This is a genomic window from Sulfitobacter albidus (assembly GCF_018200035.1).
GTDB lineage: Bacteria > Pseudomonadota > Alphaproteobacteria > Rhodobacterales > Rhodobacteraceae > Sulfitobacter > Sulfitobacter albidus.
This window is the reverse complement of sequence record NZ_CP073581.1, coordinates 1,265,032-1,489,026: the sequence shown is the minus strand read 5'-3', so window position 1 is coordinate 1,489,026 and position 223,995 is coordinate 1,265,032. Positions and strand designations below refer to the sequence as shown.

General features: G+C 64.2%; 212 protein-coding genes, 2 tRNA genes, 1 other RNA gene and 19 pseudogenes (2 of these 234 cut by a window edge). 121 read left to right on the top strand and 113 right to left on the bottom strand.

Annotation, left to right across the window (positions count from 1 at the left end; translation table 11 throughout):
* The 3 genes and pseudogenes from chrA to KDD17_RS07065 form a co-directional block, all read right to left on the bottom strand.
* Positions 1-379 (bottom strand): annotated as a pseudogene (chrA, locus tag KDD17_RS07075) (chromate efflux transporter); it reaches 883 nt to the left of the window's first position.
* 94 nt (positions 380-473) lie between these two features.
* Positions 474-824, bottom strand: a transfer-messenger RNA (tmRNA) gene (gene ssrA / locus KDD17_RS07070).
* 95 nt (positions 825-919) lie between these two features.
* On the bottom strand, positions 920-1,177 hold the full coding sequence (locus KDD17_RS07065) for a hypothetical protein (protein ID WP_254796921.1): 258 nt from the start codon (positions 1,175-1,177) through the stop codon (positions 920-922).
* A gap of 177 nt (positions 1,178-1,354) precedes the next feature.
* Between KDD17_RS07065 and KDD17_RS07060 the strand changes: the two genes are divergently transcribed.
* Both KDD17_RS07060 and KDD17_RS07055 read left to right on the top strand, forming a co-directional pair.
* Positions 1,355-1,783 carry a L,D-transpeptidase gene (locus KDD17_RS07060; RefSeq protein ID WP_212705899.1) on the top strand — a complete coding sequence of 143 codons (429 nt, stop codon included), beginning with the start codon at positions 1,355-1,357 and terminating at the stop codon, positions 1,781-1,783.
* A gap of 4 nt (positions 1,784-1,787) precedes the next feature.
* The gene (locus KDD17_RS07055; protein WP_212705898.1) at positions 1,788-2,573 is read left to right on the top strand and encodes a hypothetical protein; all 786 of its coding nucleotides are present in this window, start codon (positions 1,788-1,790) and stop codon (positions 2,571-2,573) included.
* Here the strand turns inward: KDD17_RS07055 and KDD17_RS07050 are convergent.
* Positions 2,552-3,295, bottom strand: coding sequence for a FadR/GntR family transcriptional regulator (locus tag KDD17_RS07050; protein WP_212705897.1), 744 nt, complete (start codon positions 3,293-3,295; stop codon positions 2,552-2,554). The two genes, KDD17_RS07055 and KDD17_RS07050, sit on opposite strands and share 22 nt — an antisense overlap.
* 83 nt (positions 3,296-3,378) lie before the next feature.
* On the opposite strand from KDD17_RS07050, the gene KDD17_RS07045 reads away from it, so the two are divergent.
* From KDD17_RS07045 to KDD17_RS06975, 15 genes and pseudogenes are all read left to right on the top strand, one after another.
* The gene (locus tag KDD17_RS07045) at positions 3,379-4,167 is read left to right on the top strand and encodes a DUF2182 domain-containing protein (protein WP_212705896.1); all 789 of its coding nucleotides are present in this window, start codon (positions 3,379-3,381) and stop codon (positions 4,165-4,167) included.
* Between the two features lie 3 nt (positions 4,168-4,170).
* Complete coding sequence (locus tag KDD17_RS07040; RefSeq protein WP_212705895.1) at positions 4,171-4,878, top strand: DUF1326 domain-containing protein; 708 nt, start codon at positions 4,171-4,173, stop codon at positions 4,876-4,878.
* Complete coding sequence (locus KDD17_RS07035) at positions 4,875-5,381, top strand: DinB family protein (protein WP_212705894.1); 507 nt, start codon at positions 4,875-4,877, stop codon at positions 5,379-5,381. Before KDD17_RS07040 ends, KDD17_RS07035 begins: the two co-directional genes overlap by 4 nt.
* Positions 5,381-6,484 carry a dimethylsulfoniopropionate demethylase gene (locus KDD17_RS07030; RefSeq protein ID WP_212705893.1) on the top strand — a complete coding sequence of 368 codons (1,104 nt, stop codon included), beginning with the start codon at positions 5,381-5,383 and terminating at the stop codon, positions 6,482-6,484. The genes KDD17_RS07035 and KDD17_RS07030 overlap by 1 nt, the downstream gene beginning before the upstream one ends.
* Before the next feature lie 85 nt (positions 6,485-6,569).
* A pseudogene (gene acuI / locus KDD17_RS07025) lies at positions 6,570-7,555 on the top strand (acryloyl-CoA reductase).
* Between the two features lie 196 nt (positions 7,556-7,751).
* A pseudogene (locus tag KDD17_RS07020) lies at positions 7,752-9,423 on the top strand (BCCT family transporter).
* Positions 9,424-9,513: 90 nt separating this feature from the next.
* Entirely contained in the window at positions 9,514-10,719 is a 1,206-nt protein-coding gene (locus KDD17_RS07015) for an aminotransferase class V-fold PLP-dependent enzyme (protein WP_212705892.1), read from the top strand.
* 68 nt (positions 10,720-10,787) lie between these two features.
* Complete coding sequence (locus tag KDD17_RS07010) at positions 10,788-12,209, top strand: cryptochrome/photolyase family protein (protein WP_212705891.1); 1,422 nt, start codon at positions 10,788-10,790, stop codon at positions 12,207-12,209.
* 61 nt (positions 12,210-12,270) lie between these two features.
* Positions 12,271-13,479, top strand: a complete 1,209-nt coding sequence (locus KDD17_RS07005) for an SAM-dependent methyltransferase (protein ID WP_212705890.1) — start codon at positions 12,271-12,273, stop codon at positions 13,477-13,479.
* A 31-nt stretch (positions 13,480-13,510) separates the two neighbouring features.
* On the top strand, positions 13,511-13,951 hold the full coding sequence (locus KDD17_RS07000) for a TrgA family protein (protein ID WP_212705889.1): 441 nt from the start codon (positions 13,511-13,513) through the stop codon (positions 13,949-13,951).
* Between the two features lie 7 nt (positions 13,952-13,958).
* Entirely contained in the window at positions 13,959-15,080 is a 1,122-nt protein-coding gene (locus tag KDD17_RS06995; protein WP_212705888.1) for an NUDIX domain-containing protein, read from the top strand.
* Between the two features lie 26 nt (positions 15,081-15,106).
* Complete coding sequence (locus KDD17_RS06990) at positions 15,107-16,135, top strand: cysteine synthase A (protein ID WP_212705887.1); 1,029 nt, start codon at positions 15,107-15,109, stop codon at positions 16,133-16,135.
* On the top strand, positions 16,132-18,630 hold the full coding sequence (locus tag KDD17_RS06985) for a DUF3772 domain-containing protein (RefSeq protein ID WP_254796920.1): 2,499 nt from the start codon (positions 16,132-16,134) through the stop codon (positions 18,628-18,630). The genes KDD17_RS06990 and KDD17_RS06985 overlap by 4 nt, the downstream gene beginning before the upstream one ends.
* Positions 18,627-19,344, top strand: a pseudogene (locus KDD17_RS06980) (alanyl-tRNA editing protein). Before KDD17_RS06985 ends, KDD17_RS06980 begins: the two are co-directional and overlap by 4 nt.
* A gap of 59 nt (positions 19,345-19,403) precedes the next feature.
* A tRNA-Ser gene (locus KDD17_RS06975) sits at positions 19,404-19,493 on the top strand.
* A gap of 16 nt (positions 19,494-19,509) precedes the next feature.
* On the opposite strand, the gene KDD17_RS06970 is transcribed toward KDD17_RS06975, so the two are convergent.
* The 3 genes from KDD17_RS06970 to mepK form a co-directional block, all read right to left on the bottom strand.
* Positions 19,510-20,058 carry a hypothetical protein gene (locus KDD17_RS06970; RefSeq protein ID WP_212705886.1) on the bottom strand — a complete coding sequence of 183 codons (549 nt, stop codon included), beginning with the start codon at positions 20,056-20,058 and terminating at the stop codon, positions 19,510-19,512.
* Positions 20,055-22,931, bottom strand: a complete 2,877-nt coding sequence (locus KDD17_RS06965; RefSeq protein WP_212705885.1) for a glycosyltransferase — start codon at positions 22,929-22,931, stop codon at positions 20,055-20,057. Before KDD17_RS06965 ends, KDD17_RS06970 begins: the two co-directional genes overlap by 4 nt.
* 332 nt (positions 22,932-23,263) lie before the next feature.
* Complete coding sequence (gene mepK / locus KDD17_RS06960; RefSeq protein WP_212705884.1) at positions 23,264-23,836, bottom strand: peptidoglycan L,D-endopeptidase MepK; 573 nt, start codon at positions 23,834-23,836, stop codon at positions 23,264-23,266.
* A 383-nt stretch (positions 23,837-24,219) separates the two neighbouring features.
* On the opposite strand from mepK, the gene KDD17_RS06955 reads away from it, so the two are divergent.
* The 4 genes from KDD17_RS06955 to KDD17_RS06940 are packed head-to-tail and all read left to right on the top strand — an operon-like array spanning position 24,220 to position 28,403.
* A complete protein-coding gene (locus KDD17_RS06955) occupies positions 24,220-25,791 on the top strand; it encodes a L,D-transpeptidase family protein (RefSeq protein WP_212706177.1) in 1,572 nt (523 codons plus the stop codon).
* Between the two features lie 29 nt (positions 25,792-25,820).
* Complete coding sequence (gene lpxD / locus KDD17_RS06950) at positions 25,821-26,909, top strand: UDP-3-O-(3-hydroxymyristoyl)glucosamine N-acyltransferase (RefSeq protein ID WP_212705883.1); 1,089 nt, start codon at positions 25,821-25,823, stop codon at positions 26,907-26,909.
* A gap of 31 nt (positions 26,910-26,940) precedes the next feature.
* On the top strand, positions 26,941-27,198 hold the full coding sequence (locus KDD17_RS06945) for an acyl carrier protein (RefSeq protein WP_212705882.1): 258 nt from the start codon (positions 26,941-26,943) through the stop codon (positions 27,196-27,198).
* Positions 27,195-28,403 (top strand): beta-ketoacyl-[acyl-carrier-protein] synthase family protein, encoded by a 1,209-nt coding sequence (locus KDD17_RS06940; protein WP_212705881.1) that lies wholly within the window; start codon positions 27,195-27,197, stop codon positions 28,401-28,403. The genes KDD17_RS06945 and KDD17_RS06940 overlap by 4 nt, the downstream gene beginning before the upstream one ends.
* Before the next feature lie 57 nt (positions 28,404-28,460).
* On the opposite strand, the gene KDD17_RS06935 is transcribed toward KDD17_RS06940, so the two are convergent.
* Entirely contained in the window at positions 28,461-29,081 is a 621-nt protein-coding gene (locus tag KDD17_RS06935) for an invasion associated locus B family protein (RefSeq protein ID WP_212705880.1), read from the bottom strand.
* Between the two features lie 445 nt (positions 29,082-29,526).
* Between KDD17_RS06935 and KDD17_RS06930 the strand changes: the two genes are divergently transcribed.
* Entirely contained in the window at positions 29,527-31,116 is a 1,590-nt protein-coding gene (locus KDD17_RS06930) for a helicase HerA-like domain-containing protein (protein ID WP_212705879.1), read from the top strand.
* Here the strand turns inward: KDD17_RS06930 and KDD17_RS06925 are convergent.
* The 9 genes and pseudogenes from KDD17_RS06925 to KDD17_RS06885 all read right to left on the bottom strand — a co-directional run bounded on the left by KDD17_RS06925 (position 31,113) and on the right by KDD17_RS06885 (position 38,214).
* Positions 31,113-31,469: a hypothetical protein gene (locus KDD17_RS06925; RefSeq protein WP_212705878.1), complete on the bottom strand. Its 357-nt coding sequence runs from the start codon at positions 31,467-31,469 to the stop codon at positions 31,113-31,115. The genes KDD17_RS06930 and KDD17_RS06925 overlap by 4 nt on opposite strands.
* Positions 31,466-32,803, bottom strand: coding sequence for a branched-chain amino acid ABC transporter permease (locus KDD17_RS06920; RefSeq protein ID WP_212705877.1), 1,338 nt, complete (start codon positions 32,801-32,803; stop codon positions 31,466-31,468). Before KDD17_RS06920 ends, KDD17_RS06925 begins: the two co-directional genes overlap by 4 nt.
* Positions 32,800-33,813: a branched-chain amino acid ABC transporter permease gene (locus KDD17_RS06915; protein WP_212705876.1), complete on the bottom strand. Its 1,014-nt coding sequence runs from the start codon at positions 33,811-33,813 to the stop codon at positions 32,800-32,802. Before KDD17_RS06915 ends, KDD17_RS06920 begins: the two co-directional genes overlap by 4 nt.
* A complete protein-coding gene (locus KDD17_RS06910; RefSeq protein ID WP_212705875.1) occupies positions 33,813-34,007 on the bottom strand; it encodes a hypothetical protein in 195 nt (64 codons plus the stop codon). The genes KDD17_RS06915 and KDD17_RS06910 overlap by 1 nt, the downstream gene beginning before the upstream one ends.
* Positions 34,004-34,159 (bottom strand): hypothetical protein, encoded by a 156-nt coding sequence (locus KDD17_RS06905; protein ID WP_212705874.1) that lies wholly within the window; start codon positions 34,157-34,159, stop codon positions 34,004-34,006. Before KDD17_RS06905 ends, KDD17_RS06910 begins: the two co-directional genes overlap by 4 nt.
* 2 nt (positions 34,160-34,161) lie before the next feature.
* The gene (locus KDD17_RS06900) at positions 34,162-34,980 is read right to left on the bottom strand and encodes an ABC transporter ATP-binding protein (RefSeq protein WP_212705873.1); all 819 of its coding nucleotides are present in this window, start codon (positions 34,978-34,980) and stop codon (positions 34,162-34,164) included.
* The gene (locus KDD17_RS06895; protein ID WP_212705872.1) at positions 34,977-35,759 is read right to left on the bottom strand and encodes an ABC transporter ATP-binding protein; all 783 of its coding nucleotides are present in this window, start codon (positions 35,757-35,759) and stop codon (positions 34,977-34,979) included. Before KDD17_RS06895 ends, KDD17_RS06900 begins: the two co-directional genes overlap by 4 nt.
* 102 nt (positions 35,760-35,861) lie before the next feature.
* Positions 35,862-37,055: an ABC transporter substrate-binding protein gene (locus tag KDD17_RS06890; RefSeq protein WP_212705871.1), complete on the bottom strand. Its 1,194-nt coding sequence runs from the start codon at positions 37,053-37,055 to the stop codon at positions 35,862-35,864.
* A gap of 155 nt (positions 37,056-37,210) precedes the next feature.
* Positions 37,211-38,214 (bottom strand): annotated as a pseudogene (locus KDD17_RS06885) (GlxA family transcriptional regulator).
* Positions 38,215-38,395: 181 nt separating this feature from the next.
* Here KDD17_RS06885 and KDD17_RS06880 point away from each other — a divergent pair.
* The gene (locus KDD17_RS06880) at positions 38,396-39,763 is read left to right on the top strand and encodes a class II 3-deoxy-7-phosphoheptulonate synthase (protein ID WP_212705870.1); all 1,368 of its coding nucleotides are present in this window, start codon (positions 38,396-38,398) and stop codon (positions 39,761-39,763) included.
* A 63-nt stretch (positions 39,764-39,826) separates the two neighbouring features.
* Here KDD17_RS06880 and KDD17_RS06875 read toward each other — a convergent pair whose 3' ends face one another.
* The gene (locus KDD17_RS06875; RefSeq protein ID WP_212705869.1) at positions 39,827-40,483 is read right to left on the bottom strand and encodes a PAS domain-containing protein; all 657 of its coding nucleotides are present in this window, start codon (positions 40,481-40,483) and stop codon (positions 39,827-39,829) included.
* A 256-nt stretch (positions 40,484-40,739) separates the two neighbouring features.
* Between KDD17_RS06875 and KDD17_RS06870 the strand changes: the two genes are divergently transcribed.
* The 10 genes from KDD17_RS06870 to phoB all read left to right on the top strand — a co-directional run bounded on the left by KDD17_RS06870 (position 40,740) and on the right by phoB (position 50,175).
* The gene (locus KDD17_RS06870; RefSeq protein ID WP_212705868.1) at positions 40,740-41,630 is read left to right on the top strand and encodes a YicC/YloC family endoribonuclease; all 891 of its coding nucleotides are present in this window, start codon (positions 40,740-40,742) and stop codon (positions 41,628-41,630) included.
* Positions 41,631-41,633: 3 nt separating this feature from the next.
* The gene (gene gmk, locus KDD17_RS06865; RefSeq protein ID WP_212705867.1) at positions 41,634-42,281 is read left to right on the top strand and encodes a guanylate kinase; all 648 of its coding nucleotides are present in this window, start codon (positions 41,634-41,636) and stop codon (positions 42,279-42,281) included.
* On the top strand, positions 42,278-42,799 hold the full coding sequence (locus KDD17_RS06860) for a gamma carbonic anhydrase family protein (RefSeq protein WP_212705866.1): 522 nt from the start codon (positions 42,278-42,280) through the stop codon (positions 42,797-42,799). Before gmk ends, KDD17_RS06860 begins: the two co-directional genes overlap by 4 nt.
* 3 nt (positions 42,800-42,802) lie before the next feature.
* Complete coding sequence (locus tag KDD17_RS06855; protein ID WP_254796919.1) at positions 42,803-43,840, top strand: ATP-binding protein; 1,038 nt, start codon at positions 42,803-42,805, stop codon at positions 43,838-43,840.
* A 143-nt stretch (positions 43,841-43,983) separates the two neighbouring features.
* Entirely contained in the window at positions 43,984-45,024 is a 1,041-nt protein-coding gene (locus KDD17_RS06850; RefSeq protein ID WP_212705865.1) for a substrate-binding domain-containing protein, read from the top strand.
* An 86-nt stretch (positions 45,025-45,110) separates the two neighbouring features.
* A complete protein-coding gene (gene pstC, locus KDD17_RS06845) occupies positions 45,111-46,622 on the top strand; it encodes a phosphate ABC transporter permease subunit PstC (protein ID WP_212705864.1) in 1,512 nt (503 codons plus the stop codon).
* Positions 46,619-47,953, top strand: a complete 1,335-nt coding sequence (gene pstA / locus KDD17_RS06840; RefSeq protein ID WP_212705863.1) for a phosphate ABC transporter permease PstA — start codon at positions 46,619-46,621, stop codon at positions 47,951-47,953. Before pstC ends, pstA begins: the two co-directional genes overlap by 4 nt.
* A gap of 8 nt (positions 47,954-47,961) precedes the next feature.
* Entirely contained in the window at positions 47,962-48,759 is a 798-nt protein-coding gene (gene pstB, locus KDD17_RS06835; protein ID WP_212705862.1) for a phosphate ABC transporter ATP-binding protein PstB, read from the top strand.
* A 2-nt stretch (positions 48,760-48,761) separates the two neighbouring features.
* Positions 48,762-49,469 carry a phosphate signaling complex protein PhoU gene (gene phoU, locus KDD17_RS06830; RefSeq protein WP_212705861.1) on the top strand — a complete coding sequence of 236 codons (708 nt, stop codon included), beginning with the start codon at positions 48,762-48,764 and terminating at the stop codon, positions 49,467-49,469.
* Positions 49,470-49,485: 16 nt separating this feature from the next.
* Entirely contained in the window at positions 49,486-50,175 is a 690-nt protein-coding gene (gene phoB / locus KDD17_RS06825) for a phosphate regulon transcriptional regulator PhoB (protein ID WP_212705860.1), read from the top strand.
* A 217-nt stretch (positions 50,176-50,392) separates the two neighbouring features.
* Here the strand turns inward: phoB and KDD17_RS06820 are convergent, their stop codons facing one another.
* Together KDD17_RS06820 and KDD17_RS06815 are read right to left on the bottom strand one after the other, a co-directional pair.
* The gene (locus KDD17_RS06820) at positions 50,393-50,599 is read right to left on the bottom strand and encodes a hypothetical protein (RefSeq protein WP_212705859.1); all 207 of its coding nucleotides are present in this window, start codon (positions 50,597-50,599) and stop codon (positions 50,393-50,395) included.
* Positions 50,596-51,981, bottom strand: a complete 1,386-nt coding sequence (locus KDD17_RS06815; protein WP_212705858.1) for an ISNCY family transposase — start codon at positions 51,979-51,981, stop codon at positions 50,596-50,598. Before KDD17_RS06815 ends, KDD17_RS06820 begins: the two co-directional genes overlap by 4 nt.
* 259 nt (positions 51,982-52,240) lie before the next feature.
* Here KDD17_RS06815 and aroQ point away from each other — a divergent pair, with 259 nt between their 5' ends.
* Positions 52,241-52,678 (top strand): type II 3-dehydroquinate dehydratase, encoded by a 438-nt coding sequence (gene aroQ, locus KDD17_RS06810; protein ID WP_212705857.1) that lies wholly within the window; start codon positions 52,241-52,243, stop codon positions 52,676-52,678.
* On the top strand, positions 52,675-53,430 hold the full coding sequence (locus tag KDD17_RS06805; RefSeq protein ID WP_212705856.1) for a helix-turn-helix transcriptional regulator: 756 nt from the start codon (positions 52,675-52,677) through the stop codon (positions 53,428-53,430). The genes aroQ and KDD17_RS06805 overlap by 4 nt, the downstream gene beginning before the upstream one ends.
* A 375-nt stretch (positions 53,431-53,805) precedes the next feature.
* Here the strand turns inward: KDD17_RS06805 and tsf are convergent, their stop codons facing one another.
* Entirely contained in the window at positions 53,806-54,681 is an 876-nt protein-coding gene (gene tsf, locus KDD17_RS06800) for a translation elongation factor Ts (protein ID WP_212705855.1), read from the bottom strand.
* Positions 54,682-54,779: 98 nt separating this feature from the next.
* A complete protein-coding gene (rpsB, locus tag KDD17_RS06795; protein ID WP_212705854.1) occupies positions 54,780-55,655 on the bottom strand; it encodes a 30S ribosomal protein S2 in 876 nt (291 codons plus the stop codon).
* 288 nt (positions 55,656-55,943) lie between these two features.
* Here rpsB and KDD17_RS06790 point away from each other — a divergent pair, with 288 nt between their 5' ends.
* Positions 55,944-56,474, top strand: coding sequence for a GAF domain-containing protein (locus KDD17_RS06790; RefSeq protein ID WP_212705853.1), 531 nt, complete (start codon positions 55,944-55,946; stop codon positions 56,472-56,474).
* Here KDD17_RS06790 and olsA read toward each other — a convergent pair.
* The 3 genes from olsA to KDD17_RS06775 form a co-directional block, all read right to left on the bottom strand.
* Positions 56,451-57,287, bottom strand: a complete 837-nt coding sequence (olsA, locus tag KDD17_RS06785; protein WP_212705852.1) for a lyso-ornithine lipid O-acyltransferase — start codon at positions 57,285-57,287, stop codon at positions 56,451-56,453. The genes KDD17_RS06790 and olsA overlap by 24 nt on opposite strands.
* Positions 57,284-58,054: an L-ornithine N(alpha)-acyltransferase gene (gene olsB / locus KDD17_RS06780; protein WP_254796917.1), complete on the bottom strand. Its 771-nt coding sequence runs from the start codon at positions 58,052-58,054 to the stop codon at positions 57,284-57,286. The genes olsA and olsB overlap by 4 nt, the downstream gene beginning before the upstream one ends.
* A gap of 122 nt (positions 58,055-58,176) precedes the next feature.
* Positions 58,177-58,365, bottom strand: a complete 189-nt coding sequence (locus KDD17_RS06775) for a DUF3553 domain-containing protein (RefSeq protein ID WP_212705851.1) — start codon at positions 58,363-58,365, stop codon at positions 58,177-58,179.
* Between the two features lie 30 nt (positions 58,366-58,395).
* Here KDD17_RS06775 and KDD17_RS06770 point away from each other — a divergent pair, with 30 nt between their 5' ends.
* Positions 58,396-58,983 (top strand): histidine phosphotransferase family protein, encoded by a 588-nt coding sequence (locus KDD17_RS06770; RefSeq protein ID WP_212705850.1) that lies wholly within the window; start codon positions 58,396-58,398, stop codon positions 58,981-58,983.
* Here KDD17_RS06770 and KDD17_RS06765 read toward each other — a convergent pair.
* The 10 genes and pseudogenes from KDD17_RS06765 to KDD17_RS06720 form a co-directional block, all read right to left on the bottom strand.
* The gene (locus tag KDD17_RS06765; protein WP_212705849.1) at positions 58,980-60,242 is read right to left on the bottom strand and encodes a glutamate-5-semialdehyde dehydrogenase; all 1,263 of its coding nucleotides are present in this window, start codon (positions 60,240-60,242) and stop codon (positions 58,980-58,982) included. The genes KDD17_RS06770 and KDD17_RS06765 overlap by 4 nt on opposite strands.
* A complete protein-coding gene (proB, locus tag KDD17_RS06760) occupies positions 60,239-61,360 on the bottom strand; it encodes a glutamate 5-kinase (protein WP_212705848.1) in 1,122 nt (373 codons plus the stop codon). The genes KDD17_RS06765 and proB overlap by 4 nt, the downstream gene beginning before the upstream one ends.
* Positions 61,348-62,381: pseudogene (gene obgE, locus KDD17_RS06755) on the bottom strand (GTPase ObgE). The gene proB and the pseudogene obgE overlap by 13 nt, the downstream one beginning before the upstream one ends.
* Positions 62,382-62,394: 13 nt before the next feature.
* Positions 62,395-62,925 (bottom strand): GNAT family N-acetyltransferase, encoded by a 531-nt coding sequence (locus KDD17_RS06750; RefSeq protein ID WP_212705847.1) that lies wholly within the window; start codon positions 62,923-62,925, stop codon positions 62,395-62,397.
* A 1-nt stretch (position 62,926) separates the two neighbouring features.
* Positions 62,927-63,529, bottom strand: coding sequence for a LysE family translocator (locus tag KDD17_RS06745; RefSeq protein ID WP_212705846.1), 603 nt, complete (start codon positions 63,527-63,529; stop codon positions 62,927-62,929).
* A complete protein-coding gene (locus KDD17_RS06740) occupies positions 63,526-64,029 on the bottom strand; it encodes a GNAT family N-acetyltransferase (RefSeq protein WP_212705845.1) in 504 nt (167 codons plus the stop codon). Before KDD17_RS06740 ends, KDD17_RS06745 begins: the two co-directional genes overlap by 4 nt.
* A gap of 83 nt (positions 64,030-64,112) precedes the next feature.
* A complete protein-coding gene (rpmA, locus tag KDD17_RS06735) occupies positions 64,113-64,382 on the bottom strand; it encodes a 50S ribosomal protein L27 (protein WP_212705844.1) in 270 nt (89 codons plus the stop codon).
* A gap of 11 nt (positions 64,383-64,393) precedes the next feature.
* The gene (locus KDD17_RS06730; protein WP_212705843.1) at positions 64,394-65,161 is read right to left on the bottom strand and encodes a 50S ribosomal protein L21; all 768 of its coding nucleotides are present in this window, start codon (positions 65,159-65,161) and stop codon (positions 64,394-64,396) included.
* A 181-nt stretch (positions 65,162-65,342) separates the two neighbouring features.
* Positions 65,343-66,164, bottom strand: a complete 822-nt coding sequence (locus KDD17_RS06725; RefSeq protein ID WP_212705842.1) for a DUF2059 domain-containing protein — start codon at positions 66,162-66,164, stop codon at positions 65,343-65,345.
* On the bottom strand, positions 66,164-67,003 hold the full coding sequence (locus KDD17_RS06720) for a DUF2059 domain-containing protein (RefSeq protein ID WP_254796916.1): 840 nt from the start codon (positions 67,001-67,003) through the stop codon (positions 66,164-66,166). Before KDD17_RS06720 ends, KDD17_RS06725 begins: the two co-directional genes overlap by 1 nt.
* A gap of 141 nt (positions 67,004-67,144) precedes the next feature.
* On the opposite strand from KDD17_RS06720, the gene KDD17_RS06715 reads away from it, so the two are divergent.
* Positions 67,145-67,234: transfer RNA gene (locus KDD17_RS06715), tRNA-Ser, on the top strand.
* 620 nt (positions 67,235-67,854) lie between these two features.
* Positions 67,855-69,189: a hypothetical protein gene (locus KDD17_RS06710; RefSeq protein ID WP_212705841.1), complete on the top strand. Its 1,335-nt coding sequence runs from the start codon at positions 67,855-67,857 to the stop codon at positions 69,187-69,189.
* A 48-nt stretch (positions 69,190-69,237) separates the two neighbouring features.
* On the opposite strand, the gene KDD17_RS06705 is transcribed toward KDD17_RS06710, so the two are convergent.
* Positions 69,238-70,407: a HupE/UreJ family protein gene (locus tag KDD17_RS06705; RefSeq protein WP_212705840.1), complete on the bottom strand. Its 1,170-nt coding sequence runs from the start codon at positions 70,405-70,407 to the stop codon at positions 69,238-69,240.
* Here KDD17_RS06705 and KDD17_RS06700 point away from each other — a divergent pair.
* From KDD17_RS06700 to KDD17_RS06685, 4 genes are all read left to right on the top strand, one after another.
* Positions 70,406-71,218 (top strand): DUF4198 domain-containing protein, encoded by an 813-nt coding sequence (locus KDD17_RS06700; RefSeq protein WP_212705839.1) that lies wholly within the window; start codon positions 70,406-70,408, stop codon positions 71,216-71,218. The genes KDD17_RS06705 and KDD17_RS06700 overlap by 2 nt on opposite strands.
* 41 nt (positions 71,219-71,259) lie before the next feature.
* Positions 71,260-72,132, top strand: coding sequence for a PfkB family carbohydrate kinase (locus tag KDD17_RS06695; protein ID WP_212705838.1), 873 nt, complete (start codon positions 71,260-71,262; stop codon positions 72,130-72,132).
* Positions 72,129-73,040: a pseudouridine-5'-phosphate glycosidase gene (locus KDD17_RS06690; protein ID WP_212705837.1), complete on the top strand. Its 912-nt coding sequence runs from the start codon at positions 72,129-72,131 to the stop codon at positions 73,038-73,040. The genes KDD17_RS06695 and KDD17_RS06690 overlap by 4 nt, the downstream gene beginning before the upstream one ends.
* Positions 73,041-73,168: 128 nt before the next feature.
* Positions 73,169-73,858: a DUF502 domain-containing protein gene (locus KDD17_RS06685; RefSeq protein ID WP_212706173.1), complete on the top strand. Its 690-nt coding sequence runs from the start codon at positions 73,169-73,171 to the stop codon at positions 73,856-73,858.
* A 3-nt stretch (positions 73,859-73,861) separates the two neighbouring features.
* On the opposite strand, the gene KDD17_RS06680 is transcribed toward KDD17_RS06685, so the two are convergent.
* On the bottom strand, positions 73,862-74,896 hold the full coding sequence (locus KDD17_RS06680; protein ID WP_212705836.1) for a patatin-like phospholipase family protein: 1,035 nt from the start codon (positions 74,894-74,896) through the stop codon (positions 73,862-73,864).
* 159 nt (positions 74,897-75,055) lie between these two features.
* Here KDD17_RS06680 and KDD17_RS06675 point away from each other — a divergent pair, with 159 nt between their 5' ends.
* Complete coding sequence (locus KDD17_RS06675) at positions 75,056-76,690, top strand: NAD(P)-binding domain-containing protein (RefSeq protein ID WP_212705835.1); 1,635 nt, start codon at positions 75,056-75,058, stop codon at positions 76,688-76,690.
* Between the two features lie 41 nt (positions 76,691-76,731).
* On the opposite strand, the gene KDD17_RS06670 is transcribed toward KDD17_RS06675, so the two are convergent.
* Positions 76,732-77,517 (bottom strand): 3-hydroxybutyrate dehydrogenase, encoded by a 786-nt coding sequence (locus tag KDD17_RS06670; RefSeq protein WP_212705834.1) that lies wholly within the window; start codon positions 77,515-77,517, stop codon positions 76,732-76,734.
* 303 nt (positions 77,518-77,820) lie between these two features.
* Here KDD17_RS06670 and KDD17_RS06665 point away from each other — a divergent pair, with 303 nt between their 5' ends.
* Complete coding sequence (locus KDD17_RS06665; protein WP_212705833.1) at positions 77,821-79,638, top strand: extracellular solute-binding protein; 1,818 nt, start codon at positions 77,821-77,823, stop codon at positions 79,636-79,638.
* Between the two features lie 42 nt (positions 79,639-79,680).
* On the top strand, positions 79,681-80,331 hold the full coding sequence (locus tag KDD17_RS06660) for an aquaporin (protein ID WP_212705832.1): 651 nt from the start codon (positions 79,681-79,683) through the stop codon (positions 80,329-80,331).
* Here KDD17_RS06660 and KDD17_RS06655 read toward each other — a convergent pair.
* Positions 80,320-80,943 carry a helix-turn-helix domain-containing protein gene (locus KDD17_RS06655; protein ID WP_212705831.1) on the bottom strand — a complete coding sequence of 208 codons (624 nt, stop codon included), beginning with the start codon at positions 80,941-80,943 and terminating at the stop codon, positions 80,320-80,322. The genes KDD17_RS06660 and KDD17_RS06655 overlap by 12 nt on opposite strands.
* 67 nt (positions 80,944-81,010) lie before the next feature.
* Between KDD17_RS06655 and KDD17_RS06650 the strand changes: the two genes are divergently transcribed.
* The 4 genes from KDD17_RS06650 to KDD17_RS06635 all read left to right on the top strand — a co-directional run bounded on the left by KDD17_RS06650 (position 81,011) and on the right by KDD17_RS06635 (position 85,158).
* A complete protein-coding gene (locus KDD17_RS06650; protein WP_212705830.1) occupies positions 81,011-82,519 on the top strand; it encodes a class I adenylate-forming enzyme family protein in 1,509 nt (502 codons plus the stop codon).
* Complete coding sequence (locus KDD17_RS06645; RefSeq protein ID WP_212705829.1) at positions 82,516-83,163, top strand: DsbA family oxidoreductase; 648 nt, start codon at positions 82,516-82,518, stop codon at positions 83,161-83,163. Before KDD17_RS06650 ends, KDD17_RS06645 begins: the two co-directional genes overlap by 4 nt.
* Before the next feature lie 254 nt (positions 83,164-83,417).
* Positions 83,418-83,852, top strand: a complete 435-nt coding sequence (locus KDD17_RS06640; RefSeq protein WP_212705828.1) for an adenylyltransferase/cytidyltransferase family protein — start codon at positions 83,418-83,420, stop codon at positions 83,850-83,852.
* A 100-nt stretch (positions 83,853-83,952) separates the two neighbouring features.
* A complete protein-coding gene (locus tag KDD17_RS06635; protein ID WP_431358146.1) occupies positions 83,953-85,158 on the top strand; it encodes a multidrug effflux MFS transporter in 1,206 nt (401 codons plus the stop codon).
* Here KDD17_RS06635 and mfd read toward each other — a convergent pair.
* Together mfd and KDD17_RS06625 are read right to left on the bottom strand one after the other, a co-directional pair.
* Complete coding sequence (gene mfd, locus KDD17_RS06630) at positions 85,139-88,630, bottom strand: transcription-repair coupling factor (RefSeq protein WP_212705827.1); 3,492 nt, start codon at positions 88,628-88,630, stop codon at positions 85,139-85,141. The two genes, KDD17_RS06635 and mfd, sit on opposite strands and share 20 nt — an antisense overlap.
* Before the next feature lie 30 nt (positions 88,631-88,660).
* A complete protein-coding gene (locus tag KDD17_RS06625; protein WP_212705826.1) occupies positions 88,661-89,188 on the bottom strand; it encodes a component of SufBCD complex in 528 nt (175 codons plus the stop codon).
* Between the two features lie 119 nt (positions 89,189-89,307).
* Here KDD17_RS06625 and hemB point away from each other — a divergent pair, with 119 nt between their 5' ends.
* The 3 genes from hemB (at position 89,308) to KDD17_RS06610 (ending at position 92,037) form a co-directional block, all read left to right on the top strand.
* Positions 89,308-90,309: a porphobilinogen synthase gene (hemB, locus tag KDD17_RS06620; RefSeq protein ID WP_212705825.1), complete on the top strand. Its 1,002-nt coding sequence runs from the start codon at positions 89,308-89,310 to the stop codon at positions 90,307-90,309.
* Between the two features lie 126 nt (positions 90,310-90,435).
* Positions 90,436-91,347, top strand: a complete 912-nt coding sequence (locus KDD17_RS06615) for a glycosyltransferase (protein ID WP_212705824.1) — start codon at positions 90,436-90,438, stop codon at positions 91,345-91,347.
* Positions 91,348-91,470: 123 nt separating this feature from the next.
* Positions 91,471-92,037, top strand: a complete 567-nt coding sequence (locus tag KDD17_RS06610) for a lipid-binding SYLF domain-containing protein (RefSeq protein WP_212705823.1) — start codon at positions 91,471-91,473, stop codon at positions 92,035-92,037.
* A 15-nt stretch (positions 92,038-92,052) separates the two neighbouring features.
* On the opposite strand, the gene KDD17_RS06605 is transcribed toward KDD17_RS06610, so the two are convergent.
* Entirely contained in the window at positions 92,053-92,925 is an 873-nt protein-coding gene (locus KDD17_RS06605) for an NAD(P)-dependent oxidoreductase (RefSeq protein WP_212705822.1), read from the bottom strand.
* A gap of 98 nt (positions 92,926-93,023) precedes the next feature.
* Between KDD17_RS06605 and KDD17_RS06600 the strand changes: the two genes are divergently transcribed.
* Both KDD17_RS06600 and KDD17_RS06595 read left to right on the top strand, forming a co-directional pair.
* Entirely contained in the window at positions 93,024-95,489 is a 2,466-nt protein-coding gene (locus KDD17_RS06600; protein ID WP_212705821.1) for a penicillin acylase family protein, read from the top strand.
* Positions 95,486-96,046: a pseudouridine synthase gene (locus KDD17_RS06595; RefSeq protein WP_212705820.1), complete on the top strand. Its 561-nt coding sequence runs from the start codon at positions 95,486-95,488 to the stop codon at positions 96,044-96,046. Before KDD17_RS06600 ends, KDD17_RS06595 begins: the two co-directional genes overlap by 4 nt.
* Here KDD17_RS06595 and KDD17_RS06590 read toward each other — a convergent pair.
* From KDD17_RS06590 to trkA, 5 genes and pseudogenes are all read right to left on the bottom strand, one after another.
* Complete coding sequence (locus tag KDD17_RS06590) at positions 96,043-96,444, bottom strand: DUF2177 family protein (RefSeq protein WP_212705819.1); 402 nt, start codon at positions 96,442-96,444, stop codon at positions 96,043-96,045. The two genes, KDD17_RS06595 and KDD17_RS06590, sit on opposite strands and share 4 nt — an antisense overlap.
* Before the next feature lie 90 nt (positions 96,445-96,534).
* Positions 96,535-97,832, bottom strand: a pseudogene (gene hflX, locus KDD17_RS06585) (GTPase HflX).
* Entirely contained in the window at positions 97,829-98,068 is a 240-nt protein-coding gene (hfq, locus tag KDD17_RS06580; RefSeq protein ID WP_114886916.1) for an RNA chaperone Hfq, read from the bottom strand. The pseudogene hflX and the gene hfq overlap by 4 nt, the downstream one beginning before the upstream one ends.
* 152 nt (positions 98,069-98,220) lie before the next feature.
* Positions 98,221-99,759: a TrkH family potassium uptake protein gene (locus KDD17_RS06575; RefSeq protein ID WP_212705818.1), complete on the bottom strand. Its 1,539-nt coding sequence runs from the start codon at positions 99,757-99,759 to the stop codon at positions 98,221-98,223.
* On the bottom strand, positions 99,759-101,135 hold the full coding sequence (gene trkA, locus KDD17_RS06570; RefSeq protein WP_212705817.1) for a Trk system potassium transporter TrkA: 1,377 nt from the start codon (positions 101,133-101,135) through the stop codon (positions 99,759-99,761). The genes KDD17_RS06575 and trkA overlap by 1 nt, the downstream gene beginning before the upstream one ends.
* 192 nt (positions 101,136-101,327) lie before the next feature.
* On the opposite strand from trkA, the gene KDD17_RS06565 reads away from it, so the two are divergent.
* Positions 101,328-102,338, top strand: coding sequence for a nuclear transport factor 2 family protein (locus KDD17_RS06565; protein ID WP_212705816.1), 1,011 nt, complete (start codon positions 101,328-101,330; stop codon positions 102,336-102,338).
* Between the two features lie 74 nt (positions 102,339-102,412).
* On the opposite strand, the gene KDD17_RS06560 is transcribed toward KDD17_RS06565, so the two are convergent.
* The 6 genes from KDD17_RS06560 to dusB all read right to left on the bottom strand — a co-directional run bounded on the left by KDD17_RS06560 (position 102,413) and on the right by dusB (position 110,005).
* Positions 102,413-102,727, bottom strand: a complete 315-nt coding sequence (locus KDD17_RS06560; RefSeq protein ID WP_212705815.1) for a hypothetical protein — start codon at positions 102,725-102,727, stop codon at positions 102,413-102,415.
* 102 nt (positions 102,728-102,829) lie between these two features.
* Complete coding sequence (ntrX, locus tag KDD17_RS06555) at positions 102,830-104,221, bottom strand: nitrogen assimilation response regulator NtrX (RefSeq protein ID WP_212705814.1); 1,392 nt, start codon at positions 104,219-104,221, stop codon at positions 102,830-102,832.
* A complete protein-coding gene (locus KDD17_RS06550; protein ID WP_212705813.1) occupies positions 104,214-106,391 on the bottom strand; it encodes a sensor histidine kinase NtrY-like in 2,178 nt (725 codons plus the stop codon). Before KDD17_RS06550 ends, ntrX begins: the two co-directional genes overlap by 8 nt.
* Before the next feature lie 165 nt (positions 106,392-106,556).
* On the bottom strand, positions 106,557-107,921 hold the full coding sequence (locus tag KDD17_RS06545; protein ID WP_212705812.1) for a response regulator: 1,365 nt from the start codon (positions 107,919-107,921) through the stop codon (positions 106,557-106,559).
* A gap of 3 nt (positions 107,922-107,924) precedes the next feature.
* The gene (locus KDD17_RS06540; RefSeq protein WP_212705811.1) at positions 107,925-109,034 is read right to left on the bottom strand and encodes a two-component system sensor histidine kinase NtrB; all 1,110 of its coding nucleotides are present in this window, start codon (positions 109,032-109,034) and stop codon (positions 107,925-107,927) included.
* Positions 109,031-110,005: a tRNA dihydrouridine synthase DusB gene (dusB, locus tag KDD17_RS06535; protein WP_212705810.1), complete on the bottom strand. Its 975-nt coding sequence runs from the start codon at positions 110,003-110,005 to the stop codon at positions 109,031-109,033. The genes KDD17_RS06540 and dusB overlap by 4 nt, the downstream gene beginning before the upstream one ends.
* 197 nt (positions 110,006-110,202) lie before the next feature.
* Between dusB and KDD17_RS06530 the strand changes: the two genes are divergently transcribed.
* The 3 genes from KDD17_RS06530 to KDD17_RS06520 are packed head-to-tail and all read left to right on the top strand — an operon-like array spanning position 110,203 to position 112,281.
* Positions 110,203-111,330, top strand: coding sequence for a bifunctional 2-C-methyl-D-erythritol 4-phosphate cytidylyltransferase/2-C-methyl-D-erythritol 2,4-cyclodiphosphate synthase (locus tag KDD17_RS06530; RefSeq protein ID WP_212705809.1), 1,128 nt, complete (start codon positions 110,203-110,205; stop codon positions 111,328-111,330).
* Positions 111,327-111,815: a phosphatidylglycerophosphatase A family protein gene (locus KDD17_RS06525; protein ID WP_212705808.1), complete on the top strand. Its 489-nt coding sequence runs from the start codon at positions 111,327-111,329 to the stop codon at positions 111,813-111,815. The genes KDD17_RS06530 and KDD17_RS06525 overlap by 4 nt, the downstream gene beginning before the upstream one ends.
* Positions 111,805-112,281, top strand: a complete 477-nt coding sequence (locus KDD17_RS06520; protein WP_212705807.1) for a CinA family protein — start codon at positions 111,805-111,807, stop codon at positions 112,279-112,281. The genes KDD17_RS06525 and KDD17_RS06520 overlap by 11 nt, the downstream gene beginning before the upstream one ends.
* Here the strand turns inward: KDD17_RS06520 and KDD17_RS18785 are convergent.
* From KDD17_RS18785 to KDD17_RS06510, 3 genes and pseudogenes are all read right to left on the bottom strand, one after another.
* Positions 112,278-112,823 (bottom strand): MmgE/PrpD family protein, encoded by a 546-nt coding sequence (locus KDD17_RS18785; protein WP_254796947.1) that lies wholly within the window; start codon positions 112,821-112,823, stop codon positions 112,278-112,280. The genes KDD17_RS06520 and KDD17_RS18785 overlap by 4 nt on opposite strands.
* Before the next feature lie 78 nt (positions 112,824-112,901).
* Positions 112,902-113,473, bottom strand: a pseudogene (locus KDD17_RS18780) (MmgE/PrpD family protein); the annotation flags it as partial.
* Between the two features lie 87 nt (positions 113,474-113,560).
* Complete coding sequence (locus KDD17_RS06510; protein WP_212705806.1) at positions 113,561-114,004, bottom strand: type II toxin-antitoxin system RatA family toxin; 444 nt, start codon at positions 114,002-114,004, stop codon at positions 113,561-113,563.
* 68 nt (positions 114,005-114,072) lie between these two features.
* Between KDD17_RS06510 and hpt the strand changes: the two genes are divergently transcribed.
* Positions 114,073-114,618, top strand: a complete 546-nt coding sequence (hpt, locus tag KDD17_RS06505; RefSeq protein ID WP_212705805.1) for a hypoxanthine phosphoribosyltransferase — start codon at positions 114,073-114,075, stop codon at positions 114,616-114,618.
* Complete coding sequence (locus KDD17_RS06500; protein WP_212705804.1) at positions 114,611-114,820, top strand: hypothetical protein; 210 nt, start codon at positions 114,611-114,613, stop codon at positions 114,818-114,820. Before hpt ends, KDD17_RS06500 begins: the two co-directional genes overlap by 8 nt.
* Here the strand turns inward: KDD17_RS06500 and lipA are convergent.
* Entirely contained in the window at positions 114,817-115,770 is a 954-nt protein-coding gene (gene lipA, locus KDD17_RS06495) for a lipoyl synthase (protein WP_212705803.1), read from the bottom strand. The two genes, KDD17_RS06500 and lipA, sit on opposite strands and share 4 nt — an antisense overlap.
* 90 nt (positions 115,771-115,860) lie before the next feature.
* The gene (locus KDD17_RS06490; protein WP_254796914.1) at positions 115,861-116,910 is read right to left on the bottom strand and encodes a DUF6456 domain-containing protein; all 1,050 of its coding nucleotides are present in this window, start codon (positions 116,908-116,910) and stop codon (positions 115,861-115,863) included.
* Positions 116,911-117,151: 241 nt separating this feature from the next.
* Between KDD17_RS06490 and KDD17_RS06485 the strand changes: the two genes are divergently transcribed.
* On the top strand, positions 117,152-117,463 hold the full coding sequence (locus KDD17_RS06485; RefSeq protein ID WP_212705802.1) for a DUF6477 family protein: 312 nt from the start codon (positions 117,152-117,154) through the stop codon (positions 117,461-117,463).
* On the opposite strand, the gene KDD17_RS06480 is transcribed toward KDD17_RS06485, so the two are convergent.
* Complete coding sequence (locus KDD17_RS06480) at positions 117,456-118,994, bottom strand: trimethylamine methyltransferase family protein (protein ID WP_212705801.1); 1,539 nt, start codon at positions 118,992-118,994, stop codon at positions 117,456-117,458. The two genes, KDD17_RS06485 and KDD17_RS06480, sit on opposite strands and share 8 nt — an antisense overlap.
* A gap of 137 nt (positions 118,995-119,131) precedes the next feature.
* Here KDD17_RS06480 and guaA point away from each other — a divergent pair, with 137 nt between their 5' ends.
* The 11 genes from guaA to KDD17_RS06430 all read left to right on the top strand — a co-directional run bounded on the left by guaA (position 119,132) and on the right by KDD17_RS06430 (position 128,389).
* Positions 119,132-120,694 carry a glutamine-hydrolyzing GMP synthase gene (guaA, locus tag KDD17_RS06475; RefSeq protein WP_212705800.1) on the top strand — a complete coding sequence of 521 codons (1,563 nt, stop codon included), beginning with the start codon at positions 119,132-119,134 and terminating at the stop codon, positions 120,692-120,694.
* Positions 120,685-120,966 carry a putative quinol monooxygenase gene (locus KDD17_RS06470; protein WP_212705799.1) on the top strand — a complete coding sequence of 94 codons (282 nt, stop codon included), beginning with the start codon at positions 120,685-120,687 and terminating at the stop codon, positions 120,964-120,966. Before guaA ends, KDD17_RS06470 begins: the two co-directional genes overlap by 10 nt.
* On the top strand, positions 120,963-121,829 hold the full coding sequence (locus KDD17_RS06465; protein ID WP_212705798.1) for a DMT family transporter: 867 nt from the start codon (positions 120,963-120,965) through the stop codon (positions 121,827-121,829). Before KDD17_RS06470 ends, KDD17_RS06465 begins: the two co-directional genes overlap by 4 nt.
* A 114-nt stretch (positions 121,830-121,943) precedes the next feature.
* Complete coding sequence (locus KDD17_RS06460; RefSeq protein ID WP_212705797.1) at positions 121,944-123,080, top strand: OmpP1/FadL family transporter; 1,137 nt, start codon at positions 121,944-121,946, stop codon at positions 123,078-123,080.
* Positions 123,081-123,136: 56 nt separating this feature from the next.
* A complete protein-coding gene (locus KDD17_RS06455) occupies positions 123,137-124,048 on the top strand; it encodes a DMT family transporter (protein ID WP_212705796.1) in 912 nt (303 codons plus the stop codon).
* 29 nt (positions 124,049-124,077) lie between these two features.
* Positions 124,078-124,929 carry an ATPase gene (locus tag KDD17_RS06450; protein ID WP_212705795.1) on the top strand — a complete coding sequence of 284 codons (852 nt, stop codon included), beginning with the start codon at positions 124,078-124,080 and terminating at the stop codon, positions 124,927-124,929.
* A gap of 53 nt (positions 124,930-124,982) precedes the next feature.
* A complete protein-coding gene (locus tag KDD17_RS06445; RefSeq protein WP_212705794.1) occupies positions 124,983-125,900 on the top strand; it encodes a homoserine O-succinyltransferase in 918 nt (305 codons plus the stop codon).
* 1 nt (position 125,901) lies between these two features.
* Entirely contained in the window at positions 125,902-126,636 is a 735-nt protein-coding gene (locus KDD17_RS06440; RefSeq protein ID WP_254796913.1) for an alpha/beta fold hydrolase, read from the top strand.
* Entirely contained in the window at positions 126,633-126,860 is a 228-nt protein-coding gene (locus KDD17_RS18775) for an alpha/beta fold hydrolase (protein ID WP_254796912.1), read from the top strand. Before KDD17_RS06440 ends, KDD17_RS18775 begins: the two co-directional genes overlap by 4 nt.
* Before the next feature lie 49 nt (positions 126,861-126,909).
* Positions 126,910-127,779 (top strand): polyphosphate kinase 2, encoded by an 870-nt coding sequence (gene ppk2, locus KDD17_RS06435; protein ID WP_212705793.1) that lies wholly within the window; start codon positions 126,910-126,912, stop codon positions 127,777-127,779.
* The gene (locus tag KDD17_RS06430; RefSeq protein WP_212705792.1) at positions 127,772-128,389 is read left to right on the top strand and encodes a TetR/AcrR family transcriptional regulator; all 618 of its coding nucleotides are present in this window, start codon (positions 127,772-127,774) and stop codon (positions 128,387-128,389) included. The genes ppk2 and KDD17_RS06430 overlap by 8 nt, the downstream gene beginning before the upstream one ends.
* Here the strand turns inward: KDD17_RS06430 and KDD17_RS06425 are convergent.
* The 3 genes from KDD17_RS06425 to rplM form a co-directional block, all read right to left on the bottom strand.
* On the bottom strand, positions 128,386-129,375 hold the full coding sequence (locus KDD17_RS06425; RefSeq protein WP_212705791.1) for an LLM class flavin-dependent oxidoreductase: 990 nt from the start codon (positions 129,373-129,375) through the stop codon (positions 128,386-128,388). The genes KDD17_RS06430 and KDD17_RS06425 overlap by 4 nt on opposite strands.
* 99 nt (positions 129,376-129,474) lie before the next feature.
* On the bottom strand, positions 129,475-129,981 hold the full coding sequence (gene rpsI, locus KDD17_RS06420) for a 30S ribosomal protein S9 (protein ID WP_212705790.1): 507 nt from the start codon (positions 129,979-129,981) through the stop codon (positions 129,475-129,477).
* A 2-nt stretch (positions 129,982-129,983) separates the two neighbouring features.
* Positions 129,984-130,445, bottom strand: coding sequence for a 50S ribosomal protein L13 (gene rplM, locus KDD17_RS06415; protein WP_212705789.1), 462 nt, complete (start codon positions 130,443-130,445; stop codon positions 129,984-129,986).
* A gap of 196 nt (positions 130,446-130,641) precedes the next feature.
* Between rplM and KDD17_RS06410 the strand changes: the two genes are divergently transcribed.
* Positions 130,642-130,956, top strand: coding sequence for a hypothetical protein (locus tag KDD17_RS06410; RefSeq protein WP_212705788.1), 315 nt, complete (start codon positions 130,642-130,644; stop codon positions 130,954-130,956).
* Positions 130,953-131,981, top strand: a complete 1,029-nt coding sequence (locus tag KDD17_RS06405; RefSeq protein WP_212705787.1) for a TFIIB-type zinc ribbon-containing protein — start codon at positions 130,953-130,955, stop codon at positions 131,979-131,981. Before KDD17_RS06410 ends, KDD17_RS06405 begins: the two co-directional genes overlap by 4 nt.
* Here the strand turns inward: KDD17_RS06405 and KDD17_RS06400 are convergent.
* Both KDD17_RS06400 and KDD17_RS18770 read right to left on the bottom strand, forming a co-directional pair.
* A complete protein-coding gene (locus KDD17_RS06400) occupies positions 131,978-133,024 on the bottom strand; it encodes an aminotransferase class I/II-fold pyridoxal phosphate-dependent enzyme (protein ID WP_254796911.1) in 1,047 nt (348 codons plus the stop codon). The two genes, KDD17_RS06405 and KDD17_RS06400, sit on opposite strands and share 4 nt — an antisense overlap.
* The gene (locus tag KDD17_RS18770) at positions 133,021-133,389 is read right to left on the bottom strand and encodes a GntR family transcriptional regulator (RefSeq protein WP_254796910.1); all 369 of its coding nucleotides are present in this window, start codon (positions 133,387-133,389) and stop codon (positions 133,021-133,023) included. Before KDD17_RS18770 ends, KDD17_RS06400 begins: the two co-directional genes overlap by 4 nt.
* A 96-nt stretch (positions 133,390-133,485) precedes the next feature.
* Here KDD17_RS18770 and KDD17_RS06395 point away from each other — a divergent pair, with 96 nt between their 5' ends.
* On the top strand, positions 133,486-133,719 hold the full coding sequence (locus tag KDD17_RS06395) for a DUF1127 domain-containing protein (protein ID WP_212705786.1): 234 nt from the start codon (positions 133,486-133,488) through the stop codon (positions 133,717-133,719).
* Between the two features lie 78 nt (positions 133,720-133,797).
* Here KDD17_RS06395 and KDD17_RS06390 read toward each other — a convergent pair whose 3' ends face one another.
* A complete protein-coding gene (locus KDD17_RS06390; protein WP_254796909.1) occupies positions 133,798-134,235 on the bottom strand; it encodes a PaaI family thioesterase in 438 nt (145 codons plus the stop codon).
* Positions 134,236-134,292: 57 nt separating this feature from the next.
* Between KDD17_RS06390 and KDD17_RS06385 the strand changes: the two genes are divergently transcribed.
* The 5 genes from KDD17_RS06385 to gluQRS all read left to right on the top strand — a co-directional run bounded on the left by KDD17_RS06385 (position 134,293) and on the right by gluQRS (position 139,685).
* On the top strand, positions 134,293-135,078 hold the full coding sequence (locus tag KDD17_RS06385) for an enoyl-CoA hydratase (RefSeq protein WP_212705785.1): 786 nt from the start codon (positions 134,293-134,295) through the stop codon (positions 135,076-135,078).
* A gap of 96 nt (positions 135,079-135,174) precedes the next feature.
* The gene (locus KDD17_RS06380; RefSeq protein ID WP_212705784.1) at positions 135,175-136,494 is read left to right on the top strand and encodes a cytochrome-c peroxidase; all 1,320 of its coding nucleotides are present in this window, start codon (positions 135,175-135,177) and stop codon (positions 136,492-136,494) included.
* A 378-nt stretch (positions 136,495-136,872) separates the two neighbouring features.
* Positions 136,873-138,222 (top strand): methylenetetrahydrofolate--tRNA-(uracil(54)-C(5))-methyltransferase (FADH(2)-oxidizing) TrmFO, encoded by a 1,350-nt coding sequence (gene trmFO / locus KDD17_RS06375; protein ID WP_212705783.1) that lies wholly within the window; start codon positions 136,873-136,875, stop codon positions 138,220-138,222.
* Between the two features lie 18 nt (positions 138,223-138,240).
* A complete protein-coding gene (locus KDD17_RS06370; RefSeq protein ID WP_212705782.1) occupies positions 138,241-138,846 on the top strand; it encodes a class I SAM-dependent DNA methyltransferase in 606 nt (201 codons plus the stop codon).
* The gene (gene gluQRS, locus KDD17_RS06365) at positions 138,843-139,685 is read left to right on the top strand and encodes a tRNA glutamyl-Q(34) synthetase GluQRS (RefSeq protein WP_212705781.1); all 843 of its coding nucleotides are present in this window, start codon (positions 138,843-138,845) and stop codon (positions 139,683-139,685) included. Before KDD17_RS06370 ends, gluQRS begins: the two co-directional genes overlap by 4 nt.
* Here the strand turns inward: gluQRS and hisI are convergent.
* Complete coding sequence (gene hisI, locus KDD17_RS06360) at positions 139,682-140,029, bottom strand: phosphoribosyl-AMP cyclohydrolase (RefSeq protein WP_212705780.1); 348 nt, start codon at positions 140,027-140,029, stop codon at positions 139,682-139,684. The genes gluQRS and hisI overlap by 4 nt on opposite strands.
* Positions 140,030-140,113: 84 nt before the next feature.
* On the opposite strand from hisI, the gene KDD17_RS06355 reads away from it, so the two are divergent.
* A complete protein-coding gene (locus tag KDD17_RS06355; RefSeq protein WP_212705779.1) occupies positions 140,114-140,560 on the top strand; it encodes an iron-sulfur cluster assembly scaffold protein in 447 nt (148 codons plus the stop codon).
* A 185-nt stretch (positions 140,561-140,745) separates the two neighbouring features.
* On the opposite strand, the gene KDD17_RS19020 is transcribed toward KDD17_RS06355, so the two are convergent.
* The 5 genes from KDD17_RS19020 to sciP form a co-directional block, all read right to left on the bottom strand.
* Positions 140,746-140,874, bottom strand: a complete 129-nt coding sequence (locus tag KDD17_RS19020) for a hypothetical protein (RefSeq protein WP_284438388.1) — start codon at positions 140,872-140,874, stop codon at positions 140,746-140,748.
* Positions 140,875-140,974: 100 nt separating this feature from the next.
* Positions 140,975-143,065, bottom strand: coding sequence for an ATP-dependent DNA helicase RecG (recG, locus tag KDD17_RS06350; RefSeq protein WP_212705778.1), 2,091 nt, complete (start codon positions 143,063-143,065; stop codon positions 140,975-140,977).
* On the bottom strand, positions 143,062-145,197 hold the full coding sequence (gene ligA / locus KDD17_RS06345; RefSeq protein ID WP_254796908.1) for an NAD-dependent DNA ligase LigA: 2,136 nt from the start codon (positions 145,195-145,197) through the stop codon (positions 143,062-143,064). Before ligA ends, recG begins: the two co-directional genes overlap by 4 nt.
* A 77-nt stretch (positions 145,198-145,274) precedes the next feature.
* Positions 145,275-145,982 carry a response regulator transcription factor CtrA gene (ctrA, locus tag KDD17_RS06340; RefSeq protein ID WP_212705777.1) on the bottom strand — a complete coding sequence of 236 codons (708 nt, stop codon included), beginning with the start codon at positions 145,980-145,982 and terminating at the stop codon, positions 145,275-145,277.
* A gap of 101 nt (positions 145,983-146,083) precedes the next feature.
* Positions 146,084-146,362 (bottom strand): CtrA inhibitor SciP, encoded by a 279-nt coding sequence (gene sciP / locus KDD17_RS06335; protein ID WP_212705776.1) that lies wholly within the window; start codon positions 146,360-146,362, stop codon positions 146,084-146,086.
* Between the two features lie 130 nt (positions 146,363-146,492).
* On the opposite strand from sciP, the gene mnmA reads away from it, so the two are divergent.
* Complete coding sequence (gene mnmA, locus KDD17_RS06330) at positions 146,493-147,677, top strand: tRNA 2-thiouridine(34) synthase MnmA (protein WP_431358145.1); 1,185 nt, start codon at positions 146,493-146,495, stop codon at positions 147,675-147,677.
* 54 nt (positions 147,678-147,731) lie between these two features.
* Here mnmA and lpxB read toward each other — a convergent pair whose 3' ends face one another.
* The 12 genes and pseudogenes from lpxB to frr form a co-directional block, all read right to left on the bottom strand.
* Complete coding sequence (gene lpxB / locus KDD17_RS06325; RefSeq protein WP_212705775.1) at positions 147,732-148,898, bottom strand: lipid-A-disaccharide synthase; 1,167 nt, start codon at positions 148,896-148,898, stop codon at positions 147,732-147,734.
* On the bottom strand, positions 148,895-149,680 hold the full coding sequence (locus tag KDD17_RS06320; protein ID WP_212705774.1) for an LpxI family protein: 786 nt from the start codon (positions 149,678-149,680) through the stop codon (positions 148,895-148,897). The genes lpxB and KDD17_RS06320 overlap by 4 nt, the downstream gene beginning before the upstream one ends.
* A complete protein-coding gene (lpxA, locus tag KDD17_RS06315) occupies positions 149,677-150,456 on the bottom strand; it encodes an acyl-ACP--UDP-N-acetylglucosamine O-acyltransferase (RefSeq protein ID WP_431358144.1) in 780 nt (259 codons plus the stop codon). The genes KDD17_RS06320 and lpxA overlap by 4 nt, the downstream gene beginning before the upstream one ends.
* Positions 150,456-150,926, bottom strand: coding sequence for a 3-hydroxyacyl-ACP dehydratase FabZ (fabZ, locus tag KDD17_RS06310; RefSeq protein WP_212705773.1), 471 nt, complete (start codon positions 150,924-150,926; stop codon positions 150,456-150,458). The genes lpxA and fabZ overlap by 1 nt, the downstream gene beginning before the upstream one ends.
* Before the next feature lie 71 nt (positions 150,927-150,997).
* Entirely contained in the window at positions 150,998-151,546 is a 549-nt protein-coding gene (locus tag KDD17_RS06305) for an OmpH/Skp family outer membrane protein (RefSeq protein WP_212705772.1), read from the bottom strand.
* A complete protein-coding gene (gene bamA / locus KDD17_RS06300) occupies positions 151,546-153,903 on the bottom strand; it encodes an outer membrane protein assembly factor BamA (protein WP_212705771.1) in 2,358 nt (785 codons plus the stop codon). Before bamA ends, KDD17_RS06305 begins: the two co-directional genes overlap by 1 nt.
* Positions 153,904-154,063: 160 nt before the next feature.
* Positions 154,064-154,189 (bottom strand): hypothetical protein, encoded by a 126-nt coding sequence (locus KDD17_RS19015; RefSeq protein ID WP_284438387.1) that lies wholly within the window; start codon positions 154,187-154,189, stop codon positions 154,064-154,066.
* 125 nt (positions 154,190-154,314) lie between these two features.
* A complete protein-coding gene (rseP, locus tag KDD17_RS06295; RefSeq protein WP_212705770.1) occupies positions 154,315-155,667 on the bottom strand; it encodes an RIP metalloprotease RseP in 1,353 nt (450 codons plus the stop codon).
* A gap of 4 nt (positions 155,668-155,671) precedes the next feature.
* Positions 155,672-156,843 (bottom strand): annotated as a pseudogene (gene dxr, locus KDD17_RS06290) (1-deoxy-D-xylulose-5-phosphate reductoisomerase).
* A 4-nt stretch (positions 156,844-156,847) separates the two neighbouring features.
* Positions 156,848-157,639 (bottom strand): phosphatidate cytidylyltransferase, encoded by a 792-nt coding sequence (locus tag KDD17_RS06285; RefSeq protein WP_212705769.1) that lies wholly within the window; start codon positions 157,637-157,639, stop codon positions 156,848-156,850.
* A gap of 11 nt (positions 157,640-157,650) precedes the next feature.
* The gene (uppS, locus tag KDD17_RS06280) at positions 157,651-158,391 is read right to left on the bottom strand and encodes an undecaprenyl pyrophosphate synthase (protein WP_212705768.1); all 741 of its coding nucleotides are present in this window, start codon (positions 158,389-158,391) and stop codon (positions 157,651-157,653) included.
* A gap of 218 nt (positions 158,392-158,609) precedes the next feature.
* Positions 158,610-159,173: a ribosome recycling factor gene (gene frr, locus KDD17_RS06275; protein WP_212705767.1), complete on the bottom strand. Its 564-nt coding sequence runs from the start codon at positions 159,171-159,173 to the stop codon at positions 158,610-158,612.
* 192 nt (positions 159,174-159,365) lie between these two features.
* Between frr and KDD17_RS06270 the strand changes: the two genes are divergently transcribed.
* A complete protein-coding gene (locus tag KDD17_RS06270; RefSeq protein ID WP_212705766.1) occupies positions 159,366-160,409 on the top strand; it encodes a sensor histidine kinase in 1,044 nt (347 codons plus the stop codon).
* Here the strand turns inward: KDD17_RS06270 and KDD17_RS18760 are convergent.
* The 3 genes from KDD17_RS18760 to KDD17_RS06260 all read right to left on the bottom strand — a co-directional run bounded on the left by KDD17_RS18760 (position 160,406) and on the right by KDD17_RS06260 (position 161,801).
* Positions 160,406-161,071, bottom strand: coding sequence for a DUF2855 family protein (locus tag KDD17_RS18760; RefSeq protein WP_254796907.1), 666 nt, complete (start codon positions 161,069-161,071; stop codon positions 160,406-160,408). The genes KDD17_RS06270 and KDD17_RS18760 overlap by 4 nt on opposite strands.
* Positions 161,068-161,463, bottom strand: a complete 396-nt coding sequence (locus KDD17_RS18755) for a DUF2855 family protein (RefSeq protein WP_254796906.1) — start codon at positions 161,461-161,463, stop codon at positions 161,068-161,070. The genes KDD17_RS18760 and KDD17_RS18755 overlap by 4 nt, the downstream gene beginning before the upstream one ends.
* A gap of 68 nt (positions 161,464-161,531) precedes the next feature.
* Positions 161,532-161,801 carry an usg protein gene (locus KDD17_RS06260; protein WP_212705765.1) on the bottom strand — a complete coding sequence of 90 codons (270 nt, stop codon included), beginning with the start codon at positions 161,799-161,801 and terminating at the stop codon, positions 161,532-161,534.
* A 229-nt stretch (positions 161,802-162,030) separates the two neighbouring features.
* On the opposite strand from KDD17_RS06260, the gene gyrA reads away from it, so the two are divergent.
* On the top strand, positions 162,031-164,754 hold the full coding sequence (gene gyrA / locus KDD17_RS06255) for a DNA gyrase subunit A (protein WP_212706167.1): 2,724 nt from the start codon (positions 162,031-162,033) through the stop codon (positions 164,752-164,754).
* A 92-nt stretch (positions 164,755-164,846) separates the two neighbouring features.
* On the opposite strand, the gene KDD17_RS06250 is transcribed toward gyrA, so the two are convergent.
* The 4 genes from KDD17_RS06250 to KDD17_RS06235 all read right to left on the bottom strand — a co-directional run bounded on the left by KDD17_RS06250 (position 164,847) and on the right by KDD17_RS06235 (position 168,790).
* Positions 164,847-165,200, bottom strand: coding sequence for a hypothetical protein (locus KDD17_RS06250; protein ID WP_212705764.1), 354 nt, complete (start codon positions 165,198-165,200; stop codon positions 164,847-164,849).
* A gap of 144 nt (positions 165,201-165,344) precedes the next feature.
* Complete coding sequence (locus KDD17_RS06245) at positions 165,345-166,832, bottom strand: carboxypeptidase M32 (protein ID WP_212705763.1); 1,488 nt, start codon at positions 166,830-166,832, stop codon at positions 165,345-165,347.
* The gene (gene ctaA / locus KDD17_RS06240; protein ID WP_212706166.1) at positions 166,829-167,983 is read right to left on the bottom strand and encodes a heme A synthase; all 1,155 of its coding nucleotides are present in this window, start codon (positions 167,981-167,983) and stop codon (positions 166,829-166,831) included. The genes KDD17_RS06245 and ctaA overlap by 4 nt, the downstream gene beginning before the upstream one ends.
* Positions 167,984-168,037: 54 nt before the next feature.
* Positions 168,038-168,790 carry an RNA methyltransferase gene (locus tag KDD17_RS06235; RefSeq protein ID WP_212705762.1) on the bottom strand — a complete coding sequence of 251 codons (753 nt, stop codon included), beginning with the start codon at positions 168,788-168,790 and terminating at the stop codon, positions 168,038-168,040.
* 102 nt (positions 168,791-168,892) lie between these two features.
* Between KDD17_RS06235 and KDD17_RS06230 the strand changes: the two genes are divergently transcribed.
* On the top strand, positions 168,893-169,516 hold the full coding sequence (locus tag KDD17_RS06230; RefSeq protein WP_212705761.1) for a thiamine phosphate synthase: 624 nt from the start codon (positions 168,893-168,895) through the stop codon (positions 169,514-169,516).
* Here the strand turns inward: KDD17_RS06230 and KDD17_RS06225 are convergent.
* Positions 169,513-170,346 carry a 3-oxoadipate:acetyl-CoA acetyltransferase gene (locus KDD17_RS06225; RefSeq protein ID WP_212705760.1) on the bottom strand — a complete coding sequence of 278 codons (834 nt, stop codon included), beginning with the start codon at positions 170,344-170,346 and terminating at the stop codon, positions 169,513-169,515. The two genes, KDD17_RS06230 and KDD17_RS06225, sit on opposite strands and share 4 nt — an antisense overlap.
* A 109-nt stretch (positions 170,347-170,455) precedes the next feature.
* Positions 170,456-170,878 (bottom strand): nucleoside-diphosphate kinase, encoded by a 423-nt coding sequence (gene ndk / locus KDD17_RS06220; RefSeq protein WP_212705759.1) that lies wholly within the window; start codon positions 170,876-170,878, stop codon positions 170,456-170,458.
* A 182-nt stretch (positions 170,879-171,060) separates the two neighbouring features.
* Between ndk and KDD17_RS06215 the strand changes: the two genes are divergently transcribed.
* The 5 genes and pseudogenes from KDD17_RS06215 (at position 171,061) to KDD17_RS06195 (ending at position 175,560) form a co-directional block, all read left to right on the top strand.
* A complete protein-coding gene (locus tag KDD17_RS06215; RefSeq protein WP_212705758.1) occupies positions 171,061-171,342 on the top strand; it encodes a hypothetical protein in 282 nt (93 codons plus the stop codon).
* Positions 171,343-171,390: 48 nt separating this feature from the next.
* Entirely contained in the window at positions 171,391-173,253 is a 1,863-nt protein-coding gene (locus tag KDD17_RS06210; protein ID WP_212705757.1) for an ABC-F family ATP-binding cassette domain-containing protein, read from the top strand.
* A 17-nt stretch (positions 173,254-173,270) separates the two neighbouring features.
* A pseudogene (locus tag KDD17_RS06205) lies at positions 173,271-173,872 on the top strand (MarC family protein).
* Between the two features lie 53 nt (positions 173,873-173,925).
* Complete coding sequence (locus tag KDD17_RS06200; protein WP_212705756.1) at positions 173,926-174,507, top strand: retropepsin-like aspartic protease family protein; 582 nt, start codon at positions 173,926-173,928, stop codon at positions 174,505-174,507.
* 54 nt (positions 174,508-174,561) lie between these two features.
* Positions 174,562-175,560 (top strand): D-alanine--D-alanine ligase family protein, encoded by a 999-nt coding sequence (locus KDD17_RS06195; protein ID WP_212705755.1) that lies wholly within the window; start codon positions 174,562-174,564, stop codon positions 175,558-175,560.
* On the opposite strand, the gene KDD17_RS06190 is transcribed toward KDD17_RS06195, so the two are convergent.
* Both KDD17_RS06190 and KDD17_RS06185 read right to left on the bottom strand, forming a co-directional pair.
* Positions 175,557-176,012, bottom strand: coding sequence for a DNA polymerase III subunit chi (locus KDD17_RS06190; protein ID WP_212705754.1), 456 nt, complete (start codon positions 176,010-176,012; stop codon positions 175,557-175,559). The genes KDD17_RS06195 and KDD17_RS06190 overlap by 4 nt on opposite strands.
* Positions 176,013-176,016: 4 nt before the next feature.
* Positions 176,017-177,489, bottom strand: a complete 1,473-nt coding sequence (locus tag KDD17_RS06185) for a leucyl aminopeptidase (protein ID WP_212705753.1) — start codon at positions 177,487-177,489, stop codon at positions 176,017-176,019.
* Between the two features lie 162 nt (positions 177,490-177,651).
* Here KDD17_RS06185 and lptF point away from each other — a divergent pair, with 162 nt between their 5' ends.
* From lptF to rsmA, 7 genes and pseudogenes are all read left to right on the top strand, one after another.
* Complete coding sequence (gene lptF / locus KDD17_RS06180) at positions 177,652-178,782, top strand: LPS export ABC transporter permease LptF (RefSeq protein WP_212705752.1); 1,131 nt, start codon at positions 177,652-177,654, stop codon at positions 178,780-178,782.
* Positions 178,779-179,645 (top strand): annotated as a pseudogene (locus KDD17_RS06175) (LptF/LptG family permease); the annotation flags it as partial. The gene lptF and the pseudogene KDD17_RS06175, both read left to right, overlap by 4 nt.
* A gap of 77 nt (positions 179,646-179,722) precedes the next feature.
* Complete coding sequence (locus KDD17_RS19215; RefSeq protein WP_431358149.1) at positions 179,723-179,875, top strand: LptF/LptG family permease; 153 nt, start codon at positions 179,723-179,725, stop codon at positions 179,873-179,875.
* Position 179,876: 1 nt separating this feature from the next.
* Positions 179,877-182,021, top strand: coding sequence for an LPS-assembly protein LptD (locus KDD17_RS06170; RefSeq protein WP_212705751.1), 2,145 nt, complete (start codon positions 179,877-179,879; stop codon positions 182,019-182,021).
* Positions 182,009-183,229, top strand: coding sequence for a peptidylprolyl isomerase (locus KDD17_RS06165; protein WP_212705750.1), 1,221 nt, complete (start codon positions 182,009-182,011; stop codon positions 183,227-183,229). The genes KDD17_RS06170 and KDD17_RS06165 overlap by 13 nt, the downstream gene beginning before the upstream one ends.
* The gene (gene pdxA, locus KDD17_RS06160) at positions 183,226-184,185 is read left to right on the top strand and encodes a 4-hydroxythreonine-4-phosphate dehydrogenase PdxA (RefSeq protein WP_212705749.1); all 960 of its coding nucleotides are present in this window, start codon (positions 183,226-183,228) and stop codon (positions 184,183-184,185) included. The genes KDD17_RS06165 and pdxA overlap by 4 nt, the downstream gene beginning before the upstream one ends.
* Positions 184,182-185,024 (top strand): 16S rRNA (adenine(1518)-N(6)/adenine(1519)-N(6))-dimethyltransferase RsmA, encoded by an 843-nt coding sequence (gene rsmA, locus KDD17_RS06155; protein ID WP_212705748.1) that lies wholly within the window; start codon positions 184,182-184,184, stop codon positions 185,022-185,024. Before pdxA ends, rsmA begins: the two co-directional genes overlap by 4 nt.
* A gap of 63 nt (positions 185,025-185,087) precedes the next feature.
* Here the strand turns inward: rsmA and KDD17_RS06150 are convergent, their stop codons facing one another.
* From KDD17_RS06150 to prfA, 3 genes are all read right to left on the bottom strand, one after another.
* A complete protein-coding gene (locus KDD17_RS06150; RefSeq protein WP_212705747.1) occupies positions 185,088-185,666 on the bottom strand; it encodes a DUF4167 domain-containing protein in 579 nt (192 codons plus the stop codon).
* 209 nt (positions 185,667-185,875) lie between these two features.
* A complete protein-coding gene (prmC, locus tag KDD17_RS06145) occupies positions 185,876-186,691 on the bottom strand; it encodes a peptide chain release factor N(5)-glutamine methyltransferase (RefSeq protein ID WP_212706165.1) in 816 nt (271 codons plus the stop codon).
* A 17-nt stretch (positions 186,692-186,708) separates the two neighbouring features.
* Positions 186,709-187,758 (bottom strand): peptide chain release factor 1, encoded by a 1,050-nt coding sequence (gene prfA / locus KDD17_RS06140; RefSeq protein WP_212705746.1) that lies wholly within the window; start codon positions 187,756-187,758, stop codon positions 186,709-186,711.
* A gap of 61 nt (positions 187,759-187,819) precedes the next feature.
* Between prfA and KDD17_RS06135 the strand changes: the two genes are divergently transcribed.
* Entirely contained in the window at positions 187,820-188,113 is a 294-nt protein-coding gene (locus KDD17_RS06135; protein ID WP_212705745.1) for a hypothetical protein, read from the top strand.
* Here the strand turns inward: KDD17_RS06135 and KDD17_RS06130 are convergent.
* The 4 genes and pseudogenes from KDD17_RS06130 to KDD17_RS06115 all read right to left on the bottom strand — a co-directional run bounded on the left by KDD17_RS06130 (position 188,054) and on the right by KDD17_RS06115 (position 191,580).
* The gene (locus KDD17_RS06130) at positions 188,054-188,452 is read right to left on the bottom strand and encodes a DUF1499 domain-containing protein (protein ID WP_254796905.1); all 399 of its coding nucleotides are present in this window, start codon (positions 188,450-188,452) and stop codon (positions 188,054-188,056) included. The genes KDD17_RS06135 and KDD17_RS06130 overlap by 60 nt on opposite strands.
* Before the next feature lie 52 nt (positions 188,453-188,504).
* On the bottom strand, positions 188,505-189,449 hold the full coding sequence (gene speB, locus KDD17_RS06125; protein ID WP_212705743.1) for an agmatinase: 945 nt from the start codon (positions 189,447-189,449) through the stop codon (positions 188,505-188,507).
* Positions 189,446-190,179, bottom strand: a pseudogene (locus KDD17_RS06120) (agmatinase). The gene speB and the pseudogene KDD17_RS06120 overlap by 4 nt, the downstream one beginning before the upstream one ends.
* 231 nt (positions 190,180-190,410) lie before the next feature.
* Positions 190,411-191,580 carry a M20 aminoacylase family protein gene (locus KDD17_RS06115; RefSeq protein ID WP_212705742.1) on the bottom strand — a complete coding sequence of 390 codons (1,170 nt, stop codon included), beginning with the start codon at positions 191,578-191,580 and terminating at the stop codon, positions 190,411-190,413.
* Positions 191,581-191,636: 56 nt separating this feature from the next.
* Between KDD17_RS06115 and mazG the strand changes: the two genes are divergently transcribed.
* Positions 191,637-192,455, top strand: a complete 819-nt coding sequence (gene mazG, locus KDD17_RS06110; RefSeq protein WP_212705741.1) for a nucleoside triphosphate pyrophosphohydrolase — start codon at positions 191,637-191,639, stop codon at positions 192,453-192,455.
* Here mazG and KDD17_RS06105 read toward each other — a convergent pair.
* Positions 192,427-193,338 (bottom strand): RHS family protein, encoded by a 912-nt coding sequence (locus KDD17_RS06105; RefSeq protein WP_212705740.1) that lies wholly within the window; start codon positions 193,336-193,338, stop codon positions 192,427-192,429. The two genes, mazG and KDD17_RS06105, sit on opposite strands and share 29 nt — an antisense overlap.
* 86 nt (positions 193,339-193,424) lie before the next feature.
* Here KDD17_RS06105 and KDD17_RS06100 point away from each other — a divergent pair.
* From KDD17_RS06100 to KDD17_RS06090, 3 genes and pseudogenes are all read left to right on the top strand, one after another.
* Positions 193,425-194,365 (top strand): annotated as a pseudogene (locus tag KDD17_RS06100) (nucleoside hydrolase).
* Entirely contained in the window at positions 194,362-194,871 is a 510-nt protein-coding gene (locus tag KDD17_RS06095) for a GrpB family protein (protein ID WP_212705739.1), read from the top strand. Before KDD17_RS06100 ends, KDD17_RS06095 begins: the two are co-directional and overlap by 4 nt.
* Positions 194,868-195,317, top strand: coding sequence for a GNAT family N-acetyltransferase (locus tag KDD17_RS06090; RefSeq protein ID WP_212705738.1), 450 nt, complete (start codon positions 194,868-194,870; stop codon positions 195,315-195,317). Before KDD17_RS06095 ends, KDD17_RS06090 begins: the two co-directional genes overlap by 4 nt.
* Before the next feature lie 13 nt (positions 195,318-195,330).
* Here KDD17_RS06090 and KDD17_RS06085 read toward each other — a convergent pair.
* Positions 195,331-196,088, bottom strand: a protein-coding gene (locus KDD17_RS06085; protein ID WP_212705737.1) for an IS5 family transposase whose coding sequence is annotated in 2 segments (ribosomal slippage) — positions 195,331-195,770 and positions 195,770-196,088 — 759 coding nt in all. Because the reading frame shifts where the segments join, the coding sequence is not laid out codon by codon here.
* Between the two features lie 69 nt (positions 196,089-196,157).
* Complete coding sequence (locus tag KDD17_RS06080; RefSeq protein ID WP_212705736.1) at positions 196,158-196,694, bottom strand: CBS domain-containing protein; 537 nt, start codon at positions 196,692-196,694, stop codon at positions 196,158-196,160.
* Positions 196,695-196,799: 105 nt separating this feature from the next.
* On the opposite strand from KDD17_RS06080, the gene KDD17_RS06075 reads away from it, so the two are divergent.
* Positions 196,800-198,200, top strand: coding sequence for a protein adenylyltransferase SelO (locus tag KDD17_RS06075; protein WP_212706164.1), 1,401 nt, complete (start codon positions 196,800-196,802; stop codon positions 198,198-198,200).
* 57 nt (positions 198,201-198,257) lie between these two features.
* On the opposite strand, the gene KDD17_RS06070 is transcribed toward KDD17_RS06075, so the two are convergent.
* A complete protein-coding gene (locus KDD17_RS06070) occupies positions 198,258-199,145 on the bottom strand; it encodes a DMT family transporter (RefSeq protein WP_212705735.1) in 888 nt (295 codons plus the stop codon).
* A 371-nt stretch (positions 199,146-199,516) separates the two neighbouring features.
* On the opposite strand from KDD17_RS06070, the gene KDD17_RS06065 reads away from it, so the two are divergent.
* Positions 199,517-200,086: a DUF533 domain-containing protein gene (locus KDD17_RS06065; RefSeq protein WP_348541483.1), complete on the top strand. Its 570-nt coding sequence runs from the start codon at positions 199,517-199,519 to the stop codon at positions 200,084-200,086.
* A gap of 36 nt (positions 200,087-200,122) precedes the next feature.
* Here KDD17_RS06065 and pyrH read toward each other — a convergent pair whose 3' ends face one another.
* Positions 200,123-200,848: a UMP kinase gene (gene pyrH / locus KDD17_RS06060; protein WP_212705734.1), complete on the bottom strand. Its 726-nt coding sequence runs from the start codon at positions 200,846-200,848 to the stop codon at positions 200,123-200,125.
* Positions 200,849-200,949: 101 nt separating this feature from the next.
* Between pyrH and miaA the strand changes: the two genes are divergently transcribed.
* The 8 genes and pseudogenes from miaA (at position 200,950) to KDD17_RS19010 (ending at position 208,125) form a co-directional block, all read left to right on the top strand.
* Positions 200,950-201,834, top strand: a complete 885-nt coding sequence (gene miaA, locus KDD17_RS06055; RefSeq protein ID WP_212705733.1) for a tRNA (adenosine(37)-N6)-dimethylallyltransferase MiaA — start codon at positions 200,950-200,952, stop codon at positions 201,832-201,834.
* Positions 201,835-201,908: 74 nt separating this feature from the next.
* Entirely contained in the window at positions 201,909-202,412 is a 504-nt protein-coding gene (locus tag KDD17_RS18750) for a cupin domain-containing protein (RefSeq protein WP_254796904.1), read from the top strand.
* Positions 202,413-202,438: 26 nt separating this feature from the next.
* Positions 202,439-202,834 (top strand): helix-turn-helix transcriptional regulator, encoded by a 396-nt coding sequence (locus KDD17_RS18745; RefSeq protein ID WP_254796903.1) that lies wholly within the window; start codon positions 202,439-202,441, stop codon positions 202,832-202,834.
* A 167-nt stretch (positions 202,835-203,001) separates the two neighbouring features.
* Positions 203,002-204,048, top strand: coding sequence for an ABC transporter permease (locus tag KDD17_RS06045; RefSeq protein ID WP_212705732.1), 1,047 nt, complete (start codon positions 203,002-203,004; stop codon positions 204,046-204,048).
* Between the two features lie 12 nt (positions 204,049-204,060).
* Positions 204,061-204,249, top strand: coding sequence for a hypothetical protein (locus tag KDD17_RS06040; protein ID WP_212705731.1), 189 nt, complete (start codon positions 204,061-204,063; stop codon positions 204,247-204,249).
* 65 nt (positions 204,250-204,314) lie between these two features.
* Positions 204,315-205,526, top strand: coding sequence for an ABC transporter permease (locus KDD17_RS06035; protein ID WP_348541498.1), 1,212 nt, complete (start codon positions 204,315-204,317; stop codon positions 205,524-205,526).
* A gap of 81 nt (positions 205,527-205,607) precedes the next feature.
* A pseudogene (locus KDD17_RS06030) lies at positions 205,608-207,697 on the top strand (dipeptide ABC transporter ATP-binding protein).
* Positions 207,698-207,996: 299 nt separating this feature from the next.
* Entirely contained in the window at positions 207,997-208,125 is a 129-nt protein-coding gene (locus tag KDD17_RS19010; protein ID WP_284438386.1) for a hypothetical protein, read from the top strand.
* A gap of 251 nt (positions 208,126-208,376) precedes the next feature.
* Here KDD17_RS19010 and KDD17_RS06025 read toward each other — a convergent pair.
* A pseudogene (locus tag KDD17_RS06025) lies at positions 208,377-208,960 on the bottom strand (lytic transglycosylase domain-containing protein).
* Positions 208,961-209,175: 215 nt separating this feature from the next.
* On the opposite strand from KDD17_RS06025, the gene ssb reads away from it, so the two are divergent.
* Both ssb and KDD17_RS06015 read left to right on the top strand, forming a co-directional pair.
* The gene (gene ssb, locus KDD17_RS06020) at positions 209,176-209,706 is read left to right on the top strand and encodes a single-stranded DNA-binding protein (protein WP_212705729.1); all 531 of its coding nucleotides are present in this window, start codon (positions 209,176-209,178) and stop codon (positions 209,704-209,706) included.
* A gap of 3 nt (positions 209,707-209,709) precedes the next feature.
* Positions 209,710-210,021, top strand: a complete 312-nt coding sequence (locus KDD17_RS06015; RefSeq protein ID WP_212705728.1) for a hypothetical protein — start codon at positions 209,710-209,712, stop codon at positions 210,019-210,021.
* On the opposite strand, the pseudogene aroB reads toward KDD17_RS06015, so the two are convergent.
* Positions 210,018-211,120 (bottom strand): annotated as a pseudogene (aroB, locus tag KDD17_RS06010) (3-dehydroquinate synthase). The gene KDD17_RS06015 and the pseudogene aroB sit on opposite strands and share 4 nt — an antisense overlap.
* The gene (locus KDD17_RS06005; RefSeq protein ID WP_212705727.1) at positions 211,113-211,709 is read right to left on the bottom strand and encodes a shikimate kinase; all 597 of its coding nucleotides are present in this window, start codon (positions 211,707-211,709) and stop codon (positions 211,113-211,115) included. Before KDD17_RS06005 ends, aroB begins: the two are co-directional and overlap by 8 nt.
* A gap of 78 nt (positions 211,710-211,787) precedes the next feature.
* Here KDD17_RS06005 and KDD17_RS06000 point away from each other — a divergent pair, with 78 nt between their 5' ends.
* Genes KDD17_RS06000 through KDD17_RS05990 form a run of 3 tightly spaced genes read left to right on the top strand, consistent with a single transcriptional unit; the run spans position 211,788 to position 214,457 of the window.
* Positions 211,788-211,940, top strand: coding sequence for a hypothetical protein (locus tag KDD17_RS06000; RefSeq protein WP_212705726.1), 153 nt, complete (start codon positions 211,788-211,790; stop codon positions 211,938-211,940).
* Positions 211,927-213,492: a hypothetical protein gene (locus KDD17_RS05995; RefSeq protein WP_254796902.1), complete on the top strand. Its 1,566-nt coding sequence runs from the start codon at positions 211,927-211,929 to the stop codon at positions 213,490-213,492. Before KDD17_RS06000 ends, KDD17_RS05995 begins: the two co-directional genes overlap by 14 nt.
* Complete coding sequence (locus KDD17_RS05990) at positions 213,489-214,457, top strand: tyrosine recombinase (protein ID WP_212705725.1); 969 nt, start codon at positions 213,489-213,491, stop codon at positions 214,455-214,457. Before KDD17_RS05995 ends, KDD17_RS05990 begins: the two co-directional genes overlap by 4 nt.
* On the opposite strand, the gene KDD17_RS05985 is transcribed toward KDD17_RS05990, so the two are convergent.
* Positions 214,394-215,212: a metallophosphoesterase family protein gene (locus KDD17_RS05985; protein ID WP_212705724.1), complete on the bottom strand. Its 819-nt coding sequence runs from the start codon at positions 215,210-215,212 to the stop codon at positions 214,394-214,396. The two genes, KDD17_RS05990 and KDD17_RS05985, sit on opposite strands and share 64 nt — an antisense overlap.
* 70 nt (positions 215,213-215,282) lie before the next feature.
* Between KDD17_RS05985 and KDD17_RS05980 the strand changes: the two genes are divergently transcribed.
* Positions 215,283-216,596 carry an HlyC/CorC family transporter gene (locus tag KDD17_RS05980; protein ID WP_212705723.1) on the top strand — a complete coding sequence of 438 codons (1,314 nt, stop codon included), beginning with the start codon at positions 215,283-215,285 and terminating at the stop codon, positions 216,594-216,596.
* On the opposite strand, the pseudogene KDD17_RS05975 reads toward KDD17_RS05980, so the two are convergent.
* Both KDD17_RS05975 and KDD17_RS05970 read right to left on the bottom strand, forming a co-directional pair.
* Positions 216,593-219,015: pseudogene (locus tag KDD17_RS05975) on the bottom strand (GcvT family protein). The gene KDD17_RS05980 and the pseudogene KDD17_RS05975 overlap by 4 nt on opposite strands.
* A 95-nt stretch (positions 219,016-219,110) precedes the next feature.
* A pseudogene (locus KDD17_RS05970) lies at positions 219,111-220,324 on the bottom strand (DUF2254 domain-containing protein).
* 234 nt (positions 220,325-220,558) lie between these two features.
* On the opposite strand from KDD17_RS05970, the pseudogene KDD17_RS05965 reads away from it, so the two are divergent.
* Positions 220,559-222,975: pseudogene (locus KDD17_RS05965) on the top strand (GcvT family protein).
* Positions 222,972-223,562 carry a nucleotidyltransferase family protein gene (locus KDD17_RS05960; RefSeq protein ID WP_212705722.1) on the top strand — a complete coding sequence of 197 codons (591 nt, stop codon included), beginning with the start codon at positions 222,972-222,974 and terminating at the stop codon, positions 223,560-223,562. Before KDD17_RS05965 ends, KDD17_RS05960 begins: the two are co-directional and overlap by 4 nt.
* Here KDD17_RS05960 and KDD17_RS05955 read toward each other — a convergent pair.
* Positions 223,555-223,995, bottom strand: the 3' portion of a protein-coding gene (locus tag KDD17_RS05955; protein WP_212705721.1) for a Hint domain-containing protein. It continues 660 nt past the right edge of the window; the window shows 441 of its 1,101 coding nt (coding positions 661-1,101); the start codon falls outside the window, past its right edge — the gene reads right to left on this strand; the stop codon is at positions 223,555-223,557. The genes KDD17_RS05960 and KDD17_RS05955 overlap by 8 nt on opposite strands.

Below are 223,995 nucleotides of genomic sequence, written 5' to 3'. Positions count from 1 at the left end.
CCGCCGCCTTGATCCCGACAAAAGCGGCCTGCACCAGCGGCACCTCACCAAACCGCACGTAGGCAAGTGCCAGCGCGCAAATCACCATCGCGCCGGGCACCACAAACAACGCGCCCGCCAGCACGCCACCGGGTGTCCCGCGCAGCCGCCATCCCGCGTAGGTCGCCAGCTGCATCGCTTCGGGGCCGGGCAGCAACATGCACAGGCTCAGCGCGCGCAGAAACCCGTCCTCGCTCAGCCATTGCCGCTCGTCGACCAGCGTGCGGTGCATCAGGGCGATCTGCGCCGCCGGCCCGCCAAATGACAGCAAACCGATCCGGCCAAAGATGCGGATCATCTCGGCCCATGTTGGCGGCGTGTCAGGCGGAGACGGGGACATCGCGCGGTCCTTTGCGACGGGAGCGGGCGTCCTGGCCCGTGTTGCAGGCTTGGCACGGCGCAAAACCGGGGTCAACAATAGCAAAGAGGGGGAAGGTGCCGGATTCTGTTGCCAGGCTCCGGCGGGCCCCGCCTAACGCTGCAAGGCGCTAGGGCTTAAGAGTTCAGTCGCTCCGGTCGCTTACGCGGCCATCGCTACTGGTGCACGATTGTCATTTGCAATTGTACGTTTTTCGCCGATAACGGTGGCAGACAGCCGAGACAAAGCATAACCCCTTTAGACGTTCGTCGATCCTGTTTCGGCCCCATGATCCCCAAATGAAGGATGGTTGGTGGAGCCGCCGGGTACCGCCCCCGGGTCCGATCCGCTTATTACGAGCGCGTTTATGTCCATAGTCCCGAAGGACATCCCAGATGTAGGGGATGCCGCCCTGCGCTTCAAGGGGTCACAGGTTAATGCTTAGCGCCACGGCGGCCACGGCGACCTCGCTGGCGAAAAAGATCCATTTGAGCCGCGTCGTCCCGTCAAGGATCAGCGAGGTCACGCGCCCCAGCGCGCCCCCGCCCAGATAAAGCCGATCATGGCAAAGGCCGCGGGCGTCCAAAGGATCAGCGCGCCGGCCCCCGCAACGACAAACAGCGCGCCCGAAGCCGCGCGCACCTCGGACGTCCCCATGGTAGAGCCACGATCCCGCAACCCTACGGTTTTCATGGTATAGACCGGCGCGAGCCAGCCCAGCGCGCCAAATCCGATGGTCAGCAGGGCCAGGCCCACGTTGATGATGTCGATGAAATCCATGCGGGGTCTTTCTGTGTCAGGATACCGCGTCAACGCGCAACAGGTACCAAAGTTCACGCCTGCGCGCGTGCGGGGTAAGGAATTCCGTAGTTTTGCGCCCGCTGCGGCGGGAATCCTTTGACAGGTGCGCCGGATGCGCCAACCATCATGGCACTCCATTTTGAGCGGGACTTTTTTATGAGACTTCTTTTGATCGCCCTCGCAGTGCTGTGTTTGACTGTCGTGATGCCGCAAAAGGGCATGGCGAATACCATCGTCGCAAAGGTCGATGTGTCTGAGCAGACCATGCGCGTCTACCGCAACGGCAAGCAAATCCACAAATGGCGCGTGTCCACAGCGCGCAAGGGCAAATGGACGCCGCGCGGCGCCTGGAGCGCAAAATGGCTGTCGCGTCACCACAAATCCTCGCTGTATAACGACGCCCCGATGCCGCACGCGATCTTCTTTCGCGGCAACTATGCGATACACGGCACAAACCAGATCAGCCGACTGGGACGCCCCGCGTCCGCCGGCTGCATCCGGTTGCATCCCAGCCATGCGGCAACCCTGTTTGCGATGACCCGTAAGGTGGGGCTCAAGAACATGAAGGTCGTCGTGCAGAATTGATCGGATGATCTTTACCGCCGCCCTGAGGGAGATTGCGCATCACCGTCCTTCGGCGGTCCGGCTTTTGTGCATACCTCTGATCGTCACGATTGTGGTCGAGTTGCTGTACACGTTGTCGCCGCACCGCGACCCCCAGTCTGACAATATCGGCCTGTCGATCCTGAGCGGTGTGGTCGCCTATGGCGCGGTCGGGTGGATCGCGGTGGGCTGGCACCGGCTGCGCCTGATGGGAGAGCACGCCGGTCTGCTCCCGCGGGCACCGCTTCGGGTGCTTATGCGATACGTGATCGAATGGCTGATTCTGGGGATCCTGATCGCGCTTATTCTGCTGGCAGTCGGGGGTGCGGCATATCTTGTCGTCATGGCACTTGCGCCGGATCCCCTGACCGAACAGGTCATTTACGGGCTATGGACAGATACGATCCTTGGCCCGGTGAGCATTCTTCCGATCACCGCATTCACGTGGCTGCTGTTCCGGTTCGGGATCTCGCTGCCGCATCTGGCGATCGAAGGCGATGCGCGTCTGGGGATGCGGCAAGCGTGGCGGCGCACACGCCCGCTGGCCTGGACGATATTCCGGGCTGGGCTGTTTGCGGGCATCGTGCAATGGGCCGTGGGCGTTCTTCCGCTGCAACTGGTCTACGGCTCGGACCTCTTCACAACCCCCGAGGGTGAGATCATTCTCGCGGGTGAGATCGTTTTTGCGCTGGCCTATGCATTTGTCTACACGGGGATCCCCCTTGTGGGGGCAGCGATCCTGACGGTGATTTACGCCCGCACCGACGCGTGATCGCGGCCCTTGGCGAACATCGTGGCGGCAAGCGCCTGCGTCTCTGCCTCCAGCGCGTGTAGCCCGGCGGTCACAGCCGTCGCATCCTGCGCTTCGACCGCGTCGGCGATGGCCGTGTGCAGGTCCACGATGCGCGCACGGTCGCGGGCGGTGAAGGTGATCATGTTCATCAGGGGCTGCATCGCCTCCACCGCGCCGGCCAATTGGTAGCTGAGCACCGGGTTGCCGGCCCCATCCACCAACGCACGATGAAAGCTGACATCAGAGGCGCAAAATGCCTCATCGGTCAATCCGGGCTGGCCCTGCCGGTGGATCTCGGCGCGCATGGCGGCCAGATGGTCGGGCAGGCGGCGCGCGGCCGAAAGCGCGGCGCAGGACCGCTCCAGCGCGAAACGCGCCTCGCAGGCGGTCTCGAAACTCACCGCGTTCATCGACAAGAGCAACGTCGAGGTGGTGATCTGCTGGGCGTAGGCTTGTTCGAACGAGATGCGATTGACGAACGCGCCGCCCGACGCGCCACGCTGCGTGCGGATCAGCGATTGCGCGGCAAGCCGTTTGAGCGCCTCGCGCACCGACGAGCGGGAGACGTCGAAGTGATCGGCCAGCTCGGCCTCCGACGGGAGGCGCTGATCCACGATCAGACGGCCCGCAACGATTTCCTCGCGGATGGCGGCGGCGATCTGGGCCGAGAGGTCGGCGGTGCTATCAGGATCGATCTTCATATGTCAGACAATTACCATTTGGCAAAAGCCTAATTGTCTGACATTAAATTTGCAACAATCGACTCGCCCGACGGTGCCCGCCTATGCCCCATCTCCTCCGCTCGACGCTTTGGCTCGGCTTTTTTGGCCTGATCCTTGTGGCGTGGTGGATGATGGTGGTGATGAGCACCGATATGGGCCTTGATCTGCTGGGCCGTCCCGATGCGATGGCCGAGGCGATGCGCCGGATGGACCCGCGCATGGACATGAAGATGCCGATGGCCGAATTCGGCCCGCTGGCGGCGATGTGGGCGGCGATGATGGCCGCGATGATGCTGCCCACGCTCGTGCCCACGCTGCGCGCCTACGAAGATCTGATGCGCAGTGCCAATGGCACGCGGGCAGGGTGGCTGGGCGTGATCGCGGGCTATTTTGCCGTCTGGGTCGGCTTTGCGCTGGTGCTGGCGGGGGTGCAACTGGCACTCCTGTTCGGCGGGGTGATCGACATGCTGGGTATTGCCACCTCGCGCTGGTTTGCCGCCGCGCTGCTGCTGGCCGTGGGCCTCTACCAGTTCACCCGCGCGAAAGAGATCTGCCACGGCGTCTGCCACGCGCCTGCGATGTATTTTCTGGGCCATTGGCGCACCGGATTTGCGGGCGGGGCGCGCATGGGGCTTGGCCTTGGTGCGTTTTGCGTCGGCTGCTGCTGGGGCTTCATGGCGCTGGGATTTGCGGGCGGGGTGATGAACCTTGCGTGGATGGGGCTGGCGACCTTTTTCATGGTGCTGGAAAAACTGCCGCAAATCGGACATTACGTGACAAAACCAATGGGGTTTGCCCTGATCCTCGGCGCCTGTGCCGTGGCGGGCTGGCCTGTCATCTCGGGAGGATAAGACATGGCGACCAACAAACGGGCCGACGCCGACAGGCTGCCCATCAGCCAGCGCATCGACAGCCGCATGCCCAACCCCAAGCGCCGCGAAGCGACGCCGACGGAATGGGCGATCAAGGGCGAATTGTTCCTCAACTGCTCGTGCGAGCTGTTCTGCCCCTGCGTTGTCAGCCTTGGCGCGCATCCGCCCACCGAAGGGCATTGCCACGCCTGGATGGCCATCGCCATCGACGAGGGCCACTATGAGGGCGAGGACCTTGGCGGTCTGAACGTCGGGCTGCTGGTCGATATCCCCGGTCGCATGGGCGAGGGCAACTGGAAGGTTGCCGCCTATGTGGATGAACGCGCCTCCGGCAAGGCCTACAACGGCATCCTGCAGATCTTCTCCGGTGCGGCGGGCGGGACCACGGGCCTGTTCACCATGCTGGTGTCCGAGATCATCGGCGCCGAACGCGCACCGGTGCAGATCCTGCGCGACGGCAACCGCCGCTCGATCCAGATCGGCCGCAAGATCGCGGGCGAGATCGAGGCCATCGCGGGCAAGGACCCCGAGCATCCCGTCATGATCTCGAACTCCAAATACTGGATGGGCCCCGACATCATCGCCGCGCGCGGTCTGAAATCAAAAGTGCGCGACTACGGGCGCGTCTGGGACTTTGGCGGAAAATCGGCAGAGATCTGCCCGATTGACTGGAAAGGCCCCAAACCGTGATCCAGAAGGATTACGTGTTGCAAATGGCGCGCTATAATGCGTGGCAAAACAATCAATTGCGGCGCTTAATTCAACCGATGGGCGAGGCGGAGCTGCGTGCCGATCGCGGCGCCTTCTTCGGCTCGATCTTTGCCACGCTCAACCACATCCTGTGGGCCGATACCCTGTGGATGAGCCGCTTTTGCAGCGATGTGCAGGCACCGGCCAAGGGCGTCGATTTCCGCGAATTTGCGGCCACGCCGGGCGAGTGGGACGCGATGCGCTTTCGTCTGGATGGGCGGATGCGGATCTGGGCGCAAACGCTGTCAAACATGGATCTGCGCGGCGATCTGGAATGGTATTCCGGCACGTTGGAGCGGACCGTCACACAGCCCGTCGGGCTGTGCATCACCCATATGTTCAACCACCAGACCCACCACCGCGGCCAGATCCACCAGATGCTGGGCGCGATGGGGGCAGAGACGCCGGTGAGCGATCTCGTTTTCATGCCGGAGGACGCCTGATGGCGCTGATTTCCCCGTCCCGCCGTCTGCGCCGCACCCCGTTTTCCGACGGGGTCGAGGCCGCAGGCGTCAAGGCCTACACGGTCTACAACCGCATGCTGCTGCCGACGGTCTTCCGCTCGGTCGAGGAGGACTATGCGCATCTGAAATCCGCGGTGCAGCTGTGGGATGTCGCGGTCGAGCGGCAGGTGGAGTTGCGCGGCCCTGACGCCGCGCGCCTGATGCAGATGCTCACCCCGCGCGATCTGCGCGGTATGTTGCCGGGGCGGTGTTTCTATCTGCCCATCGTGGACGAGACGGGCGGCATGCTCAACGATCCGGTGGGGCTGAAACTGACGGAGGATCGCTGGTGGATCTCTATCGCCGACAGTGACCTGATGCTGTGGGTCAAGGGGCTGGCCAATGGCTACCGCCTTGACGTGCTGATCGACGAGCCTGACGTGAGCCCGCTGGCCGTGCAGGGGCCAAAGTCCGACGATCTGCTGGCGCGGGTTTTTGGCGACGCGGTGCGCGACATCCGGTTCTTCCGATTTGGCATGTTTGAATTTCAGGGCCGCTATCTGAACATCGCGCGTTCGGGCTATTCCAAGCAGGGCGGGTTCGAGATTTACGTCGAAGGCTCTGATATTGCGATGCCGCTGTGGAACGCGCTGATGGAAGCCGGGCGCGATCTGGACGTGCACGCGGGCTGCCCCAACGGGATCGAGCGGGTCGAGGGCGGGCTGCTGAGCTACGGCAACGACATGACCGACGACAATACCCCGCACGAATGTGGTCTGGGCCGGTTTTGCGACACGCAGACGGCCATCGGCTGCATCGGGCGCGACGCGCTTTTGCGCGTGGCCAAGGAGGGTCCGGTGCAGCAGATCCGCGCGATTGAAATCGATGGGCCGAAGGTGCCGGGCTGCGATCGCGCCTGGCCCATCACTGCAAAGGGCAAGCGCGTGGGGCAGGTGACCTCTGCCGCGTGGTCGCCCGATCACGACACCAACGTGGCCATCGGCATGGTGCGCATGACCCACTGGGACGAAGGCACAAATGTCACGGTAGAGACCCACGAAGGCCCGCGTGAGGCCACCGTGCACGAAAACTTCTGGACCTGACGGCCCGATCAGACACAGGCGGCACCCGCCGCCCACCCCCACGATCCGGCCCCGCCACGGGGCGCTTCAAAAGGAGAGACAGACGATGTTCAACGCTTTGGTGATGACGCAAAACGACGAGGGCAAGGCCAGCGCAGAGGTCAAGCAGATCGGCCTCGACGATCTGCCCGAGGGCGAGGTGACGGTCGCGGTCGACTATACCACCGTCAACTACAAGGACGGTCTGTGCATGTCGCCCAAGGGCGGCGGGCTGGTGCGCCAGTACCCCATGTGCCCGGCATTGATTTTGCGGGCACGGTCGAGGCGTCGTCGGACGACCGCTACAAACCCGGCGACAAGGTCGTGCTGACCGGCTGGCGCGTGGGCGAAGTGCACTGGGGTGGCTACGCGCAGAAGGCGCGGGTCAAGGCCGACTGGCTGGTGCCGCTGCCCGCAGGGCTCGATACCCGTCAGGCGATGGCTGTCGGCACCGCCGGCTTCACCTCGATGCTGTCGGTGATGGCGCTGGAGGATCACGGGATCAAGGATGGTCCGGTGCTGGTCACGGGTGCCGCAGGCGGTGTCGGCTCGGTCGCGGTGGCGATCCTTGCCGCACTTGGTCACGAGGTTGCAGGTGTGACCGGACGGCCCGAGACGGGTGACTACCTCAAATCCCTGGGTGCGACGCAGATCGTCGCGCGCGAGGAGATCAACGAAACCGTCAAGCGCCCGCTTGAGGGCGAGACATGGGGCGGCTGCGTCGATGCGGTGGGCGGTGACATGCTGGCCCGCGTGCTGGGGCAGATGAAATACGGTGCCTCCGTCGCGGCGGTGGGCCTTGCCGGTGGGGCCGGTCTGCCCGCCACGGTGATCCCCTTCCTGCTGCGCGGCGTGAACCTGCTGGGCATCGACAGCGTGATGCAGCCCTATGACAACCGCCTGCGCGCGTGGGAGCGGATTGCCAAGGATCTGCCGATGGACAAGCTGGAGGCGATGGTCGTGCCCGCGACGCTTTCTGATCTGCCCAAGCTGGGCGCCGACATCCTGCAAGGTCAGGTCAAGGGCCGCGTGGTCGTCGACGTCAACGCCTGAGTCGGCTCATCCCAGATCAGAGTTTTCGAGAACCGCCGTTCCAATTGGAGCGGCGGTTCTTTTTTGGTCGCACGCGCTGTATTCCGCCATTTCCGGCGCATTTCGCGCCAAAAACGGCCCCGTTTGTTGAAAATTTACGGTAGCACTATGTCGCAGGTCTTCTATCCTAGGGCGAGCCAAACAAGGGAGAAGACATATGTCATTGGAACCACCCCTCATGGATCTGCCGATTAAAACGGCGGACAAAGGGTTTTACCGCGGCTTTAGCATCGACGTCACGGTGGCCTCGAAAATCATCATCTCGGCGCTCTGCGTCTGGGCCATCTTCTGGCCCGTGCAATCGGGGCCGTGCTCAACGGTCTCAACGGATTCATTCTGAGCAACTTTGCGTTTTGGTACATCTACGTCGTTGCGTTCTTCATTATCGTCTGTCTCGGTCTCGCGATCTGGCCCACGGCGGGTAAGCTCAACCTCGGCCTTGATGGCGAAAAACCCGAGTTCCACAACTTCTCGTGGTTCTCAATGATGTTCGGCGCGGGCATCGGGGTCGGCATGCTGACCTGGGCCGTGGCCGAGCCTGTTGCCCACTTCGGCAGCAACCCCTCGACCATTCAGGGGATCACCACCGGGGCGAGGCGGACAACGTGCGCACCGCCTATGTCTGGTCGTTCCTGCACTGGGGTCTTGGTGCCTGGGCGTGCTACGCGGTCGCGGGGCTGGCTCTTGCGTTCTTCAGCTATCGTCGCGGTTTGCCGCTGACGATCCGCTCTTCGCTGACGCCGCTGTTTGGCGCGCGCCTGTCGGGCAAGCTGGGCCACCTGATCGACATCGTGGCCGTGGTGGCGACGATCCTCGGCGTGGCGCAAACGCTGGGCTTTGGGGTCGAGCAATTCGTGGCCGGCCTGAACCGGATCGGCATCAGCGGTCTGATGAACGAGGACGGGACCGCAACCACCGTTGGCGTGATCGTGGCGATCGTGGTCATCATGGGCGCCTCGACCCTGTCGGCGCTGTCGGGCGTGGGCAAGGGCATCAAATGGTTGTCGAACATCAACATGGTGCTGTCGATCTTCCTGCTGAGCTTTTTCATCATCTTCGGCGCGACTTGGTTCGGCTTTACCGCGTTCTTTGTCGGCATCTACGACTACCTGATCGCGCTGCCGGGGCTGAGCTTCAACGTCTATGCCTCCGACGGTGTCGAAGGATCCGAAGCGTTCAAGCTGGCGCAGTGGCAGGGCTGGTGGCCGGTGTTCTACTGGGCCTGGTGGATCGCGTTTGCGCCCTTCGTGGGTCTGTTCCTCGCGCGGATTTCGCGCGGACGCACCATCCGTGAATTCGTGCTGGGTGCGATGATCGTGCCCGCGCTGATGTGCTTTGTCTGGTTTGCCTGGGCCGGTGGCACCGCCATCGATCTTGAGCTCAACGGGGAGGCAAACGGTGTGATCTTTGACGCAGCCAACGGCGACAAGATCTTTGCCATGACCGAGTTCATGCTTGCGCCCATTGCCGAGTTCCTGGCCTGGGGCATGGCGTTCATCATCGTGGTGCTGCTGATGACATTCCTTGTCACCTCGGCGGACTCGGCTGTTCTGATCGTCAACACGATCAACGCGGCCGGCGATGAGGGGCCAAAGGCGCGCCCGCATATCCTCTTCTGGGGGGCGGCGCTTGGTCTGGTGGTTGCAGGGCTGCTGATCTCCGGCGGCACCTCGGCCATTCAGACGGCGATGGTGATCGGCGCGCTGCCGTTCAGCATCGTGATGGTGCTGATGTGTCTGGGCCTGATCAAGGCGATCTACAACGACGGGCGCCGCGAGGCGCAGGGCGTGCCGACACTGGCCGAGCCTGACGCCGTGCCCGCCGAGTAATGCACCCGGCGAGAGCGATAGAAAGGCCCCGGAGCATCTCCGGGGCCTTTTGCGTTTGACCCTGTGCCGCGGATGGATACGCTACGCTGCATGACCCTTGATCTTGATTTTGTGCGCGGCCACTTCCCCGCCTTTGACGCAGCCCCTCTGAAGGGGCAGGCATTCTTTGAAAACGCGGGCGGCAGCTATACCTGCCGTCCGGTCATTGACCGGCTCACCCGCTTTTATACCGAACGCAAGGTGCAGCCCTACGCCCCCTATGAGGCGTCCACTCTCGCAGGGGCCGAAATGGACGAGGCGCGCCGCCGCATGGCCGCGATCCTTGGCGTTGAGACCGACGAGCTGAGCTTCGGTCCCTCGACCACGCAGAACGCCTATGTGCTGGCTCAGGCCTTCGGCGAGATGATGCAGGAGGGCGAGGCGATCGTCGTCACCAATCAGGACCACGAGGCCAATACCGGCCCATGGCGCCGCCTGGCCGCGCGGGGGATCGAGGTGCGCGAATGGCGGATTGATCCCGATACCGGCCTGCTGGATCCCGCAGACCTTGAGGATCTGCTGGACGACCGCGTGCGGCTGGTGTGCTTTCCGCATTGCTCGAATGTCGTAGGCGCGGTGAACCCGGTGACCGAGATCACGGCGCTGGCCCATGCGGCGGGCGCGTTCGTTTGTGTCGACGGGGTCAGCTACGCGCCGCACGGCTTTGCCGATGTGGGGGCGCTGGGGCCGGATATCTATCTCTTCTCCGCCTACAAGACCTACGGGCCGCATCAAGGTCTGATGGTGATCCGCCGCGCGCTGGGGGCGCTGCTGCCCAATCAGGGGCATCATTTCAACGGGAATACGCTCTATAAACGCTTCACCCCCGCCGGGCCGGATCACGCGCAGGTCGCCGCTTGTGCGGGCATGGCCGATTACGTCGACGCGCTGGCCGCACACCACGGGGCTGATGGCCCGCAGGGCGTGCATGATCTGATGCGCGGGGCCGAGATCCCGCTTCTGCAACAATTGCTCGACGCGGTGAAAGATCGCAATTCGGTGCGCCTCATCGGCCCCGACCGCGCCGAGGGGCGCGCGCCCACGGTGGCGCTTGCGCTTAACCGCCCCGGTGAAGAGGCCGCCGCCGATCTGGCCGCCCATGGCATCATGGCGGGGGGCGGTGATTTCTACGCCGGACGCGCGCTCAGCGCCATGGGCGTGGATATGGAGCGCGGCGTGCTGCGGCTGAGCTTCACGCATTACACCTCGCAGGCGGAGATGGATCAGCTGCTGACCGCGCTCGACGCGGTTTTGTGAGGGCGCGGGGCTTGACCCCCGTGACCCGGCGCTAGGTGCGAGAGAACGCACACACGCAGGAAGCCCTCATGTCCGACACCAGCCCCATCCTTTTGTGGTTTCGCCGCGATCTGCGGCTTTCCGACCATCCGGCCCTCGATGCCGCGTGCAAAAGCGGTCGGCCCGTCATCCCGGTGTTCATCCGCGATGATCTGGTCGACGGGCTGGGGGCTGCGCCGAAATTCCGGCTGGGTCTGGGGATCGAACATTTTGGCGGCAGCCTTGCCGACAAGGGCAGCCGCCTGATCCTGCGCCAAGGCGATGCGCTGGAGACCCTGCAAGAGCTGATTGCGCAAACCGGGGCAGGGGCCGTCTATTGGACCCGCGCCTATGACCCCGACAGCACCGCGCGCGACACTAGGATCAAACAGGCCCTCAAGGACGCAGAGATCGACGCGCGCTCCTTCGGCGGGCATCTGATGTTTGAGCCGTGGACGGTCGAGACCAAGACCGGCGGATTTTACAAGGTCTACACGCCCTTCTGGAAAGCGGTGAAGGACCGCGATGTGGACGCACCGCTGAGCGCGCCCGGCACGATCCCCGCGCCCGACAGCTGGCCCGACAGCGACGCCATCGCCGATTGGCGGATGGACGCGGCGATGGATCGGGGGGCGCAGATCGTGCGCCCGTTCGTGCAGCTGGGCGAGGGGGCCGCGCAATCGCGGCTCGGTGCGTTTCTGGCGCACAAGGTCGCCGAGTATGACACGACCCGCGATCTGCCCGGCGTCGATGGCACCTCCTGCCTCAGCGAAAACCTCGCGCTTGGCGAGATCAGCCCGCACCAGTGCTGGCACGCGGGCATGCGCGCGCTCAACGAGGGCAAGAGCGGGGCAGAGACGTTCCTCAAGGAGTTGGTCTGGCGTGAGTTCGCCTATCATCTGCTGCACCACACCCCGCGCATCGCCACCTCCAATTGGCGCGAGGAATGGGAGGCCTTCCCCTGGAACGAGGACGAGCGACTGGCCGAGGTCAAGGCGTGGAAACAGGGGCGCACCGGCATTCCCTTCGTCGATGCCGCCCTGCGTGAGATGTACGTGACGGGCCGCATGCACAACCGCGGCCGCATGATCGTGGCCAGCTATTTGACCAAACACCTGCTGTGCCATTGGAAGATCGGCATGCGCTGGTTCGAGGACTGCTTGATCGACTGGGATCCGGCCAGCAACGCGATGGGCTGGCAGTGGTCGGCAGGCTCCGGCCCCGATGCGACACCCTATTTTCGGGTGTTCAACCCCGAAACCCAGCTGGATAAATTTGACAAGAACCGCGACTACGCCGGGCGCTGGATCGCCGAAGGGCGCGCCAACCCGCACGATGATGCACTTGCCTATTTCGACGCGATCCCCCGGCAGTGGGGCATGTCGGCGGACGACGCCTATCCCGATCCGATCGTGAAACCCGGTGACGGGCGCAAACGCGCGCTCGAAGCCTATGAAAACCGAAACTTTTAACGGTTCCACCCGTGGCTCTGTCAGGCTACATTTACAGGCAACACCGCGACGGGGAGTGCGCATGATCTTGACGACAACCGAGGGGCAGAAAAATCTGCCCCGCTATTTTGGCCGCGTCTTTGGCATGGCCCGCGATCTGCGCCACGGGCGCGTGGATTTTGTGCTGCCCGACGGGCGCCGTTTCCGCGCCGAAGGCTCCAAACCCGGCCCCGTGGCCGAGTTGCATGTGCACAGCGACGATCTGTTTGCCCGCCTCATCCGTGAGGGGGATCTGGGATTTTGTGACGCCTATCTCGATGGCGACTGGAGCACGCCGGATTTGCAGGCGTTCATGGATTTCATCCATCACGACAACGAAGAGATCTACGACGGCTTTCCGGGCATGGGCCTCGTGCGCCGGTTCGAGCAGCTGCGCTTCTGGCTGCAACGCAATTCGAAAGCGCAGGCGCGCAAGAACATCAGCTATCACTACGATCTGGGCAATGATTTCTACGGCCTCTGGCTGGACGAGACGATGACCTATTCCAGTGCGATCTTTGACGATCCGCAGATGAGCATGGAAGCCGCGCAGACCGAGAAATACAAAAGCATGGTCGATCAGATGGGCGTGGCGCCCGGCGATCATGTGCTGGAGATCGGTTGCGGCTGGGGTGGCTTTGCCGAATACGCGGCCAAAGAGCGCGGATTGCAGGTCACCTGCCTGACCATCAGCGAGGAGCAGTTTAAGTATGCGGTGGAGCGCATTGAAAAAGCAGGTCTTTCCGACAAGGTGACGTTCAAGCTGCAGGACTACCGCGACGAGACGGGCAGCTATGACGGCATCGCCAGTATCGAGATGTTCGAGGCGGTCGGCGAGAAATACTGGCCTGCCTATTTCCAGACGCTTTACGACCGGCTCAAACCCGGCAAGCAGGCGACGCTGCAGATCATCACCGTGGCCGATCGCCGCTGGCAGGTCTACAAACGCGGCGTCGATTTCATCCAGAAATACATCTTCCCCGGCGGCATGCTGCCCAGCCCCTCGGCGCTGCGCGCGCAAGTGGAAAAGGCAGGGCTTGGCGTCGAGAAATCCATCGAGTTCGGCAAAAGCTACGATCTGACGCTGCGCCGCTGGCACGAGACCTTCAACGAGAAATGGGATCAGGTGGCGGCCCTGGGCTTTGATGAGCGGTTCCGGCGGATGTGGAATTTTTACCTCACTTCCTGCGCGGCGACTTTTGACAGTGGAAATTGCGACGTTACGCAGATTACGGTGCGCAAGCCGGGCTGATGTGTTCGGCGCCACCGTCGGAGCCCGCCCCATGCCCACCGCCGCAAGCCTCGTCGCCGCGATCTGCCTCGCGATCCTTGGCTATGTCCTGTCGGATCTGATCCGACCGTTGATGCCCGAGGGCACGGATTTTGGCCTGTTCAACTACGTGAACGCGTTGATCGGCGCCTGCGTGGGCTGGGTCGTGATGGGCAAACGCGCCGGGCGCGGGCTGGTCAATGCGATCAACAACGGGCTGACGGGCACGGCGGTTCTCTTCATCTGGGGGCTGGGGGTGCATTCGGCCTACGAGATGTTCCGCCTTGCGATGCGCAACCGCTACGATGGCGCGATGGAGGCGCTGACCGCGATCTTCATCATCGCGTCCGAATTCGGTCTGATGATCGCGACCGTGCCGGTGATCGGTACGGCTGTGGTGGGCGGGACGCTCACCGGGATCCTGACCGACGAGGCCAAGAAACGCTGGCGGTGAGCGCGCGATGACAACGCTTTTCTTCTACGGGACGTTGCGGCACCTGCCGCTACTGGAAATCGTGCTGGGCCGCAGGGTGGATCCCGGCGACGTGACGCCTGCCACGCTGCCCCGGCACGCCGCACGCGGGGTCGCCGAAGGGCCGTTCCCGACACTGATTGTCGAAGAGGGCAGTCGGGCGCGGGGCCTGCGGGTGCAGAACCTCACAGAGCAGGACATCGCGCGGCTCGATTTCTACGAGGGCGGGTTCGACTATGATCTGGTAGATGTCACCCTGACGGGCGGGCTGGGTGCGCGGGTCTATGTCTCGCCGCCGGGGATCTGGACACCGACCGACCCGTGGGATCTGGACGATTGGGTCGCACGCTGGGCCGAGATGAGCTGCCATGCCGCGCGCGAGGTGATGGGCTATTTTGGGCAGCGCGACCGCGCTCAGATCGCCGCGCGCTTTGGCCAGATCCGCACACGGGCGTGGTCAAAGGTGCTGGCGGGCGCACAGGCGCCGCGACAGGGCACGCTGAAGGGCCGGGTGGACGTGGCCGACAGCCGACGCCCCTACCTCGGCTTTTTCGGTGTCGAGGAAGCGGACCTGAGGCACAGCCTTTTTGGCGGCGGAATGTCGGCGCAGGTCGAACGCTCCTGGCTGGTGGGTGCGGACGCGGCGATCGTGCTGCCTTACGATCCCGCGCGCGACAGGGTGATGGTCGTCGAGCAGATGCGCGTGGGGCCACTGGGGCGCGGCGACGCGGAGCTGTGGCAGCTCGAACCCATCGCCGGGCGCATCGATCCGGGCGAGACCCCGCAAGAGGCCGCGCACCGCGAGGCGCAGGAGGAGGCGGGCCTGAGCCTGCGCGCGCTTGAACCGGTGGCCGAATGCTATGCCAGCCCCGGCACGACGACGGATTTCTTTCACATCTTCGTGGGGCTTGCCGATCTGCCCGACGACGCGACGGGCATCGGTGGCCATCTGGCCGAGCAGGAGGATATCCGCTCTCATATCATGGGTTTCCCGGATTTTCTGGCAATGGCGGAACGGCGCGCGACGGCCAATGCGCCGCTGACCCTGCTGGCCTATTGGCTCGCGCATCACCGTACACGGTTGAGGTCCGCCCAAGGCGTGGCTAGATAAGGGCAGTCAATAGAAAGGCCCTTGTCATGCACGTCAGCCCCGATCTCGAACATGCGGTGGGCAACACGCCCCTGATCAAGCTGCGCGCGGCCAGTGAGGCCACCGGTTGCGACATCTACGGCAAGGCGGAGTTCATGAACCCCGGCCAGTCGGTCAAGGACCGCGCGGCGCTGTTCATCATCCGCGATGCCATCGCGCGTGGCGATCTCAAGCCCGGTGGCACGATTGTCGAGGGCACGGCCGGAAACACCGGGATCGGTCTGGCGCTGGTCGGCGCCTCGATGGGGTTCAAGACCGTGATCGTCATCCCCGAAACGCAGTCGGACGAGAAAAAGCAGATGCTGCGCCTTGCGGGCGCGGAGTTGGTCGAAGTGCCTGCCGCGCCCTACAGCAACCCCAACAACTACATCCGCTATTCCGAACGGCTGGCCAAGACCCTTGCGCGCAGTTCCAACGAGGGCGTGATCTGGGCCAATCAGTTCGACAATACCGCCAACCGGCAGGCCCATATCGAGACGACGGCACCCGAAGTGTGGGAGCAGACAGGCGGCAAGCTGGACGGGTTCGTCTGCGCCATCGGCACGGGCGGCACGCTGGCGGGCATGGGCATGGCGCTGCAGCCGCGCGGCGTGAAGGTCGCGCTCGCCGATCCCGGCGGCTCTGGCATGACCAAGATCTATACCGGCGAGGATCCGGGCGGCAATTCCATCACCGAAGGCATCGGGCAGGGCCGCGTGACCAAGAATCTCGAAGGGTTTACGCCCGACGCCGTCTACCGCATCCCCGACGAAGAAGCCTTGCCGATCGTCTTCGATCTGCTGGCCGATGAAGGGCTGTGTCTGGGCGGCTCCAGCGGTGTGAACGTGGGCGGTGCCATGCGCATGGCGCGCGAGATGGGGCCGGGCCATACCATCGTGACGATCCTGTGCGACTACGGCACGCGCTACCAGTCCAAGCTGTTCAACCCCGCGTTTTTGCGCGAAAAGGGGCTGCCGGTGCCCGATTTTCTGGACCGTGCCGCGGCGGATATCCCGAGCGTTTTCGAGGACGTATGAGCCTGGCCCGCGGGATGCTTTTGCGCGCGCTTGTTACGCTGACAGGTCTTTGGCTGCTGTGCGCCGCCGCCGTGTCGGCGCAGGATCTGCCCGGCGTGGATATGGAGGCGTGGCGCAGCCTTGCCAGCGAGGCCGAGGCGGCAGTGGACGAAGAGGACACCACCGACGCGCAATTGGAAAGCCTGCGCGGTGATCTTGTCGCCTACCGCGAACAATTCAACGCGGCCCGCGGCGTCAACTCTGAGCGGATCGAGAGCCTGCGCGAACAGATCGCGGCCCTTGAGCAACCCGCCGACGGCAGCGCTGGCGGCAGTGTCACCGACGCCCTTGCCGGTGCGGCAGGATCCGATCCCGCCCCCGCCGAAGAGGAACCGGCCCCTCCCGAGGAAGCCACAAACGGCCAGCAAAACGAAATCGCCGCCCAGCGCGCCGATCTTGAAGAGCAGCTTGCCACGCTGACCGCGCCGGTGCGCGTGGCAGACGCGGCCTATTCGCGGGCAGACGGGCTGATCGGGGAGATCGACCGCGTGTTGCGGACCCGCCAGACCGAAGCGTTGCTTGAAGTTGTGGAAAGCCCGCTCAACCCCGTGCATTGGCCCACGGCGCTCGGTGCGCTGTCTGCGGCGACGGACGGGCTGTGGCGCGCGGATAGCGGCACGCAGTCAGATCAGCGCGCGCGCACGCTGCGCAACAATCTCCCCGTGATCCTGCTGAGCGCGCTGATCGGGCTGATCCTGATCGTGCGCGGGCGCGTCTGGGCCAAGCTGATGGTGGGTCGTCTGCGCAACAGCCATACGCGGTGGGCCGGTGTACGGCGGTTTGTGATCTCGCTTTTGCGGATCGCGTTGCCGTTGGTGGGTCTGTGGATGTTGACCTTTGCCGCACGCCAGACGGGCCATCTGGGCATGCGCGGCACAGAGCTTGCACAATTGCTGCCGATCCTTGGCGGGATGATGCTGGGTTTCCGTTGGGTCGCCGAGCAGGTGTTCTCGCGCGATGAGGACGATGCCCTCATTGCCTTGTCGAAAGGCGACCGGGCCGGCATGCGCTATCTGGTGGGGGCGATTACGCTGCTGCTGATCGCCAACACGGTGCTGCGCACCCTGCTTGAGCTTGACGATGCGGGCACGGCGGCGCGCACGGTGATCTCGTTTCCCTTCACGGTACTGATTGCCTATTGTGTTTTCCGGCTGGGCCGCCTGCTGCGCCGCTACGGGTCAGAGATCGTCGAGGAAGAGGATGCCGAGATCACGCGCGCCAGCACGCTGGGCCGGGTGGTGCGCAGCCTTGGCACCGGCGCGCTTGTCGTCGCTGTCGTCTCGCCCGTGCTTCAGGCGGCGGGCTACGCGAACGCCGCGGAATACCTTCTGTATCCCTTTGTGACGTCTTTGGTAGTGTTGGGGCTGGTGCTGGCGCTGCAACGCTTTACCGCGGATCTGTACGGGGCGATCACAGGGCAGGGCGAGGCGGCGCGCGACACGCTGCTGCCGATCCTTTTCGGCATGATCCTGTTGATGCTCGCAGCACCCGTGCTGGCGCTGATCTGGGGCGCGCGCGTGTCGGATCTGACCGAGATCTGGGCCGCGTTCCAGCGTGGTTTTGCCGTGGGCTCCACCCGGATTTCGCCCACGGATTTCCTGACCTTCGCGCTGATCTTTACCGCGGGCTACCTGTTGACCCGGCTCGCCCAGGGGGCGCTGAAAACCAATGTGCTGCCCAAGACGCGCATCGACAAGGGCGGGCAGAACGCCATCGTTTCGGGGCTGGGGTATGTCGGGATATTTCTGGCAGCACTTCTGGCGATCACCGGCGCAGGGATCGATCTGAGCAGCCTCGCCATCCTTGCGGGTGCCTTGTCGGTCGGCATCGGCTTTGGCCTGCAGAACATCGTATCGAATTTCGTCTCTGGCATCATCCTGCTGATCGAGCGCCCGATTTCAGAGGGTGACTGGATCGAGGTCTCCGGCGGGCAGATGGGCTATGTGCGCGACATCTCCGTGCGCTCCACCCGGATCGAGACGTTCGACGGCACCGACGTGATCGTCCCCAACGCCGATCTGGTCAGCGGGACGGTGACGAATTTCACCCGGGGCAACACGCTGGGCCGGGTGATTATCCCGGTCGGGGTGGCCTATGGCACCGATAGCAAACGGGTGGAGACGATCCTCAAGGAAATCGCCGATGCCCAGCCCATGGCCGTTACCCAGCCTCCGCCTACCGTGCTGTTCGTGAATTTCGGCGCCGACGCCCTGGAATTCGAGATCCGCATGTTCCTGCGCGACGTGAACTGGATGATGGCGGTAAAGAGCGACGTGAACCACGAGATCGCCAAACGCTTTGACGAGGAGGGGATCGAGATACCCTTTGCCCAGCGCGATGTCTGGCTGCGCAATCCCGAAGTCCTCAAGCTCGACGACCGGGGCCGTGACGGCGATCTGCCCCGCGCACAGGACGCGCGGGACGACGCCGCGCGCCCGATGGAGGGCGATACATGACCGCGATGCTGTTTCGCGACGATCCCTACCAGCGCGACGCCGACGCGCGGGTGACAACGCTCACCCCCGAAGGGGGATCGTGCTGGACCGGACAGTGTTTTACCCGAAGGGCGGCGGCCAGCCGGGCGATAGCGGCTGGATCAGCTGGGACACGCACCGCATGCCCATCGCCACCGCCGTGCCGGGCGAGGGTGGGGCAATCGTGCTTGTCCCCGCCGAACCCGCGCCCTTGCCGCCCGAGGGGGCGCACCTGCGCCAGGAACTCGACTGGGACCGCCGTCACCGCCACATGCGCGTCCACACGGCGCTGCATCTTTTGTCCGTGGCGATCCCCTTTGGCGTGACGGGTGGGGCGATTTCTGCCACCCATGGACGGCTGGATTTCGATATGCCCGACGCGCCGCAGGACCGTGACGCCATCGAGGCGGCGTTGAATGCCTACATCGAGGCGGACCACCGCGTCAGCGACGGCTGGATCACCGAGGCCGAACTCGACGCCGCGCCGCAACTGGTCAAGACGATGGCCGTCAAGCCCCCCGCGGGCGGGGTGACATTCGCCTCGTGCGGATCGGTGAAGAGGACAACTGGATCGATCTTCAACCCTGCGGCGGCACGCATGTGGCACGCACCGGGGAAATCGGACGCCTGCGCCTGGGCAAGATCGAGAAGAAAGGCCGCGCCAATCGCCGGATCTACGTGCATCTGGAAAGCTAGCCGCGCGGTGACATTTCGCGCTTGCATCGGGTCAAACCCCTTTGCTAAAGACGCGGCACGGACAGGTGGCCGAGTGGTCGAAGGCGCACGCCTGGAAAGTGTGTAGGCGGGAGACCGTCTCCAGGGTTCGAATCCCTGTCTGTCCGCCACTTTTTCTTCTACTGGTCAGCCCCACCATTCGAGCTGCTGCGCGGCCCGCAGATCGGTTTTCAAAAAGCCTTCATCCGTTGATTGCACATAGTCAATCGGTGCATCCGTGTGGGAAAATGCGGTGGATAATTCCGCAACCAGTGCGGCTTGGCTCACTGACTGCAATTGTGTGAGAATTTTCCGCGCGGGGTATTCGGTGGTGTCGCCGCGTAGCGCGGGCTCGATGGCTTGTCTGCGGGCGATGCGACGCTCAAGCGTAGGTCGGTCGGCCACGAGGATGGTGATCCGCATCGGGATCTGGCAGCGGGTCAGGCGGCGGAAAACAGGATCCGATTGCAGCGGGTCGGGCGCGTCGCCCGTGCCCAGATCGGCGGGGCGCAGCAGGTTGTAGTGGATGAAGGTGTGCCGCCGCATTCGGCGTTGCCATCCGGGCTGGATTTCGTAGGCAAAGCAGACGTCACCCATCAACCCCGGGCGCTGACGCTTGCGCATCCGCGCGATCAGGGTCGATTTACCGGCGCTGGAGACGCCCGCGATCAGATGCACAAAGGGCGCGTCGGTCATGTCTTTCCCCGGTGGCGGATCAGCAGGTCGGTCATTGCGCGTCTTTGGGTGGGCGTGGTCCATCCACGGCCCAGAAGATCGACGGTGTCGACCACGTCCCCTTGAGTTAGCGCGCTTGCGGGATTGACAAGGGATCGCCAGCTGACCTGAAAGAACATATCGAATGTGGCGCGTGCGACGGCCTCCCGGCGGGCAGGCGCCAGACGCGCGATCGTGCGCGCCCGGACGCGCATGCGGTCCGTCAGCCGTTCGAGCTCTGAAAAGCCGTAGGTCGCCGACCCTGCGTGGCTGCGATACTGGGCGAGCGGGGCAGGCGCGCTCCATACCGGGCCAAGGGCCGCCAGCCTGGCCCACATATCCACGTCAAATACGAAGGGGAAGCCGGGTGAAAACCCCCCGACTGCCTCATAAGCGCTGCGGCGCACGATAATCGAGGGAAACGTCATCCATGAATAAAGCGCAAGCGCTTCGAGAAGATCCGCGCGCACGCCCGCCGCGCGGGTTTCGGCGGGCCACTGTCCGCTCACGGCGCCGGTTTCGCCGATGAACTGCCAGCCGGAAAAGGCGGCAACGCGTGTTTCATCCTGCTGCAAAGGACCCAGCAACGCGTCGTAGAAGCCCGGCAGGATCCTGTCGTCCTGATGCACGAAGTGCACAAAGTCGCCGCGCGCAATGTCCAGACACTGATTGTGATTGCCAATCAGGCCAAGGTTTTGCGGATTGCGGTGAAACTGCACGCGCGGGGCGTAGTCTTGGACAATCTCCTGCGCACCGCCATCGGGGGACGCATCGTCGACCACCACGATCTCGGCCAAGTCCCCACCCGGATCCTGCTGCAGGATGCTGTCAATGCAGCCACGCAGCCAGCCTGCGTTCTTGACGTTGTAGACGGGAATCATGATCGACAGGGTGCAGCGGGTCTGCGCCCGTGCCCGCGGCGCCACGCGCGGGGGCGTGTCGGCAAGCTGTTGTGTGCCCAGTGGCCAGCATTGCTGTCTGTCCTGACTTGTTTCAGGCGGACGTTCGAGGGCTGTGACCAGATCACGCGCCCAGACCTGCGCGGCGGCACCGGCAAGCAAGCGGTGGCAGCGTTGTTCGATCAACGGACCGGGGGGTGCCGTCTGGCACAGCTGTGCGAGGGCCGCGCGCGCCACGTCGCCGGGGGTCTCCTGCGCGGGAGGTGGCTCAAGCGCCAGAAGGTCAAGGGCACGGGCCGCGTCAAAGGCTGGTCCGGCGGCCTGCACTTGGCCCTCTTTCGCCAGAACGCGCCCCAGCAGATCGTGCAGGTGACCGTGCCCCGGCTCCTGCCGGATGGTGTCGCGCAACAAGGTGATTGCCTCATCGGTGCGACCCATCCGGTGCAGGACGTCCGCCTGCGCGTGGGCAGGCAAAGCCGGATCCGCGTGGCAGGGCACTGCCCGCGCAAAAAGCCGTTCCGCCGTGGCGAGGTCACCTGCATCGCGCGCCTGCGTGGCGCAGACCATCAGATACACGGGCTGCGCGGGGGCCAGTTGCAGGGCCGCGCGCGCGTGCGTTTCGGCGCGCCGGACGGCGCCCTTTGCGCGCAAAGCCTTTGAAAGTGCAAAATGATAGGCGGCAACGCCCGATTGCAGCTCTATCGCGCGTTCAAAACAATGGATTGCCGCGGCGGGCATCGCTTTTGCCGCAAGGATGTTGCCATTGATGAAGTGCAGCTCCGCCTGATCGGGGTCGAGGGCAAGGGCCGCCTGAACCGCCGCGCGGGCCTTGTTTGGACGGCCCAGCTTCAACAGGGTTTCCGCGAGGGTGCGATGGTAGGCGCACACTTCGGGCGTCAGATGGATCGCCCGGCGCAGGGATTTGAGAGCTTCGCGAAATCGCTGAAGGGCGATCAGCCGTTTTGCCAGCGCAAACCAGTAGCCCGATTTCTGCGGATCCAGCACGGTGGCCCTGCGCGCGGCGTCCCGCGCGGCGGTAAGATGGCCCAGGGAGGCCAGATGATCGCTCCGCTCTAGGTGCCAGGCCGCAATTTTTGGCGGGAAGGCGGATGGGCCCGCATCGGCTGCGCGCTGCTGCCATGCGCGTCGCCACCCCGCGCGGAGCGTGTCAAAACCCGCGATGCTTGTGTCGGGATCACCCTCTTGCAAGAGGGACCAAAGCTCTTTGACGGCGGCCGGCAAAGGTGTGTCTTGCAGGTCGCTGACATGGGTGCGGTGGCGTGGCGACAAATAGGCGTCAATGTTGTGTGCGCCGAGCCAATGATCCACCGCCAGCGTCTCGCCACATTGCGCGAGGGCCGGGCCGAGCGTGCCGCGCCAGTCGGGCAAAAGATCATCGTAGAATACAAACGCGCGGGGTAGACCACGGGACGCGTGTTCGGCCTCCAGCGTGTAGGTTTCCCACAGCAAGAGCGCATGGTCGCGGTCCATCCCGTTGCGCCGGGCCAGCGATTGCGCCACCTCCAGCGGGTGCCTGCACGCGATCAGACAGACGGGGGCGGCGCCCGTGCCCTCCAGTGCCTCCCGCCACAGCGGCAGGGTGCGCGACAGGCGGGGATCCTTGACGACGCCCGCGCGCAAACCGGGAAGGGCAATCTGCATCACGCGCAACGCTTCGGCGCGATCCGCGGCAAGGGAGGGTGTCTTCGCCCATGCCAGCTCCAGTGGCTTTGGGTCTGACCAATGCCGGTCCTGGCCGTTCAGCAACAGATCGTTGAAAGAAACCACATCGCGGGACTCCCAATAACCGGTCTCGTTGAACTCGTTTTGTGGGATAAGGTTTCCCGGTGTGCGAAGCCCGGTCAGATTGAGCGTGCGCGCCAGCGCGGAGGTGCCGGAGCGGTGCATCCCGACAACGAACGTCAACCGCCGCGCGAAAGGAATACCGCGCGTCATGGACCGAAGATCGGGCAAACGGCGGCATGAACCGCAGGGCGCGAGATGAAGGTGGCGTGCAGGGTCAAACGAATATCTGGTCTGGGTCTAGATTGAGGGACAAATTTATTTAAGTTATTCCCGAGACCTAGATCGAAACCGGTGAGGTCAAATATAAACTAAGACATACATTTCAGATTTATTCAAAAAAACCCGCCGTTCATTGATGGGCATGGTCCGCGCGCAAACTGTTCAATGCCGGGGGGCTGACATCTAGTGGATGTGCACATGCCTAAACGGAAAACGCCCGCCGGGATGCGGCGGGCGTTTGGGTACGCGTTGTGCTGTTGCGCTTACCGGCCCCAGGTGCGGACCGTGCCACAATCCATGTGCACGAAATTGGAGCCGGAGTAGCGCCCGACGCCGCCACCACGGCAGGCGGCTGCCGCCTTGGCCATCTGGGCCGTTGATCGCGAGCTGAGCCGCAAATCGGCTGCCTGGCCGCGCATGTGCAGGGAATTCTTGGCCACACCACGCGAGCGGGAGCGCAGCATCGCGTTGGTCTTGGGGCTGCGGTAGCCGGAGAGGAGCATGTAGGGCTCGTTCGCATCCATCAGGTTGTGCGCTGCGGCCATGATATCGACGTTGCGCAGATCCATCTTGTAGACGTCGTTCGTGCGCCAGTCGCGCATGAAGTAGTTTACCTCTTTCACGGCGTCGCGGATGTATTTGCCCTCGATCCAGTAGATCATGTCAATCCGCTCACCCGTGCGGCCCGAATACATCTGGATGCGGCGAATATCGCCCGCGCCGCGCAGGAATCCTGCGGCGTTGGCGTATGTCGGTGCTGCTGTGACTGCCGTTGCTGCAAACGCGCCGCCGATAAAGCTGCGGCGCGACAAACCTGTCGTGCTGGTGCCTGTCATAACTCTGTCCCGTTTTCTGCCCAATGCGTGAGCGTGCCTGTAGAAGTTGCCAATGCGCCCATGATGTTACATGGATCTTATTTTCATCTCCCCAGATGCTCGGTTTTTATGGCATAGGGGGAAAAATGAACCAAGGCATGAATCGGAATGGTTCCACCTGCGGGGAATTTTAGGCAATTTTTTGCGCATCTGCCGCGATGGGGCACCCAGCGCCAAGGCAATACGGTGATTTTTCGGCATCTTTTCGGGATCATTCGTCGATCTGGTGTGTTTGTGATTGGACATGTCTGACGACCCGTGCAGGAATCGTCATGCTGCATTGGGGAAAAAGGGGATCTGCCGTGCTGATTTTTAGACAGTCATTCGGGCTTCGCCGTGGCGCGATGATCGCCGCGCTGCTTGGCTCGGTGCTTTTGACAGCGCCGCAGGAGGTGTCAGCGCAGGTCACCGCTTTCAAACAAGCGGTCGCGGAAAGTGGCGCACGTGATGAGGCCATCGCGGGGTTTTACCGCGGCCAGAATTTTGGTGCTGTCTGGACCGGACCGGACGATACGCATATGGCGCGCCGGGCGGCGTTGCTCGATGCATTGCGCCGTGCGGGCGATCACGGTTTGCCGGTCGCGCGCTACGATGCCGACGGGCTTGAGACACGAATGCGCGCCGCGCGGACGCCCCGGGATCTGGGCAAGCTTGAAGTTGAGATGATGCAAAGCTTTCTGCGCTACGCGCGGGACATCGGCAGCGGGGCGTTGACGCCGGGCCGCGTGGTCAGCGCCATCAAGCGCGAAGTCGAATACACACCGCAGGATCAATTGATCGCGGGGTTCCTGCGGGCGCGGCCCGCCGCCTTCCTGCGCGATCTCGCGCCGCGCACCGTGGAATACAGCGCGCTGATGAAGCAAAAGATGTTGCTGACCGAACAGATGCGCAACGGCGGCTGGGGACGGCCCGTTGGCGCCGCGTCGATCAAACCGGGTGCGACCGGCGGTCAAGTGATTGCGCTGCGCAACCGTCTGATGAAGATGGGGTATCTCAAACGCTCCAACGCGCGCAGCTACGACGGTGCGATGATCGCCGCAGTCACGGCCTTTCAGGAAGCACACGGGCTTGAGGCCGATGGCGTTGCGGGCGAAAGCACGATCACCCAGATCAACACCCCGATTTCCACCCGCCTGAAATCCATCATTGTTGCGATGGAGCGCGAGCGTTGGCTCAACAAGAAGCGCGGCGAGCGGCACATCCTTGTCAACATCCCCGACTTCACAGCCAAGATCGTGGATAATGGCCAGATCACCTTCCAGACACGCTCTGTCGTCGGCGCCAATCGCGACGATCGCCCGACACCGGAATTCTCGGATGTGATGACCCATATGGTCATCAATCCCAGCTGGTACGTGCCGCGCTCGATCATCGTGGGGGAATATCTGCCCGCGCTCAAACGCAACCCCAATGCCGTCGGACACATCCAGATCACCGACAGCCGGGGCAGGGTGGTCAGCCGCAACCGCAGCTTTGCGGGCTATACCGCGCGCAACTTCCCGTTTTCAATGCGCCAGCCGCCCAGTCGGTCGAACGCGCTGGGACTGGTGAAGTTCATGTTCCCCAACAAATACAATATCTACCTGCATGACACGCCCGCCAAATCCCTGTTCAGCCGCGAAGTGCGCGCGTTCAGCCACGGCTGCGTGCGCCTGAATGATCCGTTCGATTTTGGCTACGCATTGCTGGCCAAGCAGGAAACCGACCCCAAGGCGTTCTTTCAGTCGAAACTGCGGACCGGGGCGGAATCGCGGGTGAACCTTGAGACACCCGTGCCTGTGCACATCATCTACCGCACCGCCTACACGGACGCGCGGGGCAATCTGAACTTCCGCGGGGACGTCTACGGGCGCGATGCGCGGATCTGGGCCGCGCTGCAAAAGGCGGGGGTGGCACTGCCCGGCGTTCGCGGGTAAATCTGCGCGCAACCTTGAGGATTGCGCGCATGAGCCATTCAATTCACGACATCGCTGTGGCGCTGGGGGCTGAAGCCTTTGGCGCCACAGATATTTTGATCTCCCGCGCGGCGGAGCCCGCGACGGCCGACCCCGATGATCTCGCTCTCGCGATGAACCCCAAATACGCCGAGAGCCTGTCACAGGGCCGCGCCCGCGCGGCGATGCTGTGGGACGGGGCCGACTGGGAGGCCATGGGGCTGGAGGCCGCGATCATCGCACCGCGCCCGCGCTACGCGATGTCCGGGCTGACGCGGATGCTGGATGCGGGGCAAGGGTTTGCGCCGGGGATCCACCCGTCGGCGGTGGTCGATCCTGGTGCGCATCTGGGCGCTGATGTCAGCGTCGGGCCGCTGGCGGTGATCATGGCGGGCGCACGCATCGGCGACGGCGCGATCATCGGGCCGCAGTGTTTTGTCGGCACGGACGCGACATTGGGGCAGGGGGCGTATCTGCGTGAGGCGGTCAGCATCGGTGCACGCGTCACCATCGGCGCGCGGTTCATCGCGCAGCCCGGCGCGCGGATCGGCGGCGACGGGTTCTCCTTTGTCACGGCAGAGCCTTCGGGCGTTGAAAGCGTGCGCAAGACCTTGGGCGATCAGGGCGAGGCAAAGGCACAGCCCTGGACGCGCATCCACAGCCTTGGCGCCGTGACCATCGGCGACGATGTCGAGATTGGGATGGGTGCGACCATCGATTGCGGCACGATCCGTGACACGGTGATCGGCGATGGCACAAAGCTCGATAATCAGGTGCATCTGGGCCATAACGTCGTGATCGGGCGCAATTCGCTAATCTGTGGGCAGGTCGGTATCGCCGGATCGGCGACGATTGGCGACAACGTCGTGCTGGCGGGTCAGTGCGGGGTGAACGACAACATCTTTGTGGGCGACGGCGTGATTGCCGGTGGCGGGACCAAGCTGATGTCGAATGTCCCTGCGGGTCGCACCATGCTGGGCTATCCCGCCACGCAGATGGACAAGCAGGTAGAGGCCTACAAGGCGCTGCGCCGGCTGCCGCGCCTCTTGCGTGATGTGGCCGCCCTCAAAGAGCTTTTGAAATCCGGCAAGGGGTCTTAAATACCCTTCCGAAAGGGTCAGGAGACGCGCCATGAACACGCAAGAGCAGGTCATCGCCATCATCGCCGAACAGGCCATGCTGGAGCCCGAGGACATCAATCTGACGGACACCCCCGAGGATCTGGGCATCGACAGTCTGGGGCTGGTCGAAAGCATCTTTGCCATCGAGGAAGCCTTCGACATCCAGATCCCCTTCAACGCCAACAACCCCAGCGAGTCGGATTTCGATATTTCTTCGGTCGCCACCATTGTCGCGGGGATCGAGCGGTTGCGCGCCGCGCAAGCATGAAGCGCGTCGTCATCACCGGGGCTGGCACGATCAACGCGTTGGGGCATTCGGTGCCCGCGACGCTTGAAGCGATGCGCGAGGGGCGCTGCGGGATCGGCCCGCTGGCCTTCCGCGATGTTGAGCGGTTACAGATCCAGATCGGCGGTCAGGTGCGCGGGTTCGAGGCCGAGGGACGGTATAACCGCCAGCAGATGTCGCTCTACGACCGGTTCACGCAATTCACCCTCGCCGCGGCGAAAGAGGCGATCGAACAGTCGGGGCTGATCTTTACCGGCGACCTTGCCGCGCGCTCCGGCGTTGTGCTGGGCACGGCGGGGGGCGGCGTCAGCACGTGGGACGACAATTACCGCGCCGTCTACGAGGAAGGCAAAAACCGTGTGCACCCCTTTGTGGTGCCCAAGCTGATGAACAACGCCGCCGCGAGCCACGTCAGCATGGAGTGGAACCTCAAAGGCCCGTCGTTCACGGTCTCGACGGCCTGTGCGTCGTCCAATCATGCGATGGCGCAGGCGTTTGCGATGGTCCGCTCGGGCATGGCGCCGGCGATGGTGACGGGCGGATCGGAATCGATGCTCTGCTTTGGCGGGGTAAAGGCGTGGGAGGGTCTGCGCGTGATGAGCCGTGACGCCTGCCGTCCGTTTTCCGCCAACCGCAACGGCATGGTGCAGGGCGAAGGGGCGGGGATCTTTGTGTTCGAGGAATACGAGCACGCCCGCGCCCGCAGTGCCGACATCCTCTGCGAAGTGGCGGGGTTCGCCATGTCGTCTGACGCCGCCGACATTGTGATGCCGTCCAAGAACGGCGCGGCGCGCGCCATTGCCGGGGCGCTGGCGGATGCGCGGATCGACGCGGAGGAGGTCGGCTATATCAACGCCCATGGGACCGGCACCGCTGCCAATGACAAGACGGAATGCGCCGCGGTGGCGGATGTGTTTGGCCCCCACGCCGACCGGCTGATGATAAGCTCGACCAAATCCATGCACGGGCATCTGATCGGCGGCACCGGCGCGGTCGAGCTTTTGGCTTGCATCATGGCGCTGCGCGACGGGATCATTGCGCCCACCATCGGCTATGAGGAACCGGACCCGGAATGCGCGCTCGACGTGGTGCCCAACGCGGCACGCGAGGCGCGCGTGTCGGTGGCGATGTCCAACGCCTTTGCCTTTGGCGGCATGAACGCGGTGGTTGCCCTGCGCGCGATCTGAAAAAGAAGGGGCCGCCCCCTGCGACGGGAGCGGCCCTGCGTCAATAGCGGTCTGGATCTATTGTTCGATCACGGACACCTTGTCGTATGAAGCGGTGAAGCCGGTCAGCGACAGGGTCAGTTCAACCACTTGATCGGGGGCCAGCGCGGGCACGATGCTCAACTTGGCCTCATTGCCGCGCTTCATCGCGTTCACGTCCGCGTCGGTCAGCCCGAGCCGGACGTAGCAACCCACCGGATTGCAGAACGCATAGGGGTAGCGGCGCGGCGAGCCGCCGTCGATCCGCATGGTCAGTTGCTGCGGCAGGGCGGTTTCAAGCGGAACGATGATCGTGGCGCCGGCCACGGCCTTGCCCCCCGACGGCAGGCGGAACAGCGAAACCTCAGCCACGGGCGCGCCCTGGCCATCGTCCATCAGCTGGTACATCTGACAGGGTTCCGCATCGACGTTCTCGGGCTCGCCCTTGATGCAGCGCATCTCCCACGAGCCGATCACCTCTTTGGTGTAGGGCTCGCCCAGACCCGCGGGCGCATCGGCATCCTCGCCGAGGCTCAGCTGATCCTCTATGCTGGTCGTGGGGGCGGCCTCTTCGGTCTGTGTTGGTGTTGTCGTCTCTTGTGCCAGCGCCAGATGCGGCAGGCTAAGGCTCAGGACAAGGGCGGTCAAGAATCTGGTCATGTTCAATCCGTCGGTTAACTCTTTTGCGGTAACCTAGCAGGTGACCGGGGGGATGTCAGGGCCGATCCGCGTCAGCCGGAGGCGTAAATTCGCCACAGGAATAGCGTGCCCGCACCCATAAAAAAAGAGGGCGACCGGCGCCCTCTTTTTCAATTTATTGTAACTCCCTGTCGGACTGAGCCGACTTATGCCGTGACGTTATTCACTGTGTCGGCGGCGGTCAACAGGAAATCTGCATTGTGTGAAATCCCTGAATCTAAACCATTTGGACAAAAAAATGCCGTGCCCGAAGGCACGGCCAGTCTGACAGGGAGGAAGTGCGCCCGGTCCAAGGACATATGAACCGAACGCAAAATCACTATGGCGTCAAAAAGTTAAGGTTGTATGCTCAAACGGGCCGTGCAGACCGACAACGCGGGGCCGTCAACCAAAGGGAGAACGCACCGTGAGCGAGACAGGAATTTTCATCGGTGGCGGTGGCCCGGATTACGGCACCCAGCAGCATTTATCGTTGAAATATGCCAACCGCCACGGTCTGATCGCGGGCGCAACCGGAACGGGAAAGACGGTGACGCTGCAGATCCTCGCCGAAGGGTTCTCGGGCGCGGGCGTGCCGGTTTTCATGGCGGATGTTAAAGGGGACTTAAGCGGATTGGCCAAATCCGGTGATCCCGCCCATAAATTGCACGGTCCGTTCATGGAACGCGCGGAAAAGATCGGATTTGCCGACTACGCCTATTCGGCGTTTCCCGTGACCTTCTGGGATCTTTTCGGCGATCAGGGCCATCCGGTGCGCACGACCGTTTCCGAAATGGGGCCGCTGCTGCTGTCGCAGCTGCTTGAGCTGAGCGAGGCACAGGAGGGCATCCTCAACATCGCGTTCCGGGTGGCGGATGAGGACGGGCTGCCGCTGCTCGATCTCAAGGATCTGCAGGCCCTGTTGGTGTGGATCGGCGAAAACGCTGGCGATCTTTCGCTGCGCTACGGCAACGTATCTTCGGCGTCGGTGGGGGCGATCCAGCGGCGGTTGCTCGTGCTGGAAAATCAGGGGGGCGCCAAGCTGTTCGGGGAGCCCGCGCTGGCGCTCAGCGATCTGATGCGGACCGCTGCGGACGGGCGCGGCATGGTCAATATCCTCGCCTCGGACAAGCTGATGGGCGCGCCCAAGCTCTATGCGACTTTCCTGCTGTGGCTGCTGTCGGAGCTGTTCGAGGAGCTGCCAGAGGTCGGGGATCCGGACAAGCCCAAGCTTGTCTTCTTTTTCGACGAGGCGCATCTGCTGTTCGAGGACGCGCCAAAGGCGCTGGTCAACAAGGTCGAACAGGTCGCGCGCCTCATCCGCTCCAAAGGGGTGGGGGTGTATTTCATCACCCAGAACCCGGCGGATGTGCCCGAGGATATTCTGGGCCAGCTCGGCAACCGGGTGCAGCACGCGCTGCGCGCCTTTACCGCCAAGGACCGCAAGGAGTTGCGGCATGCGGCGGAGACCTACCGCGAAAACCCCGCCTTTGACACGGAGGAAGCGATCCGCGAGGTCGGCGTCGGTGAGGCCGTGACCTCGATGCTGCAACCAAAGGGCGTGCCGGGGATCGTGGAGCGCACGCTGATCCGCCCGCCCTCGTCGCAGTTGGGGCCGATCACGCAAGCCGAGCGCGCGGGTGTCATGGCCGCCTCGGAAATGGCCGGTAAATACGACGCGCCCCTCGACCGCGACAGCGCGTTCGAGATGCTCAAATCCCGCGCCGAAAAAGCCGCCGCCGAAGCGGAAGCGGCCGAAGCCGCCATCGCAAAGGCAGAAGAAGATGCAAAGGCCGCCAAACGCGCCGAGGCCGAAACGCCCAGCCTGCGCGAGTTCAAGAAGGCGCGCCGTTACGCCAGCAAGGATACCGCGACGACCCGCTCGACCCGCAGCAGCCGCGGCAGCGGCGACGGGATCGGAGGCGCGATTGCGCAGGTGGTCATCAAGGAGCTGAAGGGTACGACAGGGCGCCGCATCGTGCGCGGCATCCTCGGCGGCCTGTTCAAGGGGCGCTAGCGCCGTCTGGGCAGTGTCAACGCAAGCCCGCCGGTCAGGCACAGGGCAATCCACTGGGGCAGGGCGATCAGCCCCGGCAGGCCACCTTCGACAAGCGCGATGACGGTGAACGTCATACCGCCCGCGATCCAGACCCAGCCCAGCTGCCGCGCGCCTTCCTGCCCGTGCCAGAAAACATGTACCGACCACAGCAGGAACAACCCCGTCAGATACCACGACGCCATTAACCCGCCGCGGGCGGACAGCGGTGCGGCATCCTGCAACGCGGGATAGAGCGTATCGAACGTGCCGATCAGCAGATGCACCAGCCCGGTAATCGCGGCAAGTGCGGTGACGATGGCGCGGCGGCTCATTTCTCGGGGATCAGCCCGCGCGGGCTGAACCTGAGCACGAGGATCATCAGAACCCCCATCGTCAGCAGACGCATCTGCGCCGCGGAGTCGATCAGATGTGCGCGCAGCGCGCTGTCCTCGGCCATGCCGGCCGTGATGATGTCCATCACGAACAGGCCCATCGGCTCTACCTGCACCCAAAGGAACCAGATCAGGAAGCCACCGAGGATCGCGCCCAGATTGTTCCCCGATCCGCCCACGATCACCATCACCCAGATGAGGAAAGTAAAGCGCAGTGGCTGGTAGGTGCCCGGCGTCAGCTGGCTGTCGAGCGTTGTCATCATCGCCCCCGCAATCCCGCAAACGGCAGAGCCCAGGATGAACACCTGCAAGTGGCGCCGGGTGACGTCCTTGCCCATCGCTTCGGCGGCGTCTTCATTGTCGCGGATCGCGCGCAGCATCCGGCCCCAGGGGCTGTGCAGCGCACGATGGCTCAGCCAGAAGATCACGCCCAGCACCACGGCAAAGAGCAGCGCGTAGAGGATCTTGACAAAGATCGTGGATCCCTCGACCGGATCAAACCCCATCGCGGCGGCGCGTTCGACAAAGGCGGCGGAGTTCTGCAAATCCAGCTCGTAGGGTACGGGGCGCGGGATGCCCACCACGTTCTTGACGCCACGGGTCAGCCAATCCTCGTTCTTGAGCATGGCGATGATGATTTCGGCGATGCCCAGCGTCGCGATGGCAAGGTAGTCAGAGCGCAGGCCAAGCGCCACCTTGCCGATCAGCCATGCGGCCCCGGCGGCGAACAACCCACCGACCGGCCAGGCGATCAGCATGATCCACCCGTTGCTGCGATAGGTTTCCTCCGTGCCGGGGTTCAGACCACCCAGAAAACCTGTGGCCGCTGGGTTTACGGCCTCGATCGCCTCGACCGACGGATCGAGCAAACCGCGAAACACGAAGAAGCCGAAAATCAGGATCGCCATGATCGCAAGGCTGCGGGTGCGCCCCGGCGCGAGGCGCGTGTAGGCCAGCACCGCCGCCACAATCGTCCCGGCGCCAAGCACCAGCGCGCCCAGCACGCCCCAGCCACCCGCGCTGAAGGCGCCGGGCGTGGCGGGCATCCCCACCAGCACCGCCGCCAGACCGCCGAGTGCGACAAACCCCATGACGCCAACGTTGAACAGCCCGGCAAACCCCCATTGCAGGTTCACGCCAAGCGACATAATCGCCGATACCAGCCCCATGTTGAGGATGAACATCGCGTTGTTCCACCCCTGCAAAAACCCAGAGCCGATGATCAGCCCAAAGACGCCCGCAAAGAGCAACGTGTTGCGCAGTGTTTCACTCATGTCGTCGACTGCCCTTTGAAGAGGCCCGTGGGCCGGAACAACAGCACAATCAGCAAGATCACAAAGCTGACGGCGAATTTATAATCGGTGGACATCAGCTGCACGAGGCCCGATGGCTCAAGGCTTTCGGGCATGAGATAGCCCAGCACCTTTTTCCATGCGTAGGTGATCGTCACCTCGGAGAACGCAATGACGAACCCGCCCGCGATGGCCCCCAGCGGATTGCCGATGCCGCCCACCACGGCGGAGGCAAAGATCGGCAGCAACAGCTGGAAATAGGTGAACGGCTTGAACGATTTATCGAGGCCGTAAAGCGTGCCCGCGATGGTCGCGAGGGCCGCGACGATGATCCAGGTGATCATCACCACACGCTCTGGGTTGATGCCCGACAGCAGCGCCAGATCCTCGTTGTCGGAATAGGCGCGCATGGATTTGCCCGCCCGCGTCTTGTTGAGAAACCAGAACAGCCACGCCACGACGACGATAGCTGTGATGACTGTGATCCCTTGCGTGGTGCGGATGCCAAGGCCCTCTTCGAGGCCGGTCATGGCCTTGAAATCCCGTGCGGAAATCAAGAACCGCTCCCCGTCGTTAAAGCTTTGATCGTCCGGCCCGATGATGAAGCGCACGATGCCGTTCATCACGAACATCACGCCCATCGAGACGATGACGAGGATCACCGGCTTGGCCTTTTGTTCGCGGTAAAATCGGTAGACGACCCGGTCGGTCAGCAGCACCAGCGCGATACAGCCCAGAATACCAAAGGGCAGGGCGACCAGCGCGGTGGGCAGCGGGCCAAGGTTGAAACCGGTCGATTGCAGCGCCCATGTCAGCAGGATCACGACCATCGTGCCGAAGGCCATCGTGTCGCCATGGGCAAAGTTGGAAAACCGCAGGATGCCGTAAACCAGTGTCACCCCCAGCGCTCCGATCGCCAGCTGCGCCCCGTAGGCGACACCGGGGATAAAGACGTAGTTGAGGAACGCCACCAGCGCGTTGAGAAGATCCATCAGTCAAACCCCTCGCAGGTTCCGCGATAGCTCAGCACCATCGGCGTCTCCAGATGGACGCTGTAGCGCGCATCGCCCGCGTCGTTCATTGACAGCATGTGCAGGGCGGTGTTTCCGACAAACACCATGTGGATGGGTGCTGCTTCGTGTGTGACGGAGCCGCGCAGTGTTTCGGCGTCGGTGACCAGCGTCACCGCCCCCCGTCCGGATCAAAATCCTCAACGCTGAGGGAAAATGCCGTCTCGGCACACTCACTTTCGATACATTCAACCGTAAAGGTGCAGTCGATCGTGGCGGCCATCGCCGGTCCGGCGCAGATCGCGCCGAGAAAAACCAGACTTCTCATGCTCATCCCCCCAAAAAACTCTTGCGGACTTCCGGATCGGCCAGCAATTCCTTGCCCGTTCCCGTATACGCATTGCGGCCCTGCACCAGAACGTATCCTTTGTCCGCGATTTCAAGCGCTTGGCGCGCGTTCTGTTCGACCATCAGGATGGGGATTCCGGTGCGCGCGACCTCGATGATCCGGTCGAAAAGCTCGTCCATGACGATGGGCGACACGCCCGCCGTGGGCTCATCGAGCATCAGCACCTTGGGTTGTGTCATCAACGCGCGGCCCACGGCGACCTGCTGGCGTTGCCCGCCCGACAGCTCGCCCGCCGCCTGATTGCGCTTGTCCTTGAGGATCGGAAACAGGTCATAGACCTGCGCCATCGTCTCGCGGAAATCGTCGCGGCGGATAAAGGCGCCCATCTCAAGGTTTTCCTCGACCGTCATGGAGGTGAAGATGTTCGAGGTCTGCGGCACGAACCCCATGCCCTTGGCCACCCGGTCCTGCGGGGAGAGGCCGGTAATGTCCTCGCCGTCCAGCTTCACCGCGCCGGAGCGCACGTCGAGCATGCCGAACACCGCCTTCATCGCCGTGGATTTGCCCGCGCCATTGGGGCCGACGATGACCGCGATCTCGCCGCGCTCCACCGCGATGGTGCAGTCGTGCAGGATGTCGGGGCCCTTGCCGTAACCGCCCGTCATCGTGTCCCCGATGAGGAACGGCCCGCCGGGGGCTGCGTGGCTTTTGCCGCTCGCCTTTGGCATCACGCTGCCCTGTCCCTTGGGATTGGCGACCGAGATATCCTTGTTCCCGCGATCCCCGTATGCGTCGCTCATGCGCCCACCTGTTCTTTGTTCTTCAGGCCGGTGCCCAGATAGGCCTCGATCACCTGCTCGTTGGCCTTGATCTCGGGCAGGGTGCCCGTGGCCAAAACGCGGCCCTCGGCCATGCAGATCACCGGATCACACAGGCGGCCGATGAAATCCATGTCGTGCTCGATCACGACAAAGGTATATCCGCGCTCTTGGTTCAGGCGCAGGATCGCGTCGCCGATGGTGTTGAGCAGGGTGCGGTTCACGCCCGCGCCGACCTCGTCCAGAAAGACGATCCTGGCGTCGACCATCATGGTGCGCCCAAGCTCCAGCAGCTTTTTCTGCCCGCCGGAGATTTGCCCTGCTTTCTGGTCCGCCAGATGCTCGACCGTGAGGAATTCCAGCACCTCGTCGGCCTTGGCGCGCAGGGCGCGCTCCTCATCGGCGATGCGCTTGCGGCCGAACCACGTGTTCCACAGATGCTCCCCCGACTGGTTGCCGGGCACCATCATCAGGTTCTCGCGGCAGGTCATCGAATGAAACTCATGCGCGATCTGGAAGGTGCGCAGCAGGCCCTTGTGAAAAAGCGTGTGCGGCGGCAGGCCGGTGATGTCCTCTCCCGCCATGGTGACACGGCCTGACGTTGGTTTAAGAACGCCCGCGATCACGTTGAAAAGGGTCGTCTTTCCCGCGCCGTTCGGACCGATAAGCCCGGTGATAGAGCCTTGCTCGATCGTCAGGCTGGCGCCGTCGACGGCGTGGAAACCGCCGAAGTGTTTGTGCAAATCGTCAACGACGATCATGGCGATATCCCCGTGTGCGCCGCCGCTTTTGCGCGGCTGGTCATTGAGTGTCAAACAGCCCGGAGAATTCCCCGGGCTGCCTGTGTTTTACGATGTCAGTGCTTATTTGAAACCGATGGTTTCGTTCTTGCCGTCACGGACCTCGATCATGCGGTAGGTGCCTGCGGATTCGCCGGGCCCGATCAGTTCAACCGCCGAGGCACCGACATAGTCGATATCTTCACCGTTCTTGATCAGCTCAAGCGCCTTGGTCAGCTCACCGGGGAAGATTTCGGTGCCCGGTGCGTTTGCAACGTCGAGGATGTGATCCTTGTACTCCGCCGGATCCATGGAGCCCGCCGCCTGCATTGCCAGCATCAACAGCGCCGCGGCGTCATAGCTTTCTGGCGTGTAGGGCGATGTGCCGTCAAAGCCCGCTTCTTCGGCCATGGCGGTAAAGGTCTCGATGCCAGTACCCTGCGAGCCTGCGATCTGGCCGTAGGAGCCGTCGAGGTCGGGGCCGATGGTGGCGGGCAGGTTGTCCCCGATCATGCCGCCGGGCAGACCGAATGTATCCCACGCGCCTGCGTCGAGGGCGGCGTTGATGATGCCTGCGCCACCCTGGTCAAGGTAGCCCGCAACAACCAGCAGATCGCCACCGGCAGATGCCAGCGCGCCCACTTCGGCGGAGTAGTCGGCTTTGCCGTCTTCGTGCGCGGCCACGATGGTGACTTCACCGCCGATGGCCTTGAACGAGGATTCGATCGCATCCGCGAGACCCTTGCCGTAGTCGTTGTTGGTGTAGGTCAGGGCGATGGATTTCACGCCACGCTCTTGCAGGATTTCTGCCATGACTTCGCCCTCGCGCGCGTCCGATGGCGAGGTGCGGAAGAACAGGCCGTTGTCTTCCATGGTGGTCAGGCCGGGCGATGTGGCCGAGGGCGAGATCATCACCATGCCGTTCGGGATCGCGACGTTTTGCAGTACGGCGCCGGTCACGCCCGAGCAATCCGCGCCGATCAGCCCGTTGATGCCGTCGGCGATCAGGCGCTCGGCGTTCGACACGGCCAGACCGTTGTCGATGCAGCCACTGTCGGCGCGCATCGGCGTGACGGTCGCACCATCCAGCAGCATGCCGCCGTCGGTGACTTCCTTCATTGCCATCTCGGCGCCCGCGGCCATTGGCCCGGTCAGCGATTCAATCGGGCCGGTAAAGCCGAATTCAATGCCCAGTTTGACTTCTTTCGCGTGGCCGTCGGCAAATGCCGCACCCGCCACCAGTGCGGCAGCCGTTGTGGCCATAAGCATCTTTTTCATGTGTATCTCCCATGTTGGAACGTAATGTTCGCCGGAAAGATTACGCACCGTTTACGAAAAAGAGAACCAGTATTTTGCGGGCCGATGTGCCTATTATCTGCTGTCGCGCGGGCAATTTGCCTGTTTGAGCGGCATGCACCCTGAAAGACAGGCAATCAGATCGACAACCGCGCCGCGTGGCTGCCACGTTCGCGGTAAGGGGTGGTGTCATATTGTGCGCGGTAGCATTTGGAGAAATGCGACGGCGAGGCAAAGCCGCAGGCAAGGGCGACGTTGATGACGCTCATATCCGTCTGCATCAGCAGGTTGCGCGCCTTTTGCAGCCGCAGCTCCATGTAATATCGCTTGGGTGAGCGGTTGAGATAGCGGCGAAAGAGCCGCTCAAGCTGGCGCGTGCTCATGCCCACATCCCGTGCGAGGATCGAGGGGCTGATCGGCTCCTCAATGTTGGTTTCCATGATCTGGATGACCTGGCTCAGCTTGGGGTGGCGCACGCCGATCCGCGTGGGCACCGACAGGCGTTGCGTATCCTGATCGGTGCGGATCGAGCTATAGATCAGCTGGTCTGCGACCGCATTGGCCAGATCCTCCCCGTGATCGTCCGCGACGATCTTGAGCAGCAGATCGATCGAGGATGTCCCCCGGCGGTCGTCATGCGGGTCCCGTCGACCACAAAGACCGATTTGGTGAGCGTCACCTCCTCGAACTCCTCGGAAAAGCTGTCCTGATTCTCCCAATGGATCGTCGCGCGTTTCCCGTCGAGCAGCCCGGCCTTGGCCAGCGTGTAGGCGCCCGTGCACAGCCCGCCGATGATCAATCCCTTGCGGGCCTCGCGGCGCAGCCAGGCGAGCATCTTCTTGGTGGTGGCGTCCTGCACGTCGATGCCCGAGCAAACCAGCACGGTATCGTCGCGCGACAGCTCGTCAAGATCCCCGTCGAGCTGGAATATTGTGCCCGCCGAACAGGCCGCCGTTTCGCCGCCTTCACCGATGATACGCCATTCATAGAGGGTCCGGCCGCCCATGCGGTTGGCGATGCGCAGGCTTTCGATTGCGGTCGAGAAACACAGCAAACTGAAATTATCGAGCAGCACGAAAACGAACCGTCTGGGTTTGCTGTCATCACGCGGGATGCGTTGGGCTGAGGGCGGTTTGACCATGGCGGCATTCCCGTGACGGACGGTTGCAATCCGGTGACATTTGGGGAGTGCGCGCGCAACGTCAAGCGAGCAAATTGAGATATGGCATGCCGGCGCGAGGTTTTGTATGCATATGGCTCACCCAAGCGGGAGACAGCGCCGCGCGCGCGGCTCTCGCGCGATCTACCCGGAGAAAGACGCGATGACATCCTGGAGCAAATCAAGCTGGCGGTCCATGCCACGGATTCAAATGCCCGATTACCCCGATGCCGGGGCGCTGGCCTCGGTCGAGGCACAGCTGTCGCGATATCCGCTGCTGGTATTCGCCGGGGAGGCCCGCCGCCTGCGCCGCCATCTGGCAAGCGCCGGGCGGGGCGAGGCGTTTTTGTTGCAGGGCGGCGATTGCGCCGAAAGCTTTGAGCAATTCTCAAGCGACATGATCCGCGACACCTTCAAGGTGATGTTGCAGATGGCCATCGTGCTGACCCACGGCGCCAAGGTGCCGGTGATCAAGGTGGGCCGCATGGCCGGTCAATTCGCCAAGCCACGCTCGGCGCCCACTGAAGTGGTCGATGGCGTCGAACTGCCCAGCTACCGCGGTGACATCATCAACGATCTGGCCTTCACACCGGAATCGCGCATTCCAAACCCGCACAACATGATGCGCGCCTACACCCAGGCGGCGGCGACGCTGAACCTGCTGCGCGCGTTTTCGACCGGGGGCTACGCCGATGTGCACAAGGTGCACGGCTGGACGCTTGGCTTTACCGACAGTGAGAAGGCGGCGAAATACCGCGAAGTTGCCGAACGGATCTCGGACACGCTCGATTTCATGTCGGCGGCTGGCGTCAACTCCGACACCGCGCATACGCTGCAATCGGTGGAATTCTACACCAGCCACGAATCGCTGCTGCTGGAGTACGAAGAAGCGCTGTGCCGTCAGGAAGCCGAGACAGGCAAATGGCTGGCCGGATCCGGTCACATGATCTGGATTGGCGACCGCACCCGCCAGCCCGACGGCGCGCATGTGGAATTCGCGTCTGGCGTGCAGAATCCCATTGGCCTGAAATGCGGCCCCACGATGGAAGCCGACGATCTGAAGAAGCTGATGGCCAAGCTGAACCCCGACAATGAGGAGGGGCGTCTGACCCTCATCGCGCGCTTTGGTGCCGGCAACGTGGGCGATCACCTGCCGCGCCTGATCAAGACCGTGCAGGAGGAAGGCGCCAACGTCGTGTGGACCTGTGACCCGATGCACGGCAATACGATCAAATCCTCGTCGGGCTACAAGACGCGGCCGTTCGAGTCCGTCTTGCGCGAGGTGCGTGAGTTCTTTGGCGTGCACGCGGCAGAGGGCACCGTGCCCGGCGGTGTGCATTTCGAGATGACGGGCGCGGATGTGACCGAATGCACCGGCGGCGTGCGCGCCGTTTCGGACGAGGATCTGTCGGACCGCTATCACACGGCCTGCGATCCGCGTCTCAACGCCAGCCAGTCGCTGGAGCTGGCCTTCCTCGTGGCCGAGGAGTTGCAGGCGCGGCGCACGGAGCAGGCGCGGCAGGCCGTCTGAGGGCGTTGCAACCCCGCCGACATGTCATAACGCGCGGGCCCGAAACGGTCCGCGCGTTTTGCGTTAGCCGTTATCGTTTTTGACCAGCCGCAGGTAGGGCGGGCGCTTGGGATCCGCGGGCGCGGCCTCGAACGGCGCGCTTGGCTCGGCAAAGCCCTGCGGCGCGGGCTGCGGGGCAGGTGCCGGGCAACTGCCCACAGCACGCAGGGTGACAGAGCCCAGATCAAAGCGTTGACCGGCGCTGTCGCCCGCGTCGGGGCAGATCATGCATCCGAGGATACGGCTCACATCCCCCAGATCGCTGCGCAACGGCAGCAGCAGCATGCGGCCCTCGGCACCCTGCGGCCGGCGCATCCAGATTTCGGCGGTGGCGGGCGTCTGGAACACCTCTTCGAGCAGGCCGGCAATACGGCTTTGTGCGCCATCCTCGAAAAGCGAGGTGAGCGTCATGCCGCGCACTTCCATTCCCATCAGATCGTGCAGATGCGATCCGGCCAGGCGCATGCGGGCCACGCCCGATGTCACCCGCTCAAGGATGAACGCATATTCCAGCGCCCGCTCGATCCCGCGCGGATCGACCTGCGAGCGCTTGGGCAACACATCGCCCTCGCGCAACGCGTCCCAATAGGCCTCGACCTGCGAGAGGATACCGTAGGGGTTCTGGGCGCGAAAATCGGGCATCGTGATGACATTCTGCTCCGTTCTGATACGCTTGTCCATGTGACGGCCTTTCTTATGGCTCAGCGATGAAAGAGCCTTCTTGCGATCGCGGGGCAATCCTGCTGCCGCGCGAAAACCGAAATAAGGCTGGTTTGGGACATTTGATACCAAATTTGGGCCACATTTGCTCAACTTTTCGTCGTAATAGTTAACGTCGCACGATCCCCTGGCGGGCGACCTCCGCGGCAAAACCGCTTGCGGTGACGGGAAAAATCCCCCTATTTGCCAGGCAGAATACCAGCGGAAAGGCGCTCAGATGCGACGCTCGATGACAGGTTTTGCGACACACGCGGGCGCGCAGGGGCCACACGTCTGGACGTGGGAGCTGCGCGCGGTCAACGGGCGCGGTCTTGATCTGCGGGTGCGCGTGCCCGATTGGCTGCCCGGGCTTGAGCAATCGCTGCGCAAGGCTGTGGGCGCGGGCGTGGCGCGCGGCAATGTCACGCTGGGGCTGCGCATCAACCGCGAGGACGCTGACGGCGGGCTGACCGTGAACGCCGCGCATCTGAACACCGTTCTGGAGGCGCTTGCCACGATCGAGACGGCGGCGATGGACGCAGGCGTCTCGCTTGCCCCCTCGAACGCTACCGACATCGTGGCGCTGCGCGGCGTGCTTGAACAGGCCCAGCCGGAGGACGACAACACGGCGCTCGCCGCCCATCTGCTCGCGGATTTCGCCACCGTTCTGGGGGCGTTCAACGACATGCGCGAAGCGGAAGGCGCGGCGTTGCAGGCGGTCATGGCAGGCCAGCTTGACCAGATCTCGGCCCTGACCGCAGAGGCCGCGACCCTGGCCGAAGCGCGCCACGATCTGGCCGCAGACACGCTCAAACGCAATCTGGCGCGCGTGATCGACAACATCGACGGCATCGACCCCGCCCGCATCGAACAGGAACTGGCCCTGATCGCGGTCAAGGCCGACATCACCGAAGAGATCGACCGCCTGCACGCCCATGTCGCCGCCGCGCGCGAGCTGCTGGCCGGGGATGGCCCCGCGGGCCGCAAGCTTGATTTCCTGATGCAGGAGTTCAACCGCGAGGCCAACACCCTGTGCTCAAAGGCGCAAAGCACCGAGCTGACGCGCGTGGGGCTGGCGCTCAAGGCCGTCATCGAACAGCTGCGCGAACAGATCCAGAATGTGGAGTAAGCCATGAGCACGCAAACCCGTCGCGGCCTTTTGATCATTCTCAGCTCGCCCTCGGGGGCGGGCAAAAGCACGCTGGCGCGGCAGTTGATGGCGTGGGATCCGTCGCTGCGGTTTTCGGTGTCGGCCACCACCCGCGCGCCGCGCGCGGGTGAGGTCGAGGGCACGCATTACTATTTCGTCAACGACGAGGATTTCAAACGCTTGGTCAAGGACGGCGAGATGCTGGAGCACGCGCATGTGTTCGGCAACCGCTACGGCTCCCCGCGCGGGCCGGTGCAGACGGCGATCGAGGCCGGGCGCGACGTGCTATTCGACATCGACTGGCAGGGGGCGCAGCAGATCCGCGGCTCCGTCCTGAAGGATCACACGCTGTCGATCTTCATCCTGCCGCCCTCAATTGCGGAGTTGCGCCGCCGTCTGATCGGGCGCGGGCAGGATGACCCCGAGACCATCGCAAAGCGGATGCAGAAAAGCTGGGACGAGATCAGCCATTGGGAAGCCTATGATTACGTGCTGATCAACGACGATCTGGACGAGACCGAAGAACGCCTGAAAACCATCATCCGCGCAGAGCGGCTGCAACGCAGCCAGCAACCGGGGCTGGCCGACCACGTGCGCAGCCTGCAGACCGAATTCGAGGAGCTGCAATGACCCTTTATGCCCTTGGCGATCTCACGCCCGCAATCGACGCGACCGCCTGGGTCGCCCCCGATGCCAATCTGATCGGCAATGTGGTGCTGCATCCCAAATCCTCCGTCTGGTTCTGCGCCACCCTGCGCGGCGACAACGAGGTGATCGAGGTCGGCGAGGGATCGAACGTGCAGGAAAACTGTGTGTTTCACACCGATATGGGCTACCCGCTGGTGATCGGCCGCAATTGTACCATCGGTCACAAGGTCATGCTGCACGGCTGCACGATTGGCGACAATTCTCTGATCGGGATGGGGGCCACGATTTTGAACGGGGCCAGGATCGGCAGGAATTGCCTGATCGGGGCAGGGGCCTTGATCACCGAGGGCAAGGAGATCCCCGACGGCAGCCTTGTCATGGGCGCGCCGGGCAAGGTGGTGCGACAACTCGATGCCGCCGCGATCAACGGGCTTGAGCTGAGCGCGCTGCACTACCAGGAAAACGCCGCGCGGTTCGCGCGGGATCTGCGCGAGGTCTAGGGCGTGACGCTGCCGCTGCCCGTCTCAGAGGTGATCGCGGCGCTGCCTCACCCGGCGCTGGCCATCGGGCGCGACGAGCAGATCATCGCGATCAACGAGGCGGCGCAAAAGCTGCTGGGCACGCCCGCGCAGGGGCGGCATTTCATTACCATCCTGCGCCAGCCTTCGGTTGTCGAGGCGGTGGAGCGGGTGATGGCGGGCAGCGCGCGGGCCGTCGCGCAATACCTCACCATCGAGCGCGGCAATGACGTCACCTACGAAGTGAACGCCAGCCGGATCGACAGTGCGGGCGTGGTCATCGCCAGCTTTCAGGATGTGACCCACGTGGCCGCCGCAGGCCAGATGCGCCGCGATTTTGTGGCCAATGTAAGCCACGAGTTACGCACGCCGCTGACCGCCCTCACCGGATTTATCGAGACGCTGCAAGGCCCCGCGCGTGACGACACCGCCGCACGGGACCGATTCCTTGATATAATGTCGAAAGAGGCGGGGCGCATGAACAGACTGGTCGGCGATCTATTGTCGCTGAGCCGTGTCGAGGCCGAAGAGCGCGTGCGCCCGACCGAGCTGTGCGATCTGACGGCGATCCTTGGCACCACGATCCGCAATCTCAACCCCCTCGCGGTAGAGGCGGACGTGCGCCTGCGCCCCGATCTGCCGGACGCGGCCGTGACGCTCATTGGTGACACGGACCAGTTGCTGCAGGTTTTCACCAATCTGATCGAGAACGCGATCAAATACGGCGGCAGCGGCAAAAATGTTCATATCTCGCTGGCGCAGCATGACCGCATCGACGCGCTGCGCGCACCGGGGGTGGTTGTGAGCGTGCGCGACGAGGGGCCGGGCATCGACGCGCAGCATCTGCCCCGCCTGACCGAGCGATTCTACCGCGCCGACAGTCACAGAAGCCGCGCGCTGGGGGGAACGGGGCTGGGTCTGGCGATTGTGAAGCACATTTTGAACCGCCATCGCGGTCGCTTGCGGGTAAGCTCGACCGTTGGCGAAGGCACTGAATTCAAGGTTCTTTTACCGATAGGCTAGGGCGCCCGGGCAGAGCTGCTCTCCCTAAACGTGCCGTGTCATAAAACTGTAACGTAACTGTCACAAAAGCTCAGCACGCCGCCCCTAGATCTGCGGCCAAGATCACCATGGGGGTGATTGCAAAACTGCTGACAGGAGACATCATGTCTTTCGCAAAACTCACAACATCCGCTCTGGCCATCGCGGCCGTGTCCGCAACCGCCGCCGCCGCGCGCGATCAGGTTCAGGTCGCAGGCTCGTCCACCGTTCTGCCTTACGCCTCCATCGTGGCCGAAGCGTTCGGTGAGAACTTTGACTTCCCGACACCGGTCGTGGAATCGGGTGGCTCCTCCGCCGGGCTCAAGCGGTTCTGCGAGGGCGTGGGCGAGAACACCATCGACGTGGCCAACGCTTCGCGGAAGATCAAGGACAGCGAAGTAGCCGCCTGTGCCGAGGCGGGCGTGACCGACATCATCGAAGTGCGCATCGGCTATGACGGTATCGTCTTTGCCAGCCAGCAAAGCGGCCCCGCCTTCACCGCGTTCGAGCCAGCCGATTGGTACAACGCGCTTGCCACGCAGGTTCTGGTCGATGGCGCACTGGTCGACAACCCGCACGCACAATGGGCTGATTTCAACGCCGATCTGCCAGCGGTCGACATCGCGGCCTTCATCCCCGGCACAAAGCACGGCACCCGTGAAGTGTTCGAGGAAAAAGTGCTGCTGCAAGGCTGCGAAGACACCGGCGCCATGGCCGCGATGATGGATGCGGGCATGTCCGAAGATGACGCCGAGGGCGCCTGCATGGCCGTGCGTACCGACGGTGTGTCCGTGGACATCGACGGTGACTACACCGAAACGCTGGCGCGCATCGACAGCAACCAGAATGGCGTCGGCGTCTTTGGCCTCGCCTTCTACGAGAACAACACCGACAAGCTGAAAGTCGCGACCATGTCCGGTGTCGAGCCCTCGACCCAGACCATCGCCGAAGGCGAATACCCCGTCTCGCGTCCGCTGTATTTCTACATCAAGAAAGCGCATATCGGCGTGATCCCCGGCCTCAAGGAATTTGCTGAATTCTTCGTCGCCGACGAGATCGCAGGCCCCGATGGCCCGCTGGCGGAATACGGTCTTGTATCCGATCCCGAACTGGCCGAGACACAGGCAACCGTGTCCGATGAAGCGGTCCTGGGCGGCGGCTCCTGAGCCTTTGCCTGAACGCTGAAACACCGGGCCGCCCTCTTGCGTGAGGGCGGCCCGATCTACTGAATACCTCACCCGGCGGAGAACCCATGCCCCTCGCACTTCTTGGCAATGCCCTGCTGATCACCGTCCTTGTGCTGGCGATTGCCGTCGTGGGCTACGTGATGGCCCGCCGCCGAGCGGTGGCCCGCGCTGGCGGCGACGCGCGCGCGCTGCACTCGCTGCCCAACTACTATGGCATGACCGCTGCGATGGCCGCGGCGGTGCCCGCCCTTGGGGTGATGCTGCTGTGGCTGCTGGCGCAGCCGATGGTGATCCAGAACGCCGTGGTGCCGCTGCTGCCCGCCGAGGTGGCCGCCGATGCCGGCACGACCTCGCTGGCGCTGGCGGATGTGGACCGGGTGGCGAACGGGCTGGATGTCGCCGTTGCACGCGGCGTGCTGGACGCCGAGGGTATTGCGGCACTGCGCGATGACCCGGCCACGCTGCGCGCGACCTTGTCGGGGGTGGGCGTCGCCCTTGGATCAGAGGTCGAACCCTTTACCCTTGCCGCTGCCCAGACCGCGCGCGCGCTTGATGCGCGGTACGATACGGTGCGCGCGCTGGTGGTGCTGGCGCTGGCGCTTGGCGGCGCGGCCATCGGTATACGTGCCGCAGGCCCTGCGTTCCGGGCACGCAACGTGGTTGAGCGTGGCGTGCTGGCGCTGCTGATCACCGCCGCGTCGCTGGCGATTTTGACGACTGTGGGCATCGTTCTTTCGATGCTTTTCGAGACAATGAATTTCTTCTCCCTGCATCCCTGGCAGGACTTTTTTCTCGGCGGCAACTGGGCGCCGAACTTCCGCGGCAACAGCGATCTTTCGATCTTGCCGCTGCTGTGGGGGACGCTCTACATCTCGGTGGTGGCGCTGCTGGTGGCCGTGCCCATCGGTCTGTTCGCCGCGATCTATCTCAGTGAATATGCGGGCGCGAAACTGCGCGCCGTGGCCAAGCCACTGCTGGAAATCCTCGCGGGCATTCCCACCATCGTCTACGGCCTCTTCGCCCTGCTGACGGTCGGTCCATTCCTCGTCGATCTGTTCGGCTCCGGCGGTCCGCTGAGCATGCAAGGCGTACGCGATGGCGATCCGTTGATGGCAGGGGCCACGGCGGTCATTACCGCGGGGCTGGTGATGGGCATCATGCTGATCCCCTTCGTGTCGTCGCTCAGCGACGATATCATCAACGCCGTGCCGCAATCGCTGCGCGACGGCTCTTACGGAATCGGCGCGACCCCGTCCGAAACGATCCGCAACGTGGTCCTGCCGGCCGCCCTGCCGGGGATCGTGGGCGCGATCCTGCTGGCGGCGTCGCGCGCCATTGGTGAGACGATGATCGTGGTGCTGGGGGCAGGGGCCATCGCCCGGTTCTCCGGCAACCCGTTCGAGGCGATGACCACCATCACCACCCGCATCGTGAGCCAGCTGACCGGCGACACCGATTTCGCCTCGCCCGAAACACTGGTCGCCTTTGCCCTTGGCCTGACACTATTCGTGCTGACGCTGGGGCTGAACGTTCTCGCACTCTACATCGTGCGCAAATACCGGGAGCAATACGAATGACCGATATCCCGAACACGGGCACGTCGTCGCTGCTGGTGCAGGATGCCCGCACCCGCAAACGCAACCGGGCCGAAGCGCGGTTCAAGGCTTACGGGCTGACGGCCATCGCCCTTGGTGTGATGATGCTGATCGTTTTGCTGACGACCATCATCGGGCGCGGCACCGGCGCGTTCCAGCAGACCTTCGTCACACTCGAAGTCGAGCTTTTGGAAGAAAAGCTCGACAAGAACGGCAACCGCGACATCGACGAGATCAAGAAGGTATCGACCTTTGGCTATAACCCGCTGCTGGCGACCGCCTTTGAAACGATGATTGCGCAGGAGGGGATCGAGACCGAGCTTTCGGCCAAGGATATGGCAGGCCTGCTGTCCAAAGGGGCCGCGGCGCAGATGCGCGATGCGGTGATCGCTGATCCAGACCTGATCGGGCAAACGGTGGAGTTCGAATTTCTCGCCTCGGGGCGGGTGGACGGCTATCTCAAGGATCGGGTGAGCCGTGACAGCATCGCCGACGACAAGAACATCAGCGTTGAACAGCTGGATCTGGTGGATCAGTTGCGCGACAGCGGCGCGCTGGAGAAACGGTTTAACGTGGCCTTCATCACCGGTGCCGATGCATCCGACGCGCGGCCCGAGGCGGCGGGGATCGGCGTCAGCATGGTGGGCTCGCTGATGATGATGCTGGTGGTGCTGATCCTGGCGCTGCCCATCGGCGTCGCAGCCTCGATCTACCTTGAGGAGTTTGCGCCCAAGAACTGGATCACGGATATCATTGAGGTGAATATCTCGAACCTCGCGGCGGTGCCGTCGATCGTGTTCGGCATCCTGGGGCTGGCAGTCTTCATCAACTACATGCACCTACCTAATTCTGCCCCGCTGGTCGGCGGGCTGGTGCTGACGCTGATGACGCTGCCCACGATCATCATCTCGACGCGCGCGTCGCTGAAATCTGTCCCGCCCTCGATCCGCGATGCGGCGCTGGGGGTAGGGGCCTCGAAAATGCAATCGGTGTTCCACCACGTGCTGCCGCTGGCCGCACCCGGCATCCTGACCGGCACCATCATCGGCCTCGCACAGGCACTGGGGGAGACGGCACCGCTACTGCTGATCGGCATGGTCGGTTTCATCGCCTCAAACGGGCCGGAGTCGCTGAGCGAGGGGTTGCTGAGCCCCAACTCCGCCATGCCGGCGCAAATCTACGAATGGGCGAAACGCGCCGATCCGGCGTTCTATGAACGCGCCTGGGGCGGCATCATCATCCTGTTGGTATTCCTGATCACGATGAACGCCATCGCGGTCCTGCTGCGCCGCCGCTTCGAGCGTCGGTGGTAGGGCGCGCCATGTTCGATCATCACATTAAACCGGAGGCACAAGTGGCCGAAAAATCAAAGATTTCTGCAAGTGGCGTTGACGTGCATTACGGCGATACCCACGCGATCAAGGACGTCAGCGTCGAGATCGAGGACAAGACCGTGACCGCCTTTATCGGCCCGTCGGGCTGTGGCAAATCCACCTTCCTACGCTGCATCAACCGGATGAACGACACCATCGACATCTGCCGCGTGACCGGCAACATCCGCATCGATGGCGAGGACATTTATGACCCCAAGGTCGACCCGGTGCAGCTGCGTGCCAAGGTCGGCATGGTGTTTCAGAAACCCAATCCATTCCCCAAATCCATCTACGACAATGTCGCCTACGGCCCGCGCATCCACGGTCTGGCCCGCAACAAGGCCGACCTTGATGATATCGTCGAACGCGCCCTGCGCCGCGGCGCCATCTGGGACGAGGTCAAGGACCGCCTGCAAGCGCCCGGCACGGGCCTGTCGGGCGGCCAGCAGCAACGCCTGTGCATCGCGCGCGCTGTGGCGACGGAGCCTGAGGTGCTGCTGATGGACGAGCCCTGCTCGGCCCTCGATCCCATCGCCACCGCGCAGGTCGAAGAGCTGATCGACGAACTGCGCCGCAACTATTCGGTCGTGATCGTCACACACTCGATGCAGCAGGCGGCACGGGTCAGCCAGAAGACGGCGTTTTTCCACCTCGGCAACCTTGTTGAGTTCGGTGAGACCGACAAGATCTTTACCACGCCAGAGGATCCGCGCACGGAAAGCTATATTACCGGGAGGATCGGTTAATCATGGAAGAACAACACATTGCATCGGCCTTTGACCGCGATCTTGAGCGGGTTCAGGCACAGATCATGAAGATGGGCGGACTGGTCGAGGAGGCGATCCGGCTCTCCGCCAAATCGCTGGAAACCCGCGATGAGCCACTCGCTGAACAGGTCCGGGCAGGGGACAGGGCCATCGACCTGCTCGAAGAACAGATCAACGAGCAGGCGGCGCGGGTCATTGCCCTGCGCGCGCCCACGGCGGTCGATTTGCGCGTGATCCTCAGCGTGATCAAGATCTCTGCCAATCTCGAACGCATCGGCGATTACGCAAAAAACATGGCCAAGCGCACGAGCGTGCTGGCGACGATGCCGCCCGTGAACGACAGCGCGGGCGCGATCCGGCGCATGGCACGTCTGTGCGAAGAGATGCTGAAAGACGCGCTGGATGCCTATATCCGCCGCGACGCGGAACTGGCGGCCGAGGTGATCGCCCGCGACGAAGACCTCGATCAGATGTACAACGCGTTGTTTCGCGAATTCCTGACCTTCATGCTGGAAGATCCGCGCAACATCACCGCCTGCATGCACCTGCATTTCATTGCCAAGAACGTGGAGCGGATGGGCGATCACTGCACCTCGATGGCCGAACAGGTGGTCTATCTGGTCACCGGCAACACGCCCGATGAGGCGCGACCCAAGGCCGACCAAACCTCATTGAACACCAAAGTCTGACAGGAAAGCCGTCCCCATGTCCGTCACCGATATGCAGGTCTTGCTGGTCGAAGATGAACCGGCACAACGCGAAGTCCTTGCCTACAACCTCGAGGCCGAAGGCTATACCGTGCGCCGCGCGGAAAACGGCGAGGAAGCCATGACCATGATCGAGGAGGAGCGGCCCGATCTTATCATTCTCGACTGGATGATGCCGCTGCTGTCGGGGATCGAGGTCTGCCGCCGGGTCAAGACACGGGCGGAGACAAAGGCGATCCCGGTCATCATGCTGTCGGCGCGCTCCGAAGAGGTCGACGCCGTGCGGGGCCTGGATACCGGTGCGGATGATTATGTGATCAAACCCTACAACCTGCGCGAGCTCATGGCCCGCGTGCGCACCCAGCTGCGCCGCGCACGTCCCACAGCCGCCGGTGAGGTGCTGGAATACGAAGACATCGCGCTGAATGCGGAAACCCACCGCGTGATGCGCGGCCAGACAGAACTGAAACTGGGCCCGACGGAATACCGGCTGCTGGCCACACTGATGGAGAAACCGGGACGCGTGTTCAGCCGCGATCAGCTGCTCGATCAGGTCTGGGGCCGCGACATCTATGTCGACACACGCACCGTCGACGTGCACATCGCGCGGCTGCGCAAGGCGCTCACGGGCCAAGGCGGTGCCGATCACATCCGAACGGTCCGCGGCACGGGCTACGCCTTGGGGTGATCGTGGAAGGCGCGCTGAGCCTGGGCATCTCTGTTGCAACTAAGTAGAAATGTCACCGGTTGCGCAAAGCAGGAATGTCACCGGTTGCGCAAAGCAGGAATGTCACCGTAGGGCTCGACAGGAGCAAGGCTTAGCAGCCCGGAGACCTCACATATCGCAGGGCTGAAAAGCCTTGCGGGACTCAAGCCAGACCAAGGTATCTTTGCGCTGTTGTGTTTTACAAACCGATGAGTTCGACGCAGTTCAGCTCATAGAATAAAAAGGCCCACGAAAGCGCCAAGCAGACGCCGACAACGCCAGACCCGATCGCTGGAACTGTTCGTTTGAAGTGGCGCAGAATGAGAAACATTGCCAAGGCTATCAGTGCGATCAGCCAGCTTTCCCAGTCCAAAAATGTGGCTCGCACACACTGCTCGTAGGTCATTCTTCGTTGGCTCCAGTTCGCCTCATTGTATCAGTTCGTTCAGCGCGCTTGCGTTCATAATACGCTTCCATCTTTGAAGGTCGACCCGGAGGGCGACGGCCTGTCTTCTTGTAGCCGTTCTTTGCGCTGACAGGTTTGACCTTGGGTGGCGGTGCAGCCTTCTCCTGTTCCTCTTTGATGTGGGCGAGGACGGCGCTGAGGTGCTTGTTCTCCGTGATGGCAGCGTGTGTGACGCGCTGTTGGTGCGGATCGAAGATGCTGTAGGGCAGGGCGACGCCTTTGGCCCGAACTTGGATGCGCCCGTCTGGCATCTCGTAGACATCGACGTATTTGCCGACCAAGCCGCGCGTCAGATCATTGACCTCTAGCCGGATGCGTTTGCGGTCGTACTTGAGCGTCAAATCCTTGGTGACATAGCGTTTGTCGCGCAGACAGAAGACCTCGGCCAGCCGATCCGGCTCGATGTTCAAGGCACGGTGCAGGTTGTCTGGTTTGGCCGGAGCCTTTGCAAACTTGGCATTATAGCGCTCCATGAAGCCCCCAAGGAACGCGTTGCCGTCTTCCATGTTGGAGATGCCCGCGATGCGCAGCTCTTTAACCAGCCGATCCTGCAGCGTGCGGTTCGCGCGTTCGACGCGGCCTTTGGCTTGCGAAGAGTTGGCACAGATGATCTCGATGTTCAGCTCGGCCAGAGCGCGCCCGAACTGGGTCATGCCTGTCATGTGTTCGTTCGGCTTTGGAACGCGGAAGACGGTGTGCTTATCGCTGTAGAACGCGACCGGGCGACCATGCTTCAACAGATAGCTTTCCAAGGCCTCGAAGTAACTGAACGTGCTCTCAGACGTGACAAACCGCAACTCCATCAGCGTGCTGGTGGCATCGTCGATGAAGACGAGCAGGGTGCAGGGATCACCCCGATCCTCGAACCAACGGTGGTCTGACCCGTCAATTTGGATCAGCTCGCCATAGCATTCCCGTCGCAAGCGCGGCTGGTGGAAAGTGCGGCGTTGCTTTCGGGACAGCCAGATGCCATCCTCGACCATCCACTTGCGCACAGTCTCGCGTGAGACTTTGAAGCCTTGATGCTCGGCCAGCATCTCCGCCGCCAGTGTTGGCCCAAAGTCCGCGTAGCCTTCTTTGATTACCGACAAAGCATAGTCGCGCTTGGCATGATGAATGCGATTGTTCGGAGGTTTGCCACGCGCCTTGTGCCGGATCGCGGATGCACCGTCCTGGCGATACCGCTTCAATAGCCGGAAGACTTGCCGCCGTGTCAGGTCTAGCATGTTCGCCGCATTATCAACGCTCAGCCGTCCGTCATCGACCTGTGCCAAAACCTCCACGCAGTTCAACTCGCGCTCGCTCATAACCACCCATCCCATATCCGCTCACCCTCAATGATTTTTGAGGGCAGAGTGACATTCCTGAATTGCTCACGGGTGACATTTTAGCTTTGCAGCTACAGTTTCTAAATCGAATAATCAGTATTATGTAAATACTTTAGGGGCTACAAAGACCCTGTAACGGTCCGTTGTTGCGGGGAAATCAACTTAGCTTATTGATTTGAGCTTACGTGATGGTGCCGTCTGGACAGGATGCCCTGCGCCTGCGACTGTCATGCAGCAGCTCAAGCGGAATACCATGCCCTCAGTTCTCGTCATCAACGGTCCGAACCTCAACCTGCTGGGTACGCGCCAGCCTGAGGTCTACGGTCGCACCACGCTCGCGGATGTCGAGGACGCATGCCGTACGCGTGCCGCGTCCCTCGGTCTCGACGTGGCGTTCGTGCAATCCAATCACGAAGGTGCGCTGATCGACGCGATCCACGCGGCACGTGGCACGCACGACGGTCTGGTTATCAACGGTGGCGCCTTTACCCATACCTCGATTGCGATCATGGATGCGGTCGCCTCGGTCGAACTGCCGATGATCGAAGTGCACCTGAGCAACATCCACGCGCGCGAGCCGTTTCGCCACCGCTCCTACCTCGCGCCGGTGGCGATTGGACAGATCTGCGGGCTTGGCATGGCGGGCTATCTCTATGCGCTGGATGCACTGGCGCAAAGGTTTGCCGCATGAGCCTGCGCCAGCATCTTCTGTCGATTGCCGATGCCAAGACGATCGAGAACCTGTGGGAAGACCACGTGCGGAAGATGGCGCAATACGGGTTCGATCGGCTGCTCTACGGCTTTACCCGTTACCGCACGGCCACCTCGCTGGGCGATCCCGAAGATTTCATCATCCTCACGAACCACAGCCAGGCCTACACATCTGTCTTTCTGGATGAAGGGCATTATCACCATGCGCCCATGGTCAACTGGGCCCTCAACAACGAAGGCGCCAAAAGCTGGCGGCTGCTCGCTGATATGGAGGCCAGCAAGGCGTTGAGCGGTCCCGAGCGCCGTGTTCTGGAATTCAACCGCGACATGGGCGTGACGGCGGGATATTCGATCAGCTTCAAGTCGATCTCGGCGCGCTCGAAAGGTGCGATTGCGCTGACGGCAAAGCCGGGGTTGTCGCAGCAGGACGTTGACGAGATGTGGGCCGAGCACGGTGCAGACATCACCCTGATGAACAACATCCTGCATCTGAAAATCCTCACCCTGCCCTATACGGCGCCCAATCGCGTGCTTACCGCGCGTCAGCGCGAGGCGCTTGAATGGGTCGGAGACGGCAAGACCACGCAGGACATCGCGATGCTGATGGGACTGACAGCGGCGACGGTGGAAAAGCATCTGCGGTTGGCACGCGAATCCCTCGCGGTCGAGACGACGGCGCAGGCGGTTCTCAAGGCTGCGTTCAGCAATCAGATGTTTGTCATCGACCTCTGAACGGGCCGTAGGACGGCCGTTTCTACCACAGGTTAACGTAAGGTAAGGAATCCCGTACTTTCGGGAGGGGGAAAAATCGCGCATCTTTCCCACCGTGGACATCACGTAGTGATGGATCGCAAAACAGCACAGAAATCGTTGTTATTTCAATGCTCTGCTGTGCTGCCGGATCCAGCGGTGCCAATTTCGGGTGTCGCTGACCGGGCTCAAATTACGGCTCTGTGCTCTCCCCAGAGGTTTTGCAGAGTGTCCCAAAACGGCAAGGGCGATCCTAATTCCGGGGGTCGCCCTTTTCCACTTTTCCGAGGGCGGTCAGACCACGAAAAAGGGCGACGCATCAGCGCCGCCCTGTCCGTTTTTCGAATGAGAGGCAGATCAGCCCTTGGCGGCCTTGGCCACTTCGGCGGCAAAGTCTTCCTTGACGACTTCAATACCCTCGCCCACTTCGAGACGTACAAAACCGGTGATCGTGGCACCCGCATCGGCGGCGGCCTGACCGACGGTGACGTCGGGGTTCACGACGAACGCCTGGTTCACCAATGTGACCTCGGACATGTATTTCTTCATCCGGCCCACGATCATCTTTTCGATGACGGCGTCGGGCTTGCCCGATTCCTTGGCGATGTCGATCTGGACCTGCTTTTCCTTTTCGACAACGGCGGGGTCGAGGTCATCTTCGCTCAGCGACGCGGGGTTTACAGCGGCGATGTGCATGGCAATCTGTTTGCCCAGCTCTTCGTTGCCGCCGTCGAGGGCGACCAGAACGCCGATCTTGCCCATGCCGGGCGCTGCGGCGTTGTGCACGTAAGAGACTACAGTGCTGCCTTCAATCGCGGCCATCCGGCGTACCGACATGTTCTCACCGATCACGGCGACGGCGTCGGTTACGGTCTGCTCGACCGATTTGCCGTTCATGTCGGCGGCTTTCAGCGCGTCGAGATCGGCGGCGCCGGTGGCGACATCGGCGATGCCTGCGACCATTTTCTGGAAATCGGCGTTCTTGCCGACAAAATCGGTTTCCGAGTTCACTTCGACCGCAACGCCGCGACCGCCGTCAACCTTGACGGCCACCAGACCTTCGGCTGCCGTGCGGCCGGATTTCTTGGCCGCTTTCGCAAGACCCTTGGTGCGCAGCCAATCAACGGCTGCTTCCATGTCACCATCGGTTTCTGTCAGCGCTTTTTTCGCGTCCATCATGCCTGCGCCAGTGCTGTCGCGCAGTTCCTTGACCATCGATGCTGTAATCGCCATCTCAGTCTCTCCTCAATTCATGTAGTGCCGGGCGTGCCGGCCGGTGGTGTCAGCGAGTGGCGGGGCGCGCCGCATCGGGCCGCCCTGCCCCGTGCAAATCAGCTTTTTGCTTCTTCGACGGTTTCTTTTTTCGATTCCAGATCCAGCACGGCGTCGTCGGACATTGTGCTGGTCTTGGCTGTCTGGTCGGAGACATTGCCGGTCTCGACGCCGGTGCTTTCCTCGGCCACGGCTTCCTCGGCGGGGGCCTCTTCCATGGCGCCGATGTCGACACCTGCGGCACCCAGCTGGGCGGACATGCCGTCAAGGGCTGCACGGGCGGCCAGATCGCAGTAGAGCGCGATCGCGCGGGCCGCGTCGTCGTTGCCGGGGATGATGAAATCGATGCCGTCGGGCGAGCAGTTGGTGTCAACCACGGCCACAACCGGGATGCCAAGCTTGTTCGCTTCGGCAATTGCCAGCGATTCCTTACGCACGTCGATCACGAACAGAAGATCGGGACGACCACCCATTTCGCGGATACCGCCGAGGCTTGCTTCAAGCTTGCCCTGGTCACGCTCCATGCCAAGGCGCTCTTTCTTGGTGAGACCGCCAAAGCCCTGCTCGGACTGCTCGTCGATGTGCTTCAGACGCTGGATGGATTTGGACACGGTCTGCCAGTTGGTCAGCGTGCCGCCCAGCCAGCGGTGGTTCATGTAATACTGCGCGCATTTCTCGGCGGCTTCGGCGATGGGCGTTGCCGCCTGACGCTTGGTGCCGACGAACAGGATGCTGCCGCCCTTGGCGACGGTGTCACGGATGACCTGCAGCGCCTGGTCCAGCATGGGGACGGTCTGTGTCAGGTCCATAATGTGGATGCCGTTGCGCGCGCCGTAGATATACGGGCCCATACGGGGGTTCCAGCGCTGTGTCTGGTGACCAAAGTGCACGCCTGCTTCAAGCAGTTGGCGCATGGAGAACTCAGGAAGAGCCATGTCTTTATACCTTTCCGGTTTAGCCTCATCGGGGGTATGACACGCGGTGTGCGGGCCAACCGGCGGAGGATCGGGGATTTCTCCCCCGAACGCCCCATCCCCGACTGCGGGATTAAGTGCGGTCCACGTACCCCAGGTTGAGAGGCTCTGCAAGCCTGAATTGCAAAGGCTTGCGCCCGCTGGGAATCTTGTGTTCAGGTGCATGAAAATGCATTTTCGGGTGCCGCCCTGCCGATGTTTCGCCCCGCGGAACATCGCGGCGCGGAGCCATAGCCGGACGGGTTGAGTATGAAGGTTGTCGACATCAACGGGGGACCACCGCGCGGCTCAGATCCCGGGGGCAGCGAGACCGAGCGTGTCGCGCACAACATGGTCTATGTGTTCTCGCTGCCCGCCCTTCCGATCAAGCAGCGGTTTTCGATCCTGCTCAACCGGATGTGCAGCACCCTCGACATGGACTACGGCTATATTACCCTCCCGCAGGAGCCCGTCTCGGCGGTGCCGTTCTTTTCGGCGCGCATGGTCGTGCGACCGCCGCGCCCGGGCAAGCCGACGCTGAGCCATCTGATGTCGCGCAGCCGCAACGCGTTGCATTTCGACACCCCCGATGACGCGCCCTCCGGCGACTACATCGATCAGACCGGGCATGTCCCCTACCGATTTGCGGGCGCGCCTGTCGTTTTCGATGGCCGGGTCTACGGAACGGTCGAATTCGGCGGCGCCCGCCCGGGTGCCGCGCCGATCACCTCAGAGCATCTGATGCTGGTGCGGATCCTGTCGGGGCTGGCCGCAGGGTCACTGGTGCTGCTGAGCGACTGATTGATGGGCCGCGCGCACGGCTTCTTCTGCGGCACGGGCCAGCGCCTTGCGGTCGGCAAAATCCGATACCTTCAATGGCGGGCAGTAGATTACATCGACTGATCCGCCGCGCGCGGGGGTCAGCGACTGGATAAGATGCGGGCCAAAATCCATGTCTCCCCACCAGCCGTAAAACCGTCGGTCCGCTCCGGCGGGCGCGTGAAAGACGACTGCCGCAGGCTGCACCCAGATCGCCGCGCGCAGCGTGTCGCCAAAAAACGACTGAAACAGCGTCGTCTTGAACGGCAGCACCTGCTGCCCGTCGGTGCTGGTGCCTTCGGGAAAGAACAACAGCTTGTGCCCCGCCATCAGGCGCGCCTGAAACAGCTCTGTCTGCGCGCGCGCGCGGGCGGGCGTGCGTTCGATGAATACCGTGCCGGTCGCCCGCGCCAGCCACCCGATCCCCGGCCAGCCCGCCACTTCGGATTTCGATACGAAATAGATCCTCTTTGAGGCATTAAGGACAAAGATATCGAGCCAGCTGGTATGATTGGCCACCACGGCGCCCCGGCTGCGCATCGGCGCGCCGCGCACCCGCAGGCCGATGCCGCAGATGCGCAACCCGTTGCGGCAGACGAATTTGGTGATCGAAGGCGTGACGGGCCGGTGCAAACCACACAGCGGCCGCTCGATCAGGCGCACCAGCAAAAGCACCGCCAGCGCCCCAAAGACCAAAACGATCAGCGCCGCGGCGCGCAGCACGACCCGCAACCAGCCAAGAACGCCGATCCGCGAGGCCGCGGGTGGCGTGCTCTCATTCCACGGCGTCGTCATGTCTGCCTCTGGGTAAGGCGGCGCAGGCGCGCCGGGTCGACTGACGCGGTTTCGAGCACCAGACACACGTCGGTCGTGTTGAACCGATGATCGACAAAGGCCCCCTCACCCACGTATCCGCCAAGCCGAAGGTAGGATTTGATGAGGCTCGGCATCTCGACCATCGCCGCCCTGCGATCCAGCTGCGCATCGGCGATCAGATCCATGCGCTGAAAGCCCGTCGCCAGCGCCCTCGGGCGCAACGGCTCGGGGGCGAGATGGCGGTATTGCAGCAGCGACAGCGGCGCGGCAATCGTCGCCGGATCCGTGCCGCGAAAGCTTGCCGTGCCGAACAGCACCTCGATTTCATGCGCGCGGGTATAGGCAACCAGCGCGGCCCACAGATGATGCAGCGCGGTGCCGCCGCGGTGATCGGGATGCAGGCACGACCGGCCTAGCTCCAGCAAGCGTTTGCCGCCGCTCAGCAAGGGCGCCAGATCATACTCCCCTTCCGAATAGAACCCGCCGACTTCCGCCGCCCCCTCGCGGCGCAGCAGGCGGTAGACGCCCACGACGTCATCCGATCCGGCAGGCCGCGCGATCAGGTGATCGGCCACGGTATCGAAGCGATCGCGCTCCAACCCGTCGGAGTGATCGGTGCCGTCCGCCTGCGCCCCAAGCTCGCGCACAAAGACCTCGTAGCGCAGCCGCTGGGCCGCGCGCAGATCCGCGGCGCTTTGCGCCAATTGCACGGTATAGGCAGCCCGCCCGGTCAAAACGCCGTCCAATCGTAAAAAAATTTGCAATGGCTTGCGCGCGTTGCGGTTTTTTCCGGGTTGAAAGACGTGGGGGGTACTACCATGGGTTATGCTTTTTGCTTATATTGTAAATTGGCTGGAATGCTCCGCCGTCAATTATCACTCTCGAAAACCGGATGAAGCGCGATGCGGCTGCTGTCGATTACAACTTTTCCACTATCGCGAAAATTCACGGTGACCCGCCCGCCGATATTGCTTTGAACCTGTCCGACGCCCCATTCAGGCGCGCCGGGATGGCGTACCAGCATGCCCGGGGTCAAGATCGCGTTCAAATCTTCCATCTCCCCGTCTCCCGCTCAAAAGGCCGCTAGATGACCCAACCAACAGACTTCTCCGCGCTGATCGGGAGCCGTATCTGTCACGACCTCATATCCCCGATAGGGGCAATCAACAACGGTCTTGAATTGTTGCAGATGAGCGGGGACGTCACCCCCTCGCCCGAGATGGCGCTGATCTCGGAATCGGTGCGCAGTGCAAGTGCGCGGGTCCGGTTCCTGCGGATCGCATTCGGGCATGCCGGCGATCAGATGGTCAGCCCTTCGGAAGTGACGTCTATCCTCAAGGACATCCACGAGGCGGGTCGCCTTCAGGTCACCTGGATCCCGTCCGAACCCGAAACACGACGGCACGTGCGTATGGGGTTTCTGGCCATGATGTGTGTCGAGAACGCGATGCCCTACGGCGGTGTCATCGACGCGAGCGCCCGGATGATCGAAGGCCGCGCCGACAAGTTCAACCTCGCACCCGAGCTTTGGGACGCACTGACGGGCGCGTCCCCCCTGCCCGAGCTGTCGCCCGCGCAGGTGCAATTCGGTCTGCTGCGCCAATGGGCCGAGGAGGACGGGCGCGCCATTCACCTCGCGCAGGACGCCAACCGTCTCACCCTGCGCTTTGACTAGGCACGTACGGTTCCGTCGCCGCGCACGAGGTATTTGAAGCTCGTCAATTGGGTTGCGCCCACGGGGCCGCGCGCGTGCATCTTTCCCGTGGCGATGCCGATCTCTGCGCCCATGCCAAACTCGCCGCCATCGGCAAATTGCGTCGAGGCATTGTGCATTACGATCGCGCTGTCGAGCTGGTTGAGAAACTGCGTGGCCGCGGCGGCGTCCTCGGTCAGAATACAATCGGTGTGGTTCGAGCCAAACTGGCGGATGTGGGCAATCGCATCATCGATGCCATCCACCTGACGCGCGGCGATGATCATATCGAGGTATTCGTGACCCCAATCTTCCTGGGTTGCGGGCTGCGTGCCTGGGACGTTTAGCGCGGGATCGGCCCGCACTTCGACACCGGCGTCCATCAGCGCGCGCAGCACACCCTGCCCGATGGTCGCAGCCACATCGCGGTGGATCAGCAAACACTCCGCCGCGCCGCAAATTCCCGTGCGCCGGGTCTTGGCATTCAGCACCACCTTCAGCGCCTTTTCGGCATCCGCTGCCGCGTCGATATAGATGTGCACGATCCCTTCGAGATGGGCAAAAACGGGCACCCGCGCCTCGCGCTGGACCAGCCCGACCAGGCCTTTACCGCCGCGCGGCACGATCACGTCGATGGTGTCGGTCATCGTCAGCATGGCCTGCACCGCCGCCCGGTCGCGGGTAGGCACCAGCTGGATCGCATCCTCGGGCAGACCCGCATCGCGCAGCCCCTGCTGCAGGCAGGCGTGCAACGCGCGGGAGCTGTGGAAACTCTCCGATCCGCCGCGCAGGATCACCGCATTCCCGGCCTTGAGACACAGCGCGCCCGCGTCCGCCGTCACGTTGGGGCGGGATTCGTAGATCACGCCGATCACGCCCAGTGGCGTGCGCACGCGCTGGATCGACAGGCCGCTGGGCTGATCCCAGGCTTCCATCACCTCGCCCACGGGGTCGGGCTGCTCGGCAATGGCGCGCAGCCCGTCGATGATGCCGCGCAGCCTGTCCTCGTCAAGCTGCAACCGGTCGAGCATGGCGGGCGAGAGCCCCTTGTCGGTGCCAAACGCCATGTCCTGCGCGTTTGCCTCATAAATCGTCTCGCGCTGCTGCCAGACGGCCTCGGCGGCGCTGATCAGGGCCGCGTGCTTGCGCTCTGCGGTGGCGGTGGCGAGCGTGGCGGCAGCGGCCTTGGCACGCGCGCCGAGACCGGCCATCAGCGATCCGATATCTTCGTTTTCTGTCATTGTGTTACCGTCGTTTCCTGAAGTGACATGTCATCCCGGTGCACCAGCGCCGCCCGCCCCGGATAGCCCAGCACGGCCTCGATCTCCCGGCTGTGGCGCCCCTTGATCCGCTCCGCTTCATCCGCCGCATAGCGGGTCAGGCCAGAGCCGAGCGTCTCCCCACCCGGCCCCCTGATTTCGACAGCGTCGCCGCGATCAAACGTGCCGTCGATCCGCGTGACCCCCGCGGGCAACAGGCTCTTGCCCCGCTCCAGGGCGGCCATCGCGCCCGCATCCAGATGCAGAACGCCCTGCGGCTTCATCGCCGTGATCCAGTTCTTGCGCGCAGCCTGCGGGTCGGTCTGCGCGGTGAACCACGTGGCGTTTGCGCCATTATGCAGGCGCCGCAGGGGGTTGAGCACCGACCCTTCGGTGATTGCCATGGCACAGCCTGCCGCGACGGCGGTCTTGGCAGCCATCACCTTGGTCTTCATCCCGCCCTTGCTGAGACCTGATCCCGCGTCCCCTGCCATCGCCTCGATCTGCGGTGTGATCCGGTCGATGGTGGGAAAGCGTTTTGCGTCAGGGTCTTGCGCGGGGTTGTTCGAGTAAAATCCGTCCACATCCGACAGCAGCACCAGCTGATCGGCACCCACCGTCACGGCGATCTGCGCGGCCAGCCTGTCATTGTCACCAAACCGGATCTCATCCGTGGCGACCGTGTCATTCTCGTTCACAATGGGAACCGCGCCCAGAGTGATAAGCGTCTCAAGCGTGGCGCGCGAATTGAGGTAGCGGCGGCGGTCGGCACTATCTTCGAGCGTCACCAGAACCTGCGCCGTGGTGATACCATGCGCCGCCAGCGCGTCCTCATAGGCGCGGGCGAGCCGGATCTGGCCCACGGCGGCGGCGGCCTGCGATTGCTCCAGCGGAAGCGTACCCTGCCCCAAGCCCAGCACCCCGCGCCCCAGCGCGATGGAGCCGGAGGAGACCAGAACCACCCGCACGCCCTGCGCGGTCAGCCACGCCACATCCTCGGCCAGCGATGCCAGCCACTCCGCCCGCAACGCGCCACCCTCGACCAGCAGGGCCGAGCCGATCTTGACGACGATGCGGGAGGCGTCCGTCAGGGTTGCCACGGCTCTGCCTCCTCGGCGGGTTTATGGCGCAGCCGGTCATCCTCGATCTCGGCCCGCAAGGCGCGTAGCACTTCGGTGGTGTTGGTGCGCGCCACACCCGACATCGGCATGACCGGCCCCCCGCAAGCTTTTCGCAATTCATCCAAAGCGCTTGCGGCTTCTTCCTCATCCAGCGCATCAACCTTGTTCAGCACCGTGATGCGCGGTTTTTCGGCCAGCGCGCCGCCGTAGGCTTCAAGCTCCCCGATGATGGTGGCGTAGTCCTGCGCGATGGTCTCTGACGTGCCATCAACGAGGTGCAGCAGCACGGCACAACGCTCAACATGGCCCAGAAACCGATCCCCGATGCCGCGGCCCTCATGGGCGCCCTCGATCAGGCCGGGGATGTCGGCCACGACAAATTCGGTGTTGTCCACCCCACAACGCCCAGATTGGGGTGCAACGTGGTAAAGGGGTAATCCGCGATCTTGGGCCGCGCGTTGGAGGTCGCGGCAAGGAAGGTCGATTTTCCCGCGTTCGGCAGCCCCAGCAGACCCACATCGGCGATCAGTTTCAGGCGCAGCCACAGCGTGCGCTCCACTCCGTCCTGACCGGGGTTCGAGCGGCGCGGCGCCTGATTGGTCGCGGATTTGAAATGCAGGTTGCCCCAGCCTCCGTTGCCGCCGCGCGCGAGCTGCACGCGTTGGCCCAGCTCGGTCATATCGGCGATCACCGTTTCCTGATCCTCGTCGAGGATTTCGGTGCCCACGGGCACGCGCAGCACGATGTCATCACCGTCCTTGCCGGTGCGCTGCTTGCCCATGCCGGGCTGGCCGTTCTTGGCAAAGAAATGCTGCTGGTAGCGAAAGTCGATGAGTGTGTTCAGCCCGTCCACGGCCTCGGCCCAGACCGTCCCGCCGCCGCCGCCGTCCCCGCCGTCGGGGCCCCCGAATTCGATGTATTTCTCGCGCCGGAACGACACGCACCCGCCCCCGCCCGCGCCGGAGCGGATGTAGACTTTGGCAAGGTCGAGGAATTTCATGTCGTATCCTTCTTCAGAGTTTCCGGCTGTAGGTCCAGGTCGGCACCGTCGCATTGCGCGCGAGGCAAAAGGTTTCCGCGTCGCCCAGATACTGAAAACCCGCGTTCGTCAGCACTTTGGCGGAGGCAGGGTTATCATGGAAAACGGCCGCGAACATCGTGTCATTGCCCAGTGGATTGCCCGCCACCAGCGCGTTCACGGCGTCGGAGGCGACGTGCGTGTTCCAGAACGGCGGCGCCACCCAATATCCGACTTCGGATTGGTTGCGGTCCAGACGCATCAGGCTGATGACGCCCATCACCTCGGAGCCGTCCTGCGCACCGCCGTCCATGACCCAGACGTCCTCGACCCGGTCGTCGCTCAGCGCGCGCTCGATAAAGGCGGCGATCAGTCCGGGTGGCAGCGGATGCGGGATGCGCGGGGTGTTCTGCGCAAGGCGCGGGTCGGCGGCGTAATGCTCGATCCGGCCCAGATCGGTGCGCGCGACCGGGCGCAGGATGAAGCGCGGCGTGTGAAGGGTCGCTTGGGCGGTCAAGGTGGTCATCTCACCCTCCGTTGGCAAAAAGGACGAAAAGGACGGACGCCACGGTCAGCGCGGCGAGCGTCCACATGAGGTAAGGCTCGGCCCGTGTGCCCGCAACGGTGCGGGCGATGGCCTCTCCACCAAGCGCCCAAAGCGGGTGCATGACCGCCTGACAGGTAAGCAGAACGGCGGCAACGGTGGCCGTCGCCGTCAGCGTCGGGACATCCGGGCCGACAAAGGCAGTGAAACTGCCGACGATCATCGCCCAGGCCTTGGGGTTGAGCGGATGCACGATCAGCCCGGCAAGAAACCCCGGCGCCTTTGCGCCCGCCTGCCCCGGCCCAAGGCGCAGGTTCGCGACCTTCCACGCCAGCCAGATGATATAGGCGGCGGACGCGTATTTGAGCGCGGTGAACACGCCCGGCGCGGCCTCGGCGAGCTGCATCAGGCCAAATCCGATGGGCCAGATGATCAGCTGCTTGCCCAGAGCCACCCCCGCCACAAACGGCAGCGCCGCACGAAAGCCAAAGCGCGCGCCGGTCGCCAGCAGCGCCATATTCGCGGGCCCTGGCGTGCCGACCTGGCTGGCGGCAAACACCGCAAGGGGCAGGATCGCGATGCTCATGCAGCGGCCCGCCAGTCGGCAGCGTCAAGCGTCATTTCCTGGATCTCGACAGGATGCCCCCGCGCGGCGCTGTCGCGGATCTTTAGCTTGCCGCGCGTGAATCCGAGCTTTCCCAGCACACCGGCGGAGCCTGCATTGCCCAACAGATAGCCGGAGATCACCGAAGTGTCGCTTAGCGCAAAATGCTCGGCCAAAACGGCGCGGGCCGCTTCGGTGGCAAATCCCTGACCCCAGAACGATTTGCCCAGCCAATAGCCAAGCTCTTCCTGCAGCGAACAGCAGCCCATCAATTGGCCCGCGCGGGTCACCGCATAGACCGGCGCGGTGAGGGCCGCGTGGCGCAGAATAAAGGCCATCGCATCGTCGCGGGTGTAGGGATAGGGCGCGCGGGTGATCCAGCGCAGCACGTCCCAATCCGCGATCAGCCGCACGACCGTATCCGCATCCTCGACCCTGAAGGGCCGCAGGGCAAGCCTGTCAGTGGTGAGCGTGTGCGGCATGTCATCCGACCATGGCGGAAAAGGAAAAAGGGACCGGCGGTTGCGCCGATCCCCTGAATGTCTGTCATCCCGTGAGGTACGGCTTATTCAGCGGCCTCGGCCACCGGGACGATCGAGATGAACGTGCGGTTTTTCAGGCCCTTGTGGAACGACACGTTGCCGTCCACGGTCGCAAAGATCGTGTGATCCTTGCCCATGCCCACACCTTCGCCGGGCCAGAATTTGGTCCCGCGCTGGCGCACGATGATATTGCCGGGAACAACGACTTCGCCGCCATATTTCTTGACGCCAAGGCGACGCCCTGCGGAGTCGCGCCCGTTACGGGATGAACCGCCTGCTTTTTTATGTGCCATTTGGTCTCTCCTTAGCCTTTGGCCAGCTCTTTGGCCTGCTTGATCCACTCTTCACGGCCGACACGGCCTTTGAACGAGAGTTTCTCTTCGATTGCTTCCACGTCTTCATCCGTCCACGCGGCGATCTGCGCGAAGGTGGTGATGCCCGCGTCGTTCAGCTTGCCCACGATGACAGGACCCACGCCCGAGATCTGGCTCAGGTCGTCGCCGTCGCCCTTGGCGGCTTTCTTTGACTTGGCGGGCTTCGCGTCGGCCTTCTTGGTCTCTTCCTTGCCAGCGGCGTTACCGGCCTCGGCCTTCTTGGCGGGCTTTGCGGTTTTCTCTTTCGCTTCGCCTTCGGAGACGCGCTTTTTCATCTCCGCCTGCTCGCCCCGGTTGAACGTGTAACGCTCTTCGATGGCGGCCACGGCAGCCGCGCTGACGGAGCCTGTGCCAACGGCGGCGGCCACACCGGATTTGCCCGCGCCGGAGGCGAGGATATCCGTGATCTTGACCAGCGTCAGCTTCTGACGGTGACCCTTCGTGCGCTTGGAAGAGTGCTTCCGGCGACGCTTGACGAAGTGGATGACCTTGTCACCCTTGATCTGATCGACGACTTCGGCCTGAACGCCCGCGTCTTCAATCAGGGGCGCGCCGACTTTCGGGTCGTCACCGCCCAGCATCAACACTTCGTTGAATTGAACTTTCTCACCGGCGGAGGCCGCAATCCGTTCCACGCGCAGCATATCGCCGGCCTGTACTTTGTATTGCTTACCGCCTGTCTTCAGGACCGCAAACATAGGTCTTTCCTTCATCTTTTCCGCGTCTTGTGGTCCCCCTTTCGGGGCGTTTGCGAGGGTGTCCCTCACCGGCAGACAGCGCGCCCTTGGGCGTCATTACAAAACACTCGGATTCGGGCCTCCCCGTCCAAGTTGCGCGGTTATGTGCGTATCGTTGCGCCAAGTCAAGCGGGCGCGCGGCCTAAAGCTCCTCGGCGGCCATGTTCAGCACCATCGCGCGCCCCAGCGCGTAGGAGATATCGGCATAAAGCGGATCAAACCCCGCGAAAAACCCCGCATTCAGCGCCTTGCCCGCGCGGGTTTCGCTGAAATCGGCGTAGGCTGTCAGCTCTTCGAGCGTCAGCGGGCTGTAGGCCAGCAGCAAAAAGGCGTAGATCCAGCCAGTCGTGTCGGCCTCGATGCTGTCGCGTTCGGCAAGCACGTCGCTCAAAATCTCGTCCTCGGACATCTCGTAAAGGCCGCCATCGACCAAAGCGCGCATGAATTGCACGTTGGAATTGAGCGCGGAGGTCACGTTGCGATTGATCAGATCCCCTGCGTCGATCATGCGCGCGATCTGGGCCAATCGCGGATCATTGGTGCCACTGATCTGCGCGTGGCGCGCGCGGGCGGCCTCCTCGATCTGCGCATCGGCCATGGCCTCGCGCGCGGAATTCTCCAGCGTCAGAACCCGCTGTCCCAGATCGGAGGCGAAGAATTCGATCGCCGTCTCCAGCGTGTCACCGGTCACCGACGGCTCCAGCCCCGCGCGGATCCCTTCGGCCAAGCGCTCGCGGTCGTAGATGCGCGCGACCTGCTGGTTCCACGCCGCCCCGCCCCGCCCGTCCAGCCAGTCGATGTTGAGGCTTTCGCCAAACGCCAGCCCCTCGGCGTGCAGGATCGCCGTCAGTTCGTTGATGCGCAGCACGTCCATCAGGACGGTGTGGCGGGCGTTGGCCCATACCGGCAGCGCCAGCGTGACGCACAAAAGCGCCGCAAGAGCGGAGGTCAGAACAGCGCGCATCACAGATCCTGACTGGGCTGCATCTGCCGCAGCCGGTCGGCCACGGCTTCGAACCGATTGGCCATGATCTCGTATTGCACGGCGTTCATCAGCGCGTAGGCTTCCTGCATCAGCGGATGCTCCAGCGCTTCGGCATAGGCTTCGACCTCCGGGTCCGAAAACGCCTGATAGGTATAGGCGGCCCCCTCCATGGCACCGCGGCGCAGGTTCTCGCGCAGCTCCTCCTCGCCCTCGGTCATCGCCTCGCGCAGGTCTGGCTCGTCCATGGTCAGATCGATCACCCCTGCCCCCGCCGCGGCCAGCAGAAACCTTATCTGCACCTCCTGAATGGCGCGCACCGTTGCGTCCTCGCTGCCGCTGGCGGCGTTGAGCCGCTCCAGCAGATCGACGCGCGGGCTGTCGATGCCGCGCAGCCCTTCAAGGATCGCGCCACCGCTTTCCGTCTTCAGCCCATCCTCGTCAATCAGATGCGAACGGTTCTCGGCCGCGACCAGCCGCTGGCCAAGATCGGAGCTGTAGAACGCCACCGCGTGATCAAGCTGTTCGGGCGTCATGGCGCGTTCGATGACATCGGCGGCCATCTCATGCATCAACTCGGTCTCGAACACCTCTCCCACCAGCCGCTGCCATTCCGAGCCGAAATCATCGGCCTCGACCCCCAGCATCTGCGGCGCGGCATCGGCCGACAAGCGTATACTCTCCAACGCCACGTCAAAGCCCGTGATCTCGAGAAATGTCTCGACCCGGTCGCGCGCCACCTGCGCCTGTGCCGCCACTACCGACGTCAGCAGCAAAACCGCGCTCATCAGGGTCAACCGTGCAAATCCGTGCAAAAACATCGCAGCTCCTTGGGGTTTGTTTGCAATAACGTAGGGGTTGCATCCGGGCCTGCAATGAAAAACCGCGCGATTGGCAAACTTGCGCGTGCCGCCCCCTTGCCCCCGCGGAAAAAGCGGACTAAACGGCGCTTCGATCCCCGCGGAGAGGTGCCGGAGTGGTCGAACGGGGCGGTCTCGAAAACCGTTGAGCCTTCACGGGTTCCCAGGGTTCGAATCCCTGTCTCTCCGCCAGATGCCTTTGATTTCAGGCACGACAAGTTGGATCAAGGTTTTCTACCACCCTCCTACTCACTGGCTTTATGCGCTCGTATCGTGTCAATTGCGCCAAAGGTTGCGCGCGCGCCCGGATGGAACACGCTTACGACCACCTATCAGGACGACGGGAGCATGGTCAGCGAGGTCCTCATACCGGATGATCCACTCATGATGGGCTAGTCAAAGTGGTCCCGACCAGTCCCTGTATCGCATCGGGGACGGGCGGGCGTAGTCACGACGGTCTGCAGCAGCGCAGCAGCTGCCGCAGACGGTTTCCGCCGGATCCTGCGTTGCCATGGCGGCCGGCGAACGTCTGCCATGCGGACTTTCGCGCCGGTTCGGCTGCATTTTGCACAAGACGCCAATAGGTTAATTGTCCCCATCGCGCATTTCAGTGTTTCCGTATGAATGGCTTGTCGCAGCGCCCGGTTATCGACTATCAAGAAGCGGTCCCGACGACATGTTTTGATCTGCGACAGTCCTTGCTTTGAAAACAGGCCGTGGGATGCCACCGGGACGACAGGAGCGGTCCCCTGACCGGTTGCATTGTTCAGGTGCCGCCTGACACCGTGTCATCAGCCGAAATGAGCCTTACCATGTCCGTTGCGATACTTGATCCACTGACCCGCGAAGGCGTCGCCTATACGTCGGCGCAGGGCATCCGTGCCGATACCTCCTCGCGCGGGGTCGATCTGGCGGGCACCCAGATCACGGCCACCTATGCCGACGGCACGGTCGAGACGCTGACCTGGGTCGCTTTCGATCCCTACACATTCGGGGGCGTGACCGGTGCGGATATCGATATGTCCTTCGGGTTCAGCGCCCACGCGCTGAGCACGACAAAACTGCTCACCACGCTTACCTTCGATCTGCTGGCGGCCAGCTCCGTTTTCGATATCACGACCACGATGGAGGATGACACCGACGGCATCAACACGCCCACCTCCAAAAACGGCTTCCCTTTCGAGCTGATCGAGATGGATGAGGCCCTGACGGGGAGCGTCGGCGTCACCTATTCCAACATCGTCAGTCTTGGGGACGCGCCCGCGCAGGGGGATCTGTTTACCTCCATGACGATCGATTTCTCCGCGTTGTCGACCGGTGGGTTGTTGGGGGATGTCACGTGGAACTCCGACATCGATACACTTGCGCTTGCGGGAGATCTGACGCCCCTTCCCCCGCCGCCCACGCGCACGACGGTCGAAGATACGGCTGACGCTTTCGTCTGGACGCGCTACACCGATACAATCGATGCCGACGGCGTGCGGCTTCAGCGTGATATGCTGTACGATGACGGGCGCACGCTGGAAATCCTGTTTCAGGACGGCGTCAAGACGCGCGCGACCCTGACCGACGCGGCGGAGGTGTTTGGCTGGACCCGCTACGTCGATGCGTTCGGCCCCGATGGCGCGCAACTGACGCGCGAAGTGCTCTTTGACAACGGACGGCGGGATGACGTGAGCTACACCGACGGCCTGCGCAGCGTGCAGGTCAGCACGGATGTCGCCGATGCGTTCGACTGGAACACCGTCTCTTCGACCTACGCAGCGGACGGGCAGCGCACGGGGCAGACCATCGCCTACGACGACGGGCGGCGGGTGGAAAAGCTGTTTGAGAATGGCAGCCGCACGCAGACCACGCTGACCGATACCGCCGATAACTTTGCGTGGGACAGCGTGGTGTCGACCTTTGCGCCGGGGGGCGCGCGCACCAGCCAGACCATCGCCTATGACGACGGGCGCGTGCTGGAAAAGCTGTTTGAGAACGGGTCGAAGACGCAAGCCACGTTGACCGACGGGGGCGATCTGTTTGGGTGGCACATGTACGTCGATACATTCGCGCCCGATGGCAGCCTGCTGACGCGTGAAATTACCTACGACGATGACAGCGTGGTATTCACGTCCTTCGTGGATGACCCCGGTTTGATCTAGGCTGGGGGGCGCGCGCCGCACCTTGCGGGGCACGGCGCGCGGGATCCTTTACAGCAGGGTGCGTTCAATCACCCAGTAGATACCGATCAGCGCGATGATCAGCGACCCCGTGACCGAGACGGCGCGGAACATGACCGGATACTCGGTCACCATCTCTTCGGGGCCCTCCAGACCCGCGCGGCGCGCGCCGGCAACCGCCAGCCACAGCAGCACAAAGGCGATGGCGATCACGGTCAGCTGCCCGACCTCGACACCGACGTTGAAACCGATAAGCGCCGGCACGAATTGCCCCGCCGGCAGGCCAAATTCCCCCAGCACGGAGGCAAAGCCCAGACCGTGCAGTAAGCCAAAGCCAAAGATGATCGCGGGCCGCCATGTGTTGAGCCGGTGGAAGAATATGTTTTCGACCGCGACATAGACGATCGATGCCGCAATCAACGGCTCCACGATCGAGCCGGGGATATTCACCAGCCCCAACGCCCCTAGCGCAAGCGTCACCGTATGCGCCAGCGTAAACGCGGTGACCTGAAAGATCAGAGGGCGCAGATGCGTCGACAGGAAGAACAGGCCCAGTACAAAAAGGATATGATCCAGCCCCTGCGGCAGGATATGGTCAAATCCTACGGGAATATACGCGGCGAATGTGCCCCAGCCGGTCTGCTGATCACCGCCCGCGATGGCGATGGGCCCGCTGTCCTCACCGCCCGAGATAAACCCGGTGAAGGGCGCCGCGACCCCTTGCTGACGCACCACCAGATCACCGCCACCCTCGGGCCAGTTGACCGTCACGGCGCCTCCCTCGGGCAGGACGCCCGAAAGGATCCACACGCTGCCGCGCGGCAGGCTTTCGGGCACATCGTCCGGCACCGTCAGGCTTTGCGTGCTCAGCGTGACGGGCGCGCCGTCGACGCTGAGCAGCGGGAGGGCGTTCCAGCGCTCCAGAATGGCCGGGGCTCTGGCGGCGATCTCGTCGCCGGGCAGCGCGCGCAGGGCGTCGTAGTCATCCGATTGCGCGTCTTCGTTGATATCCTCAAGACCGTCGAGGTCGATGCCCGCGGCAAACGCTTCGAGGTTGATCTCGATCTGCATCTCGACGGCGCCATCGGTCACAGCCAGATCTGCGATCGTCGGCAAGACTTCATGCGCGCGCGCGGGCAGGCTTGACAAGGCCAGCACAAACATCAGCTTGGTCAGCAGGAAGAGGGAACGGTTCAACATGTTTGGTAAATACCTTATAGCACTTTGCTTTTGCGCAGCACTTGGCACAACCGCTTCTGCGCATGAGTTTTGGATTGAACCCGAGGAATATCAAGTTGAAACTGGTGAGGCCGTCGTGGCAAACCTGCGCAACGGTGAGCTTTTTGACGGATCGCGGCAGTCATTCTTTCCCCGCAACAACACCCGGCTTGATTTTGCCCTTGGCGATGAACTGGCGCCGGTTGAAGGGCGGCTTGGGGACCGCCCCGCAATTCAAGTGCCCGCGCCCCTGCAGGACGGGCTGATGGTGCTGCTGCATGAGGCGGCGCCCTCGACCCTCACCTACCGCAGTTGGGAGAAGTTTCTGAAGTTCGTCGATCACAAGGATTTTGCCGACGCGGTGGCGACACATGAGGCCCGGGGTTGGGCCAAAGAGGATTTCAAGGAGACCTATACCCGCCATTCCAAATCCCTCGTGGCCGTCGGGGACGGTGAAGGGGCGGACCGTGCCTTTGGGCTGGCGACCGAATTTGTGGCGCAGGACAATCCCTATGCGGTCGATTTCGACGGTACGATGGACGTGACGCTTTTCTACGGGGATGTGGTGCGGGGGGACGCGCAGGTCGAAGTCTACGAAAAGGATGCGCAGGGCGAGGTAAGCGTGACTGTGCTACGGACAGACGCCGGTGGCGCGCTGGCGGTGCCGGTGAAATCCGGGCACAGCTACCTGCTGGATGCGGTCGTGCTGCGTGAGGCGGCGGGCGCCACGTCCGCCACGGACGGCCCCCTGTGGGAGACGCTCTGGGCCGCGCTGACCTTTGCGGTGCCCTAAGCGGCTTGCGTCCAACCGGTGCGCGCGGCAAAAGGCGCGATATGACAGAAAACGCGGACATCCTGTGCATCGGCTCCGTCCTGTGGGACGTGATCGGCCGCTGTGATACGCCAATGCGGCAGGGCAGCGACATGCCGGGCCGTATCACGCGGCTGCCCGGCGGCGTGGCGCTCAACATCGCGATGGCGCTCAAACGCTTTGGCCTTGCCCCTGCCCTGCTCAGCGCCGTGGGGCGCGACACCGAAGGGGATGAATTGATCGCCGCCTGCCAGGCGCGCGGTCTGGGCACCGATCTAATCTACCGCTCCGACGATTTGCCGACCGATCAATACATGGCGGTCGAGGCGTCAAACGGTCTAATCGCGGCCATCGCGGATGCGCATTCGCTTGAGGCGGCGGGCGATAAGATCCTGCGCCCACTGGGCGATACGCCCTACACCGGCGCCGTCGCGCTGGACGGAAACCTCACGGTCGATCTGCTGGCGCGCGTGGCGCGCAGCCCGCTGCTGGCGCAGGCGGATCTGCGGGTGGCGCCCGCCTCCCCCGGCAAGGCGCTGCGCCTCGCGCCGTTTCTGGAAACCGGGCGCGGCACGCTCTACGTCAATCTCGAAGAGGCCGGGCTGCTGTGCCAGACCCATTTCGACAGCTCTGACGCCGCCGCCCGCGCGCTGCTGGCACGCGGGGCCGCGCGCGCGGTCGTCACCGACGGGGGCAACCCGGCAACGGTCGCGGGTGCGCAGGGCGTGGTCACACAGACCCCGCCCGCCGTTGCCGTGACGCGGGTCACCGGTGCGGGCGATACCTTCATGGCGGCCCACATCGCGGCAGAGCGGCGCGGGCTGACCGACGATGCGGCCCTGTCCGACGCGCTCGCCGCCGCCGCCCTTTATGTTTCAGGAGAGACCAAGATATGATCCCCATCGTCCGCTCCGACGAGGTCACGACCGCCCTTGCCGAAGGTGCCGCCATCGTCGCCCTCGAAAGCACGATCATCACCCACGGCATGCCGCATCCGCAAAACCTTGAGGTGGCGCGACAGGTCGAGGCGGATGTCCGTGCCAAGGGCGCCGTGCCCGCCACCATCGCCGTCATCGACGGCACGCTGCACATCGGTCTGAACGCAGACCAGCTCGAAGCACTGTCGCAGGCCAAGGGCGTGGCCAAGCTCAGCCGCGCGGACATGGCCGCCTGCATCGCCACCGGCGGCACCGGGGCCACGACCGTGGCCGCCACGATGATCGCGGCGCATCTTGCGGGCATCCATGTCTTTGCCACGGGCGGCATCGGCGGGGTGCACCGGGGGGCCGAGAACAGCTTTGACATCTCTGCCGATCTGATGGAGCTGGCGCAAACCCCCGTGACTGTTGTCGCCGCCGGCGCCAAGGCGATCCTCGACGTGGCCAAGACGCTGGAAGTGCTGGAAACGCAGGGCGTGCCGGTCATTGCCGTAGGGCAGGACATGTTCCCGGCCTTTTGGTCGCGCGGATCGAAACTCAAGGCGCCGCTGCGCATGGATGATCCAGCCGACATCGCACGGGCGCACCGGATGCGCGCGGCCCTTGGCCTGCCCGGTGGGCAGCTGGTGGCCAATCCGATCCCCGCTGACGCTGAGATTGCCGCCGAAACGCTGGCCCCGATCATCGCGCAGGCCCAGAACGACGCGACGCGCGCGGGCATCACCGGCAAATCCGTCACCCCCTATCTGCTGCAACGCATTTTTGAGCTGACGGAAGGTGCGTCGCTTACGGCCAATATCGCATTGGTGCGTAACAATGCCCAATTTGCGGCCCAGATCGCCATCGAGTTGCGCGACAAGGGCTGATTTGCCGGCCGCAGCCATTGTGGCCGATGGCGCTTGCGCTTAGCTATGGGGCATGAACGAGACAGGCGCCGCATTCCGATGAATACCCCTTCGACCCAGATCCCGCCCCTCCGCCCCGGCGGGGGCTTATCGCCGGGCTCAGGGCAAATTTTCTGACCGGTCTTATCGTGATCGCCCCCGTCGGCCTCACCATCTGGCTGATCTGGAGCGTTGTGGGCTGGATCGACGGATTCGTGCTGCCGCTTGTGCCGAACGCGTGGCAGCCCGATCATCTGATCCAGACCTATCTGGGCCTCGATCCGTCGGTGCAGATCAACATTCGCGGCATCGGCGTAGTAATCTTCCTGCTGTTCACCTGCCTCATCGGGTGGATGGCCAAGGGGCTGATCGGCCGGTCCTTCATCCGCTTCGGCGAAAGCCTTGTGGAGCGGACGCCGGTCGTGCGCTCGATCTATTCGGGCATCAAACAGATCTCCGAGACGATCTTTGCCCAGTCGGAGCGCAGTTTCGAGACCGCCTGCCTGATCGAATATCCGCGCCGCGGCATCTGGGCCATCGGATTTGTCTCGACCACCGCCAAGGGTGAGATTGCGCAGAAATCCGGCGGAGATACGGCGATGATGTCGATCTTTCTGCCGACCACGCCGAACCCCACATCCGGTTTTTTGCTGTTCCTGCCGGCCAGTGATGTCATCACCCTCGACATGAGCGTGGAGGATGCCGCGAAACTGGTGATTTCGGCGGGCCTTGTGTACCCCAATGCCAAGGCGTTTGAGAATGGCGCGCCGCCGATTGCAGATCTGAACGCGCGCGGCTGACGCTCAGGCGAACATCGCGCGCAGATCGACGCTGCTTTTCTTTCCGATGTTGTCGATATCGTCGCGCAGGAAGCTTTCGGCAGCGACGATGCCCGCTTCCTTGAGCTTTTTGATGACCGCCGGATTGGGCACCAGTTTCGTCGCCGCCGACAGTTGCGCCATCAACGCGTCATCGGCAATCATGTGGATCCGCACCCGGCTCATGCGATCGCTTGGCATCGTGCCCTCGTCGATCAGGCGCTGCACGAATTCAATCGCGCGCAGCTCCCGCAACAGGCTTGAGTTGAAGCTGATCTCGTTGATGCGATTCTGGATCTGCTGCGGCGTCGTCGGCACCTCGTCGCGCTCAAGCGGGTTGATGTTGATGATGACGATATCGTCCGGCAAATTGGCCTCGAACAGCGGGAAAAGCGCGGGATTACCGGTAAATCCACCGTCCCAGAACGCCTCGACCCGGTCGGTCGTCTTGTCAAAGATCTCGACCGCCTGAAACACCGTCGGCAGGCAGGCGGAGGCCATGAGCGCCTCGGGTCCGATCTCATCCCCGCTGAACACGCGGATCTTGCCGTTGCGCACGCGTGTGGCGCCGACAAAGAACAGCGGCGCCTGCCCGTTGCAGATCGGATCGTAGTTGAACTTGGTCACGATGTCGCGCAGCGGGTTGGCGTAGAACGGCCCGTAGCCATAGGGCGACATCACCCGCGTGAGGTTGTCACCAACGATATAGGGCAGCGAATTCTCGATCTGCGTGCTCAGCGCCCTGAGGCCAAAGGGCGCCATCCAATCCGCCATGCGCAGATCATCGGTGCCCGCCACCTGCGCCCAGAGCCAATCAAGGTTTTCGCGCGCCCCCTCGCGCCCCCCCGTAACCATCCCCGCCTTCAGGGCCGCGCCATTCAATGCCCCCGCCGAGGTGCCGGAAATCCCGCAGACCTCCAGATCGTCTTCCTGCAAGAGACGGTCCAGCACGCCCCAGGTAAAGGCCCCATGCGCGCCGCCGCCCTGAAGGGCGAGGTTGATCTGCTTCTTGCTGGCCATTGGTTATTTTCCTTTTTGGCGGGGCGTGCCCGCTGCGTGATCGACACCCTGCGGAATCGTTCGATTATGTAATAAAAATTCCCGTATCGGTTGACACGTCAAACGGGAATATCGTTCATGGCACGGAGCGCTCAGGCGTTGTCTAGCTGGGGATGGACCATGACACAAGAAACCGACATTCTGGATTGCTGCATTGTGGGCGCAGGCCCGGCGGGATTGCAGGCGGCGTATCTTCTGCGCAAGAAAGGCCTGCGGGTAAAGCTGCTTGAGCGTGGCGACGGCGTCAGCGGATTTTTCCGTAAGTTCCCGCGCCACCGCAATTTTATCTCGATCAACAAGGTGCACACCGGGCTTGACGACGCGGACGCGCGGCTGCGCTACGACTGGAACAGCCTGCTCAACGACGAGGGGCTGGAGGTGCGCGACTTCACCAAAAGATACTTTCCCAAGGCTGACGACTACGTGCGCTATCTTGAGCGGTTTGCCGAGACCCTCGAGGAGGAGATCGTGCTTAATGCCGATGTCTGCCGGATTTCGAAAACCGACGATGTGTTCACCCTCGCCTGTGCGGACGGGCGCCGCTTTGACGCGCGTCACGTGGTCGTCTCCTCCGGTGTCACGCAACCATGGCTGCCGGATGTCGAGGGCGTCGAGCTGACCGAAAATTACATGGATTTCGACGCCACGCAGGAAAGGTTCGACAACAAGCGTGTGCTGATCCTCGGCAAGGGCAACGCCGCCTTCGAGACCGCACAAAAGATGATCGAACACGCGGCAGCCATCCATGTGATGAGCCCGAACCCGATCAAATTTGCCTGGAACACGCATTTTGTCGGCCACGTGCGCGCGGTGAACACGCAATTCATCGACACCTACCAGCTGAAATCGCAAAACGCCGTGGTCGACGCAAACCCGGTCCGCATCGAGCGGGACGGCGATACCTACCTTGTGCACGCGCGCATGACCGCCGCCGAAGACCACGAGATCGTTCTGCGCTACGATCATGTCATCTGCTGCACGGGCTTTCGCTGGGATGCGAGCATCCTCGACGCAGACATCCGCCCCGCCCTGCGCCATTTCGACAAATTCCCCGAAATGACCCCGCAGTGGGAGGCGAAATCCACGCCGAACCTGTGGTTTGCGGGCACGATCATGCAAAGCCGCGATTTCAAGAAAACCATGTCGGGATTCGTGCACGGGTTTCGCCATAACATCGCAGCACTTGCGCATTTCATCGCCGAACGCGCGACGGGGGCCGCCTTGCCCAGTGATCGCATCGACGTCGACGGCCCCGCGCTGGTCGATACCATCATCGACCGCATCAGCCTGAGTTCGGCGATGTTTTTGCAGCCGGGCTTTCTGGGCGACGTGATCCACGTTGGTGGGCCGCAGGCGGGCACACGCTATCGCGACATGCCCGTACAATGGCTGGCGGAAAACCCTGCGTTCCTGAGCGAGGATGCGCTGGTCGTGACGCTTGAGTTCGGCAATTTTGGTGACACGCCCACCCACGTCAAGCGCGCGCATACCGCTTACGAGGGCGAGCCCGATCCCTTCATCCACCCGGTGATCCGCCACTACCGGGCCGGGGAATGCGTGGGGCAGGTTCATCTGTCGGATCACCTTGACGCCGATTGGCGCCGGATTGACGACAAGGAAGAGACGGCGGGCACAGTGACGGCCATGACCTTCGCCGATCTGGGCCAGACGTTGCCTATTGCCGAAGTCGTGCGCGCGCAAATCGACGGGTTTCTGACGACGCAGGGCCTGCGCACCGCCTTGGCCGCCGAATAGCGCCTTGGCCCTTGACCGAAAGCGGTCAGGGGCCGTCGCGCTCAAAGGGCGGTCCAGCCGCCGTCGACGCTGATGTGCGTGCCGGTGATCTGATCCGCCGCGGCCGAGCACAGGAAAGCCGCCGTGCCGCCCATCTGCTCCACCGTCGCGAATTCCTTGGACGGTTGACGCTTGAGCATCACGTTCTTGATCACCTCCTCGCGGCCCATGTCGTATTCCTTCATGGTGTCGGGGATCTGCGATTCGACAAGCGGCGTCAGCACGTAGCCGGGGCAGATCGCGTTTGCGGTAATCGGTTCCTCCGCGGTTTCAAGCGCGGTGGTCTTGGTCAGGCCGATGATCCCGTGCTTGGCCGCGATATAGGCGGATTTATAGGGCGAGGCCGTCAGACCATGCGCCGAGGAGATATTGATCACCCGGCCCCAACCCGCCTTGCGCATCATCGGCAGGGCGGCGGCGGTGGTATGAAAGGCCGAGCTGAGGTTTATCGCGATGATCGCATCCCATTTTTCGGTCGGGAATTTGTCGATGGGCTCCACATGCTGGATGCCCGCGTTGTTGATCAGGATATCGCAGGCGCCGGCCTCTTCGATCAGCTTGCGGCATTCCTCGCCCTTGGACATATCGGCCTTGATATAGCGGGCCTTAACCCCCGTGACATTGGCGATCTCTTCGGCAAGCGCGTGATCTTCCTTGCGGTCGGTGAAGGAGTTGAGAACCACATCGGCCCCCGCCTGCGCCAGCTGCTGCGCGATCCCCAGCCCGATGCCGGAGTTCGAGCCCGTGATGATCGCGGTCTTTCCGCTGAGATCGTAGGTAAGTGCCATGGATGCGTTCCTGTCCTGTGAGTTTGACGTTTTATGCCGCGATGCAGCTAGAATGCCAATGCGCGGGGGGCCGAAACGTTCCTGCGTGCAGAACACAGCCCTGTCAGCGCCAAAAAAAAACGCCCGCACAAGGCGGGCGTCAAGTTATTGAGGCAGGTTTCATACAGGCAAGAAACCTATCGAGCAGTGCCTTATGTATACTCAACTAACCGCGTGAGTCCAAGTATAAAGTTTGCGCCATCCAGACGGGCGCGCTAAAGCTTTAAGTAATAAAAAAAAGGGCAGCGCAGGATTGTTTCGAAAATGACTTCTGATTTTTTCCAGAAGACGCGGGGCGTTGTCGCCGTTTCTTCACTGATTCTCTGGGGAATCGCCGCTGGCGCTTCCCCGCAGCACGGGATTTCGATGTATGGGGCGCCCGCCCTGCCCGCCGATTTCGGCGCGCTGCCCTATGTCAACCCTGATGCGCCCAAGGGCGGGGTGATCACGCTGGGCAATACCGGCGGCTTCGACAGTCTCAATCCGTTTGTGCTCAAGGGCACAGTGCCGTGGCAGCTTGGCTTTTTCACCCATGAGACGCTTATGGGCCGCTCATTTGACGAACCCTTCACGCTTTACGGTCTTCTGGCCGAGACGGTCGAGACGGACGCAGAGCGGAGCTGGGTCGAATTCACCCTGCGCGACGGCACGACATTTTCGGACGGCAGCCCGCTGACGGTGGACGATGTGATCTTTTCGTTCGAGCTTCTGGGCACCGAGGGCCACCCGCGCTACCGCACGCTCTACACCCAGATCGAGCGGATCGAGCAAACCGCAGAGCGCAGCGTCCGCCTGACCTTCAACACCCCCAACCGCGAGCTTGCCCTGCTCGCGGGTATGCGTCCCATCATCAGCCGCGCACAGTGGGAGGGGCGCGATTTCGCCAATGCCCCCGTGCAAGAGGTGCCCGTCGGCTCCGGGCCCTACACGGTCAGCGACTACGAGACCGGGCGCTTCGTCAAGCTGACCCGCAATCCCGACTATTGGGGCGCGGATGTCCCCTTCCGGCGCGGAACTCACAACTTTGACGAAATTACGCTGGATTTCTACGGCGATAGCAAGGTTCTGTTCGAAGGGTTCAAGGCCGGCGAAATCTCTGCCGTGCGCGAATTCAACGCCGAGACATGGGCCAGCCAATATACGTTCCCTGCCGTGACGCGCGGCGATATCGTCAAGACGGTCGTGCCACACGAAAAACCGTCCGGCATGACGGGATTCGTGATGAACACCCGGCGCGCGCCCTTTGACGATTGGCGCGTGCGCGATGCGCTGATCCAGGCGTTCAATTTCGAATACATCAACGACACGCTGACCGGCGGCGCGCAGCCGCGCATCACGTCCTATTTTTCCAATTCCGTTCTGGGCTATGTGCCCGGCCCCGCCGTGGGCCGCGTTGCCGAAATGCTGTCGGCCTATCAGGATACCCTGCCGCCCGGCACGATCGAAGGCTACGCGCTGCCTGTCGCCGATGGCTCTGCGCGCAACCGTGCGGGGCTGCGGGCCGCAACAGCGCAGTTGCAGGCCGCGGGGCTCAGCGTCGAGGACGGCACGCTGCGGCGCGGGGACGGCACGCCCGTCGCCTTTACCATCCTGATCCAGAAAGGCAGCACCGAAGACATCGCCATCGCCGAACTCTACGGTCAGGCGCTTGAACGGTTGGGCATTGCCGTCACCATCGACGCGGTGGATGACGCACAGTATTTCGCACGCACCGGCAGTTTTGATTTCGACATGACGACCTTTCGCCGTGCGCTGTCGCTGAGCCCGGGAAATGAGCAGAAGTTCTATTGGGGCAGCGAGGCCGCCGATCAGGAAGGGTCGCGCAATCTGATGGGCGCGCGCAATCCAGCCATCGACGCGATGATCGAAACGATGCTGACCGCCCGCGAATCGGCGGATTTCATCGCGGCCACCCGCGCGCTTGACCGGATCCTGACCGCCGGACGCTTTGTGATCCCCTTCTGGTCCTATACCGAGGGGCGTATCGCCCACGTCAGCGAGATGAAATACCCCGACACGCTGCCGATCTACGGCGACGGGCCGGAATGGATGCCCGGCGTGTGGTGGTGGGAGGCGGAGTAGTCGCCCCGCCAACCCGCCAGGATGAGACATGAGAGATAGCCGATGATCCGTAAACTCTGCGCCGAAGGTTTGGGCAGTGCGATGCTGCTGATCGCGGTCATCGGGTCGGGGATCATGGGGGAGTCTTTGGCGCAGGGAAATGCGGCGGTCACGCTCTTGGCCAATGCGATTGCGACGGGGTGCATGCTTTTTGTCATCATCACCGTTCTGGGGCCGATTTCAGGCGCGCATTTCAACCCGGCGGTCAGCCTCGCGTTTCTGCTGCGCGGGCAGATCACGCGCCCTGCCTGCGCGGGCTATGTGGCCGTCCAGATCACTGGCGCATTCCTTGGCGTCTGGGCCGCGCACGCGATGTTCGATCTGCCGATCCTTCAGCTCAGCGAAACGCTGCACCGCACCGGCCCCGCGCAGTGGCTGTCGGAGATCCTCGCCACGCTTGGCCTCATGTTCGTGATCTTTGGCGGGCTGCGGTCGCGCCCCGACGCGGTGCCGGTGCTTGTCGCGCTCTATATCACCGGAGCCTATTGGTTCACCTCATCGACCAGCTTTGCCAATCCGGCAGTGACACTGGCGCGCGGGGTCTCGGACACGTTCGCGGGCATCTATCCAGGTCATATCGTGATGTTCGTCGTCATGCAGATCTTGGCCGTGTTCATCGCGCACGCCACGCTGCGGCCCCTGCTAGACGAGTGACGTCACCCACAGGATGGTCGCATCCTCGGCGGAGGTGGAGATCACGTTGTGCCCCATCGCCGCGTCATAATACGCGCTGTCGCCGCGCCGCATCTCGATGGGCTCGTAAAACTCGGTAAAGAGTTTGACCACGCCGGTCAGCACGTACAGGAATTCTTCGCCGTCGTGGCGCACCCAGCCGTCGAACTCCTCCATCGCGCGGGCACGGATGCGGGCGCGATAGGGCAGCATCTGCTTTTTGCGCAAGCTGTCGGCCAGCAGCTCGTGCTCGTATGTGGTCGTGGCCTTTGCCGTCCCCTCACCCATCCGCGTCAGCGCCATGCGCCCGTTGATCTGATCCGACGCAGGCGGCGTAAAAAGCTGCGGGATCGTGATCTCAAGCCCCACGGCCAGCTTTTTCAGCGCGTCATAGGTGGGCGACATCTGCCCGTTTTCGATCTTGGACAGGGTGGATCGGGCAAGGCCCGCCTGACTTGCCGCCTGCTCAAGTGTCCAGGCGCGCGCCTTGCGCAGCTCGCGCACACGCGCGCCCAGATCGACGGGCGGCACCGTATGGTGTGCGCCGTCCTCGCGGGCGAGCTGGATCATGGATTTGGGGGCATCATCTGTCATTGAGATATCTATAGGCTCAGCGCCTGCGCCTTGCAACGCGCGCGCGCAGCGGCTAGCGACTAAACCCATGCAGTCGTTGACAGACCCCAGCCCGCAACCGCCCTGCCCCGCGCCGTTCAACATGGCCGCCCATGTGCTGCGCCACGCGCCACGTCTGGGCGACAAGACGGCGCTGTGCATCGTCGGTGCTGCCCCCGAAGTCTGGAGCTACGCCGATCTGCACGCGGCCGTTCTGGGCACCGGTACGGGGCTTTTGCGCGCGGGCGTAACCCCCGGTGACCGGGTGCTGATGCGGTTGGGCAATACGGTGGATTTCCCGCTCGCCTACCTTGCCGCGCTGGCCATCGGTGCGGTGCCCGTCCCGACCGCTGCCGCGCTCACCACGCGCGAAGTCGCCCCGATGATCGCGGCACTCGATCCGCGTGTGATCCTCAGCGACCCGGATGTGCCCTGCCCCGACGATCCACGCAGTATTTCGCGCGAGGATCTGCGCGCCATGCGCGCCCTGCCCGCGGCCGACGTGCACATGGGCGATGCGGATCGCCCCGGCTATATCATCTACACCTCCGGCACGTCCGGGCGCCCCCGCGCGGTGGAGCACGCGCATCGCGCGATCTGGGCGCGGCAAATGATGTTTGACGGCTGGTACGGTCTGCGCGCCGACGACCGGGTGATGCACGCGGGCGCCTTTAACTGGACCTATACGCTGGGCACCGGGCTCATGGATCCCTGGACCATGGGTGCCACGGCGCTGATTCCCGCGCCCGGTACGAAGGCCACGGATTTGCCGACACTGATGGCCGACAGCGGTGCCACGATCTTTGCCGCAGCACCCGGAGTCTACCGCCAGCTGACCCGCGCGCCCGTCCCTGCGCTGCCCCGTCTGCGCCACGGGTTGAGCGCGGGCGAAAAGCTGGCTGATGTGACGCGCGCGGCGTGGCAGGACGCCACCGGCACGCCGATCTTTGAGGCTTACGGGATGTCGGAATGCTCCACCTTCATCTCGGCCAGCCCCGCGCGACCCGCCGCCCCCGGCGCGCTGGGATGCGCGCAGCCGGGACGGCGCCTTGCGCTGATCGAAGGTGGCACCCCCGTGGCGCGCGGCGCAGAGGGTACCATCGCCGTGCACCGCACAGATCCGGGTCTGATGCGCGGCTATCTGGACGCCCCCGATGAGACGGCGGCGAAGTTCGCCGACGACTGGTTTTTGACCGGCGACCGCGCGGTGATGGATGCGCAGGGCCAGATCACGTACCTGGGCCGCGACGACGATATGATGAACGCCGGGGGCTTCCGCGTCTCCCCGCTTGAGGTTGAGCAATGCCTGACCGCGCATCCCGACATCACCGGTGCTGCCGCCGTGGAAGTCACTGTCAAGGCGGGGGCCAGCGTGATCGCGGCCTACTATACCGCCGCCGCGCCACTGGACGAGGACGCCCTGCACCGATATGCCGAGGCCAATCTGGCGCGCTACAAACAGCCGCGCCTTTATATTCATACCGATGCCCTTCCCACCGGGGCCAACGGCAAATTGCTGCGCCGCCAGCTGCGCCAGCGTTTCGAGGAAAACACATGACCCAGACCATCAAGCTCGACATCATGTCAGACCCGATCTGCCCGTGGTGCTATATCGGCAAGGCGCATCTGGACCGCGCCCTGTCCCAGCACCCCGATCACCCGTTCGAGATTGAATGGCATCCCTTCCAGCTCAACCCCGATATGCCCGCCGAGGGGATGGACCGCCGCGCCTATCTGGAGGGTAAATTCGGCGGCAAGGAAGGCGCCGTGCGCGCTTATGCGCCGGTGGTAGAGCATGCTGAAAAAGCCGGGCTCAAGATCGATTTCGAGGGGATGAAGCGCACCCCCAACACGATCAACGCCCACCGGCTGATCCATTGGGCCGGCATTGAGGGGCGCCAGACTGCCGCCGTCTCCGCGCTGTTCAAAGCCTATTTTGTCGAATGTCGCGATATCGGGGATGCCGAGGTGCTGGCAGACATCGCCGATGCGATCGAGATGGACGCAAGCGTCGTCACCCGCCTTCTGGGCACCGACAGTGACCTCGACGACATCCGCCAGCGCGACGCGCACAGCCGCTCGATGGGCGTGAATTCGGTGCCGACCTTCATCGTCGGCGGCCAACACGCGGTGCCCGGCGCACAGCCGCCCGAGCTTTGGGCCAAGGTCATCGCGGAGCTTACCGCAGAGGCCGGGGACTAATTTGCAACAATTTTGGGCGACCTGTTGCGGCGGCGGTCGTTTTTGCTGGCCGCACGATTCGGTCGCCGATACTCTGCTCGGATACGGGGCGTTCAGACCCCGGTGAATGAACCCGACGGGTCAGGCAGGCAGTGTGAATCAGACGCCCGAAAGAGGCGCGTTTCAAATATCGAGCGGTACGCGGCGTCCCGGGACGGACCCGCCCGCAGCCCTTCCAGATCACGCGGTGTGAGGCGGATCAGAAAGGGCACCCAATGCTGACAGAAATTTCATCGCGAACCGTGCTGACCTACGGCTCATTCGACATGTTCCATCAGGGCCACGCGCGCCTTTTGCAACGGCTTGCCCGCATGGGCACAGAGCTGATCGTGGGATGCTCAACCGACAGCTACAACGCGCGCATGGGCGTTCCCGCCGTACAATCCTACGCGCAACGCCGACTGATGCTGGAAAGCTGCCGCTTTGTCGATCGCGTGATCGCCGAGCATGAGTGGGAGCAAAAATACACCGATATCGTGAATTACAACGTCTTCATCTTTGCGATGGGCGAGGAATGGGCGGGGCAATTTGATCATTTCGAGGATGTCACCCGCGTGACCTATATTCCACGCGCGGAACTGATCGGCGCCCGCCAGCCGTTCCATGACGTCGCCCCCCTGCCCGCGCTTCAGGCCGTTGCCGCAGGCTAGGCTGCGCGCTTAGCCCTTGAACAAATTGACAATTGTCAGAACCACAACCTTGGGTTATCGATAACCAAGGGAATAATCCCGCAAGCCGTGGAGCGTTCCCGTGACCCAGCCAGACCAGCCTTTTGCGATGGGACGCGCCGAATTCGTGGCGCTCATTGCCTTGATGACGGCGAGCGTCGCCTTTGCCATCGACGCCATGCTGCCTGCCCTCCCGGACATTGCGGCTGAACTGAGCCCCGGCGATCCCGAACGCGCCCCGCTGATCCTGTCGACCTTCCTGCTTGGCATGGGGTTGGGCACGTTTGTGGCCGGTCCGATCTCGGACGCGTTGGGGCGCAAACGGGTGATCCTGCTGGGCGCGCTTTTGTATTGTGTCGGCGCGATTGGTGCGTGGTTTGCCGATACGCTGACGCCGATGCTGATCGCGCGGCTGGTGCAGGGCCTGGGGGCGGCCGGACCGCGCGTGGTCAGCATGGCCGTGATCCGGGACCGGTTTGCCGGCCGACAGATGGCGCAGATCGTATCGATTGTGATGATGATCTTTGTGCTGGTGCCCGCGGTCGCCCCGATGCTGGGCGCGCTTATCATTGCGTTTGCCGGGTGGCGTGGGATCTTTGTCGCGTTTGTTGTGTTCTCTGCGATCTACGTGGTCTGGATGCTGGTGCGCCTGCCCGAAACGCTTCCCCCCAAGGATCGCCGCCCGATGCGCGCAGCCCTGATGCGCGACGCGGTGGCCGAGATATTCCGCGACCGCATGGTGCGCCTGTCGATCCTTGCGCAGACGCTGGTGATGTCGATGCTGTTTCTGACCCTGATGCTGGTGCAGCCGATCTACGATACGGGCTATGGCCGGGGCGATGAATTTCCCTTCTGGTTCTGCGGGATCGCGCTGATTGCGGGTACGGCCAGCCTGCTCAACGCTGTGCTGGTGGTGCGCTTTGGCATGATAAACCTCACGCGGCTGGCGCTCGGCGTTCAGATCGTGATCTCGGCGGCGTTTGTGGCCTTCGATCTGGGTGCGGGACCAAACGGTTTCTATTTCTTCGTGTTCTGGCAGACCTGCATCTTTTTTCAGGCCGGGTTGACCATCGGCAACCTCAACGCGCTCGCGATGGAGCCGATGGGCCATATCGCCGGGATGGCGGCGTCTGTCATCGGCGCGGTCTCGACCGTGGGCGCTGCCGTGATCTCGGGCTTGGTGACCGCCCTGATCGGCACCGGGGCGTCGACGCTGTTTCTGGCCGTACTCGTGCTGGCGGCAGCCGGATCGCTGACGATGCTGCGCGTCAGCCGGACGGTGCGGTAGCGGCCCGTTTCCTGGCCGCTTTCTCCCGGGCAACGACGTGTTCCGCCAGATCGCGCGCGATGGCGAACGCGCCCTTGATCTTGTCCGTGTCGGTTTTCCAATCGCGCGCAACGACGATTCTGTTGTCCTTGACCTTTGCCTGACCCTTTTGCGCGTGCATGAACTGCACCAATCCCTCGGGAGAGGCGAATTTATCATTGTGAAACTGCACGACCGCGCCCTTGGGGCCGCCGTCCAGTTTGGCGATGCCTGCGCGTTTGCACATCGCCTTGATCCGCACCACCAGCATCAGCGTGTTGACCTCGCGCGGCAGCGGGCCAAAGCGGTCGATCAGCTCGGCGGCAAATCCTTCCAGCTCGACCTTGCGCGTAAGCTCTGACAGGCGGCGGTAGAGGCCCAGCCGCACGTCAAGGTCGGGCACGTAGTCCTCCGGGATCAGCACGGGCACGCCCAGATTGATCTGCGGCGCCCATTGCCCGTCGTCGTCCGTGAGGCCCTGAAGCTCGCCCGATTTGATCTTGGCAATCGCCTCCTCGAGCATGGATTGATACAGCTCAAACCCCACGTCGCGCATCTGGCCCGACTGCTCCTCGCCCAGCAGGTTGCCCGCGCCGCGAATGTCCAGATCCTGCGAGGCCAGCGTGAACCCCGCCCCCAGCGTGTCGAGACTGCCCAACACGCGCAGGCGTTTTTCAGCCGTTGCCGTCAGCTTGGCGCGAGGTTTGGTCGTCAGATACGCGTAGGCGCGCGTTTTCGAGCGCCCCACCCGGCCCCGGATCTGGTAAAGCTGGGCAAGCCCGAACATATCCGCCCGGTGCACGATCATCGTGTTCGCCGTGGGAATATCGAGACCGGATTCCACAATCGTCGTGGCCAGCAGAATGTCGAATTTCCCGTCGTAAAAGGCGTTCATGCGGTCATCGAGCTCACCCGCCGCCATCTGCCCGTGCGCCACGACATAGCTCAGCTCGGGCAGCTGATCCTTCAGGAAGGCTTCGATCTCCGGCAGATCGCTGATCCGCGGCACCACGTAGAACGACTGCCCGCCCCGGTAATGCTCGCGCAAAAGCGCCTCGCGCAGGGTGACTACGTCGAATTCCGACACATAGGTGCGGATGCTCAGCCGGTCGACGGGCGGCGTGCCGATGATGCTCAGATCGCGCACGCCGGTGAGGCTGAGTTGCAGCGTGCGCGGTATCGGCGTCGCCGTGAGGGTCAGCACATGCACATCCGTGCGCAGGGATTTCAGGCGTTCCTTGTGGGTGACGCCGAAATGCTGCTCCTCGTCGATGACCAGTAGGCCGAGGTTCTTGAACTTGATGGATTTTGCCAGCAGCGCGTGGGTGCCCACGACGATATCGACGGTGCCCTTGGTGATGCCGTCGCGGGTGGCGGCGGCATCCTTCGCGGTGACAAAGCGGCTCAGCTGGCGCACTTCTAGTGGGAAACCGCGAAACCGGTCGGCGAAGGATTTGTAGTGTTGCCGCGCCAGCAGCGTGGTGGGGGCGATCACCGCCACCTGCACGCCCGACATGGCGGCGACAAAGGCCGCGCGCATCGCGACTTCGGTCTTGCCGAAACCGACGTCTCCGACCACCAGACGGTCCATCGGATTGCCCGAGGTCAGATCGTCGATCACGTCGCCGATGGCGCTCAATTGATCGTCGGTTTCCTGATAGGGGAAGCGCGCCGAGAACGCGTCCCACATGCCCGGCGGCGGCTCCAGCACCGGCGCCTTTCGCAGCGCGCGCTCGGCAGCGATGCGAATAAGCTTGTCGGCCATCTCGCGGATGCGTTCCTTGAGCCTGGCCTTCTTGGATTGCCACGCGCCCCCGCCCAATTTGTCGAGCAGGCCCTCCTCGTGGCCGTATTTGCTCAACAGTTCGATATTCTCGACCGGCAGGTACAGCTTTGAATTCTCGGCGTATTCGAGCAGCAGACATTCGTGTGCCGCACCTGCGGCGGTCACCACCTCCATGCCCAGATAGCGCCCGATGCCGTGATCGACGTGCACCACCAGATCGCCGGGCGTGAGGCTCTGCACCTCGCTCAGGAAATTCTCCGCACGCCGCTTGCGTTTCGGGCGGCGGATCAGCCTGTCACCCAGCACATCCTGTTCCGAGATGACGGTGATCTTGCCGTCCCGCCACGGCGCTTCGAACCCGTGCTCCAACGGCCAGACGACCAGATGCAGGCCGCGTTTGCCCAGCCGTGTGGCGTCGGGGATCGGGATCGCCTCGGCCAGCCCTTCGTCCTCGATGAGCCCGCTCAAACGCTCGCGCGCGCCGTCGGAATAGCTGGCGATGACGACGGAGCCATCCGCAAGCTTGGTCTTAACATGTTTGGCCAAAGCCCCGAAAAGGCTGATGGATTCCTGCTGGCGTTCGGGGGCAAAGTTTCGCCCGATGCGCCCGCCCGCATCCGTCACCCCCGGCCCTGTGGCCTGAGGCAGTGGCGCCAGCTGGATCACGCGGTGCCCGGCCACGGCGGCCTCCCACGCGGCGTCGTCCAGATAAAGCCCCCCGGCAGGTGCGGGTTTGTACACGCTGTCCATGCGCCCGCGCGCGGACATCGCGATCTTGCGCGTCTCGTATTGGTCCGCCACGCTTTCCCAGCGCGCCAGCCGCACGGGCGTGACCTGATCGTCGAGGGTGACGGGCACGCCGGGCAGATAGTCAAACAGCGTTTCCAGCGTTTCATAGAAGAACGCCAGCCAATGCTCGGCGCCCTGATGTTTGCGCCCCGCCGAAATCGCCTCGTAAAGCGGATCATCGGTGCCCGCCGCACCAAATTCGATGCGGTAGTTCTGGCGAAACCGCGTGATCGCCGCCTCATCGAGGATGACCTCGCTCACCGGCGCGAGCTCGATCTGGTCCAGCTTTTCGGTGGTGCGCTGGGTCGCTGCATCAAAGCGGCGCGCGCCGTCGAGCACATCGCCGAACATATCCAGCCGTACCGGCCCCAGATCGCCGGGCGGGTAGATGTCCATGATGCCACCGCGCACGGCGTAGTCGCCCGGCTCCATCACCGTGGGGCTTTGCACAAAGCCCATGCGTACCAGAAATTCACGCAGGCCCCGCTCGTCGATCCGGTCGCCCACGCGCGCGCGGAACGCGGCGTCGCGCAGCACATCGCGGGCGGGCAGACGTTGCGTCGCCGCCCCCAGCGTTGTCAGCAGCACGTAGCGCGCGGGCATCCCGTGCACCAACCCCGCCAGTGTCGCCATGCGCTGCGCCGAGATATCGGCGTTGGGCGATACCCGGTCGTACGGCAGGCAATCCCAGCCCGGAAAGCGCACGACCGGCATGTCGGGCGCGAAAAAGCGCAGCGCGCTCTCAATCGCGGCCATGCGTTTGTCGTCGCGCGCCACGTGGATCACGGGGCCGTCCGCGCGCGCGATTTCATTCAGGATCAGCTGTGCGTCAAACCCTTCGGGCGCGCCGGAAACGGTGATATGGGCGGGATCAGTCATGCGGCTGACATGGCACAGCGCGGGCGCGTGTCAACCGCCAAAGGGGCCGACGTTGAGGTTCTGATACATCCCCCAAAGGGCGGTCACAAAGATCGAGATCATGCCGATGATCTGGGTATATAGCCGGTGGCGCATCAGCCGCTTGCGCAACCGCTCGCCGCGCGCGTCCTCTTCGCGGATCAGCCGCGCGGTCGACAGGCTCAACAGCCCCACCAATGACAGCGGCACGCCCAACAGCGTGAGCGCCTGCGCAAATTCATTGCCGTAGACAAAGCCCAGCAGCACCAGCATCGTCAGGAAGAAACACGCAAACCCCGCCAGCCAAAGCCCCGACATCTGCGCGATATAGAGCAGGCGATTGGTGTTGATGCGCACCAGATCCTCAAGGTCGGCCTCGTATTGCCCCTCGTGCCGCTTGGCGCGCAGCACCATGTCAAAGGGCACGCCCAAGACGTAGTGGCTGGTCGTCGACCACACCACGGCAAGCACGATCCAGAACCACAGGTTCGAGAAGGATCGCATGTCGATAAGTTCGAAAAGGGTCTGGTACCAGTCCAACGGGCCGCTCGTGTTTTGCTTTTGCGTTGTTCTAGCGGCACGGGAGGGGCGAGACCACCCCTTGAGACACGCAAAAATACGTGTCAGCCTAGATTGACAGCTTATCACAGGACACCGCCATGCAGCCGATCAACGCCCCCTTCCCCGCAACCCGCCTGCGGCGCACCCGCCAAAACGCAGGCATCCGCGGTCTGGTGCGCGAAAACGCCCTGTCGGCGGGCGATTTCATCTGGCCCGTCTTCGTGCGCGCGGGCGAGGATATCGTCGAGGAAATCCCCTCGATGCCCGGCGTCTATCGCCGCTCGGTCGACCGCATCGTGGAGGCCGCGCAAGAGGCGTGGGATCTGGGGCTCGGCGCGCTGTGCCTGTTTCCCTACACCGGGCTGGAAGAGCGCACCGAGGAGTGCGCGGGCGCCTGGGATCCCGACAACCACGTCAACCGCGCCATTCGCGCGATCAAGGCGGTGCTGCCCGATCTGGTGGTGATGACGGATGTGGCGCTTGATACCTACAACATCAACGGGCACGACGGTTTTGTGGTGGATGGCGAGATCGTCAATGACCGCACGGTCGAGGCGCTGGTCAAAATGGCGGTGGAACAGGCGCGCGCGGGCGCCGACATCATCGGCCCGTCGGACATGATGGACGGGCGCGTGGGCGCGATCCGCAAGGGGCTTGAGGAGGCGGGCTTCGACAAGGTGATGATCCTCAGCTACGCCGCGAAATACGCAAGCGCCTTCTACGGCCCCTTCCGTGATGCGGTGGGCGCGTCGGGCGCGCTGACGGGCGACAAGAAAACCTACCAGATGGATTACGCCAATTCCGACGAGGCGCTGCGGCTGGTCGCGCGCGATCTGGCCGAGGGTGCGGATATGGTCATGGTCAAACCCGGCATGCCCTACCTCGATATCTGCCGGCGGGTAAAGGACGCGTTCGGCGCGCCGACCTTCGCCTATCAGGTGTCGGGCGAATACAGCATGCTCAAGGCCGCCGCCGCTGCGGGCATGCTGGATGAGGAGCGGGTGATGATGGAAAGCCTCATGGCCTTCAAACGCGCGGGCTGCGACGGGATCCTCACGTATTTCGCGCCCGCCGCCGCGCGGGTGCTGGCGGGCGACTGAGTCCCATTCGCATCACTCGGCCGCATTGTCCGCAGCCCCCTTGCGCAATGCGGTCGCCGCACGCTCTAATAGCCGCAGCGCGCCCGCCAAATGAGGCGCGCGAGGTATTCGAGCGTGAGGCCCCCCATGTCCTATCTTCTGGAACCCGTTGTCGGGATCTGCCGGTTTTCCTTTTGTGGCAAAGGCGACTGGCGCAGCTACCGCACCGCCACCACCGATGACGCGATTGAGACGACGCGCCTTGTCACGGCAACGCAGCTCTACACGCCGGAGCGGATGGCCCTGCGGTTTCATTTGTTCGAACACTTCCTGCTGCCCTCGCTCGAGGCGCAGACGGATCCGAATTTCATCTGCATCGTGCTCACCTCCGATCTGATGCCCGACACCTATCTTGAGCGGCTCGACGCGCTCTGCCAACGCTCGCCCCGGATCGAGCTGCGGGTGTCGTCCGAGGCGACGGTTCATGCGGCGATCTGGCCGCGACTGGCCGAGCTCAACGCCCAAGCGGGCCGCCCGCTGGTCAATTTCCGCATCGACGACGATGATTGCCTGTCGCGCGACTATGTGCAGGAGTTGCGCGGCTACATGACCCGTCTGGGCGACCGCATGCCCATCGGCTACAGCCGTGCGAACGGGCTGGTGGTCACGCATTACGCTGAAGACCGCTGGCCGCAGATCTATCAGGCGAACCTGCCCTTCAACTCAATGGGCACCGCGATCCGGGTGCACGGCGAACGCACGATTTTTTCGTTCGGGCACAACGCGCTGCACAAACGCTTCCCGGCGATCGTCGACAACTCCGGCATGGGCTATATCTCGATCAAGATCGACGGGCACGATTCAGAGCCGATCAGCATGGCGATGCCCCATATCCGCAATTCGCACAGCCCGGTTACAGCCGAAGAGGCCGAAACGATCTTGGGCAAATGGTTCTCCTTCATCGGCGCGGAGGCGGGCAGTCTGCACGCAACCTTGCTGGCGCGGATTGCAGAGGCGGCGATGCTTGCGGCCCCAGGTCGTGCACAGGACGCGGCCTGAGCCGGCAAAACCCCGCGCAAACGGCGGATTTCCCCTGACAGGGCGCCGTTTTTCGCCTAATGTTATCCACAAGTCGGACAATACCGGCAACGAGCAGTGTAAACCCCAAATCAGGCAGAACAGATGACACAATCATACCTTTCGCGCCGCGCGTTCGCGTTCGGCGCCATCGCGGGCACCGGCGTGCTGGCCGGGTGCGGCAATGGCGTGGGATCGACCGGTGGGTCGACCATCGACGCGCGCGTCGACGCAACCCTCAACCAGATGTACACAAGTTTTCCCAACACGCAGACCCTTGCGCAAAAGGCAAACGGCATGCTGGTGATGCCACTGGTGACCGAAGCGGGCCTTGGATTTGGCGGCGCCTACGGGCGCGGTGCGCTGCGGGTCAACGATATCTCGGTGGATTACTATTCGGTAACGAAGGCCTCGGGCGGTTTGCAGATCGGCGCGCAGCAATACGCGCATGTCCTGTTCTTCATGACCGACGATGCGCTTGCCAATTTCCGGCGCTCGCCCGGATGGGCGGCAGGCGCTGATCTGGAATACGTGATCTCGGATCGCGGCGACAGCGTGGCGGCGGATACAACCACCGTTCTGGCGCCGGTTCTGGCGGCGGTCTTTGGCCGCGCGGGCCTGCGCATCGGCGCCACCCTTGAGGGCACGAAATACACCCGGATCATTCCCTGATCCGGGTGCGGATGCCTATCCCATCTTGCGCAGACGCTCGATCAGGCTGGAGGTATCCCACCGCCCGCCGCCGAGCTTTTGCACATCCTTGTAGAATTGATCGACCAGCGCCGTGACCGGCAGCGAGGCCGCGATCTCGTCGCCCGTGCGCAGACAGATATCGAGATCCTTGCGCATCCAGTCGACGGCGAACCCGTGATTGAATTCCCCGTCGAGCATCGTCTCGTAGCGGTTGGCCATCTGCCAGCTGCCCGCCGCGCCCTGGCTGATGACCTCGGTCACTGCGCGGCCGTCCAGGCCAGCCTTCTCCGCGAAATGCAGCGCCTCTGACAGGCCCTGCACCAGACCGGCGATGGCGATCTGGTTGCAGCATTTGGTCATCTGGCCCGCGCCGCTGTCACCGATGCGGCGACAGATCTTGGCGTAGACATCCATGATCGGCAGCGCGCGCTCGAACGCGCCCGCATCGCCGCCGCACATGATCGACAGCTGCGCGTTCTCCGCCCCCGCCTGCCCGCCCGAGATTGGCGCATCGACAAAGCTGATCTGCTTGGTGTCCGCCGCCGCGTACATCTCACGCGTCACCGCCGCCGACACGGTGGTGTGATCGACAAAGACGGACCCTGCGGGCATATCGGCAAAGGCGCCGTCCGCGCCGGTGCAGACCGCGCGCAGATCGTCGTCGTTGCCCACGCATGCCATGACGAAATCCGCGCCCGCCGCAGCCTCGCGCGGCGTCGCGGCCATCGCGCCGCCGTAGGTCTCGACCCACGCCTCCGCCTTGGCCGTCGTGCGGTTGTAGACCGTCACATCGTGGCCCGCCCGTTGCAGGTGGCCCGCCATCGGTCCCCCCATCACTCCGAGACCCAGAAACGCGAGCTTTGCCATATGCTTTTCCTATGCGTGTTGTTGCGCTATTGCTGGCGCGCAAGGTAACAGCCTGCGCGCCCCGGTCAATTCGCGGCGCTGATTTTGAGGGGGCGCATATGGCATTGGTATTTCGCTGGCTCGTTCGTCTGACCGCCGCGTTGCTGGCAATCAGCGTGATCGCGGTGGGCCTTGTCTACTGGCTCGCCTCCCGCTCGTTGCCCGAATATACCGCAGAGGTGGAAGTGCCCAATCTCGCGCGCGCGGTCGAGATCGTGCGCGACAACGCCAATGTGCCGCATATCCTTGGGCAGGCGGATGAGGACGTGTTCTTTGGCCTTGGCTTTGCCCACGCGCAGGACCGTCTGTGGCAGATGACGGTGATGCGGCGCACGGCGCAGGGGCGGCTGTCAGAGATTTTTGGCCCGCGCACTTTGGAGATCGACAAGCTGTTGCGTCGGTTGGATGTCTACGCGCTCTCCGTCGCGTCGGTCGAGGCGCTGGACGCGCGCACGCAGGACGCCCTGCGCGCCTATGCGGCGGGGGTGAACGCCCGGCTTGACCAGATCAACACAGAGGCACTGGGGCGCGGCGCACCCGAGATGTTCCTGTTCAACGCGCCCATGGCGCCGTGGCGCCCGGCAGACAGCATCGCCATCGTCAAGCTGATGGGCCTGCAACTGTCGGGCCATCTGGATGCGGAGGTGATGCGCGCGCGGGTCTCGCTGGCGCTGCCCGACGAGGCGCGCCTGCGCGACATCCTGCCCGATGCGCCCGGTGACGGTGTGGCCGCCCTGCCCGCCTACGCGCAGCTGTTCCCGACCGCCGAACGCTTTGCCACGGTTGCGCCCTACACCGCGCATCCGCTCTCGCCGTTCAAACGCACGGCGCTGGCGGGCGCGTCCAACGCCTGGGCCGCGGCGCCGTCGCGCTCCGCCTCGGGCGGCACGCTTCTGGCCAATGATCCGCATCTGGGGTTCACCGCACCCGCGATCTGGTACCTTGCCCGGCTTGAGCTTGAGACAGGCGGTGTGATCGGCGGCACGATCCCCGGTATTCCGGCGGTAATGACGGGCCGCTCCGCGCGGCTGGGCTGGGGGCTGACCTCCAGCTATCTGGACGATCAGGACGTCTATATCGAAGAGCTGAACCCCGCCAACCGCGAGGAATACCGCACGCCCGAGGGGTTCAAGAAATTCCGCACCCGTGCCTCGATCATCACCATCAAGGACGCCGATCCGGTCACCCTCACCCTGCGGTGGACCGATAACGGCCCGGTGCTGCCCGGCACGCACTACAACCTCGCCACGATCACCCCGCCCGGCCACGTGGCCAGCGTCAACTGGACCGTGCTGAGCCAGCGCGACACCACGCTGCAAGCCGCGATGGAGATCATGCGGGCGCAGACGGTGGCCGACGGGATCGACGCCGCCAGCCTCTATATCGCGCCATCGCAAAACCTCACGCTGGTCGATGGCGAGACGATCGCGATGAAGACGATCGGCGCGATGCCCAAACGCGACCCCGCGCACCAGAGCAAGGGGCGCCTGCCCTCTCCGGGCTGGATCGCCACCAACCGCTGGCAGGGCACGCTGCCCTATACCGCCAACCCCGGATTTGTATCGCCTGCCGGCGGGATCCTCGGGAATACCAACAACAAGACGGTCGATCGCGCCTTTCCCAATCACGTCAGCTATCTCTGGGGGGACACGCAGCGTGTGCAGCGCTGGCAGCGGCTGATGCAGGGCCGTCAGGTGCACACCCGCGACAGCTTTATCGAGGCGCAGCTGGATACCGTCAGCTTCACCGCCCGCTCGCTGCTGCCGCTCATCGGTGCCGAGCTGTGGTTTACCGGAGAGGCCGCGCCGGACGGCACGCCCGAACGCCTGCGCCAACGCGCCCTTGCCCTGCTGGCCGAATGGTCGGGCGAGATGAACGAACACCTGCCCGAGCCGCTGATCTACGCCACCTGGCTGCGCAAGCTGCAAGAGCGCCTGATCCGCGATGAGCTGGGCCCGCTCGCCGATGAGTTCGACCATGTCGAGCCCTTGTTCATCGAGCGGGTGTTCCGCGACGTCGAAGGCGCCTCTGCCTGGTGCGACGTATTCCAGTCCGCCCCGGTCGAGACCTGCGCCGATATGGCCCGCCTCGCGCTCGACGATGCGCTGATCGACATCGACGAGCGCTATGGCACCGCCCTGCAATCGCTGCGCTGGGGGGACGCACATCAGGCGACGCACGACCATCCGGTGCTGGGATCGGTGCCTGTGCTGCGCTATTTCGTCAACATCCGGCAAAGCACGTCCGGCGGGGACAACACGCTGATGCGCGGACGGACCAAGGGCACGGATCCCGATCCCTTCCACAACGTGCACGGTGCGGGCTATCGCGGGGTGTATGACTTTGCCGATCCCGACAGCTCGGTCTTTGTCAGCTCCACCGGGCAATCGGGGCATTTCCTGTCGCGCCATTACGATGATCTGGCGCAGCTGTGGCGGCGCGGCGAATATATCCCCATGAGCCTTGATCAGGACCTCGCGCGCGCCGCTTCGGTCGGTGTGACGCTGCTGATCCCGCAGCAATGACGGGCCGCGTTCTGCTGTTCAACAAACCCTACGGGGTGTTGTCGCAATTCACCGACGCGCGCAGCCCCAGCCCGCGCCCGACGCTTTCGGCCTATATCAATGAGCCGGGGTTCTATCCCGCAGGCCGTCTGGACCGTGACAGCGAGGGGCTGATGGTGCTGACCGATCACGGGCCGCTGCAGGCGCGCATCAGCAATCCGAAATACAAGCTGCGCAAGACCTATCTTGTGCAGGTCGAGGGAACACCGGACGACGCGGCGCTGGATGCGCTGCGCAAGGGGGTAGACCTGAAGGACGGGCGCACGCGCGCAGCACTGGCCAACCGGATCGACGCGCCCGATCTGTGGGAGCGCGACCCGCCCGTGCGCTTTCGCAAGACGGTGCCTGATGCGTGGTTAGAGATCACCATTTCCGAGGGCCGCAACCGTCAGGTGCGCCGCATGACGGCCCATGTCGGCCTGCCATGTCTGCGGCTGGTGCGGGTTCAGGTCGGTGACTGGCGGCTCAACCAACTGGCGCCGGGGGCCAGCCGGTTTGCCTCTGCCACCGGCGCCTAGGAAAAGGCCCGCGTGATCCAGACCCCCGCGAGCGCCGAAAACCCTGTCAAACACGTCCCCCAGGTGAAATCGACGGCGACCATCGTTGTCGTCCAATCTTTCATCACCGCGTAGCTGGTGAATTCATAGGTGCCGTAGCCTACCATGCCCAGAAGGGCTGCATTGCCAAAGACCCACAGCAGGCTGCGGTCCTGCGTCAGGGCGGGCCAGGAGACGAACCACAACACCACCGCCACCATGAAGGCATAGAACAGGAACGCGGGCAGCAGGCGCGGGCTGTCCGTCATCAAATGACCAATCTGGCGCGCGAAAATCGGTTTGATCATATAGCTGAGGCCGACAAAATCGATGGCCAGAAAGACGATGAAGGTCGACAGAAAGAGGAGGATAAGGGTCATGCGAGGGACTCCGCAAAAGGGTTTCCCCTACAGATGCGGCGGGGATCGGAAAATTCGAATTTTCCGGGCCGAAATTTTCGAAAATTTCGGTCAGAGGCGCTGGAACGCCGCTTCCTGATCCGCGGACCAGCGGACACGCAGGGAGAACCCCTCCTCCGTCTGGTCCTCATGCTCGACCACGTCTTGCGCAAAGAGCCACGCGCGCTTGCGCCCCTCGTCGAAGCCCAGTGACAGCTCGGCCACGCGGCGCTGGCCCTGCAGGGCGTCGGCGATAACGCTTTGCAATGCGTCGAGCCCTTCGCCGGTGATCGCGCTGATCGCCATCACCGTGTCGTCGCGCGCCGCGCGTTCGCGCATGGCATCGGCTGCGTCATCGGGCAATTGATCAAGCTTGTTCCAGACCTCGAAACTGCGCGTTTCCTTGGGCACGCCCAGCGATGTCAGGATCTCGTCCACGTCGCGCGCCTGTTCCGCGGTTTCGGAATGGCTGATGTCGCGCACGTGCAGGATGATATCGGCGGCCAGCACTTCCTCAAGCGTGGCGCGGAAGGCCGCGACAAGCTCGGTCGGCAGATCGGAGATAAAGCCCACCGTATCGCTGAGGATGATCTCGGGCCCTCGGGCAGCGTCAGGCTGCGCATCGTGGGGTCGAGCGTGGCGAACAGCATGTCCTTTGCCATCACCTCTGCGCCCGTCAACCGGTTGAAAAGCGTTGATTTTCCCGCGTTGGTATAGCCCACCAGCGCGACGATCGGATAAGGCACCTTGGCGCGCGCGGCGCGGTGCAGCGCGCGCGTCTTGACCACCTTTTCCAGCTGGCGTTTGAGCCGCACCAGCTGCTCGTCGATGGCGCGGCGGTCCGCCTCGATCTGCGTCTCGCCGGGGCCGCCGACAAAGCCAAGGCCACCGCGCTGCCGCTCAAGGTGGGTCCAGGCGCGCACGAGCCGCGTGCGCTGGTAATTGAGTGCTGCCATCTCGACCTGCAGCACGCCCTCGCGCGTCGCCGCACGGTCGGAAAAGATCTCAAGGATCAGCCCGGTCCGGTCGAGCAGTTTGACCTTCCAGATCTTCTCAAGATTGCGCTGCTGCACCGGGGTCACGGGGCCGTCGACCAAAACCAGCTCGATCTCGTTCTCCTCGATCAGCTGGCGGGTATCCTCGATCTTGCCCTTGCCGAACAGCTGCCCGGCGCTGACCTGGCGCAGCTGCACGACGTTCCCGCCCAGGACCTCGAGGCCCGGCAGCGCCTCGGCCAGCGCCATGGCTTCGGCCAATGCGGGTTCCGGTCTGCGGCGATCGGGATCGGTGCGGATGTCAGGATGCAGGACCCAGGCGCGGGTAACGCGCGGGCCGCCGGTCTCGTCGATCTGAAAGTCAGGCTTGCTCAAGAAGCCTCTTCACCCTCGTAAAGGCTGATCGGCTGGCTGGGCATGATGGTCGAAATCGCGTGCTTGTAGACAAGCTGGCTCTGCCCGTCGCGGCGCAGCAGGACGCAGAAGTTGTCAAACCATGTGATCACGCCCTGCAATTTCACGCCGTTGATCAGAAAGATCGTCACCGGCACCTTTGTTTTGCGCACGTGGTTCAGGAACGCATCCTGAAGATTCTGTCTATCAGACGCCATAGTTTGTTCTTCCAGTTTTGTTTTTCGTTATTTTTGCTTTTGGTTTTTTGAAAGTGTACGCCGGGCACACCTCCCCGCGCGACTATGCCCAGCGGGTTTCCAAGTTTCCACCCCCCTTGGCGCCCCGCGCGCCAAAGAAAAAGCGCGCCGTGTCACGCGCGCCACAGATCGGGGGTCAAAAGCGCGATGATTGCCAAAGTTTCGAGCCGTCCCAACACCATGGCTGCACATAGAATGGCCTTTGCCGACGCGCCGAGCGAGATCAGATCAATCGGGGCTTCGCTGGCGACATCCATCAAGGGGCCGGTGGTCGACAGCGTCGCGATGGACATCACAAGCGCGTCGTCGAATGCCACGCCCACGAATGTCAGCGCCAGCGTCACGGCGGCAAACGACAGGGCAAACAGCATGAAAAAGATCCACGCGATGAATGCGCCATTCGATTGCAGGCGGCGGCCAACCACTCCCGCGCCGCTGACGGCGTTGGGATGCACCAGCCGCTGCATCTCGCGCACGCCGTTGCGATAAAGCGCGTAGACCCGCAACAGCTTGACCCCGCCGGCGGTCGTGGCCACCCCGCCCCCCACCAGGGCCAGCCCCATCAGGATCAGCCCCGGCGTGCGCAGGCCCGACCAGCTTTGCGCGTCACCCCAGTGGTCCGATACGTAGCCTGTCGTCGTCAGGAACGAGATCACCGTAAACGCCCCGCCCCAGAGCGCGGCAAGCGCGTCACCGGCGTTGGCCGACGTCTGCACCTCGATGGAGCCGATAAAATGACGCGCGAATAGAACAAGCGGCACCAGAAGGATGATGCCCAAGCCGATGCGAAATTCGGGATCCGTCGACAGCCCGCCCTGCGTCGCCGTCATCGTATCGGCGCTGAAGGTGAGCCGTGACAGCGCAAAGCACATGAACAGCACCATGACGGCCTCCCCAGCAAAACCGAAGGGCTGCGCGCCGCCGCTGGCGCTGATGCCCGAGGTCGCCATCACCGACATCCCGTGCACGGCCGCGTTGAGCGGCGTCTGACCGCTCGTCATCAGCAGAACCCACAGCAGCAGCGTCAATCCCGCGTAAAGCGGGAACAGGGTGCTGACCGCGCGGTTGATCCGCGCCCGCGGCGTCGGGCCTTGCGCCATGTTCCAGAAGTCCGTGCGCCTGCCCGGCTCCGCCCGTGCGGTCACCTCAAACCCGCCAAGGTTCAGCGGTGCGAGGATCGCCACCGCCGCGACCCACATCAGCAGCCCGCCCATCCAGCCGACCTGCGCGCGCCAAAGATGCAGCGTGGGGTTCAGACGGGTGGGATCCTCGAAGAGGGTGGCGCCCGTGGTGGTCAGCGCGCTCAGCATCTCGACGTAGGCGTTGATGAACCGTGTGGTCGGCAGCGCCTCGACAAAGGGCACGGCAAGCATCGCGGGCACAAACACGAAGGCCGCGAAAAGCGACAGCAGCGGCCCCAGCGTGCCGTAGCGCGGTGCGCGCCCGGCGTGGGCAACCGCAATCATCGCACAAGCCAGCGTGCCCAGGACGCCCGCATAGAAAAACGCCTGTGCGGTCGCGTGATCGTCCACCACCAGCGCATGCAGCGCCGGCGCCATCATCGATACACAGGCCAGCCCCGCAATGATCACAAACAGCGGCAAGCGCCGCAGCTCGGTCTTCAGAACGCTCTCGGGGGCCGCGCGCGCCATCAGAAAAAGTCGATCGAGACCTGCATCAGCTGTTCCAGCTGTGCGACATCCTTGGTCAGCGTAAAGACGGCGACGACATCGCCCTCTTCGATGCGGGTATCGCCCATCGGGCGCATGATCTTGTCCCCCTTGCGGATCGCGCCGACCAACGCACCCTCGGGAAAGTCGATCTCGGATATGCGGCGCCCGGCGATGGGCGAGGTCGACAGCACTTCGGCCTCGATCACCTCGGCCTCGGCGTCACCGATCGAATAGACCGCCCGCACCCGCCCGTGCCGGATGTGCCGCAGGATCGAGCTGACGGTGGTGGCGCGCGGGTTGATATAGGCATCGATCCCAAGGGGCTGCATCAGCGGCACCAGCGTGGGATCGTTGATCAGGGCGATCACGTAATCACACCCTTCGGCCTTGGCGCGCACGCAGGCCAGCATGTTCGTCTTGTCATCGTCGGTGACGGCCAGCATGGCATCGGCACGGGCGATGCCCGCCTCGGCAAGCAGTGCGGCGTCCAGACCGTCCCCGTTCAGCACGATCGTGCGCTCCAGCGCCTCGGCCGCCCGCTCCGCACAGGCGCGGTTTTTCTCGATCACCTTGGCGCGCACCCGTTTGACCCGTCGCTCCAGTGTCTGCGCCACGCTCAGCCCGACATTGCCGCCGCCCACCAGAACCACACGATCCTGGGTCGAGGATGTCTTTCCAAAGATCTCCATCGTGCGGGAGATGTCGTCGCGGTGCACGAAAACATAGCAATCATCGCCCGCAAACAGCTGGTCTTCCGGCTCCGGCGCAAACAGGCGCCCTTCGCGGCGCACGCCGACGACGACCGCGCGCAGGGTCGAAAACAGATCCGTCAATTGCCGCAGCGGCGTGTTGAGCACCGGGCAATCCTCGTCCAGCGTGATGCCCAGCAGCTGCGCGTGCCCGTCCATAAATACTTCGGTATCGAAGGCCGCAGGCGCCGACAGGCGCTGCAACGCGGCCTGCGCCACCTCGCGTTCGGGGCTGATGACCACGTCGATGGGCAGATGGTCGCGGCGGTAGAGGTCCGAATAAATCGCGTCGAGGTAGGACTGCGAGCGCAGGCGCGCGATCTTGCGCGTGATGCCGAAAACCGAATGGGCGACCTGACAGGTCACCATGTTGACCTCGTCGGAATGGGTCGCGGCGATGATCATATCCGCGTCGGCAGCCCCCGCGCGTTCCAAAACGTCCGGGTAGCTGGCAAAACCCGCAACCCCCTGCACGTCCAGCGTATCGGTCGCGCGCCGCACCAGATCGGCGTTGCTGTCAACAACCGTCACATCGTTGCTTTCGCCCGACAAATGCCGCGCGATCTGCCAGCCGACCTGCCCCGCGCCACAAATGATGACTTTCATGCCCGTCCGACCCTTCGCATTGCGCTGCCCTGCCATCTTCGGAGTGCCGATCTTGCATGAGCAGCACAGGCGGTCAAACGAATTGTCCGTCTGGCGGGTCGTCAAAAGCGTGGCTGATATGTAAAAAAACATCTGGTGCACACGTGTGCAACGCGCTACCGCTTGAGGGATTGTTCAACAGATGAGACTGTCATGCGAGACCGGATAGACGCGATTGCCGAGGCAAAAACCCTCGTGCAGGCCCATTATGCAGCACTCGCCCGGGCGACGCCGGATACGGTCGCTGACACGCTTGCCGCGCGTATGGGCGACGGGGCGATCTGGCGCGGATTTCATCCCTTCAACCTGCAAACCGGCCCGCAGGCCGCAGCGGAGGTCTTTTGGACGCCGCTTCTGAACGCTTTTTCAGCCGTGCAGCGACGCGAGGATGTGTTTTTTGCCGCGCATAATCACAACGATCCCGATCAGGACATCTGGGTCGTGTCGATGGGGCATCTGATGGGGCTGTTCGACGCGCCTTTCGTCGGCATCCGGCCCACCCGCAAGATTGCGATGCTGCGCTACGCAGAATTCAACCGCGTGGTCGACGGGCAGATTGTCGAGACGGCGATGTATTGCGACCTGCTGCACCTGATGCGGCAAGCGGGCGTGGTACGCTTTCCCGACCAGACCGCCGCGCATTTGGTGCAGCCGGGTCCGCGCACGCACGACGGCCTGCTGTTCGGCGCGTCGGATCCCGCCGAGGGCGCCCGGACGCTGGCGATCATCGACAGCATGGTCAAGGCCATCGACGCGGCAAACGCCAATCCGACGGCGCTGACCCCGCGCGAGGAGATGCAGCGCAACTGGCACGACGACATGCTGTGGTGGGGGCCCGAGGGCATCGGCGCCACCTACACCATCGACCGCTATATCGAGCAACACCAAACCCCCTTTCGCAGCGGCCTTTCGGGGCGCACCTTCAACGGCCATGTCGCGCGCCTGGCGGAGGGCAATTACGGCGGGTTCTTCGGCTGGCCGAACCTGACGCTGAGCGTCACGGGCGGTTTCATGGGCCTCCCCGTGACCGAAACCCGCGCGGACATGCGCGTGATCGACATCTACCGCCGCGACGGCGACAAGCTGGCCGAAAACTGGATCTTTATCGACATGCTGCATTTCCTGCTGATGCAGGGGATCGATGTTCTGGGGGAGCTGGCGTAAGGGGATGTGCTCTGGTGCGAAATGGCGGCAACGAGCCCAGAGTTACCGATGCTGCAAGACTTACGAAAGTCGGCTTAGCGCCAACTCCTTCTCCAACCAAAGCCAATTACCCAAAGTAAGGCGGCGTATGCCAGAGTTACCGGCACTTCATTTATGAAACCGTCGATTTGAAAAAGCTTTTTCGCTGGAAAGCTGGCGAAGAAAGACAGCCCCATCAGCATCCCCATTGCCCAACTTGCATTGGGAATTTTGTGAATTACCACTGGGGCAGAAAGTGCTGCGATCAAGCCAAACAGTAGAGTTGCCTGAGAGTATTTCAGACCAAATGGTACAGCGATAAAAAGTGCGCCAACGACGGTTATTGTTACCGCCAATCCGTATTTGTTCATTTAGCTATCCTGCGCTGCGCACACTTCGTTAACTTACAACAGCAGACTTTGACAACCAGTGCAGCGAATTGGCGCTTAGTCCCGCACAGCGGACCGCCCCCCTCAACCGACCTCGGCCACCCTTGCCCCCGACTTTGCACTCGTCACGACGCCGAGGCTCTTGAGCTTGCGGTGCAGCGCGCTGCGCTCCATTCCGACAAAGTTCGCCGTGCGTGAGATATTCCCGCCAAAGCGGTTGATCTGGGTGAGCAGGTATTCGCGCTCAAACGCCTCGCGGGCCTCGCGCAGCGGCAGGCTCGCCATCGCGCCAGACAGCACCACGCGGCCTTCCTCGGCGGCGGGCTCTTCCTCGCCGGGCAGCTCGCGCGCCTCGATGGGGGCTGTGCCCTCGCCCAGGATCAGCACCCGTTCAATCAGGTTTTTCAGCTGCCGCACGTTGCCCGGCCAGACCATCGTTTGCATCAGCGCCAGCGCATCCTCGGAAACCTTGCGCAGCGGCAGGCCCTGCGTGCCGTTGAACTCAGCGATGAAATGATCGGCAAGCTCCGGGATGTCCTCGCGCCGTTCGGACAGCGAAGGCACCGCGATCGGCACCACGTTCAGGCGGTGGTAGAGCTCTTGCCGGAAGGTTTCCGCTTCAATTTCGGCCGCCAGGTCCTTGTTCGTGCTTGAGATCACGCGCAGATCGACGCGCACCTTGTCGTTGCCGCCCACGCGGGTGAACTGCTGATCCACCAGCACGCGCAGGATCTTGGACTGCGTGCCCAGCGGCATATCCGCGACCTCGTCGAAATAGACGACACCGCCGTGGGCCTGCTCCAGCAATCCCGGCTCGACCCCGCGCTCGGGGGTCTCGCGGCCAAACAAAACTTCTTCCATCCGCTCGGGCGCCACGCCCGCGCAGTTCACTGTGACAAAGGGCGCCGAGGCGCGCCCCGAGTTCGCGTGGATATAGCGTGCCGCGACCTCCTTGCCCGACCCGCCGGGCCCGGTCAGCATCACGCGGCCGTTGGATTTGGTCACCTTGTCGAGCTGGCTGATCAGCGTGCGGAAGGCCGGCGACGAGCCGATCATCTCCCCGCCCTTGCTGTCCTGGCGTTTGAGGCTGATGTTTTCGCGGCGCAGGCGCGAGGTTTCCATCGCGCGGCGGATCACCACCAGAAGCTGATCGATATTGAACGGCTTTTCGATGAAATCATACGCCCCCTGTTTGATCGCGGCGACCGCGATTTCGACGTTCCCGTGGCCCGAAATGATGACCACCGGCACGTCCGGGTTGTCCCGTTTGACGGTCTTGAGGATATCGATCCCGTCCATCTTGCTGTCCTTGAGCCAGATATCGAGGATCATCAGCGCCGGCGGCTCGGCATTGACGGCGGCCATCGCATCATCGGAGTTGCCCGCAAGCCGCGTGGCAAACCCCTCGTCTTCGAGAATGTCAGAGATAAGCTCGCGAATGTCGCGCTCATCGTCCACGATCAGAATATCAGCCATACTGTCTCTCCTCGGTTTGTGTGTGCTGGCTTTGCTCAAGGGGCAGGTCGATGACCGCCATGGCGCCATGATGGGACTGCCCCTCGAAAGGGGCGGCATCGGTGAGGGTCAGGCTGCCGCCGTGCTCCTCGATAATCTTTTTCACGATTGGCAGGCCCAGCCCGGTGCCTTCACTGCGGGTGGTGACATAGGGTTCAAAGAGCCGCGCGCGGTCCTCGGGCAGGCCGATACCGTTGTCCGCTATCGTGATCCGGGCGTGGGTGTCAGTCTGGCTCAGCGTGACCTGCACCTGCGGCGCCAGATCGTCCGGCGCGCCGTTTTCGCGCAAGCTATCAATGGCTTCGCCCGCGTTCTTGATCAGGTTGGTCAGCGCCTGGCTGATCATGGTCGCATCAATCAAGGTGGGCAGCGCACCGTCCGGCAGATCCACGTTCAGCTTGATGTCGGGGCGCCCTGCCTTTTGCAGCGTCACCGCATCGCGCACCAGCTGCGCCAGATCCTGCGGCTTGCGCTCGGGCTCCGGCATGCGCGCGAATTTCGAGAATTCGTCCACGATGCGCCGCAGATCGCCTGTCTGACGGATGATGACGCCGGTCATCTGCTCAAGCCTGTCGGCGTCGTCCACCTGCTTGCCGTATTTGCGCTGGATCCGCTCCGCGCTCAGCTGGATGGGTGTCAGCGGGTTCTTGATCTCATGCGCGATGCGCCGCGCCACGTCGCCCCAGGCGGCCATGCGTTGCGCGCTGACCAGATCGGTGACATCGTCGAAGGCAACCACATAGCCCTCCAGCCGCCCCTCATCCGTGCGCCGCGTCGCCATACGCACCAGCAGGTTTTCCAGACGCCCCTGACGGGAAACTTTGATTTCCTCTTGCGCCGCCTCGGCCGAACCATGCGCCACCGTCTCGAACAGCGGCCCGAATTCGGGGATCGCGACCGCAAGCGCCAGCGACTGCTGGTCCTCCTCCCAGTCCAGCAACCGCATGGCGGAGCGGTTGACGAACGTCACGCGTCCCTCGGGATCCAGACCGACAACGCCGGAAGTGACAGACGACAGCACGGAATCGAACAGGCGGCGGCGCCGCTCGATCTGGCGGGTATTGTCCAGCAGCGTGTTGCGCTGGCCCTTCAGCTGCTTGGTCATCTGGTTGAAGTAGCGGCCCAGCATCGCGATTTCGTCGTCGCCGTCATCCTCGCGCACCTGCACGTCCAGATCCCCTGCCCCAACCTGCTGCGCCGCACCCGTCAGGCGGCCCACGGGGCCGGACAGGCGTTCTGCAAACCACAGGCCCAGCCAGACGGCGGCCAGGATGATGATGACGGCAAAGGCAAGATACAGCAGGCCGAATTCAAACAGCGTGCGCCCGCGTTCGCTTTCGAGTTGCTGGTAAAGCCGGATGGTCTCCTGGGTCTCGTCCAGAAGGCTCAGCAGTTCGCCGTCCACATCGCGCGAAATATAAAGGAACCGATCGACAAAGGACTCCAGCCGGATGAGCGCGCGGAATTCGTTGTTCTGCTTGTCCTCGATCAGGTGCACGCCACCGTTGTCCGCCGCGGCAAGGTCGTCGGGCGCCGGCGGCTCAAAATCGAACAGATAGGACCGATCCCCGCGCGCCCGGATCTCACCGGTGCCGTCGATCATGTAAGCCTCGCGCAGGCCACGCTGGATCTGGCGCTGCCCCTCGCCCAAAAGCTCACTGTCGCTCAGCTCGATCCCGCCGCGCCGGGCACGGTCGATGCTGCGCGCAAGGCTTGCCGCATCCGCGCGCAGCCCTTCGCGTTCTTCCTGTGCGTAGGCTTCGGCGGCAAGCAGCGAGTTGCCGACCACGGCGCGCACCCGCTCGGAAAACCAGCCCTCGATGCCGATGTTGATCGTCAGCACCGCAAAAACGGCGACAGAGACCGTGGGGATCAGCGCCATCAGCGCGAAGACCCCCGTCAGCCGCAAATGCAGGCGCGAGCCTGCGGATTTCGCCCGCCGCGCCGTGATCAGCCGCGCCACCTGCGCCAGTACCAGCGCCGCCACCACAAGAATATAGATAAGATCAAGCAGCAGGATCAGCCGCAGGATATCCGTGCTGCCCTGGTCGAGCGGGCCAAGTGCAAGATAGGTCGCAAGCGCCAGCAAGGGCCCAAGCACCACCAAACCAAAGGTGGTAACGGTGCGCATGCGCCGTTGTCTGCGCAAATGCGACAAGCGCACAAGCCAGGACCTGCGTTTCTGGGGCGCCACTGCCGTGCCCTCACCTGATGCGATGCGCGTGAACGCATCTGACCGCCGTTATCTGTGGTCCTGATCGGGATGTTTCCCGATGGCCACGCTTATGTGGCAGTATTACATCATTTTTCGCCCGCGCGTAACCTCTATTTCAAGATCTGTGATTTTTTTGCGCAGGGTATTGCGATTGATGCCAAGCAGCTCGGCGCATTTGGCCTGATTCCCTGACGTTGCGGCAAGAGCGACTTCGATCAGCGGCGCCTCGACCTCTCGCAGGATCCGCTGATACAGGCCCGGCGGCGGCAGCATCGCACCGTGCAGCTCAAAGTATCGCTTGATGTGCCGCTCGACGCTTGCGCCCAGCTTTTCGGTGTTGGTCGTGGCGCGTGCGGGCTCCGGCCCCGGCTGGCCGCCGACAATCTGCTCGGCCTCCGCGCGCGAGATTTCGGCAGCGCCATTCGTCAGCGTCATCTGACGCACGGCATGTTCGAGCTGGCGCACGTTGCCCGGCCAGCCGTAGCCGGAAAAGACCTTGGCCGCCCCGTCCGACAGAACGCGCTGCGCGCCGCCGGCCTCCGCGCGTTCGAGGAAATGCACCGCCAGCAACGGGATATCCTCGACCCGGTCGCGCAGGGCGGGCACGTGCAGCGTCGCGCCCGACAGCCGGTAATACAGATCGCGGCGCAGGTTGCTCTCCCCTGCCTCATCGCCCAGATCCACCTGTGATGTGGCGATGAACCGGGGCGCGTTGTCCTGCTCCAGATCCATCATGCGCACGATGCGGGCCTGCACCTCCTGGCTGATATCGCCGATCTCGTCGATCAGCAGGGTGCCGCCGCGCGCCCGTGCCAGCACCCGTGCCGGGCCTTCGATATCCATCAGATCGGCCTCGTTCACGGTGACAAACGGCAGCGTACGGCGGTCCGACAGATCGTGGATGGCGCGCGCGATCAGCGATTTGCCCGTGCCGCTCTCGCCCCAGATCAGCACCGGCAGATCGGTATTCATCACCCGCGCGATCACGCGGTAGAGCGCCTGCATCACCGCCGTGCGCCCGACCATTGGCAGATCGTCCTGCGTCTGCGCGGTCGCATCCGGTGTTGCCCGGCGGGGTGTGCTGGATTGGTCAAGCGCGCGCGCGGTGCGCTTCATCAACTCCGGCAGATCAAACGGCTTTGGCAGGTAGTCAAAGGCCTGCGCCTCGGCCGCCTTGATCGCGGTCATGATGGTATTCTGCGCCGAGATCACGATCACCGGCAGATCGGGGCGGTCGGCGGCGATCTTGGGCAGCATCTCAAGGCCGTTGCCGTCGGGCATCGCCACGTCCGAGATGACCACATCGCCCTTGCCCTCACCCACCCAACGCATGAGCGTCGTCAGGCTCGACGTGGCGTGTACCTTGCAGCCCGCGCGCGTCAGCGCTTGCGTCAGAACCGTGCGGATCGTGCGGTCGTCATCGGCGACCAGAACTGTGCCATCCATATGCTAGCTCTCCTTGATTGGCGCGGTTGCGCCCGATTTCTGCGCATCGTCCGCCCGGGGCAGAGAGATGCGAAAGACGGTCTTACCGGGAACGGAGCTGACGGAAATCCAGCCGCCATGCTCGCCCACGATCTTGCTTACCAGCGCAAGGCCAAGGCCCGTGCCGTTTTCCTTGCCCGACACGAAAGGCTCAAAAACATCGCCCTTGATATGCTCCGGCAGGCCCGGCCCGTCATCGATCACCTCGATCTGAAGGGGCAGCGCCTGTCCCGATCCATCGGCGCGCCGCAGGCGGAAGGAATGTTCGTAAAAGCTGTGCAGCCGGATCGTGCCACCGCTTTTTCCGGCGGCCTCGGAGGCGTTCTTGAGCAGGTTCAGCACCACCTGCAACAGCTGATCCTTGTCGCCAAGCGCCAGCGGCAACGATGGATCGTAGTCCTCGATGATGCGCATCCGTGCGCCAAAACCCAACAATGCCGAGCGCCGTGCGCGGTCGAGCACGTCGTGCAGGTTGACCGGCCCGCGCTCGGGCCGCGTGAGATTGCCGAATTGCTCCACCTGTTCGAGCAGCTTCACGATGCGGCGGCTCTCCGCCACGATCAGATCGGTCAGCTCCAGATCCTCGCGCGGCAGGTTCATGCTCAGCAATTGCGCGGCGCCGGTGATGCCCGCCAGCGGGTTCTTGATCTCATGGGCGAGCATTTCGGCCATGCCGATGGCGGATTTTGCGGCGGATTTCACCGATTGGCTCTGCGTCATGCGGTCGGCCAGCTCGCGCGGGGAGATCATCACGATCATGACCCCCTCCGCCCCGGTGTAGGGCGCGATCTGGACCTGCGACTGCAAGGGCGGGCGCTGGCCGCACCCGACATCGACGTCATTGACAAACAGCGTGGTGCCACCCGCGCGCGCGCGCTCGAACGCCTCAAAGATCGGGACATTGACAAAAAGCGTATCCCAGACCGGCGCGCCGCGGATCGATTTGGCCGAGGTGTTCAGAAACCCCTCGGCGGCGGCGTTGATATCGAGGATGGCGTCATCCGCCCCCACCAGCAGCGCCGGTACCGGCAGCGAGGCCCAAAGCGGGCGCGCGGCGTCCTCAAGCGGGCTCATGCGGCGCGCTCCTGCGCGGGCAGCAACGCCGGGCCGAGCAGATCGCGCACCGCGCCTGCGTCGCGTGCGGTCATCACTGCGCGACGGTCGGCGGCGGGGGTGCCCGCGCGCTCCATATACCAGCCGAGGTGTTTGCGGGCCACGCGCAGGCCCAGATCGGGCCCGTAGAAATCCAGCATGGCCGCGTGATGCTCGGCCACAAGCTGCACCAGCGCCTCGCCCGCAGGCACCTGCGGCGCGGGCGTGCCGTGGAGCGCGTGTGCCACCTGCGCCAAAAGCCACGGTTGCCCCTGCACGCCGCGCCCGATCATGACGCCCGCCGCCCCCGATTGCGCCAACGCCATGCGGGCGGTTGCCGTGTCGACGATGTCGCCATTGGCGATGACGGGGATGCGCACCGCCTCGACCACCGGGCGGATCGCCGCCCAGTCCGCGCGGCCCTTGTAGAACTGACAGCGCGTGCGCCCGTGGATGGTGATCATCTGCACGCCGGCCGCTTCGGCCCGCGTGGCGATTTCGGCGGCGTTCAGCATCCCGTCGTCCCAGCCCAGCCGCGTCTTGAGCGTGACGGGCACGTCGACGGCCGCCACCACCGCCTCGATCAGCCGCAGCGCGTGATCGGGCGTGCGCATCAGCGCCGAGCCGGAGGCGCCCTGCGTCACCTTCTTGGCCGGGCAGCCCATGTTGATGTCGATGATCCGCGCGCCCTGCCCCGCCAGCATCCGCGCAGCTTCGGCCATTGGGGCGGCCTCGCGCCCGGCGATCTGGACCGAGGTTGCGCGCTCGCCCAATCCCAGCTCGGCCTTTTCGCGGGTGCCGGGGCGGTCCGTCAGCAATTCGCCTGACGCGATCATTTCCGACACGACCAGCCCCGCGCCAAATCCCGACACGAGACTGCGAAACGGCAGATCCGTGATGCCGGCCATCGGGGCCAGCAAAACCGGTGGTGAGGCATCGAGCGGCAGGCGCATGCGGGTGTGCTTAATCCTTGGGCAGGTCCGTCTGTGGTACCGCAATGCAGGCAGGGCCACAACTTGACCGCGCCGGTCTGCGGTAAAATCAGCCGCCCGTCGCCTAATTTTTGGGCGGTGCGCAGCGGCGGCGGGTTTGCGTGCCCGCCCTGCATTGCCTAATGCTGCACGAGGCACGGAACGCAAAGGAGACCGCCATGACAGTCACGGCGCTGATCGTCGCCGCCGGACGCGGCACGCGCGCGGGCGGTGCGCTGCCAAAACAGTGGCAACCGCTCGCCGGGCGGCGGGTGATCGATCACACGATCGAGGCGTTCGCGCGCCACCCCGGCGTGGGCGCGATCGTCGTGGTGCTGCACGCGCAGGATATGGCCGAGGCCCCCGCGCTTGAGGCACGCGGGATCACCGTCGTTGCCGGCGGGGCTGAGCGGTCGGACAGCGTGCGCGCGGGGCTCGCCGCCTGCACCGGCACACGGGTGCTGATCCACGATGCGGCGCGCTGCTGCGTGCAGGCGGTGGTGATCGACGGGGTTTTGTCAGCGCTCGACACGCACGCGGGTGCGGCGCCGGGTCTGCCGGTGACCGACGCGCTCTGGCACGGTGCCCAGGGGGCTGTGACCGGCACTCAGGCCCGAGACGGGCTTTTTGCGGCGCAGACGCCGCAGGGGTTCGATCTCGTCGCGATTCGTGCGGCCCACGATGCCTACACCGGCCCCGCCGCCGATGATGTGGCCGTGGCGCGTGCCTATGGGATCGACGTTGCCATTACCCCCGGCAGCGCCGATAACCTGAAAATCACCGGCCCGGATGATTTCGCCCGCGCCGCGCGCATATTGGAGAGCACGATGGACATCCGCACCGGCAACGGCTTTGACGTACACGCCTTCGGGCCGGGCGATCGCGTGATGCTCTGCGGGGTCGCGATCCCGCATGATCGGGGCCTCAAGGGGCATTCGGACGCGGACGTGGGCCTGCATACGATCACCGATGCGATCTACGGCGCGCTCTGCGCGGGCGACATCGGCACCCATTTCCCGCCCTCCGATCCGCAGTGGAAAGGCGCCGAGAGCCATATCTTCCTGACGCACGCGGCAGAGATGGCCCGCGATCAGGGATACACCCTCACCCATGTCGATTGCACCCTCATCTGCGAGGCGCCAAAGGTCGGACCCCACGCCGCAGCCATGCGCGCCGAGGTGGCCCGCATCAGCGGGATCGAGATTGAGCGGGTGTCGGTCAAGGCCACCACGTCAGAACGGTTGGGCTTTACCGGCCGGGGCGAAGGCATCGCCTGCATGGCCACCGCAACGCTGGTGAAGCCATGACGCTCGCGCGGCTGATCGGCACGGTGCTGGGCGCGGGTTACATCCGTCCGGCGCCGGGCACCTGGGGCTCGCTGGTGGCGTTGCCCTGGGCGTGGCTGCTGCATGTGATCGGCGGGTTTCCCCTGCTGGCGCTGGGGATCGTGGCTGCTTTCCTCAAGGGGTGGTGGGCCACGTCGAAAATGACGGCGGGAAGTGACGATCACGATCCGTCGGAAATCGTCGTGGACGAGCTGGTCGGCCAATGGATCGCCCTGCTGCCGCTGTCGATTGCAAGCTGGCGCATGGGGATCGACATCACCGTGATGTGGCCGGGTTGGATCGCTGCCTTTGCGCTGTTTCGCCTCTTCGACATCTGGAAACCCGGTCCCATCGGCTGGGCCGACCGGCGCGGCGACGCGTTGGGCGTGATGCTGGACGATGTGATCGCCGGTGTATTCGCCGCCATTGGCGTGGTTGTGCTGGCGGGGGCGTATCATGCGCTCTGACATCCTTGCCCTCGCCCGCGCGCGGGGCGTGATGATCGCCACGGCGGAAAGCTGCACCGCAGGCATGGTCGCCGCCGCGCTGACCGATCTGCCCGGCAGCTCCGCGATTTTCGACCGTGGTTTTGTGACCTACACCAATGCGGCCAAGATCGAGATGCTGGGCGTGGACCCCGCAACGCTCGACGCGCATGGTGCTGTGTCCGAGCCTGTCGCCTCTGAGATGGCGGCGGGGGCGCTGGCCCGTTCCCAGGCGCAGATCGCCGTGTCGCTCAGCGGGATCGCGGGGCCCGGCGGGTCGGAGCATAAGCCCGAGGGGCGCGTGTGCTTTGCCCTCGCAGGCCCGGACGGGGTGCACACGCAAACGGTGGAATTCGGCGCCTTGGGCCGCGACGTTGTGCGCGCAGCGGCGCGCGATCACGCGTTGGGGATGATCCTTGACGCGCTACGCGCCCTGTCCGCGCCCTAGAAGGTCGCCGTCACGGCCTCCAGATCCTGGCCGATGACCGCCTGCCAGAGAGGCGCCGCGCGATCTTCACTCAGCAGCGCGTCGACCTTGGCGCGCAGTTTCAGGCTGCGCGCCTCAAGGGTGATCGGCGCCATCAGATCGTGGCGCAGCCGGCGCACCTCGCCGGATTTGAGGGTCAGCGTCACCTGCGCCTGCGTCTCCGTCAGGCTTTCATCCTCCATCACCTCGACGATGTCGCGCAGCGCGCGCACCTGTGGATCCCGCGTCATTGCATCGTTGAAATTCTCGATCCGCCCGGTCGCGTGGCCAAGGATCGCCATCGCCGCAACCTGCGCATAGCTGAACTTTGCCTCAAGCCCCGTCTTGGGATCCGCGATGTTGCACACGCTCATCCAACGCGGATGCGTGCGGATGCGGATCGAGGCGAGCCTTTCGGGATCGACCTGCGCCCCGCTCAGCGCCTCAAGCGTGGCGTGCAGCCCGTGGCAGCAGGCGTGGTATTTGTGGCTGATCGTGCTGATGTGCCACGACTTTTTCGACATCTTCACATCGTCGCTTGCCCCGTGGTGCGTCGCGCCAAAGCCGAGCGGCCCCTCAAGCCCTTCGGTCGCCGCCGTCATGCCCGCCTGCGCCCACAGCGCCGCCTCGACCCCCGTGCGCGCGGCAAGGCCCGCGTTGAGCGGTTTGGCCATCGTGCCGAATTGTGCTTTCACCCCCGATGCCATAGAGGCGCACAGCCCCAGCGCGTGCCGCGTCTGCCCCTTGTCAAGATCCAGCAGCCGCGCGCAGGCCAGCGTGGCGCCGAAGGCCCCCGCTGTCGCGGTTTGGTGATACCCCACCTGATAGTGATCCCGCCCCAGCCACAGCCCCACGAGGATCGACGCCTCGACCCCACGGTGGCCGCATCAATCGCGTCCGCCAGCGGCGTGTCGAGCGTTTGCGCCAGCGCAACCACGGCCGGCAGCACCGCCACCGACGGATGCCCGATATGCGCAAAATGCGTGTCGTCGTAATCGAGCGCGTGGCTCAGCGTCCCGTTGAGCAAGGCAGCGACAGCCGCCCCCGCCTCGCCCCCGCCAAAGACCCCTGCCGGCCCGTCCTCGACCATTTGCGCGCGCTTGAAGGGCAAGAACTCCACCTCCCGCGCGCCCGCGATCCCGCAGGCGGCCCAGTCAAACAGCGACAGCCGCATCATCGCGGCGGCCTCTTCGGGCACATCGGTGCCCGCGAATTTGATCAGTTGAGATGTGATGCCCATGGCCTGCCCCCTCTTTGGGGCTTAGCCATAAAGCGCCTGCGCGCGCTTCTCAAACGCTTTGACAACGCGCTGCATCGCCTCGTTGAACACCACCCCGATGATGCGCTGCAAAATTGCGTTCTTGAATTCGAAATCGACAAAGAAATCGACCTCGCAGCCGCCGTCGACATCGCGGAACTTCCAGGTCGAGACCATTTTTTTGAACGGCCCGTCAAGGTATTCGGTATCGATATGCTTCGTCTCGTCCCACAGCTTTACCCGGCTGGTGAACCGCTCGCGAAAAACCTTGAACGAAATCACCAGATCGGCGTCCATCACCCGGTGGTCGCCCACGACCTCGTCGCGTTTGATGCGCGCGGCGGCGGTCCATGGCAGGAATTCGGGATAGCGCCCCACATCGGCCACAAGGTCGTACATCTGCTGCGCGGTATAGGGCAGCGTTCGGGTCTCTGAATGGGTGGGCATTGATTTCCTGCGCTCGTGTCGGTAGCGCTGTATCAAAGGGCACCGCCCCGCACAATCAAGAGGTGAGCATGCCCGCGCGTCCTTATGTCATAGACGAGATGATATCGGCCAAATCCATCGCCGCGCGCATCGAAGAGATGTGCCGCGAGATCCAGACCGAATTTGCGGACACCGACAAGCTGGTGGTGGTGGGCCTCTTGCGCGGCAGTTTCGTGTTCATCGCCGATCTGGTGCGCGAATTGGACCTGCCCATCGAGGTCGATTTTCTGGAGGCGTCAAGCTACGGCGACGGCATGGAGTCCTCGCGCGAGGTGCGCATTCTCAAGGACTTGCGCGGCGGCATTGAAGGGCGCGATGTGCTGCTGGTCGAGGACATCGTCGATACCGGATACACCCTGCACCACGTCACCGGCATGCTGCGCGCGCGCGGGCCCGCGCGGCTGAAAACCGTGGCGCTGCTGGACAAGCCCACCCGGCGCGAGGTCGATCTGCGCGCCGATCACACCGGCTTCGAGATACCGGATGAATTTGTCGTGGGATACGGCATCGATTTTGCGCAGCGCAACCGCAACCTGCCGTTCATCGGGAAAGTACGGTTCACCGACGGTGCTTGATCCGCGCTGGCTGTTGCGCGCGTCGCTGTGGGTGCGCAATCCCCCGTCGCTGAAGCGGGTGATCCTCGTTTTTGCCACCATCGCGCTGGCGCTGGCGATCATCGGCGTTGAAAAGCTGGGATTTTGGCCCGACTGGGCGCAAGCCGACCGCGTGCCGCGGGGGATCGGGGGCGTGACCCCGATTGATCCCAAAGGCGATTAGGCAATCCCGAGCTTTGCGTTGCGCGCATCGCGCAGGCGCGCGAAATCATCGCCCGCGTGATAGCTCGACCGTGTCAACGGCGTGGCCGACACCATCAGGAACCCCTTGCCATAGGCTGCCTTTTCGTAAGCCGCGAATTCATCGGGATGCACAAAGCGGTCGACGGCGTGGTGTTTCGGTGTGGGTTGCAGATACTGTCCGATGGTCAGGAAATCGATGTCGGCGGCGCGCATGTCTTCCATGACCTGAATGACCGCCTGACGGTCCTCGCCCAGCCCCACCATGATACCGGATTTGGTGAACATCGAGGGATCAAGCTCTTTGACCCGCTGCAACAGGCGCAGCGAGTGGAAGTACCGCGCGCCGGGGCGAACTTCGGGGTAGAGCCCCGGCACAGTCTCAAGGTTGTGGTTGAAAACATCGGGGCGCGCTTCGACGACCTTTTCCAGCGCCTCGGGCGCGCAGCGGATGAAATCGGGCGTGAGGATCTCGATCGTGGTGCCCGGCGCGCGGTGGCGCACGGCGCGGATGGTCTGGGCAAAATGCTCCGCCCCGCCGTCCTCGACATCATCGCGGTCGACAGAGGTGATGACCACATGGTTCAGCCCCAGCTTGGCCACCGCATCGGCCACCCGCCCCGGTTCAAACGCGTCGAGCGCTTCGGGTGGCTTGCCCGTCGCGATGTTGCAAAAGGTGCAGGCGCGGGTGCACACCTCCCCCATGATCATCATCGTGGCGTGACCCTGGCTCCAGCATTCGCCGACGTTGGGGCATCCTGCCTCTTCGCAGACGGTCACCAGCTTGTTGTCGCGCATGATCTTGGCGGTCTCGGTGTACCCTTTTCCGCCCGGTGCCTTCACCCGGATCCAGTCCGGTTTTTTTGGCTGTGGGTTGTCCGGACGCCGCGCTTTTTCGGGGTGGCGCTGTTCGGGGATTTTCAGATCGCGCATGGGAGACCTCTCGTGGCTACACCTGTCGTATGTAGCATGTCGCGCGCGCGGCGAAACCCCGGTGTGCCGCATTGCCGCCCTGCGCGTGGCTCAACCGATCATCGCGGAGGAGGCGCCGATGGTCGTGGCATAATACCGCTCCAGCCGGGTCAACGCGATGCGCAGCACGATTTTGCCCGACCGCGCCGACCAGCCAAGGCGCTTTTCAGCGCTTTCCAGCCCTTCCAGAAAGCAACAACAGCGCAGCGCAACCTCGGACAGCCCCGGCCCCAGATCCTGCAGCGCTTGGATCACCCGCGCCTCGGCGCGACCGGCGGGCGTGCCGGCCTCGGGGCGGTTGGGCAAAAGCGTCACGTCAAGCGTGGTCTGAAATGCCTCCAGCACCGATTTCAGGCGCGGACCCAGACGGGCAAGCTCAAAATCCTCACGCAGCTGTTCGGCGGCGCGGACCTGTGCGTCACTCAGAAATTGCTGCCCGTCCTTGTCCCGGCGCCGCGCCAGCGCGCTGACGGGGCTTTCCTGCGCCGAATAGCGAATGCGCCCGATGCCGGGCCGTTGCGCGGTCTCGACAGGGCCTGCGGTCTGATCCGCATCGACGGTTGCGGAGAGTTCGGCGCAAGCGTTGCGCCCTGCGGGCGTAATCGTGTAGCGCGTGATGCGGCCGGGATTATCCGAGGTGATCCAGCCTTTCAGCGCCAACGCCTCGGCCACGGAACGGTCGACGACGCCGGTGCGCGCACTTTCGCCGCCTGGCAGCACCCGCAGGATCACCGCCTTGTCCATCTCCGCCGCCACTGCCAGCACCGCGCCGCGTTCGCACAGCTTGCCGAGCAGGCGAAACCCTTCGGCCCAGGCGATGGGGTCTTCGCCCTCTGCGGGCGCGGTCCCTTCGGCGGGGTTGCGCAGGCCCAATGTGGTCAGCATCCCGTCCACCAGCGGGTCATCGCGCAACGTCTCGATCCGGCGGATCTGCCGCAGGATCGTCGAGGCATGACACCCCTGGTGCCGGGCCAGTGCCCGAATCGGAATCCCCATTTCGGTATGGCCAAGGTAGTTCTGGATTGGCTGCGGCACCCATTCCGGCATCGCTTCCTGAAATCCCTTGAGCTCTGACGTCTTTGTTTTGTGTTTGTGCTGCATACTGCCTTGGACCCGAAGTCTGCTAAAGGTACTGCCCTGTCCGGCATACTACCTATGAGAGAATAAGTTACTCATTCGTTAAAATCAGCGACTACGGGCAGGATTGTTGAAAAAAGATAAACAATCTTGAAAGCGGCGCACGGTGCGGCGGCTTTCCGCGCAACACGCGGAAAACTCGTGGAATAAAGGACGCTCACCAACGCCGCAGCGGCGTCATGGAGCCACGACAAGGAGCGTTCCGATGCAAGATATCCACACTATTCTCGCAACACTGCACCGTCCCCGCCTGCTGATGCGCGCCGCGCGCATTGGCGCACGCGACTACCGGCGCCGGGCGCATCTGGGGCGGTTGCTGGGCTATGGAATGGTACCGCGGCACGGGGCCGCGCTGATGCGGCTCATTGATATGGAGGCTGAGCTGGAAAGCCAGCGCATCGATTCGGATGCGGCCTATAACCTCGTGCGTCACGTCGATACGCTGATCGCCATTGTGGCCGAGGCGCGGCTGCTGCGCGCGGCCAATGACGGCGCGCAGCTGCGGGTCGCTACATAAAGCTGTCGGGCTCGGCGGCCTTGCGCTCGGCAACGAAGGCGTCAAGCGCCTCCGCGATTGCCGGATCGAGCGCAGGCTGCTGGTAGTCGCCCAACATCTTTTCGATGCGCGCGGCGGCGAGGGTTTGCGTATCGCGCGCGCCCTCGTCCTCCCACGTCTCGAAGGGTTTGTAATCCAGAAGGTCGGATTTCCAGAACGCTTCCTTGAAATTTGCCTGCGTATGGGCGCAGCCCAGGAAATGCCCGCCGGGGCCCACTTCGCGGATGGCATCCATGGCTTGCGCGTTCTCGTCCACGGCCACGCCGCGGGCGAAATGATGCAACGCGCCGAGCTGATCTGCGTCCATCACGAATTTCTCGAAAGACGATACCAGACCGCCTTCCAGCCAGCCGCAGGCGTGCAGCATGAAGTTCACACCCGCCAGAAGCCCCATGTTCAGGCTGTTCGCCGTCTCGTAGGCTGCCTGCGCATCGGGCAGTTTCGATCCGCAGAACGATCCGGCGGAGCGGTAAGGCAGCTTCAGACGCCGCGCGAGTTGCCCCATGCCATAGGTGATGTGGCTGGCCTCGGGCGTGCCGAAGGTGGGCGCGCCCGAGTTCATGTCGATCGAGGTGACAAAGGCGCCCAGAATGACCGGCGCGCCGGGTTTGCACAGCTGACTGTAGGCGATGCCCGCCAATCCCTCGGCCAGTACCTGCGTCAGCGTGCCCGCGACTGAAACGGGCGCCATCGCGCCACCGACGACGAAGGGCGAGACGATACAGGCCTGGTTGTTCTGCGCGTAGACCTCAAGCGCGCCCATCATCACGTCGTCAAACGTCATCGGGGAATTGATGTTGATGAGCGACGTCATCACCGTGTTCTGCTGCACGAAATCCTTGCCAAAGAGGATCCCGGCCATATCCACCGAATCCTGTGCGCGGCTTGGCTCGGTCACCGACCCCATGAATGGCTTGTCGCTCAGCGTCATATGGGCGTGCAGCATGTCGAGGTGGCGCTTGTTGACGGCCACATCCGTGGGCTCGCACACGGTGCCGCCCGAATGGTGCAGCCACTTTGACATGTAGCCCAGTTTCACGAACTTGCGGAAATCGGCCATTGTGGCATAGCGGCGCCCTCCCGCCGCATCGCGCACGAAAGGCGGGCCGTAGACCGGGGCCAGCACCAGATTGTTGCCGCCGATCTCGACGTTGCGCGCGGTGTTGCGCGCGTGCTGCGTAAAGGTTGCGGGTGCGGTTTCGCACAGCTTGCGCGCGAGGCCACGCGGGATACGCACCCGGTCACCCTGCACGTCCGCGCCAGCATCGCGCCAACGCTGCAAGGCGGGCGGGTTGTCGGGGAAATTCACGCCCACCTCTTCGAGGATCGTCTCGGCGTTGGTCTCGATGATCTGGAGTGCCTCTTCGGTGAGCACTTCGAAGTTGGGGATGTTGCGCTCGATAAACCGTGCGGTCTCAAACGATACCGCGCTGCGGGCTGCGCGCCGTGCTGCCCCGCCGCCGCCTCGGGCGCGCCGTGTTGTCTCGACCATTGTATATCCCCTCACTGATTTGCTGCCCGTCTGTAGCGTCTCGCACGTCCCGCGCCCGCCGTGATTGCGGCGGGCGCGGGATAAAAACGACATCTCACGCACTTGCCAGCCCGCGCGGGCGGGCATACTCAGGGGCCATGACACAGACCTCCCATGACCGCCTCCTCATCATTGATTTCGGCAGCCAGGTGACGCAGCTGATCGCGCGCCGCCTGCGTGAGCTGAATGTCTACTGCGAAATCCACCCCTTCCAGACCGTAACCGAAGCCTTTCTGGCGGATTTCGCGCCCAAGGCGGTGATCCTGTCGGGCGGCCCTGCCTCGGTCATCGACGACGGATCGCCCCGCCCGCCGCAGGCGGTATTCGATCTGGGCGTGCCTGTGCTGGGCATCTGCTATGGCCAGCAGGTGATGATGCACATGCTGGGCGGCAAGGTGGAAACCGGCGTCGGTACCAAGGAATTCGGCCGCGCCTACGTCACCCCCACGGACAAGCAGACCGAACTGCTGGAGGGATGGTTCCTGACCGAGCGCGAGCAGGTCTGGATGAGCCACGGCGATCACGTCAGCGCCATCGCCCCCGGTTTTGAGGTCTACGGCACCTCGCCCCACGCGCCTTTCGCCATCACCGCCGACACCGCGCGCCGCTTCTACGCCGTGCAATTCCACCCCGAAGTGCACCACACGCCGAACGGGGCAAAGTTTTACGAAAACTTTGTGCGTCTCGCGGGTTTCGACGGCGATTGGACCATGGGCGCCTACCGCGAAGAGGCCGTGGGCCGCATCCGCGAAGAGGTCGGCGACAAACGTGTGATCTGCGGCCTGTCCGGCGGCGTCGACAGCTCGGTCACCGCGGCCCTCATCCACGAGGCTATCGGAGATCAGCTGACCTGTGTGTTCGTCGACCACGGCCTGCTGCGCAAGAACGAAGCCGACGAGGTCGTGACCATGTTCCGCGACCACATGAACCTGCATGTGATCCACGCCGACGAGGTTGATCTGTTTCTGGGCGAACTTGAGGGCCAATCCGACCCCGAGACCAAGCGCAAGATCATCGGGCGGCTCTTCATCGACGTGTTCCAGAAATACGCCAAGGACATCGAGGGGGCCGAATTCCTCGCCCAGGGTACGCTTTACCCAGATGTCATCGAATCGGTCAGCTTTTCGGGTGGCCCTTCGGTGACGATCAAGAGCCACCACAACGTCGGTGGCCTGCCCGAAAAGATGGGTCTGAAACTGGTCGAACCGCTGCGCGAGCTGTTCAAGGACGAGGTCCGCGCGCTGGGGCGCGAGCTGGGCCTGCCCGCGTCGTTTATCGGGCGCCACCCCTTCCCCGGTCCGGGGCTTGCCATCCGCTGCCCCGGTGAGATCACCCGCGAAAAGCTTGATATCCTGCGCGAGGCCGACGCGGTCTACATCGACCAGATCCGCAAACACGGGCTTTATGACGAAATCTGGCAGGCGTTCTGCGCGATCCTGCCGGTGCGCACCGTGGGCGTCATGGGCGACGGGCGCACCTATGATTTCGCCTGCGCGCTGCGGGCGGTCACAAGCGTGGACGGCATGACCGCCGACTACTACCCGTTCAGCCACGAATTTCTGGGCGAGACGGCGACGCGCATCATCAACGAAGTGCCGGGCATCAACCGCGTCACCTATGACATCACTTCAAAACCTCCGGGCACCATCGAATGGGAATAGTCACCCTGAACGGCACGCTTACCTGCACGACCGGGGAAGAGGCCGCGCGGGTGCGCGCGGCCCTGTCTGAGCACATCCGCCTGACGCGGGCCGAGCCGGGCTGCATCAGCTTTGAGGTCACCGCAACCGACGATCCGATGGTCTGGACTGTGGCCGAGCAATTCGACAGCCCAGCAGCCTTTGAGGCACATCAGAGCCGCGCCGCCGCCTCCGACTGGGCACGCGAGACCGCAGGCATCGCGCGGGACTATACGATCACCGGGATGCCATGAACGTCCTGCTGAAAGCCGCGATATGGATGCTGGGCGCGATTGCCGCGTTTTCCTTCATGGCCGTGGCGGGGCGTGAGCTGGCGGGCGACTACGACACGTTTGAGATCATGTTCTACCGCAGTGTCGTGGGCGCGATTGTCGTCGTCTCGATCATCGCGGCGCAACACCGCTGGGCCGAGATCCGCTTTGACCAGTTCCGCCAGCATTTCGTGCGCAACGTCTTTCATTTCACCGGGCAAAACCTGTGGTTCTACGCCGTCGCCGTGATCCCGCTGGCGCAGGTATTCGCGCTTGAGTTCACCTCGCCCCTCTGGGTCGCCGTGCTGGCGCCGCTGATCCTGGGTGAGCGGATGACGCGAATGCGCGGCTTTGCCGCCGTCCTGGGCTTTATCGGTATCCTCATCGTCGCGCGCCCGAGCGTCGAGACATTCGAGATCGGCCTTGCCGTGGCCGCCGCCGCTGCACTCTTCTTTGCGCTGACAAATATGCTTACCAAACGGCTCACGCGCGACAATACCATCGCGTCGATCCTGTTTTTCCTTACCACGATCCAGCTGGTGTTTGGCCTGATAATGTCCGGCTACGACGGTGAAATCGCCCTGCCGACGCTTGAGGCGTTGCCGTTCCTGATCCTTGTGGGGTTCGCCGGGTTGCTTGCGCATTTCTGCCTGACCAATGCGCTGGCCATCGCGCCGGCCACGGTCGTCGTGCCGCTGGATTTCGCGCGCCTGCCGGTGATCGCCATCGTGGCAATGATCCTCTACAGCGAGCCGCTGGATATCTGGGTCTTTGTCGGTGCGGGCGTCATCTTTGCCGCCAACTATGCCAACATCTGGAACGAGACACGCAAACGCACGGCCTGACACGTTGACGTGAGTTGCCGTCTGGTCAGCATTGATTTGCGCCTCGCGTCGCGCCCTTATCGCGCGGCAGGCCGCCCGCGCACGGGCCCGCCTGCCGAATTTGGGAGGATTCGCATGAAAATTATTACCGCCGCGACCGGCGTCATCATCATGTCCACGCTGGGCGCGCAGGCCGGCGGGCTTGACCGGTCGGGTCAGGACATCGACATCATCTTCGAGACCGACAACAGGCTCGAGCTGAGCTTTGGCACCACGCGCCCCTCGATCGACGGGACCGAGAACGGATCGACCGGCACCGCCGCGCGCATCAACAACGTCGGCGACGGGTTCAATCTGGGCAGCGGCGCGCTGCGCTACAACATCACCGATCAGATCGCCGTGGCGGTTGTGGTCGATGAACCCTACGGGACCGACATCGCCTACGGCGGCAATCCAGCTGCCTCGGCGCTTGGCGGCACGTCGGCGACGGTCGACAGCTTTGCGATCACCGCGATCGGGCGCTATAAATTCGACGACCGTTTCAGCGTGCACGGCGGTATCCGCTACCAGGAGATCGAGGCTGACGTGACCCTTGGCGGGTTGGGCTTTGGCGGTCTGAACGGCTATCGCGGCAGCTTTGCCTCTGACGGGGCCGTCGGCTATCTGGTTGGTGCGGCCTATGAAATCCCCGATATCGCACTGCGTGTGGCGCTGACCTACAACTCCGAAATCACCCACGACCTACGTACCACCGAAACCATCGGCGGCGTGCCCGTCGCACCTGCGAGCGTGACCGAAATCACCGCCCCCGAAAGCCTCAACCTCAGCTTTCAGAGCGGTATTGCCGAGGGCACGCTCGTCTTTGGATCGGTCCGCTACGCACGCTACGCCGATACACGCGTCTCGCCCGCGTTCTTTGACAGCGCCGTCAATCCCGGCAGCAGCGGCGACAGCTTGACTGACATCGAGGACAGTGTTGACCTCGAGATCGGCATCGGGCGGCAGTTCACCGATCGCTTCGCGGGCTCGATCTCGATCGGGTACAGCGCCACGGACAGCGACGATCTGACCTCTCCGCTGGCGCCGGTCAACGGCTCGCGCAATGTTTCGATCGGGGGCAGCTACAAGCTGACCCAGGATGTGACGCTCAGCGGTGGCGTGCGCTACACCTCCTTCGGGGATGCGCGCCCGGCCACATCGGGCGCAGCGCGCGCGGATTTTGACAGCAACTCCGCCGTCTCCGCCGGGTTCAAGATCGCCTACAGCTTTTAAACTCATCCCGCAGCTTCCGGGTCGCCCCGGAGGCTGCACGCTGCTAGAGCGGTGGCATGATCACCGAACGCAGCATATCCTCGAAGGCCTGGCTTCTGCTGCTAGCGCTCGGCGCCATCTGGGGCGCGTCATTCCTGTCGATCCGCATCGCCCTTGACGAGGTGCCACCGCTCACCTCGGTGGCGCATCGGGTCGGATGGGCCACGGTGCTATTGTGGATCGTCGTGATTGTGCGCCGCCTGCCCCTGCCGCGCGGGCGCGCCATCTGGATCGGCTTCCTTGGCATGGGCATCCTCAACAACGTCATTCCCTTTTCGCTGATGGCCTGGGGACAGCTGCACATCCCGTCGGGCCTCACATCGATCTTCAACGCCGCCACGGCGATCTTTGGCGTGCTGATCGCCGCCCTGCTGCTGAGCGACGAAAGGCTGAGCGCGCGCAAGGCGTTCGGCGTCACGCTCGGCTTTGCCGGAGTGGCGGTAGCCATCGGGCTGGAGAACCTGCGCAATTTCGACATCACTTCACTGGCGCAGCTCGCGGTGATCGGGGGGACGATCAGCTATGCCTTTGCCGGGGTCTGGGCGCGCAAACGACTGGGCGGTCTGCCTCCCTTGGTCGCCGCGGCGGGCATGCTCAGCACCTCGACCCTCATCATGATCCCATTGGCGTGGAGCCTCGACGGCCCGATCCGGCTGGATCTTGCGCCGCGCACGATGCTTGCCATCGGGTATTATTCCCTGATCGCCACCGCGCTGGCCTATATGATCTATTACCGTGTGCTGGCGCTGGCGGGCAGCGGTAACCTGATGTTGGTCACCCTGCTGATCCCGCCCGTGGCCATCACCCTTGGCGCGCTGGTGCTGGACGAGACACTTTCGCCCAACGCCTACGGCGGCTTTGCCCTGCTCGCACTGGGGCTGGTGGTGATCGACGGGCGGCTGATTGACCGGCTGCGCGTGCGGCGCTAGTCAGGGAAGCAACGCAGAAAGGCCCCCCGATGCTTTATCCAGATGCCGCCAGCTGGCGCGCCGCACCGCGCAAATCCGTGCTGTTCTTTGGCATGTCGGGTCTGGGCAAGACCCATATCTCGAAGCTGTTGGTACAGGGCGGCGATTGGTTCCACTATTCGATCGATTACCGCATCGGCACCGCCGGCATGCACCGCCACATCAAGGACAACCTGATCGCCCACGCCATGCGCGAGCCGTTTCTGGCGCAGATGCTGCGCGCGGACGCGATGTATCTCGATCCCATTGTGCACGACCACGATCTGACCGCGGTGTCTGCCTATCTGGGCAAACCGGGGTGCGGCGGCCTGCCAATCGACGAATACCGCCGCCGACAAACGCAGTTTCGCGAGGCTGAGATTGCGGCCCTGACGGATACGCCCCAGTTCATCGACCGCGCGCACGACCTCTACGGCTACCCGCATTTCATCTGCGACACCGGTGGGTCGATCTGCGAATGGATCAACCCAGACGACCGCGATGATCCGCTGATGACCAAGCTCGCCGCGCATTGCCTGCCGATCTGGATCAAGGGCAGCGAGGCCCACGCGCAAGAGCTGATCCGCCGCTTTGACCGCGCGCCCAAGCCGATGGCCTACCAGCCTGCCTTCCTTGAACGGGTCTGGTCGCAATACCTAAGCGAAAACAACGTGCAAGAGGGCGAGGTTGATCCAGATACCTTCATTCGCTGGACCTACGCGCAGGCGCTCGCCCACCGTCAGCCCCGCTATGCGGCGATGGCGCGCTTTGGTGTCACCGTCACGGCCGAAGAGGTGCACGCCGTCACCGACAGCGCCGCGTTCGAGGCGCTCATCGCCGCCAAGCTCGACACGCAAGCGTGACTTGAGACTGCCGGAGCGCCTCCCTATCTAAGCCGTCCCAAAGGACCGGACCCATGCCAATCAAGATCCCCTCAGACCTTCCCGCCTACGATGTGCTCACCCGTGAGGGTGTGCGCGTCATGGACCCAGACGAGGCCGCGCGTCAGGACATCCGCCCGCTGCGCATCGCGCTGCTGAACCTGATGCCCAAGAAGATCCAGACGGAAAACCAGTTCGCCCGGCTGATCGGGGCGACGCCGCTGCAGATCGACTTCACGTTGCTGCGCATGTCCGACCACCAGACCCGCAACACAGCCGCCGCGCATATGGAGAGCTTTTATCGCCCTGTCTCAGAGGTCTGGGACGAGAAATTCGACGGGCTCATCATCACCGGCGCGCCGATTGAGCATCTCGATTTTGACGCGGTGGATTATTACGCCGAGCTCAAGCGCGTGATGGACTGGACGCAGACCAACGTGCAATCCACCCTCGGCGTGTGCTGGGGCGGCATGGCGATGATCAATCATTTTCACGGCATCGCCAAACACATGCTGGACGCCAAGGCATTCGGCTGTTTCCGCCACCGTAACCTTGTGCCCGCCTCACCGTATCTCAACGGGTTTTCCGATGATTGCGTGATCCCCGTCTCCCGCTGGACCGAGATCCGTCAGGCCGAAGTGGACGCGCGGGCGGGCCTCACGACCCTTCTGGGCAGTGACGAGGTCGGCCCCGCGCTGATCGAAGATCCCGCGCACCGCGCGCTTTATATCTTCAACCACTTTGAATACGATCGCGACACGCTAAAACAGGAATACGACCGCGACATCGCTGCGGGCACGCCGATCAACGTGCCCGTGAACTATTACACAAACGACGATCCGGCCCTTCCGCCCGTGAACCGCTGGCGCAGCCACGCGCATCTGCTGTACGGCAACTGGATCCAGGAAATCTATCAGTCGACGCCCTATGATATCCAGAAAATCGGTCACTAGTTTGTTGGTTCTGCTTGCCCTGATCGCTCTGCTGATCGCTGTCGTGCACTGGCGTGCCAGCGCGCGCGAGGCGCAGGCCGCGCGGGAGTATCCGCCGCAGGGGCGGATCATCGACGTGGACGGCGTGCCGGTGCACGTGCTGACCCAAGGGGACGGGCCCGATCTGGTGCTGATCCACGGCGCCTCGGGCAACGTGCGCGACTGGACCTTTGATTTTGTCGACCGCCTGTCACAAAGCTACCGCGTGGTGATGATCGACCGGCCCGGCCTGGGCTGGACGGGTCGGCTCCCCGGCAAGCAAGGCGCGTGGAACGCCCGCGCCGAAAGCCCGGCCGAGCAGGCGCAGCTGTTGCAGCGCGCCACCGACATCATTGGTGTCGAAAACCCCATCGTGGTGGGCCATTCGTTTGGCGGCGCCGTCGCCATGGCCTGGGCGCTCGCGCGTCCCGATGAGACGGCCGGCGTTGTGATGCTCGCCGCCGTGTCGAACCCTTGGCCGGGCGATCTGGGCTGGAACTATACCGTGGTCGGCTCCGGCTGGGGGGCGGGATCGTGGTGCCGCTGGCCTCCGCCTTTGTACCGCAAAGCTATGTCGACAGCTCGATCGAGAGCATATTTGCCCCGCAGCCCGCACCCGAGGGGTATGCCACCCACGTCGGTGCCGCGCTGGTGCTGCGCCGCGAAAGCTTGCGCGCCAATGCGCAGCAGGTCAACGGCCTCTACCCGCATATCGTGAAGATGGTCAAACGCTACCCCGATCTGACCATGCCGTTCGAGATCGTGCACGGCGATGCCGACACCATCGTGCCGCTGACCGTGCACTCGGAGCCGCTGTCGAAACAGGTGCCGGGCGCCAATCTCACCGTGCTTGAGGGGATCGGCCACATGCCGCACCACGTAGCCCCCGAGGAATCGGTCGCTGCGATCGACCGTGTCGCGGCCCGTGCGGGTTTGCGTTAATCCGATTAACATCGCATAGTCCCCGCCAGTGGTTTGAATAGGTGTGACAATGTCCCTGCCCTTTGACGGCGCGATCAGCGCGTTCTTTGAAAATGACGCCCCCGAGGACGTGCGCACCGCCGTCGCCTCCGCCGAAAAGGGCGTGATGCTGTCGGACAGCTACCCGCATGAAAAACGCCTCAGCCGCAAGAAATACGACGCCGCCATGGACGCGCTGCAGATCGAGCTGGTCAAATGGCAGGCCTGGACGCGCGAGACGGGCACCCGCGTCGCCATGGTGTTCGAGGGGCGCGATGCCGCCGGAAAGGGAGGCACCATCGGGCGGTTCCGGATGAACCTCAACCCGCGCGCGGCACGGGTGGTGGCGCTCTCCAAACCCTCGGACACCGAGCGCACGCAATGGTATTTCCAACGCTACATCAGCCACTTGCCCGCCGCGGGTGAAGTGGTTTTCTTTGATCGCAGCTGGTACAATCGCGGTGTGGTCGAGCCGGTATTCGGCTTTTGCACCCCCGACCAGAACGCACGGTTCTTTGCCCAAGTCCAACCGTTCGAGCAGATGCTTGTCGAGGACGGCATCCACCTTTTCAAATTCTGGCTCAACGTGGGACGGGCCGAACAACTTTCCCGAATGCTCAAACGCGAGAGCGATCCGCTCAAACAATGGAAGCTCAGCGGGATCGACGTGAAGGGGCTGCACCTGTGGAACGAATACTCGGCGGCCATTCAGGACACGCTCGCGCGGTCGCACACGGCCCATGCGCCCTGGACGGTTGTGCGCTCTGACGACAAGCGCCGCGCGCGGCTCAACGCAATCCGCACCGTGCTGCACAGCTTTGACTACGACCGCAAGGATGCGGACGCCATCGGCGAGATCGATCGCAGCATCTGCGCGGGCCCCGACATCTGGAATGCCTAAACGCGGCTATCATCACGGCAATCTGCGTCAGGCGTTGGTCGATGCCGCCCTCGCGCTGATCGAGCAGAAGGGCCCGACGGGGTTCACGCTCAGTCAGGCCGCGAAAGAGGCCGGCGTCACCCCGGCGGCCGTCTACCGTCACTACGACGGGCGCGATGATCTGATCGCCGAGGCGGCGCTGCAAGGCTACGAGATGTTTGGCGAGTTGATGGAGCATGCCTATCAAACTGGCCAACCCTCCGCGCTGGCGGCGTTCGAGGCGACGGGCCGCGCCTATCTGGCCTTCGCGCGCAAATACCCCGGCCACTACATCGCGATGTTCGAAAGCGGTCTGTCAATCAACCGCACGCCTGAACTGGCCGTCGCCGCGGGCCGCGCCAACGGGGTGCTGGAAAAAGCCGCCGGCGATCTGAGCCAGCACATCCCTGCCGAAAAACGTCCCCCCGCCGCGATGTTTTCGGCGCATATCTGGGCGATGAGCCACGGGGTGGTCGAGCTGTTCGCGCGCAACTCGCCGGGGCGCGCCTCGCCGTTCCCGCCCGAGGATCTGCTGGAATCGGGTATCGGGATCTACCTGCGCGGGCTGGGTCTGATCCCGCCGGACGATTAGGCGGCGGCGGGCAGCGCGTGCAACGCTTGCGCGGCAATCTCGAACGAGCGTTTGCGCGCGGCGTGGTCGTGGATCTGGCCGGTGAGGATCACCTCATCGGGCCGGTGTTGATGCACCAGCGCCGCGATCTGATCGCGCACCGTTTGCGGTGATCCCGTGGCTGAGATCCGCAGGGCGCCATCGACGGCCGCGCGCATGCCCGCCCCAATCGCCGCGTCGATATCCGCGACGGGGCGCGGCAGCTTGCCGGGCGTACCACTGCGCAGCCGCGCGAACGCCTGCTGCATCGAGGTCCGCAAATATGCCCCTTCGGCATCGGTGTCGGCGGCAAAGACGTTGATTGCCAACATGAAATGCGGCTGCGCCAACTGCTCGGACGGTTTGAAATCACGGCGGTAGAGATACGCGGCATCCTCCAGCGCGTCGGGCGCAAAATGTGAGGCAAAGGCGTAGGGCAACCCCAGATGCGCGGCCAGCTGCGCGCCGTAGAGCGAGGATCCGAGGATCCACAAAGGCACATGCGTCCCCTGCCCAGGATGGGCCTGAACGGCCCCAGTTTCATCGCCCAGATAGCCCTGCAACTCCATGACATCCTGAGGAAAACTGTCCTGCCCCGCGCGACTGCGGCGCAGCGCCTGCCAGACGTGCCCGTCGCCGCCGGGCGCGCGGCCCAGTCCAAGGTCGATCCGGTCGGGGTAGAGTGTGGCGAGCGTGCCGAACTGCTCCGCAATCGTCAGCGGCGCGTGGTTGGGCAACATGATGCCGCCCGCGCCGACGCGGATGTGGCGCGTCTGCCCCGCGACATGGCCCAACAGCACCGAGGTCGCCGCCGAGGCGATGCCCGGCATATTGTGATGCTCGGCCATCCAGTAGCGATGATAGCCCAAGGATTCGGCGTGCTGCGCCAGATCGACGGAATTGCGCATCGCCTGCGCGGCGTTGGCGCCCTCGGGCACCGGGCAAAGATCGAGTACGGAGTATTTCATTGGATTAAGCTAATCCCGACGGCGCGCGCTTTCCAGTGCGCCCATGAAAAAAGCCGCCCCCCTGCGGGAGCGGCCTTTTCCGAACTCGGGTAATAACGCTTAACGCTTGGAGAACTGGAAGCTCTTACGCGCTTTGGCTTTACCGTATTTCTTACGCTCGACGACACGGCTGTCGCGGGTCAGGAAGCCTGCCGCTTTCAGCGCGCCGCGCATCGCGGGATCGTACAGCTGCAGCGCCTTGGAGACACCGTGCTTGACCGCGCCGGCCTGACCGGACAGACCGCCGCCCTTGACCGTGGCGTAGACGTCGAACTGACCTTCCGTGCCCGTGATGGTGAAGGGCTGTGCCAGGATCATCTGCAGCACGGGGCGGGCAAAATATTCGTTCTGCGGCTTGCCGTTCACGACGACCTTGCCCGAACCGGGCTTGATCCAGACGCGGGCGACCGCATCCTTCCGCTTGCCGGTGGCATAGGAACGGCCCAGCTCGTCGCGCTGGGGCTCACGGGCGATCAGTGTCTCGTCGGCGGACGAGCCCTGCACGCCACCGACGTTTTCTGTCACGACGTCCTTGAGATCGTCGAGGGATTTGATTTCGTCAGCCATGCTCATGCACTCCGCGTGTTTTTCTTGTTCATGGACTTCACGTCCAGAACTTCGGGGCTTTGCGCCTCGTGGGGGTGATCGCCACCGGCGTAGACACGCAGGTTGGTCATGATCTGGCGGCTCAGGCGGTTGCCGGGCAGCATGCGCTTGACCGCTTGGGTGACGACGCGCTCGGGGTGCTTGCCCTCAAGAATGTCGGCTTTGGTGCGCTGCTTGATGCCGCCGGGGTGGCCGGTGTGCCAGTAGAAGTTTTCTTCACGCTTCTTGCCGGTCATTTGCACTTTTTCGGCGTTGATCACGATGACGTTGTCGCCGCAATCCATGTGAGGGGTGAAGGAGGGCTTGTGCTTGCCCCGCAGACGTGTGGCAACGATCGACGCAAGGCGGCCCAGCACGACGCCTTCGGCGTCAATGATGATCCATTTCTTGTCGATGTCTGCCGGTGTTGCAGAAAAGGTTTTCATGGACGGTATTCCCGTATTCGTTTGGACGGGGAAATCCCCCGATGTGATGGAGGCGTTATATAGATGGCGCAGGTCGGGTCAAGCGGCACAAGTTGCGAAATACATATGCAAAACAGGTGCTTGCAAATAAGGTATTTATTTACCCCATCACCATTCCCTCTTTTACCCGGCCCGGATCGCGGTTTATGCTGTCGGGATGGAAACCCTCGCCGCTCCCACGCTTGCCACGCTTGTGCTATTTACCCTGTCGACGGCTATCGGAATGATCCCCGTGGTCAAGGCGATCCGCGTGCGCGAGGCGCGTCACGAGCTGCGCGTGGGCTCCGCTAGCCGCATCCGCGGCATCGCGGGTTGGGCGATCATTGCGTTCTGGCTCATGGGCACGTGGTTTTTTGCCACCATCATCGGCGACTGGGCCGTGACCGGCGATCTCGACGGGGCGGTTGAGCGGTCATGGCTGCGCCTGCAGATCCTGTTGGAAATTGCCGCTGCGCTGGGGGAGTCGGATTGAGCGCCGCCGATCCGCTCAAATGCCCCAGTTGCGCGGGGCAATGCGGCTACAGCCCCGGCGCGGGCGGGCTGCGCTGCACCAGCTGCGGCACGGTGCACGACATCACTGAGCCGCCCGGCGCCAACCCCGCCGCAGAGCACCCCCACGATGGCGCCAGCGACGACGTGCCCGCCCCGCACCAGACCGATGCCTACCAGTGCCGCAGCTGCGGCGGCGAGGTGATCTTTGCCGGTGCCGCCCTGTCAGAGCGCTGCCCCTATTGCGACGGCCCGGTCGTGCGCGCGCTCGTCGATGTGGGATACGAGACGATGGCGCTGATCCCCTTTCGTATAGAAGAGGCAGAGGCCCAGCAGCAGGCGCAGACATGGGCGGGCAATCGCGTGGCGGCCCCGCGCGATCTCGCGGCTACCGTGGCGCAGGCGCGTGTGGCGGGGCTCTACGCGCCGTTCTGGACCTTTGATAGCGACGAGGCCGTCAGTTACTGGGCCAAATACACCACCGGATCTGGCGACAATCGCCGCACGCACCGCACGTCGGGGCAGATGGGCATCCGGTTTGACGATCTCTTGATGCCCGCCTCGCCCCATGTGACGCCGCTCATCCGCGACGGGATCCTGCATGATTTCCGCCCGTCGGATCTGCGCAGCTACGCGCCCGGCTACCTCGCGGGATTTGCCGCAGAGCGGCACCACCAAAGTGTGGCGCAAGGGTTGATCGCCAACGCGCCCGACAAGAAGATCCTGATCAAGAACCGGATCCGCGCGCGCATCAACAAACGCGGCGTGCATGCCATCACCTACAACACCGACACCACCGGCATCCACTACCGGCGCATTCTACTGCCGGTCTGGATCCTGCACTACACCTACAAGGGCCGCGCGATGAAGGTGGTTGTATCCGGCATCGACGGGCGCACCTTTGGCGAGCGGCCGTTTTCCTACATCAAACTTGCGCTCTATTCCGCGCTGCTGTCGGCGGCGGCAATCGCGACTGGACTGGCCTGGGGATCGGCAGCGGTCTTTTAGACGCCGATTTCTTCCGACGGATTGTCGAGCAGATTGCGCAACCGCTCCATCGCGGCCTCGAAACTGCGCAGGCTGACGCCCGCATTGACGGCCATGCGCACGGCATGGGGCACCTGCGCGTCGCGAATCGCGAATTCCTCCGCTGCGCGCACCCGCACGCCCTGCGCCTCCGCCGCGCGACAAAACGCGCTGGCGCGCCAGCCTGCGGGCAGGTGCAGCCACATGAACGGCACATCAGGGCGCCAGCGCAGGTCGTGTCCTCCAAGGATGTTGACCGCCGCCTTCACGTATTGCTCCACGCCCGCGCGGCTGCGCGCCATGATCGCGTCGAGATCGGGGTGCACCAGCAGCTTGGCCGCAAGATCGGTGATCGGGGTGGCAAGGCCGAAATACCCGTGCTCCGCCGCACGGTGCAGCGCGCTGGCCTGCGCCTTGGGGCCGATGACGCAGCCCAGCCGCAGCGCGGGCGTGATCGATTTCGACAGGGAGGTGACGTAGAAACTGCGCTCGGGCGCGAGTTGGCGGTATCCCGGCGCCTCCGCCCGGCCCATACGGTAACAATCATCCTCGAGAATGCTCAGATCGTGCTGGCGTGCGATGGCGGCAATCTGCTGCCGCCGGGCGAGCGGGGTAAAGCCGCAGGTCGGGCTGTGGACCTCTGGCGAGGTGCAGATCACCTGCGCCTCCGGGTGGCGCGCGATGGCCCCGCGCAGCGCGTCGGGATCAAGCCCGTCCGCGTCCATCGCCACCGGCACCACATCGGCGCGCAACGCTTCCGCCGCGCGGCGGAAACCGGGATACGACAGCTCCTCGACCAGGATAACGGGGCGCCGCCCGCGCAGGACCGTCTGATACACCAGCATGATCCCGTTCTGGCCACCGTGCGACAGCACGACCTCGTTTTGATCCACGGCCCCCAGCGGCGTGCCGCGCAGCCAGTGCAACATCGCCTCGCGCGCGGCACGGGCCCCGGCGCGCGAGGGGTAGTGCATGACCCCCGATGGCGGATCCTGTGCCACGTCCGCCAGCAGTGTGCGGATCAACCGCGCCTGCCCGCCATTGGGCAGATGCGGCGAGAACAGGTTGACCGTATCCGTATCCCCCCCGTCAGATGCACGACAGCATCCTCCTCGATGAGGTTGAGCGGCCGTTCGCGCCGCGCTGGGCCCGCAACAAACGTGCCGCGCCCGACCTCTGCGTTCAACACCCCCTCGTCCGTCAGCACCGTGTAGGCGCGCGCGACCGTGCCCGGCGTCATGCCCAGACGCCAGCCCAGATCGCGCACCGGTGGCAGTTTGTCGCCGGGTTTCAGCGCCCCTTTCCCGATGCCCTCGCGGATCGCCTGAACGACGCCGCGGTACTTTGGCTTGACCTCAGGGTCGAGCGCCGGCTGCCAAATTGTATCCATTACAATATTTCCGTAGATCAGCGTGTGATTGCATTGTACCAATATTGTATGGCAACACCGCCATATTGTGTCAACACAATTTCAAAGGAGTTTCCCATGACACACGCAGAGACCCGGCTGAGCACCGCATTGACCCTTCTGAACGGTGCGCAGGATCTGCCGCTGGCAGCAGTCGTCAGTGTCAAGTTCGCGGCCTGCGTGACAAAATGGGCCACACGCCGCCGCACACGGCTTGCGCTCAAGGCGCTTGAGCCGTGGCAGCTGCAGGATGTGGGGCTGACACCGGACGCCGCCGATACAGAGGCGGCCAAGGTGTTCTGGCGGGCGTGACTTCCCCGTGGCGTTCCGCCAGACCTCTTCTGACTGGGCAGGGCTTACCCCCTGCCCTTTTTTGTATCAATACAATATCTAAACGCCCGCCGGCGGGATCGCGTAGGTCATCGTGGCCTGCGCCACGGGGGCCTCGATCCCTTCGGAATATATCAGCACATGGCTCACCGACAGCTGGCGCCCGAGCTTGAGCAATCGCGTCTCTGAAATCAAATCCACGCCCGACGCGGGCTTGCGCATGAAATCCATCGAACAATTCGTCGTCACCGCCAGCGCGCGCGGCCCGATCATCGCCAGCGTCGCGATATAGGCCGACACATCCGCCAGCGCGAACATCGTCGGCCCCGAAACCGTGCCACCGGGGCGCAAATGGCGCGCCTGTATCGGTGTGCGCACGCGACACGCCATGGGCTGCACATCCTCGACGACAAAATCATCGGCGACCTGATCGAACACCTGCCGCAGGAACGCGGTAATGGCGGGGGCGTCCATCAGGACTTCCTTGGGCGTGGGCATACTTGTCCTTTCCGTCTTGCGTGGCCTAGAGTTGCGTGAACAAGGAGGCCGGGCAAGATGGCAATTCTGGAAGTGACGCAGCGGGATGCGGTGAGGCATCTGACGATGAACAGCCCCGAACGGCTCAATGCGCTGAGCGACGAGATGCTCGCCGCCCTTGACGAGACGCTCGCCGCGCTTGCCGAGGATCCCGCCTGCCGGGTCATTACCATCGGTGGCGCGGGCAAGGCGTTCTGCGCGGGCCATGATCTGCGCCAGATGCAGGCGATGCGCCGATCGGCGGATGGCGGTGCGGCAGGCTTTGCCGATCTGTTCGAGCGCTGCACCAAAGTGATGACGCGCATTCAGCAGATGCCGCAGCCGGTGATTGCGCAGGTGCACGGCATCGCCACTGCCGCCGGTTGCCAGCTGGTCGCGACCTGCGACATGGCCGTGGCCGGTGAGGGCACACGTTTTGGCGTCAATGGCGTCAATATCGGCCTCTTCTGCTCGACCCCGATGGTCGCGCTCAGCCGCAACATCGCGCCGAAAAAAGCGTTTGAGATGCTGACGACCGGTGATTTCATCGACGCTGCCCGCGCCGAGGCGCTGGGTCTGGTCAACCGTGTGGTCCCGGTTGACCGCCTCGCGGCAGAAACCGGCGCGCTGGCCGATCAGATCGCCGGGAAGCTGGGCGTGGCCGTGCGCATCGGCAAGCGCGCCTTCTACGAACAGCTCGCCATGAATACCGCCGATGCCTACGCCCATACCGGTGCCGTGATGGTCGAAAACCTTGCGCATCGCGATACGGAAGAGGGCATGCAGGCCTTTATCGAAAAACGCCCACCCGATTGGAATCAATGACTGTTTCCAATTAGGGGACGCTGTTTTTCTCAGGTTCCCCTGTGGAAAATTCGGGGCATTTGATACGTCTGTTCACGAATCCGTGAGGAGTGCGTGATGTCCCGATTCCCCTTGAGTGTGCTTGCGGGCGCGTTGATGAGCACTGCCGCGCTGGCGGGGCCCCTGCCCGATCCGGTGACGGATGCGGATTTCCACCAATTCCCGCCCGAACTGATCGGTCTTGGCCGCGATCTGTTCTTTGACCCGATCCTTGCGGGCAACAAGAATATCGCTTGCGCCACCTGCCACCACCCCACGCTTGGCACCTCTGACGGGATGTCGCTGTCGATCGGGGAAGGCGGCGAAGGCTTGGGCGATCTGCGCCGTGCGACCACCCGCAACGCGCCCAAGGCGCGGATCCCGCGCAACGCCCCCGCCCTGTTCAATCTGGGCGCCAAGGAATTCGCGGTCATGTTCCACGACGGGCGCACCGCGCGCGACCGCCACGCCATGTACGGCATCCGCATGCCCGAAGGGCGCACGCTGGAGCGACCCGTCGTCTCTCCGCTTGCGGCACAGAACATTCTGCCGATCCTGTCGCCCGACGAGATGTCCGGCCACCCCGGCGAGAACGAGATCGCGGATGCCGTCGCCGATGAACGTATCGCCGGCCCCGATGGCGCCTGGGCGCTGCTGGCCACACGGGTCGAAGCGATCCCCGCCTACCGCGACCGCTTTGCCGATCTGGGCGTTACCGATCTGCATATCACCGACATCGGCACCGCGCTGTCGGCCTTTATCGGGTCGGAATTCCGCGCCACCGACAGCCCCTTTGATCGCTATCTTGCGGGCGAGGACGCGATGAGCCCGCAAGCGCTTGAGGGGATGGACCTTTTCTATGGCAAGGCGCGGTGCAGCACCTGCCACTCGGGTCCTTTCCAGACGGACCACAATTTCTATGCCATCGGCCTGCCGCAGCTTGGCCCCGGCAAGAACGCCCATGCCGCCTATGCCGATACGGGCCACGGCATGGTGTCGGGCGTGGCGGACGACATGTACCGCTTTCGCACGCCCAGCCTGCGCAACGTGACGCAAACCGCGCCCTATGGCCACAACGGTGCCTACAGCGATCTCGAAGCGATGGTGCGCCATCACCTGCGCCCCGTTGAAAGCCTTGCCGCCTATAGCCGCGACAACGCCCGCCTGCCCGAAGGTGTTGCCGCCGACGATTGGCAGGCGATGGAGGATTTCGACGAGGTCATGGCCATCGCTGAAGCGATCGAGATCCCCGACGTTGATCTCGATGACGCTGAAATCGCCCGGATCATGGCATTTCTGGGCAGCCTCACCGATCCGTCAGCGGGGAAGACGGGCCTGGGTGTGCCTGCCTCGGTGCCGTCGGGCCTGACGATGGACCGCGTGCTCAGCCCCTCCTAACTGCCTCACATTCCGTCAAATTTTTCGTAATCACCCGGTCGCCTCCAGCGGCCGGGTGATGTATTTTGAAGCAACTGTTGCCAATACGCGGCGGGACTGTTGCCAAATCAGCGCTTTCAATTCGGGCAGCAATAAGGCACAAATAAGACATCGGAGGCATCGCGCCTCAAGATATTTGGGTCGCCGCACGCGAAGGTCCCTCCAGATCAGCCTCTCACTGATCGATCTTACCGCAGCGGCGACCCCAAATCTCCCCCCGGCCCATCGAGTGACCTATTCGGCGAGAGTTCGCGCCCATTGATTGCGTCGCGCCTGTGCGCGCCCCACTGCGACACCCCGCACCTTGTCAGCCCCCGCCGTTCCGCCTATCCCCGCGCCATGGACAACACATTGCACATCATCGGCGGCGGCATGGCCGGATCGGAAGCCGCCTGGCAGGCGGCAAACCTTGGCATCAAGGTCGTCATCCACGAAATGCGCCCCAAGGTCGAAACCTTCGCCCACCAGACGGGGCTGTTGGGGGAGATGGTTTGCTCCAACTCCTTCCGCTCGGACGACCACGAACAAAACGCCGTGGGCCTGCTGCATTGGGAAATGCGCGAGGCCGGCGGGCTGATCATGCAGACCGCAGCGCAGCACCGCCTGCCCGCCGGCGGCGCACTGGCCGTGGACCGGGACCCGTTTGCGCAATCCGTGACCGACGCGCTGATGGCCCATGACAACATCACCGTCGAATACGGGGAGATCACCGCCCTGCCCGAGGACGGTCATTGGATCATCGCCACCGGCCCGCTGACCTCCGGCGCGCTGGGCGAGGCCATTGCGGCGGAAACCGGCGCCGACGCGCTCGCCTTTTTCGACGCCATCGCGCCCATCGTCTATTTCGACAGCATTGACATGAGCAAGGCGTGGATGCAGTCCCGCTATGACAAGGGCGAGACCGAGGAAGAGCGCACCGCCTACCTCAATTGCCCCATGGACAAGGCGCAATACGACACCTTCATCGACGCGCTTCTGGCCGCCGACAAGACCGAGTTCCACGAGGGCGAGACCGCCAAGTACTTCGACGGCTGCCTGCCGATTGAGGTCATGGCCGAACGCGGTCGCGAGACCCTGCGCCACGGCCCGATGAAGCCCGTGGGCCTCACCAATCCGCACCAGCCCGAGGTCAAGGCGCACGCCGTCGTGCAGCTGCGCCGCGACAACAAGCTGGGCACGCTCTACAATATCGTCGGCTTCCAGACCAAGATGAAGTACGGCGCCCAAGCTGATGTTTTCAAGTCTATTCCGGGTCTTGAGAACGCGCGTTTTGCACGTCTTGGCGGCATCCACCGCAATACCTTTCTGAACTCCCCCACGTTGCTGGACGGGCAGATGCGCCTGCGATCAAAGCCGCACATCCGCTTCGCGGGCCAGATCACCGGGGTTGAAGGCTACGTGGAGTCGGCGGCCATGGGGTTGCTTGCTGGCCGTCTGGCCGCGGCTGAAATACGGGGGGAAACGCTTGAGACACCGCCTGACACCACCGCCACCGGCGCGCTGATCACCCATATCTCGGGCGGCGCGGACGCCAAGACGTTCCAACCGATGAACGTGAACTTCGGGCTTTTCCCGCCGGTCGACGGGCTGAAGTCCGGGCGCCGGGGCCGCAAGGACCGCTATAAGGCCTACACAGATCGCGCAAAAGTTGATTGGCGCGGGTGGCTCGACGCTGGACAGGGCAATTGACCCATCTACTATAGGGGGATGACAGACACTTTCCTCGATAAGGTCTACGCCGCCCGTTCAAGCGATGAGACCCGCGACGTCTACGATACATGGGCCGCCACCTACGAGGCCGAGGTGGGCGCGCAGGGCTACGCAACCCCCGGTCGCTGCGCCGAGGCGCTGGCCCATTTTGCCCCCGACCCGGCGGAGCCGCTGTTGGATTTCGGTTGCGGCACGGGGCTTGCGGGTCTTGCGTTCAAGCTTGCGGGATTTCGCACCATCGACGGTATGGATCTGTCTGCGCAGATGATCGCGCGCGCCCGCGAAAAGGACGTCTACCGCACCCTCACGCAGGTCGAGGCAGAGGATCCTGTCCCGACGGTCTATTCGCTGATCGCGGCCGTGGGTGTGATCGGCGCGGGCGCGGCCCCGATCTCAACGCTCGATACCCTTATGCACGCGCTGCCCAGGGCCGGGTTGCTGGTAATGTCGTTCAACGATCACACGCTTGCGGACCCGGCCAATACCGCACGGCTGAACGAATGGCTCGATTGCGGGGCAGCGCGATTGAAATTTTGCGAGCACGGCGAACATCTGCCCGGAAAGAAAATGAAATCTACCGTATACGTCATTGAAAAAGCGTGACCTTTACCACCAGATTTGCTCCATCCCCGACAGGCCCCCTGCATCTGGGCCACGCCTATTCGGCGCTGCTGGCGTTTGATCTGGCGCAGGCGGCGGGGGGGACATTCCTGTTGCGAATAGAGGATATCGACCGCTCGCGCGCGCGCCCCGAGTGGGAGGCGCAGATCACCGACGATTTGCGCTGGCTCGGGCTCGACTGGCCGCACCCCGTGATGCGCCAGTCGGATCGGCAGGCGGCCTACGACGCCGCGCTCGACCGGCTGTGGGCGGCCGGCATGCTCTATCCCTGCACCTGCACCCGCCGCGACATCGCCGCCGCCGCCAGCGCCCCGCAGGAAGGGGCGCCGCTGCTTGGTCCGGATGGCGTGATCTATCCCGGTACCTGCCGGGGCGCTGACCGCAACGGGCTCCGGCCACGGGATGCGGTGCTGCGGCTCGACATGGCGCGGGCCTGCACCACGGCGCTCACATTTACCGAGGAAGGGGTCGGCCAGACCGGACAGATCACAACCATGCCCGCGCAGATGATCGCCGAGGTCGGAGACATCGTGCTGGCGCGGCGCGAGATGGGCACGTCGTATCACCTGTCGGTCACGCTCGACGATGCCGCTCAAGGGATCACCCATGTCGTCAGGGGCCTGGACCTGTTCGAAGCCACGGCGATCCACGTGCTGCTGCAACGTTTGCTGGATCTGCCCACCCCGCGCTATCACCACCACCGCCTGACCCGCGACGAGCACGGCAAGCGGCTGGCAAAACGCGACGATGCGCGCGCCATCGCGCTCTACCGCGACGCGGGCGAGACGCCGCAGGACATTCGGGCGCGCGTGGGCCTTTAGTCGGTAATGCGCTCCCCGTCAGCATCCACAACCGTGTAGAAACAGCTGCGCCGCCCAGTGTGGCACGCCGCGCCGACCTGTTCGACCTGCATCAAAAGGCAATCACGGTCGCAATCCACGCGCATCTCGCGCAGCGTCTGCACATGGCCCGACGTCGCGCCCTTGGCCCAGAATTCCTGCCGCGAGCGGCTCCAATAGGTGACCTGACCTGTCTCAAGCGTGCGCGCGAGGCTTGTCGCGTTCATCCACGCCATCATCAGCACCTCGCCGGTAGCATGATCCTGGGCAATCGCGGGGATCAGGCCGGCGTCATTGTATTTCAAGCTCTCGGGATCAAACGGCATGGTGCTTTTGTCTCACCTCTCGGGGGTTTGCGCGGGCGTGCGCGGGGTCTATGTAAGGGGCTGTGAGACGAAGGAAAACCCGCGATGTCCGACAGTGACCTGATCAAGCTCTATTCGACCCGCATTCTGGCACTTGCCGCCGATATCCCGCACCTGGGGCGGCTCGACGCGCCCGATGCCAGCGTCACGCGCCGCTCGCCGCTGTGTGGCTCCAGCGTGACGGTGGATGTGGCCGTGACCGACGGAAGGCTGAGTGCGCTTGGCCAGGACGTCAAAGCCTGTGCACTGGGACAGGCGGCGGCCGCGGTGACGGCGGCGGGGGCCGAGGGCGCCACGCTTGAGACAGTGCAGCGCGGGCGCGATCAGCTCAAGGCGATGCTCAAGGGCAAGGGCGGCGTGCCTGACGCGCCTTTTGACGGGTTCGAAGTGCTCAGCCCCGCTGTGGAATACAAGAACCGCCACGCCTCGATCCTGCTGAGCATCGAAGCGATGGCCGAAGCCATGGCCGCCGCGCAGACCGAGAGCGCGTAAAAAAAGCGCCGCACCTTCGTTCGAAGGGCGGCGCAAGGTATAGCGTTGCTCACGTGGGACCTAAAGGACCGTTCCGGGGCGGCAAACCCCTGTGGCATCCCGGACAGGCAGAACCGGATGCCGCGCACCAATTTGGGACAAGTGCAAAAAGAACGACCCCCTAGCGTGAGAGCGCAGGCAGAAAATCAGACAAGACCGGGAAGATGCAGACCGGCAACCAACATCACCACCAAGGCCGCGGCACCGAACGCATCCTGCACGATTGTGTGCTGGGACCGGGCGGCAATGGCTTTGAGAGTGCGGTAGGTTGTCATTCTGTGTCTCCTCATTCCTGTTGCCTCTTTGTTCTCATATCCTTAACCATTCGTAAAGAACTTTTTGGGAACATTTGTGAACTTTTTGGAACAGATGGGATTAACCGACTGAAATCAAACGGATCGCCTCATCCTGCCGCATAAGCCACAGCAACAGGCGCACCGCGCGGCCGCGCGGGGTGTTGAGACCGGGATCGTCGTGCAGCAGTTTGCGCGCGTCCGATTGCGCGACGGCCATCAGGGCCGCCTGCCGCTCCAGATCGGCCACGCGAAAGCGCGGAATGCCCGATTGTGCCGTGCCGATCAGATCGCCGGTGCCGCGCATGGTCAGATCCGTTTCGGCGATGACAAAACCGTCCTCGCTTTCGCGCAATACCTCCAGCCGCTTTGCACCGGTCTCTGAAAGCGGCGGCTGGTACATCAACAGGCAGCTCGACGCGGCAGAACCGCGCCCCACCCGGCCACGCAATTGGTGCAATTGCGCCAGACCAAAGCTTTCGGCCCGCTCGATCACCATGATCGAGGCGTTTGGTACATCGACGCCGACCTCAATCACCGTGGTCGCCACCAGCAGCTGCGTATCGCCCCGCTGAAACGCCGCCATCGCCGCATCCTTGTCGGCAGGGGGCATCTGGCCGTGTACCAGCCCCACGCGCCCCTCGCCCAGGGTCGCGCGCAAACGTTTGAAGCGCTCCTCGGCGGAGGTCAGATCGCTGACCTCGCTTTCCTCGACCAGCGGGCAGACCCAATAGCATTGCCGCCCCTCGGCCATCGCCGCGCGCAGCCGGTCGACGACCTGATCGTAGCGTTCGGTACTAATCACAACCGTCTGGATCGGTTTGCGCCCGGGCGGTTTTTCGTCCAGCACGCTGACGTCCATATCGCCGTATTGCGCCAGCGCAAGACTGCGCGGGATCGGTGTGGCCGTCATCACCAGCACATCCGCCAGCCGCCCCTTGCGCCCCAGCTCCAGCCGCTGGCGCACGCCAAAACGGTGCTGCTCATCCACCACCGCCAGCCGCAGATCGTGAAAAACCACCGATTCCTGAAAGACCGCGTGGGTGCCGCAGAGGATCTGGATATCGCCACGCGCCAACGCCGCGAGCTTGGCGGCACGCTCCGCCCCCTTGTCGCGACCCGTCAGGATCTCCAGCACCACGCCCGCGGTTTCGGCCAGGGGCTGCAACCCGGCAAGGTGCTGGCGCGCAAGGATTTCCGTGGGCGCCATCAGAACCCCCTGCCCGCCGGCCTCCACCGCCGCCAGCAAGGCCATGAACGCCACCAGCGTCTTGCCCGCGCCCACATCCCCCTGCAGCAAGCGGTTCATGCGCCGGTCCGACGCCATATCGGCCGTGATTTCACGCACCGCGCGCGTCTGGGCACCCGTCGGCTCATAGGGCAAGCCCGCCAACACACGGCCTTGCAACCGCCCGTCGCTGACCGCCGCGCGGCCCGGTTTGCGCCGCTCCACCTGCCGCGCCAACGCGAGGGTGATCTGATGGGCAAAAAGCTCGTCGTAGGCGAGCCGCTCCCGCGCGGGATCCGTCGCGGTGATCTGCGACAGCGCCGACGGGGTGTGCGCGGCCTCAAGCGCGTCGCCAAAGGCGGGCCAGCCTGCTTTGGCCACCTGCCCCGGATCGATCCATTCCTCTACCACCGGCACACGGGTCAAGGCCGCGCGCGTGGCCTTCCACATCAATTTTTGCGTGATCCCGTGGGTCAGCGGGTACACCGGCTCGAACGCGGGAATATCGCCCGCCTGCGCTTCGGGGAGCGCAAAATCGGGGTGTACCATCTGCGCGATCCCGTCAAAAAGCTCCACCCGGCCCGAGACGATCCGGCGACTGCCCTCGGGCAGCTGGCGTTTCCAGAAATCCCCGCGCGCGTGGAAGAACACCAGCTGAAACGAGGTCTGCGCGTCCTCGACGTGAATACGGTAGGCCCCGCCCTTGGTGCGCGGCTCCGTATGGCGGCCAATGGTGACCGCGACCGTCAGCGTATCGGGCAGCGCCGCGTCCTTGACCGTGTCGCGCAGCCGCCGGTCGATGCCCGATTGCGGCAGCGTGAACAGCAGGTCGCGCGGTGTCACCACGCCAAGACCCGCAAAATGCTGCGCCGTCTTCGGGCCGACCCCTTCCAGCGTCTCTAGTTTGGCGAACAGCGGAAAAAGGGGCTCGGGGCGCGTGCTCATGCGCCCTCGATCAGCGCGAGCCAGGCGTCCTCATCGAGCGTTTCAACCCCCAAATCGGCCGCCTTTTTCGCCTTTGAACCTGCCCCCGGCCCGGCCACAAGAATATCCGTCTTTGCACTGACAGAGCCCGAGACCTTGGCGCCCAACCGCTCCGCCCGCGCCTTGGCCTCGGCGCGGGTCATCCGCTCAAGCGTGCCGGTAAACACCACCGTTTTGCCCGCCACGGGCGAGCTGTCGGTGGGCGGTGCCGCGGCATCCTGTACGCGCAGCTCATCCGCCAGCCGGTCGATCGAGGCGCGCTCCGCCTCCTGTGCAAAGGCGCTCACGAACGATCCCGCCATGACCGCGCCCACCCCGTCGATGCCCAGAAGGTCCTCCCATTCAGGCCCCTCCTGCTCGGCGGCAGCCGTAACAGCGGTGTGCAACGCGTCCCAGCTGCCGTAGTGCCGCGCGAGCAGGTTCGACGCGGCCTCGCCCACGTGGCGGATACCTAGGCCAAAGATCAGCCGACCCAGCGCGATCTCGCGCCTGTCCTCGATCGCCGCAAACAGCGCCGTGGCGGACTTCTCTCCCCATCCTTCGCGGTTTTTCAGCTGCTGCAGTCCGCTGCCGTAGCTCTGTTCAAGGCGGAAGATATCGGCGGGCTCCTTGATCCACCCGTCGGCGTAGAACTGTTCAACCTGTTTGGCGCCCAGCCCGTCGATGTCGAACGCCGCGCGTGAGACAAAATGCTTGAGTTTCTCGACGGCCTGCGCCGGGCAGATCAAACCGCCCGTGCAACGCCGCACCGCATCGCCCGGCTCGCGCAGCGCATCGCTGCCGCATTCGGGACAGATTTCGGGAAATTGAAACTCCGGCGCGTCCGGCGCGCGTTTCGCCAGATCCACATCCGCGACTTTCGGAATCACGTCTCCCGCGCGGTAGACCTGCACCCAGTCGCCGACGCGAATGTCCTTTCCGTCGCGGATCACCTCGCCTTTGCTGTCGAGCCCCTTGATGTAATCCTCATTGTGCAGCGTCGCGTTCGAGACGACTACGCCGCCCACCGTCACCGGCGACAGACGCGCAACCGGGCTGAGCGCGCCGGTGCGGCCCACCTGAATGTCGATCCCCTCAAGCGTGGTCCACGCCAGTTCGGCGGGGAATTTATGGGCCATCGCCCATCTCGGTGTGGTCGACCGGAATCCGAGCCGCTCTTGCAGCGCAAGATCATCGACCTTGTAGACCACCCCGTCGATATCATAGCCCAGCGTCGCGCGCTGGCTTTCGATCTTGCGGTAATGGTCGATCATCTCCGCGCTGCCAGTGCACAGACGCGTGAGGGGATTGGTGCTGAACCCAAACGCGGCGAGCCGTTCGATGGCGGCGAATTGCCCCTCCGCCAGCGGGGTCGACAGGCTGCCCCAGGCATAGGCAAAAAAGCGCAGCGGACGCGCGCGCGTGATCTCGGCATCAAGCTGGCGCAGGGAGCCTGCCGCAGCGTTGCGCGGATTGGCAAACGTTTTGCCACCCGCTTCCTGCTGCCGGTAATTCAGCGCCGCAAAATCCGCTTGGCTCATGTAGATTTCTCCACGGACCTCCAGAAGCGCGGGCGCGTTCTCGATCCGGTTGGGAATATCCGTGACCGTGCGCGCATTCGCGGTGACATTCTCACCCACACGACCGTCACCTCGGGTCGCCGCCTGAATCAGATCGCCGTTTTCATAGCGCAGCGAAAGCGACAGACCGTCGATCTTGGGCTCCGCAGTAAAGGGTAAGGGCGCATCGTCGGACAGGCCAAGGTATTTGCGCACGCTGCCGACAAACTCGGCCACATCCGCGTCGTCAAACGCGTTGGAAAGCGACAGCATCGGGACACTATGCGTGATCTTCCCAAAACCGGCCGCGGGCGCCGCGCCCACCTGCTCGCTTGGGCTATCGCTGCGTTTGAGATCTGCAAACCGCGCTTCGATCGCCGCATTGCGCCGTTTGAGCGCATCATATTCGGCGTCTGTCAGGCTTGGCGCGTCGTTGCCGTGGTAGGCGGTATTTGCCCCGCGCAGCACATCTGCAAGCCGGGCAAGCTCGCTTTGTGCCTGCGTCCGGTCCAGATCCTGCACGGCGATGTCCGCCACCCGCTCCCGATCCCCCACACGTGCCCCCTTTTATAGTCCGCGCCCCGGTAGATAGGGCGCGGTCCATTGCAGGTCTAGTGGATATGCACCGGCGTTTACGCCGTCGCCGCAATCTCCAGATTGCTCGGCTCCGGATCGCGCAGAACGTAGCCCCGTCCCCAAACCGTCTCGATGTAGTTCGAGCCGTCGGTGGCCGTGCTGAGTTTCTTGCGCAGCTTGCAAATGAAGACGTCGATGATTTTGAGCTCCGGCTCGTCCATCCCGCCATACAGATGGTTCAGAAACATCTCCTTGGTCAGGGTCGTGCCCTTGCGAAGACTCAACAGCTCAAGCATCTGATATTCCTTGCCCGTCAGGTGCACCGGCTTGCTGTTCACGCTGACCGTCTTTGCATCCAGATTGACCGAGATTTCGCCCGTTTCGATGACCGACTGCGAATGACCCTTGGACCGCCGGATAATCGCATGAATCCGTGCCACCAATTCCTCCCGGTGGAAGGGTTTGGTCAGATAATCATCGGCGCCAAATCCGAATCCCTTGATCTTGTTCTCGGTATCGTCGGCGCCTGTGAGGATCAGGATCGGGGTGGAAATCCGGCTCAGCCGCAGTTGGCGCAACACCTCGTGCCCGTTCATATCCGGCAGATCAAGATCCAGCAGGATGATGTCATAATCATACAGCTTTGCCAGATCGATCCCTTCCTCGCCAAGGTCGGTGGCATAGACATTCAAATTGGCATGGGTCAGCATCAACTCGATACTTTTGGAGGTCGTGGGATCATCTTCAACTAAAAGAACGCGCATCTGGTTCATCTCCGGCAGGGAACGGGGGTCGATCAATACCTAGATCGTGAACAAAAAAGGTTAATCACACGTAAATTCAGGTTTAATAGTGCAACAACAACTTAAAGTTGTCGATACTTTTGTGTCTGGGTCGTCTTCAACGCAACCTCCCCATGGGTCGAAACCGCCCGGACCCACGAAATGAACTCGTCATCGCTCAGCCCGTAGCGTTGCAGCGCGTCGCCCTTGCTGATCAGACCGTACACCACCCCGCGCACCACCGCCGCCTTGCGTGAGGCGACCCAACGCCGCGTGTTGCCGGGCGGCAGATCCGCCACCGTCATCACACTGCCGTCCGCAAGGGTCACGGCGCGCGGACCATCAACTTTTTTGAGATACATGATTTACCTACTGCTCACTCTACCGCCCCTTCGTGCGGCAAAAGCGTTTAACGCAGGATGAAACGCCCCCTTGTGAGTGTTTCGCATTTTCCTATATTCCGCAGATAACCTTACGATTAGGATGTATCCCATGGCGCTCGATACCGCGGCACCGCTCAATTCGCTTGGCTTTGCCAAAGCGCCCAAAGACACGCGCGTCGTCGTCGCCATGTCCGGCGGCGTCGACAGCTCGGTCGTGGCCGCGATGCTGGCCGAGGAAGGCTATGAAGTGGTGGGCGTGACGCTGCAGCTTTACGACCACGGCGCGGCGCTGGCGAAAAAGGGCGCGTGCTGTGCGGGTATCGACATCCACGACGCGCGCCGCGTGGCGGAGGATATGGGGTTTCCCCATTACGTGCTCGACTACGAAAACGTGTTCAAAGACGCGGTGATCGACGAATTCGCCGACAGCTATCTGGGCGGGGCAACACCCGTGCCCTGCATTCGCTGCAACGAACGGGTCAAATTCAAGGATCTGCTTGAGACGGCAAAGGATCTGGACGCCGATTGCATGGCCACCGGTCACTACATCCAGCGCAAGATGGGCAGCGCGGGGCCAGAGCTGCACTGCGCCGCCAACCCGGCAAAGGATCAAAGCTATTTCCTCTTCTCCACCACGCCGGAGCAGCTTGACTTTCTGCGCTTCCCCCTCGGCCACCTGCCGTCCAAGGAAGCGACGCGTGCGCTCGCCGAACGCTACGGGCTGCGCGTGGCCAACAAACCCGATAGCCAGGACATCTGCTTTGTTCCCGACGGCGATTACGCGTCGGTGATCCGCAAACTGCGCCCCGAAGCGGACGCACCGGGCAACATCGTTGATACCGAGGGCCGCGTGCTGGCCAGCCACGACGGCGTGATAAACTATACCATCGGGCAACGCCGCGGGCTTGGGATCGGCGGTCTCAGCACCCCGCTCTACGTGGTCAAACTCGATGCGGACCGCCGCGAAGTCGTCGTCGGCCCCAAGAGCATGCTCGCCACCCGCACCGTGCCTGTCAAAGAGGTGAACTGGCTCGGCGATGCCCCCCTCACCTCAAGGGACGAATGGCCCATCACCGTACGCGTGCGATCGACCCGCCCCCGGCAGAGGCGATCCTGCGCCCGCTCACCGACACCACCGCCGAGGTCGAGCTTCTCTCCCCCGAAGAAGGCGTCAGCCCCGGGCAGGCCTGCGTGTTCTACGATCCCGACAGCAGCCGGATCTTCGGCGGCGGCTGGATCCACCGGGGCTGAAGGGGCGCGCCGCATGCCCCTGCACCCTTTCCCAAATACCTAAATCCCGCACCTGCCTCAGGCACCCTCAATCAGCTTTTGAGCGATACGAGGCCCGTCAGAGAAACCCGTCCAGCACCGCGCGCGCAGCCCGCAGACCCGGCGCCTCGCCTCCCTGCCCCAGACGTTGCATCGTCAGCGCCATGGCCGCGTGCTGCGCATCCGGCGCCTCCAAAACCCGCAGGATCGCGGGCGCGATCAGATCCGCGCGGCAGCGCTTGCCGATGAATTCCGGCACCGTGCGGCTTTCGGCGACGAGGTTCACCAGCGTCACCGTATCCACCCGCACCATGCGCGAGATGATCGCGCGGCTCAGCGGCGCCATGTCGTAGGCGATCACCATGGGCGTGCCCGCCGCCGCCAGTTCCAACGACACGGTGCCGGACGCCGCCAGCGCCACATCCGCCGCGCGAAACGCCGCGCGTTTCAGCGTCATCGCCTCGGCATAGCTCCCCTCACGCGGGTCCAATACCACCGGATCCCCCGGCCACCCCGCAACCAGATCCTTCACCGCCCCCGCGACGGGGGCGGCGGCGGGCACCACGATCCGCACCTCCGGCCGCGCCGCCACCATGCGCGCCACGCTCTGCCCGAACGGGGCGCCAAGCCGCGCAATCTCCGATCCGCGCGAGCCGGGCAGGACCAGCAGAATTGGGGCCGCACCAAGGCCATGCGCCGCGCGAAACGCCGCTGCCTCCGCATCGCTCGCCACGGGTTCTGAGACAACCGGATGCCCCACAAAATCGCAGCGCATGCCAGCGGCTTCCATATAGGGCGGCTCGAACGGCAACAGGGCCAAGACCTGATCGACGTGCCGCGCCATCTTGGCCGCGCGCCCCGAGCGCCAGGCCCAGACCGAGGGCGCCACGTAGTGCACGGTGCGGATGTTGCTGCGCGCCTTCACCAGCTTGGCCACCCGCAGGGAAAAATCTGGGCTGTCGATGGTGATCAGCACGTCGGGGCGCATTGCGATCACCGCCTGAGCGGTCTCGGCAATGCGGCGTTTGAGGTGAAAATACTTCGGCAGGATCTCTGCCAGACCCATCACACTCAGCTCAGCCATGTCAAAGAGGCTATGCAGCCCTTCGGCCTGCATCTGCGCCCCGCCGATCCCCTCGAAGGTGACACCCGGTGACAGCGCCTTCAGCCCCGCCATCAGCGCGCCGCCCAACTTGTCGCCCGACGGCTCCCCGGCAAGGATGAAGACGCGCGGCGGCGCGCTCATTCCCCGGTGCGTGCCCAGAACACGAGGCCGTGGGCATCCGCCGCCGCCGTGCAGGCGGGTGCGTCCAGCACGATTACGTCGCCCGCGTCCACCACCACACCGCGCAAGCCTGCCCTTGCCGCCGCCTCGAATGTCGCGGGGCCCACCGTCGGCAGATCGACCAGGCGGCTTTGCTGCGCCTTGGGCCCTTTGAACAGGATCGCATCCTGCCCCTGCGCCGCGACCCGCGCCAGCATCGCATCCGTACCGTCCGCATCCTCCATCGCGATCACGCCGTGGCGTCCCACAACACAGGCCTGCCCGATATCTTGTGGCGACAGCTTGAGGAGATGGGCCGCGGCGAGCGTCGCCGTGCCGCGCATCTGCGCATCGGGCCAGACCTGCCCGTAGACCCCGCCCTCCGCCAGCAGATCGGGCGCGATCTCATGCGCGCCGCGCACGGTGAACCCCGTCCGCTCGAACAGATCCACCACCACGCCAAGCGCGCCGTCGTCGCCCTTTTTCAGCCCCTCCATGAAAAGCGGCACCAGCGGCGCGGTCTCTGCGTCGAGCTTCGTCGGATCGAGCGTCGGGCGGTCGATCCCCCCGGCAAAGCAGACCTCCGTCACCCCGCGCTCGCCCAGCTGCACCAGCAGCGTGCCCAAAGTCTCAAGCCGAAAGGTCAGATCGGCCGTCAGCCCCGACAGCGTGACGCCCTCGTAGCCGCACACCACCGCCCCGCCCGCGGCGCGGTGCACGGCGGCGGGCAGATCCCCGCGTCCGGCGATCAACGCCAGCGTCATTTCGGCGTCAGGAAATGGCGACCGGTGTCGGCCAGCACAAAATCGACGATCTCGCGCACGTAGTCGCTCTCGGTCTCGGCGCCCAACCGTTCGGCCCGGTCGTGGAATGTCCCCTCGCCCTGTGCCAGCATCTGAAACGCCGCGCGCAGAGCGGTGATGTCGCTGCGCGCCACGCCCCGACGTTTGAGCCCCACAAGGTTGAGCCCGTCAAGATGCCCGCGCGGCGCCTGCACCAGCCCGTAGGGGATCACGTCGTTGGTCACCATGGTAACCGCGCCGATGATCGCACCACGCCCGATGCGCACCCACTGATGGATGCCCGACAGACCGCCGATGATAACCTGATCCTCGATCACGCAATGCCCCGCGACGGCCGCGTTGTTCACCACGATCACATTGTTGCCCACCTGCGCGTCATGCGCGATATGACAGCCGGCCATGAACAGACCGTCGTTGCCCACGCGGGTCACGCCGCCCCCGCCTTCGGTGCCGCAGTTCATGGTCACATGCTCGCGGATGCGGTTACGCTCCCCGATCTCGAGGCGGCTGGCCTCGCCCTTGAATTTCAGATCCTGCGGAATCTCACCGATGACGGCGAAGGAAAAGATCACGGTATCCGCGCCCACGGTCGTCTTGCCGGTGACAACCACGTGGGATTTCAGCTCGACCCCTGCGGCGAGCGTGACCTCTGGGCCGACCACGCAGAACGGGCCGACGGTCGCCGTGGGATCAATCTGCGCGCCTTCCTCGACGACGGCGCTGGGGTGAATGGCCATCAGCCGTCCCCCTTGGGCAGATCAAGCATCGCCATGAATTCCGCCTCCGCCGCCATCTCACCCTCGACCGTCGCCACGCCCGAGAATTTCCAGATCTTGCCGCCGGGCTTGCCGCGCACGGTCTTGACGTCCATGCGCAAGACGTCGCCGGGGATCACCTTGCGGCGGAATTTGCAGTTATCGATCGACATGAAATAAATCAGCATGTTGGTGTCCAGCTGATCCAGGGCCACGCCGATCATCACGCCGGCGGTCTGGGCCATCGCCTCGACGATGGTGACGCCGGGCATGATGGGGCTGCCGGGGAAGTGCCCCTGAAAATGCGGCTCGTTCATGGTCACGTTTTTATAGCCCACGGCAGAGGACGTGCCGTCGATTTCTTCGACCTTGTCGACCAGCAGGAAGGGGTAGCGGTGCGGCAGGATGCGCTGGATTGTCAGGATGTCCGCACGTTGAAGCTGATCGGTCATGGAGGGTCCTTTGAGGGCGTGGTTCTTTGCATAACTGCTACCAATTCGCGCCCATCGGTACAAGCGCGGCGCTAGTCCGGTGCCGGTGTCGTGGCCCCCAGAACGGCGTTGATGCGGGCGATGGCGGCGGCCGTCACATCGCTGCTGTCGGTGCTCAGAAACACCGTGCGCCGCTCAAGGATCACGCGCGCGCCCGCGTCGGTCATCAGATCGCGCAACACCGGGCCAGCGGCGGCGAGAAACACCTCGCGCTCCCGCTCCAGCTGATCGCCAAGGGCGCGGGATTTGGCCGCCTGGGTCTGGCGGGTTTCCTGCACGCGGGCGTCAAAGGCATCCGCGAGGGGGCGGAACTCCTCCGCGCTCAGCGCGGCGCGCTGCTCGGTCAGCTCTTGCTCCTCGCGGGCAAGCTCGGTTTCGATCTGACGGTTCTCGGTGGCAAGCTCGTTGCCGCGCGCCTCGATCTCGGCCGCGACTCGCTGGCCGAAATCGCTCTCCAGAAACAGGCGTTCACTGTCGATGGTGAGGATGACCACCGGCTGCGGGCGTTCCTGCGCGCCCCCCGGTGCAGCCGCCAGAGCGGTGACCAGCAGGGCCGCGCAGAAAAGCCTGAGCAGTGGCATCAGAATTCCGTCTGCAACGTCACTTCGAACTTTTGCTCACGGTCGAATTCTTCCTTGCGCAACGCGTCCGAGATGTTGAACTGCAACGGGCCCAGCGGCGTATCCCAGAAGATCGACACGCCGATCACGTGGCGGAACGATCCGCTTTCGCCACTGACGGTGCTGCCGCCGATGTTCACGTCCGACAGATCCCACAGGTTGCCCACATCATAGAACACACCGCCGCGGATGCCATATTCCTCCGGCAGACCCAGCGGAAACTGCGCCTCAAGGCGGCCCACGAGGTAGAGGTTGCCGCCCAGCGAGTCGCCGTTCTCGGAGCCGGTGTCGCGCGGCCCGATGCCGCCGGGCTCAAATCCGCGCATCTGCGAGGAGGATAGCAGGAAGCGGTCGACGGCGCGGTTTGTGCCACCGCGCCAAGCCAGCGCGCCCCCTTCGAGGCTTGCGCGCAGCGTCAGCTCTTCGTTGAGGAACTTCTTTTCGCCCGCAACTCGCGCCACGGTCCGCACGTATTCCTGATCGCCACCGATCCCGCCAAAATCCTGACTGAACCGGAACAGCACGCCGGCATTGGGATCAAGTCCGGTACGGCGCGTGTCGTAGGTGTATTCATAGCCGATCGAGCTGTCGAAAAGCTCGCCCGCGTCGATGTCGTTCTGGATGATCGCACCGTTCTCGACCGGATCACGCTCCGTCACCTCGACCGCCTGGGCGGTATAGCGCAATTGCAACCGCCCGTTTTCACTGACCGGGAAGGTCAGGCTGGGCCGGAAGGTAAAACGGTTGCTGTCGTAGGTCGAGAAGGAGGAGTTCTCCTCGGAGTAGTCGAATTCAATCCCCAGCGAGACATCACGCCCCAGCAAGGAAGGCTCGACAAAACGCAGGCCGTAGCGGCGGGCGTCGGACGCGGTGGAGACGTTCAGAAAAAGCTTTTGCCCGCGGCCCAGGAAATTTTCCTCGGCAAAGCTGACGGCGACGCCAAAGCCGTCCGAGGACGAGAACGAGCCGCCGAAGTTGAGCGAGCCTGTGGGCGTTTCCTCGACATCGACGTCGACCACGACCTGTTCGGGCGTAGAGCCTTCGCGGGCATTGACCTCTGCCGTCTCGAAATACCCCAGCGCACGAATGCGTTCAGCGGCCTGACGGATTTCGCGCGGATTGAACGGATCGCCCTCGACGCTGTCGAACTGGCGCCGGATCACGCGGTCAAGCGTGGTGGTGTTGCCCTCGATATCGATCCGCTCGACAAAGACGCGCGGACCGCGCGACAGCACAAATTCGACGTCCAGCGTCAGCGTCCGCTCGTTGCGGGTCACGCGCGGCTCAACGCGCATGAAATCCACCCCGTCGCGGATCGCCTGCCGCTCCAGCCGGGCGATATCCGCCTCGACCAGCGTGGGCGAATAGATCACGCCGGGTTTGACGCGCACGATCTGCGCGTATGCGTCGCCGTCGACGTTCGGCAGCTCGGATGTGACGCTCACCTGACCGAATTGGAATTGCTGGCCTTCCTGGATGTTGAACCCCACGAAGAAACCGTCACGCTCTTCGGTCAGTTCGGCGTTGACCGAATTGACGCGCATATCGACATAGCCGCGCGAGAGGTAGAAATCGCGCAAAAGCTGTTTGTCGAACTCAACACGGTCCTCGACAAAGGTATCGCGACGCACCAGACGGCGGAAAAGCCCCGCCTGTTTGGTGCCCAGCACCCGGCGCAGACGGCGATCCGAATAGATCCGATTGCCGACAAAGCTCAGACGCTCGACCTCGATATTGTCGCCCTCGAAGATCTCGAACACCAGATCGACGCGGTTTTGATTGCGGCGGATGACCTTGGGCTGCACCCGCGCCGACAAACGCCCGTCGTTGGAATAGGCCTGCGCGATGGCGGCCGCGTCTTTTTCCGCTTGGGTCGGGTTGAACACCCGGCGCGATGTCGATCCGATCACCGCCTCCAGCGCATCGTCCTTGATGCGGCGGTTGCCCTCGAACGAGATGCGGTTGATCGTTGGCAGCTCGACCACGGTGATTGTCAGCGTGCTGCCCTGCGGCTCGATCGACACGCTCTCGAACAGTCCCGAGTTGTTCAGGCGCTGGAAGGCGTCGTTGAGCTGGCCCGCGCTGACCGCCTGCCCGCGTGCGATTCCGGCCTGGCTGAGCACGGCACTGTCGCCGATACGCTGGTTGCCCTCGACCCGGACCGTATTGAATTGGAACTGCTGCGCAAAAATCGGGGCCGCAGGTGCGACCCAAGCCGTTGACAACAAAAAAGAAAAGGAAATGCCCTTAACAGCGGCACGGACAAAGGATGTACGCGACCGCGTGCGCGTATCGCGCACGAATGACCCCAGGTTCATGGTTTATTACCACTTCTATTAACACCGTTAAGACCTGAGTACCCGCCGGTCGGTCCGATGTCAAAACCCGAGACGCCCCTTTTTGCATCCAACCGCACATGCCAAAAGCCCGCACGGGCGTGTGCGGGCCATTGGTCGTGCCATCAAAACGTGGTCGCGGTTACAGACCGCCGACAAACGCCCCCGCGCAGAGCGCAAAAGCAATGGTGAGAATATAGAGCGCGCGGTCCCAATTCAGGTCCATCAAAACGCTCAATCCGCGGTAACTCTTGGTCAGTGTCGACATCCGTATGCTCCAATCCTGAAACGTGTTGGACAAGGAGATACAGACCGATTGTGGCACCCTCGCGCGCGGATTGTGTCAAGATTGCGGCATTTCACAAAGCCCGACACCGCACGCGGCCCCTGCCCTCAGGGACAGAACAAATCGTTGCCGAGCGCAAAGATCATCAACGCGAGCACCAGCGAGACTCCGATGGCCATCAGCACGTTCAGCGCCTTGTCGCTGGGCGGCTTCCCCCGCACGGCCTCATAGGCGTAGAACGTTAAGTGGCCGCCATCGAGTGCCGGGATCGGAAAGAGGTTGAGCAGCCCCACCGCCGTGCTGAGCACCGCGATGAAATTGATGAAGCTTGCCGTGCCTTGGCTGGCCATCGCGCCCGACACCTTGGCGATGCCCACTGGGCCGGACATGTTGCAGGTGCTGATCGCCCCCGTCAGCATGTGCCACATCCCCGAGATAGAGCCCTTGATGATCCGCCACATCCCCGCCACGCCGCGGCTGAGCGCCTCGCCGATCCCGGGCGTTTCGGTGGCCGCTGTGATCGCGCTGTCGCTGGAAATGCCGATCCGCAGCACGTTGACGAAACTGCCGTCGGGCTGCGGCTCATCGGTGGATTTGGGCACGAGCGTAAATTTCAGCGTCTCGCCCGCGCGCCAGACATCCAGCAGCAGCGGCGCACCGCCGCCGCCCTCTACCGCGTCCTTGAGCTGTTGAAAGGCAAAGACATCGCGGCCGTCGATGGCGGTGATGACGTCGCCCTGTTGCAGCCCCGCCTCCATCGCCGCCGTCTCGGGGCCGACACCGCCCACCAGCGCGGGCTGTGGGTACGGTCCGGGTACGGTCACTTCTGCGCCGTCCCGCTCAACCGTGTAGTCCAGCACAGGCTCCAGCGGCAGGCTGTCCATATATTCCAGATAGGCCTCGATCGGATCGCGCGACGGCACCGGCCGCCCCGCGATTTCGCGCACGATATCGCCCTGCTGCAAACCTTCGACCGCGTTGGGCATCGGCTTGATCGCCTCGACCGTCAGCGGATCGCGGACCGATCCGAGGCTCAGCGCGATGCCCGCGAACACCAGAATGGACAGCACAAAGTTGAACACCGGCCCCGCCGCAACGGTCAACGCCCGCGCCCACAACGGCGCGCCGTGCATCGTGGCGCGCAGACGCACGGGATCGACGGACGCCTCGTCCATCGCGCCGCTGTCCTTGCCCGAAGCGGCATTGGCATCGCCCGCGAATTTCACGTAGCCGCCAAAGGGAAGTGCCGCGACCTGCCATTTGGTCCCGTGTTTGTCGAAACGCGAAAACAGCACCGGCCCGAACCCGAGGGAGAACACATCCGCCTTGATCCCGCACCAGCGGCCCACGATGTAGTGGCCGTATTCATGGATCGCGACGATCACCGACAGAGCGACAATAAACGCCACCATGGTCCAGATGAATCCGCCGAACTGCGGGATGAGTGAGACAAAATCCAATGGGCTACCCTGCTATTTGTTGAATGGCCGTGCCTGCGGCCTTGCGTGCCAGATGGTCGGCTTTGCGCACGTTATCAAGGGTCATGGTGGCATCAATATGGCCGCCCTGCGCCTCGATCCGCTCCAGCGTGTCGGACACGACATCCGACATTTGCGTAAATCCGATGGCGCCCGCGATGAACCCGTCCAGCGCGGTCTCTTTCGCGGCGTTGAACACCGCGCCCGCCAGCCCGCCGCGCTGCATGACCTCGCGCGCGATGCGCAGGGCGGGCCAGCGAACCTCATCGGGCGCGCGGAATTCAAAGGTGCCGATGGCCGCCAGATCCAGCCGTTCGACCGGCAGGTGCCGCCGCGCGGGGTGGTGCAGCGCGAATCCGATCGCGTGGCGCATATCGGGGGGCCTACATGGGCCATCAGCGCGCCGTCGTTGAACCCCACCAGCGCGTGGATCATGGATTGCGGATGCACCAGCACTTCGATCTGCGTGGGGGATACGTCAAAAAACTCTCGCGTTTCAATGACTTCCATCGCCTTGTTGAACATCGACGCGGAATCGATCGTGATCCGCTGCCCCATATCCCAATTGGGATGGCTCGACGCCTCGGCCAGCGTGGCCTGCGCCAGCCTTTCCAGCGGCCAGTCGCGGAACGCGCCACCCGAGGCGGTGATGATGATCCGCTCGACCGCCGCCATATCCTCGCCAATCAGCGCCTGGAACACCGCCGAATGTTCGCTGTCCACGGGCAGGATATTCGCACCGTGGCGCTTGGCCGTGGCTTTCAACAACGCACCCGCGCAGACCAGCGATTCCTTGTTGGCGAGCGCCAGCGTCGTGCCTTGTGCCAGCGCGGCCATGCCCGGCGCCAACCCCGCCGCCCCCACGATGGCCGACATGATCCAGTCAGCGGGGCGCTGCGCTGCCTCGACGATGGCGGCCTCGCCCGCCGCCGCCGCAACGCCGCTGCCCTCAAGTGCCGCGCGCAGATCTTCCAGCTGTTCAGGATCGGCGGTCACGGCGATTTCGGCGCCCAGCTCGATTGCATCCTGCGCAAGCAGAGCGATGTTGCTTGCCCCCGTCAGGGCCACGACCTCATAGGCGTCCCGATCCCGCCGGATCAGATCAATGGTGTTCTGCCCGATCGAGCCTGTGGCCCCAAAAACGCTGACCCGCCGCACGCGCCTAGCCCAGACCCGGCGGAAAGCCGATGAACTGGCCGATGATCAGCAAGAACACCGAGGCGCCGAGCATCCCGTCAAAGCGGTCCATCAGGCCACCGTGACCGGGAATGAGGTTCGAGCTGTCCTTGACCCCCATCTTGCGCTTCATGCCCGATTCCGCGATGTCGCCCATCTGCGAGGCCATCGAGACCGCGATGGAAATCCCGATCAGCTGCGTGCCGACGCCGGTGTTGACCGAGAAAATCGCACCGACCACCCCCGCCCCGATCCAACCTGCCGCCGTGCCCGACCACGTTTTCTTGGGACTGACCTTGGGCCAGAATTTCGGCCCGCCAAACGCGCGGCCCGCGAAATAGCCCACCACATCCGTCACCACCACGACCAGCACAAGCCACAGCATCCAGCCTACGCCCATCTCGTCGCGCACCTGCATCATGCCGAAACCCGACAGCAGGATCATCACAGTGAAACTCATGTAGATCGTGCGGTTGTGCTCCAACTGGCCGAACCCGATCAGCGCCGGCGCCAGCAGGACCGGCAGCGCAAAGCCGACCGGCAGATAAACCGAGGCAAAGACCGCCGCCCCGGACAGCACCCCCAGCAACAGCGGGCCGTTTTGCGCATCGGGACGCAGCATACCGACCAACTCCCAGATCATCACGGCACAGATCAGCGCGACAAGCGCGTGAAACACATCGCCGCCCATGTAGATGCCGATGGCCCCCACCAGCACCATCGCGGCCCCCGACCCCATTCGCGCCGTCAGGTCCGACCATTTTTCCGATCCGTTCATCCGCCTCTCCCTCAGGTCTTGACCGCGCCGAAACGACGGTCGCGGCTGCCGTAGGACGCGCACAGCCGGCCGAATTCCTCTTCGGTAAAATCGGGCCAGAGCGTGTCGATGAATTCATATTCCGCATAGGCCGATTGCCAGAGCAGAAAATTCGAAATCCGCGCCTCACCACTTGTGCGGATCACGAGGTCAGGATCTGGCAAAACATATGTATCCAAATACCTTGGAAGGGTTTCTTCATCCACTTTATCGGGGTCGAGCCGACCTTCGGCCACATCGCGTGCCAGCCGTTTCGTGGCACGTGCCACCTCGTCGCGGCCACCGTAGTTGAGCGCAATCGTCAGATTGACACGCGTGTTGTGGGCGGTGGTTTCCTCAAGCTCGTTCATCAGTTTGATCAGCTTGTCATCCAGCCGCACGCGGTCCCCGATGAACCGGACCCGCACGCCTTCGGCGCTCAGCGCGCGCATTTCCTTGGTGATGTAGCGGCGAAAGAGGCTCATCAGCCCCGCGACCTCGACCTGCGTGCGCTTCCAGTTCTCGGTCGAGAAGGCAAAGATTGTGACGTATTCAACCCCCAGATCCGGGCAGGCCTCGACGATTTCGCGCACCCGTTTGGCGCCGGCGTGATGGCCGAATAGTCGCGGGCGGCCGCGCTGGGTCGCCCAGCGACCGTTACCATCCATGATAATGGCCACGTGACGCGGCCCCCCCGCGGGGGCGGTCACACCGGGAGCGGGATCAGCGGGCATTCAGGGGGGATATCCTTTGCGAAATGCGGCGCGGGTGTCCGCATCGCTCAAGCGTGCAAAACGCGTCGCTCGCGGAGGTCGCGCTTGCCGCTCCTCCGGGGCTCCGCCCTTTGAAACAGCAAAACGTTCTGCTTGCAGGCGCCGCGCTTGCCGCTCTTCCGGGGCTCCGCCCTTTGAAACAGCAAAACGCTCCACTGGAGCGTTTTCGAGAAGCTGTTTCAAACCTGCATGATCTCCGCTTGCTTGGTCTCAAGCTGGGTGTCGATCTCTGCGATCAGCTTGTTGGTCAGGTCCTGCACCTCGCCTTCCCAGAACTTCTGGTCATCCTCCGACATGCCGTCGGACTTGGCCTTCTTGATCTGATCCATGCCGTCGCGGCGGATGTTGCGGATGCTGACGCGCGCGTTCTCGGCGTATTGGCCCGCAACCTTTGTCAGCTGCGTGCGGCGCTCTTCGTTCAGCTCGGGGATCGGCAGCATGATGATCGTGCCGTTGAGCTGCGGATTGATGCCCAGCCCGCTCTCGCGGATGGCCTTTTCGACCTTGCCCACCAGCCCTTTGTCCCAGACGTTGATTGTCACCATGCGCGGCTCCGGCACGTTTACCGTGCCCACCTGGTTGATCGGCGTCATCGACCCGTAGGCATCCACCATGACCGGCTCGAGCATCGAGGCAGAGGCGCGGCCGGTGCGCAGCGACGCAAATTCAGTTCGAAGTGAGGCAATCGCCCCCTTCATCCGACGTTCCAGATCGTCGGTATCGAGCATAAAATCGTCAGCCATATCGCAAAGCCTCATTTGCCGTGTCTCGTTGGAGTGTTGGTCTACTGCATTGGCGCCCCCTTGAAAAGCAACCTTGCGCGCCCCTCCGCCAACTGTCGCGTATGCGACACCTTGTCCGTTTACAACGGCAAGGACAGCCGTCAAAACCAGTCGGCTTCGTGCAGGATAATGCACAACTTTGAGGTGAGTGATATGACAAAAGACACAAATGGCGCACCAGCGCAGATGTCGCACACAGGTGCGGTCGCGGCGATGACGAACACGTCGCATGCCTTTGTCCTGACGAATCCTTCTCTTGAGGACAACCCGATCATCTACGTTAATCGCGCGTTCGAGGAGATGACCGGATACAGCAGCGAAATGGCCATCGGGCGCAATTGCCGCTTTTTGCAGGGCGATGACACCGACCAGCCCGCCATCGAGACACTGCGCGCCGCGATCAAGAACCGCGAAACCTGCACCGTGGTGCTGCGCAATTACCGCGCGGACGGCACGCTTTTCTACAATCGCCTGCTGTTCACCCCTCTCAACGAGGACGCAGACGTGAACCCCTATATGCTGGGCGTGCAATCCACCGTCGAAAACGACGAACCCGCCTCAGAGACCGTGCCGGACCAGCTGGCCGAGATCCAGCACCGGGTAAAGAACCACCTGTCGATGATCATCGGCATGATCCGTCTGCAGGCGCGCGACAACACCGCGACCGCCGGCAAGGAATTCGAAACCCTCGCCCGGCGTGTCGAGACGCTGCAACTGCTTTACGAAGAAATCAACGCCGTGCACGAGCGCGCTGGCAGCAACAGCGACCGGGTCAACCTTGGCGCGTATCTGACCCGTGTGGCCAACGCCATTGCCTATATCGACGGGCGCAGCGGCGTGCGGGTGAATATCGACGCCGATGAGACCGAAACGGCCATGGAGACCGCGACGCAGCTGGGCCTGATCGTGTCGGAGATCATGACCAACGCGATGCAGCACGCCTTTGTCGGGCGCGAATCCGGCCTGGTCGAGGTCCGCATCAAACGCATGAGCAACGACGTGTTGCGGGTGCAGATCGCGGATGACGGTATCGGCATGGCCGAGGGGGTCGAATGGCCGCAAGGTGGCTCGCTCGGCGGGCGGATCGTGCGCCAGCTGGTCAGCGGTTTGCGGGCCGAGCTGTCGCTGGAGCGCGGATTGCAGGGCACGCTGATCAGTATCGACGTGCCCCGCCAGACCAAACTGTCCGATCGCTAGAGCGTCACGATATGACCATCGCGCGGATCGGCGCGCCCTTGGGCAAGGTCGAGATACACTGCCTCTGATGCGGCAAGGCCTGCGTGGGTGCGCAGGCTCAGCCAGCTGCCCGCCTCCGCCGCCAGCCGCTTCCAGGCCTCGGTGATCTGCTTTTCGATCACGCCAGGGCCCCATTCCTCGCGCCGCTTGGCAATCTGGGCGGGCGCAAAGAAGAATTGCGGTTTCACGCCCTCCAGCGCGACCTGTGGCTCGAACTGGTCCCAATGGCTGATGCCCACGGCGGCGGAATGCTTGAGCAGCGGGCCAAGCGTCGCGTGCACCTGCTTTTTCACCTCGGCATTGCCCGACATATCCACATATACGGATGCTTCGGGCGCCAGCTGCGCGATCTCATCGTAGGAAAACACCTGATCGCAGGCGCCCAGCCCTTCGACAAAACCGCGATTGGCCTTCGAGGTCAGCCCGACGATCCTGTACGCGCGCCCGTCGCGTTCGGCGAGATATTTGCACAGGCCCAGCCCGGTTTTGGATGACGCACTCCCCACGACGATCTGCGTCGCACCAAAGCAATCGTTGTCCATCAACCAGTCATCCAGCAGATAGGAGGTTGCCAGCAGAGGCTGCAACAACGCGCGCATGTGATCGCCGCCTGCGTCCTTCACGGGGTGTAGCGGTTGTAGACGGCCGGCAGCTCGGCCCGGTGCGGCGCCGCATCGACAAATCCGCCGTGCCCGTCCGCCTGTGGTGTGATGACCAGCTCTTCGGCCATGGGATAAAACCCGTAAAGCCGCGTGCCGGTGGCCAGCGCATCGCTATCGCTTTCGACCACTTCTGCCGTGCCCCAGACGGGCACCAGCCCCTGCCCGTCCTCCCCGGTGGGAAAGAACTGCCAATAGCCGATGGCAAAGCCCGAGGCCGCGTAGGTCACGTTATTTGCCGTAAGCGCGAAATTATCCAGCCGCAGCCGCGCCTGACCGGGGCCAAGCGCCGCGGCCGCGACCTCTTCGAGCCGGGTTTTGGTGATGTTCTTGTGATCGACCAACAGGCGTTGCATGGGCTGTCCTCCTCTTTGGCGTACAGCCTACCGCCTCGCGCGCAGAAATCGCCCCTGACGTCGCGTCGTCAGTGCAGGGTGAATTCGCCCGTCACATGGCGCCATTGGCCGTCCGACAGCATCTTGCGATGCGAAAAGCGCACCGAATGCAGCGGCCCGTCAATCTCGCGCTGCCAGAAGTCGACAAATTTGAACAATCGCGGGTGGTCGGGCGCCAGATCATACTCCTGCCAGACAAAACTGTTGAGCACATGGATATGGTCGGGCATCCGGTAAAAGAATTCCGCCGTGGTCAGCCCGTAGCCCTTCAGCATCAATTCGGTTTCTGTGGCCTGCATTTTCAACCTCTTTTGTGGGTGGATGCGACCACTGTGCCAGCAAAAACTAACTTTTCAATGAAAACAAACTGTTGGCACTTCGCGCACTGTGCTGCCAAACGCCCGTGCTTTGCGCCATTGCACCCTATCTGCCCTTCGCGTTATAGTCAGACGCAAGATATAGAACACATCAGCCAAGCTGGGACATCACGTGAGCGACACCCCCGAAACCCCTGATCCGCAAGGCGAAATGCCGCCCGAACGCCCCGCCTACGACGGTCCATCGGTCACCATCGAGCATGAGATGCGCACAAGCTATCTCGACTACGCGATGAGCGTGATCGTCTCCCGTGCGATCCCCGATCTGCGCGACGGGTTGAAGCCGGTGCACCGCCGCATCCTCTATGCCATGCACGAGACCGGCAATACCGCCGACAAACCCTACCGCAAATCCTCGCGCCCCGTGGCCGAGGCGATGGGCAAATACCACCCGCACGGCGATAGCGCGATCTACGACGCGCTGGTGCGCATGGCGCAGGATTTCTCGATGTCGCTGCCGCTTTTGGACGGTCAGGGCAACTTTGGCTCCATGGACGGCGACCGTGCCGCCGCCTACCGCTATACCGAAGTGCGCATGGAAAAGGCCGCCGCCTATCTGCTGGAAGACATCGACCGCGACACCGTCGATTTTCAGGACAATTACGACGGCAAGGACCTCGAGCCGACCGTCCTGCCCGCGCGCTTTCCCAACATGCTGGTCAATGGCGCAGGCGGGATTGCCGTGGGCATGGCGACCAACATTCCGCCCCATAACCTGGGCGAAGTGGTCGATGCCACCCTCGCGCTCATTAAAGAGCCTGATCTGAGCATCGAACAGTTGATCGACTATATCCCCGCCCCCGATTTCCCCACCGGCGGCATCATTCTGGGCCGCTCCGGCGCGCGCAAAGCCTACCTTGAGGGCCGCGGCAGCGTCATCGTGCGCGCCAAGACACGGGTGGAGGAGATCCGAAAGGACCGCTGGGCCATCATCATTGATGAAATCCCCTATCAGGTGAACAAATCGGTTATGATCGAAAAGATCGCCGAGCAGGTGCGCGAGAAAAAGATCGACGGCATCGCCCATGTGCAGGACGAATCCGACCGCAACGGCGTGCGCGTGGTGGTGGAGCTCAAGCGCGACGCCACTGCCGAAGTGGTGATGAACCAGCTCTTCCGCTTCACGCCGATGCAGACCTATTTCGGCTGCAACATGCTGGCGTTGAACGGCGGGCGGCCCGAAACGCTGAACCTGCGCGGCTTCCTGACCGCCTTCATCGACTTCCGCGAAGATGTGGTGGCGCGCCGCACGGCCTACCTCTTGCGCAAGGCGCGCGAGCGCAGCCACATCCTCTGCGGTCTGGCTGTGGCCGTCACCAACATCGACGAAGTGGTGCAGACCATCCGATCCTCCGCAGATGCGGGCGAGGCGCGCGAAAAGCTGATGACGCGCCGTTGGCCTGCGGAATCGATCCTGCAATACATCGCGCTGATCGACGACCCCACCCATACCGCCAACGACGACGGCACCTACAACCTGTCGGAAACACAGGCCCGCGCGATCCTTGAGCTGCGCCTGCAACGCCTCACCCAGATCGGCGTGAAGGAAGTCACCGACGAGCTGGAAGAGCTGGCCTCGAAGATCAAGGAATACCTCGAAATCCTTGGCTCGCGCGAGCGGATCATGCAGATCATCGCGGACGAACTGGCCGAGGTGAAGGATCAGTTCGCCGTCCCCCGCCGCACCGAGATCGTCGACTGGTCCGGCGATATGGAGGACGAAGACCTCATCGCGCGCGAGGATATGGTCGTCACCGTGACCTCGGGTGGCTACATCAAACGCACGCCGTTGGCCGACTTCCGCGCGCAGCGGCGCGGCGGCAAGGGCGTGTCTGGCGGCGCGTTGAAAGAAGACGACGTGGTGACAACGCTGTTTGTGGCCAATACCCACACGCAGCTGTTGTTCTTTACCACCGACGGCATGGTCTACAAGCTCAAGACATGGCGCCTGCCGCAGGGCGCGCGCACGTCCAAGGGCAAGGCGATCGTGAATATTCTGCCCATCCCCACCGGCGTCTCCATCGCCGCGATTATGCCCGTCGACCGGGATGAGACCGAATGGGACGATCTGCAGGTCGTCTTTGCCACCGACAGGGGCACCGTGCGGCGCAACAAGCTGTCTGATTTCACCAACGTCATGCGCAACGGCAAGATCGCGATGAAATTCGAGGGTGACAGCGCCGGCTGGAGCCTGATCAACGCCCGCATCGCCTCCAACGACGACGATGTGATGCTGGTCACGGACGCGGGCCGCGCGATCCGCTTCCCGGCGACGGACGTGCGGATTTTCAACAGCCGGAATTCGACCGGCGTGCGCGGGGTCAAGCTGGGCGATGGGGACCGGGTCGTGTCGATGTCGGTGATCCGCCATTTCGAGGCGACCAGCGAAGAGCGTGTCGCCTATCTCAAACAACGCCGCCTGATGGCCGGTCTGACCGAGGAAGAGCCCACCGACGACGAGGAAGAAACCGCCGCTGCGGGCCAGCTGAGCACCGAACGCTACGCCGAGATGTCGGCGGCGGAGGATCTGATCCTTACCGTGACCTCCGGCGGCGCGGGGAAAATTTCGTCCTCGCACGACTACCCGGTGCGCGGGCGCGGTGGCATGGGCGTGACCGCATGGACCAAGGCGATGGCGAATGGCCCCGTTCTGGCCTGCTTCCCGGTCGAGATGTCGGATCAGATCATGCTGGCCACGTCCAAGGGGCAGTCGATCCGCGTGCCGGTGGAAGGGATTTCCTTCCGCTCGCGCGGGGCCGGTGGGGTCAAGGTGTTCAACACCGCCAAGAACGAAAGCGTCGTGTCCGTCGCCTGGATTGCCGATCAGGGGGATGAAGATGAGGCCGGAGCAGAGGATTTGCCGCCGGAGGAATGATCGACGTTAGATATTACGGAAAAAGGGCCGCTCCATCCCGGAGCGGCCCTTTTTGCTTTGTGTCAGTTCAAGCGCCCGTCAGGGACGATTGATCAATTGTCGGAAGAACCGGTTGTCGTGGTGGTCGAAGATCCACTGTCGCTGGCGATAATGGCCAGTGCAACGATCCCGCCGGCGATTGCGGGGGCCGCGCCACCGATGCCGTCACCGGAGGAAAACAGCGTGCCGCCCTCGCCCTCGCGGATACATTCCCGGATGCGTGTCCCATCTGGGCGCACGGATGTGTCTGGTTTGCAGTTGTAGATCACCCCGTTGGAGCCCTCGACGCGCACCGAATACGTCGCATTGTCGGAGGCGCCAAGCACCGCTTGCTGAGTTGCCTGCGCAAGGCCGCTTGTGGCTGTCGCCAGCAGGGCGGCGGTGGATATCGCAAGAATATTTTTCATGTCAGTCCTCAATTCTGTCTCGTGACGAAAGCGCCGCGCTGACCATGGCCAAGCGCGGAGCCGCATCAAATGGATTTACTTCATACAAACGTAAATCTCTCATGAATGGTTGCACTTCAAAACACCACTCAGGGTTTTAAGCGGCTACCCGCCGGACGGGAGCCCGTAGAGTCCGCCAAATTTGCCTTTCAGATAGCCCAGAAGGGGCGCAGCGCTTATTTTTTGTGCAGATGCGGATTCAATCGTCTCCTTCGGCTGCATCAGGCCCCCATATTTCTGCACGGATTCGCGCAGCCATGCGGTTGCGGGGCTCGTATCCCCCTGCGCCAGTGCCGCGTCCAGGTCCGGCAGCGCCGCCTGCATCGCCGTGTTGAGGCATCCGGCGTAGACGTTCCCAAGGCTATAGGTCGGAAAATACCCAAACAGACCCACCGACCAATGCACATCCTGCAACACCCCATGCGAGGGTTTGTCCACGGCATAGCCGAAGTCAGCCTCGAAGCGGTCATTCCACGCGCCTTCCAGCTCGCTCACCAACAGATCGCCCTGCATCAGCGCACGCTCCAGATCAAAGCGCAGCATGACGTGCAGGTTATACTGCAGCTCGTCGGCTTCCGTGCGGATATAGCCGTCATTCACGCGGTTGACCGCACCGTAGAAGGCATCGGCATCCGCGATCCCGAACTCCCCGAACGCCTGCCTCATCTGCGCGAACAGCCAACCGGTGAACGCCCGGCTGCGCCCGATCTGGTTTTCGTAGATGCGACTTTGGCTTTCGTGCACCCCCATCGACACCCCGCGCCCCAGCGGCGTCAGCAGATGCGCGCGGTCGATGTTCTGTTCATAGGCGGCGTGGCCGACCTCGTGGATGGTGGAGTAGAAACAGTTGAACGGATCAGCCGGATTGGTACGCGTGGTGATGCGCACATCAAGGCCCGAGCCGGAGCTGAACGGATGCACCGCCTTGTCCACGCGCCCGTGGCTCATGTCATAGCCGAACGCCTTGGCCAGTTGGCGCGTCAGCTTCATCTGCGCGCCCTCGTCAAAACTGCCCTCCAGCCGCGGCGGCGCTTCGGCATCGCGCACGGCCGCGCGCAGATCGCTCAGCACCGGGCGCATCTCGTTGAACATCGCCTGCAACTCGGCGCCGGTGGCACCCGGCTCGTAATCCTGCAACATCGCGTCATAGACGTCGCCGCCCGCCGCCAGCGCCTGCCCTTCCTCGCGTTTGAGCATGATGACCTCCGACAGCGTCGGCAGAAAGGCCGCCACATCGTCGGCGGCCCGCGCCTCGGCCCAGATGCCCTGCGCCTCTGACGTCACCCGTGCGATACGCGCGGCGAGCGTGGCGGGTACCTTCATCGTGCGCTCGTAGGTACGGCGGATCTCGCGCAGATTGGCGCGACCCACGTCGTCAAGGCTTTCGGCGTCGATCTTGCCCAGCCAGTCGCCCACCTGCGGTGCCGTGCGGCGCGCGTGCAGCACCGATTCCATCGCGGCCATTTCCTCGGCCCGCTGGGGTGCGGCACCGCGCGGCATCATCGTTTCCTGATCCCAGCCCAGCCGCCCTGACACCTGCTGCAGGGCCATTGTGTCGCGGGTAAACGCCATCAGGTCATCGTAGTCGCTCATGCGGTGGTTCCTCTCAGGGATGCGATCTGCGGATACATTGCCAGATGGCGCGCCCGCAGGATAAGCACCCACAGGATCACGGCCAGCCCCTGGTGCACAAGCGCGATCTGTACCGGTGCGGCGTAGAGCACGGTGAGGACGCCCCAGACCACCTGCAATGTCAGCACGGCCATCACAGCGTTAAAGGCAAAGCGCGTGGCCGGATGGGTCGATTTGCGCCCCTGCACCCAGACGAACGCGCCGTAGGCGAAAAGCAGATACGCCGTGATACGGTGGATGAACTGCACCAGCCCGGCATTCTCGAAAAAATTGCGCCAGACCGGCTCAAGCTCGAACGGGAATGGCGGCAGGAAGCTACCGGCCATCAGCGGCCAGTCGTTGTAGGTGCGCCCGGCGTCGATCCCCGCCACCAGCGCGCCCAGCAGGATTTGCAGGAAGGTAAAATGCATCAGCCCCGTCGCGCGCTTGCTCAGCCCCGCCTCGCGGGCGCGGCGGACCTGCAAAAGATCCCGCTCGGAGCGGCCCAAGAGCAGCGCGTACCAGGTGATGAACCCCAGGATCACGAACGCCAGCCCCAGATGGGTGGCAAGGCGGTAGCTGGCCACGTCCAGCATCCCCTCGCCCGTGGTCACGCCAGAGGCGACCATCCACCAGCCGATCGCGCCTTGCAGCCCGCCAAGACCGCCCAACAGCAGCAATCGTGGCGTCCAGCCCGTAGGGATCTGGCGGCGCAGCGCGAACCACGCAAATCCCAGGAACCAGACCAGCCCGATCACGCGACCCAGCTGGCGATGGCCCCATTCCCACCAATAGATCACCTTGAACTCGGCCATGCTCATGCCCTTGTTCTGCAACTGGTATTCGTCGATCTGCTGGTATTTCTCGAATTCGGATTGCCATTCGGCGGCGCTCAGCGGAGGCAGCGCGCCGGTCACGGGGCGCCATTCGGTGATCGACAGGCCGCTATCGGTCAGCCGGGTCGCCCCGCCCACGAGGATCATCAGAAACACCAGCGCAAACAGGATCATCAGCCAGACCCGGATCGCGCCGCGTGCGCCGCGCTTTCCGGCGTCGATCACGCCCTTGGTGGCCACGGGCCGGGTGCTTTGCCCCTCGCCCACTTCTTCGAATAGCTTGCGATTGGTCGCCATGTCGGTCTCCGTCACTTTGTCGGGGATAGAGGTATGCCCTTGCGGCGAAATCGTCTAGCCGCGTTCCTTCCAGCGGACCATCTGCCGCAAGGTGCCGTGCAGCATCTGCACATCCGCGCGGGTCAGCGGCAGGCGCGACCACATATTGCGCAGGTTGGTCTTCATCGACTGGGCCTTGTGGTCGGGAAAAAAGAAGCCCGCCACATCCATGCGCTCTTCGAAGTGTTTGGCCAGATGCTCGATCTCGGCGTGCTGCGCCCAATCGGTGCCCGCCAGCCCGTCCTGTACGGGCGCGACGGTGGCGCGCTGGCGCATGAATTCATAGCCCACCAGCAGCACGCATTGCGCTAGGTTGAGTGAGGCGAAATCGGGGTTCACCGGGACCGAAATGATGGCATTGGCCTGCGCGATGTCGTCATTCTCCAGCCCCGCACGTTCGGGGCCGAACAGGATCCCGACCCGCTGGCCCGCCTTGATCCGCGCATGCGCGTCGGCCATCGCGGCCTCGGGCGTGAACACCGGTTTGGTCATGTCGCGGGGGCGCGCGGTGGTGGCGTAGACGAACGTGCAATCGCCCACCGCCTGCGCCACATCCGCCGTCACCTGTGCACCGTCCAGCACCCGCCCCGCACCCGACGCCATCGCCACCGCCGCCGGGTTCGGCCAGCCGTCGCGCGGCGCCACGATGCGCATGTGATCGAGGCCGAAATTCAGCATCGCGCGCGCCGCCGCCCCGATGTTCTCGCCCATCTGCGGGCGCACGAGGATCACGGCGGGAATGGCGGGGATTTCGGCGGGCGTGTTCATGCAGCCCCTCTACCGCGCGCCGCTGCCCTTGCCAAGCGGCTCAGCCTTGGCGGCGCGCGCAAACTGCGCTACTGCGGGCGCAACAAAGATCCCGGAGACACCATGCAAGACGCCCCCGAACAGCCGCAGCTCTACCTCATCACCCCCTCCGAGATCGAGCTTTCGAGTTTTCCCGACACGCTCGCCCGGGTGCTGGATGCCCACGCCACCGCCTGCGTGCGCCTGGCACTCGCCACCCGCGACGAGGACCGACTGGCCCGCGCCGCCGACACCCTGCGCGCGGTGACAGACGCGCGCGAGGTGGCGCTGGTGATCGCGGATCACACGCTGCTGGCCGAACGTCTGGGCCTCGACGGTGTGCATCTGAGCGATGCCGCCCGCTCGGTGCGCTTTGCACGCAAGACTTTGGGCGAGGATGCCATCGTCGGCAGCTTTTGCGCGGGCTCGCGCCACGACGGGATGAGCGCGGGCGAGGCCGGTGCCGACTACATCGCGTTTGGTCCCACGCGCCCTTCGGCGCTCGACGACGGCAGCCATGCCGAGGCCGAAATGTTCCAATGGTGGTCCGAGATGATCGAGATCCCCTGCGTGGCCGAAGGCGCGCTGGACGTCGAGATGATCCGCACCCTCGCCCCGCTGACCGACTTTTTTGGCATCGGCGACGAGATCTGGGGCAGTGACGACCCGGTCGCGGCGCTCACTGCCCTCTGGGCCGCGACGCGCTAAACCGCGCGCAGCCCGAGGATGTCGCGCGCCTGCGCGGGCGTGGCCACGGGCCGCTCGTATCGCGCGCAGATCTCGGCGGTGCGCTGCACCAGTGCCGCGTTCGAGGGTGCCAGCGTCTCGCGATCCCAGCGCACGTTGTCCTCTAACCCGGTGCGCGCGTGGCCCCCGGCGGCAATCGCCCAATCGTTCACGACGATCTGCTGCGCGCCCACACCCGCCGCGCACCATGGCGCATCGGCCCCGAACAGCCGCGCCACGGTGGCCACGTAGAAATCGAATACCTGTTTGTCGGCGGGCATCGCGTTCTTCACCCCCATAACGAACTGCACGTAAGGCACGCCCGCCAGCTCGCCCCGATCCGCCATCAGCTTGGCGTGAAAGATGTGGCTTAGATCAAAGGCTTCGATCTCGGGCTTCACGTCATACTTGAGCATCTCGGATGCCAGCCAGCCCACCAGATCCGGCGGGTTCTCGTAGACCCGCGTGGGAAAGTTGTTCGACCCGACGGACAGTGACGCCATGTCGGGACGCAGCGGCAGCATCCCGCCGCGTTCCTTGCCCGCGCCGGACCGTCCCCCCGTCGACAGCTGCACAATCATACCGGGGCAGTGTTTCTCGATCCCCTCCTTCAGCGCGGCAAAGCGGTCGGGATCGCTCGACGGGGTTTCGTCGTCGTTGCGCACATGGGCGTGCATGATCGACGCGCCAGCCTCAAAGGCCGCGTGGGTGCTCTCGATCTGCTCGGAGACGGTGACGGGCACCGCCGGGTTATCGGCCTTGCGCGGGACAGACCCGGTAATGGCCACGCAGATGATGCAGGGGGTGGTCATGGCGGGATCCTCCGAAACTTGGGCCAGTTGACCACGCCCAACGCTCGCGGAAAAGCAAAAAGGGCGACCCGACGGGCCGCCCTTTCCACAACAATCCTGTGGTGTGGCCTTAGCCCACCAGCTCCAGACCGGAGAAGAAATACGCGATCTCGACCGCTGCCGTCTCTGGCGCGTCCGAGCCGTGCACGGAGTTTTCGCCAACGCTTTCGGCAAACTCGGCGCGGATCGTGCCGGGCTCTGCGTCTGCGGGGTTGGTGGCGCCCATGACTTCGCGGTTTTTCGCGATGGCGTTTTCGCCTTCCAGAACCTGTGCGACGATCGGCGCGGAAGCCATGAATTCGCACAGCTCGTCGTAGAACGGACGCTCGGCGTGGACCTTATAGAACTCGCCCGCCTGTGCCTTTGTCAGGTGGATACGCTTGGATGCGACGACGCGCAGGCCCGCGTCTTCGAATTTCTTGACGATGGCGCCGGTGAGGTTCCGTTTCGTCGCGTCGGGCTTGATGATCGAGAATGTGCGCTCAAGAGCCATTGGGTCTCTCCTATGTTGAATTTGGGGCGCGTCTAGCACGCGTGCACCATAGGGGAAAGGCATTTGTGAAGGTGCTTTGCAGCGGTGCGAAACAGCGCCCTTGCTAAACCTGATTAATTTAGTAAGGTTTTAAAGCGATACCGTCGCATCTGAATTTAATCTACCCAAAGGATACCTCCCAAATGAAACGACTAGCTCTCACCGTCCTCGCCTGCGCTCTCGCCCAGACGGCCTTTGCCGACGCCCCTGCACCGCTCACCCTCGATTACGAAACCTTCGAAGCCGCCGTGCCCCACGTCGACCTTGAAGCCTGCCCGGAGGCACTGGCGGGCGAGGACCGCTTTTGCCGCGCGACGCTTGCGGGCGAGCAGTTGCACGTCTTTGCCTTCAGCCTGGCCAGCAACAGCCCGCTCGTCGCGTTCCAAAGCTATGACGCGACAGCCCTGCCCGGCCTTTTGAACTGACACAGCCAAGCATTGACATGGCCGGAGCGCTCCTTCACTTGCTCGGCCATGTTACGCATCACAGATCTGAATTACTCCGTCGAGGGGCGCCCCTTGTTCGAGGAAGCCTCCGCCACCATACCCGAGGGCCACAAGGTGGGCCTTGTCGGGCGCAACGGCGCGGGCAAGACGACGCTGTTCCGCCTGATCCGGGGCGAGCTGGCGCTGGACGGGGGTGAGATCTCCCTGCCCTCGCGCGCCCGCATCGGCGGTGTCGCGCAGGAGGTGCCGTCGTCCGAGGTCTCGCTCATCGACACGGTGCTGGCCGCCGATATCGAGCGCGCCGAGCTGATGGCCGAAGCCGAGACCGCCACCGATCCGGGGCGCATCGCCGACATCCAGTCGCGGCTGGCCGACATCGACGCATGGAGCGCCGAGGGCCGCGCGGCGAGCATCCTCAAGGGGTTGGGCTTCGACGACCAAGACCAGCAGCAGCCCTGCTCCGCCTATTCAGGCGGCTGGCGGATGCGCGTGGCGCTGGCCGGGGTGCTGTTCGCGCAGCCCGATCTGCTGCTGCTCGACGAGCCAACCAACTACCTCGACCTCGAAGGGGCGCTGTGGCTGGAGCAATACCTCGCCAAATATCCCCATACGGTCATCATCATCAGCCACGACCGCGGGCTGCTCAATCGCGCCGTGGGCGGCATCCTGCACCTCGAAGAGCGGCAGCTGACCTATTATCAGGGCCCCTACGACCAATTCGCGCGCCAGCGCGCCGAACGCCGCGCCGTGCAGGCCGCGATGGCCAAGAAACAACAGGCCCGTAAGGATCACATGCAGGCCTTTGTCGACCGCTTCAAAGCCAAGGCATCCAAGGCGAAACAGGCGCAATCCCGCCTGAAGATGATCGAAAAGATGGACATGATCACCCCGCCGGAGGAAGCGGCGCGCAAGGTGTTCACCTTCCCGCAGCCCGACGAGCTGAGCCCGCCGATCATCTCGATCGAGGGCGGATCGACCGGCTATACCGAGGGCAACCCGGTGCTGAGCCGTCTGAACCTGCGCATTGACCAGGACGACCGCATCGCGCTGCTGGGCAAGAACGGTCAGGGCAAATCGACCCTGTCGAAACTGCTTAGCAACCGGCTGGTGCTGTTTGGGGGCAAGGCGATCAATTCCAACAAGCTGCGCATCGGGTTTTTTGCCCAGCATCAGGTGGACGAGCTGCACATCGACGAGACCCCGCTGCAACACATGATTTCGGCGCGGCCGGGCGTGATGCCGTCGAAACTGCGCGCGCAGCTGGCGGGATTTGGCCTTGGTCCCGAGCAGGCGGAGACCGAAGTGGGCCGCCTGTCGGGCGGACAAAAGGCGCGGCTGTCGCTGCTGCTGGCGACGCTCGACGCGCCGCATCTGCTGATCCTCGACGAGCCGACCAACCACCTCGACATCGAGAGCCGCGAGGCGCTGGTGGAGGCGCTGACGCGCTACAACGGCGCGGTGATCCTCGTCAGCCACGACATGCACCTGCTGTCGATGGTGGCGGACCGTCTGTGGCTGGTATCCGACGGCACGGTCAAACCCTACGAGGATGATCTGGAGGCGTACCGCAAGATGCTGCTGACGGTCGAAAAACCCGTGAGCAAGAACGCCAAGCCGAAGGCCGAAGCGCCCAAGCCAAAACGCGCCAGCCGCGACGAGATCCTGGCCCTGCGCTCGGAGGCGCGCAAATCCGAAGCCCGCGTGACCAAGATCAACGAAATGCGCGACAAGCTGGCCAAAAAGCTGGCCGATCCGGCGCTCTACGAAAAGGACAAGGTCGGCGAGCTGGAGGTCTGGAACCGCAAATACGCCGAAGTGATGGAGGCGCTGGAACGCGCCGAGGCGATGTGGATGGCCGCCGAAGAAAAGCTTGAGAAGGCCGAAGCGTGATCCTTGATACCGCCTATATGATCACGGCGTTCGTGACGCTGTTCGTGGTGATCGACCCTATCGCCATCGCACCCGTGTTCCTGGCGCTGACGCAGGGTCAGGCCACCAAGGCGCGCGCCCGCATCGCGGGGCGCGCGGTGATCGTAGCGGGCGGCGTGCTGTGCGTCTTTGCCTTGTTTGGCGAGCAGGTGCTGGAGTTTATCGGTATCTCAATGCCTGCCTTTCGTGTGGCGGGGGGATCCTTTTGTTCCTGACCGCGCTCGACATGCTGTTCGACCGCCGCCAAAAACGCCGCGAGGACACGGCCGAGGCGGATGAGCCTACCGATGATCCGTCGGTATTTCCGATGGCGATTCCGCTGATCGCGGGTCCGGGCTCCATCGCGTCGGTCATCCTGCTGATCGGGCAGAAACCGGGCGGCGAGGGCCTGGTCACGATCCTTGGTATCACGGCGGTGATCCTGTTGATCATGTACGCGATGCTGCGCCTGTCCGGCGGGCTGGAACGCGCGTTGGGCAAGGTGGGCATCAACGTCATCACCCGACTGTTCGGGATGCTGCTGGCGGCCCTTTCGGTGCAATTCGTGCTCGACGGTCTGGCGGAGTTCGGTTTCGTCTGAGACTTGGCCCGGGCGCGTCGCGCGCCTATATCTGCCCCGAAAGGATGTGCCTGATGTCAGCGGAAAACACAGCTTCGGTTCTTTATCTTGTCCTGATCGGCCTTGCCGTTGCGGGGTGGTTTTTCATGCAGAACCGCGACGGCCTTGGCAAGCTGGTGCAGATGGCGATGATATGGGGTTTCATCTTTCTGGGTGTCGTCGCGGGTTACGGGCTTTGGAATGATGTGCAGCGCCAGACGATGCGCGATCAGATGGTGCAGATCGGCGAAGGCCAGATCGCCGTGCCGCGCCAGCCGGACGGCCATTACTACCTCACGCTTGAGCTCAACGGCGCGCCCGTGCGCTTTGTCGTGGATACCGGCGCGACCGACATGGTGCTGAGCGAGGCCGACGCCGCGCGCGCGGGTCTGGACCCCGATACGCTCAACTACATCGGGCGGGCGCGCACCGCCAATGGCGAGGTCCGCACAGCCCCCGTTCAGATCGACACCGTCAAGCTGGGAGATATCACCGACACCAACGTGCGGGCCTCGGTCAATGGCGGTGAAATGCCCGGCTCCCTCCTCGGCATGGGATATCTGGAACGCTGGGGCCGGATCGAAATCTCGAACGGTGAATTACGGCTGAGCCGCTAGCCTCTTGGCTGTCCCGCGCTAACTCAGCGGGACACAGCGGAAGGCTTTGACATCATGCGACTTCTTCACCTTGTCGGTGCAACCACAACGCAATTCTACCACGATCTGTCGGCCACATACCACGCAGCAACCCTGACGCCAGCTGGCATGCGCGCCGATGTGCTGCGGGTAACACCAGAAGGCAAATTGTTCCTGCGCAAAGCCGATCAGGAGGCGGAGGCGCCCTGCGGTCTGGATGCGGTGGTGGCCCTGTGCGACACGGTCGATCTGGTGGTGCCCTTCATGTTCTGCCCGCCGGGCATGACCGTCTGGCGCGACTTTTTCGAAACCATGCTGGGGGTGCCAGTCATCGGCCCGTCGCTCGCCGCGAATGTGATTTCGACCTCGAAATGGCAGACAAAGGCGGTGGCCGATGCCGCCGGGGTGCGCACGGCGCGCGCGCATCGCCTCACGCAGGGCGATCCCCTGCCCGACTGGTCCGGTCCCTGCATCGTGAAACCCGATACAGAGGATAACTCCATCGGTCTGAGCCTCGTGAAGCATCCCGAAGATCTGGCGCAGGCGGTGCAGACGGCCCTGGGCCACGACACGACCGCGCTGATCGAAGCCTTCGTGCCCGGTCGCGAGGTCCGCGTCGGTGTGCTTGAGCTTGAGGCCCGACCGCAGGTGTTGCCGATCCTCGAATACCACGTTAGCGATGCCCACCCGATCCGCCGCCGCGAGGACAAGGTCGACGTGGACAGCTCCGGCGCGATTACCAAACGCAGCTGGGACGCACCCAGCCTCGAGACAACCTGCCCCGCGCCCCTTGATGACGCGCTGAGGGAGGAATTGAGCCAAATGGCGCTGACGCTGCACGCGGCACTGGGATGCCGCGATTACGCGCTGTTCGATTTCCGCATCCACGCCGATACCGGCACGCCCTATCTGCTTGAGGCGTGCAGCTTCTGGACCTTTGCACCGATCAGTATCCTGTCGCGCATGGTCACGGCGGCGGGCATGGATCTGGAGGAGACGATCGCCCGGCTTTATACCCGCGCTGCGGCGCGCTAGGCCTCGCGCAACATCTCCCAGCGGCCCGACTGGTCGGACCAGTATTGCGCCTTGATCCCCGCGTCGGTCAGCGTCTTCCAGTGGGTGCGGGCGTGCGCCTTGGGCACGTCGTCGTCGTCGAAGAGAATACAGACCCGCTCAAGCCCCTGCGCCTCCGCCACACTGACATCGGCGGAGTGCACGGCCATCAGGCACTGCGGCGCGTTGGCGCTCACATCCCCTGTGCCCAGCAGGATCGGTTGCGCCGCGTCATGCGCCCCACCGGCAAGCCCGTGCGGCAGAAAGCTGTCCTCCGCCCCGAGCCACAGCGCCTGATCCAGCGCGCGCAGACCGGCCTCATCCGTGCCGCGCACCGCCACGCGCCAGTCGGCGGCAAGGGATTTCTCCAGCAGCATCCGAAGGGTGGCGTCCAGCGGGCGCTGGGTCAGGTGGTAGAACATGGCGTTGGCCAAGGGGTCACTCCGCCTCGTAGCCGTCGGCGATCAGGCGATTGAGGGCAGCCACACCCCACCCCGTCGCCCCCGCAGGTGCCAGTGCCGTCTCGGATTTGACCGAGGCCACGCCCGCGATGTCCAGATGGATCCACGGGCAGTCTTCCTTGACGAAGCGTTGCAGGAATTGCGCCGCGGTGATCGAACCCGCGGCCCGCCCGCCAGTGTTCTTGATATCCGCGATCCGGCTCTTGATCAGCTTGTCATAGCCGTCGCCCAGCGGCATCCGCCACGCGCCCTCGCCCTCGGCCTCCGCCGCCTTGAGGAAGGCGTTGCAGAACGCGTCGTTGTTGGAGAACACACCGGCGTTGTCGTGGCCGAGCCCCACGATGATGGCGCCCGTCAGCGTGGCCAGATCAATGATCCCGGAAGGTTTGAATTCCTCCTGCGCGTACCACAGCACATCGGCCAGCACCAAACGCCCCTCGGCGTCAGTGTTGATGACCTCGACCGTGTCGCCCTTCATCGAGGTGATGACATCGCCCGGACGGGTGGCGTTGCCCGACGGCATGTTTTCGACCAGCCCGACCAGACCCACGACATTTGCCTTGGCCTTGCGCAGCGCGAGCGTGCGCATCACGCCCGCCACCACGGCAGAGCCGCCCATGTCCATCGTCATGTCCTCCATCCCGCCCGAGGGTTTGAGCGAGATCCCCCCGGTGTCGAACACCACGCCCTTGCCAACCAGCGCCAGCGGCGCCTCGTCGCCGCCACCGTCCCAGCGCATCACCACCACGTAGGATGGCGTGACCGACCCTTGCCCCACCGACAAAAGCGTGCGCATCCCCAGCTTTGCCAGCTGATCTTCATCCAGAACTTCAACCTTGAGGCCGAGGCTTTCCATCTCTTTGAGCCGCTCTGCGTAGGCGGTGGTGCTGAGCACATTGGCAGGCTCGTTCGTCAGATCGCGGCACATATGCGCGCCCTCGGCCACCGCCAGCAGCGGCGCGCTCGCGGCTTCAAGCTCCGCCGATTTACCGTGCATGACCGCAACCGCCCCGTCGCGGGTGCTGTCGGCGCTCTTGTGATCCTCGAAGGCGTAATCGCGCGCGGCAAGGCCATAGACGACCTCCTCGGCCCGGCGCAGCGGACCCGCAAGCACCAGCAGATCACCCTTGCCGCCGCGCGCCTTGGCGAGCGCCGCGCCTGCCCGACGGGCCTCCGGCGCCTTTGCCGCGCGCTCCAGCCGGATCACATCGACTGCCTCGGCCGCCATGCCCGCAGGATAGGCAAGCGCCACCCTGTCTGCGTCCTTCATCTTGGCCCAGCGGTCGCTGTCGACCAGCCGCGCCACCGCGCCCTTGGTCAGCTTGTTGACCCGCCGCGCGCCGGGATCAAGCTTGCCCTCGGCATCGACAAAGATCGCCACGCGCCCCTCGGCACCGGCGATGGCGTCAAGGTCGAGATCGGCAAAGGAGATGGGGGTCAGCGTGCGCATGGGGTAGCCTTTCAATCTATCAGTCCGCCCAGAGGTAGCGCGCCCACGCGCCCGTGACCAGAGCCTGCGGATTTCCCCGTTTTCGCCGCCCGGTGTTTGGTCTATTGTCCCGGCAACAAAGGGCGCAAAGCCGATAGGCTGCCACCATCGGGGAGAAAGCATGTGAGCCGGTTCGACCGCTACGTTGTGTCGCAACTGCTTGTGCTGTTTGGGTTTTTCTCACTCGTTCTGGTGGCGATCTTCTGGATCAACCGCGCCGTCGTCCTGTTCGACCGGCTGATCGGGGACGGTCAGACCGCGTTTGTCTTTCTTGAATTCAGCGCATTGGGCCTGCCCAAACTCATCGCGACCGTGCTGCCCATCGCCACCTTTGCTGCCGCCGTCTACGTGACCAACCGCATGAGTTCCGACAGTGAATTGACGGTTTTGCAGGCGACAGGTTCGGGCCCGTGGCGGTTGGCGCGACCCGTGGCGATCTACGGAGGCTGTGTGGCGCTGGCGTTGGCGGTGCTCACGAATTTCCTTGTCCCCATGGCGCAGGCCGAGCTGGAGGAACGCGAGCGCGAGATCGCCCAGAACATCACCTCCCGGCTTTTGACCGAAGGCACGTTCCTGCACCCCACCGAACAGGTGACGTTCTATACCCGTGACATCGACGAGGAAGGCGTGCTGCGCGACGTGTTCCTCTCTGACCGGCGCGACGCGACGCAGGGCGTGATCTATACCGCCGCCGAGGCCTATCTGGTGCGCAGTGGCGACGCGACGACGCTGATCATGGTCGACGGTCTCGCCCAAAGGCTCGACCGGGACCAACTGCGCCTGTCGACCGCAAATTTTGCCGATTTCTCTTTCGACATCTCCGCCCTGGTCAGCACCGATACGGTCGAGACGCTCACAATCGCGAATACCGCAACGCCCGGCTTGCTGGGGGATTGGGATGATCTCGCCGCGCGGTCGGGCGACAGCCGGGGGGACATCGCCGAGGAGCTGCACGCGCGCTTCGCGGGTCCGCTGTTTTGCCTTGTGGCCGCCCTGATCGGATTTTCGACGCTGCTGATCGGCGGGTTCTCGCGGTTCGGCGTCTGGCGGGAGATCGTGATCGCCTTTGGCCTGTTGATTGCGCTGGACGGCGCGCGCAGCACGCTGGTGGGCGAGGTGCGCGATGACGCGGCGCTCTGGCCGCTTTTGTACCTGCCCAGCCTTGTGGGGCTGGTGCTTGCGGGCGGGATGTTGGTGCACGCGGCCAATCCCGGCTGGCGCGCGCGGCTCAAACGACGCAGGGCGGCCGCATGATCCTGCATCTCTATTTCGCGCGCCGCTTCGCAATGAGCTTTCTGCTCATCACGACCGTGCTGTTCACGTTGATCGTGCTGACAGGGCTTTTGGAGCAGGCCGGCCGCTCCTTTGCCGACAGCCTGAGCTTTCGCGATCTGCTGATGCTGACGCTGCTGGACGCGCCGCAGACGATCAACCTGATCCTGCCGCTGATCGTGGTGCTGGCCACGGTGGTTCTGTTCATCTCGCTGGCACGTTCCTCCGAGATGGTCGTGACCCGCGCCGCCGGCCGCTCCGCGCTGGCGTCGCTGATGTCGCCACTGGCAGTGGCGGGGATCATCGGGGTGCTGGCAGTAACGATGTTCAACCCGATTGTTGCGGCCGCCTCAAAACGGTTTGAGCAGCTGTCGGCCAATTTCCGCAGCGACGGTGCCTCGGCGCTGTCGATCTCGGACGAAGGGCTGTGGCTGCGACAGGGCACCGCCGAGGGGCAGACGGTGATCCGCGCGTGGCGCTCGAACAACGATGGATCGGTGCTCTATGACGTGACCTTTATCAGCTACGAGACCGGCGGCGGCCCGATCCAGCGGATCGAGGCGGAGAGTGCGGCCCTTGGCCCCGATGGCTGGGATCTGAAGAACGCAAAGTCATGGCCCCTGCGCGCGGGCGTGAACGCCGAAGCCAACAGCGCCTACGCGGAGCGGATGACCCTGCCCTCCACCCTCACGCTCGACCGGATCCGCGACAGTTTCGGCAGTGCCGGCACGATTTCGATCTACGATCTGCCCAGCTTTATCCGACAGCTGGAATTTTCCGGTTTCAGCCCGCGCAGGCATCAGGTCTGGCTTCAGGTGGAACTGGCGCGGCCGCTTTTTCTGATGGCCATGGTTCTGGTTGCGAGCGCATTCACCATGCGCCATACCAGAGCGGGGGGACAGGCGTTGCGGTACTGTCCGCGGTGCTTTTGGGGTTCGGCTTGTATTTCATTCGCAGCTTTGCGCAGATCCTGGGGGAAAACGGACAGATCCCCGTCATGCTTGCCGCCTGGGCGCCGCCGGTGGCGGCAATCCTGCTGGCAATGGGCCTCTTGCTGCATCGTGAGGACGGCTAGGATGCGCTGGCTGCTCACGCTTCTTGTGATCCTCGCGCCCATCTGGGCCGGCGCGCAAACGCGCCCCACGGATCCCGCGCTTTTGGTGGCCGATCAGCTTTTCATCACCCGTGACCGCGTTCTGGTGGCCCAGGGCAACGTCGAGGCGTTTCAGGGTGACGTGCGCCTGCGCGCCAGCGCAATCCGCTACGATCAGGGCAGCGGCGCGCTGAGCATCGAGGGGCCGATCACCCTGACAGAAGGCACCGATACGGTGATCGTCGCCGATGCCGCGTCCCTTGATGCCGATCTGCGCAACGGCATCCTGACGGGCGCGCGGTTGGTGTTGAACCAGCAGTTGCAATTGGCCGCGGTGCAGATTGACCGGGTCGACGGGCGCTATAACCAGCTTTATAAGACCGCCGTGACCTCTTGCCGGATCTGCGACGACGGGCGCCCGCCGCTGTGGCAGATCAGGGCGCGCCGTGTCATCCACGACGAGGTCGAACGCCAGCTTTACTTCGACGACGCGCAATTCCGCATCGGCACGCTGCCGGTGTTCTGGCTGCCACGCCTGCGCCTGCCCGGCCCCACGGTCGAACGCGCGACGGGATTTCTGGTGCCTTCGGTACGCTCAACCTCGCAATTGGGCGTCGGGCTCAAGATCCCGTATTTCGTGCGGCTGAGCGAAAAGCGTGACCTGACTATCACCCCCTACCTCAGCAGTTCCACCACCACGCTTGAGCTGCGCTACCGCCAGGCCTACCGCAACGGGCGGATCCAGCTGGACGGCGCCATCACCCGCGATGATCTGCGCGAGGGGGAGACGCGCGGCTATCTCTTTGGTCGCGGTGAATTTGCCCTGCCCGAGGATTTCACCCTGCGGTTTGGCCTGGAGACGGTGAGCGACGACGGCTACCTTGATACCTACGGCTATTCCGACGCCGACCGTCTGCGCTCAGAACTGCGGGTCAGCCGGGCGCGGCGCGATGAATACATCCGGGCGAGTTTCTTCAACTTCAAGACCCTGCGCGACGGCGAGGTCAACGCGACCCTGCCAACGCTCGTGCTCGATGGCGAATACGAACGCCGCTTCTTCCCGCGGACCTTGGGCGGAGAAATCCGTACCAGCCTTGAGGCCCATAGCCACCGGCGGAATTCGGACCTGAGCGTGGATAGCGACGATCCCGACGACATCGTCGACGGTCGCGATGTGGCCCGGCTGAACGCACAGATCGACTGGCTGCGCAGTGCGACCTTTACGAACGGTCTGCGCGCCGATTTGACCCTCGGCGTGTCGTTCAACACCTTCAAGATCAGCCAGGATGACACGACACCGTCCTCGCCCAGCGAAATCGTTCCCCACGGCGCAATCGCCCTGCGCTACCCGCTGGCGCGGGTGGGCACAAACGGCGTGCGACAGATCCTTGAACCCGTGGTGCAACTGGCGTGGACGGGGGGCGACCGGCTCGATATCCCCAACGAGGAATCGACGCGGGTGGAATTCGATCAGGGCAACCTTGTCAGCCTGTCGCGCTTCCCGCGCGAGGACCGCCGCGAACGCGCAAGCGTGGCCGCCGTTGGTCTGGGGTGGTCACGGTTCGATCCAATGGGATGGGACGCACATGTGACCGTCGGCCAGATCTTCCGCAACAACGCCGATACCGGTTTTTCCACGACCTCCGGCCTTGATGGCGCGCGCTCCGACCTGCTGATCGCCGCCCAGATCGACAGTGGCGCCGGGCTCGCCCTGACCGGGCGCAGCCTGTTTGAGGAAAACCTCGCCGTGTCCAAGGCCGAGCTGCGCGGCGATTACAGCTTTGCGCGCGGGCGCATCGGGGGATCCTACGTCTGGCTGCAAGAGGACCCCGCCGAGGACCGCGACCGCGAGGTATCCGAATTCACCCTCGACGGCAGCTACCGGATCAACCAGTTCTGGACCGCCAGCGCCGACTGGCGCTATGACATCGCTTCCGACCGCGCGGCAACGGCGGGGATCGGCCTGAGCTACGAAAACGAATGCGTCACGGTCGATCTCAGCGTGAAGCGCCGCTATACAACCTCGACAAGTGTTGAGCCCTCCACGGATTTCGGATTTAACATTGGATTGCGCGGCTTTGCCGCCGATACAGGCACAGAAAGATACGTCCGCTCATGTTCAAACTAGCCCTCCGCCCCCTTCTCGCCGCCGCCTTCGTGGCCGGCATGGCCCTGCCCGGTGTGGCGCAAAACCTCTTTGCCCCGGTGGTCAAGGTAAACGACACCGCCGTGACCGAATTCGAGGTACAGCAGCGGATCCGCTTTTTGCAGATCCTGCGCGCCCCCGGGGCCACCCGCGACGCGGCCATCGAAAGCCTTATCAACGAGCGCCTGCGCAACGCGGAGATCCGCGATGTTGGCCTGCAACTGACCGAAGCCGACATCAACGCAGCCCTTGAGGAATTCGCGGGCCGCGCGAACCTGACGCGCGCCGAGTTCACCCAGGCGCTTGAGCAGGCGGGGATTGCACGCGAGACCTACCGCGATTTTGTCGTCAGCGGTGTGGCCTGGCGCGAACTGATCCGCGCGCGCTTTGCCGGGCGGGTCCAGATCTCGGAGGCGGAGATTGACCGCGCGCTGGCCAGCCAATCGGCGGGCGGATCGAACATCCGCGTGCTGGTGTCCGAGATCATCATTCCTGCCCCGCCCCCGCGCGCCGCACAGGTACAGGCCATCGCCGAAAAGATTGCGCAGTCGCAATCGACGGCGGAATTCTCCAGCTTTGCGCGCCAGTATTCGGCCACCGCCACCCGCGGCAACGGCGGGCGTCTGCCCTGGCAGGCGCTGTCGAACCTGCCGCCGGCACTGCAGCCGCTGATCCTGTCGTTGGCACCGGGGGAGGTCACGCAACCGCTCAACATCCCCAATGCCGTGGCATTGTTCCAGCTGCGCGATATCGAGGAAACCGGCGCGCCGGTGCCGGAATACGCCGCGATCGAATACGCCGCCTACTACATGGCCGGTGGGCGCTCGCCCGAGACATTGCAACAGGCGGCCAACCTGCGCGCGCAGGTCGACGTCTGCGACGATCTCTATGGCTTTGCCAAGGGTCAGCCCGAGGGCGTGCTGGACCGCGAAAGCCGCGTGCCCGGCGAGATTCCGCAGGACTTCGCCATCGAATTGAGCAAGCTGGATCCCGGCGAAGTCTCAACCGCGCTGACCCGCTCTGACGGACAGGCGCTGGTGTTCCTGATGCTCTGCGGGCGCACCGCTGCGCAAAACGCCGACGTCAGCCGCGAGGAGGTCGCAGCCTCGATCCGCCAGCGCCGCCTGTCGGGCTTTGCCGACAGCCTGCTGGCCGAGCTGCGCGCGGACGCCCGTATCGTCTATCCATGAAACCCGTTGTTCTGACCTGCGGGGAACCCGCAGGCATCGGCCCCGAAATCGCGGCCCGCGCCTGGGCGCGGCTGGCCGACCGCGTGCCGATGCTGTGGCTGGGCGACCCGCGCCACCTGCCCGCAGATTGCGTGCATGAGGTGATCGACGATCCTGCCCAAGCGACCGATGTGAGCGCGCGCGCCCTGCCCGTTCTGGCCCATCCCTTTGCCGGGGACGCCACGCCGGGCACGCCGGATCCGCGCAATGCGCAAGGGGTGATCGACGTGATCGCCCGCGCCGTCGATCTGGTACAGCAAGGGGCAGCCAGCGCCATCTGCACCGCGCCCATCCACAAAAAGGCGCTCAAGGACGGGGCGGATTTTGCCTACCCCGGCCATACCGAATACCTCGCCGCCCTCGCGGGCGACGTGGACGTTGTGATGATGCTCGCCTCCGACGCGCTGCGGGTGGTGCCCGCGACGATCCACATCGCACTCGCCGAGGTGCCGCACGCGCTGACCCCCGCGCTGCTGCGCCGCACGATCGAGAGTACGCACGCCGGACTGCGCGATCAGTTCGGCGTCGCCGCCCCGCGCATCGCGATCGCGGGCCTGAACCCCCACGCGGGCGAAGGCGGGGCCATGGGCACCGAAGAGCTTGACTGGATCGGAGGCCTCATCACGCAGATGCAGGCCGAGGGCTACGCGCTCACCGGGCCGCTGCCCGCCGATACGATGTTCCACGCCGCCGCCCGCGCGCGCTATGACGCGGCGATTGCGATGTACCACGATCAGGCGCTCATCCCGATCAAGACGCTGGATTTTGACCGCGGCGTGAACGTCACGCTGGGCCTGCCGTTTGTGCGCACCTCACCCGATCACGGCACCGCGTTTGACATCGCCGGGCGTGGCATCGCCAACCCGTCGAGCATGACCCACGCGATCCGGCTTGCTCACGATATGGCCACTCGATGAGCCAGATCGACGGATTGCCCCCGCTGCGCGCGGTCATCGCCGCGCACGGGCTGAGCGCGCGCAAATCGCTGGGCCAGAACTTTCTGCTGGATCTCAACCTCACGGCCAAGATCGCGCGGCAGGCGGGTGATCTGTCGGGCTGCGACGTGCTGGAGATCGGCCCCGGCCCCGGTGGCCTGACGCGCGGTCTGCTGAGCGAGGGCGCCCGCCGGGTGCTCGCCATCGAAAAGGACCGCCGCTGCCTGCCCGCGCTGGAGGAAATCGCCGCCGCCTACCCCGGCCAGCTTGAGATTATCGAGGGGGACGCGCTGGAAATCGATCCGCTTGCGCATCTGACACCCCCCATCCGGGTGGCCGCCAACCTGCCCTATAACGTCGGCACGGAACTGCTGGTGCGCTGGCTCACCCCGCCCGACTGGCCGCCCTACTGGCAAAGCCTTACCCTGATGTTCCAACGCGAAGTGGCCGAGCGCATTGTGGCCCGCCCCGGCTCCAAGGCCTACGGACGACTGGCGATTCTCGCGCAGTGGCGCTCTGACGCGGCCATTGCGCTGTCCTTGCCGCCCGAAGCCTTCACACCGCCGCCAAAAGTCTCCTCTGCCGTGGTGCATCTGACCGCCCTGGCAGAGCCACGCTTTCCCGCGCGCGCGGCCACCCTGTCGCGTGTCGTGGCCGCCGCGTTCAACCAGCGCCGCAAGATGCTGCGCGCGGCCCTTAAGGGACAGGCCCCCGATATCGAGGACCGGCTGATCGCCGCCGGTCTTAAACCCACCGACCGGGCCGAACAGATCCCGCTGGAAGGGTTCTGCGCGCTGGCCCGCGCGCTGGACGCGCCTTAACCCCAAAAACGACAAAGCCCCGCCAAGTGGCAGGGCTTTTTCCAATCGGACCTCGGGGGCGGCTTACTCAGCCGCTTCGGGCTGATCGCCGCCGTCTTTGGCGCCGCCGTCATTCTGCCCTTCACCCTCTTCGGCTTTGGGCTTCTTGCGGCGCGGCGCGCGGCGCGTCTTTGGCTTGCTCTCGGGGGTTTCGACCAGCGTGCTGTCGTCCTCCGCCGACGGCTGCGCTTCGTCCTGCTGCGCGTCGGGCTGCGTCTCCTGCTGGCGTTCGGCGTTCTTGGCCTGATTTGCGGCTTCCCGCTCCTGACGCTCGGCACGCTCACGGTCCCGCTCCGCCTGACGCTCGCGGTTCTGGCGCTCCTGCTCTTCGCGCTTGGCGTCCTGTTCCTTCTGCGCCTCGGACAGCATCCGCAGATAATGCTCTGCGTGCTGCTGGAAATTCTCCATCGCGACGCGGTCATTGCTGAGCATCGCGTCGCGTGCCAGCTGATTGTATTTCTCGATCACCTGCTGCGGGGTGCCGCGCACCTTGCCCTCGGGGCCGGAGCTGTCGAACACGCGGTTGACGACGTTGCCGCCCTGATTGTTGCCACCACGGTTGCGGTTTTTGTTGTTACGCGAACGCGATCTTTGAGGTTTCATAGAGAGGATCAGCCTTTGGTGCTGTTTTGTCTCGTGCCCGGACCGGCAATCTGCCGTCGGAGCACATCAATCTGGGCCAATCGCCCGTCGTTGTTGGCTTGACGCCGCGGGGGACACGCCTGTGTCCGTCACTGCAACTCCCTTTTGATAGCCGCAGTTTTCGGCAAGGAAAAGGGGCAAACCGCAAAATATGTGGCGCATTGACGCCGTCAAGCGGGATTTTGCGCCTGAACGACGCGGTCGCGCCCGTCCAGATCGGGTAGCACGGCGATATCGGCCCATCCTTCGGCGGCAAAGATTGCGCGCACATCCGGCCCCTGCAGATGGCCGATTTCAACAAGCACGCGGCCCCCGGCGCTCAGATACCCCTGCGCCCGCGCCGCGATCAATCGGTAGACGCTGAGGCCATCGGCCCCGTCGGTCAGCGCCATCGCAGGTTCGTGCAATGCCAACTCCGGCGCGACATCGGCCATCTCGGCCCGCGCGAGGTAGGGCGGATTGCTCACGATCAGATCAAAGCGCCCCTCGACCGCGCCGAACCAATCCGATTGCCGGATATCCGCACGATCGGCCACCCCGTGCAGCACCGCATTGGCGCTCGCCTGCAGGCAGGCAGCCTCCGACAGATCGACGCCCACGCCCTGCGCACCGGTCCGTTCCGCCAGAAGGCTGACGAGGATACAGCCCGATCCAATGCCCAGATCCAGCACCCGGTCAAACGGCGCGGCCAGCGCCGCCTCGATCAGCGTTTCCGTCTCGGGGCGCGGATCCAGCACATCGCGGCTGACCTTGAATCCGCGCCCGTAAAAAGCCCGCTCCCCCACCAGTTGCGAGACCGGCACCCGCACGGCGCGCAAGGCGACAAGCTGCTCAAACCGCTCCTCAATCTCGGGGGCGATCTCTTCGGGGGCAATCAAGGTGACCCGCGCCGCATCGACCGACGCCGCGTGTGCCAGCAGCAGCCGCGCGTCGCGCGCGGGATCCGGCACACCGGCGGCGCGCAGCCGGGCGGCGGCCTGCGCCATGGCGACGGCGGCGGTGCTCACGACTGCATCGCGGCAAGCTGCTGCGCCTGCGCGTCCGCCGTCAGCGCATCGACGATCTCATCCAGATCGCCCTGCATGACCGCATCCAGCTTATAAAGCGTGAGGTTGATCCGGTGGTCCGTCATGCGGCCTTGGGGGAAATTATAGGTGCGGATCCGCTCGGATCGGTCGCCGCTGCCGACCTGTGCGGCCCGCGCGTCGGACCGTTCACTGTCCACCCGCTGCCGCTCCGCATCAAACAGCCGGGATTTCAGCACCTGCATGGCGATCTCGCGATTGCGGTGCTGCGATTTCTCGGAACTGGTGACGACGATCCCGCTGGGGATGTGCGTGATGCGCACGGCGGAATCGGTGGTGTTGACGTGCTGCCCGCCCGATCCGGACGCGCGCATGGTGTCGATGCGGATGTCATTCGCGTCGATCTGGATATCCACATCCTCCGCCTCCGGCAACACCGCCACCGTCGCCGCCGAGGTATGGATGCGTCCGCCGCTCTCGGTCGCGGGCACGCGCTGCACCCGGTGCACACCGCTCTCGAACTTGAGCCGGGCAAAGACGTTCTCGCCCTTGATGTGCGCCACGACTTCCTTGACGCCACCCAGCTCGGTCATCTGCTGCTCGACCATGTCAACGCTCCAGCCGCGCGCCTCGGCATAGCGCTGGTACATGCGCAGCAGATCGGCGGCAAACAGCGCCGCCTCGTCACCGCCCGTGCCGGGCCGGATCTCCAGCATGGCGGGGCGCGCATCCGCCTCATCCTTGGGCAACAGCGCCAGTTGCAAGGCCGCCTCCGCCGCCGGGCGCTGCGCCTCCAGCGCCGCGATCTCCTCGCGCGCCATGGCGGCCATGTCGGGATCGTCCAGCATCTCCCGCGCGCCCTCCAGATCGCGCAGCAATCCGCGATACGCGCCGATCTGTTCAACGACGGGCCGCAGGGCGTTGTATTCGCGTGCCATCTTGGAAATATCGCCGCCCGCCGTGGCCATCGCGGCCTCGAGGTATTCAAAACGGTCGTTGATCTGGGCAAGCCGGTCGAGAGGTATCATAGCGACGAAGTGACCCATCAAACCCTTTTGGTCAAGGGGCGCGCCATGCTATGCTGCCACCATGAAACATTTGATCTTTGCCTGCGCCCTCGTGGCGTCCCCCGGCCTTGCGGATGTGGTTACTCCCCAGGGTCGTACCATCGATTGCTACTGCACCGACAGCGGCGGCGCCCGGATCGAGCTGGGCGAATCCATCTGCCTTCAGGTGGGTGGGCGCATGTTCACGGCACAGTGCCAGATGTCGCTCAACGTGCCGATGTGGCGCGAAACGCAGGAGGGGTGCTTTACCTCCGAGCTATCCCCGCGCGGCTTCGATCACCCGCTGCAATCGCGCGCCATTGACCCCAAGATCTGACCGCCCAAAACGCAACCGGGCATACAGCTTGATCACATCGCCGTCCCGCTCGATCGTGGTGTAATCGGGAAACCCCATGATCCGCGAGCGTGTGACATAGGTCAGGCGCCCCTCGCCCACACCGCCGGCCAAAAGCTCCGTGCGCGGCAGCGCAAGCATGGCCTGATGCAGCTTCGACAGCGTCTCCCCCCCCGCCGGGATCACCCGCGCGGACCAGCCGACCCCGTCCACATCCTCCGCAGCACCGATGGGCCGATGCCACCGGCTCACGTCCGAAGGTGCCAGACGGATATAGGCCAATCCGGCCACGATCCCGAAAATCACTACAAGCCAGATCATGCGCACCATCCCCCTCTGCACCCTTTTAAAAATACCTGATCCCGTCCGCGCCTCACGCGCTGGCTCCGGGAAGGATACACAGCATCTCATACAGCAGGTTCGCCGCCACCAGACCCGTGTTACCTGATGTATCGTAGGGCGGCGAGACTTCCACCAGATCGCATCCCACGACATTGATGCCCTTGAGCCCCCGGATCAGCTCCATCGCCTGCGGCGTGGTCAGCCCGCCTATCTCCGGCGTGCCGGTGCCGGGCGCGTAGGCGGGATCGAGGCTGTCGATGTCGTAGGTGATGTAGGCGGGAGTATCGCCGATGTCCCGGCGGATCTCGGCGCCCAGCGAGGCGAGCGAGCGGTGCCACAGCTCTTCGGCGGGCCATTGCTGGAACCCCCAGCCTGCCGCCTCGCTGAAGTCGCTGGCGGCGTAGCCGGTGCCACGTATTCCGATTTGATATGTCTTCTGGGGGTTTACCGCCCCATCTTCATAGGCGCGACGCAGGAAGGTGCCGTGGGTCTCACGCTCTCCGAACATCTCGTCGTTGACGTCGGCATGCGCGTCGATGTGGATCAGCGCCACCGGCCCGTGCCGCCGCGCCATCGCGCGCAGGATCGGCAGGGTCATCGCATGATCGCCGCCCATGGCCATGGGGATCGCATCGTAGTTGAGGATCTCGTCGTAACTCTCTGAGATAATGCGCAAACTATCCGCGAGAGAGAACGTATTGATCGCCAGATCGCCGATGTCGGCGCATTGCAACCGCTCGAACGGCGCGGCCCCCGTCGCCATGTTGTAGGGGCGCAGCATCGCGGATTGTTCGCGGATCTGTTTCGGCCCCATGCGCGTGCCCGAGCGCCAAGAGGTGCCGATGTCCATCGGGATGCCCAGAAACGCTACGTCCAGCCCTTTGAGGTCATTGACCGACGGCAGCCGCATGAAGGTGTTGGGCCCCGAAAACCGCGCCAGCTCATTTCCGCCAAGGGGTTGATTTTTCTCGCTCATGTCGCGCGCATCCTCGCGCCGATCAGACACAGGATCTCTGTCGCCACATGGGCGCCCGCGATGGCCGTCGCCCCGGTGGTGTCGAACGGGGGGGAAACCTCAACCACGTCGCCGCCCACCACGTTCTGCCCCGCCAGATCGCGCAGGATCGCGGCGACCTGCCAGCTTGCCAGACCGCCCCACACCGGCGTGCCCGTACCTGGCGCAAACGCGGGGTCGAGCGCGTCGATATCGAAGGTCAGATAGGTCGGGCGGTCGCCCATCACGGCGCGGATTTTCTCGACCACGGCGCGCGTACCCATCTCGTGCACATCGCGTGCACCGATCGTGCATACACCCAGTGTATCCGCGTTGGTGGTGCGGATGCCTACCTGCACGCTTGTGGCCGGGTCGATCAGCCCCAGCTTGATCGCCTTGTAGAACATCGTGCCGTGGTCGATGCGCTCCATGTCGTCGTCGGGCCATGTGTCGGAATGGGCATCGAATTGCAGCAGGCTGAGGGGCCGTATTTCTCGGCGTAGGCCTTGAGGATCGGGAAGGTGATGTAGTGATCGCCCCCCAGCGCGACACTGGCCGCGCCCGCGTCGAGGATGCCCTTGATATGCGCCGTCAGCGCCGCCGGAAAGGCCGAGACCTGCGCGTAATCGAACGCCAGATCGCCGTAATCGGCGATGGCGAACTCGGACAGCACGTCAAAATCCCAGCCGTAGGGCGGATCGAAGGGTTGCAGCGCGCTTGCCTCGCGGATCGCGCGGGGCCCAGACGGGTGCCGGTGCGGTTGGTCACGGCCTGGTCAAAGGGCACCCCCGTCACGGCGATATCGACGCCGCGCAGATCCTTGGTGTACCGGCGGCGCAAAAAGGACGTGGCCCCGCCAAAGGCGTTTTCAAACGACGGCCCCTTGAGATCGTCGCGGGTAAAGGCCTGATCGACCTGTGTTTTCGCGTCCTCAAGGCTCATGCTATTTGCCGGCCACCGGCTGGGAGCGTTCGACCGCGCGCACAAAGAACGACGCGCCGATGGGCGCGATATCGTCGTTGAAATTGTATTTGGTGTTGTGCACCGATGGTCCCTCGCCCTGCCCGAGCATCAGGTAGGCGCCGGGGCGCGCTTCGAGCATGTAGCCGAAATCCTCGGCCCCCATGATCGCGGGCATGTCGGGCATCACGGCGGCCTCGCCCACCACATCGCGTGCAACCTCGACGGCGAAATCCGTCTGGTCGGGGTGGTTGACCGTGGGCGGATAGCCCATGTCATAGACCAGTTCGGCCTCAAGGTCGTAGCCCGCCGCCACATTGGTCGCGATCTGCTGCATCCGGCGCATGACCATCGCCTGCACCTCTTTCGAGAAGGTGCGCACGGTGCCGTTGATATAGGCGGTGTCGGGGATGACGTTGTCGATGGTGCCGGTGTGGATCTGCGTGGTCGAGATCACCAGTTGCTGTTCGGGGTCGAGGTTGCGCGAGCTGATCGTCTGGATCGCCTGCACGATGCCACAGGCAGCGACGACCGGATCGGCGGTCTCATGCGGGCGGGCACCGTGGCCGCCGCGCCCTTTGACGTGGATGTGAAAGGTGTCGGCGGCTGCCATGATCGGGCCGGGACGCGTAGCAAATGTGCCCTCGGGGATGCCGGGCGCGTTGTGCATGCCATAGACCTCGCGCACGTCGAATCGGTCCATGATGCCCTCCTGGCACATGACCTCACCGCCGCCGCCGCCCTCTTCGGCGGGTTGGAAGATCAGCGCAACCCGGCCCGCGAAATTCCGCGTCTCGGCCAGATAGCGCGCGGCGCCCAGCAGCATGGTGGTGTGCCCGTCGTGGCCGCAGGCGTGCATCTTGCCCGGTGTTTTGGAGGCATAGGGCAGCCCGGTTTCCTCGGTCATGGGCAGCGCGTCCATATCGGCGCGCAGACCGATGGTGGGGCCATCGCCCTGCCCGTTGATGATCGCCACCACACCCGTGGTCGCGATGCCCTCGTGAATCTCGTCGACGCCGAATTCCTTGAGGCGTGCCACCACGAACGCCGCCGTCTCGTGGCAGTCGAATTGCAGTTCGGGGATGGTGTGCAGGTGGCGGCGCCATTCGGTCATGTCGGTGGCGAAATCGGCGATGCGGTTGATGATGGGCATGGGTGGACTCCTGATGGGCGCTGTCCTTATCTGACACCGAACCGGAGGGAGCTTCAATGGCTGACGATCTGATCCACGACCAAAGCGCAGGGATTGAGCGGTTGCTGGAAATCATGCGCCGTCTGCGCGACCCCGAAACGGGCTGCCCCTGGGACATCGAGCAGGATTTCGACAGCATCGCGCCCTACACAATCGAGGAAGCCTATGAGGTGGCCGATGCCATCGCCCGGCGCGACTGGCCCGATCTGGAGGGCGAGCTGGGCGATTTGCTGTTGCAGGCGGTCTATCACGCGCAGATGGGCGCGGAGGATGGGCATTTTACGTTTCAGTCGGTGGTGACGGCGATTTGCGACAAGATGGTCGCGCGGCATCCGCATGTGTTCGGCGACGAGAGCCGCGAGAAATCCGCCGAACAGCAGGTGAGCGATTGGGAGGCGATCAAGGCGGCGGAGCGTGCCGGGCGCGCGCAGGGCGGCGCCCTTGACGGGGTAGCCGTGGGGCTGCCCGCCCTTCTGCGCGCCTACAAGCTGCAAAAGCGCGCGGCGCGCGTGGGATTCGACTGGCCCGACACCGGCGATGTGATCGCCAAGATCGTCGAGGAAGCGGGCGAGCTGGTCGAGGCGCGCGATACCCTTGGCCCCGAAGAAGTGGCCGAGGAATTCGGCGATCTGATGTTCGTGATGGCCAATCTTGGCCGCCATCTGGGGGTGGAGCCCGAAGCCGCCCTGCGCGCGGCCAACGCGAAATTCACGACGCGGTTCGCCGGGGTGGAGGCAAAACTGGCGGCGATGGGCAAGACTCCCGAAGGCAGCACCCTTGAGGAGATGGACGCCCTGTGGGACGCGGTCAAGGCTGAGGCGCGCGGATCAGCGTAAGGCCGGGCATGGCGCCCAGACGGTCAAGATCCTCGCGGTAGTGCGCGCTCAGGATGCGGTGCTGGCGGGCGGTGAATTTTGACAGACCGCGCGGGGTCGTGTCGGCGCGGTGGGCGGTGACGATGCGCTGCCACTCGGCGCGCGGCAGCTCCCGGCCTTCGGCGTAGAGGCGTTGCAGCGCTTCGAGTGCCGCGTCGGTGGCTGACAGATTCATCACCCGCGCAGGCTCTTCCAGCGGCAGCTGTGCGGTTTCGGGGACCAGTCGGTGCAAAAGATCCACGCTGCGCCCGCGTGCGCCGTATTCGAGCACCACGAACGCCTGCGGCGCCAGCGTGTCGATCACCTCCTGCGCCAGCCGGGGCCAGCCGCCGTCCATGCGCAAAAGCTTCCCAGCCGCCTCCTGAAACGGAGGCGAGGCGTTGTCCTCGGCGCGTTTGCGCCAGGCGGAGATGTAGAGATCGGTATAGGCACGCACGACCAGCACGGCGCGGGTGACCGGCCCGCCGGCCTGCAACAGCGTGCGCAGCCGGTAGGGGGCGGCGGGATAGAACTGCCCCTTGCGGAAATGCAGCATGCGGCCGGGGATGTTCTCCTCGCTCAGGATCAGGCCCGCGGGGGCACCGGTGCGCAGCTGGGCGAAGGCATCGCGGCACGCGGGGATGAACCGGCTGTCGGTTTCGGCCACGTTGCGCGGGCTAGGCAGGCGCAGACGCAGCGTGCCGCCCGGAATGTCGTCGCGCCCCGGATAGCCCAGATCATAGCCCGCCCCGCGCAGCGTCCCGGCATTGGCCGCCAGCATCATCTGAAACGACGAGGTGCCGGTCCGGTGCGCGCCCAGATGCACGTAGAGGGGGAAGGAACGCTCATCCCCGCATCTACGCAATAGGCCGAGGCGCGCGCAAGCGTGCTGATGCGCTGGACAAGGGCGGCGCGCGTTGAGATGGTGCGCAAAACCGCACAGGAGAGACCATGCCACCGCGCCAGATCATCATCGACACCGACCCCGGACAAGACGACGCCGTGGCGATCCTGCTGGCGCTCGCCAGCCCTGAGGAGATCGAGGTGCTGGGCATTACCTGCGTGGCGGGCAACGTGCCGCTGGACCTGACCCAGCGCAACGCGCGCATCGTGTGCGAGCTGGCCGGCCGCCCGGATATGCCCGTCTACGCAGGCTGCGACCGCCCGCTGGGCCGCGATCTGGTCACCGCAGAGCATGTGCACGGCAAGACCGGCCTTGACGGGCCGACCCTGCCCGAGCCGACGATGCCGCTGGCCGAGGGGCACGCGGTCGATTTCATCGTCGAGACGCTGCGCGCGGCGGCACCCGGCACGGTGACGCTCTGCCCGCTGGGGCCGCTGACCAACATCGCCAGCGCGCTGGAGCAAGCCCCCGACATCGCCGACCGGATCGCCGAGATCGTGCTGATGGGGGGGCGTATTTCGAGGTGGGCAACATCACCCCGGCGGCAGAGTTCAACATCTATGTCGACCCGCAAGCCGCTGATATCGTGTTTAAATGCGCAGCACCGATCACCGTGATGCCGTTGGACGTGACGCATAAGGCGCTGGTGACGCGACCGCGCAACGACGCCTTTCGCGCGCTCGGCAACGCCGCAGGCACCGCCGTGGCCGAGATGACCGATTTCTTCGAGCGCTTCGACAAGGCGAAATACGGCAGCGCCGGCGCGCCGCTGCACGATCCTTGCGTGACCGCCTATTTGCTGCGCCCCGATCTCTTCACCGGGCGCCACATCAATGTCGAGATCGAGACGGTGTCGGAGCTGACCATGGGCATGACCGTTGCCGATTGGTGGGGCGTGACCGACCGCGCGCCCAATGCGACCTTCATGGGCGATCTGGATGCCGACGGCTTCTTTGCCCTGCTGACCGAACGATTGGCGCGGTTATGAGCCTGATCCACGCCCCCGACCCTGCCTGGCCCGTGCAGGCCGAGACCGAGGCGGCGCGCTGGCGCGCGGCGGTGCCGGGCCTTGTCACCGTGCATCACATCGGGTCCACGTCCGTGCCGGGACTGCCCGCCAAACCGATCCTCGATCTGATCCCGGTCTTTGCCGATGACGCCGCCGCCGACGCGGCACAGGGCGCGGTGGAGGCGATGGGATACGAATGGATGGGCGCGTTTGGCCTGCCCGGTCGGCGTTACGCGCGGCTGTTTGATCCGCTCACCGGTGCGCGCCGGGTGCATGCGCACAGCTATGTGCAGGGCCACCCCGACATCCGCCGTCACCTTGCCTTTCGCGACGCGCTGCGGGGCAACGCGGCCCTGCGCGCGGGCTATGCCGCGATCAAGGGCGCCTGTGCGGCGCGCCACCCCGACGGCGGCGCGGACTACGGAGCGTGCAAATCGGAGTGGATCGCCAAGGCCGAGGCCCGCGCGCTGGAGACCGCGCCGTGAGTGCCGCGCTGACCCTCGCCACCCCCGATCATCTCGCGCGGCTGTTGCCGCTGGTGGCGGCGTTTCATGCGGAGGCCGGTATCGCCTCGACCGAGGAAAGCCGTGAAGCCGGGATCGCCCCGCTGCTGGCCGGAGAGCCCTATGGCTGTGCCTACTTGATCGGGCCGCCGCGCGCGCCGATCGGCTATGTGGTGATCACCTTTGGCTGGTCGGTGGAATACGGCGGGCTCGACGCGATCATTGACGAGCTTTATGTGCGTCCCGGCGTGCGCGGGCGCGGCATCGCGTCCGAGGCGCTGCACGCCGTGCCACGCGCGCTCGCCGGTGGCGGGCTGCGCGCGATCCATCTGGAGGTGGATCGCGACAACCCTGCGGCGCTGGCGCTTTACCGGCGCGCCGGGTTTACCCCGCGCGACGGCTACATGTTCATGTCAAAACCGCTTTAGGCGGTGTCTTCATTTAAGCGAGCCAAACCATAGCGCATCCGAGTGAGACGAAAGCAGCGAAGGACGAGCTTGTTTTTTCACAACGCAGTGCGATCCGGCGGAAGCGTTTGATCCGGCGGAAGAAACACTCGACAAGGTGTCGCTCTTTGTAGAGCGCCCAATCAATCGACTGTCGACTGCTACGCGTCGGGTTCTGCTTGATCTGTGCGGTTGCGCCCAATTCATCCGTGATGAACCGACGCAAGTAATCTGCATCATACGCCGCGTCAGCGAACACATGTCCGACGCCCGCCAAGCCTTCGATCAGCCCGCGCGCCTGCGGGCAGTCGCCCCACTGACCGGGCGTGATGGTAAACCGGATCGGTAGGCCGAGCGCATCAACTGCGGCATGGATTTTCGTGGTCAGGCCGCCTTTGGAGCGCCCGATTGCGTGAGCCTGAGCCCCCCTTTTGCGCCGCTTGCATCCGCGTGGGCCTTGCAGATTGTGGCGTCCACTAGGACGTATTCAAAGTCCGGCTCCGCGCTTAAGGCTTTGAAAAGACTCTCCCAAACCCCAGCCAAGGTCCAACGCCGGAACCGGCAATGTGCCGTTCGCCAATTGCCCAACTCAGGCGGAAGATCGCGCCACGGCGACGCTGTTCGCGCCAGCCAGAGGATCGCATCGAGGAAAAGCCGGTTGTCCAGCGCCGTGCGACCACGGTCGCCTCTCTTGCCGGGAACAAGAGGCTCAATCCGTGCCCATTGCGTGTCAGTCAGGGTTCGTCTGCTCAAGATCGCCTCCGTTTTCGATCTTGAATCAGAACTCAATCAGTTTGGGAATCCCTTAAATGAAGACACCGCCTAGAGCGACCGCAGCACCAGCACCATCAGCAGCGAATAGATCATGATGCCCCCGCCAATCAGTGCGAGGCCCCAATTCTTGCCGATGCTGGCCTTTGCCAGCTCTTTCGCGTGGTAGACCATGTCGGGCCATGTGTAGCTGACAAAATCGCCCTGGGTGAAGATCGCCTTGATCCGCCCTTCCGCATCGACCACGGGCAGACGGCGGAAGCGGTCGTTGGACATGATGCGCAGCCAGTCGAGCACATCGTCGGTCTCGCGCGCGAGCCGTGGATTGTCGGTCATCAGATCACCCACGGTGGTGGTCGCCGCGTCGCGGCCCTCGTTGACGAGTTTGCGCATCACATCGCGTTCGGTCATCACGCCGATCACCTTGTCGTCCGTGTCGACGACGACAACGGCGCCAAAATTCTTCTTGCACATGGCCGCCACCGCTTCCTGCACGGTGGCATCGGCGGTAAAGCTCAGCGGCTTTGGTTTATTCGCGAACTCTGGTCGATCCTTGAGCTGCATGCCTGGGTGGTTCTTGGGGGCCATATGCGTGTCTCCTCCGGTGTGGCTATCTGTCTCATCTGACGTAGGGCGCGTGGGCAAAGGACAAGGGTGGTGGCGTCCGCGCGCGCGCGCGCCTATATCGCGGGGATGGAAAACCGCATCCCCTTCGACAACAGCTTCGCCCGCCTGCCCGAGACGTTTTACACCCGTCTGGACCCCACACCGGTGAAGGCGCCGCGTATGCTGGCATGGAACGCGCCATTGGCGGCAGAGCTGGGCGTGGGTGTGCCCGATGCGCAGATCTACAGTGGCAATGCGGTGCCCGAGGGGGCGGAGCCGCTGGCGCAGCTCTACGCCGGGCACCAGTTCGGCAACTACACCGCGCAGCTGGGTGACGGGCGCGCGATCCTGCTGGGGGAGGTGCGCGACAGCGCGGGCACCCGGCGCGATATCCAGCTGAAGGGCGCGGGCCGCACCCCCTATTCACGCGGCGGCGACGGGCGCGCGTGGCTGGGGCCGGTACTGCGCGAATATGTGGTGAGCGAGGCGATGCACGCGCTGGGCATCCCCACGACCCGCGCGCTGGCCGCCGTGACCACGGGCGAGGATATCTTTCGCGAGACCGCCCTGCCCGGCGCCGTGCTGACCCGCGTGGCCGCAAGCCACCTGCGCGTGGGCCACTTCCAGATCTACGCGCATCGCGGCGAGATTGAAGCACTCAGGCGCCTCACGGACTACGCCATCGCGCGCCACGCGCCAGAGGCGAAGGGCCCGCTGGATCTGCTGCGCAGCGTCTGCGCGCGGCAGGCCGATCTGGTGGCGCGCTGGATGTCCGTGGGATTTATCCACGGGGTGATGAACACCGACAATTGCACGATCTCGGGCGAGACAATTGACTACGGCCCCTGCGCCTTCATGGATGATTTCCACGTGGGCCGGGTGTTTTCCTCGATCGACCAGCAGGGCCGCTATGCCTTTGGCAACCAGCCCAACATCGCCGTTTGGAACATGGCCCAATTCGCCACGGCGCTGATCCAGCAGATGGAGAATCGCGACGCGGCGGTGGAGAGTGCGACAAAGATCATCCACGCGATGCCCGCGCAGATCGAGGCCGCCTGGACCAAAGCCTTCGCCGCCAAACTCGGCATCACAACCCCGCGCGAGGGCGACGCGGAGCTGGCCCAGGACCTGCTGGACCTGATGCAACAGGACGGCGCGGATTTCACCAATACCTTCCGTGCGCTTGCGGAGGGCGCCGCCGAAGCCCAGATCACCGACCGCGCCGCCTTCCAGGACTGGCAGACCCGCCACCGCGCCCGCATCGCCGGGGAACCCGATCCGCAACGGGTCATGCGCGCGGCAAACCCCGTCCTCATCCCGCGCAATCACCGCATCGAGCAGATGATCGCCGCCGCCGTCGCGGGCGACATGGCCCCGTTCGAGCGGCTGACAACCGCTCTCGCAAACCCCTACACGGAAACGGACACGGATCTCGCAAAGCCACCAACCCCGTCCGAAATCGTGCCCGCCACCTTCTGCGGCACGTGACGGAAAGGCGCGCAACGCCCCCCTGCACCCTTTCAAAAATACCTGAAAGAGCCGCACTCACCGTACGCGCGGACGCCTGTTGATCAGCGTGATCCCCACCGCCACCATCGCCAGCGCCACCCAGATCGACGGCGCCACCCGTTCGCCCAGCAACAGCCAGCCGAACAGCACCGACGCCACGGGCGAGATAAAGCTGAACGAGGCCACGGAATTGGCCGGATACTGCTTCATCAGCCAGAACCAGGCGAGAAATCCAAGCGAGGCCACCGCGACGGTCTGAAACACCATGCCCGCGATATGGATCACCTCGACCTCGCGCAGAAGCGGGCCGAACAGCGGCGCGATCAGCAGCAGGATCGGTGCGGATACCGCGACCTGGCTGATCAGCTGTTGCGCGGGCGGCACATCGGCCAGCGGCGTCACCCGCACCAGCAATGCGATCCCCGCCCAGCTGAGCGCCGAGGCGACGGCGAGCAGATCACCGGTCCAGCTGACGTGGCCACCGCCGCGATCGCTCATCGCCAGCGCCACACCCCCCATGGCCAGCGCCAACCCCAGCGCCTTGCGCCGGGTCAGCCGCTCGTCGGGCATCAACACCACGCTTGCGAGGGCCAGCCACAGCGGCATCGAATAGAAGATGACCGATGCGCGGCTGACGGTCGTGAGGTCCAGCGCGGTGAAAAGGCAGGTGAACTCGAACGCGAACAGCAGCCCCGACAGCACCGCCCAGGGACGCGCGGCACGTGGCATGTGAAAGCTCACCCCGCGCACCCGCATCCAGACGAGCAGTACCACCACCGCCCCGGCGGAGCGCAGACCTGCGGCAAATACCGGGCTGAAGCCGCCCGCGGTGACCTTGATCACCACCTGATTGAAGGCGAGATGCAGAGCGAACGCCGTCAGGCAGGCCGCCCCAAAGGCGTCCATATGCGTTTTGCGTTCCATGGCGCACTGTCGGTGCAGGCGCGGGGCGATGTCAAGGAATGCAGTTTCCCCCAAGCCATCGCGCGCGCGATGTGCCACGATGGGGACAACGATTCAGTTGCAAGGAGGAAAGCGACGATGAGCTTGATGAAAACACTGGCCAAGGTGGCCGTCGGCGTGGCCGTGGCCAAGGGTGCCAGCGCCATGATGAAACGCAACCAGCAGGGCGGCGGCACGGGCACGGCGCAGGCCGGTGGCGGCCTTGGCGGTTTGCTGGGCGGTTTGAGCGGCGGCGGCGCAGGAGCGTCCGCAGGCGGGCTCAACGGCATGCTGGGGGGCCTTCTGGGGGGCGGTGCTGCGGGTGGTGCCGCCGGTCAGGGGGACTGGGCGGCATGCTCAACAATCTGGGCGGCGCGCAGGCCGGTGGTCAGGGCGGGCTTGGCGGCTTGCTCGGTGGTCTGGCGGGGGCTGCGGGCGCCGGTGGTTTGCTGGGCGGTCTGGGCGGCACGATGCAAAAGGCACCGCCGCAGAACGATCACAGCTTTGGCGCCGTGCTCAACAGCCAGTTCGACGAGACGCCCGAGCCCGAAATCACGCCCTCGCAGGATCAGGAGGCCATGGCGGCACTGATGCTGGCCGCGATGATTCAGGCGGCAAAATCCGACGGCACCTTTGACGAGGCAGAGCAGCAAAAGCTGCTTCAGCATCTCGGAGAAGTCGACGCGGAAGAGGCCGCCTTTATCCGCGCGCAGATGGACAAGCCCGTGGATGTGGAGGCGCTGGTGCGTGAGACACCGGAGGGCATGGGGCCGCAGGTCTATACCATGAGCCTGCTGGCGATCGATCTGGATACGCGCGACGAGGCGCAGTATCTGCACCAGCTTGCCAGCGGCTACGGCATGGCGCCGGCGGAGGTGAACGAGATCCACGCGCAGCTGGGCGTGCCGTCTCTTTATACCTGAAACCGCAAAGACGCGGCGGGGGTGCGCCCCCGCCCGTTAGCCCTGCACGCGGGTATAGGTGCCCTCGCCCGCGAGAATGCCGCGAAAGCCGCCCGGCTCATCGAGCGAAAAGACGATGATCGGCAGGTTGTTGTCGCGCGCGAGTGCGATGGCCGAGGCGTCCATGACGCCGAGGCGCTTTGCCAGCACATCATCGTAGCTGACCGTGTCATAGCGCACGGCATCGGCGTGTTTGACCGGATCCTTGTCATAGACGCCGTCGACCTTGGTGCCCTTGAAGATCGCCTCGCAGGACATCTCGTTGGCGCGCAGCGTCGCCGCCGTATCGGTGGTGAAATAGGGGTTGCCGGTGCCTGCGGCAAAGATGCAGACGCGCTTTTTTTCAAGATGGCGCACGGCGCGGCGGCGGATGTAGGGCTCCGCCACCTCGTTCATGGTGATGGCGGAAATGACGCGGGTGTGGATGCCCAGCCCCTCAAGCGCGGATTGCATCGCCAGCGCGTTCATCACCGTGGCGAGCATGCCCATGTAGTCCGCGGTCGTGCGCTCCATCCCCTGTGCGGAGCCTTGCAGCCCGCGAAAGATGTTGCCGCCGCCGATGACCATGCAGATCTCGACCCCCATCTCGTGCACCGATTGCACCTCGCGGGCGATGCGTTCCACCGTGGGCGGGTTCAGGCCAAAGCCTGCGTCGCCCATCAGCGCCTCGCCTGAAATCTTGAGCATGACGCGTTTGAAGGTGGCATTGGCGGGATCTGACATGGGGGTCCTTTCGGGGGAGCAGCCTGGCGGGTTTCGCTGGGATGCAAAATGTCGCAAACAGGGGAAAGGTTCAATGCGGGGCGCGCGCAAGGTGGCAAGAAATGTCTGATGAGGATCGCGCGGCGCTGATCGCCGCCGCCGGGCGGGACCGGCCCGTGCTGATCGCGGGGCCGACGGCCTCGGGCAAATCGGCGCTGGCGCTGGCGATTGCCGAGGCGCAGGGCGGTGTGATCGTGAACGCGGATGCCAGCCAGATCTACGACTGCTGGCGGGTGATCACCGCGCGCCCCACTGCGGACGAAGAGGCCCGCGCGCCGCACCGTCTGTACGGTCATGTGGGCGCGCGGGAGACCTATTCCACTGGCCACTGGCTGCGCGAGGTGGCGCCGCTGCTGGCGGGCGGGCCGCGCCCGATCATCGTGGGCGGTACGGGTCTCTATTTCCGCGCGCTGACCGAGGGGCTGGCGGAGATCCCGGCCACGCCCCCCGAGGTGCGCGCGCGCGGCGATGCGATGACGCTGGACGCGCTGCTCGCAGAGCTGGATGGCCCTACAGCGGCGGGCATCGACTGTGCCAACCGGGCGCGGGTGCAGCGCGCGTGGGAAGTCTGGCAAGCCACCGGGCGCGGGCTTTCGCAGTGGCAGGCGGAGACGTCCGCCCCGCTGCTGGAACCCGATGCCTGTCTGCGCATCGCGGTTACGGTCGAGGCAGACTGGCTCAACGCCCGCATTGCCCGGCGGTTCGACGCGATGATCGCGGGTGGCGCGCTTGACGAGATCGCGGCAGTGGCGCCGGATTACGACCCCGCCCTGCCCGCGCACCGCGCCATTGGCGTGCCCGAATTGATGGCCCATCACCGGGGCGACATCCCGCTGGACGCCGCCCGCGAGGCGGCTGTGATCGCCACCCGGCAATACGCCAAGCGACAGCGCACCTGGCAACGCTCGAAAATGGGCGATTGGCGGCGCTGGTGCCCTGCGCCCTGAGATTGGGGATGTGCGCCCTCGCAATGTCCCGCTATGGTTGAATTTTGGGGAATCACACGCAGGAGTGCGCGCCCGTGTCCGACACCAACCTGCAGGTGCAAAGCCTCGCACAGCTGAGCAAAGGCGGCGACTGGCGGCTGGCGCTGGCGCATGACCGAGACGTGCACGCGCTGATCTGGATCACGCGCGGACAGGGCAAGCTGCTGCTGGACGGCCGCCGCCGGGGTCTGGGCCCGCACAACGCGATCTTTGTGCCCGCGGGCGCGCTGATGGCGCTGGAGCTGGGGCGGCAATGCCTAGGTCACGCGGTGCTGATCCCGGCGGCAACCTCGTTGCGGCTGCTGCAGACGCCTTGCCAGATCCGGGTGCGCGATGCGGGCGCGCAGGCAGAGCTGTCGGCGCTCATTGACGCGGCCCTGCGCGAGCAGACCCTGGCCCGCCCACTGGCGCAGGACGCAATGGAGGCCCATGCCGCGCTGATGTCGGTCTGGCTGCACCGGCAGATCGGTGACGCGGCCCATGTGCCCCCGAACTGTCCGCGGCAGAGACGCTGTCGCAGCGATTTTGCGCGCTGCTGAGTGCCGGCTACACCACCGGCGCGCCGATGAGCGGCTACGCCGAAATGCTTGAAGTCACGCCGACCCATCTGGCGCGATGCGTCAAGGCCGCCACCGGCAAGACCGCCGCCGAGCTTTTGACCGAACGCACCCTGCACGCCGCGCGCGTGTTGCTTGAGACCTCGACCCACCCCGCCTGCAATATCTCGCGGCATCTGGGCTTTGGCAGCCCCGCCTATTTCACCCGTTTCATGCAGCAGCATACCGGGCTGACCCCGCGTCAGCTGCGCGGTCCGCGCGCATCCGTCCCCGCGGCGATGGGCAGCGATCAAAGGAACATGTCGCGCAGGGACAAGTTTAATCCCATTCGCGACATTGACGCGGCCCCCGTTCTTGTGCCTGATGAGCGAAAGGAGCCACGCCAAGCGATGGCTGCGCAATAAAGGGCGGCCCGATCCGCCTTTCAGGGGAGACGACGATCCGGCGCGGGCAGATGCCCCGTGCAAGGTGGGCGTGCGAGGCGCCCTTACCCACAAACACAAATGACGGGCAGATATGCCCGGCCAGCGGCTGCGATTGCGCGGCGCGGCCACCACGGGGGCTTTACGACATGGGACTTTTCATTCTGCGACGGTTGGGCGTGATGCTGCTGACGGCCCTGTGCCTGACGTTTATCGTTTTCTGGCTGACCAACCTCTACCCGAACCTCGAAAAACTGGCCAAAACCCAAGGTAACTTCCGCATGAGCGATGAGGCCGTGGCCTCCTATCTCGGCGATCGCGGCTATTTGCAGCCCCTGCCGGTGAAATTCGCGCAATGGATGGGTGTGGCGCCCGGATGGGTCACCGAACAGGAGGACGGCACCACCTTTGGCCGCTGCTTTACCGCCAGCACGCCCGAGGAAGAGCGCGACACCTTCTGCGGCGTGCTTCAGGGCGATTGGGGCTTTTCCACCGTGTTCAAGGAGGACGTGGGCGAGATCGTGGCAACCCGCCTGGCCGCCACAGGCAAGCTGATGGGGTTTGTGCTGCTGCTCATGGTGCCGATGGCGCTGCTGATCGGCGTACTGGCCGGGATGCGCGAGGGGTCCAAGCTGGACCGGTCGCTGTCGACGGTGAGTATCGTGACCACGGCGACGCCTGAATATGTCTCGGGCGTGATCTTCATAGCGGTCTTTGCCTCGTCTGCCTTCGGGCTCAAATGGTTCAAGGGCTCCGCCACCACCGCGATGGAGAACGCCACGTTCGAGAATTTCTTTCTGCCGGTGCTGACGATCTCGCTGTATGGGATGGGCTATATCGCGCGGATGACCCGCGCGAGCATGACCGAGGTGATGACCGCGCAATACATCCGCACGGCGCGGCTCAAGGGTGTGAGTTTTGGTAATATCGTTCTGAAACACGCGCTCAGGAACGCGCTGATCGCGCCTTTCACGGTGATCATGTTGCAGATCCCGTGGCTTTTGAACGGTGTGGTGATCGTCGAGACGCTGTTCAACTACAAGGGCTTCGGCTGGACGCTGGTACAGGCGGCGGGCAACAACGATATCGAGCTGCTGCTGGCGGTGTCGGTCGTGTCGGTGATCGTGGTGCTGCTGACGCAGCTGATCTCCGACATCGGCTACGTGTTCCTCAACCCGCGCATCCGCATTTCATAAGGGGCTGATCAGATGGAAGAATTGACCTGGACCGGCGCACTTGCCCCGATCAACCTGTTTCTGGCCCTCGCGGTGGCGGTGCTGCTGATCGCGGCGGTGGCGCAGATCATCGTCAGCATGGCGACCTCCTCGGGGGACGTGCGGTCTACGCGGATGGCTCGCTGGCGGCTGACAAGGGGCTGTCAGGCTTCCTTGGCATGATTGTGCAGTGGAGCTTTTACGTCACGCTTGGCCTCTTGGTGCTGTATCTGCTGGCGGGCGTGGTGATGGGCCCGGCGGCGGGCATCATCGGCGGGATGAGCCAACAACTGACACCGGTATGGATCGCGCTGGTAGTGACCTTCGTGCTGTCGATCACGTTCAAGCGTAAGCTGGGCCTCTACGGCAAGCTCTTTGACAGCACCGTGGGGATGATCGGCTTTGGCCTTGTGATGTTCTGGGTCTACGCCGGTTTCATGGGCGGCGTGCTGGAATGGATCGTCACCCACGACACGCTGAGCCAGTCGTCGGGCATGAAGAACAAACTGCCCGGCACGCCCCTGCGCGGTGCGGAGGAAGGCGAATACGCCTGGTTCCTGCTGGGCGGTGACAACCTGGCACGCGACATCTTCAGCCGCCTGTTCGCGGGCGCCTGGATCGTGGTGGTGATCGCGCCGCTGGCGACGCTGTTTGCGTTCATGGTGGGGATCACGCTGGGGCTGCCTGCGGGCTACTACGGCGGGAAGCTGGATACGTTCCTGTCGTTTCTGGCCAACCTCATCCTCGCCTTCCCGGTGATCTTGCTGTTCTTTTTGCTGGTCACGCCGGAAATCGTGCTGACGGGGATTCCGAACTATATGGCGGCGGTGCTGTTCTTCTTTCCCATCGTGTTCCTCACGGTGCTGCTGAACTCCCGCTTCTACACGCAACCTTCGGTGCGCACGCCCCTGCTGATTGTGGTAATCGGGGGGATGTTCTGGGCCTATCTGGCGATGATCTCGAACGACGGGACCATCGTGGACAATCCCGATACCACCATTCCCGGCCTACCGACGTTCCTTGACTGGATCCCGATGCCGTCGGAAGTGCTGGTGGTATTCGTGTCGGTGGTGTTCGTGAACTCGCCCACGGTGTTCCGCATCGTGCGGGGCCTGGCACTGGACATCAAGACACGCGACTACGTCGCCGCCGCGCAGACCCGTGGCGAGGGCCCGTGGTACATCATGCTGTGGGAGATCCTGCCAAACGCGCGCGGACCGCTGATCGTCGATTTCTGCCTGCGCATCGGCTATACGACGATCCTTCTAGGCACGCTGGGCTTTTTCGGCCTCGGGCTGGAATCCGAGAGCCCGGATTGGGGCACCACGATCAACGCCGGGCGCCGGTTGCTGAGCATTTACCCCCACGCGGCAATTGCGCCTGCGCTGGCGCTGCTGACGCTGGTGCTGGGTCTGAACCTGCTGGCCGACGGCCTGCGCGAGGAAAGCCTGCGCGACTAAGCTGCCCCCGGTCGGCGGGATCACCGCCGGCCGCATCCCATTTCCGCCGGGCAGCCCCCGGCAACCGAGGAGACACCGGATATGCCAAAAGAGACCTACGACGGGCCGATCCTGGAGATCGACAAGCTGTCGATTTCGTTTTTCACCCGCCTGCGCGAGATCCCGGCGGTCATGGATTTCTCGGTCGCGGTGAAGCCGGGCGAGGCCGTGGGCCTTGTGGGGGAATCGGGCTGTGGTAAATCCACCGTGGCACTGGGCGTGATGCAGGATCTGGGCAAGAACGGGCGCATCGTCGGCGGCTCGATCAAGTTCAAGGGCCGCGATCTGGGCGAGATGTCGGACGAGGAGCTGCGCGACATCCGCGGCTCGGAAATCGCGATGATCTATCAGGAGCCGATGGCCTCGCTGAACCCCGCGATGAAGATCGGGCGCCAGCTGATGGAAGTGCCGATGATCCATGCGGGCATGAATGAAAAAGACGCCTACACGCGCGCGCTTCAGGTGGTCACGGACGTGAAGCTGCCCGACCCCAAGAGGATCCTCGAAGCCTATCCGCACCAGCTGTCGGGCGGCCAGCAGCAGCGTATCGTGATCGCCATGGCGCTGATGAGCGAGCCGTCGCTGCTCATTCTCGATGAGCCGACGACCGCGCTGGATGTGACGGTCGAGGCGGCGGTGGTCGAGCTGGTCAAGGATCTGGGCAAGAAATACGGCACTTCGATGCTGTTCATCAGCCACAACCTCGGGCTGGTGCTGGAGACCTGCGACCGCATCTGCGTGATGTATTCCGGCGAAGCGGTGGAGCGGGGATCCATCGAGGATGTGTTCGACGAGATGCAGCACCCCTACACGCAGGCGCTCTTCCGCTCGATCCCCCTGCCCGGCGCGGATAAGAACGCGCGCCCGCTGGTGGCGATCCCCGGCAATTTCCCGTTGCCGCACGAGCGGCCCAAGGGCTGCAACTTTGGCCCGCGCTGCGATTATTTCGAGGCCGGGCGTTGCGACACCGGCCATATCGCGATGCAGGACGTGCCCGGAAACGAGCGCCACGCCACCCGCTGCGTGAAATTCGACGAGATCGACTGGAAGGCGCCGCTGGAGCTGGCACAGACCAAGACCAAGGGCGAGATCGGGGATGTCATCCTGAAGATGGACAACCTCAAAAAATACTATCAGGTCGCGGCCAACGCGCTGTTTGGCGGCGGCGAGACCAAGGTGGTCAAGGCCAACGAGACGCTGAGTTTCGAGGCGCGCGAGAGCGAGACACTGGCCATCGTGGGCGAATCCGGCTGCGGCAAATCCACCTTTGCCAAGGTGCTGATGGGGCTGGAGACGGCGACGGACGGGCAGATCCTGCTGGATAACCAGAGCATCGGTGACGTGCCCATCGAAAAGCGGTCGACCAAGAACGTGGCCGACGTGCAGATGGTGTTCCAGAACCCCTTTGACACGCTCAACCCGTCAATGACCGTGGGTCGGCAAATTATCCGCGCGCTTGAGATCTTCAAGATCGGCAAGAACGAGGGCGAGCGGCGCACGCGGATGCTGGAACTGCTGGATCTGGTAAAGCTGCCGCGCGAATTTGCCGACCGGATGCCGCGCCAGCTGTCGGGCGGACAAAAGCAGCGCGTGGGCATCGCGCGCGCCTTTGCTGGCGACGCGCGGATCGTGGTCGCGGATGAGCCCGTTTCGGCGCTCGACGTGTCGGTGCAGGCGGCGGTGACGGATCTGCTGATGGAAATCCAGCGTGAGCAGAAGACCACGCTGCTGTTCATCTCTCATGACCTGAGCATCGTGCGCTATCTCAGCGACCGGGTGATGGTGATGTATCTGGGCCATGTGGTCGAGCTGGGCACGACGGATCAGGTCTTCTCCCCGCCCTATCACCCCTATACGGAAGCGCTTTTGTCGGCGGTGCCAATCGCCGATACGAAGGTCAAGAAAAAGCACATCGTGCTGGAGGGCGATATCCCCTCTGCGATGAACCCGCCCCCGGCTGCCCGTTCCAGACGCGCTGCCGCTGGAAGGACAAGGTCGCGGGCAATCTGTGCGAGACCGAAGTGCCGCCCGTGCGCCGTCTGGCCGAGGGGCATCAGGTGAAATGCCACCTGCCCGATGCGGAGCTGGACGCGATGGAGCCGGTGATCGAGGTAAACGTCGCCGCCGAATGACGCACAACGGCAAAAGGGCGGCGCCGGGTGCCGGCAGCCGCCCTTTTTGCGTGCGCCTGTGTGCCGGTCTAGAAGAGCGGCAGATCCACCAATGCGGTGCCGATCGAGGCAGGGAAGTACGCGGCTGCAAAATAGAGAAACGCCGGGAAGCGCGCACGCATGACGGCCCCGAGGATGGCCATGGCCGGCCCTGCACAAAGGCCAACGAGGACAACAATCGTGGCGTATCCGTAGTAATCGGTCGCAGGCCCCAGGGCATCGCCGGGTTCTCAAGCCCTGCGGCCAGCGCACCCACGATCATGCCCAGCACCAGACCCATCAGCATCGGTTTGAAATTGCGGCGCGCGGTCGGCGCCTCGTTCATCACCGGTGAGCTGAACCGCGAGCACGCAACGCCGTCGCCGCTGTTCATCTCGGCCGCGCCATAGCCGGTGCGGTTGTTGATGCGGGAGATACGTTCGTTGAAAATATCACGGCTCATGGCGGTCGCTCCTTTGCTTGTGAAGGGTATGCAAGCGGAAGGGGGCGAGATTTGGGCACACGCGTTGAGGGAATTGGGCAAAGCCGCCACTTTTCCGTCGAAACGCTGAAAATTTGTTTTTTCTCAGCAGGATATGGTTAACAGCGCGCTAAAGTTGACGTTGCGTAACGCTCACGTAAACCAAAGATCCGCCGAAAATCAGCGGCCCGCGATGATGCGCACGTAGTTCTTGGTCTCGCGAAATGGGGGATGCCGCCGTATTTTTTCACCGCGCCGGGACCTGCGTTATAGGCGGCAAGCGCCAGACGCCAGGTGCCGAAAGTCTTGTACTGTTGCTTGAGATAGCGCGCGCCCCCTTCGAGGTTCTGCGCGGGATTGCGCGGATCGACCCGCAGCAGCGCCGCGGTGCCGGGCATCAGCTGCGCCAGCCCCAGCGCGCCGGCACTCGACACTGCCTTGTCGTTCCAGCCGCTTTCCTGTTGCACCAGCCGCAGAAACAGATCTTCGGGGATGCCGTGCTTGCGCGCGGCGTTCTTGGCCATCGCCAGATACGGACCGCGATAGCGACCGCGCCATTTCTTGACAGTGCCCGCCCCGTCATCCCATTTCGTCGGCGTGACGACTTTGGGCGGCTGAAGCCGGGCGGAGCCGTGGTATTGCTTGGACGCGCGGTTATCGAGCAGTTTGGTCTGCGAGGAAAAGAGTTTCGCCCGGTTCTTGGACGAAAAGATATCCGCCGCCGCAGGCCCCCAAGGCCCAGCGTGCCGATCACTACGCTCAATACAGCTATGCGCATAAGGCCCCTGCCCGCATCATCTTGTGCGCGGACTATATCAGCCCGGACGCCCGTGACCATCCCCGAAAAAGGCGACACACCTCGCGCGCGGCGGGATATTCGGCTGTGCCCCGCAGGGGTTCACGGTATAACCGGCGCCAAGCCAGCGCGGCGCGATTCCCGCCGCGCCCGACACGCAGACGACAGTAAAGGATCAGCAGCATGGCAGGCTCCGTCAACAAGGTCATCCTCATCGGCAATCTCGGGCGCGACCCCGAAGTGCGCAGTTTTCAAAATGGCGGCAAGGTGTGCAACCTGCGCATTGCCACGTCCGAAAACTGGAAAGACCGCAACACCGGCGAGCGGCGCGAAAAGACCGAATGGCACACGGTCGCGATCTTCAACGAGGGTCTGGTGCGCATTGCCGAGCAGTACCTCAAGAAAGGCTCCAAGATCTATGTCGAGGGGCAGCTGGAAACGCGCAAGTGGCAGGACCAATCTGGCGCCGACCGCTATTCGACCGAGGTCGTGCTGCGCAACTACGGCGGCACGCTGACCATGCTCGACGGGCGTGACGGCGGCGGCGGGGGCGGAATGGGCGGCGGCGGTGGCGGCGGTTACGATGATCGCGGATCCATCGGCGGTGGTGGCTACGATCAGGGCGGCGGCTACGGCGGTGGCTCTGGTGGCGGTCAGGGCTCCGGCGGTGGCGGCGGTGGCGCGCGCGACCTCGACGACGAAATCCCGTTCTGATCCATGAGCCCTGAACTCAAGATCCTGATTTTCACGGCGGCGGCGATGGGCTTTGCCTATCTCGCCGTCTATCCCCGCATGCCGAAAAAGACGATCACGCGCATGATGCGGATCGATCTGGGGATCGGCGCGGTGCTGCTGGTCGTGGTCGGATTGGTCTACGCCGGGCAAGGCATCGGATTTTCGCTGATCTTTTTCGATGTGCCGTGGTGGCTCTATACGCTCGTGATCGCGATGCTGGTCGAAACGCCGCTGTTCATCTGGTTCACACGCAAGCACGGGATCGACATCACCGACATCGACGACCGCGATTAACCCGCGTCGCGCAGCACCCGAAGCACATCGTCGGGGGCCACGTCGGAGGTCACAAATGCCTCCCCGATCCCGCGCGCGAGGATAAAGCGCAGTTTGCCGTCGACGACCTTCTTGTCCTGCCCCATCAGCGCCAGCAGCGCCTCGGCACCCGGCAGATCGCCGTCGATGTCGCGCAGATCGGTTTTCATGCCCATATCGCGCAGATGGGCGCGCACGCGGCTGGGATCTTCCTGCGCGCACAGACCCATGCGGGCCGACAGCTCGAACGCCAGCGCGCAGCCGATGGCCACCCCTTCGCCGTGCAGCAGACGGTCGGAATAGCCCGTTGCGGCCTCAAGCGCGTGGCAGAACGTGTGACCAAGGTTCAGGAGCGCGCGGTCGCCCTGCTCCGTCTCGTCGCGGATCACGATCTCGGCCTTCATCTCGACCGAGCGGCGCACGGCGCGGGCACGCGCGGCCATATCTCCTGCGGCAAGTGCCGGCCCCGCCGCTTCGAGCCAGTCAAAGAACGCCGCATCCCCCAACAGTCCGTATTTGACGACCTCACCGTAACCCGCGAGGAAATCGCGGGGCGTGAGCGTGCCCAGCACGGCCACATCCGCCAGCACCAGCGCGGGCTGGTGGAACGCCCCCACGAGGTTTTTGCCGTGCCGCGTGTTGATACCCGTCTTGCCGCCGACCGAGCTGTCGACCTGCGCCAGCAGCGACGTGGGGATCTGCACAAACCGCACACCCCGGCGCAGCACGGCGGCGGCAAAGCCCACCAGATCGCCGATCACCCCCCGCCAAAGGCCACGACCACATCGCCACGTTCGATCTGCTGGTCGAGCAGCCATTCGACGCAGGTTTGCAGGTTGGCCCAGCTTTTGGTGCCCTCGCCGGGCGGCAGTTCCAGCACGGCGGCGGTGATGCCCTCGGCATCCAGCGCGTCCGTGAGGGATTTGAGATGCAGCACGGCCACGTTTTCGTCGGTAATGATCGCTACGCGCGGGCGGCGCAGGAGTGGGGCGATGCGCGTGCCCGCCTGCGCCAGCAGATCCGGGCCAATCACCACGTCATAGGCACGGCCGGGCAGATCGACGTGTACGGTCTCAACCATCGAGGCTCTCCAGAACATCCGCGCGGGTGGCGAGGGTCGCAATGACGCGGTCGGCCATGGCGTCGATGCTGAGGCCCGGCGCGCAGGGCACACGCAATTCCGCCTCGCGGTAGATTGGCGTGCGCACGGCAAAGATCTCCGCCAGCGTGGCGCGCGGATCGGGGGTGCGCAGCAGCGGGCGCGTGTCCTTGTGGCGCACGCGGTTCCACAGCAGATCAAGATCCGCATCAAGCCAGACCGCCACGCCCGCGCGCGCGATGTTGGCCCGGTTTTCCGCCGCAAGATAGGCGCCGCCGCCCGTCGACAGGATGCCCGTCTCCGTCTCCAGCAGGCGGCGGATCACTTCGGTTTCGCGCTTGCGGAAAAACGGCTCTCCGTCGCGGGTAAAGATTTCGGGCACCGACAGGTTCGCCGCGCGCTCGATCTCCGCATCGCTGTCGAGGAAGGGCACAGCCAGTTTGGCGGCCACCGCGCGACCCACGGCCGTCTTGCCAGACCCCATCATGCCGACCATCGCCACGGTTTTGCGCAGCCGGAAACGGGGCGGGGAATGGCGGTTATCTGCCGGGGTATGCTCAATTTCGCTCATTTGCTCCTGAATGACGTGATCTTGCCGAAAAGGCCATATATAAGTTCAAGAAAATAGCGGGCGAAAAGGCAGTCAGGCATGTTAGGGAAACTCTTCAAGCTCTTGTTTATCCTTGTGATACTCGGATTCATCGGGCTGGTCGGGTTTGCCTATGTCGGCCCCTTCATGGGCGTCGATTTTGCCCCTCCCAAAACCGAGATCCGGATGCCCGTCACGCTTGACGGGTCCTGAGGTGCGCGCGCGCGGGTGGATCCTTGCCGCGGTGATCGGCGGTTTGGCGCCGCAGGCCGTGGCCGAGCAGGATGCGCCGCTGTCGGTCATCGACTGGCTGGACGCGCCGCAGCCGTTGGCCTCGCTTCCGCGCGCGCCGCAGGTGGCCGCCCCGGCGCCGGTGGACGAGCCTGCCGTGGCCGCGACCGGCACCGCCCCCGCCATCACCACCCGCCCGCTGAGCGACAGCGCCCCGCTGACCGTCGGCCTTGTGCCCGCCGCCGTCACGGGGATGCGGCCAGACCTGTGGCAGGGGAGCAAACCGCGCGAGGCCGGGCGCGCGATCCGCGATCTGCCGACCTCCGATCTGCCTGCCGCGAACGCGCTTTTGTATACGCTGCTGCTGGCGGAGGCCGCGACGCCGCCCGACATTTCGGTGCCGTTGACCCGCGCGCGGGTGGGCAAGCTGATGGCGCTGGGGGCCGTGGATCCCGCGCTTTCGCTGATTGAACAGGCAGGCGGCCCACGCGATCCGGCGCTTTTTGATCTCTGGGCGGATCTGACCCTGCTGATCGGGACCGAGGATCGCGCCTGCGGGGCGCTGTCGCGCAATCCGCAACTGAGCCGCGACATCGGTCTGCGCATATTCTGCGACGCGCGCGGCGGGAACTGGGCCGATGCGGCGCTGACCTTTGGCTCGGCCCGCGCGCTGGGTTTGATGCCGCGCGAGACGCTTGAGGTTTTTGACCGTTTTCTTAACCCCGATGTGTTCGAGGATGCGGCCCCCCTGCCCGCGCCGCGCAAGATGACGCCGTTGACCTTCCGCCTGTTCGAGACGATCGGGGAGCCGCTGCCCACGCGCCCCTTGCCACGTCCCTATGCGGTGGCCGATCTGCGCGATATTTCGGGCTGGAAATCCCAGCTGGAAGCGGCCGAGCGGCTGACGCGGGCGGGCGCGCTGCCCGACAATCGTCTGCTGGGTCTCTATACCAATCGCAAGCCTGCAGCCTCGGGCGGGATTTGGGACCGCGTGCGCGCGGTGCAACGGTTTGATGCCGCCCTCGACGCGGAGGCGCAGGCGGTGGCGCGTCACTTGCCACCGGCGTGGGAGGCGATGCGCGCCGCGGGGCTTGAGGTCAGTTTTTCCGCCGCGTTTCACGACCGGCTGGCGCCACTTGCGCTGAGCGGCAAGGCCGCCGAGGTGCAGCAGTTGATGGGGCTGTTGTCACCCGCCTATGAGGATGTCGCCCGCGCGATTCCGCCCGGTGGCCCGCTTGATCTGGCGCGCGCGGTTGCCGGGGGCGAGGTGCCCGCGCGCGCACCCGACGAAGCACTGCCCCGCGCGATCCATGACGGGTTCGGCGCGCCCGTGCCGATGCCTGCCGCGATGGCGCTCGCGCAGGACGGGCGGCTGGGCGAGGCGTTGCTGATGACGCTGCGCGAGCTTTACGACGGGCAGCGCGGCGACAGCCGCGCACTGCGCCGGGCGATCAGCACCCTGCGCGCGCTGGGGCTTGAGGACACCGCCCGGCGCGCCGCACTCCAGATCCTTTTGCGGACAGAGCCTGAATGAGCGGCACGTGGATCTCTGCCTTTCTGGAGGCACAGGCGGCAGAGCTGGGGGCCGCGCGTAACACGTTGCTGGCCTACGGGCGCGATCTGAAGGATTTCGAGGCGTGGCTGGCGGGCAAGGGTGCTGGCTTCGACACCGCCGACCGCGCGCAGGTCGAGGCCTATCTGATCCACTGCGATGCGCAGGGGCTGGCCAAATCCACCCGCGCGCGGCGTTTGTCGTCGATCAAGCAGCTCTACCGTTTTGCCTTTGAGGAAGGGCTGCGCAGCGATAATCCTGCGATCCAGATTGCGGGGCCCGGCCAGGACAAGCGCCTGCCCAAGGTGCTGAGCGTCGAGGAGGTCGACCGATTGCTGGACGCCGCGCGCGGGCTGGGCCGCACCCCCGCCGACCGGCTGCGCAACACCTGCCTGATGGAGCTGCTCTATGCCACCGGCATGCGCGTGACCGAATTGGTGAGCCTGCCCGTCGCTGCCGCGCGCGGCGATCCGCGCCTGCTGCTGATCCTGGGCAAGGGCGGCAAGGAACGGATGGTGCCCCTGTCACCCGACGCGCGCGATGCGCTGGCCGCTTGGCTGATCCAGCGCGACAGCGATGAGGCCGCCGCACGGGCCGCCAAACCTACGCCTGCATCGCGGTTCCTGTTTCCCTCGCGCGGGGTCGCGGGGCATCTGACGCGGCACCGCTTTTATCTGCTTATCAAGGAAATCGCGGTCGCGGCCGGCGTCTCCCCCGACAAGGTGACACCGCACACGCTGCGCCATGCCTTTGCCACCCATCTGCTGGCCGGCGGTGCCGATCTGCGCGCGATCCAGACGATGCTGGGCCACGCCGATGTGGCCACGACCGAGATCTACACCCATGTGCTCGACGCGCGCCTTGCAGAGCTGGTGCTGGATCATCACCCCCTGTCCGAGACCGGCACGCGCAAGGGGTCGGGCAAGACATCCTCGGACGGCCAATAGCCGCTTTGCAACGCGTCGTGGTAGGCGGGCGGCAGGAAGGCGGCGCGCATTTCGGCCATTGCCGTTTTGTGATCGTATGACAACCGCTCGATCCGCATCTGCCCGTCGCTGAGCACACCGTAGCGTGTCGCCGGGTCGCCATCGTGCGGGGGCATGCCGATGACGCCCGCGTTCATCCACGCCCCGCGCGCGGTCAGGCGCAGGAACGGCAGGCCGCAATGGCCCGCAATCACTGCGTCCACCGGTCCCACGGCCCTCTCAAGCGCGGCCCATTCGCGCGCAAAAAGCGCGTCCTCATCCGTTTCCCAGATGAATTGCGCCACATCGCGCATCCCGCCGTGGAGCACGCCAAAGCGTTTTCCCGCCTGCTCGAACGTGATGACGCCGGGCAGATCGGCCATCCACGCCTTGTCTGCGGCGGGCACCACGGCGCGGGCGTGGGCGTACCACGCGTTGCTGAGCAGATCGCAGGCGCTGCCGTCGGCGAAACCGCAGCCACAATCCTCGGCATCCTGCGCCAGCTGGATTTCACAATTGCCGGCCAGCACGGCGCACCCGCTGTCGCGCAATGCGGCCACCGTCTCCCGCGCACCGCCGCAATACGCCACCGTGTCGCCGGTGCAGATCATGCGATCGCCGGGGATCGCCAGTTCCCGCGCGCGCGCCAGCAGCGCCTGCGTGGCCTGCGCATTGGAATAGGGCCCGCCAAAGACCAGCACATCCCCCTCCAGCACGCCAAGATCACGGTGTCGCATCTGTCTCTCCTTGAACGTGCGCGCCTTGCATCCCATAACAAACGCAATCGTTTCAGCAAAGGTTTCCCACATGGACACGGCCACGGCAACGGCAAGCGCAGATCCCAACATACTGGGGCTCGCGCTCATCATCCTGTTTCTGCTGGTGCTCAGCGGGTTCTTTTCGGGGTCCGAGACGGCGCTGACGGCGGCCTCACGCGGGAAACTGCGCAGCCAGGCCGACAAGGGATCGGCGGGTGCGCAGCGCGCGCTCAAGATCACCGAGGATAATGAGCGGCTGATCGGCTCGGTCCTGCTGGGCAACAATCTGGTGAACATCCTTGCCGCCGCGCTGGCCACCACGCTCTTTACCGGGCTGTTTGGCGAGGGGGGCGTGGCAATGGCCACGCTGGTGATGACGCTGCTGGTGCTGATCTTTGCCGAGGTGCTGCCCAAGACCTACGCGATCACCAACGCGGAAACCGCCGCCTCGCTGGTGTCGCGGCCAATCTCGCTGGTGGTCACCGTGTTTGCCCCCGTGGTGAGCATCGTGCGCCTGCTGGTGCGGACCATGCTGCGGGTCATGGGCGTGGCCGTCGACCCCGATAGCAACATCCTCGCCGTGCGCGAGGAAATCGCGGGCGCGCTGTCGCTGGGCCATTCCGAGGGCGTCGTCGAAAAGGAGGACCGTGATCGCATCCTTGGCGCGCTGGATCTGCGGGAGCGCGTGGTCGAAGAGATCATGCTGCACCGCTCCGGCATCGAGATGATCAACGCCGAGGATGATCCCGCGGATATCCTTGAGCAGTGCCTGCAATCGAACCACACCCGCCTGCCCGTCTACCGCGACGAGCAGGAGAACATCATCGGCGTCATCCACGCCAAAGACCTCTTGCGCGCGATGTACAAGCTGATCGGCGGGCCGGACGGCGATGCGGCCAAGCTCAAGAACTTCGATATCCGCGATGTGGCGATGGAGCCGTATTTCGTGCCGGAAACCTCGACGCTGGACGAGCAGATGCGCCAGTTCCTGCACCGGCGCACGCATTTTGCGCTGGTCGTGGACGAATACGGCTCGCTTCAGGGGCTGATCACGCTCGAGGACATCCTCGAAGAGATCGTGGGCGAGATCACGGATGAATTCGACCCCGACGGCGATATCGGGCTCAAACCCTCGGCGGACGGGCATTATCTGGTCGAGGGCGCGATGACGATCCGGGATCTCAACCGCGCAAATGACTGGAACCTGCCCGATGAGGAGGCCAACACCGTCGCAGGTCTGGTCATCCACGAGGCACAGATGATCCCGACGCGCGGACAGGTGTTTTCGTTCCACGGCTTCCGGTTCGAGGTCACCGACCGCACCGGCAACCGCATTACCGAGCTGAAGATCCGCAAGCTCTAGGCCCGCAGGCGCGCGCCCTCAGGGTCGAAGGGGGCCGCGTCGAGCACGGTGGCGCGGTGCGGCGTCCCGAGCACCATGACCTCGACCGTCTCGCCCGGCGCCACATCGCGCAGGTAGGCCAGCGCCAGCGATTGCCCGACGCTGTAGCCGTAGCCGCCCGAGGTGACGCGCCCCACGCCGACGCCGCCCTTGAATACGGGCTCGCTGCCGCTCGCATCCGCGTTTGAGGCCGCAACGTCGCCCGCATCCAGCGCCAGCATCATCAGCCGCTCGCGCACCGGGCGGGCCATCGCCTCGATCGCGGCGTCCTTGTTGAGGAAATCCTTGTCCATCTTGCACAACCGCGCGAGGCCTACCTCCTGCGGCCAGTATTCGGGGCTGTATTCGCGGCCCCAGGAGCCGTAGCCCTTCTCCAACCGCAGCGACATCAGCGCGCGGCTACCCACCAGTGCGGCGCCGTGGCGCGCGCCTTCCTCGATGAGTGCTTCCAGCAGGCGCGCCTGATCGCCCTCGGCGCAATGCAACTCCCACCCCAGATCACCGGTGAATGACACCCGCAGCGCCATGCAACGCACGCCCGCGATCTCGATCCAGTCGGAGCGCATGAAGGGGAAATCGGCGGTGGCCAGCGCGCTGTTGGTCAGCCCCTGCAACAGATCGCGCGCGCGCGGCCCCGCGACGTTGAAGCCGCAGACGGCCTCGGTCAGGCTTTCGAACACCGTCCCCTCGGGCAGCGGCACCTGTTTGAAGAACCGCTTGTGATAGCGCTCGGCCATGCCGGAGCCGATGATCCAGAATTCCTCCGCCCCGGTGCGGGTGACGGTGAAATCCCCCGCGATGCCGCCGCGCGTGCCGATGAGGGGCGTCAGGCACGACCGGCCCACCGCGCGCGGCATGGTGTTGGCGAACACGGCGTTGAGCCAATCCTCGGCCCCTGCCCCGGCGCAGCGGTATTTGGCAAAATTCGAGATGTCGATGATGCCGGCCGCGTCGCGCAAGGTGCGGCATTCGGCGCCAACGGTCTCCCACCACGGCTGGCGGGTGAAGCCGTGGGTCTGATCCTCGGCGCCCACCTCTGCCCCGTAATACAGCGGGTGTTCCCACCCGGCGTTGAGGCCGAACACCGCGCCCGCGTCGCGCTGGATCTTGTAGGCCGGGCGCATGCGCGCGGGCCGCCCGGCGCTGCGTTCCTCGTTGGGAAAGTGGATCTTGAACCGGTTGGCATATTGGTCGCCCACCCGCGCCTTGGTAAAGGCCGCATCGGCCCAATCGTCAAACCGCGCAACGTCCCAGGCGAACATGTCATAACGGCTCTCGCCGGTGACGATCCAATCGGCGGCAAGCAGCCCCATGCCACCCGATTGGCTGAAACCGGGAATGATGCCGTTGCAGCAAAAATAGTTCTGCAATTCGGGCACCGGGCCGAACAGCACGTTTGAATCCGGTGACCAGATCATCGGCCCGTTAATGACCCGCTTGATCCCCGACAGCCCCACGGCGGGGACGCGGTCGATCGCGCGCAGCATGTTCTCCTCGATCCGTTCAAGATCATCGGCAAAGAGTTCGTGGCCGAACCCCTGCGGCGTGCCCTCTTCGGCCCAGAACCGCATGTCTTTTTCATACGCCCCCACCAGTAGGCCCTTTCCCTCCTGGCGCAGGTAGTATTCGCCGTCGCGGTCCGCGACCGAGGGCAAGCGGCGATCGAGTCCTTCGATTTCGGCGATGGCTTCGGTGACGAAATATTGATGCTCGGTCGGTTGCAGGGGCAGTTTGATCCCCGCCAGCGCCGCCACCTCGCGCCCCCAGAGCCCCGCGGCATTGACCACCCATTGCGTGTGAATATCACCCTTGGCCGTGCGCACGATCCAAGTACCATCAGGCTGCTGTTCGGTGCCGGTGACGGGGCAAAAGCGGATGATCTCGGCCCCGTTCTGGCGCGCGCCTGCGGCGTAGGCGTTGGTCACGCCCGAGGGGTCAACATTGCCGCCGTTTTCCTCGAACATGATGCAGCGGATGCCGTCGAAGTTGACCAGCGGATGCAGCGTCTCGGCCTCATCGCGGCTGACTTCGCGGAACGGCATGTCGTAATAGCGCGCCTTGGCCGCTTGCAAGCGCAACTGATGCTCGCGCGCCTCGGTCTGCGCCAGATAGAGCGATCCGGGCTGGAACACGCCACAGCTTTGGCCCGTCTCGGCCTCGAGCCGGTTGTAGAGATCCATCGTATAGTTCTGGATGCGCGTGATATTGGAATTGTCGTGCAAGCCGTGAATATTCGCCGCCGCGTGCCAGGTGGAGCCTGACGTCAGCTCATCGCGCTCCAGCAGCACCACGTCGGACCAGCCCAGTTTGGTCAGGTGATACAGGATCGAGCAGCCGATCACGCCGCCCCGATGATGACGGCCTGTGCATGGGTGCGCATGAAAAAGCTCCGAGAGGTTGCAGCGGTTACGCGCAGATTGACCCGGCAGCCCGGCGGGGTTTATCCCCTTTGCGACAGGACGTGTCGCTTTGCGCCTATGTGCCTTGGGAGTTTTCCTCGGCCCGCGCGCGCACCTCGTCATCCGCCGCCGCCAACAACCGCTCACGGTCCGGCGCGAAATCGAGCGCCGCCAGCGCCCGGCGCAGTTCCAGCACGGCACGGTCGCGGGCGGCCTTGGCCAAACCGTCGTCGGGATGGCGCATCAGCCCCGCGAGGGTCTGTTGCAGGCGTTGCTGCACCTCGACCGTGCCTGCGCCGTCGCGCGCCAGCGCGCCAAATCCATCAGCCAGCAGATCGGCGGGATCGAGGGGGCGGACATAAAGATGGTCCAACGGCTCTTCGGGGGTGTTCTCCGTCTCATCGCTGTAATTCGACAGGATGCGGCCCACACGGGTAATCACGTCGATGGCGGTGCCAGGATCGTTGACGCCGGGCGACAGCGCCTTTGACCCGATCTCCCCCATGACGATCAGGCCGAAACGCGGATCCTGTTCAAACGTGCGCACATCGCCCTGCACGACGCTGGCGCGCAGATCGTCGGCGACGGCATCCCAGTCGGTAGCGTCGTCGCCCCCGTCCACGGCCAGCAGCGGGGCGCCCAGAAAGACAAAGCTGCCGATGTTGCGGCTGAGGTACACGGTCAGGTCGTGCTCCTGCGCGGTGGCATTCAGCGCCTCGGGTGGATGTACTGGATATAACCGCTTTCACGTGCCTCGACGATGCGCGCGCCTTCGGGGATCTCCCCGGTCAGCGGTTGCGCGCCAAGGCAGGGATTTTCCAGCCGCTCGCGAAAGGATCGGCGTGCCGTCTGCTCCACATCGCGGGTGGTGTCGGTGAGGCTGCCAAAGCTTTGCAGATGCAGCACCCATCGAATGAGGTAGAGTACGATCACCGCCAGCACCGCCACCGTCATGCAGAACAGCACGAATGCGCGGTCGTCCTCATAGACGCCCGTTTCGCGCAGGATGATCCCGACGAGGGCATAGACATAGGCGCCAATGAACACGGCAAGCACGTTCTGCGTGGTGCGGTCCTCGATGATCAGCCGGTGCACGCGGGGCGTCCATTGCGTGCTGGTGGCGCGGTGCACCGAGACCATGACGGTGATCGAGAAGATCGTGACCGCAAGCATCGCGTCGGCGATCAACTGCAACAGACGGTCGGCGGCGGCCCCGTCGAGGGTTTGCGCCAGCTCATCGGGCACGAAACGCTCGATCACGCGGGTGACACCGAGGGCGACCAGCGACATCAGCCCCATCACGACGACCCGCACCCAAAGCTTGCGGGCGAATTGGCGCGCGAGGCGCAAGAGCGTGGCGGGGTGCAGATCGGTCAGGGTCATGCACGGCAGGTAGCGCGCGGCCGCGACACTCCAAGCGCGGCGTGCAAATACGACGAAACCTGTCGCAAACGCCCTTGCCACCGGCGGCACGCTCGCCCAACCCTAGGCGCACAGCAGCCCCCTATCGAAAGGACCGCCCCCATGCAAAACACCACCCGCGTCTGCGTCATCGGCGGCGGCGTCGTCGGCGCCTCTGTGCTCTATCACCTCACGAAACTGGGCTGGTCGGACGTGATGCTGCTGGAACGGTCCGAGCTGACATCGGGCAGCACGTGGCACGCGGCGGGCGGGTTTCACACGCTTAACGGCGATACGAACATGGCCGCGCTTCAGGGCTATACGATCAAGCTCTACAAGGAGTTGGAGGAGATCACGGGCATGTCCTGCGGGTTGCACCACGTGGGCGGTGTGACGCTTGCCGACACGCCCGAACGGTTCGACATGCTGCTGGCAGAGCGGGCCAAGCACCGGTTTATGGGCCTTGAGACCGAGATCGTCGGCCCCGAAGAGATCGCGCGCATCGCGCCTGTCACAAACCTCGACGGGATTCTCGGCGCGCTCTACGATCCGCTCGACGGGCATCTGGATCCTTCGGGCACCACGCACGCCTACGCAAAGGCCGCGCGCATGGGGGGCGCGCAGATCCACACGCATACGATGGTCACCGCGACGACCCAGCGTGCGGACGGCACCTGGGACGTGGTCACCGACCGCGGCACCGTGCACGCGGAGCATGTGGTCAACGCGGGCGGGTTGTGGGCGCGTGAGGTCGGCGCGATGGCCGGCGTCTACCTGCCGCTCCACCCGATGGAGCATCAGTATCTGGTGACCGAACCCGTGCCGCTGATCGAGCAGATGATGGCCGACGGCCATGAGCATCCGCATGTGATGGACCCCGCCGGGGAAAGCTATCTGCGGCAGGAAGGGCGCGGATTGTGCATCGGGTTTTACGAGCAGACCTGCCGCCCCTGGGCCGTGGGCGGCACGCCGTGGAGTTTCGGGCAGGACCTGCTCGACGATGATTTCGACAAGATCGAGGACAGCATCAGCTTTGCCTACAAACGCTTCCCCGATCTGGAGCGCGCGGGCGTGAAGAACGTGATCCACGGGCCGTTCACCTTTGCCCCCGACGGCAATCCGCTGGTCGGTTCCGTGCCGGGCTTGCGCAACTATTGGTCGGCCTGTGGCGTCATGGCGGGATTTTCGCAGGGCGGTGGCGTCGGGCTGACGCTGGCGCAATGGATGATCGAGGGGGAGCCGGAGCGCGATGTCTTTGCCATGGACGTGGCGCGCTTCGGCAAGTGGATCTCGCCCGGCTATACGCTGCCCAAGGTGATCGAAAACTACCAAAAACGGTTCTCCGTCAGCTACCCGAACGAAGAACTGCCCGCCGCGCGACCCCACAATACGACGCCGATGTACGATATATTCAGCGAGATGGGCGCGGTCTGGGGGCATCAATACGGGCTGGAAGTGCCCAACTACTTTGCCCAAGGGGATGAGCCGACCTACGAGACGCCGTCGTTCCGCCGATCCGACGCGTTTGACGCCACCGCGCGCGAAGTGGCGGCGGTGCGCGGCGGCGTGGGCATCAACGAGGTGCAGAATTTTGGCAAGTACCGCGTGACGGGATCGGGCGCGCGCGGCTGGCTTGATCGGATCATGGCGGGGCGCGTGCCCAAGGTCGGGCGTCTGTCGCTGACGCCGATGCTTTCGCCCAAGGGCGGCTGATCGGGGATTTTACGATCTCTTGTCTGGGCGAGGAGGTGTTCCAGTTGACCGCCTCTTACGGCGCGCAGGCGTTTCACATGCGCTGGTTCGATCAGCACGCGCCAGAGGGCGTGCGGGTCGAGAATATCTCCGACAGGCTCACCGGGTTCCAGATCGCGGGGCCGCGCGCGCGCGATGTGCTGGCGGCCTGCACGTTGGAGGATGCGTCCGACATGGCGTTCCTTGACGTGCGCCCCCTCACCGTGGGGCAAGTGGCTTGCACCGTGCAGCGCGTCAGCTACACTGGCGATCTCGGTTTTGAGATATATTGCGATGCGATGTCCCAGCGCAGTCTGTGGCGCGCGCTGTGGGAGGCGGGGCAGCCACACGGGATCACGCCTTTCGGGATGCGCGCGATGATGGCGCTGCGACTGGACAAGTTCTTTGGCGGGTGGTTGTTGGAATTCGGGCCGGATTACACGGCGGCCGAGACCGGGCTGGACCGGTTCATCGCGTGGAAAAAGAACACTGATTTCATCGGCCGCGCGGCAGCGGAGGCCGAGCGCGCCACCGGCCCCGCCCGCAAGCTCTGCGCCTTTGTCGTCGAGGCGGAGGATGCGGATGTGCAGGGATATGAGCCGATCTGGCACGGTGGCACGGTCGTGGGGTTCTGCACCTCGGGCGGGTTTTCGCACCATGCGGGCGTGTCGGTGGCACAGGGGTTTGTGCCCACAGCGCTGGCCGCAGAGGGCCTCGCGGTCGAGATCGAAATCCTCGGCCAGATGCGGCCCGCGCGGCTGGTCACGACACCGCTGTTTGACGCGGACGGCGCGCGGATGCGCGGATGAGCGATCTGCCCGCGATTTTGCTGGCCGCCGGCGGCTCCACCCGGATGCGCGGGGCCGACAAGCTGCTGGAGGAGGTGAACGGCGTGCCGCTGCTGCGCCGTCAGGCAGCCCGGCTCTGTGCGGCGACGCGCGGGACGGTGATCGTCACCCTGCCCCCCGCGCCACACCCGCGCGATGCGGCGCTGGATGGGCTGGACGTCAAGATCGTGCGCGTGGCGGACCCGAGCCTCGGCATGAATGCCTCGCTGAGTGCGGGGGTGGTCGCCCTGCCCGACGCGCGCGCGGCACTTGTCGCGCTCGCCGATATGCCCGACCTTGAGATGGCGGATTTTGCGCGGGTGCTGGCGGCGGTCGATGACAGCGCCACGCGCATCTGGCGGGCCTGCACAGAGAACGGCGCACCGGGGCATCCGATTGCCTTTCACCGCGATCTCTGGCCCGCCCTGCGCGCGCTGACGGGCGACACCGGCGGGCGCGCGGTGGTGCAGGCCCACGCCCACGTCACCCGGATGATCCCTTTGCCCGGCACCCGCGCGCGCACCGATCTCGACACGCCCGAAGCCTGGGCCGCCTGGCGCGCTACCTGAGCACCAGCGCCGCCTCATGCGCCTTGGCCACCGTGCGCGCGGGGGCGTAGCGGGCCACACCCTCATGGGTGGCGAGTTCGGGGAAAAGCTCCAGTAATTCAAGCCGCTGCGCGTTCCCCACCCCGGCGAGCGATTGCAGACCGGGCTGGAAGCTCTCGCTCCAGCAGCCGTCCGACAGGATAACCTCGTGCTGGTCGAACATCAGGTGGATATAGGCCGTATCGACCGCCTCCACGATGTCGATCCCCGGCACGCCGGTCAGGTGTTTTGCGGCCACGAGCACCTCGCGCTCCTCAAAGTAAAGCGCGGTCTTGTCATTGGCCACCAGCATCCGGTGATTGGGCGAGACCATCAGCGCACGTTCGGGCAGATCATTGCCAAGCGCGCCCTTGCCGATACGGACGGGCGCCAGGTGCGGCGCGTCAAGAAAATC

Excerpts from the sequence above, each read along its gene's own strand:
- ctrA (WP_212705777.1), bottom strand. The coding sequence starts at position 145,982 with ATGCGCGTTCTTTTAGTTGAAGATGATCCCACGACCTCCAAAAGTATC.
- KDD17_RS06890 (WP_212705871.1), bottom strand. The coding sequence starts at position 37,055 with ATGAAAAAGATGCTTATGGCCACAACGGCTGCCGCACTGGTGGCGGGT.
- KDD17_RS06465 (WP_212705798.1), top strand. The coding sequence starts at position 120,963 with ATGAACGTCCTGCTGAAAGCCGCGATATGGATGCTGGGCGCGATTGCC.
- KDD17_RS07030 (WP_212705893.1), top strand. The coding sequence starts at position 5,381 with ATGGCGCTGATTTCCCCGTCCCGCCGTCTGCGCCGCACCCCGTTTTCC.
- KDD17_RS06305 (WP_212705772.1), bottom strand. The coding sequence starts at position 151,546 with ATGCCACTGCTCAGGCTTTTCTGCGCGGCCCTGCTGGTCACCGCTCTG.
- KDD17_RS06005 (WP_212705727.1), bottom strand. The coding sequence starts at position 211,709 with ATGAGCGAAATTGAGCATACCCCGGCAGATAACCGCCATTCCCCGCCC.
- KDD17_RS06015 (WP_212705728.1), top strand. The coding sequence starts at position 209,710 with ATGAGCCCTGAACTCAAGATCCTGATTTTCACGGCGGCGGCGATGGGC.
- KDD17_RS06070 (WP_212705735.1), bottom strand. The coding sequence starts at position 199,145 with ATGGAACGCAAAACGCATATGGACGCCTTTGGGGCGGCCTGCCTGACG.
- KDD17_RS06000 (WP_212705726.1), top strand. The coding sequence starts at position 211,788 with ATGTTAGGGAAACTCTTCAAGCTCTTGTTTATCCTTGTGATACTCGGA.
- KDD17_RS06615 (WP_212705824.1), top strand. The coding sequence starts at position 90,436 with ATGTCCTATCTTCTGGAACCCGTTGTCGGGATCTGCCGGTTTTCCTTT.
- KDD17_RS06395 (WP_212705786.1), top strand. The coding sequence starts at position 133,486 with ATGACACACGCAGAGACCCGGCTGAGCACCGCATTGACCCTTCTGAAC.
- lpxD (WP_212705883.1), top strand. The coding sequence starts at position 25,821 with ATGAGCCATTCAATTCACGACATCGCTGTGGCGCTGGGGGCTGAAGCC.
- uppS (WP_212705768.1), bottom strand. The coding sequence starts at position 158,391 with ATGCCCGCTGATCCCGCTCCCGGTGTGACCGCCCCCGCGGGGGGGCCG.
- KDD17_RS06545 (WP_212705812.1), bottom strand. The coding sequence starts at position 107,921 with ATGGATGGCACAGTTCTGGTCGCCGATGACGACCGCACGATCCGCACG.
- KDD17_RS06250 (WP_212705764.1), bottom strand. The coding sequence starts at position 165,200 with ATGAAAAATATTCTTGCGATATCCACCGCCGCCCTGCTGGCGACAGCC.
- hemB (WP_212705825.1), top strand. The coding sequence starts at position 89,308 with ATGCAGCCGATCAACGCCCCCTTCCCCGCAACCCGCCTGCGGCGCACC.
- KDD17_RS06985 (WP_254796920.1), top strand. The coding sequence starts at position 16,132 with ATGAGCCTGGCCCGCGGGATGCTTTTGCGCGCGCTTGTTACGCTGACA.
- KDD17_RS06235 (WP_212705762.1), bottom strand. The coding sequence starts at position 168,790 with ATGAACACGCCCGCCGAAATCCCCGCCATTCCCGCCGTGATCCTCGTG.
- KDD17_RS06775 (WP_212705851.1), bottom strand. The coding sequence starts at position 58,365 with ATGGAAGATTTGAACGCGATCTTGACCCCGGGCATGCTGGTACGCCAT.
- KDD17_RS18785 (WP_254796947.1), bottom strand. The coding sequence starts at position 112,823 with ATGTCGAAAAAGTCGTGGCACATCAGCACGATCAGCCACAAATACCAC.
- KDD17_RS07050 (WP_212705897.1), bottom strand. The coding sequence starts at position 3,295 with ATGAAGATCGATCCTGATAGCACCGCCGACCTCTCGGCCCAGATCGCC.
- KDD17_RS18745 (WP_254796903.1), top strand. The coding sequence starts at position 202,439 with ATGAGCGGCTACGCCGAAATGCTTGAAGTCACGCCGACCCATCTGGCG.
- KDD17_RS06940 (WP_212705881.1), top strand. The coding sequence starts at position 27,195 with ATGAAGCGCGTCGTCATCACCGGGGCTGGCACGATCAACGCGTTGGGG.
- ctaA (WP_212706166.1), bottom strand. The coding sequence starts at position 167,983 with ATGGCGACCAATCGCAAGCTATTCGAAGAAGTGGGCGAGGGGCAAAGC.
- KDD17_RS06995 (WP_212705888.1), top strand. The coding sequence starts at position 13,959 with ATGACAACGCTTTTCTTCTACGGGACGTTGCGGCACCTGCCGCTACTG.
- KDD17_RS06530 (WP_212705809.1), top strand. The coding sequence starts at position 110,203 with ATGACAGTCACGGCGCTGATCGTCGCCGCCGGACGCGGCACGCGCGCG.
- KDD17_RS06130 (WP_254796905.1), bottom strand. The coding sequence starts at position 188,452 with ATGATCTGGCTTGTAGTGATTTTCGGGATCGTGGCCGGATTGGCCTAT.
- prmC (WP_212706165.1), bottom strand. The coding sequence starts at position 186,691 with ATGGCGCAGGCCGCCGCCCGGCTGCGCGCCGCCGGTGTGCCGGATCCC.
- KDD17_RS06165 (WP_212705750.1), top strand. The coding sequence starts at position 182,009 with ATGTTCAAACTAGCCCTCCGCCCCCTTCTCGCCGCCGCCTTCGTGGCC.
- KDD17_RS06470 (WP_212705799.1), top strand. The coding sequence starts at position 120,685 with ATGGGAATAGTCACCCTGAACGGCACGCTTACCTGCACGACCGGGGAA.
- KDD17_RS05985 (WP_212705724.1), bottom strand. The coding sequence starts at position 215,212 with ATGCGACACCGTGATCTTGGCGTGCTGGAGGGGGATGTGCTGGTCTTT.
- pstA (WP_212705863.1), top strand. The coding sequence starts at position 46,619 with ATGACCGATATCCCGAACACGGGCACGTCGTCGCTGCTGGTGCAGGAT.
- KDD17_RS19015 (WP_284438387.1), bottom strand. The coding sequence starts at position 154,189 with ATGTCGACACTGACCAAGAGTTACCGCGGATTGAGCGTTTTGATGGAC.
- rpsI (WP_212705790.1), bottom strand. The coding sequence starts at position 129,981 with ATGGCTGACGAAATCAAATCCCTCGACGATCTCAAGGACGTCGTGACA.
- KDD17_RS06640 (WP_212705828.1), top strand. The coding sequence starts at position 83,418 with ATGCTGACAGAAATTTCATCGCGAACCGTGCTGACCTACGGCTCATTC.
- KDD17_RS06895 (WP_212705872.1), bottom strand. The coding sequence starts at position 35,759 with ATGATCGTCGTTGACGATTTGCACAAACACTTCGGCGGTTTCCACGCC.
- KDD17_RS06610 (WP_212705823.1), top strand. The coding sequence starts at position 91,471 with ATGACACAATCATACCTTTCGCGCCGCGCGTTCGCGTTCGGCGCCATC.
- KDD17_RS06560 (WP_212705815.1), bottom strand. The coding sequence starts at position 102,727 with ATGAACAAATACGGATTGGCGGTAACAATAACCGTCGTTGGCGCACTT.
- prfA (WP_212705746.1), bottom strand. The coding sequence starts at position 187,758 with ATGATACCTCTCGACCGGCTTGCCCAGATCAACGACCGTTTTGAATAC.
- KDD17_RS06965 (WP_212705885.1), bottom strand. The coding sequence starts at position 22,931 with ATGACGCGCGGTATTCCTTTCGCGCGGCGGTTGACGTTCGTTGTCGGG.
- KDD17_RS06080 (WP_212705736.1), bottom strand. The coding sequence starts at position 196,694 with ATGGCCCCCAAGAACCACCCAGGCATGCAGCTCAAGGATCGACCAGAG.
- olsA (WP_212705852.1), bottom strand. The coding sequence starts at position 57,287 with ATGACGACGCCGTGGAATGAGAGCACGCCACCCGCGGCCTCGCGGATC.
- KDD17_RS06040 (WP_212705731.1), top strand. The coding sequence starts at position 204,061 with ATGGAAGAATTGACCTGGACCGGCGCACTTGCCCCGATCAACCTGTTT.
- KDD17_RS06565 (WP_212705816.1), top strand. The coding sequence starts at position 101,328 with ATGCGAGACCGGATAGACGCGATTGCCGAGGCAAAAACCCTCGTGCAG.
- KDD17_RS06210 (WP_212705757.1), top strand. The coding sequence starts at position 171,391 with ATGTTACGCATCACAGATCTGAATTACTCCGTCGAGGGGCGCCCCTTG.
- KDD17_RS06740 (WP_212705845.1), bottom strand. The coding sequence starts at position 64,029 with ATGCCGCACACGCTCACCACTGACAGGCTTGCCCTGCGGCCCTTCAGG.
- KDD17_RS07065 (WP_254796921.1), bottom strand. The coding sequence starts at position 1,177 with ATGGATTTCATCGACATCATCAACGTGGGCCTGGCCCTGCTGACCATC.
- KDD17_RS06575 (WP_212705818.1), bottom strand. The coding sequence starts at position 99,759 with ATGGCGCGCGCGGCCCCCGAGAGCGTTCTGAAGACCGAGCTGCGGCGC.
- KDD17_RS06670 (WP_212705834.1), bottom strand. The coding sequence starts at position 77,517 with ATGGCACTTACCTACGATCTCAGCGGAAAGACCGCGATCATCACGGGC.
- fabZ (WP_212705773.1), bottom strand. The coding sequence starts at position 150,926 with ATGACCGATCAGCTTCAACGTGCGGACATCCTGACAATCCAGCGCATC.
- KDD17_RS06390 (WP_254796909.1), bottom strand. The coding sequence starts at position 134,235 with ATGCCCACGCCCAAGGAAGTCCTGATGGACGCCCCCGCCATTACCGCG.
- KDD17_RS06705 (WP_212705840.1), bottom strand. The coding sequence starts at position 70,407 with ATGTTGAACCGTTCCCTCTTCCTGCTGACCAAGCTGATGTTTGTGCTG.
- pstB (WP_212705862.1), top strand. The coding sequence starts at position 47,962 with ATGTTCGATCATCACATTAAACCGGAGGCACAAGTGGCCGAAAAATCA.
- KDD17_RS06520 (WP_212705807.1), top strand. The coding sequence starts at position 111,805 with ATGCGCTCTGACATCCTTGCCCTCGCCCGCGCGCGGGGCGTGATGATC.
- rsmA (WP_212705748.1), top strand. The coding sequence starts at position 184,182 with ATGAGCCAGATCGACGGATTGCCCCCGCTGCGCGCGGTCATCGCCGCG.
- hpt (WP_212705805.1), top strand. The coding sequence starts at position 114,073 with ATGCCCGCGCGTCCTTATGTCATAGACGAGATGATATCGGCCAAATCC.
- KDD17_RS06510 (WP_212705806.1), bottom strand. The coding sequence starts at position 114,004 with ATGCCCACCCATTCAGAGACCCGAACGCTGCCCTATACCGCGCAGCAG.
- speB (WP_212705743.1), bottom strand. The coding sequence starts at position 189,449 with ATGAGCGAGAAAAATCAACCCCTTGGCGGAAATGAGCTGGCGCGGTTT.
- KDD17_RS06905 (WP_212705874.1), bottom strand. The coding sequence starts at position 34,159 with ATGAGAAGTCTGGTTTTTCTCGGCGCGATCTGCGCCGGACCGGCGATG.
- gyrA (WP_212706167.1), top strand. The coding sequence starts at position 162,031 with ATGCCGCCCGAACGCCCCGCCTACGACGGTCCATCGGTCACCATCGAG.
- aroQ (WP_212705857.1), top strand. The coding sequence starts at position 52,241 with ATGCCCTCAGTTCTCGTCATCAACGGTCCGAACCTCAACCTGCTGGGT.
- ndk (WP_212705759.1), bottom strand. The coding sequence starts at position 170,878 with ATGGCTCTTGAGCGCACATTCTCGATCATCAAGCCCGACGCGACGAAA.
- frr (WP_212705767.1), bottom strand. The coding sequence starts at position 159,173 with ATGGCTGACGATTTTATGCTCGATACCGACGATCTGGAACGTCGGATG.
- KDD17_RS06725 (WP_212705842.1), bottom strand. The coding sequence starts at position 66,164 with ATGCGCGCTGTTCTGACCTCCGCTCTTGCGGCGCTTTTGTGCGTCACG.
- bamA (WP_212705771.1), bottom strand. The coding sequence starts at position 153,903 with ATGAACCTGGGGTCATTCGTGCGCGATACGCGCACGCGGTCGCGTACA.
- KDD17_RS06815 (WP_212705858.1), bottom strand. The coding sequence starts at position 51,981 with ATGGGATGGGTGGTTATGAGCGAGCGCGAGTTGAACTGCGTGGAGGTT.
- KDD17_RS07040 (WP_212705895.1), top strand. The coding sequence starts at position 4,171 with ATGGCGACCAACAAACGGGCCGACGCCGACAGGCTGCCCATCAGCCAG.
- KDD17_RS06490 (WP_254796914.1), bottom strand. The coding sequence starts at position 116,910 with ATGCAGCACAAACACAAAACAAAGACGTCAGAGCTCAAGGGATTTCAG.
- hisI (WP_212705780.1), bottom strand. The coding sequence starts at position 140,029 with ATGCCGTTTGATCCCGAGAGCTTGAAATACAATGACGCCGGCCTGATC.
- KDD17_RS07015 (WP_212705892.1), top strand. The coding sequence starts at position 9,514 with ATGACCCTTGATCTTGATTTTGTGCGCGGCCACTTCCCCGCCTTTGAC.
- KDD17_RS06645 (WP_212705829.1), top strand. The coding sequence starts at position 82,516 with ATGACCCAGACCATCAAGCTCGACATCATGTCAGACCCGATCTGCCCG.
- sciP (WP_212705776.1), bottom strand. The coding sequence starts at position 146,362 with ATGTATCTCAAAAAAGTTGATGGTCCGCGCGCCGTGACCCTTGCGGAC.
- KDD17_RS06285 (WP_212705769.1), bottom strand. The coding sequence starts at position 157,639 with ATGAACGGATCGGAAAAATGGTCGGACCTGACGGCGCGAATGGGGTCG.
- KDD17_RS06820 (WP_212705859.1), bottom strand. The coding sequence starts at position 50,599 with ATGACCTACGAGCAGTGTGTGCGAGCCACATTTTTGGACTGGGAAAGC.
- miaA (WP_212705733.1), top strand. The coding sequence starts at position 200,950 with ATGTCTGATGAGGATCGCGCGGCGCTGATCGCCGCCGCCGGGCGGGAC.
- dusB (WP_212705810.1), bottom strand. The coding sequence starts at position 110,005 with ATGCGCCTGCCGCTCGATGCCTCACCACCGGTTTTGCTGGCCCCGATG.
- KDD17_RS06270 (WP_212705766.1), top strand. The coding sequence starts at position 159,366 with ATGACAAAAGACACAAATGGCGCACCAGCGCAGATGTCGCACACAGGT.
- rpsB (WP_212705854.1), bottom strand. The coding sequence starts at position 55,655 with ATGGCTCTTCCTGAGTTCTCCATGCGCCAACTGCTTGAAGCAGGCGTG.
- KDD17_RS06260 (WP_212705765.1), bottom strand. The coding sequence starts at position 161,801 with ATGCAGGCCACAGAAACCGAATTGATGCTGAAGGGCTACGGGCTGACC.
- KDD17_RS06065 (WP_348541483.1), top strand. The coding sequence starts at position 199,517 with ATGCTCAACAATCTGGGCGGCGCGCAGGCCGGTGGTCAGGGCGGGCTT.
- KDD17_RS06770 (WP_212705850.1), top strand. The coding sequence starts at position 58,396 with ATGACCCAACCAACAGACTTCTCCGCGCTGATCGGGAGCCGTATCTGT.
- KDD17_RS06045 (WP_212705732.1), top strand. The coding sequence starts at position 203,002 with ATGGGACTTTTCATTCTGCGACGGTTGGGCGTGATGCTGCTGACGGCC.
- gmk (WP_212705867.1), top strand. The coding sequence starts at position 41,634 with ATGAGCACGCAAACCCGTCGCGGCCTTTTGATCATTCTCAGCTCGCCC.
- KDD17_RS06370 (WP_212705782.1), top strand. The coding sequence starts at position 138,241 with ATGACAGACACTTTCCTCGATAAGGTCTACGCCGCCCGTTCAAGCGAT.
- KDD17_RS06915 (WP_212705876.1), bottom strand. The coding sequence starts at position 33,813 with ATGGATCTTCTCAACGCGCTGGTGGCGTTCCTCAACTACGTCTTTATC.
- KDD17_RS06730 (WP_212705843.1), bottom strand. The coding sequence starts at position 65,161 with ATGTTTGCGGTCCTGAAGACAGGCGGTAAGCAATACAAAGTACAGGCC.
- KDD17_RS06150 (WP_212705747.1), bottom strand. The coding sequence starts at position 185,666 with ATGAAACCTCAAAGATCGCGTTCGCGTAACAACAAAAACCGCAACCGT.
- KDD17_RS07045 (WP_212705896.1), top strand. The coding sequence starts at position 3,379 with ATGCCCCATCTCCTCCGCTCGACGCTTTGGCTCGGCTTTTTTGGCCTG.
- KDD17_RS19020 (WP_284438388.1), bottom strand. The coding sequence starts at position 140,874 with ATGACAACCTACCGCACTCTCAAAGCCATTGCCGCCCGGTCCCAGCAC.
- KDD17_RS06455 (WP_212705796.1), top strand. The coding sequence starts at position 123,137 with ATGATCACCGAACGCAGCATATCCTCGAAGGCCTGGCTTCTGCTGCTA.
- KDD17_RS06215 (WP_212705758.1), top strand. The coding sequence starts at position 171,061 with ATGAAACGACTAGCTCTCACCGTCCTCGCCTGCGCTCTCGCCCAGACG.
- phoU (WP_212705861.1), top strand. The coding sequence starts at position 48,762 with ATGGAAGAACAACACATTGCATCGGCCTTTGACCGCGATCTTGAGCGG.
- KDD17_RS06170 (WP_212705751.1), top strand. The coding sequence starts at position 179,877 with ATGCGCTGGCTGCTCACGCTTCTTGTGATCCTCGCGCCCATCTGGGCC.
- mazG (WP_212705741.1), top strand. The coding sequence starts at position 191,637 with ATGGCTGACGATCTGATCCACGACCAAAGCGCAGGGATTGAGCGGTTG.
- KDD17_RS06185 (WP_212705753.1), bottom strand. The coding sequence starts at position 177,489 with ATGCGCACGCTGACCCCCATCTCCTTTGCCGATCTCGACCTTGACGCC.
- rpmA (WP_212705844.1), bottom strand. The coding sequence starts at position 64,382 with ATGGCACATAAAAAAGCAGGCGGTTCATCCCGTAACGGGCGCGACTCC.
- KDD17_RS06225 (WP_212705760.1), bottom strand. The coding sequence starts at position 170,346 with ATGACCACCCCCTGCATCATCTGCGTGGCCATTACCGGGTCTGTCCCG.
- KDD17_RS06380 (WP_212705784.1), top strand. The coding sequence starts at position 135,175 with ATGTCCCGATTCCCCTTGAGTGTGCTTGCGGGCGCGTTGATGAGCACT.
- KDD17_RS07055 (WP_212705898.1), top strand. The coding sequence starts at position 1,788 with ATGATCTTTACCGCCGCCCTGAGGGAGATTGCGCATCACCGTCCTTCG.
- pstC (WP_212705864.1), top strand. The coding sequence starts at position 45,111 with ATGCCCCTCGCACTTCTTGGCAATGCCCTGCTGATCACCGTCCTTGTG.
- KDD17_RS06655 (WP_212705831.1), bottom strand. The coding sequence starts at position 80,943 with ATGACAGATGATGCCCCCAAATCCATGATCCAGCTCGCCCGCGAGGAC.
- KDD17_RS06745 (WP_212705846.1), bottom strand. The coding sequence starts at position 63,529 with ATGAGCATCGCGATCCTGCCCCTTGCGGTGTTTGCCGCCAGCCAGGTC.
- KDD17_RS06720 (WP_254796916.1), bottom strand. The coding sequence starts at position 67,003 with ATGTTTTTGCACGGATTTGCACGGTTGACCCTGATGAGCGCGGTTTTG.
- KDD17_RS06680 (WP_212705836.1), bottom strand. The coding sequence starts at position 74,896 with ATGGCCAGCAAGAAGCAGATCAACCTCGCCCTTCAGGGCGGCGGCGCG.
- KDD17_RS06115 (WP_212705742.1), bottom strand. The coding sequence starts at position 191,580 with ATGCCCATCATCAACCGCATCGCCGATTTCGCCACCGACATGACCGAA.
- tsf (WP_212705855.1), bottom strand. The coding sequence starts at position 54,681 with ATGGCGATTACAGCATCGATGGTCAAGGAACTGCGCGACAGCACTGGC.
- KDD17_RS06955 (WP_212706177.1), top strand. The coding sequence starts at position 24,220 with ATGATCGCCGCGCTGCTTGGCTCGGTGCTTTTGACAGCGCCGCAGGAG.
- KDD17_RS06200 (WP_212705756.1), top strand. The coding sequence starts at position 173,926 with ATGTCAGCGGAAAACACAGCTTCGGTTCTTTATCTTGTCCTGATCGGC.
- KDD17_RS06355 (WP_212705779.1), top strand. The coding sequence starts at position 140,114 with ATGTCCGACAGTGACCTGATCAAGCTCTATTCGACCCGCATTCTGGCA.
- trkA (WP_212705817.1), bottom strand. The coding sequence starts at position 101,135 with ATGAAAGTCATCATTTGTGGCGCGGGGCAGGTCGGCTGGCAGATCGCG.
- KDD17_RS06695 (WP_212705838.1), top strand. The coding sequence starts at position 71,260 with ATGACAGAAAACGCGGACATCCTGTGCATCGGCTCCGTCCTGTGGGAC.
- ssb (WP_212705729.1), top strand. The coding sequence starts at position 209,176 with ATGGCAGGCTCCGTCAACAAGGTCATCCTCATCGGCAATCTCGGGCGC.
- KDD17_RS06460 (WP_212705797.1), top strand. The coding sequence starts at position 121,944 with ATGAAAATTATTACCGCCGCGACCGGCGTCATCATCATGTCCACGCTG.
- KDD17_RS06945 (WP_212705882.1), top strand. The coding sequence starts at position 26,941 with ATGAACACGCAAGAGCAGGTCATCGCCATCATCGCCGAACAGGCCATG.
- KDD17_RS05980 (WP_212705723.1), top strand. The coding sequence starts at position 215,283 with ATGGACACGGCCACGGCAACGGCAAGCGCAGATCCCAACATACTGGGG.
- KDD17_RS06690 (WP_212705837.1), top strand. The coding sequence starts at position 72,129 with ATGATCCCCATCGTCCGCTCCGACGAGGTCACGACCGCCCTTGCCGAA.
- KDD17_RS06700 (WP_212705839.1), top strand. The coding sequence starts at position 70,406 with ATGTTTGGTAAATACCTTATAGCACTTTGCTTTTGCGCAGCACTTGGC.
- KDD17_RS06935 (WP_212705880.1), bottom strand. The coding sequence starts at position 29,081 with ATGACCAGATTCTTGACCGCCCTTGTCCTGAGCCTTAGCCTGCCGCAT.
- KDD17_RS06805 (WP_212705856.1), top strand. The coding sequence starts at position 52,675 with ATGAGCCTGCGCCAGCATCTTCTGTCGATTGCCGATGCCAAGACGATC.
- KDD17_RS07000 (WP_212705889.1), top strand. The coding sequence starts at position 13,511 with ATGCCCACCGCCGCAAGCCTCGTCGCCGCGATCTGCCTCGCGATCCTT.
- mnmA (WP_431358145.1), top strand. The coding sequence starts at position 146,493 with ATGGCGCTCGATACCGCGGCACCGCTCAATTCGCTTGGCTTTGCCAAA.
- KDD17_RS06525 (WP_212705808.1), top strand. The coding sequence starts at position 111,327 with ATGACGCTCGCGCGGCTGATCGGCACGGTGCTGGGCGCGGGTTACATC.
- KDD17_RS06540 (WP_212705811.1), bottom strand. The coding sequence starts at position 109,034 with ATGAGCCCGCTTGAGGACGCCGCGCGCCCGCTTTGGGCCTCGCTGCCG.
- KDD17_RS06075 (WP_212706164.1), top strand. The coding sequence starts at position 196,800 with ATGGAAAACCGCATCCCCTTCGACAACAGCTTCGCCCGCCTGCCCGAG.
- KDD17_RS06445 (WP_212705794.1), top strand. The coding sequence starts at position 124,983 with ATGCCAATCAAGATCCCCTCAGACCTTCCCGCCTACGATGTGCTCACC.
- ntrX (WP_212705814.1), bottom strand. The coding sequence starts at position 104,221 with ATGGCTGATATTCTGATCGTGGACGATGAGCGCGACATTCGCGAGCTT.
- KDD17_RS06410 (WP_212705788.1), top strand. The coding sequence starts at position 130,642 with ATGGAAACCCTCGCCGCTCCCACGCTTGCCACGCTTGTGCTATTTACC.
- KDD17_RS06450 (WP_212705795.1), top strand. The coding sequence starts at position 124,078 with ATGCTTTATCCAGATGCCGCCAGCTGGCGCGCCGCACCGCGCAAATCC.
- KDD17_RS06765 (WP_212705849.1), bottom strand. The coding sequence starts at position 60,242 with ATGACAGAAAACGAAGATATCGGATCGCTGATGGCCGGTCTCGGCGCG.
- KDD17_RS06320 (WP_212705774.1), bottom strand. The coding sequence starts at position 149,680 with ATGACGCTGGCGTTGATCGCCGGACGCGGGGATCTGCCCGCCGCCGTG.
- KDD17_RS06860 (WP_212705866.1), top strand. The coding sequence starts at position 42,278 with ATGACCCTTTATGCCCTTGGCGATCTCACGCCCGCAATCGACGCGACC.
- KDD17_RS06675 (WP_212705835.1), top strand. The coding sequence starts at position 75,056 with ATGACACAAGAAACCGACATTCTGGATTGCTGCATTGTGGGCGCAGGC.
- KDD17_RS06750 (WP_212705847.1), bottom strand. The coding sequence starts at position 62,925 with ATGACCACCTTGACCGCCCAAGCGACCCTTCACACGCCGCGCTTCATC.
- KDD17_RS05990 (WP_212705725.1), top strand. The coding sequence starts at position 213,489 with ATGAGCGGCACGTGGATCTCTGCCTTTCTGGAGGCACAGGCGGCAGAG.
- mfd (WP_212705827.1), bottom strand. The coding sequence starts at position 88,630 with ATGACTGATCCCGCCCATATCACCGTTTCCGGCGCGCCCGAAGGGTTT.
- KDD17_RS06245 (WP_212705763.1), bottom strand. The coding sequence starts at position 166,832 with ATGAGCGACTACGATGACCTGATGGCGTTTACCCGCGACACAATGGCC.
- KDD17_RS06790 (WP_212705853.1), top strand. The coding sequence starts at position 55,944 with ATGAAGGTTGTCGACATCAACGGGGGACCACCGCGCGGCTCAGATCCC.
- mepK (WP_212705884.1), bottom strand. The coding sequence starts at position 23,836 with ATGACAGGCACCAGCACGACAGGTTTGTCGCGCCGCAGCTTTATCGGC.
- KDD17_RS06600 (WP_212705821.1), top strand. The coding sequence starts at position 93,024 with ATGGCATTGGTATTTCGCTGGCTCGTTCGTCTGACCGCCGCGTTGCTG.
- hfq (WP_114886916.1), bottom strand. The coding sequence starts at position 98,068 with ATGGCGTCTGATAGACAGAATCTTCAGGATGCGTTCCTGAACCACGTG.
- lpxA (WP_431358144.1), bottom strand. The coding sequence starts at position 150,456 with ATGGCCATTCACCCCAGCGCCGTCGTCGAGGAAGGCGCGCAGATTGAT.
- pdxA (WP_212705749.1), top strand. The coding sequence starts at position 183,226 with ATGAAACCCGTTGTTCTGACCTGCGGGGAACCCGCAGGCATCGGCCCC.
- ppk2 (WP_212705793.1), top strand. The coding sequence starts at position 126,910 with ATGTCCCTGCCCTTTGACGGCGCGATCAGCGCGTTCTTTGAAAATGAC.
- lipA (WP_212705803.1), bottom strand. The coding sequence starts at position 115,770 with ATGCGCGATCTGAAAATCCCCGAACAGCGCCACCCCGAAAAAGCGCGG.
- KDD17_RS06880 (WP_212705870.1), top strand. The coding sequence starts at position 38,396 with ATGACATCCTGGAGCAAATCAAGCTGGCGGTCCATGCCACGGATTCAA.
- guaA (WP_212705800.1), top strand. The coding sequence starts at position 119,132 with ATGACACAGACCTCCCATGACCGCCTCCTCATCATTGATTTCGGCAGC.
- pyrH (WP_212705734.1), bottom strand. The coding sequence starts at position 200,848 with ATGTCAGATCCCGCCAATGCCACCTTCAAACGCGTCATGCTCAAGATT.
- KDD17_RS06990 (WP_212705887.1), top strand. The coding sequence starts at position 15,107 with ATGCACGTCAGCCCCGATCTCGAACATGCGGTGGGCAACACGCCCCTG.
- KDD17_RS06650 (WP_212705830.1), top strand. The coding sequence starts at position 81,011 with ATGCAGTCGTTGACAGACCCCAGCCCGCAACCGCCCTGCCCCGCGCCG.
- KDD17_RS06920 (WP_212705877.1), bottom strand. The coding sequence starts at position 32,803 with ATGAGTGAAACACTGCGCAACACGTTGCTCTTTGCGGGCGTCTTTGGG.
- KDD17_RS06870 (WP_212705868.1), top strand. The coding sequence starts at position 40,740 with ATGCGACGCTCGATGACAGGTTTTGCGACACACGCGGGCGCGCAGGGG.
- recG (WP_212705778.1), bottom strand. The coding sequence starts at position 143,065 with ATGAGCACGCGCCCCGAGCCCCTTTTTCCGCTGTTCGCCAAACTAGAG.
- KDD17_RS06430 (WP_212705792.1), top strand. The coding sequence starts at position 127,772 with ATGCCTAAACGCGGCTATCATCACGGCAATCTGCGTCAGGCGTTGGTC.
- KDD17_RS06875 (WP_212705869.1), bottom strand. The coding sequence starts at position 40,483 with ATGGACAAGCGTATCAGAACGGAGCAGAATGTCATCACGATGCCCGAT.
- KDD17_RS06550 (WP_212705813.1), bottom strand. The coding sequence starts at position 106,391 with ATGCGCACCGTTACCACCTTTGGTTTGGTGGTGCTTGGGCCCTTGCTG.
- KDD17_RS06135 (WP_212705745.1), top strand. The coding sequence starts at position 187,820 with ATGAAACATTTGATCTTTGCCTGCGCCCTCGTGGCGTCCCCCGGCCTT.
- KDD17_RS06710 (WP_212705841.1), top strand. The coding sequence starts at position 67,855 with ATGTCCGTTGCGATACTTGATCCACTGACCCGCGAAGGCGTCGCCTAT.
- KDD17_RS07060 (WP_212705899.1), top strand. The coding sequence starts at position 1,355 with ATGAGACTTCTTTTGATCGCCCTCGCAGTGCTGTGTTTGACTGTCGTG.
- KDD17_RS06385 (WP_212705785.1), top strand. The coding sequence starts at position 134,293 with ATGGCAATTCTGGAAGTGACGCAGCGGGATGCGGTGAGGCATCTGACG.
- KDD17_RS07010 (WP_212705891.1), top strand. The coding sequence starts at position 10,788 with ATGTCCGACACCAGCCCCATCCTTTTGTGGTTTCGCCGCGATCTGCGG.
- rplM (WP_212705789.1), bottom strand. The coding sequence starts at position 130,445 with ATGAAAACCTTTTCTGCAACACCGGCAGACATCGACAAGAAATGGATC.
- lpxB (WP_212705775.1), bottom strand. The coding sequence starts at position 148,898 with ATGAGCGCGCCGCCGCGCGTCTTCATCCTTGCCGGGGAGCCGTCGGGC.
- KDD17_RS06480 (WP_212705801.1), bottom strand. The coding sequence starts at position 118,994 with ATGGTCGAGACAACACGGCGCGCCCGAGGCGGCGGCGGGGCAGCACGG.
- KDD17_RS06595 (WP_212705820.1), top strand. The coding sequence starts at position 95,486 with ATGACGGGCCGCGTTCTGCTGTTCAACAAACCCTACGGGGTGTTGTCG.
- KDD17_RS06665 (WP_212705833.1), top strand. The coding sequence starts at position 77,821 with ATGACTTCTGATTTTTTCCAGAAGACGCGGGGCGTTGTCGCCGTTTCT.
- KDD17_RS06230 (WP_212705761.1), top strand. The coding sequence starts at position 168,893 with ATGCAAGACGCCCCCGAACAGCCGCAGCTCTACCTCATCACCCCCTCC.
- phoB (WP_212705860.1), top strand. The coding sequence starts at position 49,486 with ATGTCCGTCACCGATATGCAGGTCTTGCTGGTCGAAGATGAACCGGCA.
- KDD17_RS06660 (WP_212705832.1), top strand. The coding sequence starts at position 79,681 with ATGATCCGTAAACTCTGCGCCGAAGGTTTGGGCAGTGCGATGCTGCTG.
- KDD17_RS06590 (WP_212705819.1), bottom strand. The coding sequence starts at position 96,444 with ATGACCCTTATCCTCCTCTTTCTGTCGACCTTCATCGTCTTTCTGGCC.
- KDD17_RS06605 (WP_212705822.1), bottom strand. The coding sequence starts at position 92,925 with ATGGCAAAGCTCGCGTTTCTGGGTCTCGGAGTGATGGGGGGACCGATG.
- KDD17_RS06425 (WP_212705791.1), bottom strand. The coding sequence starts at position 129,375 with ATGAAATACTCCGTACTCGATCTTTGCCCGGTGCCCGAGGGCGCCAAC.
- KDD17_RS19010 (WP_284438386.1), top strand. The coding sequence starts at position 207,997 with ATGCCCAGCACCAGACCCATCAGCATCGGTTTGAAATTGCGGCGCGCG.
- KDD17_RS06485 (WP_212705802.1), top strand. The coding sequence starts at position 117,152 with ATGCAAGATATCCACACTATTCTCGCAACACTGCACCGTCCCCGCCTG.
- KDD17_RS06970 (WP_212705886.1), bottom strand. The coding sequence starts at position 20,058 with ATGACCGACGCGCCCTTTGTGCATCTGATCGCGGGCGTCTCCAGCGCC.
- KDD17_RS06035 (WP_348541498.1), top strand. The coding sequence starts at position 204,315 with ATGGGCCCGGCGGCGGGCATCATCGGCGGGATGAGCCAACAACTGACA.
- KDD17_RS07005 (WP_212705890.1), top strand. The coding sequence starts at position 12,271 with ATGATCTTGACGACAACCGAGGGGCAGAAAAATCTGCCCCGCTATTTT.
- trmFO (WP_212705783.1), top strand. The coding sequence starts at position 136,873 with ATGGACAACACATTGCACATCATCGGCGGCGGCATGGCCGGATCGGAA.
- KDD17_RS06850 (WP_212705865.1), top strand. The coding sequence starts at position 43,984 with ATGTCTTTCGCAAAACTCACAACATCCGCTCTGGCCATCGCGGCCGTG.
- KDD17_RS05960 (WP_212705722.1), top strand. The coding sequence starts at position 222,972 with ATGAGCGATCTGCCCGCGATTTTGCTGGCCGCCGGCGGCTCCACCCGG.
- KDD17_RS06195 (WP_212705755.1), top strand. The coding sequence starts at position 174,562 with ATGCGACTTCTTCACCTTGTCGGTGCAACCACAACGCAATTCTACCAC.
- KDD17_RS06095 (WP_212705739.1), top strand. The coding sequence starts at position 194,362 with ATGAGCCTGATCCACGCCCCCGACCCTGCCTGGCCCGTGCAGGCCGAG.
- KDD17_RS06900 (WP_212705873.1), bottom strand. The coding sequence starts at position 34,980 with ATGAGCGACGCATACGGGGATCGCGGGAACAAGGATATCTCGGTCGCC.
- KDD17_RS06925 (WP_212705878.1), bottom strand. The coding sequence starts at position 31,469 with ATGAGCCGCCGCGCCATCGTCACCGCACTTGCCGCGATTACCGGGCTG.
- KDD17_RS18770 (WP_254796910.1), bottom strand. The coding sequence starts at position 133,389 with ATGGATACAATTTGGCAGCCGGCGCTCGACCCTGAGGTCAAGCCAAAG.
- KDD17_RS18755 (WP_254796906.1), bottom strand. The coding sequence starts at position 161,463 with ATGCAACGCCTGTTGGTCGATCACAAGAACATCACCAAAACCCGGCTC.